The organism is Corynebacterium sp. CNCTC7651 (genome assembly GCF_021496665.1).
Classification (GTDB): domain Bacteria; phylum Actinomycetota; class Actinomycetes; order Mycobacteriales; family Mycobacteriaceae; genus Corynebacterium.
Genome location: NZ_CP071246.1, coordinates 1,999,509 through 2,230,194, shown reverse-complemented (window position 1 = coordinate 2,230,194; position 230,686 = coordinate 1,999,509). Strand labels below are relative to the sequence as shown.

Here is a 230,686-nt window from a genome sequence, read left to right as displayed (position 1 = left end):
CCGCGGTGCTGCTCAACGCGCTGAAGGCGCTGGCCGGCATTAAGGATGAGGTGCACCTGCTCTCGCCTGCCTCGATCGAGCCGATCCAGTCTTTGAAGACGCGCCACTTGGGCTCCGTGAACCCCCGCCTGCACACCGATGAGGTGCTGATTGCCCTGTCTGTCTCCGCGTCCGTGAACCCGCAGGCCCAGGTGGCCCTGGACCACTTGAAGTACCTCCGCGGCTGCGACGCGCATGTGACCACCATCCTCGGCTCTGTTGACGAGGGCATCTTCCGCTCCCTCGGCGTCCTGGTTACCTCAGAGCCGGAGTACTGGAAGAAGGGGCTGTACCACAAGCGGTAGGTGAAAAAGGGGGCGTCGTCAAGCAAAAAGCCCCACGACCAGCGCGCTGGATGCCAGCATGACCGGCGGGATCATGTGCGCGACGGCTGCACCGACCATAGCGAGTTCAACCGCAACCAAGCCGGGGCCGGTGACGGTGATGTTCAGGCCGGATGCGCCGATGAGTTTGGCGGCGCCAAGTGCCACGGCTGCCGTCAACAGCGCGGGTAGCAGGGCCGCCACTACGTCCATGAGCTCGACGCGCCGGGCGTTCCACGCGTGTTCCGCGGTGTCCAATGTGACCTCTTTCCAAGTGTTCGTTTAATGCACCTGTTGCGCTCGGTTCGGTTGGCCTCTAGGGTGGGCGACATGGACAACAAATCAGCGCTCTCGCCGGTTGAGCAAGCTCTCGCCGAACTGAATGGCAACCTGGCCAACGCCCGCGCCGAATCGCGCGCAGACGTGACCGTGCCCAAAGATACGGCCATCTGGATCCGCAATATTCTCGAAGACATTGCGGAAGGCCGCCTCGTGCGCTCCCCGGAGCCGGAGGATGAGATGACAACCCAGCAGGTAGCGAAGTTCCTGGGTGTCTCGCGCCCGTTTGTGGTGAAGCTTATTGACGACGGCCGCCTGACCGGCCACAAAGTGGGCACCCACCGCCGCGTGTACACGCGCGACGCGATTGAGTACAAGCAGCGCATGGAACAGAAGCGCTAATGGCGGTGGAGCGGTTGGAGCTCGAAGCGGGCGATAGCGTCCTCGCGGTGGTCGCCCACCCGGACGACATGGAGTACGGCGCGTCCGCCGCGGTGGCCAAGTGGACCGAGGCCGGCATCCCCGTGGATTACCTGCTGATCACGCGCGGAGAGCACGGCATTGCCGGCATGGATCCGGGGGAGACGGCCCGCATCCGCACGGCGGAGCAGCGCCACGCCTGCGACATCGTCGACGCCCGCGACCTGGAGTTTCTGGACCTGCCAGGCCAGGCAGACGGCACGTTGACGTCTTCGCTGGAGCTGCGCGAGGCGATTGCTACCGTCATCCGCTCCCGCCGCCCGAGTGTGATTGTGACCCAGTCCTGGGACATCGTCGCGCCGTGGGGCCTGAACCAGGCGGACCACCGGGTGGCAGGCCTCGCCGCGTTGGATGCCGCGCGCGACGCGGGCAACGAGTTCGTCTTCCCCGAGGCCGGCGAGCGCCACCAGGCTCGATTGCTGCTGGTCAGCGGCCACGCCGAGCCGGACGTTGCGGTGGCGCTGGAGCCGCACCACGTGGAGAAGGGCGCGGCTTCCCTCGACGCGCACGAGGCCTACTTCTCCGCCCTCCCGGACCACCCCGCCGGCAGCGAGCTGGTGGGAGGCATGGCGGAGCAGGGGGCTTCCCTGCTTGACGACGGCACAGGGCACGCGATTTTGTTCAAGGCATACCCGCTTTAAACTTCCTGGTATGACCGGAAAAATCCTGCTCTACTACAAATTCCAGCCCATCGCGGACCCTGAGGCCGTGCGGCTGTGGCAGCGCGACCTCTGCGAGGGGCTGGGGCTGACGGGCAGGATCCTCATCTCCGAGCATGGCATCAACGGCACCGTGGGCGGGGACATGCAGGCGTGCAAGACCTACGTGAAGAAGACCAAGGAGTACTTCCGCGGCATCGAGTTCAAGTGGTCCGACGGCAGTGCCGCGGACTTTCCCAAGCTCAGCGTCAAGGTGCGCGAGGAGATCGTAGCGTTCGGCGCGCCGGGCGAGCTGAAGGTTGATCAAGATGGCGTGATCGGCGGCGGCACCCACCTCACACCGGAGCAGGTCAACGAACTGGTGGCGCAGAACCCGGACGTGGTGTTTTTCGATGGCCGCAACGCCCGCGAGGCGGAGATTGGCAAGTTCAAGAACGCGGTAGTCCCAGATGTGGAGACGACGCACGACTTCATCCGCGAGCTGGAAAGCGGCAAGTATGACTGGATGAAGGACAAGCCCGTCATCGCCTACTGCACCGGCGGCATCCGCTGCGAAGTGCTCACACCGTTGATGAAGAACCGCGGGTTCGAAGAGGTATACCAAATCGACGGCGGCATTGTCCGCTACGGCGAGAAGTACGGAAACTCCGGGCTGTGGGAAGGTTCCCTCTACGTCTTCGACGACCGCATGCACACCGAGTTCGGCGCGCCCGACGACCCGAACTATGTGCAGCTGGGCCACTGCGTCCACTGCGGCGCGGCCACCAACCAGTTCTACAACTGCGCAAACGAGCCGGAGTGCCGCCACCAGTACTTGAGCTGCCCGGACTGCCGGGAAAAGAACCCGTATTGCGGGGAGTGCGTGGCGGCCGGGAGGGCCCCGCTACCCGGTGGCGTCGAGGGCTAGGATTCCCACCGTAATGATCAGCCAAACCATCGTGAACGGCACGATGGGCAGCCAAAACACGCCCATCCAGGGCATCCAGCGTTCGTAGCGGTTGAGTTTGCGAACCATAATCACCGCGCAACCGATCAGCATCGCCACCGGTGGGATGGATGTAAGGATTGCCCACCATGTGCGCCAGGTGGGGGTGCAGAGCCAGGTTGCTTGTCCGGCGTCGCAAAGCGGGCCGCCCTGGACGCGGGAGATGAGTGCCAGCACGAGCCCGAACGCGAGCGTGATGCCCACGGTCGCGGCGGCGTAGAGCAGCGCGTTGCGGGTGGAGGCGCGGTTGCGCTCGGCGGTAATGAGGGGATCCGGCTGGTCGGCGAGGTCGTCGAATGATTGCGGCTCCGGCGGCACGCGGCTGAACCTGTCCTGGCCGGAGTGGAGATCATTTTCCGGGTGTTCGCGCATCTGGGCCATGGCACCCAACTGTAGCCCTCTGCGGAGGTGGGGTTGCGAGCTGCCGGTCTCGGGGTCCGGGTCCTGGGCCTGGGGGCCTGGGCGCCTGGGCTGCCGGTGACCCGTACCTGAGAAGAGCATAAGTTTGCCGACTCGCGCGCGAACCGGTCTATCAGCCCAGGTGAGTGCAGAACTTGAGGAACTTTGGCTCCAGGAGGGGTGCCGGGCGACTCCGGGAGGGGTGCCGGGCGACTCAGGGAGGGGTGCCGGGTGGCTCCGGCCCGGCACGCCCGGGGCCCGGGGCCTAGCCCAGCAGACCCCGGCAATCCCAGACCCGGCCCAGCCCAGACCCAACCCGCCTAGCTCGTGCCCCGCGGGTAGATGATCACGGGCACGGGGGCGAAGCGGATGAACTCGCCCTCACGGGAGCCGACGAACACGCGTTTGAGCTGGTCGGACGGCTGGGAGCCGATGCACATCAGGTCCCCCTTTTTCCACTTCACCGAGTCGATGGAGCGTTTCCAGCCCTTGCCGGAGGCGACGAAGCTGTGGACGTCGAAGGTGTCGGCGGCGTCCTGGTTGATTGCGGCGGCGACGCCGTAGGCCTGGTCGCGGGCGCGGTCCAGAAGGCCGAGGGTGGTTTCGTTCCACTCGGCGGCCTCGTCGGTAAAGTCGGCGGACTGCTCGACGGGGGAGAAGGCAATGATGCGCAGCGGCACGCCGAGCACGCAGGCCAGCGTGGCAGCATAGGGGAGTCCGGAGAAGCGGCCCTCACCCTTCGGCGTGGCGGACTTGGACGATTCCACCAGCGCGTACGTCACACGCGTGATGCCTTTGCGGGACAGGTGCACGCCCTTCGGCGCCAGGCCGAGCGGCACAGGGGAGGAGTGCATCAGCGCATCCGCAATGGAGGACGGCCGGAACCGGCTCTTCGCCGTCTTCGCCTTCGAGCCCAGCACAATCATGTCCGCGGACAGTTCCTCGGCGGAGGTGTACAGGGAATTCACCACGTCGGTGCGTTCGGTCAGGTGGCAGGCCTCCTTCGCCCACTGCTGCCGCGGCACGTACGCCTTGAGCACCTTCTTCGCCTGGGCCTCAAATTCGGAGCTGCGTTCCTTGAACCACTTGCGGTACTTCTTCTCGCTGATGGGCTTGGGCCAAGAGCTCTCGACGGCGGAAACTACCTGAACCTTCACCGGCAGGGAACGGCCAAGCCAAGCGGCGAATTCCACGGCCTCGGTGCTCATCGCGTCCCAACCAACGACAATGCGCAGTGCCTGGCCGTTATCCGGCAGCTCTGCAAGATCCGTGGTAAAGGAGCGGTTTCCCATCGCGCGTCAGTTTACGCGGATGTAACCTTGGAAACCCAATTTTCGCAATTCCTGCCGAGACTACTTGGCGGCCTCGCCACCAGCCCCGTCTTCCGGTGCCGCGCCACCAGCCCCGTCTTCCGGTGCCGCGGCCCCGGCCTCAACCTCCCCGGCCTCGGCATCCCCGGCCTCAACCTCCCCGGCCTCAACCTCCCCAGCCTCAACCTCCAGAGCATTGATGGCGTCGGCGGCTTGGGCGACTTGGTGCAAGTATTCGTCGTCAAGCGTGGCAAGCATCTCTGCAACGTAGCGGTTGCGCTCGCCGCCCACGCGCTGGAGCTCTTCCCGCCCCAGGTCAGTCAGCTCCACCAGTACGCCGCGGCGGTCCTGCTCGGCGCGGACGCGGTAGACCAGCCCTCGCTCCTCCAGCTGGTTAATGGTGTTGGAGGCGGTGGGCATGCGCACGCCCTCGGCATCGGCGAGCTGGCGCACGCGCATCGGCCCGTGGTCCGCAATACGGTGCATGATGGACAGTTGCGGCCCGGTGAGGCTGGAGTGATCCGCGGTGCGGAAGTAGCTGACGTACAGGCGGGTAATCGCGGGCCGGATCTGCTCCGCAATCACCAGCGGATCCGGGCGAGTCTCACCGGTGGGTGCCATCGGCCTACCTCCTGTATTACTGTGGCGGGCCGCGAACACCGCACCGCTCTCAAGCGCATAAGCTTAGCAACACCAATTGTTTCCCCTCCTAAACATGATCAAATTCACCCACGAGATCTCCCACGAACTGCAGCGCCGCGACACCTTGCGCCAGCTGCGTCAGGGGCACTTGCTTATCGACGATTACTGTGACGCCGACTTCCTTCTCAGAGCTGCGGCGGAGTACCACGGGCAGCCGTCGTCACGCGTGTGCCCCATTTGCGAGCGCGAGATGCGGGACGTGAAGTGGGTGTACGGCGAGCGCCTGGGCCGCCGCAGCGGCACCGCGCGTGACGACGGTGAAATTGCCCGCCTTGTCGCCGAAGTTGGACCCATAACTGTGCACGTAGTAGAGGTGTGCGGGCACTGCAAGTGGAATTATCTGCTCAAGGAAGTCACAGCAACGCCAGTAGTGTGAAGCCCATTGGGGCAGGTAGGGTATCGGGGAGTAATTGTGGGCTCTTCGCCTGCCATGCCCGGGCCCGGGTGCGCGCAGGTGGCTAACAGGTGCAGGACAAGCGTGTGACAGAGAAAACATCATCCACCAAGGCGGCTTCTGGGGGCGGCAGCACTGTCGTGAAAAAGAAGAAGCGGTCCCGCGCGTGGCAGTGGGTGCTTGCCGCGCTGCTGTTCCTGCTGATGCTTGCCGCGATTCCCCTGACCTGGTTCGGCTACGCGTACTCCCAGGCTGTCGTGCCGCAGCCAAATGAGATTGAGACGGCGCAGATCTCCAGCATCTACTTCAACGATGGTGAAGAGGAGCTGGCCCGCATCGTCCCGCCGGAGGGCAACCGCGAACAAGTCACCCTGGATGCCATTCCGGAAGAGGTGCAGAACGCGGTGCTGGCCGCGGAAGACCGTGACTTCTGGGAAAACTCCGGCTTCTCCTTCACCGGCTTCGCACGTGCGGCTCTGGGGCAGCTGACCGGCAACGCCTCCGCCGGCGGCGGCTCCACCATCACGCAGCAGTACGTGAAGAACGCCATTGTGGGCAACGAGCACTCTTACGAGCGCAAGGCGCGCGAGCTGGTCTACTCGGTGAAAATGACCAATGAGTGGAGCAAGGAAGACATCCTCACCGCCTACCTGAACACGGTGTACTTCGGCCGCAACGCGTACGGCGTGGAGGCCGCGGCGCACGCATTCTTTGGCAAGCCGGTGAGCGAGCTGAACTTGGAGGAAGCTGGTGTGCTCGCCGCCTCCATCCAGCTGCCCAGCCAGCTCGATCCGTGGACCAACCCGGAAGGCGCCCAGGCGCGCTGGGGGTACGTGATGGACGGCCTGGTGGACATGGGTGTGCTGAACCAGGAGGAGCGTGCGACGCTGACCTACCCGGAGACGCGGGACCCGGCCTCCTACTCCGCCTACACCGAGGCGACCGGCCCGAACGGCCTGATCAAGAACCAGGTGATCGCGGAGCTGCAGGCGCTGGGCATCACCGAAGATGACCTGACCAAGCGCGGCCTGCAGATCACCACCACCATCGATGCGGACATGCAGGCGAACGTGGAGCGCATCTCCGCGGACCACCTTGCCAAGCTGCAGGACGACGCCCGCACCGGCGTGGTTGCCATCGATCCGGCGACGGGTGCAGTGCGCGCCTACTACGGCGGCGATGACCCGAGTGGTTGGGATTACGCCAACGCCGGCCTGCAGACCGGCTCGACCTTCAAGATCTTCGCGCTGGCCGCCGCGCTGCAGCAGGGTATCCCGCTGGATGCGCAGTTTGATTCTTCCCCGGTGACTCTGCCGGGCGACATCGAGGTGACCAACTGGGACGGCGGTGGCGGCGGCATGCTCACCGTTGCAGATGCCGTGCGCACTTCCTCCAACACCGCGTTCATGCGCATCCAGGATGACCTGGATGACAAGACGATGGACACGGCGGATATGGCGCACGCGCTGGGTGTCGCGCGCTCCATCCCGGGTGTCCCCGTCACGCTGCGCGAGAATGGTGGGGAGCCCTACGAGGGCATCGTGCTGGGCCAGTACCAGTCCCGCGTGCTGGACATGGCGACGGCCATGGCCACGTTGGCCGACCGTGGCGTGTACCACCCCACCCACTTTGTGGAGAGCGTGACCGACGCGATGGGCGAGGTGCTCTACCAGGCGGATGAGGCTTATTCGGAGCGCCGCGTGGCGGAGCAGGTGGCGGACAACGTCATTCAGGCCATGCAGGCCGTGGTGGGGTACTCCAACGCCACGCTGGAAGGCGGCCGCCCGTCCGCCGCCAAGACCGGTACCGCCCAGTTGGGCGACACGGGCATGAACAAGGATGCCTGGATGGTGGGTGCCACCCCGCAGCTTGCCGTGGCCGTGTGGGTGGGCACCGCGGACAACACCTCCCCGATCTTCAACGAGTGGGGCGGCAACATGTTCGGCTCCTCCACGCCGGCCCGCATTTGGAAGGATGTCCTGGACACCACGCTGGAGGGCCAGGAGGCGCTTGAATTCCCCACCGCCTCCCCGGTGTACTGGGGCGTGGAGCCGTACTCCGGCGGCACCAACCTCGGCGGCCTGGAGTACACCACGTACGTGCCGGTGCCTAGCCAGGTCCCGGCCGCCCAGCCGTCCTCCGCGGAGCCGGCACCGGAGCCGGAGCACCAGCCGGCCCCGGCCCCTGCACCTGCGCCCGCTCCGGCACCGGCCCCGGCTCCGGCACCTCCGCCGCTGCCCGCACCTGCGCCCGCGCCGGGTCCGATTTCGGACGCAATCGGCGGCGTGCTTGAGGGCCTGAACCAAGTGTTGCAGCAGTAGCTGGGAGAGGAACGTCGTGGGTCAGCATCGCAGTACCAACCGCAGCACCGTGCCCTGGCCGGACCCGGCCAACCGCGTCCAGCCGGGTTTGACCGAGCCGCTCGCTCGAGGCTGGGTGAACTTCCTCGGCGGGCCAATGGGACGCTTTGCCCAGATCGGCCGCGCCCGGTTCTGGACGCCGCTGCGCGCCATCCTCGCGGTGGCCTACACCTTCCTCGCCCTCGGCGGGCTATCCAAGGCCAACTGCTCCCTTGGCCGCCCGGACGATAACGGCGTGCTGCAGCTGAACTGGGACGGCAACCGCCAGTACACCTCGTTCTGCTACAACGACATCGTCCCGCTTTACGGCGCCCGCGGCCTGGACCAGCCGGGGTTTGTGTACGACTACTCCTGGGTGGAGGACGGCCTGACCCGCTACATGGAGTACCCGGTGCTCGCCGGGCTGTTCCAGCAGTTCACCTCATTCATCTCCCGCAACACCTACTTCTTGGCGGACCGCCTGCTGCCGGAGGTGGGCTGGTACTTCTGGATTACAGTGCTGGTGCTTTCCATCATCTGGGTGTGCACCGCCCGCATGGTGGCTGAGTTGGCCGGCAACCGCATCTGGGACACGCTGCTTGTGGTGGGCTCGCCACTGTTGATCATGCACGCGTTCACTAACTGGGACATCCCCTCCATCTTCTTCCTTGTCGCTGCGCTGTTGGCCGCGCGGAACAAGAAGTTCTGGCTGGCGGGTTTCCTCATCGGCGCTGGCACCGCGTTCAAGCTGTGGCCGCTGTTCGTGCTGGGCGCATACCTCACGCTGGCGATTCGCAAGCGCACCTTCGCGCCGTTCATCAAGATGACCGTTGCCGCCGCAGTCACTTGGGTGGCCGTGAACCTGCCGGTGTACCTGCGCAACCCGGACGCGTGGAGCGAGTTCAACCGCCTGAACACGGAGCGCGGCTGGGAGTGGACCACCATCTACGCCGTCATCTCCCGCGCGTTCGGCTGGACCGGCTTTGACACCGGCGGCGGCACTCCGGTGATCCTGAACGCCGTCACGTTCGTCCTCTTCGCGCTAGGCTGCCTCGCGGTGCTGATCCTGGGCCTCAAGGCCCCGAAGGAGCCCCGCGTGGCGGAGCTGCTCACCCTCATCGTGGGCTTCTTCCTGCTGTTCAACAAGGTGTGGAGCCCCCAGTACTCCATCTGGCTCATCGTCCCGGCTGTGCTCGCCGCGCCGTACTGGCGCCTGTTGCTCACGTGGATGACGGTGGACATGATGGTCTGGCCCATCCTCATGTGGCACATGATGGGCACGGATAACCTGGGCCTGCCGGGCGAGGTGCTCAACATCGTCATCATCGCCCGCGACCTGCTCATCATCGCGATCATGGTCATGGTGGTCCGCCAAATGTTCGGCCTCACGCGCGACCCGGTTGCGGACGCACACAACGGGCACGACCCCCTGCTCACCCTCCCGAAGGACTGGGCCACGCGTGCCGACGGCTGGTTAAGCCCAACCGAAACGCCCGCGGAGGGTGAAACGGCGGTGGAAACGAACGTCGATAAGCACAAAGCCCCTGTTGAGGAGCGATGGGAACGACCACCATCCTGGGCATCGCCTCCATCTTCATCGGGTTCGCGCTGTTCGCGGCGTGTTTCATGGCCACGCTGAAGGGACGTAAGCAGCTGGCGATTGGGCTCGGGGTGGCGGCGTTTGTGTTCATGACCTTCGTCCCAGTGGGGCTGGCGTTGTTCGGGGCTGTCCCCAACCCGACCTAAAACGGATTTCTCCCTGGCTATGGGGTTGCGCTACGCTGGCAGGGTTGCTTGACGTAAGCGACCCTCCTGCCATTGCGGCAAGCGCGATGGCCGAAAACCAATACAAAGACCATAGGAGGTGATGAGGTCCGTGCGTCACTACGAAGTAATGATCATCCTCGATCCGCAGCAGGATGAGCGCACCGTTGCCCCGTCCCTGGATAAGTTCCTGGAGACCGTCCGCAAGGACAACGGCAAGGTGGAGAAGGTTGATGTGTGGGGCAAGCAGCGCCTTGCGTACCCGATCAACAAGAAGGAAGAGGGCATCTACGCCGTCATCAACCTCGAGTGCGGTGCAGACACCGTGGCCGAGCTTGACCGTCTTCTGAACCTGAGCGAGACCGTGCTCCGTACGAAGGTACTGCGTACCGACAAGTAAGAGCACTAGGCTCAACCACAGGATCCACGTCACCCCGTAGGTAAAGGAACGATCATGGCTCAAGGCGATACTCCCATCACCGTGGTTGGCAACCTGGTTGCTGATCCGGAACTTCGGTTCATCCCGAGCGGTGCCGCTGTTGCGAACTTCCGCATCGCGTCCACCCCGCGGTCCTTCAACCGTGAGACGAACCAGTGGGAAGACGGCGAAGCCCTGTTCCTCACCTGCAACTGCTGGCGCCAGATGGCCGAGAACGTCGCGGAGACCCTGACCAAGGGCATGCGCGTGATTGTGAACGGCCGCCTGAAGCAGCGCTCCTACCAGACCCGTGAGGGCGAGAGCCGCACGGTGTTTGAGATTGAGGTCGAAGAAGTCGGCCCGTCCCTGAAGTACGCGACCGCAACCGTGAACCGCACCCCGCGTGAGGGCGGGGGGAACTACGGCGGCGGTGGCCAGCGCAACCAGGGCGGCCAGGGCGGCTTTAACCAGCAGGGTGGCCAGGGCGGCCAGAGCGGCCAGGGTGGTTTCAACCAGAGCCAGAACCAGCCGCAGGGCAACCAGGGCGGGTTTAACTCCCAGCCCCAGCAGTCCCAGGGCGGGTTTGGCGGCCAGGGCCAGAACCAGCAGCCTGACAATGATCCGTGGAATTCCGCACCTCCCGCCGGTGGTTTCGGCGGGATGGACGATGAGCCTCCGTTCTAAAGCAGACAAAAACCCACACAGAAATTTTCACAACTGAAGGAAGGTTAGGACGCTATGAAGCTGATCCTCACCGCTGCCGTTGAGAACCTTGGAGAGCCCGGCGACATCGTCGAGGTCAAGGACGGCTACGGACGCAACCTTCTCCTCCCGCGCGGTCTTGCCATCCCGGCCACCCGCGGTGCAGAGAAGCAGATCGAAGACATCAAGCGCGCACAGGCAGACCGTCAGGTCCGCGACCTGGAGCACGCAAAGGAGCTGCGCGACCAGCTCGACCAGCTCACCGGCGTGAAGGTGCCCGTGCGCACCGCTGGCAACGGCAAGCTGTTCGGCTCCGTGAAGCCGGCTGACATTGCAGACGCCGTGAAGGCTGCAGGCGGCCCGTCCCTGGACAAGCGCCGCATCAACGTGCCGAAGGGCCTTGTTACCAAGACCGGTGGCTACCAGGTCAAGGTCACTCTCCACGACGACGTGGAGGGCAAGGTGAACTTCGAGGTCGTAAGCGCTTAAACGCTTATCGACGATCGCTTGGGAAAAACCACGCGATCCAACGACAACAGCGCGAAAACGGCGCGGGCCAGAGTCGGAGCTTGTGAGGAGCTCTGACTGGGCGGAGCTTGTGAGGAGCTCCGCGGCCCGCGCCGTTTTCTTGTGCCCTGGGTGGGCCCCCGGCGTTGCCGCGGCTGCGTTGGGTGGGTGCCCGGCGCTACCGCGGCTGCCCTGGGTGGGTGCGTGGCGTTGCCGCGGCTGCCGCCGGGGGTTTGCCCGTACGATGGGGCGACGTGAACACCAACACCACCGCTAAGCAGGACATCATCCTCGGTATTGTCATCTTTCTCCTCGGTTTTGTGGCCGTGGCCTTTGCCTGGGGGTCGATCTCATACCTGACCGCGGCCGTGAGCTGGATCGCCGGCGTCTTTATGGTGGGCCGCGGCATTGTGAAGTCCCGGAAGTAGGCGCCTAGCACCCTTGCCGGGCCAGGGCCGCCTTGGCCTGGGCCGGCGCAGCGGCCAGCCGCCGGTCCACCCCTAGCGGGACACCGTGCCACCTAGCCCCTACGCGCGCGTAAGTTTCTCTATTTGCGCACCCACCTGGGCAGATGCACCCGCCCGCGCACTAGTCGGCAAACTTATGCGCTTCTCAGGAAGTTGCCGGGGCCGGTCCGGACGGATCCTATCCCCGCGGCCGTTGCACAGACCTGCCCCGCCGGTCGCCGCCCGGGGGCTCGCCGGCCACCCTGTCCAGCCGGCCACCCGCCCGGCCACCCGCGCCCCCTGCCCAGCGGCCACCCGCCGGGCCCTTTCCCACACACCCACCTGGCCTGTGGATAAGTAGAGAATAAGAAGCCCAGCTCAGGGTACGTGGCACCCGCAAGATCGCCCCAAACCCCGTTTGTCAAGCGCCCAGGTCAGCGAGATTCCCCACTCTTTCCACCGTGAAACTAACCGCGAATACAACAGCGCTGACCAGCGCAAATGTCTCATTCCCCAGGGTTCGAAAACGTCGTTCTCCACAAGTTGTCCACAGGGTATTGGGGGTGGGTGTGAAGAAGTCGTCGTAAAGCATGAGCTCTATCCACACCCCCTGTGGATAACTCAGGACGACAGGCGCTCCACCTCGCCCAACCGGGGTATGGTTAGGCGCGAACGTGGAAGGGGAGCCCATGCCTGCGAACGACAGTTTTGACGATTACGTCCTGCCGCCGGAGCCAACCGACAGCTTCGACGACGGCCCAAGCGGCCCAAGCGGCCCAAGCGGCCCAAGCGGCCCAGCCCAAACCCACCGCGGCGGCAGCACGCGGCGCGGGCAGTCGAGTTTCCACCGCGACCGGAATGATCTGGATGAGTACCGCAAGCCGCCGCACGATGAGCGCGCGGAACGCTCCGTGCTCGGCGCCATGATGCTGAACCAGGACGTGGTGACGGAGGTGGTGGACCGCCTGAAGGAGGAGGATTTCTACTTCCCGTCGCACCAGATGATCTTCCGCGCGATCGTGGACCTGTACTCGGACGCGAGCGAGATCGACGTGCTGATCCTGGCCGGCCGCCTGGACCGCCGGAACCAGCTGGATCGCGTCGGCGGTGCAGTGTACCTGCACACCCTGATCTCCGAGGTGCCTACGGCCGCGAACGCGCTGTACTACGCGGACATCGTGGCGGAGAAGTCCATCCTGCGCCAGCTGGTCAACGCCGGCACGCATGTGGTCCAGCTGGGCTATGAGGGCGAGGACGGGATGGAGGTCGAGGCGCTGGTGGACCTTGCCCAGCAAGAAGTCTTCAAGATTGCCAAGAATGACCGCAGCCAGGACTTCCAGTCCCTGTCCCAGCTGCTGAAGCCGACGATCGATGAGCTCACGCAGATCGCAGCCGGCGGCGCGCTCGAGCGGGGCGTGCCCACCGGCTTCATCGACCTGGATAATCTCACCAACGGCCTGCACCCGGGTCAGATGGTGATCATTGCGGCGCGACCCGGCGTGGGTAAGTCCACGCTCGCGCTGGACTTCATGCGCTCGTGTTCGATCCACAACGGCAAGACGTCGGTGATTTTCTCCCTGGAGATGAGCGCCTCCGAGATCATCATGCGCCTGCTTTCGGCGGAGACGGAGATCAAGCTGTCGTCGATGCGCTCGGGCCAGATGGAGGAGCGGGACTGGGAGAAGCTGACCAGGCGCCTCACGGAGATCCAGGACGCGCCGCTGTTTATCGACGATTCCCCGAACCTCACCATGATGGAGATCCGCACCAAGGCCCGCAACATCAAGCGCATGCACGGCCTTGACCTCATCGTGCTGGATTACCTGCAGCTGATGAGCTCCGGCAAGAAGGTCGAGTCCCGCCAGCAGGAGGTCTCGGAGTTCTCCCGCCACCTGAAGCTCTTGGCCAAGGAGCTGGAGGTCCAGGAGGTCTCGGAGTTCTCCCGCCACCTGAAGCTCTTGGCCAAGGAGCTGGAGGTCCCCGTGATCGCGATTTCCCAGCTCAACCGTGGCCCCGAGGCTCGTACAGACAAGAAGCCGCAGCTCGCCGACCTCCGCGAATCAGGCTCCCTCGAGCAGGACGCGGACATGGTGTTCCTGCTCTACCGCCCGGACTCCCAGGACCGCGACGACGAGCGCGCCGGAGAGGCCGACATCATCGTGGCCAAGCACCGCGGCGGACCCATCGACACCATCCCGGTCGCGCACCAGCTGCACTACTCCCGCTTCGTGAACATGGCGCGCGGTTAGGGGGCTATTGCTTTACGACGTTCGGTTCAAGCCCCTCATCTTGACGCGACCCGTCGACCGCCTTTCGTGAGAGCGGGCCGGCAGCAAGCGCCCACACGACGACGGCGGTGAGTGCCGTCAGCGCGATGTACAGCGCGAGGTAGCTGACCGGGGCGAGGGTGACAGCTATGGTGTTGAACGCGATGTGGGCGAGCACCGCCACTAGCCACAGCTGCCACTTCTGCTCGCGCACGGCGCGCAGGATGAGTACGGACATGGCGACGTGGAAGATGATGGCTAAGATGCGCTCGTACCAGCTCATGGCCACCAGGTTGAGACCGATGTTGTTCAGCATCTCGGTCTGGGCATCGAAAGCCGTGAGGGCATCAGGGTTGTCGGCTCGTGCCACCTGGTCGCGGATCACGTCGCCGAACTGCAGCATCGCGATGTTGCTCACCATCGCGTTGCCTAGGAGCAGCATGGCTTCGATGCCGCCGTGGCCAAGACCGAAGCCCACGCCCTCGCGCCATGAGCGCACCCCCTTCGCCCAGTAGCGCATGACTATCCAGCGGGTGCTTTCCTCGAACAGACCGGAGGAAATCACCATCACGGCGGTGATTGCGGTAATCGCGATGGCCGGGTCCAAGATCCGCTCAAGGCCCACATTGAGTGGTGAGATTACTGCCACACGGGCCAACTGGGAGAGAGGGAACGCCAGCGCGCCCCACCCCAGAGCGGCCCAGCGGAAGCCGAGTTTGCGCTGCGCAACGAACCAGAGCACGAGGACGCCGATGATTGCGACGATTCCTTGCAGCAGCACGTAACCAAGTGGGCCCATGATCGAAGTCGCCAGCCCCTACGCCAGCGCCACGCCTTTCTGCTCGGGGAGGGTGAATGCGGCCACGCAGGCCAACGAACGCTACCGCAAAGACGCTGAACACGGCGATGTTGCCGCCGAACGCCAGCACCGGCGGGACGATCAGCGGCGCGAGGATGGAGCCGATGCGGCCGAAGGATGCGCCTGCGCCCGTGCCGGTGGCGCGGATGGCGGTGGGGTAGAGCTCCGGGCCAATCGCGTAGAGCGCGCCCCATGCGCCGAGGTTGAAGAAGGAGAGGAGGCATCCGGCTGCGATGATCTGCCATTCGGCCGTTGCCAAGCCGTAGAGCAGAGCGGACACCGCGGAGCCGCCGAGGAAGACGGAGAGCGTGGTGCGGCGGCCCCAGACCTCGATGAGCCAGGCGGCGGCTGCGTAGCCCGGCAGTTGGGCGAGGGTGATGATCAGGGTGAAGCTGAAAGAGCGCACCAGCGTGAATCCCTGGCTCACGAGCAGCGAGGGGATCCAGATGAATGCGCCGTAGTACGCGAGCGACACGCAGAACCAGACGATCCAGAACGCGGCAGTGCGGGCGCGCAGATCCGGGCCCCAGATGCCGCCGCGGATCTCCTTATCCTTGGGTGGGACGGAAGTGTCGTAGTCTGCGGGATCGGCCTCTGCCTCGAAGGAACGGACGATCTGCTCCGCCTCCTCGTGGCGGCCCTTGGATTCCAAGAAGCGGACCGACTCCGGCAGGCCCATGCGCACGTAGAGCGCGTATAGCGCCGGCACCGCGCCGAGGGCGAGGCCCCAGCGCCAGCCGGTTTCACTCTGGGCGACGATGAAGGTTCCGATGATTGCGGCCAAAATCCAGCCGACGGCCCAGAATGCCTCCAGGATGACCACCATCCGCCCGCGCACCTTGCGGGGTGAGAACTCGCTGACCAGCGTGGACGCGACCGGCAGCTCGCCGCCTAGGCCAAGGCCGACGATGAAGCGGAACACCATGAGCATGCCCACGGAGGTGGCCAAGGCGGAGGCGCCGGTGGCAAGGCCATAGATCAGCAGCGTCACGGCGAAGACTTGGCGGCGCCCGATCTTGTCTGCCAGCAGGCCAGCAAGCGAGGCACCGATGGCCATGCCGATGAAGCCAACGGATGCGATCCAGGACGTGGTGGATTTATCCAGGTCCCAGTGGACCGCAAGCGCGGCGATAATGAAGGACACCAGGCCGATGTCCATCGCGTCAAGGGCCCAGCCGATGCCGGAACCGACCAGAAGGCGCTTGTGTTTCGGGGTGACCGGCAGGCGGTCAAGGCGCTCAGTGCGTGTGAGCTGCTGTGATGCTTGGGGTGCTTCCATGCACGGGAAGCGTACCCGCTTAGGGCGAACTCGAGGCGCGTTAAATTTGCGCTCCGGGCCTCAATCAACCCCCAGGCTTAGGCCTCGCTGGCCTTAAACCCCCGGAGGCGCAGCGAGTTCGTGACCACGAACACGCTGGAGAACGCCATGGCGATCCCGGCCAGCATGGGGTTCAGCCAGCCCAGCGCCGCGACCGGGATCAAGATCACGTTGTACGCGAAGGCCCAGAACAGGTTGCCCTTGATGGTCTTCAGCGTCTTCCGGGATAGGCGGATCGCATCGACGGCGGAGCCGAGCGAGTCCCGCATCAGGGTGATGTCGGAGGCCTCGATGGCAACGTCGGAGCCTGCACCCATCGCCATGCCCAGGTCTGCAGTGGCAAGCGCCGCGGCGTCGTTCACGCCGTCGCCCACCATGGCCACGTTGCGTCCGCTGTCCTTCAGCGCCTGCACCACGTTCACCTTGTCTTCCGGCAGCACGCCGGCGGTGACATCAGCCGGGTCGATGCCCACCTCGCGGGCGGTGGCTAGGGCAGCACCTTCGTTATCGCCGGTAAGCAGGTGCGGGCGTAGACCCAGCTCTTTCAGTTGGGCAATGGCCCGCGCAGAATCTTCCTTCACGGTGTCGCGCACCGCGATAACGCCCACGATCTCCCCGTCCACCTCAACGGCGACGGCAGTGCCACCGGCGGCTTCCGCATCGCTAAAAGCAGAGCGCAGAGCACCAAGGTCGTGCTGGGGGCGGCCGACGCGCACCAAGTGACCGTCGACAAGCGCTTTAGCCCCAACCCCCGGCTCGTTGACAAAGTCGGTGGCCTCAGGGGCATCCACCCCGGCGGCGATGGCCTGGGCAATCGGGTGCTCGGACTGCGCCTCCACGCTGGCAGCGACGGTGCGAACGCCGTCCTCGGTCCAGCCGTCGGCGGCGGCGACGAACACCACGCGCATCTCGCCGCTGGTGACGGTGCCGGTCTTGTCCAGCACAATCGTGTCCACCTGGCGGGTGGATTCCAGCACCTCGGGGCCCTTGATCAGCAGGCCCATCTGGGCGCCGCGGCCGGTGCCCACCAAGATCGCGGTCGGGGTAGCCAGGCCGAGCGCGCATGGGCAGGCGATGATGAGCACCGCCACCGCGGCGGTGAACGCGTGCGCCGTGCCGTGGCCCAACGCCAGGTGCGCCACCAGCGTGACCAGCGAGATGCCGATCACCACCGGCACAAACACCTGCGCAATCTTGTCCACCAGGCGCTGCACCGGCGCTTGGCCGGACTGCGCGTCCTTGACCAGCTTGCCCATCTGGGCGAGCGTGGTGTCAGACCCCACGCGAGTCGCCTCAACAACAATGCGGCCGGAGGTGTTCAGCGTCGCGCCGGTAACCAGGTCGCCCTCCGCCACCTCGACGGGAACGGATTCGCCCGTGAGCATGGATGCGTCAATGGCGGAGTGGCCTGAGACCACGCGCCCGTCCGTCGCCACCTTCTCGCCCGGGCGCACCACGATACGGTCGCCCACCGCGACCTGCGAAATGGGGACGCGGACCTCCTTGCCGTCGCGCAGCACCGCCGCGTCCTTCGCGCCCATATCCAGCAGTTCGCGCAGCGCCTCGGAGCTCTGCCCCTTCGCCTTGGTTTCAAACCACCTGCCCAGCAGCAGGAACGTGATCACCACACACACGGACTCGAGATAAATCTCATCCATACTGGCGTGCGCCGGGTTCAGGCTCATCTCCATGGTCATGCCGGTCTCGCCCGCGCTGCCGAAGAACAGCGCGTAGATAGACCAGGCATACGCCGCCGTCGTGCCCAGCGAAATCAGCGTGTCCATGGTGAAGCTGCCGTGACGCAGGTTGGTCAGCGCAGCCTTGTGAAACACGGAGCCGGCAGAGAAATACACCAGGGTTGTCGCCGCGAACGCCGCCCACTGCCAGTACGTGAACTGCCACGCCGGGATCATGGACACCAGCATCACCGGCAGGGAGATCAGCGCCGCCCAAATCGTCGTCCGCTTCAGGCGCTCGGCTTCCGCTTCGCGGGCATTGCTTATCGACGCCTGCTCGGACCCATCCGATCCACCCCCATCTGCAGCCGGGCCAGCGGAATCGCCGGAGAGCTGAAATGCGTCGTAGCCCGCACCGCGCACAATGTCGATGAGCTCCTCCGCCGTCGCCTTCTCGGGGTCAAAGTCCACCGTGGCGGTTTCCGTGGAGAAGTTCACCGTGGCCTCCACGCCGTCCTTCTTGTTCAACTTGCGCTGCACGCGGGACGAGCAGGACGTACACGTCATGCCGGTCACGCCAAGTTCAATGTGTTGGAGGGCCGTGGGGGTCTCTGGCGCAGTCATGCGGGCTATCAACTCTTTTCTTTTCTGCCCGGGGCACGCGTCCCGGGCGCATTGTGGGGCCTAGACCAGCGTGTAGCCGGCCTCCGCAACGGCGTTGGCAACGTCTTCCTGGGTGAAGCCTTCACCGGTGACGGTGACCTTGCCCGTTGCGTGGTCTGCGGTAACAGCAGTGACGCCGGAGATCTCGCCGATCTCTTCCTTCACGCTCATCTCGCAGTGGCCGCAGGTCATTCCACTTACTGTGAACTCTTGGGTAGCCATTGGTATTCCTCCATTCGTCGAAAAGCGGGGCCCTGAATGCGCCCGCCTTGGTGTGCCCCACCCTAGACCCCCAGCCCGATTCAGCGCTACCACGTGCGGATTTGAGGGCGGAGGGAATCACCGCGGCGCTGGTACGGTTGAAAGCACTGCCTGACAAACGCGAATTAAGGAGTTAGAGATGAGCACGATTGACGTCACTGAAGACACTTTTGAGCAGACGGTTACGCAGGACGGCATTGTTTTCGTCGACGCCTGGGCATCCTGGTGCGGCCCGTGCCGCCAGTTCGCCCCGACGTATGAGGCTGCGTCCGAGAAGCACACGGACGTGACCTTTGCCAAGCTGGACACCGAGGCGAACCAGCAGCTTGCCGCTGCGCTGGAAATCCAGGCGATTGACGTCACTGAAGACACTTTTGAGCAGACGGTTACGCAGGACGGCATTGTTTTCGTCGACGCCTGGGCATCCTGGTGCGGCCCGTGCCGCCAGTTCGCCCCGACGTATGAGGCTGCGTCCGAGAAGCACACGGACGTGACCTTTGCCAAGCTGGACACCGAGGCGAACCAGCAGCTTGCCGCTGCGCTGGAAATCCAGGCGATTCCGACGCTGATGGCGTTCCGTGACGGCATCTTGGTCTTCCGCAACGCGGGCGCACTTCCCCCGGCCGCGTTCGACGACCTGATTGGCCAGGTCAAGGACTTGGACATGGAAGAGGTCCACCGCCAGCTGGCTGAGCAGCAGGCGCAGATGGCGGACGCTGAGGACACTTTCGCGGACGATTCCTTCGACGATGAGAACCCGTTCGGCGAGGGTGAGCAGCGCTAAAGCGTCTGCGTTTTTGGTGATAGGTGCTGGGTCGCGCGACCCGGTGCCTTTTTTCTTTGCCCAGCTCGCGCCCTGCGATCCTGCGTACACTTGGGCAGTACCGCAATAAACATGGGTGCGCGGGGTATGTTCCGCGCCCGCAACGGAAAGGTGACGATTATGGCGAACCCGTTCTCCAAGGGCTGGAACTACCTCATGCAGTCTTTCGATTCCAAGATTGACCAGAACGCGGATCCGCGGGTGCAGATCCAGCAGGCTGTCGCGCAGGCGAAGAAGAACCACCAGGAGATTTCCCAGCACGCAGCCCAGATCATTGGCAACCGCAACCAGCTGGAAATGAAGCTGGAGCGCCTGATTAAGTCCCAGGCGGACCTGCAGGCGAAGACCCGCACCGCCCTCCAGGCGGCGGACAAGGCTACCGCCGCGGGCGATGCGGAGAAGGCGCAGCAGTACAACGCCACCGCTGAGGTGCTGGCTTCCCAGCTGGTGTCCGTGGAGAACGAACTGGCTCAGACCAAGGAAGCCCACGCAGCTGCCGACCACGCCGCGCGCGAAGCTCAGGCTCAGCAGCAGCAGTCCGAGGCCCGTCTGCAGGAGCAGCTGCAGCAGGTTTCCCAGCTGGAGTCCCAGCTCAACCAGGCCAAGATGCAGGAGCAGACCACCCGCACGATGGACACCATCAACCAGTTCGGCGGGAACGACAATGTGCCGACGCTGGATAGTGTCCGCGACAAGATCGAGCGCCGCTACGCAGATGCCCTGGGTGCGCAGGAGCTTGCGAAGAACTCCATGACGGACCGCATGGCTGAGATCGAGGCCGCAGGCACCGACGTTGCAGCTTCTTCCCGTCTCGACGAGATCCGTGCCTCCATGGCTGGCGAGCTGGAGGCCGGCTCCGGTGCTGGCGCGCAGAATGCCGAGGCGATCGAGGCTCCGGCCGGTGAGCAGCAGGGTCAGGGTGCTGGTGCTGCGGCAGCTGGTGCTGGTGCTGCGGGTGGCGCGGGTGCCTCCAACGCCGGCGCGAGCAACGACGACATTCTCGCTGACGCAGAGGCGTACCTGGCCGAGGATGCCGAGATCGTTGAGGACGCGGATGCTGAGGAGGCCGGCCAACGCTAGTTTCTAGCGCGATGTGCTGCTGCGGGGTCGGTTGTGGACTGGGGTGGTCCACGCCGGCCCCGTTTTTTAGTGCACTGCTTGCTGAGGCCTACAGGGCTGTAGGCCTCAAGGCAGGCGAGTCACACTAGTCACACGTGACCAGGGCTTTTCCGGTAGGCCCCAAGGCGAAAAAATGCTGAGGCCTACACCCCTGTAGGCCTCAGCGCTCCAACCCCCGCCAGCCGCACTACCTACCCGCGGTGGATGTTGATCAACACGCCGCGGATGCCGGAGTGAAACCCGTCGCGCAGGTTCACGCGCTGCGCCTCCGACAGCGTGTACTCGTGCAGCGTCTCGCACGCGAATTGCAGCAGCGGGCGGTCAATCTCTGGCGGCAAGCCACCGCCGGAGAGCATGTGGGCCTTGTCGCGCTGCTCGGAGGTTGCCGCGTTTTCGTACCACCAGGTGGCGTATTGCTGTCCAACGTCGTAGGGCGTTTGGAATCCGGCGGAGGACCACACCTCCTCCGGCAGCGGCACGTAGCGGGAGCGAAGCTTGCGGCGCGGCGCCATCATCGACGGCTTCGGCGCTGGCTTCGGACCCGGCTTGGGCACATCCGCCTTATCGGGGTTGGTCAGGGTCTGGTTGCCGGGCTGGTTGGCCTCATTGTTTGCCTCAACCTGGGCCTCGGACGGTTCATCAGTCTCCGGCTCGGCCGGCGGATGCGTGCGCTGAGAGGAACGCAGCGTGCCCGTCACCGGAGCCTCGCCGCTGTCTTCTTTCTCCTCGGCAGCCTGGGCCTCGCTTTGGCGCCGCGCCGCCTCCGCCACGATCGCCGGGGATGGCCGGGCCGGTGTGGGGCTTTCTTCGCTTGCCGACGCCCCCTTGCCAGCCGCCCCCTTGGCAGCCTCCTCCTTCTGGGCCTCCGCCTCCTCCTTCTGAACCTGGGCCTCCGTATCTTCCTTCTGAGCCTCAGCTTCAGCACCGCGCTGTTGCGATCGCGCTCCGAACACCTTCAGGTGCTCCAGCCCGTCGAGCTGCTGGAATCCGGTGCCGCCGTCGTCTTCGCCGGCATCGTGCGCGTCCGAGCCTGCGGGTTCGTCCTCGCCGTCGTCGTGAGGCGCGCGCAGCGGCTCCGGCCCGAAGCCGGGTACGGAGGTAGGGCCTTGGTCCTGGTCCACTGGCTCGGCATCCGAAAGCGGGCGCTCCCGGATCGTCGGCGGGAGCGGACCTTCCAGGACCTGCAGCTGCATGGCTTCAGCGAAGTCCTCACGGGGGTCAATGATCGTCGTCGTATCGCAGGCGTGGCGCAGGGCGGAGGACATGGAGTCCCAGCCGAAGCCGTAGAGGTGGACGCGCACGCCCATGTCTGCCGCCTCTTGCACGCCGGGGATCATGTCCGCGTCACCGGAGACGAGGACGAAGTCGCTGAACTGGCCGCGGGTGGCATTGAGCACCAGGTCCGCGACCAGTCGGGTGTCCACGCCCTTTTGCGTGCGGCGCTCGCCCCACTCAATCAGCTGGCCGGTGCGCAGCTGCACACCGGCGCATGCGCGGAGCGCGCGCTGGAAGCGGTGGGGGCCGGAGTCGGGGATGCCGTCATACCAAAACTGGCGGTGGACTGGTTGGTTGAGTTGCTGGGTAATCATGTTCCCCAGGGTGGCTACCACCTCGGGGAGGTCAATTTCTAACTGTGCGCGGGCGCCGATTTCCCACGAGTTGTAAAAGCTCGCGAGGAGGTACGACGTGTCCACGTACACCACTGTGCGTTCAAGCATGGCTCCTAAATTCCGATTCTTTTCGTTGCTAAATTTCGTTTCTTCGCCCCCGAGAGGGTCTAGATGGCACCAGTGTACGGAATTTCCCCCTTGCGCCGACACCCCAAATCTTGTTAGATAGTTAGTTACTGCAGTAACTAACCAATGGACTAACCGGGAGGAGGGAGCCGTGAATCCGGAGGCAGAGCCGCTCTTTGTCCAGATCGCAAGGTTGATAGAAGACCTGATTGTGGACGGCGCGCTGGAACCCGGCCAACAGGCCCCATCAACCAACCAACTCGCGGAGTTCCACGAGATCAACCCGGCTACCGCGCGAAAAGGCTTGAGCCTTCTGGTGGAGGCCGGGGTGCTGGAAAAGCGTCGCGGCCTGGGGATGTTTGTCACGGAGGGGGCGAGGGCGCGGATTCTTGGCAACCGTCGAGAAGCATTTGCCGGCACCTACATCGCCCCGCTCATCGACGAAGCGCTTCACCTGGGCTACACCCGCGAAGATTTGCACACCCTCATCGACCGCGTCGGAGAAAGCAGAGGCATGTACCAATGAACCAGATCATTTCCACCGGCGGCCTGCAGCGCAGCTTTGGCAAGAAGGCGGTGCTCGCGGGCGTTGACCTGGACCTCGCGCCGGGTGGCATCCACGGTTTGCTGGGGCGCAACGGCGTGGGTAAATCCACCCTGCTCAACATCCTCGCCGGCCAGCTCAAGCCCTCGGCCGGAGAGGTGCGCGTGTTCGGTGAGGCCCCGTTCGATAACGCCGCGACCATGGACCGCACCGCGCTGACCGGCGTGGATACCGCCTACCCCGGAAGCTGGACGTTGAGGAACATCCTCGCCGCCGCGGCGATGCGTTACCCGCGCTGGGACCAAGCTTTCGCGGACCAGCTGGCAGCGGATTTCACGTTGGACGGCGCGATGGGCACGAGGTATGGCTCGCTGTCGCGCGGCCAGCGCGCAATGGCGGCGATCATTATCGGCCTAGCGTCGGGCGCGGAGCTCACGCTGCTCGACGAGCCCTATGTTGGCCTGGACACCCACAACACCCAGGTGTTCTACCGCCACCTGCTGGGCTTAAACGATTCCGGCCGCACCGTGATCATGGCCACGCACCACATCGAGGACGCGGCGAAGATCCTGGACACCGCGCTCATCCTGGGGCGCGACGGCCGCATCGCCCGCCATATCGCAGCCGAGGATGCGGACAACTTCGCGGTCGCTTCCGGCTCCTTCCCGGAGTTCGAGGGGGCTCTTGCTTATCGACGTTCCCCTGCCGGCGCCCACGCCCTCATCCCCGCCGCTTTGGCAGAGGGGCCCAGCTCCACCCGCGACAACGCGCTTGGCGGCGCGGCACGTGTGCGCCCGGCCGGGCTCGACGATCTCATCGAGGCATACCTGGAGGTGTCCTAACATGACCCACCTCGAAGGCAACTTCTTCTGGCACCAATTCAAGGCCGGCCCGGCGTGGCGCTGGGCGCCGCTGATCATCTTCGGTGTCCTCTTCATGCTCGCTGGCCCAATGCTCAGCCCGTGGATATCCGCGGCATCGACGCTGGTTACGGTGCCCGTGATCTTTATGGCGCTGTTTCCGGAACCGGGGATCCTCCAGGCACTCGGCTTCAACAGGGCGCGTGCCTCGCGGGTGATCGCCTCCGCGGCAGTCCCGGCGGCCCTCATCCCCGCGGCGACGTGCCTTGCGTTCAACCCGAACTGGATCGGGCTAGTCGGCGCATTGATCGCCGCAGCGGTGGGCACAATCTGCTTCTTCGTCGCCATGCCCAACGACACGCCAGCCGAGGTGCAGACAGACGAAGGTAAGGGGCGCGCACGGCAATGGGATTCCACGTTCGCCCTGTTCTGGCGTCGCAACCTTGTATTGGCTGCGGTAGTGGGCCTGCTCACCGGCGCACTCTTGCCGCTGTCCAGCTTCATTAGCATCGGCTACCTCCGCGCGATGCTTGTCACCTTGCCCACCCTTGTCTTATGGGTTCGTGTTGCTAGTGGTGAAGAGCTGCGTGCCGGCACGTGGCAGAGCCTCGGCCTGACCCGGAAGCAGTGGCTGGCAACGGCAACGGGCAACGTTCTAGCCGTGAGCGCAATCTACGCCGTGACCGGGATCGCTGCCGCTGCGCTGGTCGGTCTCGCGGTGCCCACCAACGGTGACCCGATCGCCGCGATCCTCTTTGCCGCACTCATGGGCATCGCAGCGTGCATGCTTGCGATAGCGGGTTCCGCAAGCTGGGACGGCCTCATGTTTGTGGGACCCCTCGCATTCTGGATCCCGCTCCGCTACCCCATGGACATGCATGACCCGATGGCAGCCAGCGAGCTTGCCGTCATCGGCGGCATCCAGGGCGGTCTGGCGTTGCTCATCGCCGCAGTGCTGTTGTGGCGCTACGTCAGCGGCCGCGGCAACATCTCCCACAAGGACACCGCGCCCGGGCTTAGTTAGCTTTACGACGCTTCCTAAAACCGTCCATATGCTGGGGGTTTGTGTTGTTGTGGTGGGGTGTGTAACTTAGTTCGAGTCAGCGCGACCGACAACGCCCCGCCGAGACGACATGGTGATCATGGTCTGGTGTGTGAGCGGTTAGGAAAACTACCGCTGACGGAAATACGAAAGCTACTTACAGCGCTCTGATTTGGTTCGGATGTGTTGGGGTGTGCGTGTGTTGTTTGAGAACTCGATAGTGTGCCAATGCATTTTTGTTTGTGGGTTGGTTGTGTGCCTGTGACACATGTTGGCTGCATGGTTCCGTGTTTTGCGGGGTGTGTGGTTGGTGTGTGCTGGTGGCTGCGTTCTGAATCCTTTGATGGGGGCGTGGTTGATCGGTTGGGCCATGATTGGTTCACTGACGTTTTTTGCAAAGTTTTTGGTTGGCCCCAAGTTTTTCCTCGTCGGATGTGGGGCCAGCCGTGTTTGCAGTAATTTTAGGAAAACATTTTTTGTAAGCCAGTTCTGCACCGGTTGGTGTGGGGTGGTTTGTTTTGGTTGGGTATTGGGCTTTTCACGGCCTGTTTCTTGACGAAACTTGACACTCTATTTCGGAGTGTTTTTTGTGGAGAGTTTGATCCTGGCTCAGGATGAACGCTGGCGGCGTGCTTAACACATGCAAGTCGAACGGAAAGGCCCTTTCGGGGGTACTCGAGTGGCGAACGGGTGAGTAACACGTGGGTGATCTGCCCTGCACTTTGGGATAAGCCTGGGAAACTGGGTCTAATACCGGATAGGACCATCGTTTAGTGTCGGTGGTGGAAAGATTTTTTGGTGTGGGATGAGCTCGCGGCCTATCAGCTTGTTGGTGGGGTAATGGCCTACCAAGGCGTCGACGGGTAGCCGGCCTGAGAGGGTGTACGGCCACATTGGGACTGAGATACGGCCCAGACTCCTACGGGAGGCAGCAGTGGGGAATATTGCACAATGGGCGCAAGCCTGATGCAGCGACGCCGCGTGGGGGATGACGGCCTTCGGGTTGTAAACTCCTTTCGCCAAGGACGAATTTTGGACGGTACTTGGAGAAGAAGCACCGGCTAACTACGTGCCAGCAGCCGCGGTAATACGTAGGGTGCGAGCGTTGTCCGGAATTACTGGGCGTAAAGAGCTCGTAGGTGGTTTGTCGCGTCGTTTGTGGAATACCGCAGCTTAACTGTGGGGTTGCAGGCGATACGGGCATAACTTGAGTGCTGTAGGGGAGACTGGAATTCCTGGTGTAGCGGTGAAATGCGCAGATATCAGGAGGAACACCGATGGCGAAGGCAGGTCTCTGGGCAGTAACTGACGCTGAGGAGCGAAAGCATGGGGAGCGAACAGGATTAGATACCCTGGTAGTCCATGCCGTAAACGGTGGGCGCTAGGTGTGAGTCCCTTCCACGGGGTTCGTGCCGTAGCTAACGCATTAAGCGCCCCGCCTGGGGAGTACGGCCGCAAGGCTAAAACTCAAAGGAATTGACGGGGGCCCGCACAAGCGGCGGAGCATGTGGATTAATTCGATGCAACGCGAAGAACCTTACCTGGGCTTGACATACACCAGATCGGGCTAGAGATAGTCTTTCCCTTGTGGTTGGTGTACAGGTGGTGCATGGTTGTCGTCAGCTCGTGTCGTGAGATGTTGGGTTAAGTCCCGCAACGAGCGCAACCCTTGTCTTATGTTGCCAGCGGTTTGGTCGGGGACTCATGAGAGACTGCCGGGGTTAACTCGGAGGAAGGTGGGGATGACGTCAAATCATCATGCCCCTTATGTCCAGGGCTTCACACATGCTACAATGGTCGGTACAACGCGCAGCTTCCCTGTGAGGGGGTGCGAATCGCTGAAAGCCGGTCGTAGTTCGGATTGGGGTCTGCAACTCGACCCCATGAAGTCGGAGTCGCTAGTAATCGCAGATCAGCAACGCTGCGGTGAATACGTTCCCGGGCCTTGTACACACCGCCCGTCACGTCATGAAAGTTGGTAACACCCGAAGCCAGTGGCCCAAACGTTTGTGGGGAGCTGTCGAAGGTGGGATCGGCGATTGGGACGAAGTCGTAACAAGGTAGCCGTACCGGAAGGTGCGGCTGGATCACCTCCTTTCTAAGGAGCTTTATGTTTTTGTACCCGCAGTTGCGGGTGCCGCACAGTGTGTCGAACAGTGTTTGTTGAGCAGTGTTTGATGCCTGTGTGGTTGGTGGTTGAGTCGCCGTGTGTGCGGCTGCCGCCGTGTTTGTTTGAAAATTTCCAGGTGGACATGCACCGGCTGGGTTAGATGCCCGGCTCATGGGTGTGGTGCTGGGTGTGCAACCTTTTCCCCGCCGTTTGGTGGGGGTCCGCGAACAAAGTGTTGTGTGTGTTGGCATGCTGTTGGGTGTCTGGGGCAGCACAGTGTTGTGTTGTTTCTGTGGCCTGCATGGTTCGCGCTGCTTACGTTTGGTGGGTGGTGTGGTGTGTGGGTGTGGTGTGTGAGAACTGGAGAGTGGACGCGAGCATCTGACAACACTTTTTGGGTGTTGTTGTTTTTTCTGTTTTTTTTGTGTGTTTGTTCTTAGTGTGTTGTTTTTATGTAAGGGCGTACGGTGGATGCCTTGGCATGCTGAGCCGATGAAGGACGTGTGAGGCTGCGTTATGCCTCGGGGAGTTGCCAACTAAGCGTTGATCCGAGGATGTCCGAATGGGGAAACCCAGCACCAGTTGTGTGGTGTTACCTGCAGGTGAATGCATAGCCTGTGTGGGGGTTGACGCGGGGAAGTGAAACATCTCAGTACCCGTAGGAGAAGAAAACAATTTGTGATTCCGTGTGTAGTGGCGAGCGATAGCGGATGAGGCTAAACCATGTGCGTGTGATACCTGGCAGGGGTTGCGTGTGTGGGGTTGTGGGGTGCGGCTGTGTGCAGTCTGCCAACTGTGCCGACTTGTGTGCGTGTGTGAGCGGAAGTGCCTGGGATGGTGCACCGGAGTGGGTGATGAGTCCCGTACGCGTATATGCATGTGCTGGTTGTGTCGTATTTCCCCGAGTAGCAGCGGGCTCGTGGAATCTGCTGTGAATCTGCCGGGACCACCCGGTAAGCCTAAATACTCAGTGTGACCGATAGTGGATTAAGTACCGTGAGGGAATGGTGAAAAGTACCCCGGGAGGGGAGTGAAAGAGTTCCTGAAACCGTGCGCTTACAATCCGTCAGAGCACCTCAGTGTGTGATGGCGTGCCTTTTGAAGAATGAGCCTGCGAGTCAGCGGCATGTCGCGAGGTTAACCCGTGTGTGGGGTAGTCGTAGCGAAAGCGAATCCGAAATGGGTGTTTTTAGTGGCATGTCCTGGACCCGAAGCGGGGTGATCTACCCATGGCCAGTGTGAAGCAGCTGTAAGAGGTTGTGGAGGCGCGAACCCACTTAGGTTGAAAACTGAGGGGATGAGTTGTGGGTAGGGGTGAAAGGCCAATCAAACTCCGTGATAGCTGGTTCTCCCCGAAATGCATTTAGGTGCAGCGTTATGTGAGCTTGCCGGAGGTAGAGCTACTGGTTGGTTGAGCGGGACTATCATCTTAGCAATGTCAGCCAAACTCCGAATGCCGGTGTAAGTGGTGCATAGCAGTGAGACTGTGGGGGATAAGCTTCATAGTCGAGAGGGAAACAGCCCAGATCGCCGGTTAAGGCCCCTAAGGGTGTACTAAGTGGAAAAGGATGTGGGATCGCGAAGACAGCCAGGAGGTTGGCTTAGAAGCAGCCATCCTTGAAAGAGTGCGTAATAGCTCACTGGTCGAGTGGTTTTGCGCCGACAATGTAGTGGGGCTCAAGTACACCGCCGAAACCGCGGCAAGACATTGTCTTGGGTAGGGGAGCGTCGTGTGTGTGGGGTGAAGCCGTATCGTAAGGGGCGGTGGACTGCATGCGAGTGAGAATGCAGGCATGAGTAACGAGAGATACGTGAGAATCGTATCCGCCGAATGACTAAGGGTTCCTGGGTCAAGTTCGTCTTCCCAGGGTGAGTCGGGTCCTAAGGCGAGGCCGACAGGCGTAGTCGATGGTCAACGGGTTGATATTCCCGTACCCGTGTATGCGCGCCAAATGCTGAAGCGGTGATACTAACCACCCTGAACCACACGGCAAGACGTCTTTGACTTCTACTGTGTGGTGATGCGTGGGGCCTGATCTGTGGTAGGTAAGTGATGGGGTGACGCAGAGTGGTAGCCGCGCCAGTTATTGGATTCTGGTGCAAGCGTGTAGCACGACGCCTTGTTAAATGCGGGCGTCACTAGGTGTGAGGCGTGATGCGTAGCCCAATTGGGTGATGGTGGTGATCCTGTGCTGTCGAGAAAAGCCTCTAGCGATGTGCATGTACGGCCCGTACCCGAAACCGACACAGGTAGTCAGGTAGAGCATACTAAGGCGGTCGGGTGAACTGTGGTTAAGGAACTCGGCAAAATGCCCCCGTAACTTCGGGAGAAGGGGGACCACACCCGGTGATGCCATCTTGCGTGGTTGAGCTGGTGGTGGTCGCAGAGAAGAGAGGGGAGCGACTGTTTATCAAAAACACAGGTCCGTGCGAAGACGATTAAGTTGATGTATACGGACTGACGCCTGCCCGGTGCTGGAAGGTTAAGAGGACCTGTTAGGTAGTGATACCGAAGCGGAGAATTTAAGCCCCAGTAAACGGCGGTGGTAACTATAACCATCCTAAGGTAGCGAAATTCCTTGTCGGGTAAGTTCCGACCTGCACGAATGGCGTAACGACTCCCCTGCTGTCTCAACCACAGGCCCGGTGAAATTGCAGTACGAGTAAAGATGCTCGTTTCGCGCGGCAGGACGAAAAGACCCCGGGACCTTCACTATAGCTTGGTATTGGTGTTCGGTGCGGTTTGTGTAGGATAGGTGGGAGACGTTGATGCATCAACGCCAGTTGGTGTGGAGTCGTTGTTGAAATACCACTCTGACCGTAGTGGATACCTTAACCTTGGCCCATGATCTGGGTTGGGGACAGTGCCTGGTGGGTAGTTTAACTGGGGCGGTTGCCTCCCAAAATGTAACGGAGGCGCCCAAAGGTTCCCTCAGCCTGGTTGGCAATCAGGTGTTTAGAGTGTAAGTGCACAAGGGAGCTTGACTGCGAGACTTACAAGTCGAGCAGGGACGAAAGTCGGGACTAGTGATCCGGCACCTACTTGTGGATGTGGTGTCGCTCAACGGATAAAAGGTACCCCGGGGATAACAGGCTGATCTTCCCCAAGAGTCCATATCGACGGGATGGTTTGGCACCTCGATGTCGGCTCGTCGCATCCTGGGGCTGGAGTAGGTCCCAAGGGTTGGGCTGTTCGCCCATTAAAGCGGCACGCGAGCTGGGTTCAGAACGTCGTGAGACAGTTCGGTCTCTATCCGCCGCGCGCGTTGAAACTTGCAGAAGGCTGTCCCTAGTACGAGAGGACCGGGACGGACGTACCTCTGGTGTGCCAGTTGTTCCGCCAGGAGCATCGCTGGTTAGCTACGTACGGGAGGGATAACCGCTGAAAGCATCTAAGCGGGAAGCCTGTTTTAAGATGAGGTTTCTTTTGAGGTTCCCAGCAGACTACTGGGTTGATAGGCCGGAACTGGACACACAGCAATGTGCGGAGGCGACCGGTACTAATACACCAACAACAAACAACCACCACCAACCAACACCCACGGGTCACGGTTTGGTGTCCTGCAAACACACACCAACACAGGTGTGCACGCGTCCACTCACCAGTATCTGACACACCACACACCACCCGAGTGTGCGGGGCCAGACAACTCCACATCAACCAATGTTGCTAACCCCGAAATGAATGTGTCGGTGGTGATAGCGGCGGGGAAACGCCCGGACCCATTCCGAACCCGGAAGCTAAGCCCGCCCGCGCCGATGGTACTGCACCCGGGAGGGTGTGGGAGAGTAGGTTACCGCCGACCCAACAACTCAAAAACAAGAGCCCGGCTCTGAGCGAGAAACAACGCTCGGAGCCGGGCTTTAGTGTCTGCGGCACCCGATGCACATCGCGACACGTGAAGGTGCACTCTAGTACCGCGTTGCCGAACGAAACTTACGCTCAGCTCCGCTCAGTGGATCAATGAACGCAAGTTCGACAGACTTCAACCGCATAGGTACGGAGAAATCCTCGTCGCCGAACCCCCGCACGACGGGGTACACCGGATCACCCAAGATTGGGAAGCCCGCGTCGCACATATGCACACGCAGCTGATGCGTGCGGCCGGTCACTGGCTCAAGCAGATACGCGCCCAGCGGTACACCGACGCCATGCACCCGCTGGAACTCGGTTTCCCGCTCGGGTGCCAGGCGCTCCACTGAGCGCACAATCGTTTCCGCATTCGGCTCGGCGTTCTCGATCACCGTAGAGGCAATTTCGCCGTGCTGCTTGTCAATGTGGCTGCGCCATGTCGTCGGCACGCAGAGCTGCGCCCACTCAGCTACGGCGACGTACCGCTTATGCACTTCACGCGCGGCGAAGAGCTCCTGGTAAGCGCCGCGGATTTCCCGCCGCTTGGTCAGGAGCAGGAGCCCGGATGTCATCCGGTCCAGCCGGTGCGCCGGCGTGAGTTCCTCATTGCCGGTGGCTCGTCGAAGACGAACCGTCGCCGTCTCGGTGATATGCGCCGCCCGCGGCATTGTAGCCAGGAACGGGGGCTTGTCCACGACCATGATGTCCGCGTCCTCGTACACCACGTCGATTTCGTACGGCACCGGTGTTTCGGGCGCCGGCCTGCGGTAAAAGAAGACATCGGTACCGGGCTGGATGATGGAGGAGGGGGCGAGCGGAGTGCCGTCGATAAGCACAACTTGCCCCTGGGCAAACCGTTCCAGTACCGCCTGGGCGTTGTCCGGGGTGGCGGTGGCGCTGCTCCGCGATCACCCGCGCGATGAAGTCGAATGCGGTGCTCGGCTCCTCCCCGGGGAGGCGAACACGCGATGCCCCGAGGCCACCGCGGGGCGGCAGCGGGGTGCGAGGGTGCTTGGTACGGGCCATTGGTGTAGTAGATTATCCGCCATGGATCTTGGAGCTCTACTTGAGCCGGTTCTTGCGTTCTTCCGCGAGGGCATTGGCAAGACGTTCTTGGACGCACTGACCTTCATCTACAAGCTGCTGTACCCGGCGAACGCCGAGGCTGCGCACCCCATCGAAATTCCGAAGTAGCGCCCCGCGCTGGCGGCTCATCCCGGGGTAAACTGCAGGGTATAACCAGTTCTCTACCCTGAAGGGGCCAGACATGACTCGGGATTTTGACGTTGTAGTTGCCGTGGACGGCAGCCCTGCCTCCGACAATGCTGTGCGTTGGGCGGCCAACACCGCGATGAAGCGGGATGTGCCGCTGCGCCTTGCGTCCAGCTACACCATGCCGCAGTTCCTGTACGCGGAGGGCATGGTGCCCCCGCAGGAGCTTTTCGACGATTTGCAGCGCGAGACCATGCGCAAGATCGATGATGCCCGCGAGATTGCCCTGCAGGTCGCGCCCGACCTGCGGATTGGCCATGCCGTTGCGGAAGGCTCGCCGATTGACATGCTGCTGGAGATGTCGCGTGACGCGGGAATGATCGTCATGGGCTCGCGCGGTTTGGGCGGGCTGTCCGGCATGGTGCTCGGCTCTGTTTCCGGCGCGGTGGTCTCCCACGCAAACTGCCCGGTTGTGGTGGTGCGCGAGGACAACGCCGTCACCGAAGAGAACAAGTACGGCCCGGTTGTGGTTGGTATTGACGGTTCTGAGGTTTCCCGCCGCGCCGCTGAGGTGGCGTTTGAGGAGGCCCAGGCCCGCGGTGCAGAGCTTGTCGCCGTCCACACCTGGATCGACGCACAGCTGCAGGCCCCGGGTGCTGGCTACAGCGTCAGCGAGGACCGCTGGGCACAGGCGCAGGAGGAGAAGGGCCAGCTTCTCGACGATTACTTGGCCAACCTCGGCTCCTCCTACCCCGGCGTGGAGATCCGCAAGATCATCACCCGCGACCGGCCGGTGCGTGCGCTGACTGAGGCAGCTCAGGGTGCGCAGCTCTTGGTCACCGGGTCCCACGGTCGCGGCGGCTTCAAGGGCATGCTGCTCGGTTCTACCTCCCGCGCGCTGCTGCAGTCCGCGCCGTGCCCGATGATGGTGGTCCGCCCAGAATCTTAAAACGTTGGACAATCGTAATGATCGGGGTCACAAAAGTTCGGCATAATGGGCTGCGAATGAGCGGACTATTCCGTCAGACCATTATTTTGAAGGGACTTTCACAATGACTCCTACTCTTGGCTTCCTCGGCTGGATTGTTATCGGCGGCCTTGCTGGCTGGGTTGGCTCCATGATCCAGAACCGCGATGCGCAGATGGGCATCGGCCTGAACATTGTTGTCGGTATCATCGGCGGCCTGATCGGCGGCTGGGTGCTCTCCCTGTTCGGCGTAGATGTCGCCGGCGGCAACTGGATCTTTAGCTTCTTCACCTGCCTGCTGGGCGCGGTGATCCTGCTCTGGATCGTGAACATGCTCACCTCCCGCAGGCGCTAACCTGCCCCGCACGCGTCAACCCCAGTCCACACGGGCTGGGGTTTTCTCGTGCCATGGCGGTGCGTATCAACCCGGCCTGGGGGCGGATGCCGCCAGCGCCTGGCCAGCATCGCAGGAATAGAACTCCCGGTTAAAACGTGAGCCCCAAGACAGCGATGGGTATTATGAACGTACCGGTTTGTCTATCTAGGAGGGGTGTGTGACCACTTCGGATTCCAACAAGAAGAAGGCCAGCTCGCGCCGCCGCAATCGGCCGAACCCGCGGCAGCGCCTCCTTGATGCTGCGACCAAGCTTTTTAACGAAGAGGGCATCCGCGTCATCGGCATCGACCGGATCCTCCGCGAGGCAGACGTGGCCAAGGCCTCCCTGTATTCGCTGTTGGGTTCCAAAGACAACCTGGTAGTTGCCTACCTGGAGCGGATGGATGAGGAGTACCGCGAGCGCTGGACCGAGCGGGCAAACGCGGTGCACGACGTGGATAGCAAGATCCTCGCCTTCTTCGACATGGCTATTGAGGAGGAACCGGCGAAGAACTTCCGTGGCTCGCCGTTCTTCAACGCGGCGACCGAGTACCCGCGCCCCGAAACGGATTCGGAGCGGCGCATCGTGGAAACCAGCTTGAACCACCGCCGGTGGATGCACCGCACCATGACGGAGCTGCTGAGTGAGAAGAATGGCTACGATTCCGCGGATCAGGCCGATGAGATGCTGATCTTCTTGGACGGCGGCCTCGCCGGCGCGCGTTTCACCCAGACCGTCGAGCCGCTGGAAACCGCGCGCCAGTTGGCTAAGAGCACGCTCGGCGCCCCGCCGGCCGATTACTCCATCTAACTCCTCGATCGAGCTCCCCGAACTAGCTCGAAGCCGGCGGCTTCCACAACGTACTGCCGCCCGCGGACGCAGCTCCGGTTGCGGTGGCTGACGTCTTCCCCGCCCTCTCCGCAGGCTCTCCCTTCGCCTCCGCATCCTTCGCGGCTTTCTTGGCCTTGCGCTCGGCCGCCAGTTCCTCCGCCCGCTCCTTGTTCATCACCTTGCGGGCAGCGTTGCGCTCTTTATCCAGCGCCTTCTTCTCGGCTTTCTCCGCCGCACGCGCCGCCCGCCGCTCTTTGCGTTCCTCCTGCAGCTCGCGGCGCACACTGCTTAGCGACGACGGATTGGCCAGCGCGCTCATCCGCTTCCGTCGAGTAGCACGGGCAAGCTCCCGCTTCTCCCGCTTCTGCCGGTCAACCTCCCCCTTTGCCTCGCGCTGTGCTGTGCGGTGGAGATCGGTGGCGGGCAGTTTGCGCACGATCGTTGCCCAGAACGCCGCGTTCTGGGTGGTGGTGAAGAGGTTGTTGAACACCCAGTACATCAGCAGGGCGATGGGCACGCGGCCGGTGAGTCCAGCCAGCAGCAAACTGCCGGCGACGATCGGGATCACCCAGTACATGCCGTAGTAGATGCGACGTGCCAGCGGGCTGCCCCACTCCAACCAGGAACGGCTGCGCAGCTGGGCAATCAGCATGTTCATGGAGGTGAAGACGATCGCGATGATGATCAGCCGGATGGCAAGGTAGCCAACCTCGTCGAAGTTCGTGCCCAGGAATTCGAACTGCTCCTCCGTCATGGAGAGGTACGCGGGCAGCGGCACGCCCAAGAATGTGGTGCTGCGGAAGGATTCGATCTCCGCGTCCGTGAGCACGCCGATGCGGCGACCCTCTGCCGCATCTGGCACCGCCATCCACAGCAGCACACGGTAGAGGCCCAGGAACGTCGGGATCTGGATCATCGCCGGCACGCAGCTGGCCAGCGGGTTGTAGCCGTGGTCCTTTTGAATCTGCTTGCGCGCGTCCTCTTCAGCGCGCAGGTCCGCCGGGTCGGTGGAGGTGCCGTACTGCTTGGTCACCTCGTCCAAGTGCGGGCGCATGAGGAAGTTCAAGCGGGTGACCTTGAACGTCTGCCACGCGAAGGGGAGGATGATACCGCGCACGGTGAACACGAACAAGATGATGGAGGTCACCCAAGCGTGCTCTGCCGGCACAGAGAGCACGTCCGCGAGAATCCAGTGCCAGAACTTCATCACGGCTGACACCGGGTATACGAGCATCTCCAGCATGTGGGTTAATGTTAGGCCATGACTCCGGCACGCACGGCCCCGCTTGGCACTCCGCCGCAGGGGCCACAGGCCACACCGGCGGCAGCTGCGGCCGCACCCGGGCCGCGCCGGATTACCGTTGCCCAAGTAGTCGGTGAGGTGCTGCTGACCATCGGCGCGCTGCTGCTCCTTTTCGCGTTCTATGAATCCTTCTGGACCAACATCGCGTCGGGCAAGATGCAGGAAGAAGCGCAGCAGAAGCTTGAGGTGCAGTGGGATAACCAGTGGGTGAACCCGCGCGAGCAGCCGGCGCCGGCATTGGGTGACGCGTTTGCGAAAATGTACATCCCCACCTTTGGCTCGGACTACCAGTTCGCCATCATCGAGGGTGTGGATGAGCAGGATCTGCTTGCGGGCCCGGGCCGCTACCCGGATACCCAGATGCCGGGTGAGGCGGGCAACTTCGCTGTGGCCGGCCACCGCGTGGGCAAGGGCGCGCCGTTCAATGATTTAGGCGCGCTGAACACGTGCGACGCAATTGTGGTAGAAACGCGTTCCAGCTGGGTCACGTACCGCGTGCTGCCGATGTCGCTGGACCCGCAGGAACGTCTGAACTCCGTGGGTCCGTGCTTGCCGGAACGCATGCGCCAGGCCATTGTGCTGGGGGATTACGCCGGCATTGTGGGCAGGCACATCACCACCCCGAGCGACATCAATGTGGTCAACCCCATCCCCGGGCAACCCTCGATGGAGAGGTTGCGGAGGGCATGGAGCGGCTGATCACGCTCACCACCTGCCACCCGCAGTTCTCCAACGCGGAGCGCATGATCATCCACGCGGTGGCCACGGAAGTGCTGCCGAAGAGCCCGGGCGGCGGCGAAATGCCGAAAGCGATGACGGAGGTCAACTGAGATGTATGCGTATCTCTGGCGCAAGCTCCCCGGCCCACCGGCAGTGAAGTGGCTGCTCACCCTCATCATTTTGGTGGCGCTGTTCTTCCTGCTCATGGAGGTAGTGTTTCCCTGGATTTCCGCCATGATGCCGTACAACGACGTCGCGGTGTAGCGGAACCCCTGTAACGACGTCCCCGTGCAGCAGCGCCAGCTACGCCGCTACACCCAACGCGGAACCGGCGGCACCCAGGCGCACAGCTGATCCAGCAGCTCGTCCGGATCATCAGCAACCACCAAGTGGTCCCGGTCCGTGGCGCGGATGAAACCGTGCCCCACCATATGGTCCACCATCTGGACAAACGGGGCCCAAAACTCCGCACCCAGCAGCCCGATCGGTTTGGTGTGGATGCCTAGTTGCTGGCTCGTCCATTCGTCGAAAAGCTCGTCCAGCGTGCCGGTACCGCCGGGGACGGCGATGAATGCGTCGCACAGCTCACTCATCATCGCTTTGCGCTCCGCCATGGTGCCCACGAGCTCAAGCCTGTCCAGCTCGTCATATTTCAGCTCGTAGTTGGCCAAGTGCGTGGTTAGGACGCCGATGGTCGGGCCGCCGCCCTCGTGCGCGCCCCGCGCAACCTGGCCCATCAGCCCCAGCTTGGACCCGCCGTACACCAAGGTGATGCCCCGCCGCGCCAGCGCCGTGCCGAGGGCGTGGGCGAGCGCGCTCGTCGCCGGGTCGGTCCCCTCGCGCGCACCCGCGAAGACAGTCACGGCGTTCAGCTCGCGCGGGGCAAGGGCCGGGAAAATGCGGGTGGCCAAAAGCGGCGCGAGCTCGCGCCCTGCGGGATCGGTGGGATCGATCCAGGCCAGCTCCGCGATCTCCGCAGCTGGCGCGGGCGCGTCCGGCACCTCGGGGGACACGAACACTGCGGATGTGACCGTGTGACCCGGCTCATTCGACGCCTCCGCGCTGAAGCGGCCGAGGAAGCTCAACCGGTCACGGTCAAGCTCCACACCAACTTCCTCCCGCGTCTCCCGGATCGCGGTATCCACCATGGATTCGCCCGCCTCCGGCTTGCCGCCCGGCAGCTGGAAGCGCGGGCTCGATGCCTTGCGCACGCACAGCACCTCCCCGCGGGCGTTGCGCATGACGACGGCGGCGACAGCGATCTCTGGAATGGAAGTCACAGCCCCAGCGTAGCGATAACCTGCTCCGCGATGAGCTGCGCTTTCACGGACTCCTCCTGGTTGGTGAACACCGTCACCGCAGTTTTGCCCTTGGCCACGGAGTACGCGGCACCGATACGGCCGGGCACCGCACCGCCGCCGTGACGCCCGCCGTTCCAACCCTCCGGCTCATCCGCCGGGGCGGTGTGCGCGATCGGGGTGGCCCAGTCCACCACCGCCATCGCCTCGTTCGGCGTGGCCATCCGGCGCACGACCACCGTCACCTGCGGCTCATCCGTATAGGACCAGAACTGGCAGGCAGGCGGGTCGAATCGCCCGTCCACCCCCACGCCAGTCACGCGCTGCCCGTTGGTTTGCGCCACCCACTCGGTATCAAGGTAGGGGCACGTGTCCTGTGCGTTCCTATCCGTCGCGGGCAGCGCCTCTACGGGGAGGCCATCGCCGGGTGGGGGCGGTGCCAGGGAGCTGGTGGTTTGCCCCGCGTCGCGGTCAAGCACGGGCTCCGAACACCCCACCAACCCCGCGGTGAGCAGCACCGCGCACACAGCAGCGGCGGACCGTGCGGGGAGGGTGGGTAGTGTCAGACGCATGAGCTCCAGACTAGTGATGTTGGAGCGGGACCCCGCCGACATCCCCGACAACAAAGCGCTGGACACCGGCGTGACGGTGCTTGCCGTCTGCCTGGTGGTGGTCTCCCTCGGTGCGCTTGCCCGCATGCCGCTCAACGCCGCGCTGCTGCACATCGTGCTGGTCACGGCGTTTTCGTTCCTGCTGTTCTACGGCATGGTGGAAATGCCGCGCTGGGGTGCGTGGGGCCGCGGCATCTGGCTTTTCGCCATTTCCGCGGTCTGGGTGGCGGACATGGCCATCTCCCCGGTGGCCGTGTACTGGGTTTTTGTCCTCTTCTTTGTCTACCTGCGCGCGTTCAATGACTGGCGCGGGTTGCTGGCGGTCGCCGCAGGCCTGGCCACAGCAATCGCCATTCAAATCCCCGTCGGCCTCACGCTCGGCGGCGTGATGGGCCCCACGCTCTCCGCAGTTGTGGTGGTGGCCATCAATTACGCATTCACCACCATCGGCAGGGTGAGCAAGGAGCGGGAGGCGCTTATCGACGAACTCTTGGCAACCCGTGAGCAACTCGCCGAATCCGAACGCGAAGCCGGTGTGGCGCAGGAACGCGAGCGCCTGGCGCACGAGATCCACGACACGGTGGCGCAGAACCTCTCCTCCATCCAGATGCTGCTGCACGCCGCAGAGCGGGATCTGCAAGCCACGGGTCTCTCGGATGGGGAGATGGAGGCCCCGATGAAGCGCATGGAGGCGGCGCGCCGGGCGGCGTCCAATAACCTTGCGGAGACGAGGGCGATGATCGCGGCGTTGACACCGGCGGGTTTACGGGAAGCGTCGTTAAGCGAGGCCCTGGGCCGCATCGCGCAAGATTTCGCGGCGGCGGGGGACATGGCAATTGAGGTGGAGACGCACGGGGAGGTGGAGACGCTGCCCATGCGGACCGAAGCCGGGCTGCTGCGGATTGCGCAGGGCGCGGTGAGCAATGCCGTGCAGCACTCCGGTGCTTCTCGGGTGCGCGTCACCCTGAATTATGAGCCGGACAGTGTGCGGCTGGACGTGGTGGATAACGGCATCGGGTTCGACGTCGCCGCGCAGGAGGGCAAACCCAGCGGGCTGGGGCACCTGGGGTTGGACGCGATGCGCTCCCGCGCGGCGGAACTGGGCGGAGAGCTGACCATCGAGTCTGCGCCGGGCGGCCCGACCGCACTGAGCGTGGCGGTGCCACGGGAAGCAGCAGGGTAGCGGGCTACAGTGGGAAGCATGATTCGCGTGCTGTTGGCAGATGACCATGAGATTGTCCGGCTGGGCTTGCGCGCCGTGTTGGAACAGGCGGAGGACATCTTGGTGGTGGGGGAAGTAGCCACCGCCGAAGGCGCGATCGCCACAGCCCAGGCCGGCGGCATCGATGTGGTGCTGATGGATCTGCGTTTCGGCCCTGGCGTGGAGGGCACGCGGGTGATGACGGGCGCGCAGGCCACCGCGGAGATCAACGCCACAATGGAGAACCCGCCGAAGGTGCTGGTGGTGACGAATTACGACACGGACGCGGACATCTTGGGCGCTATCGAAGCCGGTGCGGTGGGTTACCTGCTCAAGGACGCGCCGCCGGAGGAGCTGGTTGCTGCTGTGCGTTCCACCGCGCGCGGGGATCAATCCATGTCCCCGATGGTGCGCGACCGGCTGGCCACGCGTGAGGCCACGCCGCGCTCTTCACTGACCCCGCGCGAGCTGGAGGTGCTGCAGCTTGTCGCGGCGGGCTCCTCGAATAGAGAGATTGGTCAGGAGCTCATGCTTTCGGAGGCTACGGTGAAAAGCCACCTCGTGCACATCTACGACAAGCTGGGTGTGCGTTCCCGCACTTCCGCCGTGGCGTCGGCGCGCGAGCTGGGGGTGTTGTAGCGCGGGCGCAGCGCAGGCTGCCCCCGCGGGGAGGCGACGCCGCGGCGGGGCCAGATGGGCGCTGCCACGGCCGCCCGGCCGCTTAGTGGTGCGGGTGCTGCTTCTCGTTGACCTCTGCCGCGAGGTCCGTCAGGTCCTGCTCAATGGAGTTGTGGGCCAGACGCTGCTGCTCCGGGCTGGCGTGCTCCGCGTTGCGCACGGCCTGGTCCAGGTTGTCCAGGCGCACTCGCGCATCGTTGCCAAAGCCGGTGGGCAGGGACTGATCATTCTCCACGTTGGTGCGCAGCGCCTCGATGCGAGCTTTCAGCTCTGCGCCGCGGCCGGAGTGGCGTGCCAGGTCCTGGGAAGTCAGGCCCATGGAGGCGGCACGGTTATCAATGCGGGACTGGCTGTAGGAAGTCCAGGCCTTGTACGCCAGCGGCAGCAGCACCGGAACCAGCACGCGCGCGCCGCCCACAAAGTTCTTGGCCTTCTTCTTGGTCAGGCCGGATTCCTCGATGCGCTTGAGGTGCGCCTTCGCCAGATCCTTCTCGTGCTTGCGCTTGCGCTTCAGCGCCTTCTGCTCTTCCTTGATCAGGCGCTTTTCTGCCTTGTCCAGCAGCTGGGCAGTGCGGAGGTCCACCTTCGCCTCCTCCTTGGCCAGCTTGCGGGCGCGGGCCTCAGCGGCCTTAATCTCTGCCTTGGTCTTCGCGCGGGCCTTGCGGATGGACTCGAAAATTCCCATGGGGTGTGCTCCCTACCGGTTCATGCTGCGTACGTTTAAGCTTGCCCACCAACTCTACCTGCGGTGCTTACTCTTTAGCACCGGTACCATCGCAGGCATTGTGACAAGCAACAGTCTTCCCATCGCGGTGCGCGCCTCAGATCTGGTCGGCTGCCGGTACAAGCTGCGCCAGCGCGCCGTGCACCCTGAGGTGCCGCCGCTGCCGGAGGCGCTGGCACGCCAGCCGCAGGTGGATGCTGCGCGCCAAATCGTCTTTACGCAGCTGCCGGTGAAGCGGGCGGTCGGGGATGGGCGCCGCAAAGCCTTCGTGCGCATGGACCTGGATCCTGCTGCGGCGACGGTGGAGGACACGCGCGCGGCCATACGGCGCGGGGCCCACCTGATCACCAACGCCCCGCTGGTGGGCGACGTCGCCGGCGTCGCCGCAGAGGTGCGGGTGGATGTGCTTGTGCGCGCCAGTGACGGGTACGTCCCGGTGATGATTTCCAACCACCGCGTAGCCCGCCCGGACCCGGACGCGGAGCTGGAGATGGTGGCCACAAACCGGATCGGGCTGTCCACACCGCTCACGGTGCGGGCGAAGGCGCGGCACCACACGGAGGACGGGTACCGGCTGGCGCTCGCGGAGTTGCTGCTTCGCCAAATTGACGCGGCCACGGGGCGCGGCGGCTTGATCGGCCAAGACCGCACGCGCGCCTACTTGGGCGATGTGACGCGCTACATCCAGCCCTTGTTGGACGCGCTCGCGCTGCCGGTGCCAGCGGAGCCGAAGCGGCTGAAGAAATGCGCCACCTGCAGGTTCTGGGAACTGTGCCGGCCGCGGTTGGAGCAGATGGACGATATTTCGCTGGTGTTCCCCGGCGGCACCGGCGATGCGTGGCGCGAGCGCGGCTACCCCACGGTGCAGTCTCTCATAGACGCGGATTTGGGCGAGCCGTCCGCGCTCGCACGCGCGTGGCGCGAGGGTGTCCCGGTGCTGCGGCGGCCGGGCGCTGCGGCGCTGGCAAGCGCGGTGCCGCGGGCGGACGTGGAGATAGACGTGGATATGGAGGCCTACCTGGATCAGGGCGCGTACCTGTGGGGTGCGTACGACGGGGAGCGCTACCAGGCGTTTGTGACCTGGGCCGAGGTTGGTGGCGCGGCCGAGGAGGCGAACTTCACCGCGTTTTGGACCTGGCTCATGGAAACCCGCGCCCAGGCGCACACGGAGGGCAAGACTTTCCGCGCCTACTGCTTCGCCGCCGGCGGAGAGAACTATTGGCTGAAGACCTCGGCGAAGCGTTTCGGCACCGTGCCGGTGGCGGAGGTGCAGGCGTTCATTGCTTCGGACGAATGGGTGGACGTATTTGCCCTGGCCAAGCGCCAGCTTGTGGGCACCGACGGACTCGGGCTCAAGGTGCTCGGCCCGGCCGTGGGTTTTACCTGGCGCGACGAGGAGATTGACGGCGACGGCTCTATTGCCCTGCGTCGCCTCGCCCGCGAAGGCGACCGCACTGCCCGCGCCGCGCTCCTGCGCTACAACGAGGATGACTGCCGCGCCACCCGCGCCGTGCGCGACTTCCTCGCCGCGGGCTCCCCGGGCATCCCGGAGCTTGATGCTTAACGACGGCCGATTTACCGGCGCTTCTCTGCCAGCGCCAACGCTGCCGCAATCACGCTGAGCAACGCCAGCAAGCCGGCCAGCACGCCGACAAAGCCACCCCAGGACAGCGCCTCGAACGCCCGGCCGGTCGCAGCGCCGAGGATGGAAGATCCCATGTAGTAGGAGAACACGTAGAGGCTGGATGCCTCCGCGCGGTCACGCTCAGCGATCTGGCCCACCCACCCGGACGCGGTGGAGTGCATGGCGAAGAAGCTGGCAGTGAAGATCAACAGGCCAGCAAGGGTAAGCCACAGGTTGGCGCTGGCGCCGATGAGCGCGCCCACCAGCATGAGCACAGCGCCGGCGAGCACCACGCGGCCCCGGCCGAAGCGGCGGACAAACGTGCCCGCCCGCGCGCTCGACCACGTGCCGGACAGGTACATCACAAATGCCAGGCCAGCCAGCGACGGCGGGAGCCCGAAGTCATTCACCGCCCGGAAGCCGAAGAAGTTGTACATGGACACGAACACGCCCATGCCCAAGAACGCGGTCAGCGCAAGCCCTACCAGCCGCGGGTTCTTCAGGTGCCCCACCACGGCGCGGAACTCCGCAGCCGGGCGGATCGATGCCTTCGGGTGGAAATTGCGCTGCTCCGGCAGCAGCAGCATCGTGGCCACGGCAAGCGCGAAGCTGACTATCGTGCCCGCGGCGAGCGCCCACCGCCACGTGGAAATCTCCAGCATGAACGCCGGAATGAGGCGGCCCATCAGCCCGCCGATTGTGTTGCCCGCGATGTAGAGGCCCATCGCGCCGGGCAGGTCCCTGTCGTCCAGCTCCTCACTCAACCACGTCATGGCCACGGCGGGGGTGCCTGCAATCAACGCGCCTTGGAGCGTGCGCAGCGCCGTCATCTGCTCGATGGTTTGGGTGAGCGGGAGCAACAAGCCCACCGCAGTTGCGGCGACCGCGGAGACTTTGAGCACCGGGCCGCGTCCGTACTTCTCCGACAGGATCGATGCCGGCACCACGCAAAACGCCAAGGCACCCGTAGCCGCGGAGACAGTGAACGCGGCCTGCGACGGCGTAATCCCCATCTCCACCGTGAGCACGGGCAGCAGCGCTTGGGTGGCGTAGAGGGAAGAGAAGATGGCAAGACCAGCGAAAAGCATGCCGATTGTCGCTCTGCGATACTCCGGCGTGCCCTTCCTCATGCGTCCTATGGTGGCCCGCGGGCTCCGCAGGCGCAAGGAGTTCGGGTGGGGAGGGGGCCAAGCCCTCGGCGCGACCCGAAACGACCAAAAACGTAGTCTCCGGCAGAGCCCTGCCCGAAACTACGTTTTTGGGGTGCGCCTAAACGCGCAGGCTTATGCGGAAGCCTTGGAGAAGCGCTCGTTCACATCGTCCCAGTTCACAACATTCCACCAAGCGTCAACGTAGTCAGCCTTGACGTTCTTGTACTGGAGGTAGAAGGCGTGCTCCCACATGTCCAGCATGAGGACCGGGGTGAAGTCCACGGAGATGTTGCCCTGCTGGTCAGTCATCTGCTGGATGATCAGGCGGCCAGCAATGTGGTCGTAGCCAGCAACAGCCCAGCCGGAGCCCTGCAGGCCGTTAGCAACAGCGGAGAACTGCTTCTTGAAGCCCTCGAAAGAACCGAAGTCGCGGTCAATAGCCTCGGCGATTGCGCCGGTCGGTGCGCCGCCAGCGTTCGGTGCCATGTTCTTCCAGAAGATGGAGTGGTTGGTGTGGCCACCCAGGTTGAACGCCAGGTTCTTGGACAGTGCGCGGATCTTGTCTGCGTCTGCCTCGCCGTTGCGCTCAGCCTCCAGCGCCTCAAGGGCAGCGTTTGCGCCCTTCACGTAGTTGGCGTGGTGCTTGGTGTGGTGCAGCTCCATAATCTCGGCGGAGATGTGCGGCTCAAGTGCGTCGTTTGCGTAGGGGAGTTCGGGAAGCTCGTAAACAGCCATGGTTAAATCCTTTCGTCGAAAAGCGGTCGAGCCCCATGGTAGACAAATTTGGAACACGGGGGCTTGGAGGACCGTTAAAGGATGTATGGGATTCCTCTTTGCACCTGCACCGAAACTGGTTCCGGCCGAGGCTGCGCTGCCCGGCCGCGAGACGCCGATCCTGCCCAACCCGCGCCCGCACGCCGTGCTGGGCACACCGATCACCGGCCCGTGGCTGCCGGAGCAGCGCCGCGTGCTGGTTGGCATCGGTTGCTTCTGGGGCGCGGAGAAAATGTACTGGGAGATGGATGGGGTGGAATCCACCTCCGTGGGCTACGGCGGCGGCGTAACCCCCAACCCCACGTACCGCGAGGTGTGCAGCGGGCAAACCAACCACGTGGAGCTGGTGGAAGTGGTGTACAACCCCGAGAAGCTGGAGCTGAAGGAAATCGTGCGCGCCGCGCTGGAGGCGCACGACCCCACGCAGGGCTACCGCCAGGGCAACGACGTGGGCACCCAGTACCGCTCCGCCTTCTACACGGACACCGAGGAAGAGGCTGCGCAGATCCGCGGGTGGATCGAGGAGTATGGCCGCTCGCTTGCCGACGCCGGGTTTGGCGCCATCACGACCGAAGTCGCCGCCGGAGCGGACTACTACCTGGCTGAGGATGAGCACCAGCAGTATTTGCACAAGGTGCCGAACGGGTACTGCCCGCACCACTCCACGGGCGTGGCCTGCGGGATTTAGCGGCCCCGCTACTCCAGCAGCCCGGTGGTGATCATGGCGACCACGATCGCGATCACCAGCGTGTTGAACACAAACGCCACCACCGCGTTGGAGCGAACCATGTTCCAGCCCTTTCGGGTGGTCGGTTCCGCGGGGCTCATCGAGCCCATGATGGAGGTGAATGCGGCGAGGCTGAGATAGTCGTTGAACGCCACGTCATCGGTGTATTGGAAGCGGAAATGGCGCACGCCCTCCTCCGCCAGGTCCAACTCCATGTAGTCGCTGGCGTACATCATCACCATGTATTCCCAGGACACGGCCGCAGTCCACACGCCTAGGAGCAGCCACAGCGGGCTTTCCCGGGTGAGGTCGAAGCGGGTGAGCATGATGGCCAAGATCATGGACACGCCTCCCGCGGTGACGGACAGGCCAGCCGCGCCCTTGAAGCCGCTCCAGCGCACCCAGCGCTTCTTGGAATCCTTGACTTCGGCCTTGGCGTGCTCCCGCAATTCTGCCAGGCTGCGGCCGCGCATCACGCGCGCTGTCCAGGCGGTGAAGATGGTGACAAATGCGGACCAGAAGACCAGGTAAAAGACGGTAAGGAAGGGCAGCAGAGAGTCCGCATTGAAGAACGGGATCAGGTCCCGCCGCACCGCGATAACGGTGAACGCAATCGTGACAGCCCACGCCCCGAAGAGGGACAGGTTGTAGCGGGTGATTTGGCTGGGGATCTTCTTCGCTGCCACGCATGCGCCCCTAGTACCCGTACTTGGACGGGAAGCCGCCCGGGGGTTTGCGCAGCTTCACCGCGTCGTTGTGGATCCACTCGGAGGCACGCTGCAGCTGCGCCTCCGTCAGTGCACCGTCGCCCTCGCCGTGGATGACGGCGTTCCAATACGCCACCGTCTCATCGTGGTAGTTGTGGCCGTGCGGGCTGGGCACCTCCTGGGAAGCGAGCTGGTCCACGCCCACCTGCCAGAACGTCACCAACGGCATCCACCGTAGGGTCTGCAGCACGTCCAGCTTCTGCGCCTCGGGCGCGAGCTGGCCGCGCGAGCCCGGCTCTTTCAACCAGTCCGGCGCCTTCCAAATCAGGCTGGGCTCCCACCACACCACCGGGTCCGAGGCGTGCTGGGCGAACAGGTAGCGCGGCTCCTTCCACTCGTTGGCGTACGCGTCGCCCTTGTAATCGTGCTTCAAGTGGTCCGGGTGGGCAGCAAAGCGCGCGTGCCGGCCGCCGTCCACCAGCGGCAGGCGCTGGGGGCTTCCTGCTTCTCGACGTTTGGTTAACTCCCTGTGGTTCTTCGCAAACCCGGGTACACCGGTGAACACGCCGCCGGAGGCGCCCTGCATGAACTCCTCGACGGATTGGAAAATGTCGGACACGCCGTAGGCTCCGAGCGATTCGCCGCCGACGTAGAGTTTTGGCCTCTGGGATTCGTCGATACGCGCGAGCTCCCGCCGGATCGCCTGGGCCAGCACGCGGGAGGAGCGCACCGGGGATTCGTGGTCCGCGACGTAAGAGAACGCGGACGGGAGGAACGAGTACTGCATGGAGACGATCGCGCAATCGCCGCGGGTGACAAACTCCAGGCCGGAGGTGTGGAAATCGTTCACCCAGCCGGTGCCGGCGCCGGACATGATGGCGATGTGGGAGCGCTCGAACGCGCCGGTGCGGCGCATCTCCGCGATGGCTTCCTCCGCCATCGCCTCATAATTCGGCGACTCGTTCTGCTCAAGGCCGTGCAGCCCAACGAAGATGCGGATGGGGTTCTTCGCCTCGGTGCCCTCGCCCAGCACGCGCTCGATGTGTTCCTTGCGCGGGCCACCAGCCACGGTGGCGCGACCCTGGCGGCCCATGTCGCTCCACTCCACGTGGGATTCGGGCGAGCCGGAACGCTCAGGTTCCGTCGGCTGGTCCGCCCCGCGCATGAACGCGCGATCCAGCTCCGCAGCCTGGCGCGACGCCATGGAAAGCACCTGGCGGATCACCAGCCGGTCTGTGAACACGAGCAAAAAGCCGCCGCCCACCGCAATCGCCAGCGGCCAGGAGGTCACCGGCGGCAGCTTCTTGCCAAACAGGCTGTTGATGGCGTCTACGAAGGATTGCACAACCTCGCCGAGTGCCAGCACCGCGCCGTAGCCCACGGTGCCCAGTGCGAGGCCGATTACGGTGTCCCAGACGGAGTACTCGCCCTCTACCTCCACCAGCTCCTCCTGGTCACTGCGGCGGCAGATGGCCAAGCCGTAGAAGCCCAGCGTCACACCCGTCATGGCTAGGCGCGCCGGGCGGGGCAGCGGACCTGCTTTGCGCTGTGCACCCGGCCGGATCACCTGCGCCGCCGCGGTGGCCACACCGTGGCCGATGCCCTGGAGCACGGCCGTGTTCGCCGCGGTGGTGGTCCACTTATGCGGCAGCAGCGACGGGGAGACGGCGCCCCAGGTGGCAATCTCTGCGCCAATGGCGCCGGCACGGAAACTCTGCGGCAGGCGCTGCAGGCCGCGCAGGCGCAGCGCCGGGGTCAGGTCCGCGAACACCTGCAGCGCCGCAACTGGCGCGGCCAGCAAGCCGTCGCGGCTGATGGAGGTAGCTGCGCCGGGAGTTGCGTACTGCGTTCACCGCCTCCGGCACCTTTGCATCCAAGGAGCCGGGAAGGAAACGGAGCAGGGTGCGGGGGTTGACGGAGCCGAGGTCGAGCATGGTGCTCATTGTCCCAAAAATCGCGAACTCACGCGGGCGGGGAGCGCGGGCCGGGAGTACGTTGGCTGGCGTGACTGAGATTGTGGCGCACCGCGGATTTTCCGGCCTGTTCCCCGAGCTCACGCAGCGGGCGTTCGTAGAGGCACTGAAGCTGCCCATTCACGGCATTGAGTGCGACGTGCGCCTAACCCGGGACGGCAAATTGGTGGTGTTCCATGACGCCACGGTGAACCGCACCACCAACGGCACCGGCACGGTGGCCCGCATGGATTACGCGGAGCTGGCCAAGCTGAACAACGGCACAGAGGAAGATCCGCAACACATCTTGCTCCTGGAGGAGCTGCTGGAGCTCATGCAGGACTTCCCGGACAAGCACATCTATATAGAGACCAAGCACCCGACCCGCTTCGGCCCAGAGGTGGATGAGCAGACGCTGCGCGTGCTGCGCTACAACCATTTGAGCGATTCGGAGCGCGTGCACGTCATTTCGTTCTCCCACAGTGCGGTGCGGTACTTCACCGAGCATGCGCCGGAGCTGGAGACCTACTACCTGTTCCGCCTCCGCGAGCGGCAGTGGAACCCCACAAACCAGATGTTCTCGCGCCCCTTCGGCGTCGGCCCTGGTTTGAGCCACTTGCAGGCCAAACCGGAGCTCCTGGGGTTCCGCGGGCTGAAAACGTACACGTGGACCGTGAACACTCCGCGCGAGATGCTGTGGTGCGCGGACAACGGGGTGGACGTGCTGGCTACGGATCTGCCCAACCTGGCGGTGGATACGTTCAATCGGGCCACCGGTACGATCTGAGGGCATGGCTCCTAGGAAACCGAAGAAGCAAAAGGCCAAGGACGTTCTGCCCGAGGGCATGACCCGCCGCGAGGCCAAGCTGGCCGCCCGCGCCGCTGAGCGCGAGGCGTACGCGAAGGACCCGCGCCCGTTCGCAGGGTTGGCAATGGAGGCGGACCTCATCGCGCTGCAGGAATTCGTCCCCTCCGCAGTCGCGCAGGTTGAGGTGCAGGGCACCCCGGTCAACCTGGTCACCGTCCTGCCGGGCGCCGGCGCGGCAATGGTGCGCGCGAAGAACGAGGGCGGGGAGCGCTTCGTGGCCCTCCAGGTCGGCTCCCACTCCCAGAACCCGGGCCGCGACCTCGCGTACGCCCTCAACTGGGTGCTTTCCGCTGAGCCGGGTTCCAGCCTCGGCTCCACCGTCGCGGATGGCTCGCAGCCGGAGCTTTCCACGCTTATCGACGGTGACTCGAACCTCACCATCTCCGAGCACAACGACTTCGCTTGGTGGTTCCCGGAGGGTGCGCAGATCCCTGCGGAGGTCCGTCAGGCACTTGCCCGCGCGAACGATGCCGTGATGCCGTCCACCCAGGTCAAGGCCGATGTGCCGGGCTCTGTCTGGTGGGTCAACCCGGGCGGCGGCAAGGCCCACATCCGCTGGGTGCGCCCGGAGGAGAATGAGAACCAGATGCTCTCGGCCCTGGCCCGCATTGCCGCACGCGGCGAGCTGAACTTGGGCGAGGGCACCAAGTTCGCCGGCGCGTTCCGCACCCACGGTGTGGTTGTGCCCGTGTGGGACCTGGACCCGGAGATGCCGGCCGAGTCCTTCGCAGAAGCGCTGGTGACCTTGAACAAGGCGATCGAAGAGGAGTATGCCTCCGACGCGCAGCTCAACGCGGACGAGCGCAAGCAGCTTGGACAACATCAAGTCCCGCCAGGTGACTATTTAGGCCTGCTCCAGTGCTCTGCAAGGAGCTTCTGAGCCTTCTCCTGGGTTAATCCTGCTATTTGGGCGGCAGAGAGCTGCAGCTGTTCCTTCAGGGCTTGTTTGAGCCATTCCGGTAACTGGGGTGGGGGCTCGGCGTGGCTCCTCATGTCGAGGTACAGCTGCCCCATTTCCTCGATTACCTCGACGAGTGGCCGGGTTTCAGGGGCGCCGTTCAGTTTTACCGCCTCAACCCGTTTCTGCATCTCTTGGTAGATCTCGCCGTCCGACCGAGCGCCAGCAGCCCACACTTCCGCTATCTCGATGATCGCATCATGTTGCTCGCTGCGAGCAATCCGCCAAATGATCCGGTAATGGCGGTTGCCTGCCACGAGCTTCCGGAAGCCCACCCGTGCCCCCAATAGAGGTTCGCCTGCATGAGGGGATTTCTCCAGAAAAAGAATCCGTCGGAAAATGAGCCGCGAGATACTCGGATCTCGCTTTTGCAGGTGCCGAATATCCGCAACTGCATCCGCAGTTAGACGGACAGTCGCTCTTGGCGGCAACTCACTCATAACCTGCCGGTAGCTATCTCTTCGGCGAGTTCCGCCTCAAGCTCGGTACGGCTAAAACCGAACATCTCAAGCGCATCGTCAAGGTCGGTTCGTTCCCCGCTGTCGGTAACAAAGCGTGCCATCACAAGCGCAGCATCAAGCAGAGACTCCTGGGCTTGCCGGAGAGTGGCCATCTGGTCCGCAGATACAACCTCAGCAACGACACGTCCGTGGCGCGCCAGCGCGATAGGTTCACCCGATTCGGCAGCCGCAACCAAGCCCGAAATGCCGGAACGAGATGCCTCGGTGATAGAAAGCGTCTTCATGCCGAAAAATCTACCCAGAAATCTAGGTAGATTCAACGGGGTGACGCTGCCGCTACCCGTACACCTTCTCGCCGGCCACCCAGGTCTGCCACGTAATCGGCATGCCGGGGCGGTAGGCGAGGTTGATGGCGTTTTCCGCATCCAAGATGTGCAGGTCCGCTGCTGCGCCGGGCACCAGCGTGCCCTTCGCCGGGCGCCCCTGAGCATCTTTGCCGTCGCCCACGTTGTGGCGGCGCAGTGCCTTCGCACCGCCGGTGGTCGCGGCCTCGATCGCCTCATCCAGCGTCAGGCGCTGCTGCAGCACCGCGGTGGTGACGCAGAAGTTCATGCTGCTGGTGAAGCTGGTGCCCGGGTTCAGGTTGGAAGCGATCGCCACGGTCGCGCCCGCATCGATCAGCTTGCGGCCGGGAGCCAGCTCCTCGCGGGTGGACAGGTCGCACGCGGGCAGAAGCGTGGCGACAGTATCCGAGCCCGCCAGAAGCCGGAAATCCTCCTCGGACAGGTAGTTCACGTGGTCCACGCTGGCGGCACCCATCTCTACGGCAAGGGCGACGCCCGGGCCCTCGCCCAACTGGTTGCCGTGCACGCGCACGCCGAGGCCGGCAGCCTTGCCGGCCTCGAGGACACGGCGTGACTGCTCCTCGTTGAACGCGCCGCGCTCACAGAACACGTCGATCCACTGCACGTGGTCCTTCACCGCGTCCAGCATCGGGCCGATGACCAGCTCCACGTACTCCTCCGCGTCCGCGCCCGGCGGGACCAGGTGGGCGCCGAGGAAGGTCACCTCGTCCACGTGGCGTGCGGCCACGCGGGCGGCTTCCGCCTCGGACTCGACGTTGAGGCCGTAGCCCGTCTTCGTCTCAAAGCAGGTGGTGCCTCCGGCGTGGCCGGCGGCGATCCGCTCGCGGACCAGCTGGTCCAGGCGTTCCTCACCGGCGGAGCGGGTGGCCTCCATGGTCACCGCGATGCCGCCGGCGGCGTAGGACTCGCCCGCCATGCGCGCCTCAAACTCCTCGGCGCGGTTGCCGTCGAACACCATGTGCGTGTGGCTGTCCACCCAGCCGGGCAGCACTGCGCGCCCGCCCAGATCAATCACCTCATCCACCTCCGCGTCGGAGGGCCGTTCGCTGGCGGGGCCGAGGGATTGGATCAAGGGACCGTCGATAAGCAAGAAAGCGTCCTTGATGGTGCCCTGCTCGGAAACGGTGCGGAGTTCGCTGATGCCGGTGAAAAGGGTGCGCATGGTGTCCTTTCCAGCGTGGATGGGGTTAGTCGCGTGCGTTGAACGGCATCGGGATGCGCACGCCGCGCTCCTCCGCCACCTCGTGTGCGCGGGTGTAGCCGGAGTCCACGTGGCGGATCACGCCCATGCCCGGATCGTTGGTCAGCACCGCGCGCAGCTTCGCCTCCGCGATCTCGGTGCCGTCCGCGACGGTGACCTGGCCGGTGTGGATGGAGCGGCCCATGCCCAGGCCGCCGCCGTGGTGAATGGACACCCAGGTTGCGCCGCCGGCAACTGCGGTCATGGCGTTGAGCAGCGGCCAGTCCGCCACCGCGTCCGTGCCGTCCAGCATGGACTCCGTCTCGCGGTACGGGGAGGCGACAGAACCGGAGTCGAGGTGGTCGCGGCCGATCACGATCGGGGCCTTCACCTTGCCCTCGCGGACAAGGTTGTTGAAGATCACGCCGGCCTTGTCGCGCTCGCCGTAGCCCAGCCAGCAGATGCGGGCGGGCAGGCCCTCGAACTCCACGTACTCCTCCGCGGCGTCCAGCCAGCGGTGCAGGTGCTCGTTGTCCGGGAACGCTTCCTTGATGGCCTGGTCGGTGACCTTGATGTCCTCCGGGTCGCCGGACAGCGCCACCCAGCGGAAGGGGCCGAGGCCCTCGCAGAACAGCGGGCGGATGTAGGCGGGCACGAAGCCCGGGAACTCGAACGCGCGGCCGTAACCGGCCTTGCGGGCCTCATCGCGGATGGAGTTGCCGTAGTCGAACACCTCCGCGCCCTCGTCCTGGAACTCCACCATCGCCTGCACCTGGGCGGCCATGGACTCGCGGGCCTTCTTGGTGAAGGTGACCGGGTCCGCGGCCGCCTCGGTGTGCCACTCCTCCACGGTGTGCTCGGTGGGCAGGTAAGACAGCGGGTCATGCGCCGAGGTCTGGTCGGTGACAATGTCCACGGTCAGCTCACCCGCGCGGTGGCGGCGCAGCATCTCCGGGAAGACCTCGGCGGCGTTGCCCACGAGGCCGACGGAGAGCGGGCGCTTCTCCTCCTTCGCGGCGGTGACCAGCTTGATGGCCTCCTCGAGGTCCGTGGTCACCTCGTCCAGGTAGCGCTTTGCCTGGCGGCGCTTGAGGCGGGACTCATCCACATCCACGATCAGGCAGGCGCCGCCGTTCAAGGTGACGGACAGCGGCTGTGCGCCGCCCATACCGCCGCAGCCGCCGGTCAGCGTCAGGGTGCCGGCTAGGGTGCCGTCGAAACGCTTGCGGGCCACGGCCGCGAAGGTCTCGAAGGTGCCCTGCAGGATGCCCTGGGTGGCAATGTAGATCCAGGAGCCGGCGGTCATCTGGCCGTACATCATCAGGCCCTCATCCTCCAGCTCGCGGAAGTGCTCCCAGTTCGCCCAGTCGCCCACCAGGTTGGAGTTGGCGATGAGCACGCGCGGTGCCCACTCGTTGGTCTTCCACACACCCACCGGCTTGCCGGACTGCACCAGGAGCGTCTCGTCGGACTCGAGGTCCTTCAGGGTCTCCACGATTGCGTCGAACGCTTCCCAGCTGCGGGCGGCACGGCCGGTGCCGCCGTAGACCACCAGATCGTCCGGGCGCTCCGCCACCTCGGGGTCCAGGTTGTTCTGCAGCATGCGCAGCGGCGCCTCAGTCTGCCAGGACTTCGCGGTGAGCTCAGTGCCGCGGGGTGCGCGGACCTCGCGTGCGCCTTCGGACCAGTTCTTTGCCATGAGGGTGTCCTTTCATGTTGCCTAATCGTGCTACCGGTTTGAGAGTAACGCCGGTCACAACGTCGAGAAAGTGTGTTTTGTCGTCGTCTGTCTCGCATCCGAGACCGACGGGTGGGGGGGTGAAAACCCGAGCGCTGCGCGCGGGTGCACGGGTGTTCACTCGGGTTGGGATTTAGAAAATCAAGTGCGCGATCGGCACGGTGAGGAGGATGGAGAGCACCACGCGCTGGAACCAGATGATCACCATGTGCCTGATTTTCAGCGGGATATCCGTTGCCAGCACGGCCGGGATCATGGACGAGAAGAAGAACACCTGGCTAATGGAAACCACACCGACGGTGAAGCGCAGGATGTCGGACTCGTTGCCCGCCACCAGTGTCGCGGGGAGGAAAAGCTCGGACAGTCCGATGGCGAACGCCTCCGAGGCCAGCCACGGATCCGGCATCTGCAACACCCACGCCAGCGGGTAGAACAGCACGCCGAGCACCTTGAATACCGGTGTGTAGAAAGCCAGCGCCAAACCGATAATGCCCACTGCCATGATCCCCGGGATGACCTGGATGGTCATCAGGATGCCGTCCTTGAAGTTGCGCCAGATGGTCTTGGGAAGCGAATCCGCCTGTGCCAGGAAGGTCATCGCTTCCTTCCACGCGGCGGCGACGACGTTGCCCTCGACGCGCTCCTCCGGCTGCGGCGTTGCGCCGGGGTAGTACTCGTCCGGAATGGTGCTCAAGGGGGGGATGCGGACGATGACGACGGTGACAAGGAAGCACACAATGAGCGTGACCGCGAAGTACACGCCCCAGATGTGCATGAGGTCGAGCGTGCGGGCCACCACAACCATGAACGTCGCCGATGCGGTGGAGAAGCCCGCCGCGATGATCGACGCCTCGCGGGCGCTGTACCCGCCGGTGCGGTAAACGCGGTTGGTGATCAGCAGGCCCAGCGAGTAGGAGCCGAGGAAGGATGCCACTGCGTCGACTGCCGATTTGCCGGGGGTGCGGTAGACGGGGCGCATGAAGCGCTGCACCATCACGCCGATGAACTCCATCAGTCCGAAACCCACGAGGAGGCCGAGGAAGACGGCACCCACCGGGATGAGGAGACCGACCGGGATCACCAGCTTGTTCAGAATGAACGGTCCGAGGCGATCTTCGAAGAGGAATGCGGGCCCGAAGCCGAACACCAGCATGGCGCACAGCACTACTGCCAGCGCAGACAGGAACGCGAAGATGGCTCGTGCAATATCTTCGCGCCATTTGCCGGAAACAAACTGGTAGAGTGCCCCAGCCGTGATCATGACCAGGGTGATGTACGGAAGGGCCCCGCTGAACGTGGACTGCAGCCAGCCCACGATGTGGTCGAGCAAGATCGTGTTCTTCTCCCCGACAGTGAACGGAACGAAGAACGCGAACGAGCCGATGGCGCTGTAGAGGAAGAACCTCCATTTATTCGAGGGATTGGGGTTGTCTACCTCGTGGGGTTCCGGGAGTGATGGAACGGGTGCGATGCCTTCGCCCCGGATCCAACGGGTGCTACCGCCGCGGCGGGTGTTGATGGTGTCCTCCATGGTGACGCTCCTTGTGCGGAAATCAGGTGGTGCGCGGGTCTTCGCCCAGCCAGGACTGAATGCTGTCGTTGTGCTGTCCCAGCTCCGGGGCGGGCCTCGGGGCATCCATGCCGTCCAGCTTGAGCGGGGACGCGAGGGTGCGGAACCCATCCGATTCTTCGACTACCACGCCGCGCTCCTGCGCGAACGGGCTGCGCAACGCCTCATCGAGGTCATACACGCGGGCGGTGGGCACGCCGTGCTCCCCGAACAGTGCGATGGTCTCCGAGAGTGTCTTGGTGCTCAGTGCCTCCTCAATCAGCTCGCGCAACGCAACCCGGTTCTCGGAGCGGGCGACTGGCTCCGCAAAGCGGTGGTCGGTCGCCAACTCCGGGATCCCCAGCGCGTTGGCCAACCGCTCGAACAACCGGTTCGTGGTGATGGCGATGACCACGTCGCCGTCTTTCGTCGCGTATGTGGAAAACGGGGCGGAGAGGCCGTGATCGTTGCCGATACGGGTGGGCGGAACGTCGTCGTAAAGCGCGCGCATGCCCACGGACTCCATGACAGAGACGAGCGAGTCGTACATGGCGAGGTCGATGTGCTGGCCCTTGCCGGTGGTTTCGCGCTGGTAGAGAGCGGAGACGGTGCCGAGCGCGGCATAGAGGCCCGGAACCAGGTCACCGAGCGAGATGCCCACTCGGGTGGGTTTGCTGGTGGGCCAGCCAGTGACGGACATCAGCCCGCTCATCGCCTGCGCGACCAGGTCGTATGCCGGCTCCTTGGCAAGCGAGCTGGTTTGGCCGAAGCCGGAGATGCTGGTGACGACGAGGCGGGGGTTGATCTCCAACAGTTCCTCCGGTGCCAGGCCCAGCTTCTTCAGCACGCCCGGGCGGAAGTTTTCGACGACGACATCGGAGCGGCGGACCAGATCGCGCAGCACCTCCTTGTCGTCCTCCTGCTTGAAGTCGAGCGTGATGCCCATCTTCGAGCGGTTGAACAAGCGGTAGTACGCGGAGGTGCCGTCGACGAAGGGTCCGAACTGGCGCGAATCGTCGCCCCAGGGAGACTCGACCTTGATGACTTCGGCGCCGAGATCCGCCAAAATCATGGAGCAGAAGGGGCCGGCGAGCACGCGGGAGAGGTCGAGGACGCGGATGCCGTGAAGCGGTGCATTCATGGTGTTGCGCCTCCTACACGAACGCGGATTCGCCGGTGATGGCGCGGCCGACAATGAGCTGGTTGATGTCGTAGGTGCCCTCGTAGGAGTAGATCGCCTCCGCATCGTTGAAGATCTTGGCCATGCGGTAATCCGAGATCAGGCCGTTGCCGCCCATGATCTCGCGGCCGAGCGCCACGGATTCACGCATGAGCTTGGAGGTGAACGCCTTGGCCAGTGCGGACTGCTCGTTGTTGGCGGAGCCGCGGTCCTCCATGCGCGCAAGCTGCGCCATCATGGACTCGCTGGCGACCAGGTTGCCCTGCATGGTAGCGAGCTTGTTCTGGTTGAGCTGGAACGAGGAGATCTTCTTGCCGAACTGGATGCGCTCGTCCGCGTAACCCAGCGCCACGTCGAGCGCGCCCATCTGGGTGCCCACTGCTTGCCAGCCCACCGTGGAACGCGCGCTCTTGAACACCTTGTTGATGTCCTTAAAGGAGTTCGCGCCCTCCAGCTTGTCGCTGTCCGGCACGAAAACGTTGTCGAGCGTGATATCGGCGTTCTGCACCGCGCGAATGGCAATGCGGTTTTCCATCAGGGTGGCGGTGTAGCCCTCCGCGGTGGTGTCCACGATAAAGCCCTTGACCTGCTCATCCTCCGGGTCGCGCGCGTAGACGGCGACGTAGTCCGAGAAGGTGGCGTTTCCGATCCAGCGTTTGGCGCCGTTGAGGACCCACCCGCCGTCCACCTTGGTGGCGGTGGTGCGCATGCCCTGGGCGACGTCGGAGCCAGCCTCCGGTTCGGTGATGGCGAGCACGCCGGTCTTGCGTACGGCGTAGAGGTCGTCGAGCCAACGCTCCTTCTGCTCCTCCGAGCCGAGCAGCTCGATGCTGCCCGTGAACAGGCCGTCCTGGCCCGAGAGGAAGGTGCCGACGGAGCCGTCCGCGCGGTGGATCTCCGCGGTAACCAGGCCAGCCAGCAGGCGGGAACGCCCCTGGCCGCGCACGAGGCTGATGATGTTCAGCTCGCTGATGGACGGCAGCAGCTCATGCGGAAACTCGGAGCGGTTCCAGTGGTCCACCGCGATGGGGAGAACCTTCTCCTGCGCCCACTCGCGCACCCGGTAGAGGATCTCTTTTTCCTCTGCGGGCAGCTCGCTTTCAAAGTCGTAGAAATCGCCATTCGGGTACCGGCCAGCCATTATGAGACTCCAATCACACTCGATGCAGAACTATGGTGTGGGCGACAGTCTATGGAGAATCCCGCTGGTCACAATGGGCTAATCGCAGGAGTTGTCTGGGATGCGAGACAGGGCAGTGCCCGGGTTACCGCAGGGCGCCGACCGCGGCCTCCACTGCCGCTACGAAGTCCCCGCCCTTGACCAGCTTCACGGATTGCTCGATTTCGTGGGAGAGGAAACGGTCGGGGCCAGGGCCGGCTACATGCTGGCGCAGTACGGCAACAGCGGCACCAGTGCCGGTTGCCGGCTCACCCGCGCGCATGTCGAGCGCGCGAGCGGCGGTGAGGATCTCCACCGCCAGCACGCGCTGCAACCCGTCGATGCTTCGGCGCAGTTTGCGCCCTGCGGACCAGCCCATGGAAACGTGGTCTTCTTGCATGGCCGAGGACGGGATGGAATCTGCGGATGCGGGCACCGCGTTGCGCTTCAGCTCCCCGACGATGCCGGCCTGGGTGTACTGGGCAATCATGTGGCCGGAGTCCACGCCTGGATCCTCTGCCAGGAACGCGTTCAGCCCGCGGTTGCGCGCCGGGTCCAGGAAGCGGTCGGTCCGCCTTTCGCTTATCGACGCCAAATCCGCGACCACAATGGCCAGAAAGTCGAGCGCGTATGCAACCGGCGCGCCGTGGAAGTTGCCGTTCGATGACACCCGCCCGTCCAACGCCACCACGGGGTTGTCCACCGCAGAGGCGAGCTCCCGGTTTGCCACCAGTTCCGCGTGTGCGATGGTGTCGCGGAAACCGCCGGCGACTTGGGGTGCGCAGCGCACCGAGTAGGCGTCTTGCACCTGCTTCTCCTTGAATTCTTCGGCGGCGGCCTCGAGAATTGGGGACCCGGCAGCAACGGTGCGGATGTTCGCCGCGGCATCGGCCTGTCCGGGGTGGGGGCGCAGCTGCTGCAGGTCGTCTGCGAACACGGTCAGCGTGCCTGTGAGCCCCTCCACCGTCATGGCGGCGGCAATGTCTGCCACCTTGGCGGCTTCTTTCAAATCCGTGATGGCCAGGCAAAGCATGCCCAGCATGCCGTCCGTGCCGTTGATCAGCGCCAACCCCTCCTTTTCCTTCAAGACGAGGGGTGCAATGCCTGCGTCGGCAAGCGCCTGCCCTGAGGGCACGATCTCCCCGCCGCGGACGCGGCACTCGCCTTCGCCGAGGAGCGCGAGCGCGCAGTGCGCGAGAGGTGCGAGATCGCCGGAGCAACCCAGAGAGCCGTGCTCGTAGACCACCGGGGTGATGCCGGCGTTCAGGACGGCTGCGTAGGTCTCGGCCACGACGGGGCGCACGCCCGTGCGGCCGGTGCAGAGGGTGGATAGGCGAAGCAACATGAGGGCGCGGATAACTTCCTCTTCCACCTCGGCGCCGGAACCGGCGGCGTGGGAGCGCACCAGGGAGCGCTGAAGCTGTGCGCGCAGATCCTCCGGGATATGGCGGCGGGCAAGGGCGCCGAAGCCGGTGGAGACGCCGTAGACGGGAGTTGGATCCGCCGCCAGCTCCTCGATGCGGGTGCGCGTGGCGGCGATCTCTTCCAATGCCTCCGGGTCGAGCGCGACCTTGGCGCCGTGGCGTGCAACGGCCACAACGTCCTCGATTGACATAGCCCCGATTCCGACAGAAACAGTACGTGTCATGGGCGCGATACTAGATCATCCAAGTGGCGGCAATCACACGGTGCCGAAGAATTGGGTGCGCAGGTGCGCGGCAGCGGCAGAAAGCGCTGCTACCAGCTGTTCTCGGTTCGCGCTCCCCACGGCGAATGTTACGGCCAACGCCGCTGCCGGGCGCGACAAGTGGTCGAGCACAGCTACGGCGAGAGATTCCTGGCCGGGAGAGATTTCTTCGTGCTCGTCGGCAAACCCCTGGCGTCGATACGCGGCCAGCTGTTCCTTTACTTCGCTGTAGCGGCGGCGCTCGCCCGAGGCGTTGAACACGGCGCGCAGCTCCGTCTCGGGCAGCTGCGCCAGCATGATGCGGCCCGACGCGGTGGCCAGCGACGGCAAACGAACGCCCACCTCCGTGATCAGCGATACCGCGCCAGGCGCACGCACCTCGTGCAGGTAGACGATCTCGGACCCAGCCAGGCGCGACAAGTGCGACGAGCCCCCGGCAAGCTCCGCGATCCGCGCAAGCGGCTTGGTGGCCAGGCGCACCAGCGGCTGCTGCGTGGTGTACGCCTGCGCCATGCGGTACGACGCAAGCCCCAGACCGTATGTGCTGGACGAGCTCAGGTGGACCACGAAGCCGGAATCCTCCAGCTCCCGCAGCAGGTGGTAGGTGGTGGAGCGGGGCAACCCCAGTTCGCGCTGGATGCGGGTGGCGGAAATCGGCGCGTCCGTGGTGGATAGCAGGGCCAAAATGCGCAAGACGTTATGCGCAGCGGGGACCTGGGGCTTGTTCATCGCCATCAGTATGCCCACGGGGCTAGGCTCGGGACGCATGAATACCGTATCTGCACCGCTTTTCACCCCCGCCTCCCCGTGGTCCGGCCGCGATGACGGTCCCGGCCCCGAGCACGCCCGCTGGCATAGCGTGGTGGACACCGCCTCCGAGCCGACCGAGGGGGCAGTGCACCTGCTCGGCTTCGCCTCCGATGAGGGCGTGGAGCGCAACGGCGGCCGCCAGGGTGCCGCGGACGGCCCCGAGGCGTTGCGCGCCGCACTCGGCTCCCTCGCCGTCCACGAGCGCAGGCTGCTTATCGACGCCGGTACGGTGACCACCCAGGAAGACAACCTCGAGAGCGCCCAGCGCGAATTGTCCGACCGGGTGCGCGACCTCGTCGCTGCGCAAGGGACAGAGGGAATCACGGTCGTGCTCGGCGGCGGTCACGAAACCTCTTTCGCCACCCACCGCGGCGCTTACGAGGCGCTCGGCTCGATGCAGATAATCAACTTCGACGCGCACTTCGACTTGCGCTCCGCCTCCCGTCCCACCTCCGGCACCCCGTTCAGGCAAATCGCGGAGCTAGTGGGGCGCGAGGCGTTCGACTACTCCGTGTTCGGCATCTCCCGCCCCAACAACACGAAGGTGCTCTTCGACACCGCCGCAGAGCTTGGCGTGACCACGGTCGAGGACACCGACCTTGCCACCATGACCCTCGCCGAGGCTGCCACCCGCGCAGTGGAGGCGGTGGCAGGTGACCTACCGATTCACCTCAGCATCGACTTGGACGTGCTGCCAGCCTCGGTGGCGCCGGGGGTGTCCGCCCCGGCTGGATTCGGGGTTGAGTTTGCCCTGGTACGCGCCATGGTGGAGGCCGTTGCCGCGACCGGGCGCGTGGCGTTGGTCGATGTGGTGGAGCTCAACCCCGAGTATGACGTGGATGCGCGCACGGCGAAGGCCGCCGCGCGGCTGATCGATGACATCGTCAGCGCCCACGCGGCGGCCGTAGGGGAGTAGCGGCTGGGCGGCCTGTGCTGCCTTGCGGGGCAGCGGCGGCCTAGAACACCAAGTGCGCCACCGGCACAGTGATTAGCACGGTGAGCACCACGCGGATGAACCAGATCAGCACCATCTGGCCGATGTTCAGCGGGATGTCCGTGGCCAGCACCGCTGGCACCATTGCGGAGAAGAAGAAGATCTGGCTCACGCACACCACCGCGACGGTGAATTTCAGCACCATGCTGTCCGATCCCGCGACCAGAGTGGCCGGCAGGAACATCTCCGCCAGGCCGGTGGCCAGCGCGCCGGAGGTCGCCCACGGATCCGGCAGGCGAAGCGCCCACACCAGCGGGTAGAACACCACGCCGAGCGCCTTGAACACCGGGGTGTAGGTGGCAAGAGCGAGGCCGATCACACCGACGGACATGATGCCCGGAATCACCTGTACGGCCATGGTGAGGCCGTCGCGGAAGTTCACCCACAGCACCTTGCCCAGGCTGTCTGCCTTGGCCAGCTCACGCTTCGCCTCGTTCCACGCCGCAGCGAAACGGTTACCGGTGATCTGGGCCTCCGGGTGCGGCTGCGCGCCCGGGTAGTAATCCTCAGAGATGCGGGAAATCGGTGGGATCCGCACGGTGATCGCGGTGACGATGTAGGTGATGACGAAGGTGGCCCAGAAGTACGTGGTCCAGTGCCCCATCATGTCCAGCGTTTTGGCAACGATGACCATGAAGGTTGCGGAGACCGTCGAAAAGCCGGAAGCAATGATTGCAGCCTCGCGCCCGTTGTAGTGGCCCGACTTGTACATGCGGTCCGTGATCAGCAGGCCCAGCGAGTAGGAGCCGAGGAAGGATGCCACCGCATCCACCGCGGACTTGCCCGGGGTGTGGAAGACCGGGCGCATGATCGGCTGCACCATCACGCCGATGAACTCCATCAAGCCAAAGCCCACCAGTAGACCCAGGAAGATCGCGCCGACCGGGATGAGCAAGCCCACCGAGATAACCAGCTTGTTCAGGATGAACGGGCCGATGTCCGGGTTGTGCAGGAAGGCCGGGCCGAAGCCAAAGACGAGCATGGCGCAGAACACCACTGCCAGCACCGACAGACCGGCGAAAATCATGCGCGCGAAATCCGCCTTCCAGCGGCCGGAGACGAACTGGTACACCGTGCCAGCGATGATGGCGACCAGTGCCAAGTACTGCGTGCCGGTGCCCAGCGTCTTGGTGATGAAGGTGACAATGTGGTCCAGCAGGATCGTGTTCTTCTCATTCCACGTGAACGGGACGAAGAACGCGAAGATGCCGATGCCGGAATACAGGAAGAAGCGCCACACGTTCGGTGCATGAACTGGGGCTTGCGGGTCCGTCTCCGCTTCATTCAGGGTGCCGTCGTACGCCTCGTGGGGTGCCGGGATGTTCTTGACGTCGTACGCAGGGGGGTACGACTGGGGCCACTTGCGGCTGACACCCGGAGTTGTTTGGTCCATGCTCGCTCCTTTCGGAATGGAAGTTTGCACTAGTTGTACGTGACACAAGTCACCGTGGGTAGCCAATGTGAGCGCCACCAATCTGGGATCCCAGACAAAGTAATTTGTGTGAAAGTGACGCGCAGCACAGTTTTATCGCCTAAATTCACATGCAACTTGGCGGTTTCTCTCTGTTAACCCAAAGGAGCGCGTTGTGGAAGCGATAATTAGTACTCTCGACGGGATCATCTGGTCCCCGGCACTGGTGTTCCTGTGCCTCGGTGCGGGTGTGTATTTCACCGCTGTCACCATGTTCGTTCAGGTCCGCGGTCTGCCGGACATGATCAAGCAGCTCAGCCGGGGCGAGAAGTCCGAGGCGGGCATCTCCTCCTTCCAGTCCCTCATGATCTCCCTGGCCAACCGTGTCGGCGTGGGCAACATCGCCGGCGTGGCCACCGCGATCGCGTTCGGCGGCCCGGGCGCGGTGTTCTGGATGTGGATCGTGGCGTTCCTCGGCGCCGCCACCTCCTTCATCGAGTGCACCCTGGCACAGATCTACAAGGAGAAGGACCGCGATACCGGCGAGTACCGCGGCGGCCCCGCCTACTTCATCGAGAAGGCGTACGCGCACACCGGTGCCCGCGGTTTCGCGCTGGCCTACGCCGTCTTCTTCGCCATCTGCATGATCCTGGCCACCTCCTACTTCCTCCCGGGCATCCAGGCCAACGGTGTGGCTGCAGCCGTGGAGAATGCGTGGGGCGTCAACGTGTGGATCTCCGCCGCCATCATGGCAGTGCTGCTCGGCCTGATCATCATCGGCGGCATCAAGCGCATCGCCAACTTCGCTTCCCTGGTCGTGCCGTTCATGGCCGTGGCCTACATCGTGATTGCGATCATCGTCCTAATTGTCAACGCCTCTGAGATCCCGCATGTTTTCGGCCTCATCTTCTCCTCCGCGTTCGGCCGCGACGAGATGTTCGGCGGCATGATTGGCGCCGCCATCATGTGGGGTGTCAAGCGCGGCATCTACTCCAACGAGGCCGGCCAAGGCACTGGCCCGCAGCACGCCGCAGCCGCCGAGGTTTCCCACCCAGCCAAGCAGGGCCTCGTCCAGGCGTTCGCCGTGTACATTGACACCCTGTTCGTCTGCTCCGCTACTGCGTTCATCATCATCTCCACCGACATGTACCGCGTCCACGAGGGCCAGTCCACCGACGGTGCCCTCATCTACAACGGGTCCGTCGGCGAGGCCATCCCGGTCGGCCCCGGCTTTGTCCAGGAGGGCCTGAACACCCTGGCCGGCGGCCTCGGCCCGAGCTTCGTCGCGCTGGCGATCATGTTCTTCGCCTTCACCACCGTGCTGGCGTACTACTACCTGGCCGAGGTGAACTTCACCTACCTCAACCGCTGGGTGAAGAACGAGGGTACCCGCCGCGCCATCATCTGGATCCTCCGCGTGCTCATCGTTATCTCCGTCTTCATCGGCGCTACCACCACCCCGGGCACCGCCTGGGCTCTCGGCGACATCGGCGTGGGCGCCACCGCGTGGCTCAATATTGTGGCCATCCTGTTCCTCCAGGTCCCCGCGCTCAAGGCGATGCGCGACTACAGCCGCCAGAAGAAGGCCGGTTTGGACCCGCAGTTCGACCCTGAGGCCCTGGGCATCAAGAACGCCGACTTCTGGGTGGAGCGCAAGCGCGAGATGATCGAGGCTGGCACTTGGCCGGGTGTCGAGGGCTCCGTGGTCACGACCACAACCACCCAGACCACTCGCACGACCGAGACGCACCGCCAGGACCCGGGCGCTGGCCCGGCCGGCACCATCGGCGGCAGCACCGCAGTGCCGTAGGCCGGACGGCGCCACCGGCTGTCTGACTGGGTCTGACTAGGTAAAACAAAAGAGGTCCACCTCCGGGTAGGCCTCTTTTACTGATGTCTTGGCCCTGCAGCGGGGCGCTGACAGCTGCACCCTGCAGCTCTCAACGGGCACCAGCCTTTGAGGCCTACAGCCCTGTAGGCCTCAGCGTGAACCGGCCCTGAGGCCTACCGGAAAAGCCCAGGTCGGGTGTAACTGGTGTGACTCGAAATTCTTGAGGCCTACAGCGCTGTAGGCCTCAGTGGAATCTGGCGCTGCGACCCCCAAGAAACCCAGCGCAGAGGTCTGTCCGCCGGCACGGGAGCCCCAGCCCCGAACCCCAACCCCCAACTACCTCAGCGAGCTGAACAGCTCCTCGGCCGCGTACTCGTCCCAGATCACCACGTTGCCCACCTCGGTGTCCATGAAGTCGCCGATGGGGATGGTCACGGTCTCAAGCCCGCCGCGCATGGCCAGCGGAATCCGCGCCAGGTTCCACACATGGTCGCCCTGGCCCACCACAAACAACGTCGGCACTGTCCACGCCAGCGGAATCAGTCGGAAGGGATTCAGTAGCACGGCCGGCGACAGCGTCCTAGCCACCAGCGCGCCCAAAAACTCTCGCTGCCGTGCCACGCGGTCCAGGTCGCCTTGCGCTGTCGCGCGGGTGCGCACGTACCCAAGCCCGGTCGCGCCGTCCATCTTCTGGCAGCCTGGTTGGACGTTGAGGTTGGCTAAGGGATCGTCGATAGGCTCGGCAACGCAAATCTCCACGCCGCCCACCGCGTCGGTTACGCGCGCGAGCCCGCCCATGCCGATCTCCGCGTAACGGTCCACGCGCAGGCCCGTCGCCTGCTCCACCGTCGCGGCGAGAAGCTGCGGCCCGCCGTACGCGTATGCAGCGTTGACCTTGTCGTACCCATAGCCCGGCACCGCCACGTAGGAGTCGCGTGGGATCGATATCAGCGTCGCTTTCCCGGTCAGCGGCAGGTGCAGAAGCATGATGGTGTCCGTACGCGTAGACCCAATATCGCCGCCCGTGCCCAGCCGCTCAATCTCCTCCTCGCTTAAGCCCACGCGCGAGTCCGACCCCACGAGCAGCCAGTTCGTCCCCGCCGTATTGGCAATACGCTCTTCGGGGAGGGCTTGGACGCGGTCCATGCGGGCATCGGCAAGCAGGGTGCCCGCGATCGCCAGCACTAGGAGGATGGCAAGAATCGTGCTGCATCCAGGGGCTTTTGCTTTACGACGCCTCCTTTCAACCCTCGGCTCCGACCCCGCCCGTGTTTGCCGGCTGATCACCGGTTGTTCGGGCTGCTGCACCTGCCGGCGCGCGCGGCGTGGCTGCTGCGGGACCTGCTGTGGCGGGCGCTGCTGAGTTCGCTGTGGAGGGACCTGCTGTGGCGGGCGCTGCTGCGGGCGTTCCTGGCGCGTGTACTCCGGCACACGGCGCGGCTCGTACTGCTGGCGCGGGCGCTCTTGCCGCGGGCGCTCCGGGTAGTCCGCACGCTCTACCCGCGTGTACTCGGGTGCGCGGCGCGGTTGGTACTCCTGGCGCGGCCGCTCGACCCGCTCCGGCCGCTCGACCCGCCGGGTCGCATCACCGGCGGGCCCTCCAGAGGCCGGCCGGCGGCGCACCGGGCGGCCGTAGCGGTCAACGATGGGCTTGCCATCTTTGCCCAGCACGTAATCGCCCAGGTTGTCGCGGGGATCGTTGGAGTGCGGCGTGGTTGGCATGGGGATAGTGTAAATCCCCGCGCTAGATCCCCAGGAAAGATAGGTCGAGCAACGGGTAGGCGATGTAAGCCACCGCGTCGATGAGGAAGTGGGCCAGCACCAGCGGCCAGACGCGGCCGGTGCGGTGGAAGTACCAGGCAAACACCACGCCCATCACGATGTTGCCGAACCCGGCCGAGACCCCCTGGTACAGGTGGTAGGACCCGCGCAGCGCCGAAGACGCCGCGATCGCTTGCCACGGTTTCCACCCCAGCTGGCCTAACCTTGTGACCAAGTACATCACCACCACAACCTCTTCACCGAAGCCGTTGGCAAACGCCCACAAGAGCGAGGTCGGAATCTGCACAGCCTCCGTCGCCGGCACCACCACCTTGGACAAACCCAGGTGCACACCCGCCACATACAGCGCCAGCCCCGGCAAGCCGATCATCGCGGCGAATCCGGCCCCGTGAGCGAGGTCGCGCCACCTGGGCCATTGCCACCGCCACCCAAGCAGGTACCACGCCAGCCCGCCCCACCCGATTAACGTGAGCGCCGAGGTGGCTTGGAGGGCGAGGTCGAGCCAGTGGATGTTCGAGGAAGCGTCGATAAGCGTGGTGCTCTGCTGGTTGAGTGGGGCCTTGAGCAGGGAGTCCACCAAGCGCAGCGCGGCGCGCAGCCCGGAGGTGCCGAAGGTGATGATGAGGACAAGCCACACTTCCGTGACCAGCCGAGAGCGTTCGCGCATGCGGTAACTTTAGCGCCGTGACAGGCACCGCAATCTCCGACGCGACGGCCCGGGACTGGGCGCGCACCATCTGCGCCGTCGTCGGCCGCGAATACCCCGCAGCCATGCACCACGTCAGCGCCGGCCCCGCCGACACCGACTGCACCCCGCGCGCACTCCACCCCGCGTTCTGGGGCAGCTTCGACTGGCACTCTAGCGTGCACATGCTGGCCAGCGGCGTGAAGCTGCTCGCATGGGAATTGGGGGAAATGCGCGAGGAGCTTCTTGTGCTTATCGACGCCCGCTTAACCCCAACCAACATCTTCACCGAAGCCGCCTACCTGCGCGACCACCCGCTCTATGAACGGCCTTACGGCTGGGCCTGGGCGCTGCACCTGGGCAAGGCGTGCCGGGACATGGCGAAAGTAGAGCCGCGCGCTGCCGCGTGGGCGGAGGCGCTCGTGCCCTTGGAGGCGCAGATTGTGGCGAATGCGGCAGCGTGGCTTCGCGCCCAGCCGATGCCCGTGCGCCACGGCGTGCACGACAATTCCGCGCTGGCGCTGTTCCTGATGCACGACGCGCTGCCAGCCGGTACGGGCTCGCTGGCCGGTACGGGCTCGCCCGGAGCCCAGCTGCGCGCCCAGATTGAGGCGACCGCGCGCGAGTGGTTCGGCGCGGACCGCGCCTACCCGTTTGCGTGGGAGCTCAGCGCGCACGACTTCGTGTCCAACGGCCTCGGGGAGGCCGTGCTCATGCAGCGGGTGCTCGAACCTGGCGACTTCGCCGCATGGGAGGAGGCGTTTTGGGGGGAGCGTCGTGAAGCAGAAGCTTTCTACACCCAGGCCCCGCACGTGCCGGACGCACGCGACGGCAAGCTCGCACACCTGCACGGGCTGGCGCTCACGCGCGCCTGGATGCTGCGGCTGTTGGGCACGCCGGAGGGGACGGACGCGCTGGTGGCGTCCGCGCGCGGGCAACTGGGCGGCGACAACTTCATGGCTACGCACTGGTTGATTACCTACGCCCTGCTGGCCGAAACTGCGATAGGTTGATGCAGGTGACCCGCATTGCCTACCTTGGCCCAGCCGGCACCTTCACGGAGGAAGCCGCGCGCCGCTTCGACCTGCCCGAGCCGGAGTACGTGCCGGCAGATTCGCCTGCTGCTGCGCTCGCCGCTGTGCGCGCGGGTGAGGCGGACTACGCGGTGGTGGCCATCGAGAATTCTGTGGACGGCGCCGTGACCTCCACCTCGGACGCGTTGGTGGAGCCGGGCGTGCAGATTGCGGGCGAGACTGAGCTGGAGATCGCGTTTGCCATCATGACGCGCCCGGGCACTTCGCTTGCCGACGTTCACACGCTAGCCACCCACCCCGTGGCATACCAGCAGGTCAAAGGCTGGGTGGCAGAACACATGCCGGGCGTGGAGTTCGTCTCCGCGTCCTCGAACGCTGCTGCCGCGCGCATGGTGGCGGAGGGCCAGGCTGACGTGGCCGCCGCGCCCGAGCGGGCGGCGGACTTGTTCGGCCTGGAGGTGCACGCCCACGGCGTGGCGGACATGGATACGGCGCGCACGCGGTTTGTGCTGGCCGGGCCGGAGGCGCAGCCGCCCGCGCGCACGGGGCGCGACCGGACGGCGCTGGTGTTCCAGACACCCAACGAGCCGGGCACGCTGGTGGCCATCCTGCAGGAATTTGCCTATCGGGGTGTAGATCTCTCCCGTATTGAGTCCCGCCCCACGCGCCAAGAGCCGAACACGTACAACTTCTTTGTGGAGCTTGTTGGACATGTGGATGACGCCCCCGTGGCCGAGGCGCTGCGCGGTGTCTACCTGCGGGCGAGCTGGGTGCGCTTCCTCGGGTCCTGGCCGCGGTGGACTGGTGCCGCGGGCTCCGGGTTAGGCACGGATGACGCGGGCGCGGGGTTGGCCCACGAACGCATCGCGGCCGCCGACGCCTGGGTGCGCCGCGCACGGGAAGGGAAGTAGGTAGGAAGACCATGCTGATTTTGCTGCGACACGGCCAGACCACCTCCAACGTGGATCGCCTCTTGGACACCCAGCTGCCGGGCGCCGCGCTGACGGAATTGGGGCAGGAGCAAGCCCGCGCTGCCGGCGACGAGATCCGTTCGCGCTACGCCGTTGACCGAGTCATTTCCTCCGAAGCGCTGCGCGCCCGCGAGACCGCCGCCTTGGCGTTCGGGCCGGACACGCCGAGCGACTTCGCGGACATCCCTGCGGTGCCTGGCCTGCACGAGGTCAATGCCGGCCGCTGGGAAATGCAGAATTCCCGCGAGGCGCACGAAGGCTACTTCTCCTCGTTCCGCGGGTTCTACCGCCGCGACCTAGCTGCGGCGATTGAGGAGGGCGAGTCCTTGGAACTCTTCCTCGCCCGCTACCGCGGGGCGATCGCGCCCTTCGCGCAGGAAGAGGGCAACACCGTGGTGGTGTCCCACGGCGGGGCGATCCGCGCGTTCGCCGCTAACGCCACAACGGTCACGCCGGAGTACGCGGAACAGTCCCACCTGGCCAACTGCACGTACCTGGTCATCGACCCGGTTGGCGAGTTCGGCGACTGGCGCGTGGTCCAGTGGGCCGATTACCCGCTGCCGGAGGGCTAGCCGCTCCGCGCCAGACCCGTCGGCCGCGCCGGCTGCGCCAGACCCGTGGGCCGCGCTAGCCCCAGCCGAGCTCGTGAAGTTCGTGCTCCTCAAGGCCAAAGTAGTGCCCCACCTCATGCAGCACGGTCACTTTGACCTCGTGGCGTAACTCCTCCTCGTCGGCGCAGATCGCTTCCAGCGCGTTTTTGTAAATGAACACAGCATCGGGGAGGAACCCGCTGTGGTTGGAGTACTGCTCCGTCAGCGGCACACCCTCGAACAAGCCCAGCAGTTCCGGGTTGTCTGCGTTGAAATCCCGCGCCAGCACCACCATGTTGGTCATATGGTGGGCAAATTCGTCGGGGATGGTGTCCAGGGCGTCGTTGATCATGGCCTCGAACTCGGCGTGGGTGACGGGTGTCATCACTGCGCCACCGCGTCACCAGCACCCGCATCTGCGCCGGTCGCCTCGCCCGGCGCCCCGGCACCGGCATCGGAGCGAAGCGGCCGGCGGTCGGGCTTTTCGGCTGGGGGTGCGCCGTCGATAAGCAAGTGCTCCCTGCCCTCGCGTGCGCTGCCGGTGAGCTCCGCGAACTGCCCCTCAGGGCGCGAGAACACCAGCGCGCAGTTGACGGAACGGGAGCCGCCGTCCCACGCCTCGGGTTTTTGCGTCGTCCAGAAAGGTTGCAGGGTGATGCGGTAGAGGTTCTCCTCGCCGCCGAGGTAGTCCTGCGCGGCCGCGGTGCAGACGTTGCCCAGGTGGCCGTCCTGCTCCTCAACCGCCGGGGTGTGGTCCGGGAACACGTCCCCCATGGCCACTTTGGCGGTGATCTCCAACTGGTGCGGGTCCGCGCAATCCACCACGGTCAGTGAGTTCGTCTGATCCACCGCCACGCACTGGCCCGGCTCGAACACGCGGGCCTGGTCTTGGTCGGCGACGCGCCCGGTGGTCAGGATCGGCTCGCCGCTGCGGTCTGTCTCCTGCAGGCCGCAGAGCATGGTGCGGTCGCCCTTCTCCCACGCGGCAGCAGGCGGCAGGATCGGCGCGATGGAGTAGCGCCCCGTCGGGTCGTACACCCCGTCCAGGTAGCGCAGCGTCGCGGCGCCGCACAGCTCCTCGCGCAGCTGCGCCTGGCGCGTCTGGCTGGGCATGGGCGCAGTGGGGCCGAACTCGCTGGTGGGGTAGGTGCCCAGGTCCTCGCGCAGCGACACCTCAAAACGGTGCGGGCCCGCGCAATCCGCCTGCTCAAAACCGGAGATCGAACCGTCCGGCCCCACCTCCCACGTCAGGCAGGAGCCCTGGTCCGCGCTTGTGAAGGTCACGGGGGCCATGCTTTCCGACGTCTCCGTTTCACCCGTTTCCCCCGCAGCCGTCGTGGTGGCCTGCGCCTGCGTTTCCACTCCGCCCGCGTCCCCGGTGCGCTCCGCAACGAAACCGTAGGATCCGATGCCAACGGCGCCCGCCAGCGCGGAGACCAAGAAGGCGCGCGTGGCGGTGGTGCGGCTACGTCCGGGAGAAACCATGACGGCTAGCCTAACCCATCACCCTGTGGGCCCCGGTTGCTCCAGTTCACGCACCACGCGGGTGCGCAGCGTGTACCGGTCCGTGCGGTAGACGGAAGAGCAGTACTCCAGGTGCAAGGCGCCGCTGCGGCCGTGGCGCACGACGTGGAGCAGGGGGGTAGCGGGCGCGACCTCCAGCAGCTGGGCATTCTGCGCGCCGGCGGTGACGGCGGAGACGGTCTGGTCCGCCTCCGTGATACCGAACCCGTACTCGCGCTCCAGAAGGGTGTAGATGGATTGCTCCACGTCGTGGTCCAGGAGCGTAGGGACCAGTGTGGCGTTGTACCAGGCATCATCCACCGCGTAGGGCTCGCCGTCGCCCAAGCGTAGGCGGCGGAGGTGGATGTGCTGCGTGTCCGGCGCTGTGCCGAAGAACTCCGTGGCCTCCGGCGGGGCGTGATCAATGCCGGCAAGCAGTACGCGGGAGGATGCTTCCACCCGCTGGTGGCGCATTTCCTCCGAAAAGCTGGCCAAGTGCAGGCGGCTGACCACCGGCGACGGGGCGACAAAGGTGCCTTTTCCGCGCACGCGGCGCAGTTTGCCGGCGTTGACCAAGTCGCCGATCGCGCGGCGCACCGTGATGCGGGAGACCCCGTACTCCTCCTCCAAGGCGCGCTCGCCCGGGAGCGGGTCGCCGGGCGAGAGTTCCTCGGCGATTGTCCGCTCCAAGATCTCGCGCAGCTGCGCGTGCTTGGGAACGGGGCCGTCGGTGATCATGCACTCCAGCTTACGCCGGTGGTTATGACCAGTCCACAGCTCCTGACCGGGTGGGTGCGACCCTGTAGAGTTTGTAGGCGTGATCGATCTTAAGAGTGTGCGCGAAAACCCCGATGCCGTCCGCGAGTCCCAGGTGGCCCGCGGCGAGGATCCGCAGCTGGTGGACCAGCTGCTCGCCGCCGATGAGGCGCGGCGCGCAGCCATCCAGGTGGCGGATGAGCTGCGCGGCGAGCAGAAGGCCTTTGGCAAGAAGATCGGCCAGGCCTCCCCGGAGGAGCGCCCCGCGCTGCTCGAGGGATCGAACGAGCTGAAGGCCCGCGTCAAGGCAGCGGACACGCAGAAGCAGGCGGAGGCGGAGGTTGCGCGCCTCCAGGTCGCCATCCCGAACCCGATCGTCGGCGCTCCCGCGGGCGGCGAGGAAGACTTCGTGGTGCTGGAGCACGTGGGCGAGGTCCCGGAGTTCGATTTCGAGGTCAAGGACCACCTTGACCTGGGCGAGGGCCTGGGCATCATCGACATGGCCCGCGGCGCTAAGGTGGGCGGCGCGCGCTTCTACTACCTGGTGGGCGACGGCGCCTGGATGCAGCTGGGCATGCTCATGCTCGCCGCGCAAAAGGCGCGCGAGGCCGGTTTCAAGGTCATGGTCCCGCCGGTGCTGGTGCGCCCGGACGTGATGGCCGGCACCGGCTTCCTGGATGAGCACGACGAGGAGATTTACTACCTCGAGCGCGACGAGATGTACCTGGTAGGCACCTCCGAGGTGGCGCTTGCTGGCTACCACCGCGACGAGATTATTGACCTCTCCGACGGGCCGCTGCTGTATGCGGGGTGGTCGAGCTGCTTCCGTCGTGAAGCGGGCTCCTACGGCAAGGACACGAAGGGCATCCTGCGTGTCCACCAGTTCGACAAACTGGAAATGTTTGTCTACTGCAAGCCGGAGGAAGCAGAGGAGATGCACCAGCGCCTGCTCTCGCTGGAGCGCGAGATGCTGGCCTTGGTGGAGGTGCCGTACCGCATCATCGACGTCGCCGCAGGTGACCTCGGCTCTTCCGCCGCCCGCAAGTTTGACACGGAGGCGTGGGTGCCGTCGCAGAATACCTACCGCGAGCTCACCTCCACCTCCAACTGCACCACGTTCCAGGCCCGCCGACTGAACACCCGCTACCGCGACGCGGACGGCAAGACCCAGACCGCCGCCACCCTGAACGGCACCCTGGCCACCACCCGCTGGCTGGTCGCGATCCTGGAGAACCACCAGCAGGCAGACGGCTCCGTCGTCGTGCCTGAGGCGCTGCGCCCCTGGGTGGGCAAGGACGTGCTGGTGCCGTGAGTGAACGCGCCGGGCTAGGGCGGCGGCGCGGGCTGCAGCTCCCCGCCTCCTACACCTCGCCGGCTGATCACCCGGTGGAATCCAAGGAGCGCTTCTACCAGGGCGCCGTGGGCGTTGCGCGGCGTCTGCTGGGCTTCACGCGTATCGACGTCACTTTGCACGGCCTCGAGCACATCCCCCAACGCGGCGGTGCATTGCTGGCTGGCAACCACACCGGGTACTACGACTTTGTCCTGATGGGCGCCGGGCCGCACATTCACGGCAACCGGCTGGTGCGTTTCATGGCGAAGCAAAGCGTCTTCGGCATCCCGGTGCTGGGCGGCATCATGCAGAAGATGGGGCACGTGCCGGTGGACCGCGCCCGCGGTGCCGGCGCCATCGACGCAGCTGTGGCTGAGCTGCGGCGCGGCAGGCTGGTGGGCATTTTCCCCGAGGCAACCATCTCGCGCTCCTTTGAGCTGGCGAAGTTCAAGACCGGTGCCGCGCGCATCGCGCACGCGGCCGGCGTGCCGCTGATCCCGTGCGTGATGATCTGGGGATCCCAGCGCATCTGGACCAAGGACCTGCCCAAACAGCTCCGGGGCGTGCCGGTGATTGTGCGCTACGGCGAGCCGGTCGCGCTCACCGGGGATGCGGAAGCGGACACCGAACGCTTGAAGGCTGCGATGCAACTGCTTCTCGACGAATCCCGGAACCTCGTCGGCATCGAAGGCGGGGAGGCGTGGATGCCGGCCTCCCTCGGCGGCACGGCTCCTTCCATCGAGGAAGCTGAAGAGATCTACGCGCGGGAGCGCGAGGCGCGGGCTGCGAAGAAGGCGGCCAAGGCGGAGAAGCGGGCTGGAAATAAACGTCGAAAATCAAAGGGAGGCTCCTGATGGGCGCTCCCAAGCTGATCATCAGCGACATTGACGGCACGTTCCTGAATTCGCAGGGGCGTGTGAGCCCGCGCCTGCGTGACGTGGTGGCGCGTGCGGTGCGTCGCGGCGTGCACTTTGGGCTGGCCACCGGTCGCCCGCACCGCTGGCTGATGCCGGTGCTGGATCAGCTGCCGTTCGCGCCGGTGTGCGTGTGCGCGAACGGGGCGGTGGTGTATGACCCGGCGTCCGACACCGTGCTTCGAGCTTTTGAACTGTCGACGGAAGCGATGCGCGGTGTGGTCGATGCCGTCGAGGAGGCGTTTGCCGGGATTCCGCACGGTTACGGTGTGGAGCGTGTGGGTTCCAGCGCGCTTGACCCGGAGGAGGAGTGCTTCCTGATCACCCGCGAATACAACCCGGACGCGTGGGACGCTCGTTTCGGTGTGGTGAGCGTGGAGGAGCTGATCGCCGTGCCGGCCGCGAAACTGCTGGTGCGGTGCATGGAGATGACGTCCGCGGAGATGTTTGAGCTGGTCGCGCCGGTGATTAACCCTGACGATGCCCACGTGACCTACTCCATGGATGAGGGCCTGCTTGAGTTTTCCTGCCCGGGTGTGAACAAGGCGACCGGCGTGTCCGTGCTGGCAGCGCAGTACGGCGTGGACCCTTCCGACGTGGTGGCGTTCGGCGACATGCCCAACGACCTTGAGATGCTCGCCTGGTCTGGCATGGGCGTGGCCATGGCGAACGCCGCGCCGTTAGTGCAGGATGCGGCCGATTACGTCACGGTGACCAACGACGAAGACGGCGTCGCCGCAGTGCTCGAGCACTGGTTTTAGGTAGCTGGGGCGGGGTTTCTTGCTGGCGCAGGCTGGGTGAACGTCGTCAAGCAAAGTGCCCCTAGGCGGCGGAAGGCTCAGCACGGACGGGGAGCACCGCCGGTGCGGGATTGTTGGCGAGGGTGGTGCGGATGAGATTGAGCAACGCCTCACCTCTGCCGTTTGTCCACCCCGCCCGCCTGACCAGGAGCCCCTGATTCTGCAACTCCATCTCGCGATGGCGTTCTTCGCGGGTGATAGTGTCCGGGTCTCCGAACGTGCCGTCAGATTTGATCAAGCCATCCAACTCCAACACGAGATAGCCGTTGATCAATACGTCCACCCGTGCGATCTGCATGGTGCCGTCCCGGGTTTTGATCCAAAAAGGGATCTGGAACTCAACCGTGTGAACCTCAGGGAGCTCTCCCTTCTCGATTGCAGTGAGGATAGTCTCGCGTGCCAAGGTTTCCAGCGGGCTTTGACTGGTAGCGCCTGAGAACTCGATAAGGCTTCGAAATTCGCGCAGGCCTTTCGCTCGAGGGAGGACATCGGTGTGCTTCAGCAACTCGTCGACGGTCAGGTTCGACCATTTCCAGCGTGCAGATTCAATCTGTACGAGCGCTTCGAGACGGCCGTGGTACCTAAAACTGTCGAAAAGACATCGAAGTAGACAGGTATGGGAAATGCCAGCGGTGGACGATATTTGATACGCATCGATAGACGCGCCGTGATACCTGCGATCCGTGTATGTCCGCTTCTTGCCCCAAGTGTGGCCCCGATTGTTCAAGATAAGGTCTACCTGCGTAACCCATGAATAGGTGCTCAAAGTTAATAACCTCGCGGCTGCTGGGCCGGTGACTATGGACTTCTTGGCTTCTCCAGCTACCCGCTTGATCAATTCGATCTCCTGGGTACGTTTTGCTTCTCGCGTCGATTGATTGTTCATAGCGGATATAGTGCAGAGGATTCGTCGCGTGCGCAAGGGTGGGATGTCTGGTCTGTGGATAAGTGTGCTCGGTGGATTCCGGGGTGTGGATAACTTCCGGGCGCGCTAGTGGGTTGCCCACTTTCGTTGAGGCCTATAGGGGTGTAGGCCTCAGCGAATTTCCTCTTGGCGGCCTACCCCAAAACCGCAGGTCGCGTGTGACTGGTGTGACTCACTTTGCTTGAGGCCTACAGCCCTGTAGGCCTCAGCGAATCTCATGCCCAAGTTGATGCCCAAGTTGCTGCGCATTGTCTCGCCAACTGCCTCGCCGCGCACCACCCCCAGCCCACAGGTGAACCCCAGTCATTCCCAAGCTGGACAAACCCACCCCGTACACTGCCCCGTATGCCGAACAGCGCCACGTACATCGCCGCGATTGACCAGGGCACGACATCTACCAGGGTGATCATTGCTGACACTCGGGGCCAGGTGGTGTCGCAGGCGCAGTACGAGCACGCCCAGATCATGCCGCGCGAGGGTTGGGTGGAACACGACGCAATGGAGATCTGGCGCAACACGCGCCGCGCGATCGTGGAGGCACTGGCAAAACAGGACATCGCGGACGAGGACATCAGTGCGCTGGGCATCACTAACCAGCGCGAAACCGCGGTGATCTGGGAGCGGGCGACCGGCCGGCCAATCTACAACGCAATCGTGTGGCAGGACACGCGCACCAACCCGAGCGCGGCGGCTGACGGCGCGGCCGACCAGGCCAACCCGGCGCCCCACGCCGACCACCCAGCCGACCACCCAGCCGACCAGGCAAAATACCTTCGCCAAACCGGGTTGCTGCACAACTCTTACCCGTCGGGGCCGAAGTGGGCTTGGATCCTGGACAACGTGGAAGGGGCCCGCGAGCGCGCGGAGCGCGGCGAACTGCTCGCCGGCACGATGGACACGTGGTTGATGTGGAACCTCACGGGCGGCGCACGCGACACCGAAAACGCGCTGCACCTCACCGACGTGACTAACGCCAGTCGCACGCTCCTCATGGACCTCACCACGCTGGAGTGGAGCGACGAGCTCTGCGAGGCGATCAGGGTGCCAAGGCAAATGTTGCCGGAAATTAAACCGTCGATAGGCACTTTTGCCCAGGTGCGCAGCCGCGGCCCGCTGGGAGGGGTGCCCATCACGGGCGTGCTCGGGGATCAGCAGGCGGCGCTGTTCGGGCAGCACGGGCTAAATGAGCACGACGCGAAGATGACGTACGGCACCGGCCTGTTCATGCTGCTGAACACGGGCACACAACCGCGGTTCAGCGAGGACGGCATGCTCACCACCGTCGCGTACCAGATCGAGGGGCAGCCGCCGGTGTACGCGCTGGAGGGTTCGGTGGCGGTCGGCGGTTCGTTGATCCAGTGGCTGCGGGATCAGCTTGGCATGCTCAACTCCGCGGAAGAGACGGAGGAGCTGGCCGCGCAGGTGCCGGATTCCGGCGGCGTAACAATCGTGCCGGCGTTCTCGGGGCTCTTCGCGCCGCGGTGGCGGCCGGATGCGCGGGGGATTATTTGTGGGCTGACTAGGTTCGTGGATAAGCGGCACATTGCCCGCGCGGCGCTGGAGGCGACGTGCCTGCAAACGTATGAGGTGGTTGCGGCGATGGGTGGCGCGCCCGCGACGCTGAAGGTGGACGGCGGGATGACCGCGAACTCCCTGCTTATGCAGATGCAGGCGGACATCCTCGGCCTGGATGTCGTGCGCCCGGACAATGTGGAGACGACGGTGATGGGCGCGGCTTCGGCGGCGGGCATTGGGGCTTTGCTTATCGACGCTCCCTTAAGCCTCGGCCCCACAACCACCTTCACCGCAACGATGGGTGCGCCGGAACGCGAGAAGCTCCTCGCGCGGTGGGAAGATGCCGTCGCGAGGAGCTACAACCAGGTGTAATAACCAGGTGTAATAACCAGGTGTGATTAGCGGGTGATGATGTTGATCGTCTTGGTGGATGGGGTGAAGACGATCGCGCCGCCCTCGAAGTCCATGCGGATCTGATCCGCGTTCACGCTGGTCTGCGCGGAGATCGGCAGGCCCAGCGGGCCGGCGTCCAGACCCTGCTGCAGCCAGGCGTTCGCAATCTCGCCGACGAGGGCGAAAATCTGCCCCTTGGTATCGCGCACGCCGATGCCGTTGGCATAGAACGCCATCTGGGTGCCGCCCGGGCCGGTCATTGCGCCGGCGATCTTGCCCAGGATGGGCTCCAGCTGCATCCAGACATCCGAGTCAGAGCTGGAATCCACAACCTTGAGCACTGGAGAGATGTACGGGGTGAGGTCCTTCACCGTCACGCCGGCGAGGAGCTCGGTGCCGCCGACGTTCTTGATCGCGTCGTCGAACATGCCCTGCTGGAAGGCGTAGACCAGCGCAACACCGGCGACGGTGCCCACTACGGTGGCGATAGCCAGGCTGTCGCCGCTGGAGAGCTCGGAGAACAGCTGGGTGTTCACCGTCGCTGCCTGGCCCTCTGTTGCCGGGCTGGTCTGCGTGGTCTCCTTGGTCACCGTTGTGGTGGTGCCGTCCGGGGTGGTGATGGAGTTGGTCACCGTGCGTTCCGTGCGCACCGGCTGCTGCGTCTGCGCCTGCCCGGCCGGCTGCTGCTGCCCAGGCTGCGTGGCCGGGGTCTGCTGGTTCCGATCCGCCCGGTTCGGGTTCAGCAGCTGGTCCAGCCAGCCCTGGGTGCCAAACGCGCGGTCCGCGCGCAAGGCGTTGTACTTCACTGCTGCTTTACGACGAATGTCCGGCATCCGCGCGTAGAGCACATCACCCGGGCAGTCGTTGTAGTGGAAGTCCCGGTGCGCGTTGATGTTGGGGAACAGCTTGCCCTGGCCGGCGCTGAAACGGGAGCCGCGGAAGTTGCCTTCTGCGACGTGGTAGCTGTAGCCGAGCGGGTCGAAGCCGGCGACGGCGGCCTTCCAACCGATGATCTCGCCGAGTGCGTCGATGGCCTGTTCTGACGGTGCCTGGTTCATGTAGTTGCCCAGGACGGAGACGCCCCAGGTGTTGGAGTTGAACGCGCCGACGTGGGCGCCCTGTACCGCGCGGTCCAGGCCGCCGGCGCGGCCTTCGTAGATGTTGCCGTATTTGTCCACCAGCGCGTTGTAGCCCATGTCGCCCCAGTTGTTGGTGATGGCGTGGTAGTGCCAAATGCCTCGCACGATGCCCGGGGCCTGCGCCTCGGTGTAGTTGTTGGAGCCCGCGGTGTGGTGGACGGTCGCTGCCGTCACCGGCTCGGTGTACGTCGGGTTGCGCGATGCACCCGCGCCCCACTGCGCGCGGGTGATCACCTTGGGCATGCCGCGGGTGTAGGAGTCTGCGACCGGGTTGATGTCGCCCGTGACCATGCCGGTGCCGCCGTCCAGGAATACAGCGTTGAGGTCCAGGGCGGTGTTGGGTGCGTCGGAGATCGCGCGGCCGCCTTCAAGCATGTCCACGTTGCCGGTGGAAACCTGCACGCGGCGGGTCGGCTCGACGTAGATCGGCTCGGTGCCGAAAGTGTCGGAGCCGGCCGGCGGGTCCACCGGATCCATCGCGTACCACTCGGACCAGGAGCCGTCCGGGCGCTCGGCGCGCACGTACGCGGCGATGTCGCGGTCGCCCTTCCAGGTCAGGCCGACGATGGAGAACTCGCGGTCCCGCGTGAATTCCTTCACCACGCGGCGGACATGCTCTTCGCCGCCGCCCTGGGTGCGAATGGCTGCGTCATCGACGGTGATGTCCGCGCCGGCTGCGAAGGAGTCGGTGTCGCTGTAGACCTCGATGTTCACCTCGATGTTCGCGGGGCCGACGTTCTGCACCTGCAGAATCCGGCCGTTGGTCACCATCGCGGCTGCCACCACGGCCACGGTCAATATTGCGGCCACAACGGCGGCCAGCAGCGGGTGCTTGGCGGCCGGTGCCGCTGGGTTGAGGCGTCGTCGTTGTTGCACGGTTCATCTCCTGGGGCACATGTGACAACAGTGAATTGAAACGCAGCTTACCGCAACCTCAAGTTTCAAGTAAGAGTTGAAACTTCGGCGTGTCGCGCGAACGATCGTCGAAAAGCAACTATGCGAAAATAGGCCGCATGGAATACGACCTCATCGTTGTTGGATCCGGGTTCTTCGGTCTCACTGTGGCCGAACAGGCCGCGAGCGAGCTGGGCAAGCGTGTGCTGGTGGTGGAGAAGCGCAGCCACATCGGCGGCAACGCATACAGCGAAAAGGAGCCGGAAACCGGCATTGAGGTGCATAAATACGGAGCGCACCTGTTCCACACGTCCAACGACCGCGTGTGGGAGTACGTGAACCGGTTCACCGACTTCACGGATTACCAGCACCGCGTGTTCGCGATGCATGACGGCACCGCCTACCAGTTCCCGATGGGCCTCGGCCTGATCAACCAGTTCTTCGGCCGCTACTACTCGCCGGAGGAGGCGAAGGCGCTCATCGAGGAGCAGCGCGAGGGCCTCGACCCGGCCGCCGCCACCAACTTGGAGGAGCGCGGCATCGCGCTGATTGGCAAGCCGCTGTACGACGCCTTTGTGAAGCACTACACCGCAAAACAGTGGCAGACTGACCCGACCGACCTGCCGCCGGAGATTATCTCCCGCCTGCCGGTGCGCTACACCTTCAACAACCGCTACTTCAACGACAAGTACGAGGGACTCCCCGTAGACGGCTACGCTGCTTGGCTGGAGCGTATGGCAGAGCACGAGCTTATCGACGTTCGCTTGGACACCGACTGGTTCGATATCCGCGACGACGTCCGCAACGAGAGCCCAGAGGCGCCGGTGGTGTACACCGGCCCGGTGGACCGCTACTTCGATTACGCGGAGGGTCGCCTTGGCTGGCGCACCCTGGACTTCGAGCAGGAAGTGCTTGAGGTGGGGGACTTCCAGGGCACCCCCGTGATGAACTACAACGACGCGGACGTGCCGTACACCCGCATCCACGAGTTCCGCCACTTCCACCCGGAACGCGCCGACGTATACCCGGATGACAAGACCGTGATTGTGAAGGAGTACTCCCGCTTCGCAGAGGACGAGGATGAGGTGTATTACCCGATCAACACCCCGGAGGACCGCGAGAAGCTGCTGAAGTACCGCGAGCTGGCGGCGGAGGAGTCGCGGGAGAACCGCGTGCTCTTCGGCGGCCGCCTGGGCACGTACCAGTACCTGGACATGCACATGGCCATCGGCGCTGCGTTGAGCCTCTTTGACAACCACCTGCGCCCGTTCTTCGAGAACGGCGAGGCCATCAACCAGACTCGCGGGCACTAGTGGCGATGGGTAACGCGGCGGAGACAGCGCGCGTGGAAATCTTCGTGCACCACCAGTGCCCCGACTGCGCGGGCGTGATTGCGCAATACGCTGCGGACCCGGAGCAGTTCGGCGGGGCTGAGATGCTGGATGTCACGGACATCCGGAACCTGAAGCGCTTCCTTGCCTACCGCGACGCGCTCGACGGATACGCGGAGATCAAGGCAGCGGGCAAGATCGGCGTGCCGTCCAAGGTCATCGGCGGCCAGCACGTGGAGTTCTTCGACCAGGTGTAGTTGGGGCGCGCGACGTACACTGCCCTGCGTGACAGTTTTCCTTGCCATCATCGGCTTATTGCTCGCCACCGTCCTCGTCGCCGCAATCGGTGAACGCACGGGCCTGCCGTGGCCGGCGCTTTTGACCATCGCAGTGGCCCCCGTGCTGTTCATCCCCGGGATTCAGACGGTGAGCCTGGATACGCACCTGATCCTGCCGATCTTCCTGCCGCCGCTGCTGTGGTCGCTGGCAAGGAGAACGTCGTGGGGCATGATCCGCTCCCAGCTCAACGTGGTGCTGTCCATGTCCGTGGTGCTGGTGTTTCTCACCATCGCAGCGCTGACGGGCACCGCCATGTGGCTGATGCCGGGCATTGGTCTTGCAGGTGCGATGGTGCTTGCGTCGGCAATCGCCCCGCCCGACCCGGTAGCGGTGGACGCGGTGGCGGGCCCGGCCGGCATCCCGCGGCGCATCACCGGCACGCTGCAGACGGAGGGCTTGTTTAACGACGCCGCCTCCATCGTCGCTTTCAATGTCGCCCTCGCCGCCCTGCTCGCGGGGGATGAGATCGATTTCGGCGCCGGTCTGCTGAAGTTTGTGTACGCCGCGGTAGTCGCGGTGGTGATCGGTTTAGTCGTCGGCAGGCTTGCGGCGTGGTTCATGGACCACGTGCCGGATAGCGTGATCCGCACCGCGTTCACCTGGGTGCTGCCGTTCGCCATTTACGCGGCGGCGGAGGAGATTCATGCGTCCGGCGTGATCGCGATTGTGATCGCGGCGGTGGAGATGAGCTCCCGCGCCTCGCTGACTGCGGAGGACCGCCTGAGCGGCCACTCCTTCTGGGAGACGGTGGAGCTGCTCTTCACCGGCCTCGCTTTCGGCCTGATCGGCATGAGCGTGCGCGACGCTATCGACGATGCCGGCACCAACTTCTGGGAAGCCGTCTGGATAGGCTTCGTGCTTTCCCTGGTGGCCTTCGCGGTGCGTTTCGCCTGGATGTGGGTGATGTGCCGCGTGCACCAGAAGCAGGGCAAGACCAACGTCGCCCCGCTGCGCCTCCAGGAGGTGCTGCTCATGGCGTGGGCCGGCATGCGCGGCCTGGTCACGCTCGCGCTGGTGCTCTCCATCCCGGCCGGCACCATGGCCTACCACCATGAGCTCAGCGTGATCGCACTGTCCGTGCTTACCTTCACCATGGTGATTCCCGGCCTGCTTCTGCCGTGGCTTGTCCGCCAGCTTGACCTGGAGAATGGCCCCGATGCCCGCGGCGACCGCGTTAACGCCGAGCTGAACGACCGCGCCTACGCCGCCGCCCGCAAGGCCGTCCAGGAGCGCGGGCCGGAGCTCGCCCCCGAGTCCTACGACATGGTGCAGGAATGGCTGGAGGCACTTGCTAATCGACGACAGGTTGACCCCGAGGGCGCCCGCGAACGCCGCGAGGCGTTCGAGCGCGCCCGGGCTGCCGCCAGCGAGATGCAGCACATTGCGCTGCAGGCCGCGACCAACGAGTTGCAGCGCGCCCGACGCGAGCGCCGCTACAACCCCGCCGATGTTGACGCTGTGCTTGCGGACCTAGACCGCCTCATGATCGCGCGCGAACGAGACGCGCTGGCGTCGCCGCGCACCTTGAGCGATCCGCACCCCGACGCTTAGCTGCGGGGTTGCCCCGGCTGGCCGTAGTCCCCCTGCTCACCTGGCCGCCCGGGCTCGCCGAAGCCAGCCTGATCACCGGGCTGCCCGGGCTCGCCGAAGCCAGCCTGCTCACCGGGCTGCCCGAAATCCCGCTTGTAGTGCGCATCCCAGTCAAACCCCTCGGCGCCAAGGTCGCCGGTGACTGCCTCGTTTTCCAGCTGCAGCGGATCCGGCCCCGGCTCGGCTGGATTCTGGATTCCGCGGATGATCGCAACCGCACCTGCGATTGCGCCCGCAATACCAATGAACACCGCCGTGGCCCCCTCAAGGAACACAAACGATGCCACCGCGATGATGATGAAGAGCGCACCAAGCGCGAAGTCGCGCCCCGGGTTCCCGCCGGTGTTTCCAGTGTTGTTGGGGATGCCGAATTGATCCATGCCCGCCAGTGTAGGTGTGCGGTTGCCGCCCGGCCCAGCCTTGACAGCTGCACCCGGCTGCTCTCAACCGGGTGCAGAATACTGAGGCCTACAGCGCTGTAGGCCTCAACGAACATTCGCGCTGAGGCCTACCGCAAAACTCCAGGTTATGTGTGACTGGTGTGACTCAAAAATCTTGAGGCCTACACCCCTGTAGGCCTCAGCAAGATTGAGGGCAGGTAAACAGCCTAGGTGCGGGTGCAACAGTCAGCGCCTGCCCCCCAGCCCCCAACCAGCCTGCCTGCCCCCAACCAGCCAGCCCCCTACGGCTTCTCGATAACAGCAGCCATGCCCTGGCCGCCGCCGATGCACATGGTCACCAGGGCACGCTTCGCGTCAGTGCGGGCCAGCTGGTGGGAGGCGGTGACCAGCATGCGGGCACCGGTTGCACCAACGGGGTGGCCAAGCGAGATACCGGAGCCGACGGGGTTGACGCGCGGGTCGTCCTCATACCCCACGCATCCAGCACGGCCAGGGCCTGGGCGGCGAAAGCCTCGTTGAGCTCGATCAAGTCGATGTCGTCGAACGTCAGGCCGAGGCGCTTGAACACCTTCTCGGTCGCGGCCACCGGGCCGATGCCCATGGTCTCCGGCGCGACGCCGGCCACGGCCCAGCCGCGGAGCACGGCCATCGGGGTCAGACCGAGCTCTTCGGCCTTCTCGCGGGTGGTCACGATCATGGCTGCGGCACCGTCGTTCTGGCCGGACGCGTTGCCGGCGGTCACGCTCGCGCCCTTGATCTTCATCACCGGACGCAGCTTCGCCAGCTGCTCCTCGGTAGTGCCGGGGCGGATGTGCTCGTCCTTGTCCACGATCACCGGGTCGCCTTTGCGCTGCGGCACGCTGACCGGCACGATTTCGTCGGCGAAATCGCCCTTCTCAGTTGCGGCGGCAGCCCGCGCGTGGGATTCCGCGGCCAGCTTGTCTTGGCGCTCGCGAGCAATGGAGTACTCCTCGCGCAGGTTCTCGGCGGTCTCGATCATGCCGCCCGGGATCGGGTGGTGCTTGCCGCCGGCCTTCTCGCGGCCCTCCTGCAGGCGGTCCACAACCTTGCCGTCCACGCTGTACTCGGTGTTGGACATGGACTCCGCACCACCCGCGATGATCACGTCGGCGGCACCTGCAGCAATGTGCGCCGCGGCAGTCGCCACAGCCTGCAGGCCGGAGCCGCAGCGGCGATCCAGCTGCATGCCCGGCACGGACACGCCGCCCTCACCAAGCTCCGCATCCAGTGACACGATGCGGCCCAGCGCCGGTGCCGCGCCGTTGGGGCCCGCCTGGCCGAAAATTACGTCGTCGATAAGCGCGGTATCAATGCCGGACTCCTCGATCACGGCGTTGACCACGGTCGCGGCCAGGTCCTGCACCGGCACGCCCACGAAGGCGCCGCCGTAGCGGCCAACCGGGGTGCGCTTGGGGTTGCAAATCACAATGTCAGTCATGGGGTTTCTCCTTCTAATTCAGGGCTGCTGTACGTACGTCGCGGGAAATCGCGCGCGCCGTGGCTTGCAGGGAGGGCAATAGCTTTTCGACGATTTCCTCATACGTGTACGCCGCCACCTGCGTGGACACGTTCACCGCGGCCACTACCTCGCCGCGCTCATCCAGCACGGGGCAGGCCACGGATCGCAGGCCGGCCTCAAGCTCCTGGTCCACGATGCACCAGCCTTGCTCCGCCACCTCCGCCAAAACCTCGCGCAGTTTGGCCGGGTCGGTGATGGTTTTTGGGGTGAGGGGCGTGAAATGTGTCGTCGATAAGCTGTGCTCTAGCTCCTCCGGGGGAAGCCCGGCGAGCAGGACCCGGCCGAGTGCGGCGGCGTAGGCAGGGAAGCGGGTGCCGATGGTGATGTTTTCGCGCATGATGCGGTTCGCGGCGGAGCGGGCGACGTAGACCACGTCCTCGCCGTCGAGCACCGCCGCGGAGCAGGACTCGCCCAACAGGTGGGAGGCGGATTCCAGGTGCGGCTGCGCGATCGCGGGAAGCCCGAGGCTGGAGAGGTAGGAGTAGCCCAGCGTGAGCACATGGGGGGTGAGCCAGAACTCGGAGCCGTCGGTTGCGGCGTAGCCCTCCGCGACCAGCGTGTGTAGGAAACGGCGGGTGGTCGCGCGGGCTAGGCCGGTGACCTCCGCCACCTGGGCCAGGGTTTGCCGCGGGTGGTCCTGGTCGAAGGCGCGGATGACGGCCAATCCGCGGCTCAGGCTCTGCACGAGCTGCACGTTTGACTCTGGCTGCTTGGGTGTCACGGGGCCTCCTTTCCGCGTCTGCGTAAGTGTGAGTGTAATCATAACTGCATCAAGTTCGTTATGTGAACCCTTGTGCAGAATACGAACAACTGTTAGGGTGGTCACATGATTAATAAGGTGGTTTCTTCGGCTGAGGAGGCGGTGGCCGATATCCAGGACGGCGCCTCCATCGCCGTCGGCGGATTCGGGCTGGTGGGCATCCCGGCCAAGCTCATTGAGGCGCTGCGCGCGCAGGGTGCGGGCGACCTGACGATCATTTCCAACAACCTGGGCACGGACGGCTTCGGCCTCGGCCTGTTGCTGGCGGATAAGCGCATTTCGCGCTCCATCGGTTCCTACCTGGGCACCAACAAGGAGTACGCGCGCCAGTACCTGGAGGGTGAGCTGACGGTGGAGTTCACGCCGCAGGGCACCCTGGCCGAGCGCATGCGTGCAGGCGGCGCCGGCATCCCGGCGTTCTACACCAAGGCCGGCGTGGGTACCCCGCTGGCCACCGGCGAGATCCCCACCCGCTACAACCCGGACGGCACCATCGCGGAGTACTCCAAGCCGAAGGAGCTGCGCGAGTTCAACGGCGAGCAGTACGTGATGGAGGAGGCGCTGACGCCGGACTACGCGTTCGTGCACGCGGCGAAGGCGGACCGCTTTGGCAACCTGGTCTTTTCCAAGACGGCGCAGAACTTCAACCCGGACGCCGCGGTGTGCGGGAAGATCACCATCGTCCAGGCGGAGGAAGTTGTGGACGAAATCCCGGCGGCGGAGGTCAACCTGCCGGGCATCTACGTGGACAGGGTCGTTGAGGTCGGCCCGCAGGAAACCGGTATCGAGTTCAGGACGGTGAGCGAGTAATGGCGTGGTCACGGCAGGAAATGGCGGCGCGTGCCGCGCAGGAGCTGGAGAACGGGCAGTACGTGAACCTGGGCATCGGCATGCCCACGCTCATCCCGGGCTACCTCCCGGAAGGCCTGGAGGTTGTGCTGCACTCTGAGAACGGCATCCTGGGCGTTGGCCCGTACCCGAAGGACGATGCGGTTGATCCGGAGCTGATCAACGCCGGCAAGGAGACCATCACGGTCGCACCGGGCGGCTCGTTCTTCTCCTCGTCTACCAGCTTCGGCATGATCCGCTCCCGCGCGATCGACGTCGCCGTCCTGGGCGCCATGGAAGTTTCCCAGTTCGGCGACCTGGCCAACTGGATGATTCCGGGCAAGATGGTCAAGGGCATGGGCGGCGCGATGGACCTGGTTCACGGCGCGAAGAAGGTCATTCTGATGATGGAGCACACCACCAAGAAGGGCGATTCCAAGGTCCTCGCGGAGTGTCGCCTCCCGCTCACGGGCGCGAAGTGCGTGAACCTGATCATCACCAACCTCGCCGTGTTCGAGGTGGATGAAAAGAAAGGCCTCACCCTCATCGAGGTCGCGCCGGGCGAAACCGTCGAGTCCGTCCGCGAGGCCACCGAGGCGCCGTTCGAGGTCGCTGTCTAGGTCACTAGGATTCGTCCTCGGGCCACATCGAAAATTGCTCCATTGCGTCCGATGCGGGGTGGGAACGTAAGTACTCGCGCATGTAGGGAAGCTCGAAGTCGATGAACCCGTAGCCTGCCGGTTGGATCATTTCCGCGTCGATGAGGCGGCGCCGGTACTTACCGGCGTACTGGGCGTCCACACCGAGGCGCTCAGCCACATCCCCGATGCGCGATGGCCCATCATCGTGGGACATTGCGACGAGAAAAGTCCGATCGACCTGGGAGAGATCAGCGAGTGACGGTTCGTGGACAAGTTCGCCGAGGCGACGGCGGGCATCTCCCACGCCTTTTTCGACGGCGTCGATGGCGATCTCATCGCCATCCGAGTTCCTGAACGAGTATTGCCCGACAAGCTGGATCATAAACGGGTATCCGCCGGTTGCTTCGCATGCAGCGCTGAGCGCGTCTTCTGTCCACGACCACCCAGCAGCCTCAACTGGCTCTCGCAAGGCGCGGGCAACCTCATTCTCTGAGATAAGGCCAATTTCTATGCGGTTCGCGCGGCGCAAAAACGTAACTGGGTTCTTCCCCTCGTTAGCCGCAAGTAACGGTTTCACCGCGCTCGGGATGCCAGCCATAGCTACAGCGATTTCGCGCCCATCGCGAACCATGTGCTGGATGGTTGTTCCGAACTCCACGATGTCCTGCATATGCGCATAATGCAGTTCATCAAGCGTGATAAGCAGGCCAGTGGGATCTTGCCGACGTTCGCGGTCGCGCGTCTCTTGAAGCTCGAAAAAATCCTCCAGTACAGAGCGAAGAGTCGGAGCGGGTTGGTGCGTTGCCGTGTGTTCCCACGTTGCTCCCGTGTTGAAGGGGAGAGTGAAACCGATGAGTCTGCGGCTTGGTACGTCAAAGTTGCGGACAATGAGGCGCAAGATTGCATCTCGGATTCGAGCGGTGAACCCCTGCGTCGTCGTTTCCGAGACAACGTGCCACGATTGGGATCTGGCAGAGTCTTCCAACTCGTTGAGTAACACGGTCTTGCCGATGCCGCGTGGTCCGGTCACAATTGAGATGCGTTCGTGCGCTCCGGGGCCGTCATACAACGCGTTGGAAAATTCCTGAACATATCGCTCGCGCCCGACTACTACCGGTGGAGTTCGTCCAAGCGTCGAGGTAAAGGGATTCCTTGGTCGTCGGCCGATAGCTGTCACAATTTCCGTTCCTTCCCGCATCTTTACTATCTCTTACAATCTTTACTATTTTTACAATCTTGCGGTCCGCAACTGGCCCGCTTTCTCTGCCGAAGTAGTCCGACGACATTTTCCTCACTCTCCGCCCTAAGCTGATTTCCCAAACGCCAAACAACTCGTTTTTAAAACGCCAAGCAAACCGTTTTCAAAACGCCAAGCAGATGGCTTTCAAAACGCCAACCCAGACCCACTAGCTGCTACGATGAGGACCCATGGCTGACGGGTATTTACCGCGTCTCGCGGATGGCGAATTGGAAAGGGCGCTCCGTCGTCAGGGCGGGGTACTGATTCAGGGGCCGAAAGGCTGCGGGAAGACAGAAACGGCGAAGCGGCAAGCTGCGAGTTTCCTCAACGTGGAGACGGATCCCGGTGTCGTACTTGCCATGGACACGGACCCGCGGCTGTTGTTGGAGGGCGCGACGCCGCGCCTGATCGATGAATGGCAGCTGCAACCGCGTCTCTGGGATTTCGCGCGGCACTCGATTGATGAGCGCCGGGCGAAAGGGCAGTTCATTTTCACCGGTTCCACGGCACCCGGGGCGGACGTGACGAGCCACTCGGGCGCTGGCCGGTTCGCCCGCATGACGATGTCGACGATGACCTTGTTTGAGACAGGGGAATCCGACGGGTCGGTTTCTCTTGCCGCGGTGGTCGCTGGTGACCCGTTGCCGTTCTCTGCGCCCGCACTGACACTGCCGGAACTCGCTGAAAGGGTGTGCCGGGGCGGATTGCCGTACAACGTTGGGCTTCCGCTTGGCAACGCCCTGGACAACGTCCGGGATTACATCCAAACCGTCGCCGACGTGGACATCCACACTGTCGGAGGGGTGAAGCGTGACTCGGAGCGCGTAAGGCGGATGATCCGTTCGCTTGCTCGCGGCATTGGCACAGAGCTAGAGCTGCAAACCATCGCCACAGATTCCGATACCTCACGGGAAACAACACGGGACTATCTTGGCGCACTGGCGAGCATTTTTGTCTCCGTAGATCAGCCTGCTTGGTTCACGCACCTGCGCTCGAAGGCGACGCTGCGGAAAGCACCAAAGCGCCATCTCGCTGACCCCTCCTTCGCCATGGCTGCACTCGACCGCGGTCCGGAGCACCTGCTGCGCGATCCCGCCTATTTCGGCCAACTCTTTGAGTCCCTCGTGGTGCACGAACTGCGGGCTCTTACGGGCAGAACGGTCTACCACGCCCGTCTAAACACGAAATTAGAGGTAGACGCGGTCGCGAACGTCGGCGGTCGGGACGTGCTCGTCGAGGTGAAGCTCGGGTACAGTCCCGAGGTAATCGATCACGCCGCCGACACTCTGAAACGGTTCGCTGGCCAGCTAGAGGACGATCCGGCGTTGGTGGTAATCACCTCTGGTGGCCCTGCCATTCGACGAAACGATGGTGTAGCCGTCATCCCGATTGGGGCGCTTGGGCCGTAGCTAAATGCTCGTTTCCGAGGAGTGCACCGTCAATTTCTTCAGCGTCGCCCACATCACTAAACAGGTAGAAGTTTGGAGGATCCGACCAAAATTGGCCACATAAAAGGTGGGATGAGCCGTGTAGGTGGAGAATATGCTCATTCAGAGTTCGGATTAGCCGGCTTGTTACTTCACGCAGATAAGCGATAGTGGCAGGCCGGTTGATGGCTTCGTCGTATGGGTTGGTTGCGTGAAGTAGAGAAATCAACCTTCCCCAAATCTCTGCTACTTCCTCCTCTTCGATCCGCCCATCTGTATCTTTCCGCTCGATCCGGCCGTCGGGATGGCGAACCTGCGTTACGCCTCGGGGCCAATACCGAGTGTTCAATCGTCACAGCGAAGTACTGGTGTGGTTTAGCCACACGCATACGCAGCTCCCCGTCCATTTCATCGAACGCGGTGAAATCCACGAAGATCTGGCCGAAACGCTCGACATTGAACAAGCCCCACATGAGCATGTCGAATTCGGTCATCTGCTCGCCGTCAACGACGACGAGGGGAGCCTGTTCAAATGGTTCTCCGTCATCGTCGACACGCCATGTGCTCATGTGCTCGCGCGGGGTGAACGACGTGCCGTAGATGGCATCGATGCCGTCGGAAGCGACCACAAAGTTGGCGAAGCGGAACGCCATCGGGAATTCTTCAACGTAGGTTCGGAGCTGGTTGAACGCATTCTCGACGGTGGCCGTGGAACCGGACTGTTTCAATTCGATGATCCCTAACGGCATCCCGTTGACATACAGCACAACGTCAAACCGCCGCTCCTTGTCCAGATTCCGGATGGTGATCTGGTTCGCCACGATGTAGTCGTTCTTGGACGCGTCGCCGGAGAAGAAGGTGATGGTCGGGTTCTGACGCTTCCCGTTGGGGTCGTAGGTGTGCGTAGCGTTTTCCGCTTCCGCTGCACGGCTACCGCATGGCCCTGAAATTGAAGAAGTGATCGGGGAAAACTCCCGTCGACGAAAGGTTGAATATTCCTGGGCAGACACTGCAAGTTACGTGTTTTAACTCACTAGCTGGGAGGCGGGGGAGGGCGGCGCTGGATGGGCGCGTGGGTTCTGCTGTTGCTGAACCTTGTGAGTTGGATGTTCTGGTGGTCTTCTGTGTGGGATCAGGGGTTATGAACTGCGGCCGGGGCACCTTTCGCCATTGCTAACGTTGAAAAGATCTGGGGGAGATGACACCTTCTAACGTATCGAACGTAGGTGAGCAAGGGAGCGAATCTGATAAGCGCTTTCACGGCTCGCCTGCTGAACCACCCTCAGTGCGGCTGCACTCGCGGCTGAAGTGCGTTGGACCGCCTCATTATCGCGCGCGACCGCAAGGCGCTGGCGGCTCCGAGCATGATGTGGCAGCAGTAAGAGCCTTTGCTGATCAACAAGCCCCACACTTGTGTTAGGGTAGGCAATCCTATATAGTTCGTGTAGTGAGCTTCCGGCCCTTCCTTGCAAAAGTCGTTCGCAGCGAGCGCATCGCACCGAGTTTTCAACGTGTGACGTTCACTGGTGTCGACGCAATGGGCCCCGCTGTGCCCATCATGGACCTGCGGATCAAACTCATCATCCCGTCGGAGGCAGGGCTTGTCGATTTGCCGGCCGAGGGGTGGTGGGACCTCTGGCGCGCGATGCCGGAACAAGCGCGCGGGCATCTCCGTACCTACTCCATTCGCGACCTCAGGCGCAACGACGGTAACCCGGACGAACTCGATGTGGATTTCGTGCTGCACAGCCACAACGCTGGGCCGGCCTCCGCGTGGGCGGAAAGCGCACTGCCCGGGCAGAAGCTGTGGATCATCGGGCCGACCCGCGATGACGCGTCCGGCGTCGGCATCGAATTCGCTCCTGGCACCGCCGCGGCCGCTCGACTGTACGGCGATGAAACCGCTCTTCCGGCGATCTCCCGAGTACTGGAGGACTGGCCCGAAGACCTCGCCGGTTCCGCCGACATTGAGGTGCCGGTGGGCAACGCACTCCAAATCGATGCGCCTGCCCACGTTGACGTCCGTTGGCACTTCCGCACCGAGCCCGAAGCCGGGCATGGGGACATGCTTTACACGCAGCTCAAACAGGACATTGAGCTGCTGCGAGCCCCAGTAGGTCCCACCGCCGATGAGCCTGATAACGACGAAGAGGATCAGCGAGACCGAGACAATGTCTGGGAAACCCCGACGTATTCAGGAAGCGGGGAGCCCATCAACGGTGGGGCGGGCGCGTCCGGCCACACCTACTACTGGATCGCCGGCAAGAACACTTCGGTGAAAGCAATGCGCCGCCTGTTGGTAAATGAGGCAGGGTTGCCGCGCCAACACGTCTCGTTCATGGGGTACTGGCGGTGACAGACCATGAGTGCGACTAAACACGCGGTATTCGTCGTTGTGCTCGGGATTTCGGCTGTCGCCGCAGCGTTGCTCTCGCTCGCCGTCGGCGCGCGGGAGATGAGCGTGGCAGAAAGCGTCAACGCTGTGCGTGACGGGCTTGCCCTCGCATTCCACACCAAATCTGAGCAGGTCAGCGAGGAGGCGCACGTGGTTGCCCATCTACGGGTTCCACGCACGCTGCTGGGCCTGCTCGCCGGCTCGGCGCTAGGCACAGCGGGAGCCCTGCTCCAGGGGCACACACGCAACCCGCTGGCGGACACAAACCTGTTGGGCATCGCCCCAGGGGCGGCGCTTGCAGTGGCTGCGGCAACTGCCGTGTTCGGCTCGCTACCGGTGCTGGTCGCGGTGGTGGTCGGTTTCCTCGGCGCGACATCGGCGGTAGCGCTCGTATTCGCACTGAGCGCGCGAAGCCGCGGCTCCACCCCGATCACGGTGGTGCTCGGCGGGTCCGCACTCGGTGCGGTATGTTCCGCGCTGACCAGCGGAATCGTGCTCACAAACACTCAAAGCCTCAATGACATGAGGTTTTGGACGGCGGGCTCCGTAGCGGGCCGGGACATGCACGTTGTCGCCACCGTCGCCCCGGTCATCCTGGTCGGCCTGGTCGCCGCGTTCGCCACGGCGAACCGGGTAAACATGGTGAACTTGGGCGATGACGTCGCGCACTCCCTCGGCGTCAACGTCGCAGCTGCACGCGCGGTGGGGATCCTGCTGGTCGCCCTGCTTGCCGGTGCAGCTGTGGCGGGGGCGGGCCCGATCGGGTTTGTCGGCTTGGTAGTGCCGCATATCGTTCGCTCCCTGACTGGGCCAGATTACCGGCTGGTGCTGCCGTGCTCCGCGCTTGCCGGTGCGACGCTGCTGCTCCTTGCGGATGTCGCCGGCCGAGTCATCGCCCGCCCTGGTGAGCTGCAAGTTGGCATCACCCTCGCCTTCGTCGGCGCCCCGTTCGCCTTGTACCTGCTGCGGAAAGGGGCGAAGCTGTGACCCGCACGTTTGTAGTCAATGTCGTGCTCGCGGCGTGCGGGCTCGCCGTTGCGCTCGGGGGCATCATGGTGGGGGAATTCGGGCTTGGGCCTCATGACGTCCTCGCCGCCCTTACCGGACAGTCCACCGGCATGGCCCGCACGGTGGTCGTCGAGTGGCGCTTGCCGCGTGTTGCCACGGCGCTGGCGGTGGGGGCCGCGCTCGGATTCGCGGGCGCGATCTTTCAGACGATCACTGGTAACCCGCTGGCCAGCCCAGACATCCTGGGCGTTGTTTCAGGTGCGTCGGCGTTCGCACTCACGGCACTGCTCGCGGGTGGCGGCACCGGGGTGCTGCTCAGCGCGCTCGGGGTGCCGCTGAGTGCGTTTGTCGGCGGGATCGCGGTCTCCGTGGCGATGTGGTGGCTCAGCCGCGGGGGCGGTCTGGGATCGTTCCAGCTCATCTTCGCTGGCATCATCCTCAATGCCCTGGCGGTGGCGTACAACTCGTTCCTCCTCGTCCGCGCCGACTACCGCGATGTGGGCAAAGCTCAGGCGTGGGTGACCGGCTCGGTCGGATCCTCGGGATGGGGTGACGCCGCTGCTGTGCTGGTGGCGGTTGCGTTGGTTGTGCCGCTGCTGCGCTGGGCGGCGTTCCAGCTCGAAGCCCTATCTCTCGGCGCCGACATGGCCGCGGGACTGGGTGTTGATCCGCGGCGCACCCAGCTTGTGCTCATGGTGCTTGCCGTGGCGTTGACATCGACGGCGGTGGCGGCTTCAGGTCCGATTGCTTTTGTGGCGTTTGTGGCGCCGCACGTGGGCCGTCGACTAGCGCATACCCCCACGCCCCCACTCGGCACCGCGATGGTTGCCGGCGCGCTAATCGTCGCTGGTGCGGACCTCGCGGTGCGCACCGTTGTGCCGGGTGACTTGCCGGTAGGCGTGGCCACGTCGGCGTTCGGTGGGGCGGCTCTGCTCTATGCGCTGATGCGCGCGTCCAGAAAGGTGACCTTGTAATGCTTCACGTGCGTGATCTCACTGTCAGCTACGGTGCGGCAACGATCATCGACGGGCTCGCCCTTGACGTCCCGCGCGGCGGCGTCACCACCATCGTCGGACCGAACGGCTGCGGCAAATCAACGTTGTTGCGTGCGGTCGCTGGCCTGATCCCGCGCGAGCATGGCGAGGTTGTCTTGGACGGCCGAAACACTGCGGAGATGAAACGCCGCGAGATCGCCCGCACGCTCGCGGTGCTGCCACAAACCCCCGTAGCGCCGGACGGGCTGACGGTGCGGGACCTGGTCGGGCGCGGGCGCCACCCGCACCAGACGTGGCTGCGCCAGAGCTCGGAGAAAGACCGCGCGACGGTGGACGAAGTGATGGAGCTGACCCAGGTGGCCGAGTTTGCGGAGCGCCCGCTCGAGCGGCTCTCCGGCGGGCAGCGGCAGCGCGCGTGGATCGCGATGGTTCTCGCCCAAGACACCCCGCTCGTGCTTTTGGACGAGCCGACCACGTATCTGGACCTTTCCCACTCCGTCGAGCTGCTTGCACTCATTCGCCGTCTCGCCGATGACATGGGGCGCACCGTGGTCATGGTACTGCACGATTTGAACCTCGCGGCGCGTTTTTCCGACCAGTTAGTCGTGATGAAAGGCGGCGAGGTGCAAGCGGCGGGTACACCCGCCGAGGTTGTGTCGGAGCAGTTGCTTGCCGACGTATTCTCTCTGCCTGCCGTGGTCGCCGAAGACCCGGTGGCAGGAGGGCCGCTGATCGTGCCCCGCTAGCGCGCTCTAGAGCTCCTGGTCAATCTGTGTGATCGCGTACGGGATGGTCAGCGGGTTGGGCATACTCATCGCGTTTGCGGTGTCGGTGTCGAGCCAGTGCACGCCGCCGCGCGTGTTTACGTCGAGGTTCGCAAACGAGGCATCTTTTTTCAGCGCGTCGATCGCGCCGTAATAATCCAGGATGAACACGTAGTCCACATCGTTGAAGTCGGAGTAGTTTTCCGGGGACCAATCGATGAAGAAGCTGGATCCGTCACCGTTGAACTTGTCCGGGATGGTAAACCCGAGCTTCTCAATGAAGGAGCCGCGGCCGTCGCCCGCTGTGTACACGCCGAGCTTGCCGTCGTAGGGCATTCCGATGACCGCGGTCTTGCCCTGCAGCTCCGGATGCGCCCGCCGGAAGTCCGCGAAAGCCTGCTCGGATTCTGCGATGAGCTTGTCGCCCTCCGCTTCCTTGCCTAACGCCGCCGCGATCTCCTTGATCTGCTCGTCCCACGGCACCTGCCAGTCTTCGTGTTGGTCGGAATGGAAGGTCGCCGGCGCAATCTGCTGCAACAGGGCCTGCTTGTCGCTGTCGAAACCGCTGTTGACCGCGATGATCTTGGTCGGATCGAGCGCTGCGACCTGCTCAGCGGTATCAGTGCTGAACTCGGTGGTGGTGTTGCGGATCGGGTTCGGCTCGACGGTGAGCTTGTCTTTGGCCCACGGTCCGAGGCCGGACGGATCGCCCGAGCCCTCTGCCTCCCAGGTGGCGTAGCCGACTGGTTGCTCCCCCAGCGCGAGGACGGTGTCCACGTCGCCAAGCCCCAGCGTGACAATACGGTCGTTCGACCCCGCCGCGTCGGTGTGTTGGCTGAAGTCTGCGGACTCGTTGGAGCAGCCGGTGAGAAGCAGCGCAGCCGCAGCGAGGGTAGCTGTCAGCCGCCGGAGCGGCAGTGGGGAAGTGCGTTTCAAGGTTCGCCCTTTCGGTCTGGAACGAAAGCACCCTGAGTTAGGTGTGCCTAAGCTAACGGAACTAGCATACGACACGGCGCTGCTGTCGGGCAAGCAACCCCCGTCGGGGCGAGCGGTTCGCGAGTGGTCTCGGTGTGAGGGGTAGCCATATGTATACGGTTTTCAATGCGTTAGAGGATTTCCCCTCGAGCAGGTGAGGGGTAGCTACCGTAACGGCCCCGGGGGGGCGAGCGCACTGCAGCCGCCGCGCGAAAACAGTCCTCACTACGAGGCGGGGAGGTCGCCGCGGATCGTCGCCACGCTGTTTGCCACCATGTAGATGCCGACGATGGCGGCGATCCAGAGAAGCGTCACTTTCGCCTCGTACTCGAGGCGGGGGATGATGCGCTCGAGCTTCGGGAAGAACCGCTGCCCGAAGACGAGTGCCAGGGTGGCCAGAATGATCGTGGGTGCGATCATGATGAGGCAGTACATGCCAACAGCTCCCACCTTCGCCGCGGTCGGGATGTCCCAACTGCCGATGATGCCCATTGCGGCGAGGTAGGGGAGCATGGTCGCCGCCTCAGTGAGGGAGGCTCCGAGGCCGATGGCCACCATGCTCGGCACGCTGTTTGTCGCTCCAGCTGCCCGTTTCGGCAGCTGCCCGGGTTCGGGCTTTTTGGGGTTAGGGCTGAAGATGCCGAAGATGGCGAGGGCCGCGCCCAATATCAACGTGATCCACGGGAAGACATCAGTCTTCGTGAGCCGGTCTAGCGCAGTGCCCAGGCCCGCAAAACCGAGGAGTAGTCCAAGCCCAAGAACGAAGTACACCCCGGCAACCGTGACCAGGTACGCGGTCAGCGCCGGTACGCGGACGCTGCGCCAATGGACGATGAGTGCAAGGGGAATGACAAGGGTGCCCAGGCTCAGGCTGTCGAGCAGCGCTAAGCCGATAACGGGGATGACCGAACCTATAGGTCGCTCCGATTCTCTCGTACGAACGTATTACGCCTTACGAACGTACGAGAAACTAGACTGGTGTGCAACCATGAACGACTATTCTCTTGACCACCAGTTCTCGGAATCTGCCGCGACCATCGCCGATGCGACCATCCGCATCATTGCGTCGCGCGGCCTCGACGCCGTGAGCGTGCGGGAGGTAGCGAAAGAATCCGGGTTCGCCGCCGGCTCGGTGCAGTACCACGCCCCGAACAAAGACACCCTGCTTGCGCACGCATTCATACGCTCCATCCAGCGGCAAGAGAGGCGTGTCGAAGCTGTCCCCGAAAAGGACAGCGTGCTCGAGACCTGGGTGGCCAGGCTCGCAGAGCTCCTCCCCATCGGCGGCGTGCGGTCCGAAGACGCCGCGATCTGGGTAACGTACGGCTCAGCTTCGGCCACCCGAGAATGGATCACGAAGCTTTACACCGAGGTCCTCGAGGATTTTCAGAACAGTGTGGTCGCGGCGCTTGGCAATGACGAGCAGTTGAGGTGGCGCGACTCGTTACGGCGTTGATCAACGGTTTGACGCTGGACAACCTGCGTGTCCCAGAATCCGAGGCCGAGCGCATTCTGGCCGATCTCCGCGAGGGCCTGCGCCTCCTCTTCTCCAGTTAGACAGTACGAACCGCGACCCCATCCCGACCCGCCCCGCCCGCGAGCCGGAACAGGAATCCATAACGCAGCAGTTACCCTAAAGAGCTGTGGATACACCTATCGCAGTCGACGTTCTCGCGCGTGTGCTCATGCCGAAGAAGGGCGAGCCGCACGATGTGCGCATGCTCTACCTCATCGAGCCCGAGTTCAATAAGCAGCGCCTGACCTGGGCGGACCGCACCAGCTTCACGGTGCCCGCGGGAAACGAGGTCAGCTTCGAGACGTACTTCAACGCCTTCCCCGCCAGCTACTGGCGCCGATGGTCCCAGCTGGACCGCGTGATCTTGGCGATGGATGTGGAGGGCACCGCCACTATCTCGGTCTACCGCTCGAAGCACGACGGCACCCGCATCGCCGTGGGCAACTTCGAGGCGCGCGACCAGCACATCGAGATCCCGCTGGAGCTGCGCAATTTCGAGGACGGCGGCTGGCTCTGGTTCGACATCACCGCGGAGACGGACGCCCGCATCTCCCGCGCCGCGTGGTGCTCCCCGCAGGAGCCGAAGGAGCAGGTGCTTGACGACGGAACAGTTGTACCGCCCCAGCCCAAGCAGGTGGCCGTTGGCATTCCCACCTTCAACCGTCCGCGCGACGCCGTCAACGCGTTGCATGCGTTGGCTGAAGATGGGGAAGTGCTGTCGTCGATAAGCAATGTCCTCATGCCGGACCAGGGAAACCAGCACCCGGCGGACGAGCCTGATTTTGCGGAAGCGGAGGCCGCGCTGGGCGGCAAGCTGCGGATCTTCCCGCAGGGCAACCTCGGCGGCTCCGGCGGTTACAGCCGCATTATGTATGAGGCACTGAATAACACGGACGCCCCGTTCATCCTGTACATGGACGACGACATTGCGATTGAGCCGGACTCCATCGTCCGTGCGGTGCAGGCGGCGCGCTACGCCAAGCAGCCGATCCTGGTGGGCGGGCAGATGCTCAACCTGCAGGATCGCTCCCAGCTGCGCACCACCGGCGAGGCCGTGGACAAGGACATCTTCATGTTCCGCGCGGCGGAACACGCGGTGTACGACCATGACTTTGCCAAATACCCGCTGGGCTACGTGGGCACCAAGGAAGAGCAGATGGACCCGCGCAAGACCACGTCGCGTGCCCTGCACCGCCGCATCGACGTGGACTACAACGGCTGGTGGATGAACCTCTTCCCGCGCGTTGTTGCGGAGCGCATGGGCCTGCCGCTGCCGCTATTTATTAAGTGGGACGACAACGAGTACGCGCTGCGCTCCAAGGCTGCCGGTTTCCCCACCGTCACCTGGCCGGGTGTTGCCATTTGGCACATGGCCTGGGCGGACAAGGACGACGCGATTGACTGGCAGGCGTACTTCCACATGCGCAACCGCCTCATCGTCGCCTCGCTGTACGGCCCGGAGAACCCGGAGGCCATGCTGCGCAACATGATGAAGTCCACCCACAAGCACATCATGTGCATGGAGTACTCCACTATGGCCATCCAAGTGGAGGCGATGCAGGACTTCCTGAAGGGGCCGGACCAGCTCTTCGACATCCTGGAATCCGCGCTTCCGAAGGTGCAGGCAATCCGCAAGGACTACACGGACGCGCAGGTGGTGGATTCCGCAGCGGACCTGCCGGCGCCCACCGGCGCGCCGGGCGTGCCCACCCGCAACATCGGCGGCCGCCTGGCCAAGATCAAGAAGCTGCCGTGGGCGGCGAAGGCGCTGTTGCACCAGCGCAAGGCGGAGGACCGCGCGCACTGGGACGCGCCGCAGCTCAACCTCACGGCGGATGAGGCCCGCTGGTTCACCCTTGCGCGCGTGGATTCCGCGACGGTCTCCACCGCGGGCGGCACCGGCGTTGCCTTCCGCAAGCGGGACAAGGCGCTTGCGGACGATCTCTTGGAGCAAACCAAGAAGCTCCACGCCGAGATCAAGGAGCACTGGCCGCAGTTGCGCGAGACCTACCGCGCTGCGATGCCGGAGCTGACCAGCCACGAGAACTGGGGGAAGATCTTCGATGAGCAGTAAAGAAGCAGACCTCCTGGTTGAGTTGCAGGAGGTGGCGTATTCGCCCGCCGTGGCCAAGGTTGCCCGGGGTTTGAGCCACTTCGGCGAGCACGACTTGGGCTGGATGGCCGTGGCTGCGGCTGGTGCCGCGGTGGATGAAAAGCGTCGCCGGAAGTGGATTGCGCTTGGCGTGGGCACGTTCACGGCCCACGCGGTGAGCGTGGTGCTGAAGCGCATTGTGCGCCGCCCCCGCCCGCACGATGCGCGCATCACCATTGGCGTGAAAACGCCCTCCAAGCTGTCTTTCCCGTCCTCGCACGCCACCAACACCGGTGCCGCCGCGGTGCACTTGGCGGACATCACAGGCTCCAAGTGGCCGTTTGCTCTCGTGCCGGTGATGATGCTTTCGCGTAACGTGCTCGGCGTGCATTACCCCACTGACACCCTGGCCGGTGCCGCGCTCGGCGCAGCCGTGGCACAAGGTGTCATCAAGGCGGAAAGGCGGATCTAGGTGAGCGAGCCAGTACACGCAGGACACGCAGCCGGCGCTGGACAAATCGGAGACGCGGCGCGAAACCATGACCGGCACCCGGAGCATGAGCCGTTTCTGAAGCCGGAGCCGCACACTGAAGGCGTGGACTACCAGCGGAAGAAGAACCCGCCGAAGAACCTGCCGGACGCGATGATCAAGGGCCTGCGCCCGAAGCAGTGGGTGAAGAACGTCCTGGTTTTGGCCGCCCCGCTCGCGGCCGGCTTGGACGCGTTCACCGGCCGCACGCTGGTGGACATCGCAATCGCGTTCATTGTGTTCTGCTTCGGCGCCTCCTCGATCTATCTGATCAATGATGCGCGCGATGTGGAGTCGGACCGCCAGCACCCCACCAAGCGTTACCGCCCGATCGCCTCTGGCATGCTGCCGATCAACCTGGCCTACGCCATGGCCGCGATCCTGATCGCGCTGGCCATTGGGTTGTCGTTCCTTGCGACGGATGGCTCCGCACTGGCAATGGTCATTGGCATCTATATCTTGCTGCAGCTGGGCTACTGCTTCGGTTGGAAGCACATCCCCGTGATCGATATCGCGCTGGTGTCCTCCGGCTTCATGCTGCGCACCATGGCCGGCGGTGTGGCAGCCGGCATCGTCCTGTCCCAGTGGTTCCTGCTGGTCGCCGCGTTCGGTTCCCTCTTCATGGCCTCCGGCAAGCGCTACGCGGAACTCATTCTGGCGCAGGAAACCGGAGCCAAGATCCGCAAGGCGCTGGAAGGTTACACTCCCACGTACCTGCGTTTTGTGTGGACGCTGTCCGCCACCGCCGTGGTGCTCTGCTACGCACTGTGGGGCTTCGAACTCTCCGCGGAGGTCACGGGTGCCGCCGCCATCTGGTACCAGATCTCCATGGTGCCGTTTGTCATCGCCATCCTGCGCTACGCGGCTGAGGTGGACGGCGGCCGCGGCGGCGCTCCGGACGAGATCGCGCTGGAGGACCGCGTCCTGCAGCTGCTCGCCCTCGCCTGGATCTTCTGCATCGTCATGGCGGTCTACGTCGCCCCGGCGATGGGCTGGTAGTTCCTCGCAGCCGTCAACAAAGTAAACTCCCCACAATGCAACGCCACGCCCGCGCCTCACTCGCCGTAGCCACGGTGATCGCGGGCGTTTTCGCATTCTGGGGTGGTTGGACGCGCCGCTGGATGTCGGATGACGGCCTGATTGTCCTGCGCACCGTGCGCAACCTCTTGGCCGGCAACGGCCCGGTGTTCAACATCGGCGAGCGCGTGGAGGCGAACACCTCCACGCTGTGGCAGTACCTGATCACCGCCGTTGCTTGGATTACGGACGGTCGGCTGGAGGACATTGCAACAGCCCTCGCCCTCACCTTCACTGTGCTCGGCGCGGCGCTAGCCACGTACTCTGCCGGCGTGTTCTGGCAGCACGCCCTGCGGCGCGCGTGCCCCGTCATCCCGTTCGGCATCATCATCTACTTCGCACTCCCGCCGGCGCGGGATTTTGCCACGTCCGGCCTGGAGTGGGGGCTCGCCCTGTTTTGGCTGGCGGCGTGGTGGGCGCTGCTGACGGAATGGGCTACGCCAGCGCGCCGCGCCGTGCCCTCCGCGGGGTATCTGCTGGCGTTCTGGTGCGGCTTGTCCTGGCTGGTGCGCCCGGAGTTCGCGCTCTACGGCGGCGTGACCGGCATCATGCTCATCGCGTATTCGCCTCGTAAGACGCCGGGCATCCTCGCCGCCGCGCTTCCCGTGCCGGCCGCGTACCAAATCTTCCGCATGGGCTACTACGGCCTACTCACCCCGCACACCGCTGTGGCCAAATCCGCCGCAGATTCCCAGTGGGCGCAGGGCTGGGAATACATGGTGGATTTCGCCGGCTACTACGCGCTGTGGCTGCCGGTGGTTATCGCCGTCGCGGTTGGGGTGTGGCTGGCGCGCGGGATTAGGGGACGTCGTATAGCAATCGTGCTCTTGGTCGCGGCCTGCGCCATCGCGCACATCCTGTACGTGCTGCGCGTGGGCGGGGACTTCATGCACGGCCGCATGCTGCTGCTGCCGCTATTCGCGCTGCTGCTGCCGGTGATGGCGGTGCCGTACAGCCGCGCGTTGGCCGCGCTGGCCACGGTGGTTGTGGTGTGGGCGACGGTGATCGTGGTGCGTTCCAACCCGGTGGACGCGCAGGATTACAAGTACGAAAGCGGCGACCTGGGCATTGTGGACGAGCGCGATTTTTGGACGGTTGCGCTGGGCCGCGAGCGCGGCAACCCGCCGCAGTACGCGGAGGATTTCCGGGCGATGCCGATGATGCGCCACTTTGCGGAGACCTTGGAGGACGCGCAGGAGGAAAACGCCGCCCAGATTGCCATCGGGCTGGACATGGAGGATGAGGAGCTGTTCGACTGGTACGTCCGCCCGCGCCTCACTGATACTTCCCGGCCCAACACCGCAGGTGAGACTGATATCCCGCTCACCGCGTACTGGATCAACCTGGGCATGACCAGCATGAACGCGCCGCTGGACGTGCGCGTGCTGGATACCGTTGGCCTGGCCACCCCGCTGGCTGCACGTATGCCGCGCGACCCGGACGGGCGCGTGGGCCACGACAAGCAGCTGCCGGAGGAATGGCAAGTGGCGGACACGTCCGTGGACCTGGACTCGCTGCCGGACTGGTTCGATGTGCGCGCGACCAGGCAGGCGCGCAAGGCCCTGCACTCCGGGGAGATCGCAGAGCTGCTTGCAACCTCGCGTGAGCCGATGAGCCGGGAGCGCTTCTTCGCCAACATCCGCTACGCTCTCGGCCCGGGGCGCACACTCCAGCTTGACGACGATCCGTCGTCCTACCGCGACACTTCCCGCGCTACCCGATGATTCTCAACGCGACTGGCCCGACACTCCCGCTGTTGCTAACGTTGCGATAACATTCGTGTTTTCTTAGAGCGCCTAGGGGTTTTCATGTCTGCAGTGTCCAAGCGTCGTAGCCTGATGGCCCTTATCGTCGCCTTCTTCACCCTGCTCGGCGGCATGGTCGCCGCCCCTCAGGCCCAGGCGGCGAACCGCGACTGGCTGCGCCCGGACGCGACCGGGTTGTGCGAGTGGGACCCGGTGGGCTGGTGGGTCCAGCGCTGCGATGTCTGGTCCCCGGCCATGAACCGCAACATCCCGGTGCAGATTCAGCCCGCGCAGCGCGGCGGCAATGCCGGCCTGTACATGCTGGACGGCCTGCGCGCGCTGAACACCACCAACGCCTGGCTGAGCGACGTCAACGCGGCCGCCACGTTTGTGGACCACAACATCACCCTAGTGATGCCGGTGGGCGGAGAGTCCTCCTTCTACACCGACTGGAACGCGCCGGCGACGTATGACTTCCACAACCCCGTCACCTACAAGTGGGACACCTTCCTAACCAAGGAGCTGCCGGTCTACTTGGAGCAGCACTTCGGCGTGGCGCGCTGGAACAACTCCATCCTCGGTCTGTCCATGGGCGGCACCGCCGCGATCAACCTCGCCGCGCTGCACCCGGACCAGTTCCGCCAGGTCCTGTCCTACTCCGGCTACCTCACCACCACCATCCCGGGTGCGCAGACGGGCTTGCGCGTCGCGCTTCTCGACGGCGGCTTGTACAACCTCAACGCCATGTGGGGCTCCGTGCTCAACCCGCGCCGCTATGAGAATGACCCGTTCCTGAACATGGGCAACCTCCGCGGCCGTGATGTGTACGTCTCCGCTGGCAGCGGCATCCCGGGCCCGGCGGATGAGAAGTACTTGCCGGAGCACCGCGCTGCCGGCATTGCGCTGGAGCGGGTGGCAAACTTCACCACCAAACTCTGGGCAACCAAGGCCACGGTGACGGGTGTGCAGCACACTGCGGTATTCACCCCGACTGGCCTGCACAACTGGGATCAGTTCGGCTCCCAGCTCGAGGCGACCAAGCCTCGCATTCTAGATGTCATGAACGCCTGGTAACCCCAGTTCGCGTGTGACTGGTGTGACTGTTTGTGTCTCACCGGCGTGTCGCCATGTAAAGTCTCAAGTGAAACTTAACCTTTTGGGTACTCCCGCCCCCAAAAGTTTCCCGACCGAGAGTGATGAGGCTGACTTCCATGCGCGCACCACGATTCTCCAAGCAGGCCACCCGTGCCCTCGCCCTCCCCGCAGCAGCGGCGATGGCGCTGTCGCTGCTCCCGGCCGTTACCACCACGGCTCACGCCCAGGACCTGTCGTCCCAGCTGTCCTCCAACAGCTCCAACCGGGGCATCTCTGATGGCATCCGCCCGTCGGACCCGCCGGTGCGCACCCCGATCGACGTGGAGCGCAACCCGGAGATCCCGAACCTGCCGGAAGGCGTGTCGGTGGACCGCATTGAGTGGCTGGGCAACCGTCGTGTAGCAGTGTTCATCAAGTCCGTGGCAATGCCGGAGCAGCTAATGCAGGTGCAGATCCTCTTGGCGCGCGACTGGCACTCCAACAAGGCAGCTAAGTTCCCGGAGGTCTGGGCGCTGGACGGCCTGCGCGCGCGTGACGACGAAAACGGCTGGACCATCGAGACCAACATCGAGCAGTTCTACGCGGACAAGAACGTCAACGTGATCCTGCCGGTCGGCGGCGAGTCCTCCTTCTACGCGGACTGGCAGCGCCCGAACAACGGCAAGAACTACAAGTGGGAGACGTTCCTGACCAAGGAACTCGTGCCCATCCTGAACAATGAGTTCCGTTCCAACGGCCGCCGCGCCGTGGTGGGCATTTCCATGGGCGGCACCGCCGCGGTCAACCTGGCGGAGCGCAACCCACACCTGTTCGACTTCGTCGGCTCCTTCTCCGGCTACCTGGACACCACCACCACCGGCATGCCGGCCGCCATCAAGGCCGCGCAGCTGGATGCGGGAGGTTTTGACACGGACGCGATGTGGGGCCCTCCGGGCTCCCAGGACTGGATTGACCACGACCCGAAGACGGGCATTGAGAACCTTGCCGGCAAGACGGTGTACGTCTCCGCAGGTTCCGGCCGCGATGATTTCGGCACCGCGGACTCCACTGCCAAGGGCGCGGCGAACCCGGCCGGCAAGGGCCTCGAGGTCATTTCCCGCCTGTCCACCCAGACGTTTGTGGATTACGCCAGCCGCACCTCGGTGAAGCCGATCGTGCGCTTCCGCCCGTCCGGCGTGCACTCCTGGGAGTACTGGCAGTTCGAGATGGCGCAGGCGTGGCCATACATCGCCAACGCCCTCAGCGTGCCGGAAGGGGATCGCGGCGCCGCCTGCACCGCCATCGGCGCGATCGCGGAGACCACGCAGTCCGGCATCATCGGCACCTGCGTGAACGATGAGTACCCGGTGGGCAACAACGGCGTCGGCCGCGCCCAGGACTTCCGCGGCGGCACCGCCTTCTGGTCCCCGGAGACTGGCGCGCACGCGCTGTTCGGCGCGATCCTGGCCAAGTACTCCGCGCTCAACGGCGCGCAGGGCTGGCTGGGCTTCCCGCTCACGGGTGAGACGAAGACCCCGGACGGCAAGGGCCGCTTCGTGCACTTCCAGAACGGCTCCATTTACTGGACCCCGGAGACTGGCGCGTACGCCATCCCGGGCGACATGGTGAAGGAGTGGGGCCAGCACGGGTATGAGACCGGCAAGCTGGGCTACCCGGTTGCAGAGGCCACCAAGGTTGGCGAGGGCTTTGTCCAGCGCTTCCAGGGCGGCTACCTCACCCGCAACCCGGATGATTCCCACTACGTGGTCATCGGCGCGATCGGGGAGAAGTACGGCAAGCTCGGCGCGGCAACGTCCCAGCTCGGTTACCCGAAGAGCAACGAGATCGCGGTCCGCGGCGGCTTCTTCCAGAAGTTTGAGAAGGGCAACATCTACTGGTCCCCGGCAACTGGTGCGCAGGCAATTCAGTACGGCGCGATCTTCGATGAGTGGGGCAAGCACGGCTGGGAGCAGGGCAAGCTTGGCTGGCCGGTCACGGACCTGGAGCCGATCCCGGCTGGCGGCCTGACCATTGACTTCCAGAACGGCCGCCTGAAGCAGGTCAACGGCGTCGTGGTGGAGGAGAAGCGCTAATGCGCCGCGTTCTTGGGGCGCTGTGCGTATCGACGTTCGCTTTTCTCGGCCTCACCGCCTGCGGGGGTTCCGCGACTGTGGACGGCGATGGCGCAACGGTGACTCCGACGACCACCACGGCAACCTCGAGCACGGCCACCGCCACCACGACGGAAACGGCGACGTCGAGCAGCCCCCGCGCCTCCGGTGGTGCGGCCCTGCCGCCTGCGGACGGCGACCGTCCGGCCCGCGAGGTGGAAACGATCCCTAACCAGGCCACAGCGTTTACTCCGGCGGAGGAGGCTTTCCTGGAGGACCTCAGGGAACACGGTCTGAACGTGGAGGGTGTTGAGGACCAACTCACAGCGACGGGCTTTAGCGTGTGCTCGAACGATGTGATCACCCGCGACGCGGTGGCGGGTCAGCTGGTGGAGCAGCGTCGGACCGACATGGATCCGGCCGCGCTCGCTGAGCTGCTGACGGACACCGCGCGCGCCAACCTCTGCTAGGAGGCGTTGCCTCATGCGCACTGAGCGCACCCCACGTTCATCCCGCGCGTCTCGCTCCGGCACCCGCAACGTCTTTGTTGTCGCGGCGGTGCTGATTGTCCTGGCGCTGATCGGCCTGGGCATCTATCAGTGGCGCTCCGGCCCGGGCCCGGATCCCGGTCCAGGACCCCTGAATACGGAGACGCAGACCCAGGCGCAGCCGGAACCGACCACGCCGACCGAGCCGGAATGGTGTCCGGCGGTGGAGTTTGTCTCGGTGCCGGGCACGTGGGAATCCTCGCCGGAAGATGACCCGTTCAATCCGCAGGCCAACTCGGCAAGCTTCATGCTGTCCATCACGCGCCCGATCGAGGAGATGTACGGCATCGACCACGTGCGCGTGTTCACCGTCCCGTATACCGCACAGTTCCGCAACATCCAGACGGAGCGCGGGCGTGCGGAGATGACGTACGACGATTCGCGTGCGGAAGGCACGGCAAAACTGAAGGGTGAGCTGGGGTTCGTGGCCAACCTGTGCCCGCGAACCAAGTTCATCATCGCCGGGTTCTCCCAGGGCGCGGTGATTGTGGGGGATGTGGCAAACCAGATTGGTACCCGCCAGGGCCCGATTGATCCGGAGCGCCTGTTGGGTGCGGTGATGATTGCGGACGGGCGCCGCGAGAACGGCGTGGGTGTGAACCCGGGCGTGGAGCTGACCGGCCAAGGCGCGGAGATCACCATGCTGCCGCTGCAGCGGGTGGTGGATCTGGCCACGCCGGGTGCGACCATGACGGGGCCGCGCCCCGGCGGGTTCGGCGAGGTGGCGGACCGTGCCTTTGAAATCTGCGCGCCGAATGACACGGTGTGCGACGCGCCGCTGGCGGTGGGCAACGCGATCGACCGCGCCGCAGACCTTTTGCTGGCCAACGGCAACCATGCGCTCTACGCCACGAACCCGGACGTCATCCCGGGAACCACAGCGTCGCAATGGACTGTGGACTGGGCACGCTCTACAATCGATGCTTTGTAGAACAAAACTATCTCTCGAAGGAGACCCATGGATCTTGAAGTGATCATCCAAAAATTCCTGGATGAGCAGGGCAATGTTGTGCTGCCGCCGAACTTCACCATCCCCGCCCTGTCGGAGATGCTCTACGGTGCCGCCGTGCAGGCGGGCCAGGCCGACAACGTGAACATCCGGTTCTGGGACTACTCCACGGATGTGGACGGGGAGACGGTTGAATGCAGCCGTCGAGAAGCAAATACCCGCTTCAAGGCGATCGCCGCCCGCCTCGCGCAGGTGGGCAACCCGGGGGATCGCGTGGCCATCCTGGCCGGCAACTCGCCGGAGTACATCTTCGGCTTCATGGGTGCGCTCTACGCGGGCCAGGTGCCCATCCCGCTCTATGACCCGAACGAGCCGGGGCACGAGCACCACCTGCGCGCAGTGCTTGGTGATTCCGGCGCGAAGACGGTGCTGACCAACAAGCAGGGCGCCCCCGCCGTGCGCAACTACTTCGCCGAGGTGCCGGCCGCGGAACGCCCGCGCATCCTGGCGGTGGACTCCCTGCCGGATTCGCTGGCGGATTCTTGGCAACCGATCGAGGTTGCGCCGGGCACCGACACGTCCCAGAACACATCGTTCCTGCAGTACACCTCCGGCTCCACCCGCAACCCGGCGGGCGTGGTACTGACTAATGAGTCCATTGTGACCAACGTGCTGCAGATCTACACCGGCATTGGCGTGAAGCAGCCGATGCGCATCCCGTCCTGGCTGCCGCTGCACCACGACATGGGCATCATCCTGGCAACGCTGCTGATGATCCTGGGCAACGAGTTCGAAATCTTCTCTCCGCGCGACTTCATCCAGCAGCCGAAGCGCTGGCTGGACCGCCTGAACCGCCGCGAGGACGACCCGGAGGACATGCACATCTACACCGCGGTGCCGAACTTCGCGCTGGAACTGGCGGCGCGCTACGGCACGCCGGAGGACCCGAGCGAATATGACTTCTCCCGCGTCGAAGCCATCCTTTGCGGCTCCGAGCCGGTGACGGAGTCCTCTGTGGAGACCTTTCTCGATGCCTTTGCGCCGTCCGGCCTGACCCGCGACGTGCTGCGGCCCTCCTACGGCCTGGCGGAGGCGACCTTGATCGTGGCCACGCCGCAGACGGAGGACCGCCCCAAGTTCGCGTACTTCGACCGCGAGCAGCTTGCCGAAGGCAAGGCCGTGGAGGTGGCCAAGGAGGACGGCGTGGCGTTCGCCTCCAACGGCCAGCCGGTCAAGTGGATGCACTTCGCCATCGTGGACCCAGAGACGAAGGACGAGCTGCCGGAGGGCAGCATCGGCGAGATGTGGATCCACGGCAAGAACAAGGCCGGCGGCTACCTGGACCGCGAAGAGGAGACGCAGGAGACCTTCCACAACACCATCGGCGAGACCATCCAGGAGAACCTGCCGCAGGACGGCTGGATGGCAACCGGAGACCTGGGCACGATTCTGGGCGGTCACCTCTACATCACCGGCCGTCTGAAGGACCTGGTGGTTATCGCCGGGCGCAACCATTACCCGCAGGACATCGAGGCCACGGTCATGGAGTCCTCCGACCACGTCCGCGCGGATTCCGTGGCGGCGTTCTCCGTGCCGGGCGATGAGGTGGAGCGCTTGATCCTGCTGGTGGAGCGTGCGGACGACGCTTCCGAGGACGGCGACAAGGCCGCCGAGGACACCATCCGTGCCGCCGTGACCACCAAGCACGGCATCAGCCCGGACGTGATCGAGTTTTACCCGCCGAACGGCATCACCCGCTCCTCCGCCGGCAAGATCGCCCGCCGCGTCAACGCGAAGCGGTACATCGAAGAGCACGCCTAGGCTTGGTAACAAATTGGACACGGGAGCGCGATAAGCTTCCCACTATGACTGAGAATGATCTGATCGCATGGCTCACGCGGTGGGTGGCCGCAACAACCGGCCAGGAGGTCGTGGACAGCGCCACGCCGCTTGAGTCCTACGGTCTGTCTTCTCGGGACGCGGTGGTGCTCTCCGGCGAGTTGGAGACGTTGCTGAACCGCAAGGTGGATCCCACCATCGCGTACCAATACCCGACGATCGAGGCACTTGCCAAGGCGTTGACGGCCAGCGCGGGGGCTGTGGGGCGCACCTATGAGCGTCGTGAAGCAGGAAGCTCCCCCGGGCAGCGCGATATTGCCGTGGTGGGTGCCGCGGGGCGCTTCCCGGGTGCGGCCTCGGTGGGCGAGTATTGGCAGGTGCTTATCGACGGCCGGGTGACCACCGGCCCGCTTCCAGCCGGGCGCTGGAGCGAGTACACAGGCGATCCGTACCTGCGCACCAAGATGGCGGAGGAAGCCACCGACGGCGGCTACCTGGAAGATATTGCCAGCTTTGACAACGAGTTTTTCGGCCTGAGCCCGCTCGAGGCGCAGAACATGGACCCGCAGCAGCGCATCATGCTGGAGGTTGCGTGGGAGGCGTTGGAGGACGCGCACATCCCGGCCGACCGCCTCCGGGGTGAGGCTGTGGGCGTGTTCGTGGGCTCCTCCTCGAACGATTACGGCATGCTCATGGGTGCGGACCCGGCGAACGCGCACCCCTACGCACTGACCGGCGCGGCGAGCTCCATCATCCCGAACCGCATTTCTTACGCCTTTGATTTCCGCGGGCCGTCCATGAACGTGGACACCGCGTGCTCTTCCTCCCTGGTCAGCGTGCACCATGCGGTGCGGGCGCTGCGCGACGGGGAGTGCGACGTGGCGCTGGCCGGCGGCGTGAACATCCTGGCCAACCCGTTCGCGTCCCTGATGTTCTCTGAGCTGGGCGTGATCTCCCCGTCCGGCGCCATCCGCGCGTTTTCCGATGACGCGGACGGCATCGTGCGCTCCGAAGCCGCCGGCATGGTGGTGCTCAAGCGCGTGGCGGATGCGGTGGCGGACGGCGACGAGATTGTGGCTGTAATCAAGGGCTCCGCCACGAACTCGGACGGCCACTCCAACGGCCTGACTGCCCCGAACCCGGACGCGCAGATTGACGTGTTGCGGCGCGCCTACGCGGACGCCGGCATCGACCCAGCCGAGGTTGACGTGGTGGAGGCCCACGGCACCGGCACCATTCTGGGCGACCCGATTGAGGCCACCGCGCTCGGCGCCGTGCTGGGGCGCAACCGCGGCGCGGCGAACCCGCTGCTGCTGGGCTCTGCCAAATCCTCTATCGGCCACTCCGAATCCGCCGCCGGCGTGGCCGCCCTGATCAAGGTGCTCGAGGCGCTGAAGCACGACACCATCCCCGCCTCCGCCAACTTCACCGCACCCAACCACTTCGTGGACTTTGACGCGGAGCACATCGAGGTAGTGCAGGACCCGCGCGAATGGCCGCGCTACTCCGGCCGCCGCGTCGCCGGCATCTCCGGCTTTGGCTTCGGCGGCACAAACGCGCACGTGGTGGTCACGGACTTTGAGCCGGGAGACTACGCCGGGGCCGTGGCGGCGGATGCAACCGCCGCCACGAGCAAAGCGGAAACCACCCGGCTGGCCGGGCTCGATGTGGCGGCGCTGCCGGTGTCTGGGCTGCTGCCGTCCCGTCGTAAAGCAGCTGCCGCGGAACTCGCGGACTTCCTGGAGGGCCGCCCGGACGCGGACCTGGTCCCGGTGGCCCGTTCCCTGGCCAAGCGCAACCACGGCCGCTCCGCCGCCGTCGTGCAGGCCAGCACTGTCGAGGACGCGGTGGCGCGGTTGCGCCTGGTTGCAGAAGGCAAGATCGGCACCGGCATCGCGGTGGCGGATGCGCCGAACACCATGGGCCCCGTGTTCGTGTACTCGGGCTTTGGCTCGCAGCACCGCAAGATGGCCACGCGACTTATGGAGACCTCCGATGTCTTCGCCGCGCGCATGCGGGAACTGGATGAGCTGGTCCGCTTCGAGGCGGGCTGGTCCATGCTGGAGATCATCGAGGATGACGCGCTGACGTATGACACCCAGACCGGCCAGGTCACCATCACCGCGATCCAGATCGCGCAGACGGACCTGCTGGCCACGTTCGGCATCACCCCGGCCGCCACCATGGGCATGTCCATGGGCGAAATCGCGGCGGCCTACGCCGCCGGCGGCATCACGGACCGCGATGCGATGCTGATCGCCTGCCAGCGCGCTCGCCTGATGGGCGAGGGCGAGGCCATGATCGCCGGAACGCCGCAGGAAGGCGCGATGGCCGTCGTGGAGCTGGGCACCGACGACCTCGCGGCGTTCATCGAGGAGCACCCGGAAGCCCAGGGTGTGGAGCCGGCCGTGTACGCCGGCCCGGGCATGACCACCATCGGTGGGCCGATTGCGGCGGTTGATGCTGTCGTCGAGAAGCTTGAAGCCCAGGAAAAGTTCGCCCGCAAACTGAACGTGCGTGGCGCGGGGCACACCTCCGCCCTGGACCCGATCATGGGCGACCTGGCCGCCGAGATCGCCGGCATTACCGCCCGCCCGCTGACGGTGCCGCTGTTCAGCTCCGTGGACCGCGGCGAGGTGTATCCCGCCGGCTCCGTCGTGCACACGGATGAGTACTTCCTGCGCATGACGCGCCAGCCGGTGTATTTCCAGGACGCCACCCAGGCCGCGTTCAACGCCGGCCACAGCACGTTGGTGGAGGTCACGCCGAACCCGGTCGCGCTGATGGGCATGATGAACACCGCGTTCGCCGCAGGCAAGCCGGACGCGCAGCTGCTGTTCACCACCAAGCGCAAGCTGGATGAGGCGGAAACCCTGCTGGATCTCGCTGCCAAGCTGTACGTCCAGGGCATGCCGGTGGACTTCACCGGTTTCTACGGCACGGGGCCGCGCATCAACGCGCCTGGCGTAACGTTCCAGCGCAACCACCTGTGGACGCCTGCGCGCCCGTCCTCCAACGGCGGCACGTTGCTGGGCGCGAAGGTTGAGCTGCCGGACGGCCAGGTCGCGTTTGCCACGCCGGCAGACGCGGTCTTCAGCCCGTACCAGCTCATCGAGGCAGCGGCCGCGGAAGTTGTCCCGGGCGCAACCGTGGTGGCCACGGAGGAGCACGGCTACCTACCCGCCGATGGTGAGGTGACCACTATTGTCGCCCGCTCCCTCGGCGGCGCGAGCATCACCGTCTACAACGGCGCCGAGCGCATCGCCGAGGGCTTCGCGTCCTCCCTGGGCGAAACCGCGCGCACCCAGGTTGCGGGAGTTGCGGAGGTCACGGCTTCGGAGCCTTCGCTTATCGACGATGACTTTGCATCAATGCGCTGGGACCCAACCTCCGGCGAATCCGTGCCCGAGCGCCTGCGGGCCATTGTGTCCGAGTCCATGGGCTTTGAGGCGGAGGACCTGCCGGATGAGCTGCCGCTGATTGATCTTGGCCTGGATTCCCTCATGGGCATGCGCATTAAGAACCGCATCGAGCACGATTTCCAGATCCCGCAGCTGCAGGTGCAGACGCTGCGCGACGCATCGGTGGCTGATGTGATCCGCCTGGTGGAGGAGTCCGTTGCCGGCCACGCAGATGCCGTGCAGCCCATGGCAATGAACTCGGAGACGCGTGACGTGGCGTCCGAGGTGGCCAAGGCCCAGGAGGCCGGTGCGGACTCCGGCGCCGGCGTTGTTCCGGGCCCGGCTGGCGGCGCCCAGGGCGTGGGTGTTGCGCCGCGCGATGCGTCGGAACGCATGGTCTTCGGGGCGTGGGCGAAGTTTACGGGTGCGGCTGCGGCTGGTGTGACCAGCGAGCTTGCGTCGATTAGCGAAGGCCAAGCTCAGGAGCTCGCGGAGCACCTCACGCAGCGCAGCGGGATCGAGATCACCGCGGAGCAGGTGCGTGAGCCGCGGACGCTGGAGCCGCTGGCGAACCTGGTGCGCGAGGGGCTGGAGACCGAGGTTGAGGGCAATATCCGCGTGTTCCGCGACGGCGATGCCGGCCGCACCCCGGTGTTCGCCTTCCACCCGGCCGGCGGTTCGAGCGCAGTGTACGCGCCGCTAGCCCGGCGCTTGGACGATGCAGTGCCGGTGTACGGCGTGGAGCGCCTCGAGGGCTCGCTGGAGGAGCGCGCGGCGGCGTACGTGAAGGACATCGAAGAGCTGGCGGCGGGGCGCAAGGTTGTGCTGGCCGGCTGGTCCTTCGGCGGCGCCCTAGCGTACGAGGTTGCGCACCAGCTGGGCAACGACAAGGTGGCGTTCATCGCGCTGCTGGATACAACGCAGCCGTCCGTGCCCATCCCGCGCACGATGGAGGAGACCAAGGCGCGCTGGGGCCGCTACGCAACGTTTGCCAAGGAAACGTACGGCCTGGACTTCGAGGTGCCCTACGAGCTGCTGGAAACCGCGGGCGAAGAGGCGCTGCTGGAGATGCTGCAGGAATTCCTGGCTACCACGGACGCTTCCGCGCACGGGCTGGCGGCCGGCGTCCTGGAGCACCAGCGCGCCAGCTTCGTGGACAACCAGATCCTGAACCACCTGGACTTCTCCCGCTGGGCGGAGGTGGATGTGCCGGTGCTGCTGTTCCGCGCTGAGCGGATGCATGACGGCGCGATTACGCTCGAGCCGAACTACGCCCACATTGACGAGGATGGGGGCTGGGGCGCTATCGTCGAGGACTTGACCATTGTGCACCTGCCCGGCGACCACCTCGCAGTGGTGGATGAGCCGGCGGTGGGGATCGTGGGCAAGCACATGAATGAGTGGCTGGCGGCGCTGCCGGAACGCGGTGCCGGGAAGGACGACGTGTAACCGATGACGACCGCCGAGAAGCTCGCCGACCTCCGCGCGCGGCTGGAGAAAGCCCAGGACCCGGGTTCGGAGCGCTCCCGCAAGCGCCGCGACGACGCCGGTCTGACCACCCCGCGCCAGCGCATTGCCGCGCTTATCGACGAAGGCACCTTCGTGGAAATCGGCGCCCTGGCGCGTACTCCGGGCGATGAGAACGCGGTGTATTCCGACGGCGTTGTTACGGGTTACGGGCGCATCGACGGTCGCCCGGTAGCCATCTACGCCCACGACAAAACCGTGTACGGCGGTTCGGTGGGCGTGACTTTCGGCCGCAAGGTGGTCGAGGTGATGGAGTTTGCCATCAAGATCGGCTGCCCCGTGATCGGCATCCAGGATTCCGGCGGCGCCCGCATCCAGGACGCGGTGACGTCCCTGGCCATGTACTCCGAGATTGCGCGCCGGCAGCTGCCGCTGTCGGGCCGCTCCCCGCAGATCTCCATCATGCTGGGCAAGTCCGCCGGCGGCGCGGTATATGCGCCCGTGACCACGGACTTTGTCATCGCGGTGGACGGGCAGTCCGAGATGTACGTCACCGGCCCGGACGTGATCCGCGAGGTGACGGGCGAGGACATCACCTCCGCCGAGCTTGGCGGCGCACGCATCCAGGAGCAGTCCGGCAACATCTCCGCGGTGGTGAACAGTGAGGAGGAGGCCTTCGACTTCGTCCGCGACCTGCTGGACCACCTGCCCACCTCCACCTTCGACCCGCTGCCCGAGGTCTGGGCGCCGGCGGACGAGGACTTGGATGATGCTGAGCTGGACACGTTCCTGCCGGACGACACCAACGCGGGCTACGACATGATGGAGCTTCTGGTCCAGCTTGGCGACGATGAGGAGCTGGTGGAAATCCAAGCCAACTACGCGGAGAACCTGATCTGCGCGTTCGGGCGCATTGACGGCCGCCCCGTCGGCTTCGTCGCCAACAACCCGATGTACCTCGCAGGCTGCATCGATGCCGACGCCGCCGATAAGGGCGCGCGCTTCATCCGCACCTGCGACGCGTACAACATCCCCATCGTTTACGTAGTGGATACACCCGGCTACATGCCCGGCGTGGAGCAGGAGCGCCAGGGCCTGATTCACCGCGGCGCGAAGTTCGCGTTCGCGGGTGTGGAGGCCACCGTGCCCAAGGTGACCCTGATCGTGCGCAAGGCGTACGGCGGCGCATACGCGGTGATGGGCTCGAAGAACCTGAACGGCGACCTGAACTTTGCGTGGCCCACCGCGCAGATTGCCGTGATGGGCGCGGCCGCCGCCGCGATCACGCTGCAGGGCAAGCAGCTTGCCGCGGTGGAGGACCCCGTCCAGCGCGAGGCCATGAAGAAGATATTCATGGACTTTTATGACGAGAACATGACATCCCCGTACGTCGCCGCGGAGCGCGGGTACATCGATTCGATGATCCAGCCCTCCGAGACTAGGCTGGCGCTGCGCCGCGCCCTGCGGCAGCTGCGCACCAAGCAGGCGTTTGACCTGCCCAAGAAGCACACCATCGCACCGCTCTAAGCGGGCAGGTTGACGAAAGGCACCCCATGCTCTCCAGCACGCTCGACATCCTCGGCGACATCATCTCGAACACCATCTGGTTCTTCAACGGGCTGAGCTCCGGCAACCCGCTCTTCGCCTGGGGTTCCAGCTTCTAGCTTTCGCGCCTGCCGGCGTTCTTGCCGGCGAATCCCGCAATGGCGCGCCAGCCCAGCATCAGCAGCGCGGACATCACCGTAGCAACGATGACGAAGGACCAGTGCGGCACCGCCTGATTGCGCAGGCCCCAGATCACCAGGCCGGTGATCACGGTGACCGCCCAAATGATGCCGCCCTTGTTCTGGCGCACGATCAGCCACCCCAGCGTCACGCCGAGGGCGAACGGCCACAGGGTGGATAGCCACCCCGTGAAGGTGAACGGCATGTCGTCGCTTCGGTGCGCCGCTCGCGCCAGCAGCGCGAAGACGGCAATGGCTACGTAGTCCGCGGCGATTGCCGACGGCTTCGAAATCGTTCGCTTCATGCCCACCACTCTAGGCTCGGCAAACGGTCATGACCAGATGGTCACCTGCAGAGTGTTGCTAGCAAAGTGTTGCTTGCAGATGGTCATTAACCGAGTAACCGTCACCGTTTCAATTCGGGCGACGGCGGTTAATGACCTTCTGGTAGTTACCATGTGGCGCCGAGCCACCCAAGGAGCCGGCGGCATGTTACGGATGGGACCGGTGTGGCAAAATTCTGCCGCGCATAATTCTGCGGCGCAGAATCCACAGCCAGCGCACGGCCCTTTAAAATACCGAGTCGTTCCACCACCGGCGCTCGGGCGTTCCAGCGCGTGAGCCGTTGCTATCTAGTTTGATGCCCAGCACCTGGTGCAGTTCCACCACGTCGTGTTCGAAGCCCCACTGCGACCCAGCCATGTACATCCCCCACAGCTTGGCGGTGTTTTCGCCGGCGAGCGCGACTGCTTCGTCCCAGTTGTCTTTGAGGTTGAGGCACCAGTCGCGGAGCGTGCGCGCGTAATCGAGACGGATGTTCTCTTCGTGGAACACCTCGAACCCGTTGTCCTGCATCATCTTGATAATCGTGCCGGAACCGGTCAGTTCCCCATCGGGGAAGATGTAGCGGTTCATAAACGCGCCTTTGTCCGTCTTGTGGTTGTCCGGGTACGTGATGCAGTGGTTCACCATGACACCGCCCGGGCGCAGCTTGTCCGAAAGGAACTGGAAATAGCTGGCGTAGTTGCCCACACCGATGTGCTCGAGCAGGCCGATGGACGAGATGGCGTCGAAGTCGGTTTCTGAAACGTCGCGGTAATCCAGAAAGCGCACCTCCGCGAGGTCTTCGAGACCCTCCTCCTTGATCTTCGACTGCGCCCACTCGGCCTGCTCTTTGGACAGGGTGACGCCGAGCGAATGGACACCCTGGCGCGCAGCGTAGCGCACCATGGATCCCCAGCCACAGCCCACGTCGAGGTGCCTGTCGCCAGGCTTCAGGCGCAGCTTTTCAAACACGAGCCGGAACTTGTTCTCCTGCGCCTCGTCCAGGCTCGCGTCCGGGGTGGGGTAGTAAGCACAGGTGTACGCCATTGAATCGCCGAGGAACAGCTCGTAAAAGTCGTTGCCCACGTCGTAGTGCGAGGAAATCACCTCAGCGTCGCGCTGCTTGGAATGCACGGCCAGGCCTTGGCGCACGCGCCTCTCCAGCCAGCTCGCCTGCTCCGCTTCGGGGATTGGCTGGATCTGGATCGCACCCATAGATCGCAGGGAGCGCATGATGCGTACCAATGCGCCCGCGTCCGGCTTCTGAAACGAGTCGTACAGTGTTCGCAGATTATCGAAAACGCCGTAGGGGTACGCCAAGTGCTCGCCCTCGACTACAAGGCCCCCGGTCACCCACGCACGCGCAAGCCCCACGTCGCCGGGCGCGGTCACAATATAAGACAACCCCTCCGGGCTGGTCACGCGGACCGTGTGCTCGGCGTCCTCGGGGCCGGTTGCCGTGCCGTCGAAGGCGACCCACCGGAACGGATTGTTGGAGGGAAACAGCGTGTCGACGATGTCGGCCACCGTCATTGGTTCAAAATTAAGCATTCTCCACCGCCTTTTCGTAGAGGCCCGGGAATCTGCCGTCCGGGTCGTAGGTGCGTTTCATCTGCTGGGGAAGTTCGCCGCCGTATAACGCTGCGAACTGCTCGCGAGAGTAGAACGCCTCCGAGTACAGCGACTTATGCCCGCCAAGATCGGAGACTTTCGCCTCAATGACTTTGTTGAAGGCACCGGGTTCCTGCGCGGGCGAGACGTGGTCAGCGGGCACGCCGGACCAGAACCCGACGTTGACCCACGTCGTGCCCGGCTTCAAGGGGTAGAGAGGCCACGGCTCGGCCGCGTCGATACCCGCTCCGGCCAGCTCCTCAACGCCGCTGCGCAGCCGGATGGGGCACAGCCACACCGGCTGAATCGAGCTCGCGTCAAAGAACCAGTCTAGGAACTCGGCGAGCCGGCCGTCGGTGACCTCGATGTCTTGCACCACGCGCTCGGTGCGGGCAAGCCCCTTTGGCTTCTTCAAGAAGCGGTACTCCAAGTCGTACTTTTTATCCAAGCCGACCAATTTCCAGTAGAAGGAGCTGCGGCGCAGCTCGCGTGGCCACAGTTTGCGCGCGGTGGGGTGCTGTGCTCCGAGTGCGCGCGAGCACCAGAACCAATCGGTGTCCCAGCGCCAGATGTAATCGCGGATGGTCAGGTAGTCGTGCTTCGTCCCGTGTGGGTGCTGGATCGAGCGGTAGTAAATCTGCTGCCGCGTGTAATCAGACACCCCAGGCGCCGACTCGGCGCGAAACGCGAGCACGAGGTACTGCTCGTCCTTGCTAAACGCCACGCCGTCGAGGCCGTAGATCGCCCGGCCGTCCCACTCGCCGCTTTCGGCAGCGCGGGCCAACGCGGCTTCGTAGTCGCGCAGGTCCGAAAACCGCACGTGGTTAAGTTCGATGAACTCGGGCACGGCTTCCAGCTCGATGGTCAGACGCACGGCGTAGCCGAGCGATCCGTACGAGTTCGGGAACGCACGGAATAACTCCACATTCTCGGTGCGCGAACAGGTGACGATTTCGCCGGTACCGATCAGCACATCCATCTCGATGACGGATTCGTGCGGTAGCCCGTTGCGAAACGATGTCGATTCGACCCCCATGCCGCTCACGGCACCGCCCAGGGTAATCGTTTTCAACTGCGGCACCACCAGTGGCGCGAGCCCGAAGGGCAACGTTGCGTCGACAAGATCCTCGTAGGTGCACATGCCCTGCACATCAGCGGTTTTCGCCACCGGGTCAACCGCAATCACCCCGCCGAGCCCGCTGACGTCAAGCCCCGCGCCGCCGCTTTTCCGTTTGCGAAACAGGTTGGAGGTCTTCTTCTTCAGCCGCACTCTGCCTGTTTCAGGAAAAGAAGCTTGTAGCTTGTCGACGCCCCGCTGATGCCCCTCCCAGCCCACACACGCAATCGGCTCCCAGTCAACGCTACGTTCAGTTATCGGTGGCACCTTCATGCCCCGCAGGATAGTTCCGTCTCTCAGCATCCGCTAGGCGAATTCCTACCAAGTACCCGCGGCCTGCGTACACCGCCGCGTAGATTACCCAGCCGACCAAGGTGATGAAGGCGAAGGAGATTGTGCGGTAGATGACGGTTGCTGCGGTGGCGTCGACAAGCGTCATGCCCCCGGCTACCAGCATGCCTGCGGCCACGGGCTCCACGGTGCCCAGGCCTCCCGGGGTGAACTGGGCGGCGCCGGCGAGTTTGGTCATGATGTAGGCCAGCGCAACACCCATGATGGTGATCTCATTCAGCCCGGCTGTAAGCCCCGGGGGTGTGCCCAGGACGGCCCAGACCGCGAAGAACATGGTGCAGAGGTCCATCAGCCGGTTCAGCAGGGACAGCGCCGCGGCTGCCGCGAATTGCCCGCCGGTCATGCGAATGGCGGCGACTTGGTCGATCACCTGCTCCACGCGCACGCGCACCTTGTCCGGCACAAACCCCACCCAGCGCTTCAGCACCGCCGGGTGGCGGGTGGCCCAGAACAGCCCGCCGATGGCACCGACGGCCAGCACAAACGCGCCGCCGAGGGAGAGCAGGGACAGCTCCGCGCCCAACAGCACAACTGCGGCGACGCCGATTACCCCCATCCACACCGTGGACAGCGCGCCGGAGATGACGAAGAACCAGCCGCACAGCCCCACCGACGCGCCCCAGGAACGGTGCACGCGAAACGTCAGCCACGCGGAAATCGCCGGCCCGCCCGGCACAGTGGTGGACCACGCGTTGGATGCCAGCGTGATCGCGTTCGTGCGCGCGGGACCCGTGATGCGCCCCTCCACGTTCAGCAGGATCTGCATCACGCCGGCCATCGCCGCCAAAGACAGTGATGCCGTCACCACCGCCGCCAGCACCGGGCCGAGTGTGGCCCTCTGCAGCACGCCCCAGGCCTCGCCCAAAAACGGCAGCTTATCGCGGAATACAATGAGCAGCAGCACTAGCAGCGCCACCGGCGCGAGCCAGCGCAGCCACTGCCGCCACCCGCTAACGTTCAAGCTCCGGCTTCTTCAACTGCTCAAGCGCCTCCCGGGTCCGGCGCTGCTCCAACTCCCGCATGAGCTGGCTAAACGGCACCAAGGACGCATCCTCCTCCACACTCACGCCGGAGCGGTAGGGCTGCGTGTCCACAACCATCTCCCCGATCGGCTGCTCCCCGGGCACATGCTTATCGACGTTCACTTCGCCAACCCCCGCGCCCCCAGCGGCACCAACGGCCGCCGCCTGGTTCTCGCCCAGCGCGTTCGCCGCGCGCTTAACCCAGGCCGGTGCCCACCAGTTGTCCTCGCGCAGCAGGTGCATGACGGCGGGGACCAGGAGGAGGCGGATGATTGTGGCGTCCAGGGCCAGCGAGAAGATCATGCCGAAGGCGATGTACTTCATCATCACGATGTCGCTCATGGCGAAGGCGGCGGCGACCACGATCATGATCAGCGCCGCGGCGGTGATGATGCCGCCGGTGTGCGCGGTGCCGTCTTTGATCGCGCGGTCCGTGTCCGCGCTCTGGTTGCGGGCTTCCACCATGCGCGAGACCAGGAAGACTTCGTAGTCGGTGGAGAGGCCGTACAGAATCGCGATGATCAGCACCAGCACCGGACTCATCAGCGGGCCCGGGGTGAAGTTGAGCAGGCCGGAGCCCACGCCGTCCACAAACACCATGGTGAGGAAGCCGAGCGTGGCGCCAATGCCCAGGATGTTCATGATCACGGCCTTGGCCGGCAGGATCAGGGAGCCGAACACCAGCGCCATCAGCAGGAACGTGGCCAGGACCATGTACAGCGCCATCCACGGCAGCCGCTCCAGCAGGGCTTCGATGGACTCGACTTCCATTGCGGGCGTGCCTGCAACGTACGTCGACACGCCCTCCGGCACCGAGATGGCGCGGAGCTGGTCCACAACCTCCTTGCCTCCCGTGCGGTCCGCCAGCGGCGCGGAGAGTACCGTGGTGCCGTCCTCGGTCGGGTGTACTGGTGCGAGCGGTGCCGCCAAGCCGGTGACCTGGCGGGTCTGCATCACCACGTCCACCAGCTGCTGACTGTCCGCGCCGGTGACCACGAACTTGATCGGGTCGGTGCGGAAGGCGGGGAACTCCTCGTTGAACGCGTCCTGCGCCTGGCGGGTCTCCTGGCTCGGCGGCAGGTACGTCTCGTTGATGCCGCCGAAGGTGATGCCCACCATCGGCACCGTGATCAACAGCAACAGCGCGCTCACGCCCACCGCAACGCTCTTGGCGTGCCGCATCGCCCAGGCCGGGATGCGGTACCACACGGTGTCCTCGAGGCGCCTGCCGCTTCGCGACGTCCGCCGCACCGACCACTTGTCAATGTTTGTGCCCAGCATGCCGAAGAGCGCCGGCAGCATGGTCACGGAAATGATGGCGGCCAGCACCACGGCGCTGATCGCGCCGTAGGCCACGGACTTCAAGAACGCCTGCGGGAACATCAAAAGGCCGGAGAGCGCCACGCCCACCATCAGGGCAGAGAAGAACACCGTTTTGCCCGCCGTGGTGGTGGTCACGGCCACGGCTTCGCGGGTGTCCAGCCCGCGGTCCAGCTCCTCGCGGAAGCGCGACACCATGAACAAGCCGTAATCGATGGCCAGGCCCAGGCCGAGCAGGGTGATGATGGACTGGGAGAAGATGTTCACCTGCTGGTACTGCGCCAGGATGGCCAAGAGCGACAGGGATCCGACGATGGAGAGGATGCCCACAATCAGCGGCATCGCCGCCGCCACCACGCCGCCGAAGACGAAGAGCAAGATGATGGCCACGAAGACTAAGCCGATGCGCTCCGCACGGGCGATGTCGTCCGCCATGCCCTTATCCAGCGCGTCTGCCACCGCGGTCGCGCCGGCAATCTGCACCTCTGCGCCGTTTGGCAGCTCGATCGCGTCCAGCGCCGGCTTGATGGCGCGGAAATCCTTCAGCGTCTGCTCTCCGTCGCCTGCCAGGCCGATTGCCGCGAACGCCGCGGTGCCGTCCGCGTTCATCTGCTGAGAATTGGGGTTGGCGAAGTAGCTGCGGATGGAGGCCACTTCCTCCGGGAACTGCTCGCGCAGCCCGCTGATCTGTGCATTCGCCGCGTGGAACACCTCCGGGTCATTCACACCACCCGGCGCGGTGACGTACACAATCACGTCGCCCGAGTTGTCGCGCCCGAACTGCTCCTGCTCGATCACGGCCGCGGTGGTGGAGTCCGCGCGCGGGTCCTCCCACCCTTCCTGCGACAGGCGTTCACCCAGCTTGGAGCCGAAGAACACTTGCATGAGGATAATCAGGAGCACCACCACCACGGGGATGATCTTGCGGTGGCGGTAGGCAAAGTGGCCCCACTTGTAGAACACTTGGGCAGCCTCCTAGTGCTCGCGGTGCTCGCGCGTGTTGGACAGCAGCGACACCAGCGGCCTGAACGGCTGCAGCCACGCACCGCCCTCGGGCAGGGCATCCAGGTTCACGCGCGGCAGCGGATCGCGGAACACCCCTGGGATGTCCTCCAGGTCCACAAAACGCACGTCCTTAGAGTTCACGGCCCACGCAGCGTGCTCGTGGAACCCCAGCACCGTCACCGGGATGCCCACCTCGGTCAGCTCGGCGATGGGCTCGATGAAGTTCTGGCCGTCCGCGGAAGCGATGACCACTCCCCGGAGCACGCCCTCTGCGTGACGACGCTCAATGTGCGCCACCATGTCCACATCAACGTCAGAATCTTCGTCGCTCTTCGGCTTGGCAAACACGGCGAAGCCCATGTTGCGCAGCGCCTCAACCCAGGGGCGCACCGCTTCCGCGCCTTGCTGCGACACATTCGTGAACACGGTTGCCTCTGGCTCGATGCGCTCCGATGTTTCGTCGGCAAGCAACTGCGCCTGCGTGATCAACCAGCGGCCGATCGCGTCGAAGCGGGGGCGGTGGGAGGCGGCGGGGCGCCCGCCCAGGATGGCGCCGAGGCCCATGTCAATGTTCGGTGCGTCCCACACCAGGAGGTAGCTGGCCGGGCCGGCCTGCGCGCCGGGCGTGTACGGGTGCGTCATGTCGTTGAGGTCCATCTCTAGCCCTTCTTCCGCCACAGGTACTCGCGGATCACGTGGTCCTTGTCCAGGCCCTTGCCTTCGAATTTAGTGATCACCTGGCGGTCCGTGAGCAGCGGCGCGTCCTCCCACGGCCAGCCCATGTATTCCAGCTGCGGCTCCACGTCCACCAGCTCATCAATCCACTCGGCGTAATCCGCGTGGTCAGTAGCCACGTGCAGCACGCCGCCGGGTTTTAGGCGGGTGGCAATAAGGTTCAGCGTGCCGGACTGGATGATGCGGCGCTTGTGGTGGCGCGCTTTCGGCCACGGGTCCGGAAAGAAGATGCGCACGCCGTCCAGCGACTCCTCGCCGAACATACGGGCCAGCACCTCCACGCCGTCGCCGCGGATCATGCGCACGTTGTCGATGTCGCCCCGCACCACGGAGCCGAGCAACTTGGCCAGGCCCGGCTTGTACAGTTCCACGGCCACGATGTTGGTGTCCGCCTCAAGCGGAGCCATCGCCGCGGTGGACGTTCCGGTGCCGGAACCAATCTCCACGATGGTGGGGTGCCCGTCGCGGCCGAACCAGGCGGGGATGTCCAAAGTTTCGTCGGCAAGCACCCGCCCCAGCTTCGGCCAGTACTCCTCGAAGAGGGCCTCCTGGTTGTCCGTGAGGGTGCCGCGGCGGAACGTCACGGAGCCGAGGCGCGGGTAATCAAGCCCGGTATCAAACTGGGTTTGCAGCGGCCGGCCCTGCGGCAGCTCACCGGTTCCTGTGCGTTCGCTGGAAGTATCGGGAGTATTCATCGCCTTAATTGTCCACATGACATGCGGGAAAACAAGTTTCGCGGGGCTGATGGTTTGTCAAGTTGGCCACGGGTCGGCGGGTGTTTCGTTAGGCTTGGGAGTTAAGTGAAGGTGTTTTAGAAGGAGAGACCATGACCACAGCAGTCAAGCGCCTCGAAGGCCAGCAACCCACGGACAATGAGGCCCTTATCGCCTGGATCAACGAGGCAGTCGACCTTTTCAACCCGGACCGGGTGGTGTTCGCGGACGGCTCGGATGAGGAGTGGGACCGCCTCGCGGCCGAACTGGTGGAGAAGGGCACCCTGATCAAGCTCAACGAGGAGAAGCGCCCGAACTCCTACCTCGCCCGCTCCAACCCGTCCGACGTTGCTCGCGTGGAGTCCCGCACCTTTATCTCCACCGAGAAGCAGGTTGGCGCGGGCCCGACCAACAACTGGATGAAGCCGGAAGCGCTGAAGCAGGAGATGCGCGAGCACTTCGACGGCTCCATGAAGGGCCGCACCATGTACGTCGTGCCGTTCTGCATGGGCCCGATCTCTGACCCGGACCCGAAGCTGGGCGTGCAGCTGACGGACTCTGAGTACGTGGTCATGTCCATGCGCATCATGACCCGGATGGGCACCCAGGCGCTGGAGAAGATCCAAGGCGACAACTTCGTGCCGTGCCTCCACTCCGTGGGCCACCCGCTGGAGGAGGGCGAGGAGGATGTCGCTTGGCCGTGCAACGACACCAAGTACATCTCCCACTTCCCGGAGACCAAGGAGATCTGGTCCTACGGCTCCGGCTACGGCGGCAACGCCATCCTGGCGAAGAAGTGCTACGCCCTGCGTATCGCATCCGTGATGGCGAAGGAAGAGGGCTGGATGGCTGAGCACATGCTCATCCTCAAGCTCACCAACCCAGAGGGCAAGGTCTACCACATGGCCGCCGCCTTCCCGTCCGCCTGCGGCAAGACCAACCTGGCAATGCTCACCCCGACCCTGGAGGGCTGGAGCGCAGAGGTGGTCGGCGACGATATTGCTTGGCTCAAGCTTCGCGACGACGGTTTGTACGCCGTCAACCCGGAGAACGGCTTCTTCGGTGTTGCACCGGGCACGAACTACGAGTCCAACCCGATCGCCATGCGCACCATGGAGCCGGGCAACACCCTGTTCACCAACGTCGCGTTGACCGACGACGGCGATGTTTGGTGGGAGGGCATGGACGGCCCGAAGCCGGAGCACCTGATCGACTGGCGCGGCAAGGACTGGACCCCGGAGGATGACCGCAAGGCGGCACACCCGAACTCCCGTTACTGCGTCTCCATCGCCCAGTGCCCGACTGCTGCGCCGGAGTACGACGATTACCGTGGCGTGAAGATTGACGCCATCCTCTTCGGCGGCCGCCGCCAGGACACCGTGCCGCTGGTCACCGAGGCGTACGACTGGGAGCACGGCACCATGATCGGTGCGACGCTCTCCTCCGGTCAGACCGCCGCGTCCGCCGAGGCCAAGGTGGGCACCCTGCGCCACGACCCGATGGCGATGCTGCCGTTCATCGGCTACAACGTGGGCGACTACTTCCAGCACTGGATTGACATGGGTGAGGCCGGCGGCGACCGCATGCCGAAGGTCTACCTGGTCAACTGGTTCCGCCGCGGCGACGACGGCCGCTTCCTCTGGCCGGGCTTCGGCGACAACTCCCGCGTGCTGAAGTGGATCACCGAGCGTATCGACGGCAACGTGGGCGCCATCGAGACCGTTGTGGGCCACACCGCTCGCGCCGAGGACCTGGACCTGACCGGCCTGAACATCCCGATCGAGGATGTGCAGGAGGCGCTCTACCCGGATCCGGAGGGCTGGAAGTCCGACCTCACCGAATCCCGCGAGTACCTCGAGGAGCTCGGCGCACGCGTGCCGCACGAGATCTTCGACGAGCTGGACCTCCTCGCCGAGCGCATCAAGGTGGCCAACCGCGCCACCAAGCGCATGACCGAGGTCATCGCCGAGGCCGTGTCCAAGGCCATCTCCGAGGCCAACGCCGCTGGCGAGGCCAAGGTGGCCATGGCGAAGGCAGAGCGCGAGGCCGAGGCAGCCGCCGCCAAGGGCGACTAGGTCTTCGGCCGCGGCGCTGACGCGGTCCAGCCCGCGGAACGAGTTTGTCATCTCGGATGGCGACCTGGGGATATGTGAAGCGCTCGGAACGAGTTTGTCATCTCGTTCCGGAGCGCCCTGCCAGAGGTTACATTCCGCCAGCTAGCTCAGAGGCATATTTGCGGAGGTCGCTAAAAACCGCCGCGCAAACCTCAAGGCTCACTCCTTGAGAAGCACCAACACCAGGTTGGACACCAGAAACTCCCGCACAACGGGGATGTGAACCAACCACCACGCCCACCAGGGGTGATAGCGCGGGAACGCGGCGGCGAGGCGGGCGCCCGGGCGCGCTGAGCCCGCCCGGCCACCATCAACCGCCCGGCCGTCGCCAACCACCCGGGCACTCCCAACCTCCCGGCCCCATCGCAGCCCCTCAGCTGCAGAAACAGCGAACAGGGAGTCGCCCCACACATTTTTCGGGGCGTGGCCGTGGATGCGCTCGTAGCGGCGGCGCGCAAACTCGCCGCCCACGTAGTGCTGCCACAACCCGGTCTCGTGGCCGCCGAAGGGACCCAACCACACGGTGTAGCTCAGCACCACCAACCCGCCTGGCTTCACCACCCGCAGCATCTCTTCGCCCATCGCCTGCCAATCAGGAATGTGCTCGGCCACGTTGGAGGAAAACACCAGGTCAAAAAAATTATCGGCAAACGGCAGCGCCACGGCATCGCCACGAACCGCGCCGTAGCCCGAAATACCAGCCGCGGACATCTCGGACACGCTCGGCTCCATGCCCACGTACCAGCCGCCGGGAAACATCCGCGCGAACTCCTCGGCGAAGTAGCCCGGTCCGCCGCCCACGTCCAGCACGGCAGCGGTGTTCAAGGTGGTGGCTGTGAGGTCGTTCAAGGAAGCGTCGAGAAGCAAAAAAGTGTCCCGCGCCAGACCGGAATAGAAAATGCGGGGGCGGAACTGTTCGTACCGGAATGAGCGCAGGAGGCGCAGCGAGCGCGCGAGTGTGGCCAGGCGGCGGGTACGGTACATGGCAATGAAGATACTGCTGTTGTGCTGGCGCGATTCGACTCACCCGCAGGGTGGGGGCTCCGAACGCTACCTGGAGCGCGTGGGGGAGTACCTCGCGGCGCGCGGGCATGAGGTGGTGTACCGCACGGCGAAGCACACGGACGCGCCGCGGCGCTCCCGTCGCGCCGGCATCAGCTACGAGCGCGCCGGAGGCAAGTACGGCGTGTACATCCTCGCGCCGCTGGCGATCTGGCGGCACCGCCCGGACGTAATCGTGGATACGCAAAACGGCATCCCGTTCTTCGCGCGCCTGTTCACGCGCCGCCCGGTCGTGCTGCTCACGCACCACTGCCACCGCGAACAGTGGCCGGTGGCGGGCCCGTTGATCGGGCGGCTGGGCTGGCTGCTGGAATCGCGTCTCGCCCCGCGCGTGTACCGCGGCGCGCCGTACGTCACGGTCTCGGAAGCGTCGCGGCGCGACCTCGTGCGCCTCGGGGTGCGCGAGCACGACATCAGCATCGTGCCTAACGGCGCCGATCCCGTGCCCGAGGGCACTTTGCTTATCGACGACACCCTCACCCACCTCATCACCCTCTCCCGCCTCGTGCCCCACAAGCGCCTCGAGCTGGCGATCGATGCCGTCGCGGAGCTCGACGGCGTGGTGCTAGACGTAGTCGGCTCCGGCTGGTGGGAGGACAAGCTGCGCGAGCATGTGGTGCGGCGCGGCGTGGAGGATCGGGTGGTGTTCCACGGCCACGTCTCTGAGAGCTACAAACACGCGTTGCTGGAGCGCGCCGCCGTGCATCTCATGCCCTCCCAGAAGGAGGGCTGGGGCATCGCGGTGATCGAGGCCGCGCAACACGGCGTGCCGACGGTCGCCTTTGCCAACGCCGGCGGCGTCACCGAATCCATCCGCGATGGGGTGACCGGGCGGTTGGTGCAACCCGGCGAGCGCTTCGCCGGCGTGGTTGCCCGCGTGGTGCAAGAGGTTGGTGGGGCGGGTGGCGCTTCGCACATGTCCGACGCCGCGCGCGAGTGGGCCGCCCGGTTCTCCTGGGAGGAAACGGGTCGCCTGTTCGCTGAGGTGCTCGATCGCGCGGCGCGTAGCACCCAGCGCGGTTTCGCGTGCGATTAGCCGCCAGCGCGGCTAGATCAGCTGGGTCGACCAGTTGATTTGCTGAATCTTCGTGTCCAGCTGGCGGTACTCGCGTGAGGCGGTATCTGCCATGTCCCGCAGCTGCGCCACGTCCACGGTGGGCACGAAGCGTACCTCGGAGCGGGAGTAGCGGTCGTGCCTCACGGCCGCGGATTGCGCCACGTCCGTGTACAACCGACGGGCTTGGAGGAGGGCATCGCGCCTGGCGATAGCGTCGGTAAGCGTGGCCCCCTCAAACGGGGTCTGCGCGTTGGTGTGGTTGATGCGGCGCACCAGCGTCTCAATCTCCTGCAGCAGCTCGGCAGCCTCGGCGAGGAGCGCAGCCGGGTCCTCTGCAGGAGCGTCACCCTCCTGGACCAGCGCGCTTTCCGCCAGGCGCTGCTTGAGCGCGTTCAGCCGGTCCTGCGCCTCAGCGCGGCGCGCCAGTGCCTCTGCGAGCAGCATGTTGCCTCCTAAAAGTCTGTCCCCGTTCCCAACCCTCGCCCGCATGCGCGTGCCGACGCCTCCCCCCAACGCCACGGTAGTAATCAATGCGAAATGCGGACCCCATGGGGAGGGTCAATGCCCATGTGCAACGTGCAGGCCGCGCGAATCTGTGCGGTGAGCGGAGTCGAACCACTCGGCCCTTGAGTAAGCGGCCACAGGGCGCCTGAGAGCTGCCATAGCCCGGGCAGAAACGGGGTTCTTGGCGTTCGCTGAGGTGACGACGGCCCGCTTCCGCGAGCTACCGACAAATGAAGTTATGTGAGGCCCGATCGTAGCGCATTGCCCTCCCAACTGGCTATACAGATCTTGGAGGTTAGGCGGCAACCGGGAAAAGGTCGCCAGCGTAGAGACGGTTCTTCATCTCGGCCTCGACAAGCACCGGCACGAAGTCCTCGATCTTTGCCGTCGCGCGGTGGTGGCGCAGGACGGCATCGAAAGCGTCGTTGATCTCGAGGACGTCGAAGCGGTCGGACCACTCGTTGATCAAATCCTGGCGGATGTTGCGCAGTGCGCGCTCGCGGATGATGGAGAAGTCGATGTTGTTGATATCGGTGAAGTTGCGCATTGTTGTGCGTCCTTTCAATGAGAGTTGTTGTGTTTTGCGTATTTCAAGGTGTTAGAGGCTCGGCGCAAGTTCGCCGGCCGTGAAAGTGAAGGCCTGCCAGCGCTGAGTCTGTGTCCCGCGCTGCGTGGCGATCACTGCCGCTAGTGGGTCTGTCATCGGATGGCCTCCTTTCTCTCTTTGCGGTTCCGCTTGATTGCGTAACCTTTTGTTCATCTGGCGTTCACTTTAGGCATGTGGCGTTAATCATGCAAGAGGCGCCACTATTGGCGTGCGCCATTGGTGGGTTAAAGCCAACTAATATTGGCGAATGTGCAGTTCAGGGGCGTTTAGAACGAGGAAATTTACTGAATGTGATCTACAACACATACGGATTCATGGCCTAGTTCAGACCTAGTTCAAGGACATCCGGCGTGGTCGTCGGGAAGGGCGGGGAGCGCCCGGTAGCAGCGCCAGCAGCGGCACGGCGCACCAAAGCGCAAACAGAGCCACGCCTACTGGTGGCCAGCCGCGCGCAGGCGCGCCGGTCTCCGCCACCTGCCCGTCTGGGAACACCACCAGGCCGATGCCTAAGTCCCGCAGCTCGGCGGCGGTTTCTTCCGGCATGTGGGAACCGGCCGCCGCGCCACCCGCCTTCTGCAGCGCCGCGTGGGCGTGCGACCAGCGTTGGGAGGGAGGGTCGGTCAAGTGAGCGTCGACACGCAAAGCCCCGGACTCCACCACGTTCATTGCCTTCGGTGCGGGGTCGACGGCGACGGCCCCGGTGCCGAGGGTGACCAGCGTGGGGCGGTCGACGAAGAGGACATCGCGGCCCGCGTGCGCCACGGTGGGGACCTCGATGCGTGTTGGCGCGAGCTGCGCGATCGCCAGCGGCGCGTCCGGGACCTGCAGTAACGCGAGGGCGAGGGCCACGGGGGCGAGGCGCGGTCGGAGCGCACCCGCCGCGGCGACGAATGCGGGGATGGCGAGGATGAGCCACTTTTGGGCGTCGCGAAGCAGGCCGCCGCCGGGCACATTGACGACGATCACTTCAAGCCACCCAGCCCACGACGCGAGCGCGACCCCGTATCCCAGCGCGGCGAGGGCCAGCCAGCGCCGGGTTACCTCGCGCCACGCGAGTGCCAGGACCAGGAAGAGCGCGATGCCGAACACGGCGAAGCCGGCAGCGCGGGACGGCGGGACTGCGTGGGAGTTCCAGATGCCACCCAGGCCCATCAGCGCGCCGAGGGTGCCCACGCCGGTCTCCGCGCGCGGGGCGAACGCGGCGGCACCGGCTGCCGTGGAGGTTCCGGAGGCGCCGGTCGCGGCGCTGGTGGCGGCGCTGGTGCCGCTGGCCGCGAGCACGCCCGCCACGACCCATGGCGCGCATGTGAGTGCGCTGGTCAGCAGGCCAAGTCGCCCGCGGGAGAACAGCGCCGCCGCGATTGCGCCGGTGGGGGTGAGGGAGGCCAGCCACTGCGCCACGATGCCGCCCGGCCGGGCGGTGTTGGCGGGCCGGACTGGGTTGCCCGGCCGCGCGGTGTTGCCCGGCCGCGCGGTGTTGCCCGGCCGCGCGGTGTTGATTGCCGCGCCGCCGCCACCCGACCAGCACAATGCCACAGCAGGCAACAACCATGCCGCCGCGGCCAGGGACCATTGGCCCTGCAGCAGCCGCTCCACCACGAAGGGGTTCCACACCGCCACGGTCATCGCAGCGGCACGGCCGAACGTGGAACGCCCCAGCCACCACCCGGCCCAAGCGGCAGCCGCCGCGGACACCACCATGATCACGCGCACGGCCAGCATCGGCCAGGGCAGAATGCCCAGCAGCGAGTCCTGCGGCACGTTGCGCGCGGGGAGGTCGCCGAACCCCAGCGATGCCCGCGTGAGGGTCATCTGGTCGAACACCATCATGTCCCGCAGCGCGAACGCCGGCACGCTAGCGCCAGCGCCGCCATCACCGTAATCCCCAGGGCCGCCAGCACCCACAACCCCCACCGGCATCAAGAACGGCCAGGTCACCGCGACAACGAGCATGGCGGCGTACGCGCGCAGCCACCACGCGGCCCGCCCGTGATCACGCATGCGCGTTCCCTACAATGGCCACATCGGAAACCATAACGTACTGCCTGAGCTGGAGGGTCTGCGCGCGGTCGCGGCCCTCGGCATCCTGACCACGCACGTTGCGTTCCAAACCGGTACGAAGTCGCCGCTGCTGGAGCGGTTCGACTACTTCGTCGCCGTCTTCTTCGCGCTCTCGGCGTTCCTCCTCGCGCGGGGTGGGCTGCGGGAGGGGTACTACGAGCGTCGATTAGCAAGGCTCGCCCCGGCGTACCTAGTGTGCGTGGCCACGGTGCTTGCGGTGCTGCCGCCGCTGACCACGGTGACGCGCGGGCAGGCGCTGGCGAACCTGCTGCTGGTACAGATTTACGTGCCGGACGCGCTCATCGACGGCCTCACCCAACTCTGGTCACTCTGCGTCGAAGTCGCGTTTTACCTGGTCCTGCCCCTGTATCTGCGGCTCGGTGCGCGCGGCCGCTGGCTTACGTTGCTCCTCGCGGTTCCGCTCGGCCTGCTCTGGCCGTGGCTCATCGACCCCATCACCACCCCCAACCTCCAAATTTGGCCCCCGTCCTACGCGCCGTGGTTCGCGGTCGGTCTGGTGCTCGCGGAGCTTGAGCGTTACGACGTTCACTTTTCCCCACCCCGCTGGCCCTTTCCCCTGCTCGGGTTGGGGGTGGCTTGGTTCGCCGGCGTGATTGGCCCGCCGGGGCTGACGCATCCGACCCCCGCCGAATTCAACGCCCGCGTGATTTTGGGGACGGTGTTCGCGGCTTGTTTCGTGGCGCCGTACGCGCTAGCGCCGCGGTTTGGGGGTGGTGAGCTTGGGGGTATGGCTGCCCCGCAAAGCACTCTGGCCCCGCTGATCTCACCGCGAACCCCTGTCTTGCAAGCCCCACTGGCTTCAGCGCCAATGCGGGCGCTGGGCCGCTGGTCCTACTCCATCTTCTTGTGGCACGTGGCGGTGCTGTACTTCGCGTTCCCGGTGCTGGGGGTGCCGTTGTTTAGCGGGCACTTCGTGCCGGTGTGGCTGTTTACCGTGGTGGTGAGCGTGGCGGTGGCGTATGTGTCCTATGAATTGGTGGAGTTGCCCGGCGCCCGCTTCTTGCGGCGGTTGCAGCGCGGCCGCCACGGTCGCCACGGTCGCCACGCCAGGTAGCTCACCCGACGGCGGGATTGCGGGGTGGCGCGGTGGCGGGGTGGGGTGGCGCAGTGGCGGGGTGGTCGCCATTTGGCGGGTCTCGGGGCGAACCTCCCGTAATAGCGCACAACGCCTGGCCACCCCGCCGGAACGAGTTTGTCATCTCGTTTTGCGACCTGGGGTTTTGCGGTGCCCCCGGAACGAGTTCGTCATATCGTTCCGGGGTGATGGGTTTATCAGGGCCGGGCGGGGCGGTCGGGCTCGTGGGGCTGGCTTCCACCCAGGCGGGGCGGTCGGGCTCTTGGGGCTGGCTTCCCCGGGCAGGGCGGTCGGGTTGGGCGGGGCGGCCGGGTTGGTCAGGGCCGGGCGGGTATGGCCAAGCGAGGGCCGCCACCGCGAGGCAGCCGGCGAAGGCGAGCAACCAGGTGTCGCCGGCGTAGTTCGTGGCGGGCCAGGGCGCGCGGGCCAGCCACAACCCCGCAGCCGCCATCGCGCCGCCGGCCAGCCAAGATGCCCTGATCAGGGTGAACCGCTGGATTGCCCAAGCGACCACAACAGCGGCGGCGCCGACAAGCGGAGCTGCGGCAAAGGCGGCCAGCACTGGCGGGGCGGCCAGCACCGGCGGGGCGGCCAGCACCGGCGGGGCGGCAGCCAATGGCCAGGGCCCCGATTCGTCGCCAAACGGCTCGAAGCGGCGCCACGGCACCCAGAGACACCCGGCCAGCACCACCAGCGAAAACGCACCGCCGAAGAATAGCGAGGCGCGATACGCCGTGTCGCCGGCGTTCCACATCGCAAACGAGCCGGTCGCGCCGGGGGGAATGATGAAGGCTTGGGAGGAGGCGTCGATACGCAATGGCTCCAGCGGAGTGCCGCCGATGCTGGCGCGGAGACCGTCGTTGAACGCGCGTGTGGTGAGCACGAGGCGCGCGCGGTCGGACGCCACGACCTCCCCAGAAAACGGCTCCCAGCTGGGCAGATCCAGCGCCTGCGTCAGCAGGATCGTCTCGGCGTCGGTAACCAGCTCGTGGGTGCCGGCGGGGAGGTGGACAATGCCGTGGACTTCCGTGCCGTTGATGCGCGCGGGCGCGGAGAGCTGCCACTTGGCGTCGACAGCGGTGGTGAAACGGCGTTGCAGCACGTCGGTTGCGGGGAAGCGGCGCTGGAAGAAGTACGCGTCGCCGGTGCCTGGAACTTCGACGATGCGGGAAGTGCCGGCGTCGATCTCCGCGAGGCCCACGGGCTCCGTCAGCCGGATCCACGGCGCGGCGGGCACGGTGCGCGGCTCGCCGCCGACGAGGGTGACGGTGCGGCTCACGGAGCCGTCCGAAAGCTCGACCCGCGTGGTGTCCGTCGCGGTGATGGTCATGCGCTCGGCCTGCGTATCGACGAACACCCACGCCGCCCGATCCCCCGGAGCCGGCCACCACGCTGTGTCCTCCAAGCCGTCGAACGCGCTGGTCAGCGACTTGGCTGGCTCCGGTAGCACGCGCCTCACCATCCATGGCTACAAAGGAGCGCGTGCCTATCGACGGATAATCTTTCAACCTATTCGCCACCGTTGCGTCCTCATCGAAGCTGGTCAGGTGGGCGGATTGGCCACCCAGCGTGCCGTAGTTGCGGGCGGCGAGCGCGGGCGTGTCGGTGATAAGTGAAGCGGCTTCGCCGGGGCTGATGCCTGCGGCGGCGCCGTCGCCGCCACCGTCGCCCACGAGCTGCGCGGGGAAATAGCCCAGCTCGCGCCACAGCAGCGGGAGGACCTCGCCGCCGCCGTCGACGGAAAGTGGAGTGTCTGCCGTGACCATCATCCCGCGGTCCGGCTCCAACAAGTAGATGGAGAGGTCGCCGAACTCCGCTGCGGGTTCGCCCAGCGAGTCCGCGGTGTCGTTGGAGCCGTCGGTGCCGGCGAGGGGCTCTATCACGCGGCCCACGCCGGCCTCGTCGAGATCGCGACGCACGACCACCGCGCCCACGCCGATGGACCGCAGCGCCTCTGCATCCAGGGCGGCCACTCGGCCACTTGCCCGTCCAACCCGCGGATAGCTTCCGGGTCCACTAGGGGGATGGCGTCGCGGACGGCGAAGGGGACATCGGCAAGCGCTTGGATGGGTTCGTCCCGCGTCCAACCCCACTCCTGGCGGGCGAACGACGCCGCTGGGGCGACCAGTGTGCGAGTACCCGCTGCGTGCTCGTTCAGCCACTCGCCGGCGGCGACCCAATCGGGCGAGACCTCCTCCCACGTGCCTTCCGGGAGGAGGCGCAGCGACCACGCAGGCGCGATCGCGATCGTCGCCACCAGCACAGCGCCGACCACCTGCGGCGAGGGCCGGAAGTCTACGCGGTGCCGGGTGGCCCACGCCGCCACCAACCACCCGGCCCCCAGGCACAGCGGAAGGTGCACCAGCGGATCGAATTTGTGGAGGTTGCGGAAGGGGGCGAGGGGGCCATCGTAAAGCGAGGGCACCAGCGCCGCGCTGGCCATCAGCGCGAAGCCGGCGCAGAGCATGAGCACGAACGCGCGGCGCTGCGGCATGTCCCCGCGCGCAAGTCCTGCGAGGCCCAGCGCGGCGACGGCGCAGGTGGCCAGCACAAACGTCGGCTCCGCGACCAGCAGGAACCCCGCGACGCGCTCCGCGTCCACGAACGGGGACCAGCTGGTAGTGCCGCGGAGGATTTCAACGGGGTTGAGCCAGGCGGTGGTCACGCCGGCGGATTCGATGAACTCGGTGAACGGAGGCGAGTAGCGTCCCAGCACCAACAGCGGCCCGATCCACCACGCCGACACGGCCGCCGCCCCAGCAGTGAATACAGCCGCACGGCGAACCTCCCTGCGCCACAGGAGGTACAGCCCCGCCGGCACGCACGCCGCGATAGTGGCGGCGGCGTTCACGCCGCCCATCAGCGCCACGGGCACGATCGCCGCCGCGACGTTGGGGCGTTTACCCACAAGCGGAACAAGCGTCCACGGCACCAGCGCAACTGGCCACGCTTCGGAGGAAATGGCCGTGAGTGTGGTTAACACTCGCGGCGAGAACGCGTACAACCCCGCAGCCAGCACCGGGCCAACCACCCCCGGCACGCCAATGCGCCGGGCCAGCGCCAGCGTCCCCGAGTACGCCAGCCCCGCCAGCAGCGTCCACCAGAGCCGCTGCGCCACCCAATCCGGTACACCCAGCACATCCAGCAGCGCGAACCACGCGCCCTGCGGAAAGAAGTAGCCGTAGGCCTGGTTCTGCATCTGGCCCAGCGGGAACTCATCCGTCCAGGCATGCAGCGCGCGGCGAAGGAACCCAACCGGATCGGCCGTCAGGTCAAACTTGGTGTCGGCCGCCACGCGCCCCGGCGGCTGCAGAAACATGAGCAGCGCAATACACAGCCAGCCCACCACGTGCGACAAACCCGCCGCGCCGCCAGCCCGAAACCGGCCTTGCACCCGGCTGTGCAACCGCCGCGCCCCCACGGCCTCGCCTACTGCCGCGAGCCGTACTCCGGCCCGCCAAGCACGGCCTGATCCGCCGGCACCGCGCCGCCGGTGGGCACGGTGGTCTGCCCTGAAAACGCCGCGATTCCCAGCACACCCACAATGCCCAGCACAACGCCCATGACCACGCTGGCCAGCACAGAGCTCAGCGCGCGCCCGCCCGCAGCCGGCGCCGCGACGGGGACCTCAACGCGGTGTGACATGGCAAGAACCCTACCAGCGCGCCGCAGAATCCCATGCGTACAGTGGATGGCGTTTCGCCCCAAAACTCAAAGGAGGCAGGAGGCTCGGTGGCACGTTTCGCGCGCGGTTTGCTCGCTGGGGCTTTGTGCTTGGCGACGTTAACTTCGTGCGTCGCAAAGCAGGAAGCCCCTGTGCCCACGCCGGAACCTGTGGTGGAACAAGCCTCGTCTCCGCCGCCGGCTCCCGTGGACCCCGCGGTAGCGCGCGTGCCGCAGGACCTGCGTGCGAAGGTGGCCAGCCTGATGGTTGTCGGGGTGAGTAACTATGACCAGGCGCGGGCGGCGCTGGATCAGGGCGCGGGTGGGCTGATTGTGCCCAGCTGGGCGGATCCGGCGCTGCTGCATGAGCCGGGGCGGGATCTCAACGCGCTGCGGGCGGAGTACGGCGGTTACGGCCACCCGTTTACCGTGGCCATTGATTTTGAGGGCGGGCGCGTGCAGCGCCACACGCACGTGCTGGGGGAGTTCATGCCGCCGCGCGTGCTTGCCGGCACGCCGGACGAGGTGATTCAGGGCACGGGGTACGACATCGGGGTTTCGCTGCGTGCGCACGGCATGAACGTGGATTATGCGCCGCTGCTGGATCTGGACCTGGTTGGGTTGGAGATTGTGGGGGACCGGGCGCTGGGGTCGGACCCGCACGAAGTCGCGCGGGTGGCGGGGCTGTTCTCGCAGGGCCTGGTGGATGCGGGTGTGACGCCCACGTTCAAGCATTTCCCCGGCCACGGGCGTGCGTCGGGCGACACGCACCACACGTTGGCGGTGACGCCGCCGATTGAGGAGCTGCGAGCGGTGGACATGCTGCCCTACGGCCCGCTGTTGTCCCGCTTCCCGCAGGCCAGCGTGATGATGGGCCATATGATCGTCCCCGGCCTCGTGCCCGCGGGGTGGAACCCGGCGGACTTCGGCGTAGGTATCCCGAGCTCGCTGAACCCGGAGGCGTACCGCATCCTGCGCGAGGGCGACTACCCGGGCGGCGTGCCGTACGACGGCCCCGTGGTTACCGATGACCTCTCCGGCATGCGAGGCATTCTGGATTACGCGCCGACACCGGAGGCGGTGAAGCGGGCGATCGGCGCAGGGGCGGACCAGGCGCTGTGGTCCTCCGGCGCGGACCTGCCGCACATCATTGACGTGGTGGTGGCGGCGGTGGAGGCTGGCGAGATCCCAATGGAGCGGATCGACGAGGCCGCGGTGCGCGTGCAGCGCCAGCTCATCAGCGTCGGGCTGTAGCCATCGGGCTGTGGAATCCGCGTTGATGGATGCGCTAGCGTAGAGCGGGTGAGTACGGTAAAGGCGAGTTCCCAACGCTCCAGCAACGGCCGCGGCGGCAGGATCGCGCTCGGCGTGGTGCTGGGGCTGTTTGCGGTGCTTATCGCCCTGTACGTGGCTGACGTGGCAATGAACCGCGGCACCGTGCCCCGCGGCACCACTGTCGGCGGCGTGGCCATCGGCGGCATGGCGCCGGACGAGGCGCGCGAGACCCTCCAGCGCGAGCTGGGTGGGGTGGAGGACAAGCCCGTCGAGGTGAAGGCCGGCGGCAAGCGCGCGAAGATCGTGCCCGCCAAGGCAGGTCTTGGCATCGATTGGCAGGCCACCGTGGACGCGGCGGGGGAGGAGTCCCTGAACCCCTTCACCCGCATCGCCGGCTTCTTCCGCACCCACGAGGTGGATGCGGTCCCCGCTATCGACGACGCACGGTTGGACCCCGCGCTGGACCGCGTCCGCCGCAACCTCGCCCAGGAGCCCAAGGACGGGGCCATTACTATCGACGGCGGCAAGGCCACCATCAAAGCTCCCGAGCCCGGCCAGGAAGTGGACCAAGCGCTGCTGCGAGACCGCGTCACCCACGGCTGGCTGAACCCCAATGGGGTGACGGTGGAGCCGACGGTGCTGGACCCGGCTATTGACGACGCCGCTCTTAAAGTCGCCCAGGAAGGCCCCGTGCGTGCGGCGCTGAATGGGCCGTTGATTCTGCGCGGCAGCTACCACCGCACCGAGGGTGCCGAAGGTGCTGAGGGCGCTGCCGGTGAGGGCGCTGCCGGTGCCGAGGGCGCCGAGCCGGCTGGCGCCGTCGCCGCCTCCGTGCCGCAGGAACGTCTTGGTGAGGTGATTCAGTTCCCCGTCCGGGACGGCAAGCTCACCCCGGAAATCAACCGCGAGGCCGCCCAGGCAATTCTGGGGGAGCAGCTTGCGGATACGGAAACGGAGCGTCGTAACGCGCGCGTGCTCAGCGGCGGCGGGGTGCAGCCCTCCGTGGACGGGTACGAGATCAACTGGGATGCCACCTTCGAGGGCTTCGACGACCGCGTGCTAGGCACCGCCCCGCGCGAGTGGGACGCGGTGTATGAGGAGGTGCCGGCGGACTTCACCACCGAGGAAGCCCAGAACGCCACCTTCGACCAGGTTGTCGGCTCCTTCACCACCGGCGGCTACTCCGCAGCCTCCGGCGAGAACATTGCGGTTGTGGCCCGCACCGTCAACGGCGCGGTGGTGAACCCGGGCGAGACGTTCTCTCTCAACGGCTACACTGGCCCGCGCGGCACCGCGCAGGGGTACGTGGAATCCGGCATCATCCTCAACGGCCGCGCGGACAAGGCCGTGGGCGGCGGCATCTCCCAGTTCGCCACCACCTTGTACAACGCGGCGTACTTCGCGGGCATGACGGATGTTGCCCACACCCCGCACTCCTACTACATCTCCCGCTACCCGGCCGGCCGCGAGGCCACCGTGTTCGAGGGCGCGATTGACCTGCAGTTCCGCAACGATTCCGCCTACCCGGTGAAAATCACCACCTCAGTCGGCGGCGGGCAGGTCACCGTGAGCCTGATGGGTGTGAAGACCGTCAGCGTGGAATCCGTCAACGGCGGCCGCTGGTCCCCGACCGAGCCGAAGGAACAGACGGTGACGGATGATTCCTGCATCCCGTCCTCCGGCACGCCGGGATTTACTACCTCGGACACCCGGATTATCTACGACCTTGCCGGCAACGAACTCTCCCGCGAGACCCAGACCACGGTGTACAACCCGCAGCCGATTGTGAAGTGCGGCTAGGGGCGGGGCCGGCTACGCGGCCGTTCGCGCAGCGCTAGATTCCGCGCACCGGCGGCGGGGTGTGGTCGCCCGGTTCGCGTGACAAGCCCCACTCAGTCAGCCGGGTGAACAGCGGGTCGCGCGGCATCAGCTCGTGTCGCGGCGCGTAACCGCCGTACCACTCGCCAACATCGATGTTGGCCACGTCCGCGCCCTCCTGCCGCAGCTCAGACGCGGAATTCGGTGTCACCACAGTGTCCGCCGGCGAGTACAGGGAGGTGTACACCACCCGCGGATCCGTATCCGGGACACCAGCGCGCTCCGCGGACCACGCGGATCCGGCCAACTGCTGCGACGCGCCGCGTGTGGCAAACAGGCGACCCAGCCACGGGTACTGCTCTAGCAGCGGATTCATCCACTTCACACGCCCGTGGAAATCCGTGCCGTGGAAGTTCGCGCCCATCGCCACTACGCGCCGCACCTTCTCTGCGCCACCGGCGGCAATGTAGAGCTTGGTCATCAACCCGCCTTGGCTGTGGGCGACAATATCCACCTGCGTAGCGCCCGTGCGGTCCAGCACGCGTTCCACGTTCTCCGCAACGTCCGCCACAATCGCGTCCAGGTCCCCAATCCCGCGCACGCCCGGCGCCAGCTGGTCCCCGTAGTCGTACCCCCACACCCAATAGCCGCGGTCGCGCAGGTACTCGGCGTTCTGCCGGAACGCCCTGGTGCGCGAGTTGATGCCGTGCAGGTACAGCACGGGCGTTGGAAAGCGTGGCGCAAAGGAAGGGTCGTTGAAGGGCAGCGCCGGCCGCCCCTCGAGCCCAAGCGCCGCGCCCGCCGCCCACATCGCCGCCACTGCAATCCGCATGGGTGCATTATGCTTGCCGACGCTTGCGCTAGACCAAGCGGTCTAGTATTCTGGCGCTCACGATCACGAAGTCCGACGAAGGTCTCCCGGCCCGTCGGCTGGCAACCGCGCACATCGCGCACGGTGCCCCCGGGAGAAGATCGGCCGGCTGCGAAAACGCCGCCGGAAGTGCGATTAACCAAGGAGTGTTTTGGGGTGTCCCGGATCTAAGCCCGCTTTTCAGTGCTTCCCGTAGTGGTGAGATTGCTGCCCGCCCGCCGGTGAATAAAAGCGGTGAAACCGTTGAGGCAGACAAAGCGGTCTAATAATCTGGGGTCACTCCGCAAACCTCCAAGGAAAGAAAGGATAGGAATATGTGGGCGCCTGCAACGCTGGACAACCTGACCGGCCAGACCCTGACGTTCCTGGTAGATAGCACTCCCGTAGTGCGAACCTTCCCCTCCTCCGAGGCGGTTGTGGAGTTCATGTGCACCGCCGGGACACAGTTTGAGTTCAACGCAGCAGACAACTCGGTACGGTCCGTGGCCGGGGTTGTAATTAACTTGCCAGAGCTCGCCGCACCGCAGCATTTTGTCCCGCACACGAAGTGCCGCTTGGTTACCGGCGGCCACAACGTGCACCACCTTCCGGTGCTGCGGGCGGTGAATGACCGCGCAACGCTGTGGCTGCCCGTGGACATTCTTGAGGTGGACGGCCAAAAGGTTGTCTTCGGTACACCCGAGGGCGTGACCACCGGGTACTCCCACGACCCGGAGCGTTTTGCCAGGATGCGGGAATACTCGCCGAAGTGGCGCGTCCTGCGCGGCGCGGCCAGCGACCATGAGCTCGGCGGCACCACCCGCGAGTTCTGCAACTTCGCCGCTCAGCCCATCGGGCCCTGCGTGGGGTAGTTACCTGCTGCTGCGATAGCGGGCGAAACCGACTGACCGTCGAAAAGCAAAAAGCCCTGCGGATGCAATAACCGCAGGGCAAACGAAATTTTGAGCCGGCGACGGGAATCGAACCCGCACTCTCAGCTTGGGAAGCTGATGTTCTACCACTAAACTACGCCGGCGCTGCCAGGCTGAATGCCCAGCGCAGCTCACTTTAGCACCGGCTGTCCGCGCCCCAAAAATGCCCTAGAACCGGCCCCACTAGACTCGGGTGCGTGCTGCTCTCCGATCATGACATTCGCGCCGCCATCGATTCCGGCCAGCTGGGGATCGACCCGTTCGACCCCACTCTGATCCAGCCGAGTTCCATCGACGTGCGCATGGATAACCTCTTCCGCGTTTTCAACAACTCGAAGTACACGCACATCGACCCGAAGCTGGAGATGCCGGACCTGACCACGCTCGTGGAGGTCCCGGAGGAAGAGCCGTTTGTGCTCCACCCGGGTGAGTTTGTCCTCGCGTCAACGTTGGAGAAGTTCACGCTGCCCGCGGACCTCGCCGGCCGCCTCGAGGGCAAGTCCAGTCTGGGTCGTCTCGGCTTGCTCACGCACTCCACCGCTGGATTCATTGACCCGGGCTTCTCGGGGCACATCACGCTGGAGCTATCGAACGTCGCAAATCTGCCCATCACTCTGTGGCCGGGGATGAAGGTGGGGCAGCTCGCGCTGTTCCGCATGACATCGCCTGCCCAGACGCCGTACGGTTCCTCTGCGCTCGGCTCGAAGTACCAGGGCCAGCGCGGCCCCACGCCCTCGAAGGCGTACCTCAATTTTCGGTAATTCCTGCAGAACGTAAACTACAAGTCCTGCAAAACGTAAAGTGCAATTCCTGCAAAACATAAAATAGGCGGGGGTTGAGGGGGACTGAAGCTTTCCTGTGAACCGTCGGCCATCGGTGAGGAGTTCCAGATGAGTTATCCGTTGGCGGTTCGTGAGCGTGCCGTCGAGCTTTACGGCAAGGGTCTAGAGCCGCAGCAGGTACGCGCCCGTTTGCGTGAGGAAGGTGTCGATCCTGTTCCCTCGGCGGCGTCGATTTGGCGGTGGGCAGTTGATGCTGAGCACGGTGTTGAGGTGGATCATCGCCGGCGCAGCCCGAGTGAGATCGCCGCAGCGGTGCGGGCGGCATTGACCTCACCGGGGTCGCTGCGGGAGATGAGCCGGCAAGTTGGTGTGTCGCCGGCTACGTTGTCGATTTGGGTCCGCAGTTTCGCTCCTGAAGAAGAGACGCGGCGTGGGATGAGCCCTGAGCAGCTAGAGCAGGCGACACTGTGGCGTGTGGAACAACATAAACGCCGCCCGCGCAAAAGCGCATCGCCGCAAGCTTCCAAGCCGTCTAGCGCTAAGGCTGCCAAGATTGCCAGTGAGCAGCACGTGACGCAGCTCGATGATGCTGCGTTGCCGGATGATCCCGAAGAGCTTAAAGCGATGTTGCGCCACGAGCGGTTTTTACGGCTTGCGGATAGGGCCTTGTTCGAGGCTGCGATGGAGTCGGAGGGAAAAGCCCCAGCCCGGAGACGTTCGACAGCGTGGTCGTCGCTCAAGCTGTTCAGCGACTCCGGGCGCACGGATATCAAGTGAAAGCCAGCTGCGAGCACTTCGGGTTGAACCCGAGCACCTACAAGCATGCGTGCCGGCGGTTAAAGTACCCGACGTCGAAGCGCAAAGCTGCCGCAGCGGCGGTCATCGCGGTGTCGAAAGCGAGCAACGGCATCTACGGCTACCGCAGGATCTTGGCGCTGTGCAGGCAAAACGGGTGGACGATAGGTGAGAAAACAGTACGCGCCATCATGTACGAAGAAAACCTCACCCCGAAGTCCAAGCGCGCCATGAGGTACCGCTCCTACAAAGGAGAAAACGCCCACCGGCCGGCGAATAAGCTGCTCATCGGGGACCTGGATGAAGCAGCGGCCGCAGATGTCGTTGTCTCGCAGGGCTACTCGCGCGAAGCACGCAGGCGTCGCGCTGCCCTTGAGCCCGACTTGGTTCACGACTTCTACGCCGATAAACCGAACGAGAAGTTCGGCACCGACGTCACTGAGTTCGCCTGCCGAGACGGCAAGGTCTTCTTCAGCCCCCTGATCGACTTCCATGACAATCTGCCCGTCGTCTATACCATGAGCACCAGCCCGAACGCCGCGCTGACGAACACCATGCTGGAGGCTGCGTTGGCAACCTTCCAGCCCGGAACCAAGCCGGTCATCCACTCCGACCGCGGGTGGGCCTACCGCCACCCGGAATGGGTCGGCATGCTCACCGACCCCACCCACGACCAGGCAGCATGCGACACCTGCGACCCGGGCAAACCCTGCGACAACGCCTGGGTTGCAATCCCATCGTTGTCGCGAGTCGGCAAAAGCGGCGATAACGCCAGGGTGGAAGGATTCTTCGGCCTGCTCAAAAGGGAGCTCTACGCCGCCGGAATTAACTCCGAAAAGATGGGCACCGAGGACTTCATGGACTATCTTGAAACCCACCTGGACTGGTTCGTCTACGAAAGGCTCACCACACACCCAGGTAAGGGCTACACAACCCTGGCAGAGCGACGCGCTCTAGCCACAGCTACCTAACAAACACGACTAGATGGCCACAGAGGTTCACAGGAAAGCCGCAGTCCCAGGCATGGATACGCCTCAGATCGCAGGCAAGGAATACAAGCCGCGAGTAGTGGACCAGCGGATGGAGTTTCTGCTGGAAGCAGGCGGGGCCGTGATCGTTGAAGGTCCGCGTGGATGCGGTAAAACGATGACTGGCCTGCACCACAGTGCGTCGTTTGCTCTCATTGATGATCCGGCGACCAACCAAGTGGCAACCCTCGCCACCAGAAGCGTGTTAGCTGGTCCGCGGCCGCGGTTGTTGGACGAATGGCAGACGGCGCCAGACCTCTTCAACCTTGTCCGGCGAGAGGTAGATGCCACGGATGCGCCAGGGCAGTTCATCCTTGCGGGTTCCGCTGTTCCCCCAGACAGCTTGACCCGCCACACCGGTGCTGGTCGGTTCCTGCGCATGCGGCAGCGCACTCTCACGCTGTATGAAAAGGCTGGTTACGCTCCCGAAGTGTCCCTTGCTGCCCTTTTCGACGGGGAAGCGCTCGAGCCAAATGCGAACCAAATTAGCTACGAGGAGGTCATCCAGAACTTCCTCATCCCGGGCTTCCCCGGGTACCGCCCTGGCAACGAGCAGGTCGTGCTCACTCAGCTGCGGGCGTATCTTTCGGAGACTGCACGCTCAGACATGCAGCGTGTCGCGGACCTACGCATTACCCCGCTTGCAACCGAACGGTTGATCACCGCCATTGCGCGTTCTACGGCAGCGGGGGTCTCTGTCGCGACACTTCGGAAAGACCTGGATGCTGTGAGTCCCGGCATTTCCCTGCCTACGGTGAAGAAGCTCCTGGATAGCTTGCAGCGGATTTTCGTGGTGGAGGCCGTGCCGGCGTGGGCCCCCCGCCTGAGGTCGAAGGCGCGCCTCCGGGTAGCGCCCAAGCACCACCTGGCGGACGTGGGTCTGGCCATTGCTGCACTCGGGGCGACGAGCAATTCTCTCAGCAAGGACCCGGAGACAACAGGACTGCTTTTTGAATCGGCGGTGGTGCATGACTTGGCGGTCATGGTTGAGGCGATGGGCGGCTCGATCCACCACTACCGGGACTCGAACGGCAACGAGATTGATGCGGTGCTCACGCTGCCAGACGGGCGGTGGGCAGCAGTGGAGGTGAAGCTGGGATTCAATGGCGTTGAGCACGGAATTGCGTCGCTACGCAAGGCCACCGCGTCGATCGATCACGAATTTGGGCCGCCGGCATTCAAAGCAATCATTACCGGCACCGGAGTTACTGCCACGCTTGCGGACGGGTTCTGCACCTTCCCGCTCCACCAGCTCAAGCCAAATTAGGCCCCAGCCCTGCGCGGCACTTTCGGTAACCTTGAGTTGAAGCATCAAGCTTTACGACGAAAGGAACTCCCCATGACCAACCCCAACACCCCGAACAATTCCGAGGGCCTGTACACCGACGCAGCTGGCCTGAACGCCACCGATTCCGCTAACACGGCCAACACCGAGGCGAAGGCTTCTTCCTGCGGTTGCGGCCACCACAAGCCGGTTGAGACCACGCAGGTCCGCGAGGAGATCAAGATTGTTCCGGCGGACCACGCCACCAACACCGGTGCTTCCTGCGGCTGCGAGCCGGGCCACTGCCGGTGCGGCCACCACCAGACTTGCGATTGCGCTCCGGGCGAGTGCAAGTGCGGCCACAACCACGGCCTGCAGGACAACGCGGACGCCGCGGCTGCGCACGCTGAGGCTTCCTCCTGCGGCTGCGGCCACCACCACGAGGCCCCGACCGCTGTTCCTGCGGAGGAGACCCCGGCCAGCACCAACAACACCACCGCCGAGACCGCGCCGGCCGGCTGCTGCGGCGGCCACGGCCACCACGGCATGACCGAGGAGGAGTACCTCGACCCGGACAAGACCGATGCGAACAACATCGACCCGGCTGTGAAGACCGTTGAACCGGCTGCGGGCCACAACGAGGGCACCGAGTGGAACGACGGCATCCTCCCGACCGAGACCGGTGAGGCGACCGAGTCCGGTGCCGGCCAGTCCGAGGACGGCCAGATCAACTAGCCACACTCCCGCATAGCGCCGCGCATGTTCGCGGCGCTTTTTGCTTTCCGACGAAAGCCCCCACCCGCAACGCCCTGCAACCAGTCGGCTTGTGTGCATAATCGACTGCATGCGTATGACGGTGATTGGTACGGGCTACTTGGGGGCTACCCACGCGGCCTGCATGGCGGAGCTGGGCCACGAAGTTCTTGGTGTGGATGTGGACCAGGCAAAGATCGACTCCCTGCAAAACGGTGAGGTGCCGTTCTACGAGCCGGGCCTGCCCGAGGTGCTGGAGCGCAACCTCGAGGCCGGCCGCCTGGCGTTTACCACCGATTACGACAGGGCCGCTGAGTTCGCCAACGTCCACTTCATCGGCGTGGGCACCCCGCAGCAGCGCGGCTCCTATGCGGCGGACACCCGCTACGTGGAGGCGGTCATCGAGGATTTGGTGCCCAAGCTTGAAGGCGAGCACATCATCTTCGGCAAGTCCACCGTGCCGGTCGGCACCGCAGCAGCGTTGCAGGCTCGCGCGGACGAGCTCGCACCTGAAGGCACCACCGTGGAGATCGCCTGGAACCCGGAGTTCTTGCGCGAAGGCTACGCGGTGCAAGACACCATCACCCCGGACCGCATCGTGCTCGGTGTGCGCGGCGCCAACACCGGTGAAACCACCCGGGCGGAGGAGGTTGCCCGCGAGGTGTACGCCACCCCGCTTGCGAACAACACCCCGTTTATCGTCACCGACCTGCAGACCGCGGAGTTGGTGAAGGTGTCCGCGAACGCGTGTTGGTGAAGGTGTCCGCGAACGCGTTTTTGGCTACCAAGATCTCGTTCATCAACGCCGTTTCCGAGGTGTGCGAGATCGTGGGTGCGGATGTGACCCAGCTTGCGGATGCGATCGGTCACGACGACCGTATGGAAGTTCCTTGGTGCGGGTCTTGGTTTCGGCGGCGGGTGCTTGCCGAAGGACATCCGCGCGTTCATGGCCCGCGCCGGTGAGGTGGGTGCGGATCAGGCGTTGACGTTCCTTCGTGAGGTGGATGCGATCAACATGCGCCGCCGCCAGCGCGTGGTGGACCTCTCGCGCGAAGTACTCGGCAGCTTGATCGGCAAACGCATCACCGTGCTGGGTGCGGCGTTCAAGCCGAACTCGGACGATGTGCGCGATTCGCCGGCCCTGGCTGTTGCCGGTCAGCTGTCTTTGGCGGGTGCGAGTGTGCGTGTGTATGACCCGCAGGGCATGGACAACGCGCGCCGCGTGTTCCCCACCCTGGACTACGCGACATCGCTGGAGGACGCGCTGCGTGGTGCCGAGCTGGTGATTCTTGCCACTGAGTGGGATGAGTTCAAGCAGATGGACCCCACCTGGGCCGCAGGCCTCGTCGAAAAGCAACTGCTTATCGACGGTCGGAACGTCCTGCCCGTCACCCAATGGCAACACGCCGGCTGGGAAATCCACGCCCTCGGCCGCAGCCTGTAGCTACTACCTTGTCCAGACGCAAACCCCGGCTAACCCCGGGGTAGGCAAATGGCGTGGTGACAATCCGCCTGAGGGGAATCCAGGTGGCCCGAAAACACAATTTCGAGCTTCCCGCTCTCATGCTGGCACGGGCCGGTGGACCAACCTGGCGAAACGCATAGGGTAGCAACTAACTGACCCCGGGGAGCGGGTGTGCTCTGCTCGCCGGGGTCTGATGCTGTGTGGGCTAGTTGCCTGCGCGCACCAGGGCGTTGTTCAGCGCCGTGTCAAGGCCCAATGCCTTGGCAGCGATGATTAGTGCGACCGGGACGACCACCAGCGGGATCAGGATCGCGGCAGCTAACTGACCCGGGGTGAGCGTGGCAAGCGAGGACCAGGACCCGCCCTGGGAGAACTGTGCGGGGACAAGCGTGTCGACGCCGCCGATCACCCACGTGCCGTTGGCGCTCAGCACAGGCGTCTGGCCAGTCGCCGGGATGCCGGTGTTGCGGTTGCCGATCCACCAAGTTCCGTTGTTACCCACGTACGGCTGGTTGTATACGAGCTGGGTAGCAGAGTCACCCTTCGGACCGGCCGGGCCCTGGGGGCCCTGAACACCTGCTGGACCCTGCTGCCCTGGCGCGCCGTTTGCGCCAGGCTCACCCTTCGGGCCCTGCGGACCCGGCTTACCCTGCGTGTTGACGCCGGTATCAATGTTTCCTACCCACCAGTTGCCGTTCGGGCCAATATGCGGGATCACGGGTTGACCGTCTTCGCCCTTCGCACCCGCAGGACCCTGGGGACCCTGTGCGCCTGCAGGACCCTGGCGACCTTGCGGCCCAGCGGGGCCTGCAGGACCTTGCTGTCCGGCGGGGCCTTGCGCCCCGGGGAGGCCCTGCTCACCTTGCGACCCAGCGGGGCCCTGAGGACCGGTTGGGCCGGCAGGACCTTGCGGACCCTGTGCGCCTGCAGGACCAGCCGGACCAGTCGGACCCATCTTGCCCTGAGGGTCGATTCCGGTGTCCCAATCGCCAACCCACCAGTTGCCATTGGAGCCGATGTGGGGGACGACGAGTCCGCCGTCTTTGCCATCGGTACCGTTTCGGCCGTCCTTACCGTCTTTTCCATCCTTGCCGTCCTTGCCCGGCTCCCCCTTCAGAGAGTCAAGGAACTGCTGGACAGACTTTCCGGCGTTACCGGGCTGTTCAAGCCACAGGTCGTAAGCAGATTTTCCTGGTACGCCCTGGCCAGCGGGGCCGGTGGCGCCAGGCTTACCCGCGGGGCCCTGTTCGCCTTGAGGGCCGCGCTCACCTTGCGGGCCCTGTTCGCCTTGGGGGCCGCGCTCACCTTGCGGGCCCTGCTCGCCCTGCGGGCCACGCTCACCCTGCGGGCCGGGCTCGCCCTGAGGACCTGCTGGGCCTACCGGGCCGGGCTCGCCCTGCGGGCCACGCTCACCCTGCGGGCCGGGCTCGCCCTGAGGACCTGCTGGGCCTACCGGGCCGGGCTCGCCCTGCGGGCCACGCACACCCTGCGCCTTCACACCGAGGTCTTGGTCACCGACCCACCAGTTACCGTTCTCACCGATGCGGGGCGTAGTTTCAATTTTGCCCGGCGCGCCCTGCGGACCGGCGGGGCCTTGGGGTCCCTGTGCACCGGTGGAAGGCTTCCCGGTATCCACCCCGTTGATCCACCAGTTACCGTTCTCACCAATTACCGGAAGGTCGTCGAACGGTTTGTGGCTAGACTGCACCGGAACGTTGAACTCGGTGCCCACGTTCTGGTTCTCGCCGTAACGGGCAACAGTCGAGCCATCGGACTTGTAGCGCGGTTTGCCCTGCACCTGCACACGCACAATGTTCTGCGCATTGGAGTATCCCTGCGGGAGGAGGAGGCTCACAGCTCCGTTGTTGTCGACGCTTACCTTCGCGCCCTCGACCGCCCGACCGCGGTGGTCCGTGACAACGCCGGTAAGGCGGCCAAGATCCCCGGTGGAGAGGTTGTTCACTGTTGCGCCGGTCGGCTGTGCAATACCGTTCGGGGCTACCTCATTTGTTGATCCTAGGAGCACGTTCAGGGGCTGGCAGTTATCGTTCTCGCTCGGCCACGGCTTAACCTTGCCCTCCGCCTCGATCGATACCTGGACGAAACGGCCTTCCTCGTTCAAGGTGTTCTGGCGAACTTGATTGCCCCCGACTGACCATGCGTACAAGCCGGATGGGGATGGTGAAGCCGTGAAAGAATCCTTCCCGCCGAAAACGGTGCTTGTGCCGCCGTTCGCTTTGGACGGCGGAGTGGTTTGGTTAACTGTGCCTGCAGATACCGGGGTGCCCAGAGAAGCTGCACCGTACGCGAGTTTCAAGCCGGTACCTCCGCCAGTACCGGAACTAATCTCAGCGGTAACCTTCGCGGACAAGGGACCGTCGTAGATTCGCTCTTGGCTACCGTCTGTCTTCAACCACGGAGTAGCGGTAAACGGGGCACCGCTTCCTAGCGTATAAGCCGTGTCAACGCCCACGGTGAGACCGCTCGCGCTAACAGCTTCTGCATTACCGTTGCCAATAGCCTGCGTTGCGGCCACTTTGACGGCACACGTACCGCGGGCCGCCCCAGCCGGTGGGCTCTGCGGGGCGGCGGTAGCGTGCGGTGCGACGAGCGCGCTCGCACCAAGCGCCAGCGTGACAGCGCCGGCAACCAGGGATTTCTTCATGGGGGAAGCTCCGATCATGGGAGGGAAACAACTACCTCCCAACGTATCGGCAGCTACGCTCTCCGCCTCACACATTCATGTGGTGTCGCAAAACTAATCGATCAAAAGCGCGTGTCCGACGCATTGCTGCGAAGTGTCGGCTGACCGTCAACTGACGATCGCAGCATCAACGCGATTTCATCCAAAGACGGGTGGGTGGAGGCAATATCGCAAACGATATTGAACCAAGATTCATCGCTGATCAAATTGTCATCGATGCCTTGCGATGAAAGCATCAGCGACGCTAGCAACACCCCGGCGCGCTTATTCCCGTCGTAGAGAGGATGGCTGGACTCGATGCTGTCTAGCAACGCTGCAGTCTTGAGCCATATATCTGGATAGAGTTCCACCCCCTCAAACTGCTGCCATGGCCGTTCGAGCGTGGCCTCCAGCAGCCCCCAATCTCGGATGTGAAAACCTTGGTCTTCTAACCACTGGCCAACGATCTGGCTCCGCAGGACCGCTCTTGGGTCCCTTATGCGTCTTTGAGACGCTCCATAAGTTCAGCTCGTGTGGCAAAGATGCGGTCCAACTCGCGGTGAGCAAATCTACGGGCTTCGGATCGCTCCCATTCCTCTCGGATGAGCCGGTCAACAACCTGCTCCTTGGAAGCACCGCAGCTCGCAGCGATGCCCGTGAGCATCTTGTCCTGTGTAGCGTTAAGCCGCAGCGTCGTGGTCATGGACCTGACACTACAGCGACTTGTCCGTTCGCGTTAGTGCTGGTGGTAATCCGCCAGGAAGTTCCCCAAGCGCTCGATGGCGTTTTCCAGCTGGGATGCCCACGGCAAGAACACCACGCGGAAGTGGTCCGGCTTGGGGTAGTTGAAGCCGGTGCCCTGCACCATGAGAATCTTCTCGGCCTTGAGCAGGTCGAGCATGAAGCGCTCATCGTCGTGGATGTTGTACATCTCCGTATCCACCTTGGGGAAGCAGTACATTGCGCCCTTCGGCGCAACCACGCTCACACCCGGGATTTCGCGGAGTTTCTGCACGGCGACGTCGCGCTGCTTGCGCAGGCGGCCGCCTTGGCCGGTGAGCTCGTAGATGGACTGGCGGCCGCCAAGCGCCACCTGAATGGCGTGCTGGCCGGGCACATTCGCGCACAGGCGGGTGCCGGAGAGCAGGTCCAAACCCTCGATGAAGCCGGTGGCGCGGCGACGCGGGCCGGTGATAATCATCCAGCCTGCGCGGTAGCCGCACACTCGGTACGCCTTGGACAGTCCGTTGAACGTTACGCACAGCAGGTCGGGAGCTACCTCGGCCATGGAAATGTGCTTGGCGTCTTCGTAGAGGACGCGGTCATAGATTTCGTCGGCAAGCAAGAGCAGCTCGTGCTCGCGCGCAATGTCCGCGATGCCCTCCAGCACCTCACGGGAGTACACGGCGCCGGTGGGGTTGTTCGGGTTGATGATCACGATCGCCTTGGTGCGGTCGGTGATCTTGGAGCGGATGTCCTCCAGGGACGGGTTCCACTCGTCCTCTTCATCGCACAAATAGTGCACCACCTTGCCGCCGGCGAGGGTGGAGGCCGCGGTCCACAGCGGGTAGTCGGGGGCGGGGATGAGGATCTCGTCGCCGTCGTTAAGCAGAGCCTGCGTGACCATAGTGATCAGCTCGCTCACGCCGTTGCCCAGGTACACGTCGTCGATGTCGAACTCGGGGAAGTCCGGGATCTCCTGGTAGCGGGTCACCACCGCGCGCCGGGCAGGGATAATGCCTTTCGACGTCGTGTATCCCTGAGACGTTGGAAGGTTCGCGATCATGTCGCGCATGATCACGTCCGGTGCCTCGAAGCCGAAGATGGCCGGGTTGCCGGTGTTGAGCTTGAGAATCGTGTGACCGTCTCGCTCCATCTGCTCCGCGGTGGCGCTCACCGGGCCGCGGATGTCGTAGAACACGTCCTTGAGCTTCTCCGCCTGGTCGAAGTGGCGGTGCTTTTTCAGCGGCTTCGTCCCGGCTGGCGTGCTCTCGCGCTCAGCGGCTTCTTGCGCCTCATGCGTCTCTCGTGCCGGTGGTTCAGCGATGAGTTCGGCCCCTGCGGTGACCCCGGTCTCTGCGTTGCTGCTCATGTGGCTCATTCTATGCGTCACTTCAGTCACAGGAGTCGCGCGGGGCAAAGCGTGGCGAGAAGAAATGCGCCACATTGTGGATTCGGCGGATGTATGTGTGGTTCCCACATCTATCTGCGCCAAATCCAATATGTGCGCATCCCAGAAAAAGCTATGTGTGCCCGCGTGCCCGAGCTAATTCCCCTTGGGCTTGAACCGGTCAAGGGTGTCCTGGGCCATGCCCAACGCATCGTTTGTCAGGCGGTCAATCTGCGCCTTCCGCTCGAGCTTGCGCTGCGCCTGCTCGTAGGCGTGCGACGCCTCAAGCTCCAGCGCCTTCGCTTTTGCTACTTCACGACGGTTGCGTTCCAACTGGTTCAGAGTGGGCATGTACCAGTCGTCCGGGCCGATCTTCATAATGTAGAGCAGCACGAACAGCGTCGGAATCAGCAGCATAGCCAGACCGGAAAGCACCGGCGCGTTGATCCCGGCGCCAATGCCCATCGCCCCGATCGCCCCAATGGTGCCCAGCCAGAATGCGCCCGCGCGTTTGCGCTGGCCCGCGCGGCGGGCCGCCATGATCTCCGGGGCGGTGTAGACCTGCAACTCGTTGCCGGCAGCGCCGGTGGTTGCCTGGGACCAGATGGTGGAGCCGGTGCCCGTAGCGGCGCTCGGGCTGAAGTTCGGCCGTTGCGGAATGTCCTGGAACAGCGGGGTCAGATCCGCGTGGTAATTGGCGGCGGCGACGGCCTTGCAGCGCGTGTCGTACTCGTCGAGGCTGAGGCGGCCCTCGCCGAACGCCTTGCCCAAGGCGCTCATCGCTTCGGTGCGCTCGGCGTCGGAGAGACGGAGATTATGCGGGTGGGTCACGCAGAACATCTTAGCGGGTCAGTGGGAGGCGACCGGATCGCGTTTGTGAGTGGGCGCAGATGTCTTGTGGGAGGGTGCTGGTACGTATACGATTCGTACACAGGCAATCGGGGGGATTGAAAGTGTTTTTCGAACTTAAATGGACGGATTCAAGTGAGGCACATATCGCTCGTCACAATGTTCTTCCGGAGGAGGTGGCTGAACTGCTGTCGGGGGAACCTCTGACAATAAGGAAGGGTAGAGAACAGACGATTATCGCCCAAGGAACAACATTTTCGGGCCGCTATCTCTTGGCGGTGTTGGCGGAGGCGGAGGATGGCAGGTACTTCGTTGTCACAGCTCGAGACATGACAATCGGGGAAACCCGGGTGTACCGGAGGAAGAAATGAACCAACAATCTATTGACGAATTACGTAACTACTACGACAACAGCGATATTTCTGAGGCATTGGAGGACGCGGAGCCCACGGCTTTCGGCGACCAAGCTGGACCGGATGCAATGTCTGCATTCACGGTCAGGCTACCTACCCACGTCCTCAACGCCGTGCGTGAGATTGCACGACGCGAGGGCCGTACGACCGGCGCGGTGCTGCGTTCCATGGTCGAATTGGGGGTTGCAGAAACCGCCAGCGATGACGCAGTTGTCCCGGTGAGTGAACTGCGAAAGCTCATCTCCTCGGCCAAGGGTGCATAGTCCGAACCCATCACTCCTCCTCGGCGAACTGGGTCTGTTGCAATTCCCAGTACGCGCCGCGGGCGGCCATGAGGTCTTGGTGGGAGCCCTGCTCCACAATGGTGCCGTCGCGCATGACGATGATCAGGTCGGCATCCCGGATCGTCGACAAGCGGTGCGCGATGACAAAGGAGGTGCGGTCCGCGCGCAGTGCCTTCATCGCCTCCTGCACCAGGACCTCGGTGCGGGTGTCCACGCTGGAGGTGGCCTCGTCCAGGATCAGCAGCGCCGGCTGCGCCAAGAACGCGCGGGCGATGGTGATCAGCTGGCGCTCGCCGGCGGAAATGCTGCCGCCGTCCTGGTCCACCTCGGTCTGGTACCCGTCCGGCAGCGCGCGCACGAAGCGGTCCACGTAGGTGGCGCGGGCGGCCTCCAGCACCTCTTCATCGGTGGCATCCAGGCGGCCGTAGCGGATGTTGTCCATGATCGTGCCCTTGAACAGCACCGCGTCTTGCAGCACCATGCCGATCTGGCCGCGCAGTTCAGCGCGGGAGAGCTCGCGGATGTCCACGCCGTCCAGCAGGATCGCCCCGCCGTCCACCTCGTAGAAACGCATGATCAGGTTCACCAGCGTGGTCTTGCCGGCGCCCGTCGGGCCGACAATCGCCGCGGTCTGGCCGGGATCCACGCGCAGGTTCAGGCCGTGGATCAGCGGCTCGGTGTCGGCCTTCGTCTCGGCACCGTTTTCGGCGGTGCTGTAGCTGAACTCCACGTCATTGAACTCCACCAGCCCGCGAGCGCGGCCGCCGAGGGACGCGTCGGAGGAATCGGCTGTCTCCTCGGTGGCGTCGAGAAGCTCGAAAATGCGCTCGGCGCTGGCCACGCCGGACTGCAGCATCTGCATCATGCCGGCGATCTCGCCCAGCGGCTGGTTGAACTGGCGGGAGTACTGGATGAACGCGGTGGCGTCGCCGAGCGTGAGGCGCCCGTTTGCTACCTTCACGCCGCCGAGGAGGACCGCGATGGCCACGTAGCTCAGGTAGGAGATGAACTGCATGATCGGGTGCATCGAGTTGGACAGGAACTGCGCCTTCTGCGCCGCGCCCGCCAGCTCCTCGTTGCGGCGGCCGAACTCTTCGCGCATCTGCTCGGTGCGGCCGAAGATGAGGGCAACGTCGTGGCCCGAAAGGCTCTCCTCCACGTGCCCGTTCACGTCGCCGGTGGCCTTCCACTGGGTGCGGAACTGCCGCTGAGATCGAGTGCCAATCAGCCCCATCACCAGGCCGGTCAGCGGGATGGCCAGCAGGGCAACCAGTGCGAGCTGCGGGGAGATCGTGAACATCATGACGATGATGCCCACCAAGGTCAGCACCGCGTTGAACAACGACGCCAGGGATTGCTGCAGCGCGCGTTCCACGTTGTCCACGTCGTTGGTGGTGCGGCTCATCATGTCGCCGCGCTGGCGGGTGTCAAAGTAGCTCAGCGGCAGACGGTGCAGCTTCGCCTCAATATCCTGGCGCAAGCTGTACATCGCGCGCATGGTCAGCCGGTTCAGCAACGCGCCCTGCGCCCACATCAGCACACCGGACACTACGTACAGCGCCAGCACCGCGGTAATCAGCGTGCCCAGGCGCGAGAAATCAATCCCGTGGCCGGGGTTCAGGTCCATCGCGCTGGCCATATCCGCGAACCGTTCCTGGCCCGCCGCGCGCATTGCCTCGACGGCTTGCTCCTTGGTCACGCCCGGGGGCATTTGCTTACTGACGACGCCCGAAAAAATCACGTCCATCGCCCGACCCATCACCCTCGGCGCATACACGCCAAGGAGGACGGAGGCGGCGTTCATGACGAACACGGCCGTAATCGCCAGCTTGTACGGCGCGAGCAGCCCCATCAGCCGTTTCGCGGACGGCCAGAAGTGCTTCGCCTTGCGGGGTGCCTTGCTGGAGTAATCGTCCCCCGCCATCTTCTCTTCGTACTCGGCGAGCTGCTCATCGCTCAGCTGCCCGTCGCTCATCTGCTCAGTGGTGTTGTTGCTCATGCGTCCACCGCCTCCTGGCTGCGAGCGATCTCGCGGTAGGTCTCACTCGATTGCATCAGCTCCGCGTGGGTGCCGCGATCCACAATCTCGCCGGCCTCCATCACCAGAATCTGGTCAGCGTCGGTGATACTGGCCACCCGCTGCGCGACCACGATCTGCGTCATGGTCCCCGTGGTGCCAGCGAGGGCACCACGGAGATTCGACTCGGTGAGGGCGTCGAGGGCGGAAAAGGAGTCGTCGAAAAGCATGATGCTCGGGCGCGCAACCAAGGCGCGCGCAATGCACAGCCGCTGCCGCTGACCGCCGGAGACATTGGTGCCGCCCTGGGAAATGGGCATGTCAAGCGTATCGACGAACGTTGCCTGCGCCGTGCCCAACGCCGCCCACAGCTCCTCATCCGTCGCGTCCGGGTTCGCGGTGCGCAAATTACTTGCGACGGTCCCCGAAAACAGCCACGGCTTCTGCGGAACCATGGCCACGCTGCCGCCCACGCCCACGGTGCCGGAGGTGGGGCCGTAAAGGCCGGGGATGAGGCCCAGCAGCGTGGACTTGCCGCTGCCCGTCGCGCCGATGATGGCCGTGGTGGTGCCGGGTTTGGCCTCGAAGCTGATGCTCTTTCAGCACGGGCGCTTCGGCTCCGGGGTATTGGTAGGACACGTCGTCGAAAAGCACAGTGCCCTCGGGGGCCGGTGCGATGGGTGCGGTCTCGCGCGGCGCGTGGGCAAGGACTTCCCCCACGCGGCGGGCGCAGACGATGGCGCGCGGGAGCATCATGAGCATGAACACGCCCATCATCACGGCCATCAGGATCTGCATCAGATACTGCATGAGTGCGGTCAGCGCGCCGACATCGATCAGGCCCTCATCCACGCGGTGGCCGCCGAACCAGAGGACGGCCGCGGTGGCGAGGTTGAGGATCAGCATGACCACGGGGAACATCAGCACGTACGCGCGTCCGATGTTCAAGCCCAGGCGCGTGAGGTTGGCGTTCGCCTCGGTGAAGCGCCCGGTCTCGTGCTCCTCGCGGCCGAACGCGCGGATGACGCGGATGCCCGCAATCTGCTCGCGCACGACGCCGTTCATGGTGTCCAGGCTGGTCTGCCACTGCCGGAAGATCGGCATGAGGACGACCGCGAAGATGGTCACCGCCACGCCCAAGACCAGCACGGCGGTAATGACCAGCCAGCTCATGCCCGCGTCCTGGCGCACCGCCATAATGACGCCACCGATAGCCATGATCGGTGCTGTGACCATGAAGTTCAACGCCAGCAGCAGCGTCATCTGGATCTGCTGCACGTCGTTGGTGCCGCGGGTGATCAAGGTGGCGGTGCCGAAGTGGTCCATGTCCTCCTTGTTGAAGGCGGTCACGTGGTCGAACACCGCCGCGCGGATATCGCGCCCGGTGCCCATCGCGGCCTTGGAGGCGAACCATACGGCGCCTATCGCGGCGGCAACCTGGACGAACGCGACCACAAGCATGATGCGGCCGGTCGCCCAAATGTAATCGACGTCGCCCTGGGCTACGCCGTTATCGATGATCGCGGCGTTGAGGTCCGGCAGGTACAGCGTCGCCAGAGCGGTGATCAGCTGCAACACCACCACCGCCGCGATCTGCGGGCTGTACCGCCGGGCGTAGCGCCCGATGATGTTGATGAGGTCCACAACCCGCAGATGCTACCCGCGCGATGTCGATCAAATCGACATGTTCACGCGACATGTCGATTTTGGGCGCGGAAATCGACACGTCGTGACGACGTGTTTATGCTTTCGACATGTCGCCCTTCGATCCAGATCGGCCCTTCAACGATCTCCCGCCCCTCCCGCCAGCGGAAACGCTTGAAACCGCGCGGGTGCTTAAAGCTGTGATTGAGGCGCGGTCAGAGCTTGCGGCGTTGAACACCGCGTGCAGGCTTATTCCAAACCCGGACATTATTACCTCCACAATCCCGCTCCGCGAGGCGCAGGCCTCCACCGAGATCGAAAACATAGTCACCACGAATGATGAACTGTTTCGTGCAGAATGGAACGTTGACCCCGCACCGAATCCCGCGACTAAGGAAGCGTTGCGGTACAGAGATGCACTGCGCCACGGCGTTGACCTGCTGGATTCACGGCCGGTGTCGGAGAAGTTGGCGGTAGAGGTATGCTCCACGCTCCAAGGCCAACCCGCAATGCTGCGTTCGACACCGGGAACCTACATCGGGGATCCGTCGAAAAACCTGCGACTCTACACACCCCCTGAGGGTACCGAGGTAATCCAGCAACACCTCGCCGCATGGGAGCGCTATCTCTATTCGAATCACGGGCTCGACCCGATCGTGCTCATGGCGGCTGCGCATTATCAGTTCGAAGCAATCCACCCGTTCTATGACGGTAACGGCCGCACCGGCCGCATCCTCAACATCCTGCTGCTACTGCAGGAAGGCGTGCTTGACCTTCCGGTGCTGTACCTCTCGGGCCATATTGTGGACAACAAGAGCGAGTACTACCGCTTCCTCCGTGCCGTCACCGCAGAAGGCGCGTGGGAGGAATGGATTTTGTTCATGACCGAGGCGGTTACCACCTCTGCCCAGAGCACGTTCCTGCTTATCGACGCCATTTCTAATCTGCAATCCCGCACCACCGAGCAGGTTCGTTCCCTCGGGATCGCTCCCGCCGCAGAACTTACCGAACTGCTTTTTGTACAGCCGTACGTCCGCATCAACGACGTGGTGGGTGCCGGTCTTGCCCAGCGCCAAACAGCATCCGCGTGGCTATCCCAGCTCGCGGCGGCCGGCGTGGTGGAAGAACATCGAGCCGGCCGCTCTAAGGTCTTCCTCAACACCGCCGCGCTGGAAGTCTTGACCTCGCGCTAGCCCTTGGTGTGGGTGGTGTGGGCGAGCATGTCCTCCCACTCCACGAACTTCTTGCGCTCGCGCGGGTTGGTGGCGCACTCCGCGCCGGCGGCGCGCTCCGCCTCATCCAGGCGGTACCAGCCGTCCCAGGTGGCGTAGTTCACGCCGCGGGACTTCAGCAGTTCGAGTACGGCGTCCGGGTCGTCCGTGGTCGGGGCGGCCAGGCGGCCGGCCAGTGCGTCGGCGACCAGCATGTCCGTGGTCTCCTTCGCGTCGGACTTGGTGTTGCCGATCAGGCCGACCGGGCCGCGCTTGACCCAGCCGGTGACGTACAGCTTGTCCACCGGCTGCGGCTCGCCCGCGGCCTCGCCAGCACCGGCGCCGGTGAGTTCGGCGTCGGCGCCGGTGACGGTGCCGTCGGAAAGCACGTGCCCTCCGTCGTTGGGGATCACGTGGCGCTCGAAGTCGAAGGGCACGCCCTCGACCGGCTCGGAGCGGTAGCCCACGGCGTGGTAGACCTGCTGGACCGGCCAGTCGGTGAACTGGCCGGTGGCGCGGATGCCGCCCTCGCCGTCGAGCTCTTGGCGCTCGGTGCGGATGCCCACAATGCGGGTGTTTTCGCCCTCGCCCTCGGTGAGCACCTCAACCGGGTTCTCGAAGAAGTGGATGTAGATCTTGTGCGGAGCATCATCCGGCTCGCGCATGGCGTAGGACTCCAGCACGTTGCACACCAGGTCCACGGACTTGTCGGCGCGGCGGACTTCCTCGCTCAACGCGTCATAATCAATGTCCTCCGGATCCACCAGCACCTGGATGGTGGGGGACTCATCCAGCTCGCGCAGCTCCTTCGGGGTGAACTTCGCCTGGGCGGGGCCGCGGCGGCCGAACATGTGCACAACCTCGGCCTTGTTATCGCGCAGGGTCTCGTACACGTTGTCCGGGATCTCGGTGACTAGGAGCTCTTCGCCCGTCTTGGCCAGCACGCGGGAGATGTCCAGCGCAACGTTGCCCACGCCAACCACGGCGACTTCCTTGGCGCTCAAGTCCCAGGAGCGCTCGAAGCGCGGGTTGCCGTCGTAGAAACCGACGAACTCGCCGGCGCCGATGGAGCGCTCGCCGCCCGGGATCAGCAGCTCGCGGTCGCGGACGGCGCCGGTGCTGAACACCACTGCGTCATACAGCTCGGTGAGCTCCTGAACCGTGATGTCGCGGCCGACGGTGACGTTGCCGATCAGGCGCAGGCCTTCCTTATCCATCACCTGGTGGAGGGACTTCACAATGCCCTTAATACGCGGGTGGTCCGGCGCAACGCCGTAACGGATCAAGCCAAACGGCGCCGGCATCTGCTCGAACAGGTCCACCGTGATGTCCACGTCCGTGTTCTTCAGCAGCAGGTCAGAAGCGTAAATTCCGGCAGGGCCGGCACCGACAACGGCAACGCGCAGGCTCATAGATCTCGTGTCCTTTCGCAGGGTTTCATTCACTATCCCTGCCAATATAGCCGATAGACAATGCTGTCTGTAAAACCCGGCAATTTTCATGCGCGCGCCGCGGCGGCCGGCGCAAACCCGCCAAGCGGCCGCGAAAAAAGTTTAGATTCACCCGTGTTACGCCAGCTCTAGGCGGTTTCGGCCCGACACTCATTGCGGTAGACAGCACGGTTCGGCATGCTTTCGTTCAATCGTCGATAAGCGACGGAAGCAAGACAGGTCGGTCTAGATCAAAGGGAGTGTCCGTGAGCGCACCAACGGTGAAGCGACCCCGCGCAGCCAAGCCAGAGGGGCAGTGGCTGGTGGACGGCCCCGCGCCCCTGAACAGGGACGAGGAGATCAAGCAGGAATCCGAAATCTGGGCCGTGAAGCAGCGCGTGATAGACACGTATTCCAAGCTCGGCTTCGACGCCATCGACCGCGAGGACCTGTACCCGCGCTTCAAGTGGCTCGGCCTGTACACGCAGCGCAAGCAGAACCTGGGCGGCGAGCACACGGGCGAGGACAACAGCGTGCTGGAGGACAAGTTCTTCATGATGCGCGTGCGTTTCGACGGCGGCCGCTGCACCACTGCCCAAGCCCGCGCCGTCGGCGAGATCTCGCGCGACTACGCGCGCTCCACCGTGGACCTGACGGACCGCCAGAACATCCAGCTCCACTGGGTGCAGGTGGAGGACGTGCCCGCGATCTGGGAGAAGCTTGAGGCGCACGGCCTGAGCACGTGGGACGCGTGCGGCGACGTGCCGCGCGTGGTGCTGGGCAGCCCCGTCGCGGGCATTGCCAAAGACGAGATCATCGACGCCACCCCGGCCATCGAGCGCATCCAGGAGATCTTCCTGGACGACGAATTCCAGAACCTCCCCCGCAAGTTCAAGTCCGCCATCTCCGGCAACTCGCGCCAGGACGTGATGCACGAGATCAATGACCTGGCGTTCATCGGCGTCGAGCACCCCGAGCTCGGCCCCGGCTTCGAGTGCTACGTCGGCGGCGGGCTGTCCACCAACCCGATGCTCGCGCAGTCCCTCGGCGCGTTTATCACCCTCGAGCAGGTGCCGGAAGTGTGGGCGAACGTGGTGCGCATCTTCCGCGACTACGGCTACCGCCGCCTGCGCAACCGCGCCCGCCTGAAGTTCCTGGTGGCGCAGTGGGGCGTGGAGAAATTCCGCCAGGTGCTGGAGGAGGAGTACCTGGGTTACGCGCTCCCGGACGGCCCGCGCGCGCCGTGCAACCTCGGCGGCCGCGACCACATCGGCGTGCACGAGCAGGTCAACGGCAACGTCTACATCGGGGTCAAGCCCACGCTCGGCCACATGTCCGGCGAGCAGCTCATCGCCGTCGCGGACCTTGCGGAGCGCTACGGCGTCACCCAGCTACGCTTCACCACGTTCAAGGAGCTTTTGCTTATCGACGTCTCCCCAGCCGACGTCGATAAGCTCAAAAGCGAGCTGGAGGAGCTGGGCTTAAGCAGCGAGCCGAGCGAGTTCCGCCGCGGCCTGATCTCCTGCACCGGCCTGGAGTTCTGCAAGCTGGCGCACGTGACCACCAAGTCCCGCGCGATCGAGCTGGCGGATGAGCTGGAGGAGCGTTTTGGTGACCTGGATTCGCCGATCACCATTTCGCTCAACGGCTGCCCGAATGCGTGCGCGCGCCACCACGTTTCCGACATCGGGTTCAAGGGTCAGATGGTGGCCGGCCCAGACGGGGAGAAGGTGGAGGGTTTCCAGGTGCACCTGGGCGGCACGATCGGCGAGGGCGCGAATTTCGGCCGCAAGCTGCGCGGCCACAAGGTGCTGTCGACTGAGCTGACCGACTACGTCACCCGCGTGGTGCAGCACTACGTGGACCAGCGCGAGGGCGGCGAGACGTTCCGCCAGTGGGTCCAGCGCGCAGAGGAGGATGACCTGCGATGAGCCTGCGCCGCGCACCGAACCCCAACCGGAACCACCCCACGTTCTGCCCGTACTGCGGCGGGGAAGAACTGTGGCCGGCGGAAGAGACGGACTTTTCCTGGACGTGCGGGGAGTGCCTGCGTCTTTTCGAGGTGAAGTTCTACGGGCAGGACGATCCTGCCACCGCGCCGGCGGCCGCCCGTTCCACCCCCGACGCGCTGCAGGAATCCCTCCGTCGCCGCGGACACACTGCGGTCCTGATCGGAACCGGAGATACTGGCAAGAATGAGTAAGAACATGATCAACCTCCTGCACACCCAAGGCGGTGGCAGCGGGTTCCGCGATCCGGAGGTCAGCCCCGAGGGGCCGACAACCACCGCGCCGCTGGACCCCGAGACCGCCCAGCGCAACGCCCAACTGGTGGAGGAGTACGCCGCCGAGCTGTACAACGCCCCCGCGGAGGAGATCCTCGCCTGGGCCCACGAGCACGCGCCGGGCCCGCTGGTGGTGACGCTGTCCATGGAGAACACCGTGCTGGCGGAGCTGGCCGAGCGCCACCTACCCGGCGCGGATTTCCTCTTCCTGGACACGGAATACCACTTCCCGGAGACGCTCGCCGTGGCGGACGACGTGGAGGCGCGCTACCCGCAGCACCGCCTGGTGCGGGCAACGGCGCAGCTTTCCCGCGCTGAGCAGGACGAGGTGTACGGCCCGAACCTGTACCTGCGCGAGCCCTCCGCCTGCTGCCGCATGCGCAAGGTGGAGCCGCTGGCGGTCACCATGAGCCCGTACGTCGGCTGGGTGACTGGCCTGCGCCGCGCGGACGGCCCCACCCGCGCCGAGGCCCCGGCACTGTCGCTGGACGGCACCGGGCGGCTGAAGATTTCCCCGCTGGTCACGTGGAGCCTCGAGGACACGGAGGCGTACGAGCGGGACAATAACCTGATCATCCACCCGCTGACGCGCCAGGGTTACCCCTCCATCGGCTGCGCCACCTGCACCATGCCGGTGGCGGAAGGGGAGGACCCGCGCGCCGGGCGCTGGGCATTTGCAAACAAGACGGAGTGTGGTCTGCATGAATAACCAACTTTCGCCGCACCTGAAGGATTTGGAGAACGAGTCGATCCACATCCTCCGGGAGGTCGCCGGCCAGTTCGACAAGATCGGGCTGCTGTTCTCCGGCGGCAAGGATTCCTGCGTCGTGTTCGAGTTGGCCCGCCGCGCGTTCCAGCCAGCCGCGATGCCCATTGAGCTGCTGCACGTGGATACCGGCCACAACTTCCCGGAAGTTATTGAGTTCCGGGATGCGCTCGTCGCAAAGCATGGTGCCCGCCTGCGTGTGGCGCACGTGCAGGACTGGATCGACCGCGGTGACCTGGTAGAACGCCCGGATGGCACGCGCAACCCGCTGCAGACGGTGCCCCTGGTGGAGACCATCGCGGAGGTGGGGTACGACGCCGTGCTCGGCGGCGCCCGCCGCGACGAGGAGCGTGCCCGCGCGAAGGAGCGTGTCTTCTCCGTGCGCGATTCCTTCGGCGGCTGGGACCCGCGCCGCCAGCGCCCCGAGCTGTGGGACCTGTACAACGGCGGCAAGCTGCCGGGCGAGAACATCCGCGTGTTCCCCATCTCCAACTGGACCGAGTCGGACGTGTGGGAGTACATCGGCGCGCGCGGCATCGAGCTACCCAGCATCTACTTCGCGCACGAGCGCGAGGTGTTCAACCGCGGCGGCATGTGGCTCACCGCGGGCGAGTGGGGCGGCCCGCGCGAGGGCGAGGAGATTCAGACCCGCCGCGTGCGCTACCGCACCGTGGGCGACATGAGCTGCACCGGCGCCGTGGACTCGGATGCTGAAACCATCGATGAGGTGCTCGCCGAAATCGCCACCTCCACCCTGACGGAGCGCGGGGCCACGCGTGCCGACGATCGCTTGAGCGAGTCCGCAATGGAGGACCGCAAGAAGGAGGGCTACTTCTGATGACCACTACTGACGCCACGGCCTCCCAAACTCTGGCGCACCGGGAAACCCTGCGCCTGTGCACCGCCGGCAGTGTGGACGACGGCAAGTCCACCTTCGTCGGCCGCCTGCTGCACGACACCAAATCTGTGCTGGCCGACCAGCTCGCCTCCGTCGAGCGCACGTCCGCGGACCGCGGCTTCGAGGGCCTGGACCTGTCGCTTCTGGTGGACGGCCTGCGCGCGGAGCGCGAGCAGGGCATCACCATCGACGTGGCCTACCGCTACTTCGCCACCGACAAGCGCACCTTCATCCTCGCCGACACACCCGGCCACGTGCAGTACACCCGCAACACGGTCACCGGCATGTCCACCTCCCAGGTGGTGGTGCTCTTGGTGGACGCCCGCAACGGCGTCGTGGAGCAGACCGTGCGCCACCTCACCGTCGCGCACCTGCTGGGCGTGAAGACGGTCATCCTCGGCGTGAACAAGATCGACTTGGTGGACTACTCCCAGGAGGTCTTCGAGGAGATCCGCGCCGCGTTCGAGGCGAAGGCGCAGGAGCTGGGCATCGCAGAGCCGATCGCCATCCCGATCTCCGCGCTCAAGGGCGACAACGTTGTGGAGCGCTCCACCAACACCGGGTGGTACACCGGCCCCACCGTGCTGGAGGTGCTGGAGACCATCCCGGTCAACTCTGGCCGCGCCCTCGACCTGCCGTTCCGCTTCCCCATCCAGTACGTCCTGCGCGAACACGCCTCCGATTACCGCGCCTACGCGGGCAAGGTCACCGCTGGGAGCATTTCGCTTAACGACGCAATCACAGCACCCGGCGGCCGAGAGACCACCGTGGTTGGCATCGACACCGCCGACGGCGAGGCCGAGACCGCCCAGGCCGGTGATTCCGTGGCGCTGCGCCTGGCCCACGACATCGACCTGACCCGCGGCGACCTGCTTGCGGCAGCGCCCCGCCCGGAGGACGTGCGCGAGTTCGCCGCCACCGTGGTGGGCTTGACGGAGAAGGACATCACCGCGGGCAAGGCCGTGAAGCTGCGCTACGGCACGTCCCTGGTGCGTGCGCGCGTGGCCAGCGTGGACCGCGTGCTGGACATCGACTCCGCCGCTGGCGACAAGGTCGCCGCTGGCGATGGCACCGCCAGCGAGAGAATTGACGACGGGTTCGGCGGCGACGGGTTCGGCGGCGAGCCGCTCGGCGTCGGCCTCAACGACATCGCCCACGTGACCATCCAGACCGCGGAGGACCTGCCGGTGGAGGAGTACGCCGCCCGCGGCGCCGTCGGCAGCTTCCTGCTCATCGACCAGGCCAGCGGCAACACGCTCGCCGCCGGCTTCGTGGGGACGCGCCTGCGTTAAGCGCGCAAGAGGAAAACGACCATGACCGCGCTGATCACGCTCTCACACGGGTCCCGCCATCCGGCGGCCCGCGCCGGCATTCAGGCGCTGACCCGGGCCGCAGCTCAAACGCTGCAGGTCGAGGGCGTGGACGCGCATCTGGAGTTCATCGCCCCAACCCTCGAGGAAGCCGCTCGCGACCTCGGCCAGCCCGCCGTCGTCGTTCCACTGCTGTTCACCGAGGCGTTCCACGCCACCCACGACGTCCCCGCGCACCTCGCGGCCGCCTCCGCGCACGCCCCGCTCACGCTCGCACGCGGGCTGGGCATGGGCGAAGACATCGCGGCGGTGCTCACGAGCCGCCTGCTTGCCGACGCCCCCTTAGGCGCCCTCATCGTCCTCTACCCAGTGGGTACGTCGGATGAGGCGCAGGCGGAAGGGTATGAGGTGCTTGCTTCGAACGTCGTCAAGCAAAGTGCCCGGGAAGTGCGGGTAGCTGCCGCGACGCGCGGTGGCGAGGAAGCCCTGACCGAGCTGGCGCGGAAGCACGGCGACCTGCATGTTTTGCCCCTCTTTGTTGCGGAGGGGCTGCTGCTGGACAAGGCGCGGGAGGCGATTCCGCGCATCGAGGCGGCGACCGGGGCGCGCGTGACGTGTTCTGAGCCGTTGACAACTGACCTGGCCGCGATTGTGGCCGAACGCTATCTGGAGGTGCGTCATGCGTAATCTGACCGCGCTGCTGCTGATTTCCATCGCGGGCTTCGCCGCGCAACTTGTGGACGGCGGGCTGGGCATGGGTTTCGGCGTCACCTCTACCACGATTCTGATCATGCTGGCGGGGCTGACACCTGCGGCGGCGTCCGCGGTCGTGCACACCGCGGAGCTGGGGACGACGCTGGTGTCCGGCGTGGCGCACTGGCGCTTCGGCAACGTGGACTGGCGCACGGCGTTCGCGGTGGGTATTCCGGGCGCGATCGGCGCGTTCACCGGTGCCGTGGTGCTGACGCAGCTGCCGATGGAGCACGCGCGGCCGATCATGTCCGCCATCCTTGCGGCAATTGGCGTGAACCTGATGCTGCGTTTCGCGCGCGGGTTGACCAGGCGCAAGCTGTCGCCGCAGCCGCACTCCAAGAGGTTCCTGGGCGGACTTGGGCTGTTCGGCGGCTTTGTGGATGCCACCGGCGGCGGTGGTTGGGGCCCTGTGACCACCTCCGCGCTGCTGTCCGCGGGACGCAGCGAGCCGCGCCGCATTGTGGGCACGGTGAACACCGCGGAGTTCCTGGTCACCGCGGCTGCAACTGCCGGCTTTGTGGTGGGCATGTGGAACGACCTGCTGGCCAACCTCGCGGCCGTGGTGGCGCTGCTGGTTGGCGGCGTGATCGCCGCGCCGATTGCCGCCTGGCTGGTGACGCGCCTCAACCCGATCCTGCTCGGCGGGTTTGTAGGCACCCTGATCACCATGCTCAACGTGCCCGTGGTGCTGGCCGCGCTGGGGCTGGACCATTACCTGTGGATCCCGCGCGTACTCATCTTCGGCATCGGCGCCGTCTTGTCTTGGCGCGGCGTGATGAAGGCGCGCGCCAACTCCAAGGCCGCCTCCGAGAAAGAGGGCGCGACGGCCGAAGACACGACGATGATCGTTTCCGCCACGAGCTAGCCTGCCCAGTTTTATGCTGAACGCATGCTGATCTCGGAGCAAGTTTTCCTGTTGCTCACCACCGACAAGGGTGGGGCGGAACCGTGGGTGTCCAGCTACCGTCGTTTCGCGCTCGGCGCGGCGGCGTTGGCGGATCTGGCCTTGCTCGGGGCGATTGAGATCAGCCCGGACCGCCGCGGGAAGGTCACGCCGCTGCCGTTGGTGCAGCCGCTGCCCACGCCTCTGCTGCGACACGCGCACGAGTTGATTCAGCGCAAGCCCGGCCGCCGCGCCTACCACTGGATTACGGATACCCGCTTTGGCCGCATCGACTACGCCGCGGCATCCCTGGTGCAGCAGGGGATCCTGGAGGAACGCTCCCGGGGGTTCCTGTTCGTCCAGTGGCCGCACTACCCGGTGCGGGACGGGTCCGTCGAGCAGCGTCTGCGCGGGCGCATCCACCAGATCTACCGGGGGCAGGCTCACGAAACGGTCAACGAGGGCGTTGCGCTCCAGCTTATCGACGCAATCACAGCCACCCCCAACGTACTCAAAAACGAAACGCGCGACCTGGCCCGGAAGGACAGGAAGCGCGTGCTCGATGAGATCTACTACTCGCTGACGTCGCCCGAACTCAACCGCACGCCGCCCGAGGTCGCGGCGGCCATCCGCGGCGTCAACGACGCGCTTGTCGCCGTCGTCCGGGCGGCCAAGCATGCCGCGCGATCCTAGCTAGAACGTGAACGTCCAGAACTCGGTGCCCTGGCGCTGCATGGTCCGGCTCGGTGCGGCGCTCGAGCTCGGCGCGGCGCTCGCCCCGGCCGGGGCGTCGGCTCGGGAGCGTCATCAAGCGAGGGCCCCGGCGAGCAGGCGGAGGAGGCGCGGCGTTTCATAACGCCAGATTACCGCGCGAAAACCGCCCCGAGGCTGCGGAAGCCTCCGGGCGGTGAGTAGCAGCGGGCGGGGCGCTTTACTTGGCGAACTCCTCCACCAGCGCCTTGTTGAAGGCCGGCAGGTCGTCCGGGGTGCGGGAGGAGATGAAGCCGGAGTCGACCACAACTTCCTCGTCCACCCAGTTCGCGCCAGCGTTGACCAGGTCGGTCTTCACGTTCTCCACGGAGGTGAGCTTGACGTCCTTGAGCACGTCCGCCTCCGCGAGGATCCAGCCGCCGTGGCAGATCACGCCGATCGGCTTGTCCGCAGCCTTGAACGCCTGCACCAGGGCGACGGCATCCTTGTCAATGCGGATGGTGTCCGAGTTTACGGTGCCGCCGGGGAGAATAAGTGCGTCGTAGTTAGCCACGTCCGCCTCAGCGGTGGTGACGTCCACAGTCACCTTGGCGCCCTTCTTGCCCTCGATCTCGCCGGTCTCGGTGGAAATAACGTGGGTGGTTGCACCCGCGGCCTCAACGGCCTCCTTCGGGGAAGTCAGCTCGGAGTCCTCGAAGCCGTCGGTTGCCACAATTGCGATTGTCTTGTTGTTCAAATCAGCCATGCGCACCACCGTACGCGAATTCGGTTCCCTCCGTTTTCACATCTTGGTGTGCACGGGCGGGGTTCCGGTCGGGCCCGTGCACCGCTACCGTCGGGGGCATGAATCTCATGTCGTTCCTCGAGGCCATGGCCAGCAGCCCGCTGGACCTGTTGGCCGGGTTCGACGTTGACCAGGCCGTCGCGCTTGGCATCGAGCCGACGAAGGCTCGCACTTGGGCCGAGCTTTACGACGTTTACTTGGGCACCACCCACGCCCACAAACAGCAGAAGAAAGCTGTGGCGCTAGTGGCGGAAGCCGGCGTGTCGCTCGATGAGCTGGTGTTTTTGGAGCGGCACCTGAAGAAGGTCGCGCCCCAGGAGCGCGGCCGAAAGCGGCTGGACGTGCTGAGCGCGGTGGCAAGCGCGCGGCCGAAGACCTTCAACGCGTTCACCCGCGCTGTGAAGGCGGCGGCACCGATCGAGCCGAAGCCGCCGAAGAAGGGCGCGTTCTTCACCAGGTCCCGGCACAAGATGCGCGGGGTAACAATGTGGATGGATGAGCACCGCGCCGCCGAGTGGGAGCACTTCGCGCGCGAGGGCATCGACGAGACGCAGTCCGCCGCACCGCAAATGCTGGCCAAGCTGGACGCGCTGTTCTCCGCCAACGCGAGCGGAGAGGGAGGCCAGGTCATCCCGGCCGCCGTGCCGCGCCCGATCGTCAGCGTTCCGCTGCCGGACTGGGTTGACATCCTCGAGGGCCGCGGCGAGGAGGTGGTGCTGGGACTTACCGACGGCACCACCATCACTGGCGCCGAGTTCATCGAACGCTTTGTCGCGGCCGCGGAGAACCACCTCGAGTTGGCGTTGGTGAAGCCGGGCTACGGCGCGGTGAACCTGTACGACACCAGCCGCTTCGCCAACGAGAAGCAGCGGACGCTTGCAAGCTTGGTCAACCCGGTGTGCCCGTGGCCGGGGTGCAAGAGCCCGGCGGTGCACAACCAAGCCCACCACGTCACTCCGTGGAAACAGGGCGGGCACACCAACCTGAACAACCTGGTGATGGTGTGCAGATACCACAACCACGTCAACGACGACGACGTGGGACGACATAAACGCGGCCGAGTGGAGATGCGCGGCGGCGAAGGCATCTGGATCTCGCCACGCGGTGTGCCGGTGCGCAACGATTACCACCCCTACGGCGTCCTGCGCGGGGGCTAAACCCTGCGCAGGGGGAATATTGCGTGCGCGGAAAAAACGCGCCCACGGGAAGGTTCGTGGGCGCGGTTCAAGGGAGCGTCGTAAAGCAAAAAGCCCCTAGGCGTCGTCCTTGTCCAGCTCGCGCTGGCGTTCCTTGTCGGAGGACTGCTTCTCGTCCGGATCCATGGCGCGGGACCGGCCGGGGACCTCGTGGTCGTAGGTCTTCTTCGGAGCTTCCTTGCCCGTGGGCACGCGGGTAGAACCGAGCGAATCCTTCACGGGTGCGTGGATCTCCGGCTTCTCGCGCTTGGCCATGCGCACCATCTGGCGGCGGATGGCGGAGAACGCCTCCTTGGAATCGAGCGCCTGAGACTGCTGGGTTGCCATCTGGATATCGTCGGCAGTAATTTGCCCCGCTCGCAGCGACACCATCTCAGCCCAGTAGCGGAACCACACGGCGGCGACGGCGGCGACAGGCACGGCCAGGAACGCGCCGATGATGCCGAACATGGTGCCGCCGAGCGCCACGGCCAGCAGCACAATCGCCGCGTGCAGGCCCATGGCGCGGGACTGCAGGATCGGCTGGAGCACGTTGCCCTCGATCTGCTGGACGGCGATGATGAGGATCAGCACGAAAATCGCGTTCCAGAAGCCGTTGGACACCAGCGCGATGATCACGGCGAGGGCGCCGGCGGTGAACGCACCGACGATCGGGATGAAGCCGGCGAAGAACGTGATCACGGCCAGCACCGGCCACAGCGGCACGCCCAGCAGCAGAAGGCCGACACCGATGAACACGGCGTCCACCATGGACACGATGGCCTGGGTGCGGATGAAGCCGGCCAAGGTGTTCCAGGAGCGCATGAGCACTTCGGTGAGGTGCCAGCCGGCGCGCGCACCGGTGTACTTGCGCAGCCACGGCAGGAAGCGGTCGCCGTCCTTGAGGAAGAAGAAGGACAGAATCAGGGTGAGCACCAGCGTGGTGCCCACAGACGCGATGGTGCCGATGCCGCTGAACACGCCGGACGCGATGTTGGATGCCTGCCCGCGCACGAAGTTGGTGAGCTGGTTCAGGCCTTCTTGGATCTGGTCCGGGTCGATGATTTGCGGGTCAAGCCGCTCGTCGATGAAGTCTAGGATCTGGCGGATGCCCTGCTGCGCTTGCTCGTAGAGCTGGACGCCCTGGGTGCGCACGGTCGGCGCCATCGCGGAGAAGATGCCGATGATCGCGCCGAAGAACGCCACCAGCACAAGAATCACGGCCAGCGCGGACGGCACCTTGTGGTTGCGTAGCCAGCGCACCGGCGGCCACAGCACGGTGCAGAAAATTAGCGCGAGCAGGATCGGCAGAATGCCCATCCACACCTTGCCGATCATCCAGAACAGCAGCGCCGTCGCGGCGACCACGATGATGAACCGCAGCGCCCATGCGGCGGCGGTGCGGCCATCGGCGGCGATGACGTCGCCGCGGTCAATCGGCTCGTCCGACAGCTCTTGGGCTGCGTCGGCCGGTGTGGGCATCATCTGAATATCGTCGACAGTTGTGTCGAGCGCGCCCACGTAATCCCTGTTTTTCTCAGTCACCCGGCTTATCTTGCCACAGATCGCACTTTTCGCTTATCGACGATCACCCGAACAACCTGCACCGATACCCCCAACGAAAAAAGTTGAGCGAACCGGGAACAACTTTCGCGGTGGTTCGTTATAGAGATTGAGCGTGCTCGGCTCAAGGCTGTAAGGCTTTGAGGGCGACCACTGGTACAGTGGCGGTCGCGAGGTTGAGCCGCAGCGCTTCAACTTTACAAACGAACCACACTTTCCACAGGAGGAAAAGAACATATGTCTCGTGCAGTAGGTATTGACCTTGGCACCACCAACTCCGTCGTCTCCGTCCTCGAGGGCGGCGAGCCGGTAGTTATCGCCAACGCGGAGGGCTCCCGCACCACCCCGTCCGTCGTCGCGTTTGCGAAGAACGGCGAGGTGCTTGTCGGCCAGTCCGCGAAGAACCAGGCCGTGACCAACGTTGACCGCACCATCCGCTCCGTCAAGCGCCACATGGGCGATGACTGGACCGTGGACATCGACGGCAAGAAGTACACCCCGCAGGAGATTTCCGCCCGCACCCTGATGAAGCTGAAGCGCGACGCTGAGGCGTACCTGGGCGAGGAGGTCACCGATGCCGTGATCACCGTTCCGGCGTACTTCGAGGACGCACAGCGCCAGGCCACCAAGGAGGCCGGCCAGATCGCGGGCCTGAACGTGCTGCGTATTGTGAACGAGCCGACCGCGGCTGCTCTCGCATACGGCCTGGAGAAGGCTGACAGCGAGCAGACCATTTTGGTGTTCGACCTCGGCGGCGGCACCTTCGACGTTTCCCTGCTGGAGATCGGCGACGGTGTTGTAGAGGTGCTGGCAACCGCCGGCGACAACGAGCTGGGCGGCGACGACTGGGACAACCGCGTCGTTGAGTGGCTGGTGGACAAGTTCAAGGCCCAGAACGGCGTTGACCTGTCCAAGGACAAGATGGCTATGCAGCGTCTGCGTGAGGCCGCGGAGAAGGCAAAGATTGAGCTGTCCTCCCAGCAGCAGGCTTCCATCAACCTGCCGTACATCACGGTGGATGCGGACAAGAACCCGCTCTTCCTGGATGAGACCCTGTCCCGCACCGAGTTCCAGAAGATCACTTCCGACCTGCTGGACCGCACCAAGGCACCGTTCCACCAGGTGATCAAGGACGCCGGCCTCTCCGTCTCCGACATCGACCACGTTGTCATGGTTGGCGGCTCCACCCGTATGCCGGCCGTGACCGACCTGGTCAAGGAGCTCACCGGCAAGGAGCCGAACAAGTCCGTGAACCCGGATGAGGTTGTGGCACTGGGTGCTGCACTGCAGGCGGGCGTGCTGCGCGGCGACGTGAAGGACGTGCTGCTGCTCGACGTCACCCCGCTGTCCCTCGGTATTGAGACCAAGGGCGGTGTGATGACCAAGCTGATTGAGCGCAACACCACCATCCCGACCAAGCGTTCTGAGACCTTCACCACCGCAGAGGACAACCAGCCGTCCGTGCAGATCCAGGTCTTCCAGGGCGAGCGCGAGATGGCCGCCGCCAACAAGCTGCTCGGCTCCTTCGAGCTGGCCGGCATCGCCCCGGCACCGCGCGGCGTCCCGCAGATCGAGGTCACCTTCGACATCGACGCGAACGGCATCGTGAGCGTGTCCGCGAAGGACAAGGCCACCGGCAAGGAGAACACGATCAAGATCCAGGACGGCTCCGGCCTGTCCCAGGAGGAGATCGACCGCATGATCAAGGATGCGGAGACCCACGCCGATGAGGACCGTAAGCGCCGCGAGGAGCAGGAGACCCGCAACGGTGCAGAGACCGCTGCGTACCAGATCCGCAAGTTCATGGATGAGAACTCCGACAAGCTGCCGGAGGACCTGAAGACCCGCGTCACGGAGTCTGCGGACGCTGTGGACGAGGCGCTGAAGGGCGATGACTTGGACGCGATTAAGGCAGCCGTCGAAAAGCTGAACTCCGAGTCCCAGGAGCTGGGCAAGGTGCTGTACGAGGCCGAGGCGAACGCCGGCGCGACCCAGGCCGAGGCCGGCGAGCCGGTTGACGACAATGTGGTGGACGCAGAGGTCGTCGAGGACGACGCTGCTGAGAACGAGACCGACGCCGACAACAAGTAGCCGGCACCGAGTGCCAGGAAGGAGTTCGCGATGACGAACCCCAACGTGAACCCGCCGATGCCGGACAACCCGGGCGCGCCGGAGAACACCGACGAGCAGTACGTGTCCCCGGACGCCGCCGAGGCGCTTGCCGACGAAGCTGCGGAGGCCCACGCCTTCGAGGCTGCGGCTGACCCGGAGTCCGGCGCTGACGCGGAAGACCCGCTCACTGGGCTCTCGGACGCGGAAATCGCCGACGCGCTCGAGGCAGAGATCGACTCCATCGGCGAGGGTGTTGTCGCCGACGCTGACGGCGACGGCACGGTGAGCGACATCGAGCTCCAGCTCGCGGAGCGTACCGAAGATCTGCAGCGCGTGAGCGCGGAGTACGCCAACTACCGGCGCCGCACTGAGCGCGAGCGTGCGCTGATCGCCGACCAGACGAAGGCCAAGTTCGCTGAGAAGCTTCTCCCGCTTCTCGACGATTTAGATCTCGCCGAGCAGCACGGAGACTTGGCCGAAGGTCCGCTGAAGTCCTTCGGGGACAAGCTGCGCTCCACGCTGGAGGGCCAGAAGTTGGCTGCCTTCGGCGCTGAGGGCGAGGCCTTTGACCCGGAGATCCACGAGGCGGTCCAGGACCTGTCCTCCGGCGACGACAAGGTCATCGGCACCGTGCTGCGCAAGGGCTACCGCCTTGGTGACCGCCTGGTGCGCAACGCGATGGTAATCATTGCGGACCCGGCCGGCGAGCAGCCAGCTGCGGAGCACCCGGCTGAGTAACACCCACGCCGCGGGCGAGCGGCACACCTTAATAAACATGTAAGCGAAAGGAGGATGCGCGATGGCAATGCAACAAGAGTGGGCCAACAAGGATTACTACGGCGACCTCGGGGTATCCTCGAGCGCCTCTGCCGCCGACATTAAGAAGGCGTACCGCAAGCTCGCGCGCGAGAACCACCCCGACTCCAACCCCGGCAACAAGGCCGCGGAGGAGAAGTTCAAGCGCGTCGCTGAGGCGTACGACGTTGTCGGCGACGAGGAAAAGCGCAAGGAATACGACCAGTTCAAGTCCATGATCGGCTCGGGCGGCTTCGGAGGGTTCTCCGGCCGGTTCGGGGGACAAGGAGGTGCCGGGTTCCCGGGCGGGTTTCGTACGACAGCGCCGCAGGGCGACTTCGACATCGGAGACCTCAACGACATCTTCGGAACAGGGGCTGGCGGACAAGCTGGAGACGGCGGCCTTGGTGATTTCCTCGGTGGCTTCTTTAACCGCGGCGGCGGTGCTGGCAGGAACGCTCGGCCGTCGCGGGGGGCGGACGTCGAAACCGAAATAACCATCGACTTCCGCGAGGCCGCCAAGGGCACCACCTTCCCGGTGGAGCTTACCGGCGACGCCCCGTGCACCACCTGCCACGGCTCCGGCTCCAAGTCCGGCAAGACCCACACCTGTGCGGAGTGCTCTGGCACCGGCTACATCCGGGAGAATTCCGGCGCGTTCGGCATGGCTCGGCCGTGCACGAACTGCGACGGCACCGGCGAAGTGATCGAGGATCCGTGCCCTACCTGCTCCGGCACCGGCACCGTCCGGCGCACGCGCTCTATCACGGTGCGTATCCCCGCCGGTGTGGTGGACGGGCAGAAGGTGCGGTTGGCCGGCCAGGGTGAGGCCGGGCCGAACGGCACGCCTTCTGGCGACCTCTTTGTCACGGTGCGCGTGCGCCCGGACGCTGTGTTCACCCGCAGCGGCGACGACCTCGAGATCACCGTGCCCGTCTCCTTCGGCGAGCTGGCCCTCGGCGGCACCGTCACGGTGCCCACGCTGGACAAGCCGGTGAAGGTGAAGGTCCCGGCCGGTACGCCCAACGGGCGCACCTTGCGCGTGAAGGGCCGCGGCATCCAGCGCAAGTCCGGCACTGCCGGCGACCTGCTAGTGACCGTCGAGGTCCGCGTGCCCAAGGACCTCGATGCCGGCGCGATGAGCGCGCTGCGCACCTACGCCCAGGCGGAGAAGGACTCCGGCTTTGACCCGCGCGCCGGGTGGGCCGGAGCCCAGTAAAGGGGGTGCGTGGATATGGCTGAAGAGAAGTACTACGTCATTTCCGCCGCCGCCGAACTGACCGGCATGCACGCGCAAACCCTGCGCACGTACGACCGGCTCGGTTTGGTCACCCCCATGCGCACCAGCGGCGGCGGTCGCCGGTACTCCACCCGCGACATCACGATGCTGCGCCGCATCCAGCACCTCTCCCAAGAGGAGGGTGTGAACCTGGCCGGCATTAAGACCATCATCGAGCTCACCGAGCGCATCGAAACCCTCGAGGGACAGCTGGACACCCAGCGCAGCGAAGTGGAGGAGCTGCAGCGACAGCTGCTTGCCCGCCGCTCCGGCGGCGAGCTGGTGCACGTCCCGCAGTCCACGCAGGTGGTGCTGTGGGACCCGAGCGCCCGGCGCCGCCAGCGCACCTAGCCACGTACCGCCAGCACACGAGAGAAAACAACGAAGACCCGGGCGGAAACCGTGAAGGTTTCCCGCTCGGGTCTTTCGTGTGTATGGGATCGTCGTAAAGCGAACTAGCGCTTGCGCACGACCTGCTGGTGATCGTCGCGGTTGAGTACGGAGCGAGCACCCGCGGCACCGGCGAGGGAAGCGATGACGGCGCCGATGATCAGGCCTGCGAAGGTCCACCAGGTGCCCACTGCGGCCTGGTCGGAGATCTCGTCGGCCTTCTGGGCTGCGTCGTTAGCCATCTCGTTGGCCTGCTGCTTGGCGTTCTCGATGTCCTGGTCGGTGACGTTAACGTTCTCCTTCACCTGGTCAGCGACCTCGTTCGCGCGGTTCTCCAGCTCCTCGCGGGAAACGTTCTGGGAAGCGTACTCGCCGGCAGTGCCGACGGCGGTACCAGTCGCGGCGCCGAGGGCGGACCCGGCGGAACCCAGCAAGGAGCCGACGCCACCGATCACGGAAGCGCCGAGCCAGCCAGCGAGGATCAGAGCAGCGATGAGGGAGGTCGCCCAAGTAGCGAAGCCGTGGAAGAGGCCAGCGCGCACGCCGAGCGCACCCGCGACGTAGCCGGCGGCCGCGAACGCGACAGCCAGGGAGATCAGGGCGAAGATGCCGGTTGCGAGGCCGGTGGAGCCCTGCAGGCCCATCGCTGCGGCGCCGACGCCGAGGAGGATCATGATGCCGAGGAACGTCACCACGCCGGCAAAGATTGCGCCCCAAGAGACGTTGCCGTTGGAGACGTTGTCGGAGCCGGTGCCGATCCAGGCTTCCTGGCCCACGTGGTCGGTGGTCTCGTACGCCGTGGACGCGGACGTTGCCGGGGTCGCGGCGCGCTGAGCCGGAGCGGCCTTGCGAGTGGTGGTGGTGCGCTCGACGCGCTGGACCTTTTCTCCCTGCGCGTGGGCGCGCTGGCCGGGGTTCTGGGGGTTCGTCATAGGAATCCTTCTGTTAGGTGCGCCAGCTCCGGGCGGAGCTGAATCGCGGTTGATGATGTTTTCACCCATAAAGAACGGTACGTATGTTGACGACCATCAATAATTACAGGTTGATAACAGTAACCCCGGTCGTGGTGGGATGGAGCGTCGTTACGCAAGGCCCTGGTGCCCCGCTTGGGGCCGCGGTGATGTGTGTGGTGCCCACCGAATCCCGCGTTACCGCTGGTGGGAGCTTGTATTGGGCGAAGTGGGGGTGGTTTGGCGGGTTGCTGGGGACCGCACACGCCCGTAAGGAGTGTTGGTGTGCTCACATTTTTAGCCCTGGTTGTGGTGCGCGCAACACAAAACGCCGCCCTCCCAGAGCGTGAGGCACTCGGGAGGGCGGCGTTGCGGGCGCACCAGACAGCGGGCGCTGCGGCGCGCGCGGATTCGTTCTACTTGAACTCGATGGCCGCGGCGCCGCCGATGTGACGCATGTTGGACTTGGCCAGGTCGAAGAGCCTGCCCACGCCACCCTCAAGGAAGGCGGTGCGGGCGCCGGACTTGGCAAAGCCCTTCATCATGTCCCAGGTGATGTCCGGCGGCAGGGACAGCGCGTTCGGGTCGGTGACAATGTCCACTAGCACCGGACCGTCGTGGGCGAGGGCCTCCTTGAGCACGGGCTCCAGGTCGTCCGGATCCTCGATGCGGTAGGACTGGATGCCCACGCCCTTGGCAATCTCGGCGTAGTTGGCTTCCTCGTGGTCGGTGCCGAAGTACGGCATGCCGGCCACCATCATCTCCAGCTTCACCATGCCCAGGGAGGAGTTGTTGAAGCAGATCACCTTCACCGGCAGCTGGTGCAGCTTGATGGTCAAAAGCTCGCCCATCAGCATGCCCAAGCCGCCGTCGCCGGACCAGGAGATCACCTGGCGGTCCGGGAACGCGGCCTGCACGCCAATCGCCATCGGCAGCGCGTTGGCCATGGTGCCGTGGAGGAAGGACGCGGCCTCGTCGCGCTTGCCGTTCGGGGTGAGGTAGCGGGAGGACCACACGTTGCACATGCCGGTGTCCACGGTGAAGTACGCGTCCTCGTCCGCAAGCTTGTCCAGCACGGAGGCGGCCAGCTCCGGGTGGATCGGCTTCTTCGATTCGAAGGCCTTGTTGGTGTAGTGGTTGACCACATCCTCAAGCAGCTCGTAGTGGCGCTTGAGCATCTTGTCCAGGAACTTGCGGCTCTTCTTCTCCTCCACGTGCGGGAGGATGTTCTCGATCGTGCTCTTCACGTCGCCCACCACCGGGTACTCCACGGTGGTGCGGCGACCGATGTGGGTGCCGTCGATGTCAATCTGCGCCACGTTCTCATCCGGGAGCCAGTCGGTGTACGGGAAGTCGGTGCCGACCATGATGAACAGGTCGCACTCTTCCATCGCCTCCACACAGGAGCCGTAGCCCAGCAGGCCGGACATGCCGACGTCGTACGGGTTGTCGTACTCGAAGTACATCTTGCCGCGGAAGGTGTGGCCAATCGGCGCTTTGATCTTCTCCGCCAGGGCGAAGACCTCGTCGCGGGCGTCACGCGCGCCGTAGCCGGCGAAGATGGTGACCTTGTCAGCCTTGTTAATCGCCTCAACCAGACGGGCAGCCTCGTGCGGGTCCGGGAAGACGCGCTTGCCGGCACCGGTGGCGTAGACGCCGTCCGCGGTGTGCGGGCCGTCCGCTACGTCAGCGGCGAACACGTCGCCCGGCACCACCATCACGGAGACACCGTTACCGGCCAAGGTGTTCTGCAGTGCGTTGTGCAGCACGCGCATGCCCTGGTCCGCGTTGTGCGCAACCTCGCAGTAGGAGGAGCACTCCTGGAACAGCAGCTCCGGGTGGGTCTCTTGGAAGAAAGAAGAGCCGATCTCGATCGTCGGAATGTGGGACGCGATCGCGAGCACCTTCGCGCCGTTGCGGTGGGACTCAAACAGGCCCTGCACGAAGTGGGTGTTGCCCGGACCGCAGGACGCGCCGCACACGGCCAGCTCGTCGGCGGCAAGGGAATCGGCGCCGGCTGCGAACGCGGCCGCCTCCTCGTTGCGGACGTGGATCCATTCGATCTGCTCGCTCTGGCGCACAGCGTCCGAAAGCGGGTTCAGCGAATCACCCACAAGACCGTAAATGCGCTTCACGCCCTCTTTCTCAAGGCGATGCACCAGCTGGGTGGCAAAGTTCGACATCATGCTCCTTTAAAAGTTCATCCAATTTCCATTCGCCGATGGTAATGATTTCTCGCGTTCGGGGTGGCTGGCCTGTGACAGAGCAGTCAGGAAGGCCTCGTCTGTGAAGTACGCGCCGTGGTCCCCGCGCACGCCGGGCACGACCTCCGCGCCGTACGCCTCATGGCTCGGCGACGCCCCCAGCACCCCCTGCGGCCCGGAGCGCAGCGCAAGGATCGGATCGCGGTCCGCATCCACCACCATCACCCTCGCGTCCGGGCCGGCCAGCGTCAGGTCCGCGACGGACCTACCGGCGACTCCGGGGCTGCCGAGGAGCCAGAGATCGTCGGCAAGCAAACCGTGCTCCGACGCAGCTTGCGTGGCCACGCGCGTGCCGTAGGAGTGCGCGACCACCGTCTTCTGCGCGCGGGGGAAGCGCTCCTCCAGCGCCGCTTGGAACAGCGCAAGGTTCCCGGAGCCTTCGCTTGCCGACGCCGGCGAGAGCGCACGCCCCAGCTCCTTCGGCGGCTGATAGCCCTGCCACACCACCACGGTCGCGCCGGTGCGTTGGGCGATGAGCTGTGCTTTCTCCAGCTCGTGGGCGAGTTGGTCCGGGTGGCCAGTCGTGGCACCGGCGACCATGGTGATGATGCGCGCCGGGTCCACCGCGTCGCCAACCATCACCGTGGTGGAGGCGGGCCCAGCCTCAAGCACCAAGCCGCCGACGGCCTCTACGTGTCCGCGGGTCGCGGCGGGCAGCGTGGCCATGTGGCGGGCGGAGAGGGCGTGCAGATCCTCGCCCGGGGAGTTTGCAAGCGGTTGGAACCCGGCGCCGCGGGCACGGTTGAGCTCGCGCGCGAGCTCCGTATCCAACTGCAGCGACAACTGGTTCAGCCACAGCACCGTCCGGTAGTGGCCGTAGCGCAGCGCCGTCGCCGCCGCCAGATCCAGCATCTGCTGCGCGGCGGCCGCCGCTTCCAACACCATCCGCATCCGCGCCATCGATGCCGCGCGGGCATCCAGCGCCCCGGCCAGCTCGGTGGTCCGGGACAGGGCGTTTGCCGCCGCGGGCCCGGCGAACCCGGTCCCCGCGAGGTCGCGGGCGGCACGCCTCGCCGCGGCGGCGCGCGCTTCCACGTCGCGCTGGGCGATGTCGAGTGCCGCGGCCGCCTCGCGCAGCTCCGCGGGGTTGAGATGCGGCGTGTACGCCACGGCACCTGCCGCGCCCGCGGCGCCCACGGCACCTGCCGCGCCCGCCTTGCCAACCGCGCTACGCACGGCGCCCCCCTTCGGCGCTCAGCCCCGTATCCAGGGCGTTGGAAAGGAACGAATCGGCGCGTTCCACAGCGCGCGCGAAATCGGCGATTGCGGTGAGGTGGGAGGTGAGGGCGGATAAGGAAGCGTCGATAAGCACATGCTCCCTGCTCTGCGCGGTGGCGAGCGCGGCGGCGGCCTGGGAGGAAGATAGCCTGGCCACGGGCAACGGCGACGTGTCCGGAAGGCTGGCCAGGGCGGTGGGTGCGGTGCGGTGCGAAAGTTCAATGAAAGTCATGCCGCGAGTGTGGCAACGCGAAATGAACGAATCAAGGGCGCAGCGCCAAACTGTGGATAACCCGCCCGGAAATCAAACTAAAGTTATCCACATGAAACTCGCCTTATTGCAAACGGTCACCGGCGCGGACAAGCGCGACAACATCGCGCTGCTGGAGCCGCTGATCCGCGACGCGGCCGCCGCCGGCGCCACCCTGATCGTGCTCCCGGAAGCCGCGAGCCAGGCCTTTGACCAGGGCAGATTGGACACCCAGGCAGAGGAGCTGGACGGGCCGTTCGCCACCGCAATGCGCGAGCTTGCGCGCGAGCTGGGCGTGACCGTTGTGGCGGGCATGTTCCGGCCGGGAGATGTCAATAAGGTGGACGGCAAGGAGCTCAACCGGGTGCGCAACACCGCGCTGATCACCGGCGGCGACGTGCACAAGGGCTACGACAAAATCCACGCGTACGACGCGTTCAACTACCGCGAGTCCGACACCGTCCTCACCGGCGACGAGCTTGTCACCTTCACCCACGAAGGCACCGTGGTCGGCGTGGCCATCTGCTTCGACATCCGCTTCCCGGAGCAGTTCAAGGAGCTCGCGCAGCGCGGCGCGGAGGTGATCGTCGTGCCCACGAGCTGGGCCGACGGCCCGGGCAAGCTGGAGCAGTGGCGGGCGCTCACCGCAGGCCGCGCGCTGGACGCGGGCGTGTTCATCGCGGCGGCCGGCCAGGCGCGTCCGGGTTGGGCGGAGAAGGCGGGGCAGGATTCCGGGCCGACGGGCATCGGCCACTCCGCCGTGGTCAACCCGCAGGGCGTGCGCATCGCGGAGGCCGGGTACGCGCCGGAGACGTTGATCGTGGACATTGACATCGCCGAGGTCGCGCGGGCCCGCGAGGCCCTCCCCGTCCTCACCATCACCGCGAACACGCAGATGCGCTAATCCGCGGGCGTGCTCCAGTCCGGCTCCGCGTCGTGCGCAATCACGCTCGCCCGCGGCACGCTTGCACGCAGCTCCCGCACGCGCGCTTCCGGCCCGCATAGCACAACTTCGGGCGCGGTCAGCAGCGTCTCCACCGCGGCCACTTTTCGCTCAATGCTTGACGACGCCCTCTTGCCCCGCCCCAAGCCCCCAACCCGCGGCCACGTTCCATCGTGTGTGGTGGCACACGTGACGCGAAGCCACGGTTGAGTGGCGGCGAGGGCCGCGAACGGGGCGATCTCGTAGAGCTCTTCGGGTCTGTCCGCTGCGAGGATGCATTCCACGTCTGGGCGGATTTCCTGCTCGAGCAGGGAAAAGACAATCGCCTTCGCCGCCGCGGTGCCGGTGCCCAGCGCCACGATCTGCACCGCGCCCGCGCCGGCGGTGTTCGCGCCCACGCCCGCGCCGGTTGCGAACTCGGGCGACTCCCCCCGCGGCGCGCCGAGCGTGAGGTAATCGCCCACCTGCAGATCGAAGCCGCCGTTCGCCGCGGGCGGGACGTGGAACTCCAGCTGGCCGTACGGGTTTGCGGGCAGCGCCGGCGCCAGACCCCGCCACACGCCTTGGCGGCCGACCTGCATCGCGGGCAGGACTTGGCCGGGGGCGTAGTGGATGGGCATGCCGGCCTCGCAACGCACGATCTGGACCCCGCTGCCACCCGCGCCACCCGTGCCACCGCCGGCGCCGCCACCCGCGCCACCCGAGCCAGCGCCGGCGCTGCCACCCGCGCCACCCGTGCCACCGCCGGCGTGTACCACCTCGGTGACCTGCGCCGCCGCGGCCGGCGGGATGCCCGCCAAATCAGCGGCCTCGGCGGCCTGGCGCATCGCCTCCGCGCCAGCCACCAACACCGCGCGCCCCGGCTCGTCGCCCGGGTCCGCGACATCGGCCACCAAGCCCGCCACCGCCGGATACTCGCTGGCGGGGAAGCCAATCCGGCGCAGGTCCAGCGCCCACGCCCGGATCCGCTCCGTCACGCCAGCGGGCAGCTCGGAGGTGGGGGAGTTGGTGAGGAGCCATGAGCAAACGTCGATAAGCAAAGGCGAAACCTGGCTCGCGCCGGCGGGGAAGATGCCTACGGCGGCCGGCCCGTACTCGCGGACCAGGCGCTCAAAGAGCTCGGTGCGGATGCGGGCGGGGTCTACGCGCAGGGCCGTGGCGATGCTCATGCGCCCAAGCGTACCCACCGGGTGCGGGCAAGTTGGGCCCTCGCGCACCCCTTTTAGTTAATGGGCGAGACAGGAAACTCGCAGTACGACTGCAGGAAAGAAAGGTGGTCCCGGTGGAATTTACGCCGTACACGATGCTCACCGACATCGGCTGGATTTCGCTGCTGCTGGTCATCGGCAACGTGCTGCGCAACCGCCCTGCTCTTCCTCCTGGGCACGGTCTTCTGCGTGGTGTGGATGCTGTGGGCCGCGCCGCTCTTCTTCGGCCGCAACTGGCTGGAGCGCGGCCTGTTCGGCTGGGGTTGGGCCACCGCCGCCGTGGCTACCGGCATCGCGCTGCTGAAGATGGTTGCCCCGAAGCTAAAATCCGGCACGCTCAACGAGTACGGCGTGTGTTACGTCGGCTTCGCGCCCTTCGAAATCGGCATGACCATCCTCGCGCCCATCGCCGTTATCGTCGGCTTCACCACGGGCTTCGGCTGGGTGGTTACCGCGATCGCGCTCGGGGTGCTGGTCATCGCGTTCGCGCTGCGCTGGGTGCCCGCTGCGAAGTACGGCAGTCCGGGGCACGATGCTTCACGACGTTTGATTTCCTAAGCCCACAACCGATCCAAGGTGTTGCCGTGCTTAGCGCGGAACACCGCTTCCATCATGGTCAGTTTCCGCTCCATTTTTTCGCTGGCGCCTGAGGTCGCCTCAGCGATGTCGGCCGGAACGACGTCGCTGATCCTGGTGAAAAGATCGGTGGCCATGTGAGATCGCGGGTCTGTTGATCCGTTGGCCGCCGAGTAGATCGAGAGGCTGAGCAGGACAGTCTCCATCTCGTCTGATGTGAGTTGGAGCGGGTAGGTTCGCTCGCCTCGCGCGATCCAGTACATCGCCCCAAAACCAGGGCCGCTCTTTATGGTGTAGTTCGCGCTCCGGAGCTGCGCGATGTATTTGCGGATTGAGCTTTGGCTGACGCCGAGCTCCGCTGCCAGTTCCGCCGTCGTGAAGCTTTTGCCCCACTGCATGAGTTCCAGCAGGCGCAGGCCGCGGAGTGCGGTGGGGACGCGCGCTGCAGGGGCGGTCTCGACGCTTCCCAGGGTGGTGGGGTTCGAATTTTTACTCATGGCCCTGACTTCAGCACACTGAGCACTGGCGGGGCAGGGCCGCAGTGTTCACTTCAGTGGACATCCGGAGGGGGTGCTGCCCGCGCGCCCGGAGTACGCGGTCCCGCCGGGTGTGCGGGGTGTGCGGGGTGTGTGATGCCTTTTTGTGATGCGGCAAATACTGGATTCGGCGGATCTATGTGTGGAGTTCACACATACTGGCGCGGAAACAACTATGTGCCGCAACGCAAAAACGCCTTGTCCCTACCCGGGCACCGCGTTTACAACCCTGAGTGGAACAGACTCAACTCCACGCGCGTTGTGCCCAGTGAGCAACAAAACAACAAACTCACTTAAAGGAGAACGCGTCCATGGGAAGCTTTAACCCCACAACGAAAACGCAGGAGGCTCTCCAGCAGGCGCTGCAGAAGGCGTCGGCTGCGGGCAACCCTGATATTCGCCCCGCCCACCTGCTTGAGGCAGTGCTGACGCAGGAGGGGGGCATTGCCGCGCCGGTGCTGAAGGCTACGGGCGTGGATCCGGAGACCGTGGCCAAGGAAGCGGCGGCGATTACCGCTGGCTACCCCAAGGCGGAGGGCCAGAACATGGCCAACCCGAACTTCAACCGCGACGCGCTGAACGCGATTAACGCGGCACAGGAGCTTGCGGGCGAGCTCGGCGACGAATACGTGTCCACCGAGGTGCTGCTCGCCGGTATTGCCAAGGGCACTGACGAAGCCGCGGAGCTTCTGAAGAAGCGCGGCGCGACGTATGACGTGCTCAAGGGTGCGTTTCCGTCGGTACGCGGCGCCAAGAAGGTGACCTCGCAGGACCCGGAGGACCAGTTCCAGGCGCTGGAGAAGTACTCCACGGACCTCACGGCGCGTGCGCGTGAGGGCAAGATCGACCCGGTGATCGGCCGCGACGCGGAGATCCGCCGCGTGGTCCAGGTGCTCAGCCGCCGCACCAAGAACAACCCGGTGCTGATCGGTGAGCCCGGCGTGGGTAAGACGGCCGTCGTCGAGGGCCTGGCCCGGCGCATCGTGGCCGGTGACGTGCCGGAGTCCCTGAAGGGCAAGACGCTGATCAGCCTTGACCTGGGATCCATGGTCGCCGGCGCGAAGTTCCGCGGCGAGTTCGAGGAGCGCCTGAAGGCGGTGCTGGACGAGATTAAGAGCTCGGACGGCGAGATCATCACGTTTATCGATGAGCTGCACACCATCGTCGGCGCCGGCGCGACCGGTGAAGGCGCGATGGACGCAGGCAACATGATCAAGCCGATGCTGGCGCGCGGCGAGCTGCGCCTGGTCGGCGCGACCACGTTGGATGAGTACCGCAAGTACATCGAGAAGGACGCCGCGCTGGAGCGCCGTTTCCAGCAGGTGTACGTGGGTGAGCCCACGGTGGAGGACACCATCGGCATCCTCCGCGGCCTGAAGGAGCGCTACGAGGTGCACCACGGTGTGCGCATCCAGGATTCCGCGCTGGTGGCGGCTGCAGAGCTGTCCAACCGCTACATCACCAACCGCTTCCTACCGGACAAGGCGATCGACCTGGTGGATGAGGCCGGTTCGCGCCTGCGCATGCAGATCGATTCCTCGCCGCAGGAGATCGATGAGCTGGAGCGCGTGGTGCGCCGCCTGGAGATCGAGGAGATCGCGCTGGCGAAGGAGTCGGACGCGGCGTCCCAGGAGCGTCTCAACGCACTGCGCCAGGAGCTGGCGGACCAGCGCGAGAAGCTGGGCGAGATGAAGGCGCGCTGGGAGAACGAGAAGGGCGAGGTCAACCGCGTCCAGGCCGCGAAGGAGGAACTAGAGCGGCTGCGCAACGAGTCCGAGATCGCGGAGCGCGAGGGCGATTATGCCAAGGTCTCCGAGCTGCGCTACGGCCGCATCCCGGAGCTGGAGGCGCAGGTCGCGGAAATTGAGGCGCAGGCCAGCACGAAGACGATGCTGGAGGAGGAGGTCACGCCGGACACGATCGCGGACGTGGTTTCGTCCTGGACGGGCATCCCCGCCGGCAAGATGATGCAGGGTGAGACCGAGAAGCTGCTGAACATGGAAAGCGTGCTGGGTGAGCGTGTCGTCGGCCAGCGTGAGGCTGTGGTCGCGGTGTCTGACGCCGTGCGCCGCTCGCGCGCCGGCGTCGCGGACCCGAACCGCCCGATCGGCTCCTTCCTCTTCCTCGGCCCCACGGGCGTGGGCAAGACGGAGCTTGCGAAGTCCCTGGCGGAGTTCCTGTTCGACGATGAGTCCGCGATGGTCCGCATCGACATGAGCGAATACGGGGAGAAGCACTCCGTCGCCCGCCTGGTCGGTGCCCCTCCGGGATACGTCGGCTACGACGCCGGTGGCCAGCTCACCGAGGCTGTCCGCCGCCGCCCGTACTCGCTCGTGCTTTTCGACGAAGTGGAGAAAGCCCACCCCGATGTCTTCGACGTGCTCCTGCAGGTGCTGGACGAAGGTCGCCTGACGGACGGCCAGGGCCGCACCGTGGACTTCCGCAACACGGTCATCATCCTGACGTCCAACCTGGGCGCCGGCGGCAACCGCGAGCAGATCATGGACGCGGTGAAGCACCACTTCAAGCCGGAGTTCATCAACCGTCTGGACGACGTGGTGGTGTTCGAGCCGCTGACCCAGGACCAGCTGGTGGGCATCGTGGAGATTCAGCTCCAGGGCCTTGCGGAGCGCCTCGCCGCCCGCCGCCTCACGCTGGATGTGTCCGACTCTGCCAAGCACTGGCTGGCGGACCGCGGATACGACCCGGCCTACGGCGCCCGCCCCCTGCGCCGCCTGATCCAGCAGGCCATCGGCGATAACCTGGCCAAGAAACTCCTGGCCGGCGATGTCCGTGACGGTGACACGGTGCACGTGGACGTCGCGGAAGGTGGCGAGGTGTTGGAGGTTTCGGGGCGGTAAAAGGGACCGTCGATAAGCAAGGTGCCCTAGACTGCACTCCATGCAGCCGACCACCACGATTACCACCCGAGTTGCTGTCCCCGGTGTGGAGGATGAGCAGCTCGCGGCGCACCAGCTGAGCGGGAGCCATTTTGTGGTGGCCAGCGTGCCGTTTGTGGATACGTCGCTGGCGCTCGGCGACATTGTGGAATGCGTGCGCGTGGGCGGGCAGTACCACGTGGATCGCGTGGTGGTGCGCGGCGGATCGTCCACGGTGCGAATTCTCCCCGAGACGGAGGCGCCGCACCAGATCGCGGAGACGCTGCTGGCGTTCGGGTGCCGCGTGGAGCTGGGCCCGGGCGGCATGCTGGCGGCCAGCATCGGGGCGGATTGCCCGCGGGACGGCATCATGGAGTGGCTGGACGGCCTGGAGTCTGAGGGCGTGATCCACCAGGCACCCGGATTCATGGCGTAGCCTGGGGCGACTTCTCGCGCTGTGACCGGCGCGCGAGCTGGCTAGACTGGCGCGCATGAGCGTCTTTGTCTCCGCCGAAACCCTGCACGAGCGCATCCAAAAAGGTAAGAAGCACACCATCCTCGCCGCCCTCTGGGAGTTCCAGGAGGGCAAAGCGTGGTCCAAGTTCCAGTCCGAGCACATCCCGACTGCCCTGTTTTGTGAGCCTGCCTCGCAGCTCGCCGGCATGCCCGGCCGTGTTGACGGCCGCAACCCCATGCCGCACATCGACGTCATCGATCAGGCCGTGGAGCAGTGGGGCATCGAGCCGGGCCGCCCGACCTTTGTGTATGACACCGGTAACGGCCTCTTCGCCGCCCGCGCCTGGTTCGTGCTGCGCTGGGCGGGCATCGAGGACGTGCACATTGTGGACGGCGGCTTCTCCGCCTGGGACGAGCTCGGCCTGCCCACCGTCGCCGGCCCCGGCAACGTGGTGGTCCCGCGCGAGGTTGCAACGTCCCCGGACAACCTGCCGCTTGCCGGCATTGAACAGGTGCGGGACTTCCAGGGCACGCTTATCGACGCTCGCTCGAAGCGCCGCTTCGACGGCCGCCGCGAAATCCTCGACCTGCGCGCCGGCCACATCCCGGGCGCGATCAACCTTCCGGTCTCCGACCTGTTCGAGCCGATCGGTGACCAGGGCGAAGTGAAGGTGAAGAGCGAGGAGGAGATCCGCGCGCGCTTCGCCGAGGTCGGCCTGACCCAGGACTCGCGGCCGGAGGACTTCATCGTCTACTCCGGCTCCGGCAACCACTCCGCCCTGCTTCTTGCGGCGATGGCGCACGCCGGCCTGCCGGTGATCACCCACTACGTGGGCGGTTGGTCCCAGTGGGCGGCGGACAACTCGAACCCGATCGAGGCCAACGTTTAACCCCGGCGGCCGGCCGGCGGCCGCGTGACCTGATGGCCGCGTAGCTCGCGACCCCGCGCCGTCACCGCCGATGAGCCGCTTGCGCAGTAACATCTGTGCCCGATGGCATACCTACTTATTCTCCTCGCGATACTTGCGTTCGCAGCCGGCATCTGGCTTTGGGTTACGGACGCACGCGAGCGACGCGCACCCGCACCCGAGGCGCACGGATTGACCGAGGCAACCCCGCAGCCGACCGAGCCGACCGAGCCGACCGCTTGGGTGGAAGCCCCTGAGCACGCTGAAGCGGCGGAGCAGACCGAATCCGTTTCCGTTGCCCAGGTGCGCGAACCGGTGCGTCCCTCCGAAGACGCGACCACGCCGGGCATTGAGCCAGTGCGTGTCGACGAAACTCCCCAGCCCACCGAACCCGCCGACGCATTTGAACCGGAGCAGCCAGAAGATGCGGCACCGGAGGACCTCGCACCGGGTAGCGCGTCGCCGGAGGCCGTAGCGCCTGAGGCCGCCGAGCTGGGCGTCGATGTGCAGGGCGGCGAAGCCGTCGAACCCGCCGAGGCGACTGGGTCGTCGGTGTGGAGCGCTCCGGAAGCCGCGGAACGTGCTGGGGAGGAGGGCGCATTCGAGCTCGATACGCCGCAAGCTGCGGAGTTTGCGACGAAGCAAGCGGAGGCAGCGCCGGCAGCGGCTGAAGCGGCGGAGGAACCAGCGGCTGAGCCGGCTACACCTGCGGAGGCTGCGACGGCGCAGGAAGAACCCGCGCCAGAACCGGAGGCTGCGGCGGCAGCAGCGACTGCGGCGGCGGGGGATCCGGAACCAGAACCTGCCGCCGCGCCCAGGCCCGCCAAGCAGCCGTGGCAGCACCGCCGATCCGGTCTGCAGCTGCCGGGGGCGAACCGTCGTGAGCGTCGGGCATGGGCGGAGGCGAAGGGCTTCAGCTTTGCCAAGAGCGACGACTTCTTGACCGGCGAGTGGCAGCGCGGCGCCGCATCCACGGGTGCAGCTGCCCGCGACATCGCGAGCGGCCAGATCTACGGGCATGACACGCACGTGATGGACCTGGGCAGCGCGACGGTGATCGCGATGGCGACGGGCGAGGTCACGGACATCGTGGTGGATATGCGCCGCGACACACACGCGGAACACCTCGCGGCTGCGTCCTCGGAGGACCTCATCGAGGTTGCCGCGGAGGAAGGCTTCACCATTTACGGCACAGAGCCGGGCCCGGTGCAGCGCTTTATCGACGTTCGCGTGCGCACCGCTCTGACAGAAATGCCGCCAGCGGTCGCTGCGGTGTGGTTCGAGGGCGAGTGGGTGCTGGCGCAGCTCGGCGGCAACGGCGTTTCTAGCCCGGCGGACTGGGATGCCGCGCTCGCCCCGTTGGCCCTGCTCGCGGATGCAGCTCGCACACTGCCGCCACGTGATCCCAGGCCGCTGGACCTCGGTGCTATTCAGCCGTCGGAAGTAATGTCGGCGGTGGATGACGGGGTGGTTGAAGGGAGCGTCGATAAGCAACAAGCCCCGAAAGTGCAGCGCCCGGAGGAGCCGCTGGAGCTGCCGACCCGGACCACGGGTGCGGTGCGCGGGCCGGTGGAGCTGCGCGCGGTGGGCGGTGACGAGGTCGAAGCGATTGCGGACGGCCCCGCGCGCGAGGTGCCGCGGGACCTGACCAGGGCGCGCCGGGCGCAAACGCCGCCGTCGATTTTCCAAGACGCACAGGACACAACAACGAAGGAGCACGCAGATGAGTGAGAAGAAGGCCCGCCTGGCTGAGCTGGTGAAGGAGCTGGCGGTGGTGCACGGGAAGGTGACGCTGTCGTCCGGCCGCGAGGCGGATTACTACGTTGACCTGCGTCGCGCGACGCTGCACCACGAGGCGTCCCGGCTGATCGGCGAGCTGCTGCGCGAGCTGACCGCGGACCTGGATTACGTGGCCGTGGGCGGCCTGACCCTGGGCGCGGACCCGGTGGCCACCGCGGTGATGCACGCGGACGGGCGCGACATTGACGCGTTTGTGGTGCGCAAGGAAGCGAAGAAGCACGGGATGCAGAGGCGGATTGAGGGGCCGTCGATCGTCGGCAAGCGTGTGCTTGTGGTGGAGGATACGACGACCACGGGCAACTCCCCGCTGACCGCGGTCGAGGCCTGCCGCGCGGAGGGCGCTGAGGTGGTTGCGGTGGCGACGGTGGTGGACCGCGCGACCGGCGCCGGCGAGGTCATCGCCGAGGCCGGCCTGGAGTACCGCTACCTGCTCGGCCTTAAGGACCTGGGGCTTGACGCATAGCAAAGGCCCCACCGAGTGGCAGGAAGGGCGCCACGGCGTCGGCCCCTGGGAGGGCACATGGCCGAGCGACGCGCGTTACGACGCACAATTCCTAGCCAACGGCGACACCCGCAACGTGGTGGACGCATACCGCTACTGGTCCCTGGACGCGATCGTGGCGGACTTGGACCAGCGGCGGCACGACTTCCACGTGGCGATTGAGAACTTCGAGAATGACATGAACATCGGCACCGTGGTGCGCACCGCCAACGCGTTCCTGGCACGGGAGGTGCACATTGTGGGCCGGAAGCGCTGGAACCGGCGCGGCGCGATGGTGACGGACCGCTACCAGCACATCCGCCACCACGAGACGGTGGAGGACCTGGTTGCGTGGGCGGCAGGCGAGGACCTGACCATTGTGGCGATTGACAACACGCCCGGATCCGTGCCGCTGGAGACCGCGCAGCTGCCGCGCCGCTGCGTGCTGCTCTTCGGCCAGGAGGGCCCCGGGGTGACGGCGGCGGCGCAGGACGCGGCGGTGATGACCTGCTCGATCGCCCAGTTCGGGTCCACCCGCAGCATCAACGCGGGTGTAGCAGCGGGTATTGCCATGCACGCATGGGTGCGCCAGCACGCCGATCTGACCAAGGCGTGGTAAACCGTAGGGCATGCCCGAAACCTGGTCGCACCGCGCCGACCTTGCCGCCTCCGCGATCGAGGAACGCCACGCATCGCGCCTCTGGGGGCTTCCCAAAACCAACCTGGCCACGCCGACGTGGCCGCCCGGGTACAAGGACAAGCTGTTCCTGCACTGGCGCTACTGGTGGCAAACGCAGTACCTGGACTGCCTGACGGATGCCGCGCTGCGCCGGCCCACCAAGACGCGGCGGCGGCGCGTGAACGAAACGATCCGCGGCATCCAGCGCCGCCACCGCACAAAGCTGACCAGCAACCAGCACATCGACGATAAGGCCTGGATGGCCCTGGCGTGGAACCGGGCGGTGGGTCTCGGCGGCATCAAGCGCACGCGGGCGCTGGGGGACTTGGAATTTGACGTCCTCGCAGGCATCGACCCGGTCACCGGCGTGCTGCCGTGGAAGGCGGGGGAGACGTACTACAACATCCCCTCCAACGGCCCGGCCGCGATCCTGTTCGCCCGCACGGGGCGGCTGGACAAGGCCCGCCAGATTGTGGATTGGATGTTCGACAACCTGGTCTCCGAATCGGGCTTGCTTTACGACGGTATCCGCATGCGCATGCACGGACCCGAAGTGGTGGAAAAGATTTACACCTCCAACCAAGGCACCGTGCTGGGCGCGAGCCTGGAAATCGCGCTGGCGCTGCGCGAGGACGTGGGTCTGGCCAGCGATGAGGCGATCGACTCTTTCGAGTACTCCGAGCGCGCGGACGCGTCCGTGTACTACATCACCCACATCCGCGCGATTGTGCAGGCAGTGGCACTCCACATGGCCAGCCCGCAGGGCGTGATCTTAAGCCCGGAGCACGAGACGGGCGAGGGCGACGGCGGCCTGTTCAAGGGCATCCTGGCCCGCTACCTGGCGGACGTCGCGGTGCGCCTGCCGGAGGACAGCCGCGAGAACATGGCCACGAAGAAGGTCGCCGCGCGCCTGGTGCTCGCCTCCGCGCAGTCGCTGTGGTCCCACCGCCTCGAGGTGGACGGGCTGCCGATCTTCCCGGCGGAGTGGGACGAGGATGCCCGCTTGCCGCACAACTACGGGCTGGGTCCGACGTCGATAAGCGAAGCAGTGGGCCTGGTGCGCATCGACGAGCGCGACCTGTCGGTGCAGCTTTCCGGGTGGATGCTGCTGGAGGCGGCGGCCGCGGTGGCCGCTGCGGGCCTGGCCTAAAACGGGCATACTGGGAGGCGGAAAAACCGCACGCAACAAGGAGGATATCCCTTATGCCAATTGCAACTCCTGAGGTTTACAACCAGATGCTGGATGCCGCGAAGCAGGGCGGCTACGCATTCCCGGCCATCAACTGCACGTCTTCCGAGACGATTAACGCGGCCATCAAGGGCTTCGCGGAGGCTGAGTCGGACGGCATCATCCAGTTCTCCACCGGCGGTGCGGAGTTCGGTTCCGGCCTGGCTGTGAAGAACAAGGTCGCCGGCGCCCGCGCCCTCGCCGCGTTTGCGCACGAGGTTGCCCAGCACTACGACGTGAACATTGCGCTGCACACCGACCACTGCCAGCTGGAGGTGCTGGACGAGTACGTGCGTCCGCTTATCGCCATCTCCCAGGAGCGCGTGGACCGCGGCGAGCTGCCGCTGTTCCAGTCCCACATGTGGGACGGCTCCGCTATCCCGATCGACCAGAACCTCGAGGTCGCGCAGGAGCTGCTGGAGAAGGCGCACAACGCCAACATCATCCTTGAGGTGGAGATTGGTGTCGTCGGCGGCGAGGAGGACGGCGTTGAGGCGAAGGCCGGCGCGAACCTCTACACCTCTGAGGAGGACTTCGAGAAGACCATCAACGCCCTGGGCACCGGCGAGAAGGGCCGCTACCTGCTGGCCGCTACCTTCGGCAACGTGCACGGCGTGTACAAGCCGGGCAACGTGAAGCTGCGCCCTGAGGTGCTGGACATGGGCCAGAAGGTTGCGGAGCGCAAGCTGGGCCTCGAGGCCGGCGCGAACCCGTTCGACTTCGTCTTCCACGGTGGCTCCGGCTCCGAGAAGGAGAAGATCGAGGAGGCGCTGCGTTACGGCGTGGTGAAGATGAACGTGGACACGGACACCCAGTACGCGTTCACCCGCCCGGTGGTTTCCCACATGTTTGAGAACTACAACGGCGTTCTCAAGATCGACGGCGAGGTGGGCAACAAGAAGGTGTACGACCCGCGTTCTTACATGAAGAAGGCAGAGCAGGGCATGTCCGAGCGCGTCATCGAGGCGTGCCAGGACCTGCACTCCGTGGGCAAGAGCGTGTCCAAGTAAGCGCTAAGCTCTGAAGGCACCGGGTTCCGCCCGGTGCTTTTTTGCTTTTCGACGACACTTTGCACATGCCTCAACAGAGAATGAACACCCGCGACCGCCTCCGCGCGGTCGACAAATCCCTGAACACGCGGCTCAAACGCGTGCGCAGCCGCCTGCTGCCCATTTTCCAAACCTCCATCGCCGCGGGGTTGGCGTACTTCGTATCCAAGGACGTGATCGGGCACGAACGCCCGTTCTTCGCGCCCATTGCGGTGCTGTTGATCATTGGCATCAGCAGCGGTGAGCGGATCTCGAAGGCCCTGGATATCGCCCTTGGCTGCGTGCTGGGCGTGCTGGTGGGTGATCTGTTGTTCTACAGGCTGGGCGACGGCGGCTGGCAGATCGCCGTGATTGTCGCCGGCTCGCTCTTGATCGCCTCGTTCTTCTCAAAGTCCCAGTTGTTGGTGAATCAGGTGGCGATCGGCTCGGTACTGATCGCCACCATCATGCCGCCGGGTGCCGAGGTGACCGGCATCGACCGCACCGTGGATGCGTTCGTCGGGTGCTCAATCGCCCTGGCCACGCTGGCGCTCATCCCGCAGGCCCCGATGGCCAGCGCTCGCGCCGAGATCTCCCAGATCATGAGTTTGATGAGCTCCGTGCTCGACGACGTCGCCGACGGCCTCCGAACCGGCAACCCCGACTGCATCCGCGAAGCCCTCGACCTTATCCGCGGCAGCCAATCCCGCATCGACTCCATGGCTGCCGCAATCCAATCCGGCGAGGAGACGACCAGGCTCTCCCCGTTCCTCTGGGGCACGCGCCGCTACGTGAACTCTCTCGCGCTTGTCATCCCGCCCGTGGACAACGCTGTGCGCACTACCCGCGTGCTTGCCCGCCGCGCACTCGTGCTTTGCGAGGACGACGACAGGGTCTCCACGGAGCAGATCATGCTTATCGACGAACTCTCCGAAGTCTGCCTCGAAATCTCCGAGATCTACGACGCCGACTCAAAGCGCAGCAGCCAACAAGCCGCCGCCATTCCCGTCCTTGTGAACCAGCTGCGCGGCATCGCCCAGCGCTCCGGCATGGACGTGCTTGAGTTGGAGGCTCCGCAGACCCCAGCCCCGCCGACCTCGCAGACCCCGGCCAGCGAAAACGCCGGCGCCGGCAGCGACGCGACCCCGGCGGCCTCGACCCCGGTGCTTTCCGCCTACGCCATCCTCGCGCAGACACGTTCGCTGGTTGTGGATCTACTGCAGGTGTGCGGCATGTCCCGCGAATCCGCCCTTGCCGCCCTCGCGCCAACCTCCACGACACCGAGATACCAGCCCGAGCAATTCGATCTGTAAATCTTCGGGCCTGCGGATATGCCCAAGCCCTATAACCCACACCCACGCCCCGCGCTCAAGCCCCACACCCAAGCCCCACACCCAAGCCCCTAGCCCGGAACGAGTTTGTCATCTCCCTTGCTGTCAGGCTGGTTGTGAACGAGAGACCTGAGGAGGTTTGTTCATGGCCACGTTTGATGTTCCTCGCTTGGTGCCGCAGCCGGTGTCGTTTGGTGCCTGCTCGGATTCGCAGGAGGTAGCGGTGCCGTCTAATGGTGACAGTTCACCGCGCCGGCGTCGGGTGGCGGTGCGGGCTGGGGATGTGCTCGGTATTCCGGTGACGTATTTGGATCCGGGTGAGCTACTCGATGATGCGGTGGTGGTGACACTTGCCGCAGGCTCGTTCGTGTTTGCTCCGTGTGTGAAAAAGGGGTGGGGCCTTGATTTCACCCCAGCCCAGAAGGCGCAGATGGTCGCGATCTACCGCAACTTGCCCTATGGGGCGAAAGGGAAATGGATAGCCCGCCACGGGCTCAGTAACGCCACGATGTTCAAGTGGGGGCAGCGTCTCGGGTTACCGTCTGCGGCTGAGGCCAAACTCGACGCGCTGACAGAAGACATCTCTAGCCGCCTCTCCCCGCGTGCGATGACGTACCTCGTGCGCAGTTATGCGGCACTTCCTGCCGGGGAGAAGGGTGCGTTTTTGGTGGCGCTGGGGCTGACGCATATGGAAATGTCGAAATGGATCGCCAAGGTGGCGGACGGATCAATCGAGCAATACGCGCTGAAACGGAAGGCAGATATTGTGGGCTCTGGTACGCATGACGACCCAACGCGCAGTCGTAAGCAGGTTGAGCGGATGCTCGCCGAAAACGACCGGCTGAAGCGGGAGTTGGCGAAGGCCAACCAGAAGCTTCAGCGCCAAGACGCGGAGTTGGATAAGTGGAGGCAGACCAGTGATGCGCTGGGAAAAGCTTTAGCGTCCATGCCCGATCTTCCTGGCGTGGACTACGACGCGGAGGAAAATCCTTATCCGAAGACGAAACACGCCGCTATGAAACTGGTCTCAAGGAAGAACAACGCCTCATCGACGCCCTCGTCTCCTACGGACACTCCCTAACCAAAGCCCAGCAACTGCTTCGCGTCAGCCGCAGCCGGGTGTTCTACGCCCGTAAACCCCGCCCGACGAAGCCCAATCCCACCCCGCACACCGCCCGCAACATCCCCCGTCTGAGCGAGCAGCAAGTCGACGACATTCTGGCGCTGCTCGACGCCAACCCGTATTCAAGCGTCGACGACGTGTACTACAACGCCTACAACCACGGGTTATACATCGCCAGCTTGAGCAGCTTCTACCGCACCGCCCGCCAACACCAGCGCCTGCTTAAACAGCGCTCCCACACCCGCAGACGCAACAACACCAAACGCGGACGCACAACACCCCCACACGTCATCGCCACGGCCCCGGGACAAGTGCTGTGCTGGGACATCACCTTCCTACCTGGACCATGCATCAGTCAGAACTACGCCTGCCTAACCGTGATCGACCTGTACTCGCGAGCCGTAGTAGGCACCAGCATCACCCCGCGCGAACAAACCCGCGCCGCAACCGAGCTGTTCACTCGCATCCTCAGCCAATACCCCGACGTGCACACCGTGCACTCCGACAACGGCCCCTCGATGACCAGCACCACCATCGCCGAGCTGTTTCACTCCCGCGGCATCACCCAATCCTTCAGCCGCCCCCACACCAGCAACGACAACCCCCACATGGAGTCTTTGTTTCACACCATGAAAGGAAGTCCCTACTACCCGCCAGTGTTCGCGTCCATCGACCACGCCACCAATTGGGTCAGCACCTTCACCACCAACTACAACAGCCGGCCAAACAGCGCGATCAACTACTACACCCCACAAAGCGTCCTCGACGGCACCTGGCGCACACTGCAAACCAGCCGCCACCACGCCATCCAGGATGCCCTAGAAGAAGGACGCATCCACACACCACCCAAAACCCCAACCGGACTGCCCAGAGAAGTCACCATCATCCGCACAACCACCACCACACACCCCAGCCCCCAACCACTAACCACCAACCCATAACAAAAACGGTTCACAACCACTTGACACAAAGCGACTTAGTTGACGACCTGGGGTTTTGCAGCGCCTCCGGAACGAGTTTGTCATTTCGTTCCGGGGCGACAGGGCTCGAGGCGCAGTAGCTGCGGTGACTTTGGGCAGAGGTATGCGAGTGGGTGATTCGGCGGGGCTGAGGCGGCGACGAGGCAACCGCGGGACGCGAGTCGCAGAAGCTCGCCGGCACTTCCTAGCACCCCAAACGCAGGGAAACCCAGAGGGAACCAACCCCACCCCCCAAACACAGAGAAACCCTGGTGGGAACAATTCCCAACCAGGGTTTCCGGAAGTTAACTAACGCGGTAACCCGCGTAGCCGGCGGAGGGCTACTCCGCGGAGGTACTAGCGGACGTCAGCGTCGCCCTCTGCACCCGGGACGCGGCCCTCAGCGTCGAATGCGCGGTCAGCGTCGACGTCTGCAACGGTGCGGTCAGCCTCGACAACGCCGTCGGTCTCGAAGCGCTCCTTGCGGACCTCCTCGGAGACGCGCTCGGTGTCGCGGACGGTCTCCTTCTCCAGGGAAACCTTCTCAACCGGCACGGACTCCTTGGACACGGAGACGCGGTCCTCGTGCAGGGTGACGGAAGCCTCAGCCTCGCCGATCTGGCCGTCGTAGTTAGCGCGGTCAGCGTCGGTGATCGGCTCGCGGACAACGCGAACCTCCTCGCGCTCAACCGGAACCTCAACGGTCTCGGTCTCGGAGACAACGTACTTGCGCAGGCGAACCTGGCCGGACTCAACGCGGTCCTTGGACACGTTGAGCTGCTCCTCGGAGCGAACGATGGTGTCGTTGTCAACGTTGTCGCGACGCTCGGTCTCGACGAACTCGCGGCGGTCAGCGTCAACGTCGGTGTCAACAACCTGGCGGTCAGCGTCGGTGTACTCACCAGCAGCGTAGCCAGCGCCAGCAGCTGCGCCTGCAGCAGCCGGTGCGCCGTACTCAGCGCCGGTCTGGTAGGTGGTGACGTCCTGGGTCTCGGTCAGGCCGTAGTGGCGGTAGAACGCCTCCTGGTCCTCGGTGGTGAGGTGGCCGTTCTCGTCCAGATCCGGAGCGTCCTCGATGCGCTCCTTCGGGAATGCGAGGTGCAGCTCGCCGTCACGCAGGGTGTGGCCGCGCAGCGGAACGATGGAGTCGCCGCCACCGAAGAGGCCGTGGTTCACGGAAACGAAGTCCGGCTGGCCGGTGGTGTCGTTGACGTAGACGTCCTTGACAGCACCAACCTTGTCGCCATCAACGTCGAAAGCGGTAGCGTTTGCCAGGTCCTCAATGCGGTTGTAGTCAGCCATGATTTCTCCTAAGTAGATCTTGTATGGAATGTTCCGCCCCAGCCTCTCGCCGGTGTGAACCGAGGAGCCACTGTCGGGGCGGACCCCGTTTGGGAACAAGCCCCAACGTAGCCACGTTTTGAAAAGTGCCGCCGGGACCGCGCCACCACGGCCGCTATCAACTGAAAGTTTTACCGACAACGCACCAAACTTTAGGTATATGCGCGGCAAACACGGCGTGAGCTGGGGCTTTGCACTTGCTTGACGACGCTCCTTTGAAACCGCCCGGCCCAAAGCAGTCTCTTTTTGGTTACAAATCACCAACAAAGCGCCACAAAAATCACACTGTGATCTTAATCACATGGACCGAAATCAGGCGTTTCGGACGCTCTGAATGTCGCGCAAATGGCGGTAAAAGGTTGCTCGGGTAACGGGGCGGGGCTTCAAGGAATCGTCGATAAGCAACGCAATGCTCTCCCCGCCGGTTTGCACGGCGCGCCCGGTGAGCACTCGGGAACCGTCGGTCTGAGCTGGGGAAACGCCTCTGCCTCGCGCGAGCCACCGCAAACCCGGGGTGGAAGCGAGCCACTCCAGTTGCTGTGGCGAGCGCCGGGAAAGCGAACCAGAGGTTTCAAGTGGAGTGGTTAGCGGCGCGCACGCAATTCCTGGGGCGTCCATGGTGGGTACAAGACGCGCGCCGAACTGGCCAAAGAAGCGTGCGGAGGGGGTTCGGCCGTCGCGGAACACCAGTGTCTCGGAATCCACCACAATCTCGCCGACAAACTCCTCGGTGCCGCCCGCGCGGAAGATGGAGGCGGAGCCGGCGACCACGTCTCCGGTGTCGGTGCGGATGCAGGCGGCTGGCTGGACGGGGGCTTCGAGGGCGAACGAGTGAACGTCGTCAAGCAAGGAAAGCCCCCAGCAGACGGCGGCGGGGGAGGAGGGGTCGGTGGGGATGTAGCCCACCTCGGCCCAGAGGTAGTCGGCGCGCATCATGCGGGTGAGTACGGCGGCAAGCGCGGCGTCGGTCGCGAATTGCGGCGTGCCCAGGTGCTCGTCCGGCCGCTGCGGCGCGAATTGCGGCGTGCCCAGGTGCGCGACGTCGGGCGCAGCCTGAATTTCAGCGAGCGAGGGGGTGGGATCCACCGGCAGCACCTCGCGCGCGATCTCATCCAGGAAGCGTAAATCCTTGCGCCCGGGGATGGCGGGGAGTGCATAATGCTCGGCTCCGGGGAGGGTTACGTCGCTGGCGCACGCGCAATGGATGAGACGCATGCACGTCACGCTACAATATGCACGGTTACAGGCCCTATATAAGGAGTGGAACATGTCCGCCATCGTCATCGTGGGTGCCCAGTGGGGCGACGAGGGAAAAGGTAAGGCCACCGACATCCTCGGCGGGAAGGTCGATTATGTGGTCAAGCCGAACGGCGGCAGCAACGCGGGCCACACCGTGGTGGTGGGCGGCGAGAAGTATGAGCTGAAGCTCCTGCCCGCGGGCGTCCTTTCCGAGAACGCGACCCCGATCCTGGGCAACGGCGTTGTGGTGAACCTGCAGGCGCTGTTCGAGGAGATTGACGGCCTGGAGGCCCGCGGCGCCAACGCGTCGCGCCTGCGCATCAGCTCCAACGCGCATATGGTCGCGCCGTACCACCAGACGCTGGACCGCGTGCAGGAGCGCTTCCTGGGCAAACGCGCCATTGGCACCACCGGCCGCGGCATCGGCCCGACGTACGCCGACAAGGTTGCGCGCGTGGGGCTTCGGGTGCAGGACATTTTCGACGAAAGTATCTTGCGCCAAAAGATCGAATCCGCGTTGGACGTGAAGAACCAGATGCTGGTGAAAATGTACAACCGCCGCGCCATCAGCGTGGAGGAGACCATGGATTACTTCATGGGCTACGCGGACCGCCTGAAGCCGATGGTGATTGATGCGGAGTACACGCTGAACAAGGCGCTCGACGAGGGCAAGCACGTGCTGATGGAGGGCGGCCAGGCCACCATGCTGGACGTGGACCACGGCACCTACCCGTTCGTGACCTCCTCCAACCCCACCGCCGGCGGCGCCTGCGTGGGTTCCGGCATTGGCCCCACCAAGATCACGGGCGTGCTGGGCATTGTGAAGGCGTACACCACCCGCGTGGGCGCCGGCCCGTTCCCCACGGAGCTCTTTGACAAGTGGGGCGACTACCTGCAGGAAGTTGGCGGCGAGGTGGGCGTGAACACCGGCCGCAAGCGCCGCTGCGGGTGGTACGACTCTGTAATTGCCCGCTACGCCTCCCGCGTCAACGGCTTCACCGACCTGTTCCTGACCAAGCTGGACGTATTGACCGGCATCGGCGAGATCCCGATCTGCGTGGCCTACGACGTGGACGGCCAGCGTTTCGACGAAATGCCCCTGACCCAATCCCAGTTCCACCACGCCGAGCCGATCTTTGAAACCATGCCGGCCTGGGACGAGGACATCACCGGCTGCACCACCTTCGACGAGCTGCCGAAGAAGGCGCAGGACTACGTGCTGCGACTGGAGGAGCTCTCCGGCGCGCCCATCAGCTACATCGGCGTGGGCCCGGGCCGCGACCAGACCATCGTGCGCCACGACATCTTGGAGAGGTAGGGGCGCGAGCTTTACGACGGGCCGAAGCCTGCATCCGATCTGTGGGTGCAGGCAGTTTTTTTGCTTTTCGACGAATTTATTTATCTAGCCAAAAGTAACGCCGCGCACATTCTCGTACGATTCAGCTAGTAAGTCATTGCGGGGCTGTCTCCTGGTTTCTCCCAGGGTTCAGGTGCTCGATGGCGAACGGTACATCAACGTCGAAAGGACAACTATGTTCAAGAACACCGCTACCCGTCGCGGCACCGCTATCGCGGCAGCTGCACTCTCCCTCGCTATGGTGGCTCCGTCCATCGCTCCGATGGCTTCTGCTGCTGACGCCCCGGCTGCTACGGCCGAGGATCAGAAGACTCCGGTCCTCGAGTACGCGAAGGATGTGGAGGTTACGCTCGGCGATTCCGTGGAACTCAAGCCGACCAAGTCTGAAAACCTTAAGAAGGCTGATTCCAACACGCTGGTTTACTCCATCGTCGACGACAACGGCGTAGCTGGCACTAAGACCGAGGTGTCGGTGAAGGACGGTGTGGTCACTGTCAAGCCCAAGGAGACTGCCAAGGCTGGCGAGGTTATCGAGTTCGTTGTCAAGGTTGAGGCCAAGGACGGCAACAATGTAGTGACCACCGCGACGACCGAGAAGGTAGCTGTCAAGGTTGTAGCTGCCAAGCCGGTTGTTGGCACTCTGACGTACGACACCGAGTCGAAGATTGTTGACGGCAAGATTGTCATCGAGCCGACGGCTACCAACCTCCAGCAGAACGCCGATGACAAGGTTTCTTACTCTATCGTCGCAGCTGAAGAGGGGGCAGACGCTCCCGAGGGTGTCGCTGTGGATGACAAGGGCGTAATCACCGTTACTCCGAAGAAGCCGGGTGCACTGAAGTTCAAGGTCAAGGCAGAGGCCAAGAATGCAGCTGGCGAAGTAACCCGCACTACCACCTCCACTGTTGTGACTGTCCAGATTGCTGATTCGGCGGCAAACGTCAAGGGCTCCTTGACGTACAAGGATGCTGCTAACGCAACGGTTGCGCAGAAGGGCAAGCTCGTCCTTGCAGTTGAGGCAAAGAACCTCAAGGTAAAGGAGACCGACACGGTCACCTTCACCGTCGATGGCCCGGCCTCTGTGTCCACCGACAAGGATGGCAACGTCACTGTGACCCCGGCTGAGACGGCAAAGGTCGGCGACACGATCGAGTTCAAGGTGAAGGCCGAGGCGAAGGACGCTGCAGGTGTTGTCACCAAGACCACCGAGTCCGGCAAGGTCACCGTCAAGGTGGTCGAGGCACCGAAGGTTGACCCGGCTCCGACCACCCCGAACACCGGCCTGTCCGAGAAGTGCAAGACCACCCTGCTCGGCGCTGGCATCCCGCTGCTGGCTCTGATCCCGCTCGGCCTGCTGAGCCAGATTGCTATCGGCAGCTCCGCAAACGTGACCAACGTTCTGGACCAGCAGATCCGCAACATCAACGCTGAGATCCAGCGCCAGGCTGGCATCCTCAACCCGGAGCTGGCAAAGCAGGTTGAGGCTCTGGACAAGTACCTGACCGCTTTCGGCTACAGCGTTGCATCCGCCGCTATCGGTCTGGCAGCTCTCGCTGGCGGTCTGACTGCTTCCTCCTTCATCATTCGTGACTGCCTGGTGAACCAGGGTGGCACCAAAGTCACCGTGAAGGGTGAGATCCAGAAGTAAGACTGCCTAGGGCTTGGCTACTTGCCTCCTAAGTCTGTAGCGGAAACCCCCGAGCGCTGAGACTAATGTCCCGGCTTCGGGGGTTTTATGCTTCAAGACCGGCGGATTCCCCCGGAGCGTTGCGGCCCAGCAAATATTTGAAAACGGGAGTACCATGAAACCTGAACCTCGGTGCCAGGTTTCCCCTAGACTTGGGCCGTCACCTCACAATTGCCTCTGAAAGGACTTCCGTTGAAGAAGATCACCCGTGCCGCAGTCGCTTCCGCAATGGCTGTCACCCTCGTCGTTCCGTCCGTCGCCCCGGCTTCCGCTGAAACCACCAAGGTCAACGCCACCGTTGACGCTGCTGGCAACGCCAAGGTAGACGTCAACGCAACCGAGACCGCAGCTCTGCCGGAGAACTGCAAGAACGCCCTCCTCGGCTTCGGTATCCCGCTGCTGTCCCTGATCCCGCTGGGCCTGCTCGCTCAGGTTGCTCTCGGCGGCGCTTCCAACGTCACCAACGTGATCGACCAGCAGATTCGTGACTTCAACACCGAGATCCAGCGCCAGGCTGGCATCCTGAACCCGGAGCTCGCAGTTCAGGTTGAGGCAATTGACAAGTACCTGTCCGCTTTCGGCTACTCCGTCGGCTCCGTCATCGTCGGCCTCACCGCGATGACCGGCGGCATCGCAGCTTCCGCAGTGATTCTGAACTCCTGCCTGGCCGATGAGGGCGGCGCCCTGGTTGCTACCGTCACCGGCCACGAGAGCCCGCTGGCTGGCCAGACCTCCTCCATCGGCGGCTACACCATCTCCGTGAATTAAGCGGTTCCAGGAACTCACAGTTTCCTCCTTTCCACCCTGTCTTGCGCCCTCGATGCGGCGGGGTGGTTTTGCATATCCCCACGCAATCCCCAGCCACTTCTTAAGAAACGTGCACGGCTATGCGATAATCGGCACTCATGAGTGAGCACCAGGCGCAGCCCGGCCACCAGCCAACGTCCGAGTCCAAGCACACCCTTCACCCTCACCAGCGGGTTTTTGTGGTGGGGAAGGGGCCGGATTGCACCATCGCAACAGAGCTTGCGGCGGCGTATGCGCATTTTGGTTGTCAGGTGAGCGTCGGCACGCTGGGGGAGCTCGAAGCTGCGAACCCGGACCTGATTGCGGTGGCGGACCCGCGGATTGACATGCGCCAGCTCGCGAAGATGGTGCAGCGGACGGGCGCGCACGTGGCGCCGTCCGTCCAGGCGTGCGAGGTAGCGTTTGACCGGCAGTCCCTGCGTAGCACCGCGGCGGATGAGCTCGGTCTGCCCACGCTGACCTCCGCACCCGCGCACAGCGCTGAGGAGCTTGCCCGGGCTGCGGATGAGATCGGGTTTCCGCTGGTGGTCAAGCAGCGCCGGGGGAGCACGAAGGCGGTGTTCACCAACGCGGAAGAGATGCTGAGCAACCCGATCGCGGCGTCGTTCCCGGAGGATGGGCTGGTTGTGGAGCGCTACATTGACTTCGATTACGAGGTCACCATCCTCACCGCCCGCTCCGTAGACCCCGCGACGGGGCAGCTGGCCACGTGGTTCTGCGAGCCCATTGGCACGCGCCACGAAGACGGGGAACTGGTGGAATGCTGGCAGCCGGCACCGATTTCGGAGGCGGCGATGGGCAACGCCCGCTCCATCGCCGCCCGCGTGACGGGCGCGCTGCAATGCTGCGGTCTCTACGCCATCGAACTGTTCGTGGATGGGGAAGAGGTGTACTTCTCCCAGGCGTCGCCGTTGACGGGGCTGGACGGCATGCTCACACGCGCCACGCAGCGGCTGGACCAGTTTGAGCTCCAGGCCCGGGCATCGTTGCACTTGCCTATCGACGTCACGTTGGTCTCGCCGGGCGCGGCACGGATTGTGCGGGGTGGTGCGGACAAGCTTTCGTCGGCAAGCATGGCCCGCGCAATGGCGGTGGAGGAGACGGGAGTGCAGGTTATGGGGGCAGATGTCCTCGTGCGTGCGACGGGCGAGAGTGCGGAGGAGGCGCGGTCGAGGGCAGCTCAGGCGGCTGCGGTATTCGACTAATTTGCCCCTGAAAACTACGGCTTGGTCGGTAGACTTATCTGCGTATGCGCTTTAATCCGCAACCGTAGAAAGGCGAACCCATGGCTGAAACTCAGTCCCTGCTGATCACCCCCGTCAACCGCTCTCTTGACGGTATTGATGTCAACTCCGTTGCTTCCCAGCTTGGCCTTGAGGTTGCCAAGGTGGAGGGCTCTGACCTGCACGAGGTGTACGCTGCGGGCCTGAACGATGGTGCCGCGAAGCTGATCGTTGGCACCGGCGACTACAACTTTGACGCTGACGTTGCCGCAGCTCTTGGCGTGCCGGTGCTGCTGGTGGCCGGCAACGCCGACCTTGGTGCGTTGGCGCAGCGCCGCGTTGAGGAGCTCCGCGGTTCCGTCGCGGCTGTGGTGAGCGCTGAGCAGCTTGCCGACGTTTCCACGGTCACCCTCAACCGTGACGCAGACCAGGTGATGTCCCCGGTGGTGTTCGAGTCTTGGCTGCTGAACATGGCGAAGGAGAACCGCAAGCACATCGTTCTGCCGGAGGGCGAGGATGACCGTATTCTCCAGGCGGCGCACCAGCTGCTGGCCAAGGACATTGTGGACCTGACCATCCTGGGTGAGGAAGAGGACATCAACCGTCGTGCGGCGGACCTTGGCCTGGACCTGTCCAAGGCCAAGATCATCAACCACCTCGAATCCGAGCTGCTGGAGGAGTTCGCGGCGGACTTCGCGGAGCTGCGCAAGAAGAAGGGCGTGTCCATCGATGAGGCGCGCGAGACGCTGAAGGACATCTCCTACTTCGCCACCATGATGGTGCACAAGGGTCTGGCAGACGGCATGGTGTCCGGCGCTGCCCACACCACCGCGCACACGATTAAGCCGTCCTTCCAGATCATCAAGACCGCGCCGGGCGCATCCGTGGTGTCCTCCATCTTCCTGATGGTGCTGCGCGGCCGCCTCTGGGCATTCGGCGACTGCGCTGTGAACCCGAACCCGACCGCGGAGCAGCTCGGCGAGATCGCCGTCATGTCCGCACGCACCGCAGCACAGTTCGGCCTGGACCCGAAGGTTGCCGTCCTGTCCTACTCCACCGGCACCTCCGGTGCCGGCCCGGACGTGGACCGCGCTGTCGCCGCCGTCGAGGCAGCTCGTGCGCTGGATTCGGAGCTGGCCGTGGATGGCCCGCTGCAGTTCGACGCTGCGTGCGACCCGGGTGTGGCCAAGAAGAAGGCACCGGAGTCCCCGGTTGCCGGCCAGGCCAACGTGTTCATCTTCCCGGACCTGGAGGCTGGCAACGCCGGCTACAAGATTGCGCAGCGCACCGGCAACGCCCTTGCGGTCGGCCCGGTCCTGCAGGGCCTGAACAAGCCGGTCAACGACCTGTCCCGCGGCGCTACCGTTCCGGACATCGTGAACACCGTGGCCATCACCGCCATCCAGGCAGGTGCCAACTAAATGGCGTACGTCCTAGTTATTAACTCTGGTTCTTCCTCTGTGAAGTTCCAGATCGTTGACCCGAACGCCGCGGCGTCGGACGCACCGTTTGTCTCCGGCCTGGTTGAGCAGATCGGCGAGCCGCAGGGCCGCGTGACCGTGAAGCACGCGGACCAGAAGTGGGTTGTCCAACGCGAGATCCCGACACACACCGTGGGCCTGGAGGAGTCTTTCCGCCTGCTGGATTCCAAGGGCATCGGCCCGACGCAGCTGGACATCATCGCCGTTGGCCACCGCGTGGTGCACGGCGGCATGGTGTTCTCCGCGCCGGAGCTGATCTCGGATCCGGTGGTGGAGATGATCCGCTCCCTCATCCCGCTCGCCCCGCTGCACAACCCGGCGAACATCGACGGCATCGAGGTTGCTCGCGCACTGCTGCCGAACATCCCGCACGTCGCGGTGTTTGACACTGGCTTCTTCCGCGACCTGCCGCCGGCTGCCGCGCTGTACGCCATCAACGCCGAGGTGTCGGAGCGCAACCTGATCCGCCGCTACGGCTTCCACGGCACCAGCCACGAGTTCGTCTCCTCCCAGGTACCGGCCCTGATCGGCCGCGATCCGCTGCACACCCGCCAGATTGTGCTGCACCTGGGCAACGGTGCCTCCGCCTCCGCGGTGGAGAACGGGCACCCGATTGACACCTCGATGGGCCTGACCCCGCTCGCCGGCCTGGTGATGGGTACGCGTTCGGGCGACATTGACCCGGGCATCATCTTCCACCTCTACCGCCAGGGCGGCATGAGCATCGACGAGATTGACAACCTGCTCAACCGCCAGTCCGGCGTGAAGGGCCTCGCCGGCGTCAACGACTTCCGCGAGCTGCGCACCATGATCAACGACGAAGATGAGAACGCCTGGCTGGCGTACAACGTGTACATCAACCAGCTGCGCCGCTATATCGGCTCCTACATGATCGCGCTCGGCCGTGTAGACGCCATCACCTTCACCGCGGGTGTCGGCGAAAACGACAAACACGTGCGCATGGACGCGCTGGACAACATGCACATGTACGGCATCGAGATCGACCCGGAGAAGAACGCCCTGCCGAACGACGGCCCGCGCATCATCTCCACGGACGATTCGAAGGTCAAGGTCCTGGTGGTACCCACCAATGAGGAGCTGGCAATCGCGCAAAAGTCCGCGCGCGTCGCAGCCTCGCTGGCGTAGCGCACGCCCCGTCACCTAGAACCAGGTGGCGGGGCGCACCTTATTAGCCATGTCCACCAGCGCGTAGCGGTGCCGCGCGTACGGCGCCACGCGCGCCTGCTCACGCAGCGTGATGGCAAGGCCGCGGCGCAGGCCGCGCACCGTGAAGTCATACTCAAACAGCGGTTTCGCAGACGCGGCGGCGCTGGCATCGTGCTCCCGCAGGTACGTCAGCGCGGCACGCAGCACGAAGATCTTGATCTGCAGGTACCGCGGCTCGGTGCTGGGAATCTTTTCCAGCCGCCGGGCTGCGCGCCGGATGCGCGTCTCGGTGAGGTCCTGCGCCACCAGGCACAGAATCGCGGTCAAAGAGGCCATGCGGCTGTGGCGGGAGGACGGCGGGACGCGGTCCAGCGCCGCGATCGCCAGCTCCACCTCGCCCTCATTCATCAACTGCCGGGCCAAACCAAACGCCGCGGAAACCGTGGTGGGGTTAGCCAGCCACACCAGCGAGTACAACCGCATGGCGTGGAAGCGGAGCATGGCGGGGTCGGAGGTGACCATGGACCAATCGTCGTCAAGCACTCCAGCCCCCAGCATCTCCTGGAAGACTTCGGAGGGGACCTCGGCCAGCGTGGTGCTCATGCCAGCGCACGCGGCGGCGATGGTGTCGGGGAGCAGCTCGCGCTCGCGAAGGCCCGCGCGCTGAAGCAGGAGTTCATCCACGGCGGCGATGGCGAGTTTGGGCGCGGCCTCGCCCGGCAGGATGTTCAGTACGGCGGAGAAGTCGCGCTGCGCGGCGTTGAAGTGGCCCAGCAGCAAGTTAACCACGCCGAAGTACCAGTGGAAACGCCAGTTGTCGCCGTACTTTTCGTCCAGGGAGCCGAGCCAGGTGCGGGCCTGCGACGTCAGGCCAAGATCCAGCATCGTGCGCACCACGGCAAAGGGGATCTCGCGGGACTCCCGGTACTGCGGGGTCTGCATCGCCTGGCGCAGCGTTTCCAGCGTTTCCAGCGGCTCGGCGTAGGAGGAGCCCTGGAGCATGGCGGCGCCGACATCGTGGCGGTCAATCAGCGGCGACGGCAGAGCGGCAACCACTTCTTGCGGGGTGATTTCCACGGTGCGGGTGATGCCGTCGATCAGCTGGTCGGTGCGGAAGACAAGGTGCTTGGTGCCAAACGTCGTACGCTGCGGCGAGAAGAAGGAATGCTGGGCGGGGTGCGTGATGCCGTCGCGCACCGCGATGACCTCGCGCAGCACACCGAGCAGCTGCGCTTCCAGCGACTTCACGGAGCTGTAGCGCTGCTTCGGATCCTCGTTGCAGCAGCGCGCGATCACGCGGTACAGCGAGATGTAGCGGCGGAACAGCGGCTCTTCCGACGGGGTGGGAATGCGCAGGTCGTACACCCCGTCCGTCTTCGGCAGGTCGATGATCAGCGCGGCTAGCGTGCGGCCCACGGTGTACACGTCCGACTCAATGGACGGGCCCTCCGTGGCCACCTCCGGCGCCTGGAACCCCTTCGTGCCGTAGATGAAGCCGTATGCGCCGATGCCGCTCACCGCGCCCAGGTCAATCAGCTTCACCTGGTCCTCGGTGACAATCACGTTGTCCGGCTTCAGGTCGTTGTACACCACGCCGCGCGAATGCAGGTACCCCAGCGCCGGCAGCACTTCCAGCATGTACGCGATGGCCACGTCCGGCTCCAGGCGGTGGCCGTCCTCCGCATTGCGGCGCTGCCGCAAACTCGGGCCGCCCACGTACTCCATCACGATGAAGCCGCCGGGCACGCGCGGGTCATCGATGAAGTTGAAAATCTTCACAATGCCCGGGTGCGTAATGTCCGCCAGGAACTCGCGCTCCGCCGCCGCGGCCGCCGCCTCATCCGCGTTGTCCGTGGAGTGCAAGCCCTTCAACACCACCACGCGCCCCGCCACGTAATGGTCCTGCGCCAGGTAGATCCAGCCCATGCCGCCGTGCGCGATCACGCCCATGATCTCGTACTGGCCGGCTACCACATCGCCCGGGTTCAGCGTCGGCGCCGGGATGCCCTTCTGCACCACCGCATTCGTGGGATCAACCAGCGCTTCCTTCGGCTCATCCGGGTCCACCCACGGCAGCTCCACCATGCCGTCCGCCACCACACGGCTGGCGCGCCGCGTTCCCCGCCGCTCCCGGAACGTATCCAGGGCTTGGAGCCGGGAGCGTTGCGACGTCTCCTCCCTCGCCCCTCCCTTTCGCAGCTTGTCCAAATCCTTGAGCAGGCCCGCCATTTCTCCGAGATCGGCGTAGGCGGCGTCGGATTCATCATCCTCGTCGTCGGCGAAAGGGTCGAAGGCGACGGCTTCGGTGCCGGGCGCGTCTTCGTCCGCGTCGTCTTCGTCGTCCGCGAAGGGGTCGTAGAGCACGGCCTCCGTGTGCTCGCCAGCCGCTTCGCTGCCACCGCCGGCGCGGGCACCCCCGCCGGTGCCGGTGTCGCCGGCTGCCCCAAGTTCTTCATCGTCCGCGGCCATTTACCCCTCCTCCTCCTTGCGGTACATGCGCCGCGGCAGCCAAGACTCGTTCACAGAGCCGCCGAGCCACTCCTTGAACATCCGGTTCCATGTGCCGTCGGTGCGAATGCGCTCGATGGTCAGGTTGATCTGCCGCACAACATCGTCGTGCCCCTTTGCCACACCCACGGCGTAGATCTGGTTTGCCAGCTTCTCCGGGAACACTTCCACCAGCGGGTCTTGGGCCATCATGCCCACCAGCACGGCATCGTCACCAACCACCGCGTCTGCCTGGAACTGCTGCGTAGCCATCAGGCAGTCGGACCACGTCCTGGTGCGCAGCACGGAAGAGTCCGGCATTTGGTTCCGGACTAGATTCACCAGATTGGTGCCGTCCACCACGCACACCGTTTTGCCCGCTAGGTCCCCGGGTCCGGCAATGCCGCGGTCCCGCGGCGCCAGGACGCGGACGTAGGACGTCAGGTACGGCGTGGAGAAGTCCACCACCTCGGCGCGGTCCGGGGTGATGGACATGGTGCGGATCACAATATCCACCTCACCCGCCTGCAACGTCTCCGCGCGGGCGGCGGAATCCACGAAGCGGAAATCCACCTTGTTCGGATCGCCGAAGATGTCCTGCGCAACCTCGCGTGCCAAGTCCACCTCGAAGCCTCGCAGGTCGCCGCGCGCCGGGTCGCGGTAGGACAGCAGGTATTGGGACTGGTCAACGCCCACGATGATGCGCCCGCGTGAAATGATGCGCTGCATGTGCGGCCCATCGCGGTCTTCCTCTGTACCCGGCGGGAGGGAACCGGGCCATTGCCAATCCCCGCCCTGCTCAAGCGCGCCGACGAACGGGCCGTCCGGCTCCACACCCGGCGGGTCCAATTTCGCGTTCGCCGGCATCGGCGCGCCCCGGAAGGTCAGGGGCGGCTCCGATTCCACGGGCGGCGGCGCGTCCGGCGCGCACCCGCCAAGCACCACGGCCAACGCGGCCAACGCGGCCGCACCGATTACCCGCAGTCGCTTCATCACATGTACTCCCCAAGCCTGCGGCGGATGCCAATCCAGATGCACAGCACAGCAAACGCCGTCAGCGCCGCAACCGCGCCGGAAACCAGCCGCGTCGCGTCCAGGGAGGCGTTGATGTACACGCGGGTGTTCTCGCGGGTCTGGTTGATCAGCTCCTGCAAATCGTCTTCCAATTGGGCGAACGCGGTCACGGAGCCAACCTGGCCACCCTCTCCATCCTGGGCGTTCAGGATGCCTATGGCGTCTTCAAAACGACCGTCGATAAGCGCGGAAACGAGCTCCTGGTGCGCGGCGGACCAGTCGTCCAACGCCTGGCGCGCGGAGGCGATGGTGGCATCCGAGGTAGCGCCGCCCAGCGCCTCCGCCGCGTCGAGGGCCTGGCTGACGTGCAGGTAGGTCAGGTCGAAGCTCTGGGAGGACTTGGTCACGGACTGGCGCGACAGCAGCGCCAGAGTCTCGTCCGTGCGGGACTCCTGCGCGTCAATCCGCGCGTCCGCCAACCGCTGCCACGGCTCCGCGGCGCGCTCGAAGCCGATCACGCCGTTTTGCCAGGACTGGTAGTTGGATACGCCCACCCAGCAGATGGCCACCAGGATCGCGGCGGTGGCGGCCAGGAAACCGCGGTTGAGGCGGCGGCGGAACACCCGCCACAGCCACCACTGGGCAACCAGCAGGAAAATCAGCGCCGCTACCAGGCCGGACAGCGGCACCCACTGCGGGGAGGAGAGGCGCTGCACCTCGGCGGCAACCTCGTTCTGCGTCAGCGTGGACAGGTCCTCCGCGCTGCGCAGCATCTGCTCGCGCATGACGGACGATGCCTCCGTCATGTACGCCACACCCACCGGGTTGCCCAGCCGCTGGTTCACCTTCGCGCGTTCCATGATCGCGGTGTACACCGGCAGGTCGCGCAGGATCCCGGTCACCAGGTCCGAGATCTGGCTGCGCACCTCATCCGCGCTCTGCCCGCCCACGCCGCCGGAGCCGAAGCTGGTGCCCACGCTGGCCACGGTGCTCGCCAGGATGTCCGCCGCAGTCACGGCCGCGCGGTCAATGGAGGCCAGGTACGTGCCCAGCTGGTCCTGCGTGAGCAGCCCCGGCTGCACGAAGCTGGTGGTGGAGATGGTGTCCGCCTGGGACAGGGAGGAATACAAAAGGTGCGCCGAATTCGCCATCGGCTCCGTGGACGTAATCAGCGTGTCCAGCGCCCGCTGGCGCGACGCCATGGATTGGCTCATGGAAAACCCCGCCGCCACCAGGGACAACGTGAGCACCAGCATCATCGCGATGATCTGCCCCGGCGTGGTGGCCGCGAAGAGGCGCATGCGCCTAAACCAGCGCGCCGGGCCGGTGAACGTGTCCTGCAGCACTTGCCACGGGCTGCGGTGCTGGGGGTTGGCTTCGAGGGTGTCCAGCCAGTCGTCGTCAAGCTCGGGTGTGTGCGCGCTCACCTGCTTGACCATTCCCCAACCATATCGCGTCCGGCCTACAGTTGGGGGCATGCTTGGCGACGGAAACGGATGGGTCCACGGCACTGGCGGCGCAAAGTATTGGGGTCTGCACGGCGCAGCCGGCTTATTCCTGCGCGCGGGGGATACCGTGCTGGTGCAGCACCGCGCGCTGTGGACCGCACAGGGCGGCACGTGGGGTATTCCCGGCGGCGCCCGCGATTCCCACGAAACGCCTGCGCAGGCCGCCATCCGCGAGACGGTGGAGGAGTGCGCCATCGACCCCGCCGCTGTGGTGGTGGAGCGCGAGCTGGTCACCATGGAGGTCCCCGGCTGGAGCTACACCACCGTCATCGCCCGCACCGCCGACGGCTCGCCCCTCACCGTCACGCCAAACGAGGAGAGCGCCGAGCTGCGCTGGGTGCTTTTCGACGATCTTTGGAACCTGCCCCTCCACCCCGGATTCGCCGCCTCGCTTGGGGCGGTGTTTGAGGCCGTGGGGCATACTGGCACGCATGATTGAAGTACAAGGCCTGACTAAGCGCTACGGCGCGGTCCAGGCTGTTGAGGACCTCACCTTCACCGTTCAACCCGGCATTGTCACCGGCTTCCTCGGGCCAAACGGTGCCGGCAAATCCACCACCATGCGCATGATCTTGGGCTTGGACAAGCCCACGTCGGGCACCTCGCTTATCGACGGCCGCCCCTACACCTCCTGGCCCAACCCCGCCCAAAAAGTCGGCGCGCTGCTGGATGCCAAGGGCGTGCACCCGAACCGCTCCGCCCGCGCGAGTTTGCTCTGGCAGGCGCAGGCGGCTGGGCTGCCCAGCGCGCGTGTGGACGAAGTGCTCTCGCTTGTGGGCCTCAACGACGTCGCCGGCAAGAAAGTCGGCGGGTTCTCCCTGGGTATGAACCAGCGCCTGGGCATCGCCGCTGCGCTTTTGGGCGATCCGGAGTACCTGATTCTGGATGAGCCGGTCAACGGCCTCGACCCCGAAGGCATCCGCTGGGTGCGCGGCCTGCTCCGCGCCCTCGCCGCGGAGGGCCGCACCGTGCTCATCTCCTCCCACATGCTGGCGGAGATGGCGCAGACCGCGGACCACCTGATCGTGATCGGGCGCGGCAAGCTGGTCGCCGACACTTCGGTGGCGGACTTCATCCGGGCGAACTCCTCGGTAAATACGTTGGTTCGAGCGAGCGTCGATACGCAAAAGCTCGAAGGGGCGCTGGCCGCTGCCTTCGGTGCGGACGCCGTGACCCGCACCGTGGATGCGGACGGGCGCGAGGCGCTGGCCGTGGCGGCGCGGACAAGCGATGAGGTCGGCGCCGTGGCGTACGCGTCCGGCGTGCAGCTGGCCGAGTTGGCGGAGCGCCACGCCTCGCTTGAGGAGGCCTACATCCAGTCAACCGAGGGCCACGCCCAGTACGTTTCGGGTGCCCCTGCTCGCCCGGCTTCTCCGGAGGTGCCGAATGCTTAACCAAATCCGTGCCGAATGGACCAAGCTGCGCTCCACCGCGTCGTTCTGGTGGACAAGCGGCGTGATGATTGCGCTGGGCGCGATGTACGGCGCGCTGTTCGCGTGGACCTCCCAGCTCGGCGGGATGCCGTACATCCCGCTTGCCGTGGTGGCTTCCGTGGCGCTGACCACGGCGATTGTGGTGGTGGTGCAGCAGTCGATGATCGTGACCACGGAGTACCGCTTTGGCATCCCCGCCACCAACTTCCGCCTGCGCCCGCAACGCTGGCAGGTGGCGGTGGCGAAGCTGCTGCTGGGTGCCGTGCTGGTAGCGCTGCTGACGGTGGTGACGCTGGTTGTGGCGTTCACCGTCGGCGACCTGACGGCCGCCGTCTCCGCCGACTGGACCTCCAACCCCGCCACCAAGCGCGCCCTGTGGGCGTTGCCGCTGGGTATGGCGCTGCTGACCATGTTTGTGCAGGGCGTTGGCTGGCTGGTGCGCAACACCGCCGGCTCCGTGGTGATTGGGTTGGCGATGATGCTGGTCATCGAGGCAATTGCCGGCCTTGTGCCCAAGATCGGCCAGGACCTGGTGAGCTACCTGCCGTTCAACAACCTGCTCGCCTTCATGACCAACCAGCCGACCGCGTACTGGGAACTCGGCACATCGCTCGGCATTTTCGCCGCGTGGGCGGTGGCGGCGTGGGTCGCCGGCGTGGTGGCGCTCCACCTGCGCGACGCGTAGCGGGTTGGTAGGGAAGGGCAGATGCCGAAGGGCAGGCACCGAAAATTGCTGCCGGAAAGCGAGGATTCGATATCTACCCTTCGGGTCCTGCGTCTCGGTATCTGGCTGCTTGGGGCTTTGGGGTGGGAAAGCGTTCGTCGAGAAGCAATGGCCCCTGGCTGCTAAGGTTCATCGCGTGCGCGGGGGCGCACAGCGAATTGGGGGGGATTGGAATGGACCGTGATGCACTCATCGCGCTCGTCGTCGGCCGTGAAGTAAATGAGCAGCAGGTTTGCCATCGATTGTCGTCGCGATATTTCGTGCCAATGGACCAGTGGACTGCTTTGAAAGCGCACGAGCAGTACTTCCTGCGGTGCTATGCAGCGTCGGCGATGACGTCGCGGGCTGTGCTGGTTGGCAGATCCGCGGCGGCGGTTTCAGGGATGTGGGTACTGCCCAGCGAGACGGAGGTTGTGGAGCTCGCGCTGCCGTCCGGGAAGCCGCCGGCAAAGAACCTGTGGCCGGCGGGGGTGGTGTACCGGAACATCAAGGTTCCCGACTGCGATATTGAATCCGCAGGTGAAAACGCTGAACTGCGTTACACAAACGGTCCGCGATCAGCGATTGACATCGCCCGCATCCACGGCCACAGGGACGGCGTGGTTGCCTTCGACAGCCTGCTTAGGCACGGGACGCTCAAGCAACGCAGGGAGAAGTGGAAAGAGATCAAGGCAGCGCTGGCCAGAATGGCCGGCAAAAAGTGGATCGAGCGTGCTCGCGATGCGTTTGCCGCGAGCACTCACCTGTCTGAGTCCCCGTTTGAATCCCTCATGCGCGTGATTCTGCTTGAGCACGGCATTGAGCCGGAGCTTCAGATGTGGATTGGCAAGTACCGTGTCGACCTCCTGTGGGGGAAGGTGATCATCGAGGTAGACGGGTACATGAAGTACGAGGACAAACCCCATGACCAGCTCATGGAGCAGATGAAGCGGGAAAACTGGCTCAAGGAGCAGTCCTACGAGGTGGTCCGCATCTACCCGTCTGACATTCTGCGGGACCCGGATGCCTGTATTGCCAGGATTCGCCAGGCCAAGGAGCTCGCAGACGAACGCGGGCCAGTGCTAGTGGAGGCGTCTACGGAGCGCGTCTACTAGGTGGCCGCTTGGGCCCCGCAGATGCCGAGACATAGGCACCGAAGGGTAGATACCGAAGTGTGCCCCTCTGACGGGCTTTTTCGGTATCTGCCCTTCGATATGTGCCCTTCGGTATCTGGCATTTGGTGGATGCTGCGTGCCGGGCTTAGGGGGTGGAGCTCTCGCCTCGGGGCTTCATGCTTGCCGACGATCGAACGACGCCACCCCGCCGCCTACTGCAGCGCGGAGGTCAGCTTCATCACGTTGTCCACGTAGCGGCGGTGCCAGGGCCGCTTCGCCCAAACCTCAAGCGTGAGCTCGCGCGAGACGGCCAGGTAGTTCTCAGCGAGGCGGTCAAGCGCGGGGAGCAGCGACCCCTCGGCGATGAACAGGGAGTTCTCGTAGTTCAGCGAGAAGGAGCGGATGTCCATGTTGCTCGAACCGATGACGCCGGCCGCACCATCGAGACCCGGGTCCGCCAGCACGAACTTGGTGTGCAGGACATACGGGGCGGGGAACTCGAAGATGTGGACGCCGGCCTCCAGAAGCTGCTGGTAATAGGAGGATTGCGCGTGCTGGACCATGAACTGATCCGCTTTCTCACCAACCAACAAGTCCACCCGCACGCCGCGGTAGCAGGCCGACGTAATTGCTTCCAGCAGGGAATCTTCCGGCACAAAGTACGGCGAGCAGAGGATGAGGTGGGACCTGGCTTGGTGAATCAGTGCGTTGAACATCCGCAGGTTCGGCTCGGTGAGATAGCCGGGGCCGGACGGGACGAGCTGGAGGATGTTCACGTCGTCGGCGCGCGCGCCATCCCCAACCTCCAGCTCGCCGGGGGTGCGCAGCTCCAGCACCTCGCCGGACTCGGTGAACCAATCGACGGCAAACATGGACTCCACAGAAGCAACGATCGGGCCTTCGAGCTCCACGAACGCGTCCACCCACTGCCGCCCGGCTTTGACGTGCCCGGGCATCAGGTAGGACCGGTCGATGAGGTTGAAGGACCCCATCATGGCCACGCGCCCGTCCACCACCACCAGTTTGCGGTGGTTGCGCAGGTCGGGGCGCCGCCACCTGCCGCTGAGCGGGTCGAGCGGCAGCATCATGTGCCAGTCAATGCCCACGTCGGTGAGCTGCCGCTTCAGCTTTCTGAAGCCGGGGTATTTCTGGGACCCGATGTGGTCGAACAGCAGCCGCACGTGCACGCCGCGTTCCACGGCCCGCGTCAGCGCCTCGAACACCGGCGCAGTCGTTTTGTCCCAGGCTACGGCGTAGATTTCGATGTGGATGTAGGTGGAACTTTCGTCGATAAGCGTGGCAAGGCGCTGCATGGTCATGTCGTAGTCGGTCCACAGCGCGGGCACCCGGCCGCGCAGTGCAGGGTAGCCGGTGAGGCGGCGGTTGAGGCGCACGATCGCTTCGATTTCCGGGGGCAGGGTGCTTGACGACGGCACGTCCCCAACCCCCGCGTGCACATTCTCCAGCGCGGCTTTCGCCTGGTGCTGGATGCGGTGGCGGCGGCGCGAGATGAGCGTGGAGCCCATGAGCAGGTACAGCGGCAAACCCACAATGGGCAGGAAGAGAATCAGCAACAGCCACGCATTCGCGCTGGACGGCTTGCGGTTGCCCGGCACAACGCCGATCATCACCACTTTGATGGCGAAGTCGATCGCAGCGGCCGCGGCCTGCCACCAGGAGAAATCAAGCGTCATCGCACTTGGTCGATGTCCACGTCGTGCGTGTCAAAGTCCGCGATCACCGGCGCGTGGTCGGATGCGCCCTTGCCCTGGCGCTCTTCCACGTCCACCCACGCGTCCCGCACACGGTTGTGCAGTGGCGGCGTGGCCAGCAAAAAGTCGATCAGCATGCCCTGGTTCTTCTGAAAGCGCATGGCTTTGTAGTCCCAGAAGGAATAGCGGTCCTCGTGCGTCACCTCGACCAGCCCGGCCTCCAGCAGCATCTGGTACGCGGCGCGCTCCGGCTCGGTGACGTGGGTTTTGCCCTCGAACCAGTTGATGTCCCACACGTCCTCATCCCGCGGCGCGATGTTGAAATCGCCGGCGAGCACCTGCAGCTCGGCAGGCCGCACCTCGTTGCACAGCGAGTACAGAAACTCCAGCTTGTAGTCGTAGTGCGGGTCCCCGATCTCGCGGCCGTTGGGCACGTACAGGCTCCACACCTCGACCCCGCCGCACACCGCGCCCACCGCGCGCGCCTCCTGCACCGCGTCGCCGCTCTTGCTAAACGACGGCTGCCTGAAAAACGCCTCCCGCACATCCTCAAGCCCCACCCGGGACGCAATGGCCACGCCGTTCCACTGGTTGTGCCCAACATGGGCGACCTCGTAGCCCGCGGCCTGGAAGACGGAGTAGGGGAAGGCCTTGTCCGCCGTCTTGGTCTCTTGCATGCATAGCACGTCCACGTCTGTGCGCTCGAGAAAGGCGGCCACGCGCTCGGCTCTCGTGCGCACCGAGTTGACGTTCCACGTGGCAATTCGCATGCAACACACCCTAACGTAAACGCGCGTAACGGTGCCGGTGGTGCTCCACAAACCCTAATTTGGTGTACAGCGCGATGCCGGCTTCGTTGGACGCGCGCACCTGCAGATACGCCGCCTGCGCACCGTGCTGCGCACCCCACGCCAGCACGCTCTGCCCCAGCCGGGTGCCGTAGCCTTGACGACGGCACTCCGGAGCCACCTCCACAGCCGAGTACCCCAGCCAGCGCCGCCCGTCATCGGATTCCGTGATGGTTGCGCGGGTGACGGCCACGGTCTCCCCGTCCACCACCAGGCGCGCGAAGCCGATGCGGCCGTCGATACGCTGCGCTAAGTCGCGCACCGCCGCCTCCGGCAGCGCCTGGCCGCGGTAGTGATACATGGCCAGCCACGTCTCATCCGGCAGGTCGTCCACCCGCGCGGCCGGATCCATCGCTGCGTCCGCGATCGGCGCGGACATCACCACAATCTCCTCGCCCAGCTCCCACGCGCCAGGGTTCGCCTCCACCAGCCGCTGCGCCGGCTTGCCAATGCGCTCCGGAATGCACAGCTGCACCGGCATGGAGCGCGCGCGGTAAAACGCCGTGATCTGCTCCAACGGCACCGCCGCGAAGCCAGCCGAGTGGCCGATCGGCGTGGCGCTGTTGGACCGTTCGGCGATTTCGGCGCCGGCGCGGGTCAGCCAGCCGTCGAAAAGCATCTGCTCCTGCCCCGGGAACGCGCGCGCGGTGGCGGTCTCGATCGCGCGGATGTCCGAGTTGCGGACGGTGCGCGGGCTGAGCTTTTTCACGATGTGCGGGTCCGTGATGGTCAGGGCTTTGCTTGTCGACGGCTCACCCCCCACCTTCTGCGGACGAACCACCAGCGGGTTTACGGCCACCACATGGCCGATGACGTCGCTGGCCAGCTCCCCGCGCACACGGCGGACAACGACGCGATCCCCGACGGCAACCTCGTCGGACCGGAAAATGCGGGACACTACTGGACGCCGCTACTGGTTGCTGCGGCGCACTAGTGCGGCACCGATGGCGACAAGGACCGCGCCGATGCCGATCAGCGCGAGCATCGGCGTGCCGGTCTCCGCGAGGTCCTCGTCCGCTTCGCGCGTGCGCGTGGTGGTGGGGGTGGAGGACTCGGTGGTGCTGGTAGTGCTGGTGGTGCTGGAGCTGGTGGTGCTGGAGCTTGTGGTGATCGAGCTGCTCGTGGTGCTGGAGCTTGTGGTGCTCGAGCTGCTCGTGGTGCTGGTAGCGGACGCCGCGTAGGTGGTGGTGGCGGTCACGGACGAGCTGGTTGCCGTCGAGGTGCTCGCGCCGGTGGTGGTGGAGCTCGTGCTGCCCGATGTCGTGGTACCCGACGTTGTGGTGGTCGCGGACGTGGTGCGGTTCTGCAGCATGTCCGACGTGGTTGTCGTGGTGGTGGTTTCCGCGAGGTGGCCGACCCGCAGCGACGCGCTCGAGGTGGCGCTCGGTGTGGCGGTCCGCGCCGCGGCGCCCGAAGTGGTCGGGGTGGCGGCCGGTGTGGTCGGCTCCGCAACCGGCAGCTCGGTGGTGGTCGCGTGGGCGTCGGTGTCCGCAAACACGTAAGCAATGCGCAGGTCGCCCTGCCCGGACCGCTCCGCGGCGTCGAGCGCGATCGCGCGGGTCACGCCTAGAGCGGCGATGGGTGCGGGGATGACTACGGCCTCATCATCAGCCAGGACATCGGCGCGCAGGGCGCGGATGAACTCGCGATCCGCCGCGATCAGGTCGCCGACCTGCTCGGCCAGGGCGACCTCGTTCGCCGCGACGCGCTTACCAGCCTCGCCCGCCTCGTCCGGTTGCAGTTCGGCCAACTCGTCGGCAGCGTCGATGAGGTGCTCACGCCACGCTTTCAGCAGCTCGCGGTACGCATCTTCCGCGGCGCGGGTGGCTGTCGGCGACGCGGCCTTATCCAGCCGGTCCTTGGCTGCAGCCAGGTCGTCGAGGGCTTGGGCGCGGGTCAGGGAGACGTCGGCAAGCAAGTGCTCAAGCGGGGTCTCAGCGGAAGCGAGCGGCACGGCGGTGAGTGCCACGGCGCTAACCGCCAGAGCTGCGGAAATGCGCATGGGGAATCCTTGGGCGGGAAGTGAGACAGATACACCCAAGCATAGCGGATGGCTAGTGCCCGAACGGGTCCTCATCCGTCCCCGGAAGCCAGGTGTTGCCGGCGTCCTTCCAGCCGTGATCTCGAATCGCGCGCTTAGCTTCCTTCTTCCAGCGGCCGGTGAGCACGTCCGTGTACACGAAGCCGTCGAGGTGCCCCGTCTCGTGCTGCAGGCAGCGGGCGAAGAAGCCTGTGCCCTCGATCTCGATCTCGTTGCCGTTCTCATCCAGGCCCGTCACCTTGGCCCAGTCCGCGCGGCCGGTGGGGAAGGACTCTCCGGGGACGGAGAGGCAGCCTTCGTCGTCCTCGCCGTCATCGCGAGGCATGGTCTTCGGGATCTCGCTGGTCTCCAGCACCGGGTTGATCACGGTGCCGCGGCGCATCACGTCCCCGTCCGGGCAGTGGTACACGAACAGACGCAGCGGCACGCCGATCTGATTCGCGGCCAGGCCAACACCGTTCGCCGCGTCCATGGTCTCGTGCATGTCCGCGATCAGCTCTGCCAGCTCCTCGACCGGCTGCGTGACCGGCTCGGTGGGGGTGTGCAGGACAGGGTCGCCGTAGATCACGATTGGTCGAATAGTCATGCGGTATATATTAGGCATGCTTTCCGACGCCGACCTCGCCGTCCTCGACTTCGAGGCCCGCGCCCCCCGCTCCCTCGGCGCCAAGGAAGAAGCCATCCAGCGCGAATTCGGCATCTCCGCCGTCCGCTACTACCAGCGCTTGAACGTGCTGCTCGACTCGCCCGATGCGCTCGAGGCCAGGCCCCAGCTGGTCCGGCGTTTGCAACGGCTTCGCGACGTTCGTTTGTAGGGCGTGGCCGGCCCGCGGCTGTGTGGCCTCCCGGAGGGCCGCCCGGCGGCTGCGTGGCCTCCCGGCGGGCCGCTCCGCCACGCCAGTCCCCGGGCCTGCGGCTGCCCTCCCGGCTCCCACTCCACCTGCCAGGGCACCCCACTGGCCACTTTGACCCCACCTGTCTCACGCGTGACCATCATTGTCGCTGAGGCCTACAACCCGTGCGCAAAAGTTTTCCCAGAACTGCTCTTGCAAATTTCTTATATGTCTCTGACCTGCCCATATAACGGAGAATGCATCCGAAAGAGAAGAAATCGTCGGATTCTTTCGCCGACGACGGCGGGCCTGGGCGGCAAGGTTGGTGGCCGGGTGGCCGCGAGGCGGTGGCCGGGCTGGCCGTAGGGCGGTTGACCAACGGGCCGCGGGGTAGGCGGCCGAACCGGCGGCGCGTCACTAACCCTCAACCTCTAGTTGAGACTATTGTGGCGCGTGTGACTAGCAAATACACCGGCAACCACGGCAACGGCGACAACCGCGATCCACGCGACTACTCCGCGGACGATTACGAGTACACCGAGGCGTACCCCGTCGACGAGTACCCGCAGGACGAGGGAGTCGAGTACGGCGACGACGGCTACGCGGACGACGGCTACGACGAAGCCGAATACGTCGAGTACGAAGTTGTCGACGAGGAGCCGGTGGAGGATTACCGCGGGGCACACCGTCGAGACGAGGAGGACTTCGACGATGCCTACCTCGCAGCACCGGCCGCTGGCACCGCAGCAACCGCCGGCGCCGGGTCTACGGCTGTCGTCGCAGGTGGTGTGCCTAAGCGTGGCCTGGCAATGATCCTGATTGCCGTCGCGGCGTTGCTTCTGCTCTGGGGCATCTACGCCATGACCCAGAACAAGAACCCGGACAACTCCGCGGCCCCTGCCGGCACCGCAACCACCACGGCGGCAGCGACCAACACCGTCACCGAAGACGCCAGCGCCTCGGCAAACCCGAACGACCCGAACGCACCGGCCAACTCGGCAGACCCCAACGCACCCGCGAACCCGGCTGACGCGAACAACCCAGCCGACCCGAACAACCCGAACGCCCCGGCCGATGCCAACAATGCAGACGCGAACGCCAACCCGGCTGCACCCGCAGTTCCCGCCGGCGCAGCGCTGACCGCGGCCAACGCCCAGGTCTTCGTGTACAACAACTCGGGTATCCCGAATGCGGCCGGTGACACCGCGAACCGCCTGGACAGCCAGTACACGATCGCGAACAACTCGAACAACCCGGGCGCGATGAACATGCCGGAGCAGCAGTACGGCATCTTCCCGCAGACGCTGGTGTTCTATAACCCGCAGACCCCGGGCGCGGAGCAGCTCGCGGCGGAGATCGCGCAGAAGGTCGGCGGCACCCCGCGCGCAACCAACGATCTCCCGCAGGGCGCGACGGCACTGCCGGAGCAGGTGGTGAAGAACCCGAACGCCATCGCGGTTGTCATCGCGGGCTAGCCGCGCAACCAACGCGCCCCCGCGCCCCGCAACCCACTCCCACCCCACCCACGCATAAAACCCCAACCCGCACCACCGCCCACCCACCTGCCAGGCATAGAATCCCCGGCATGGACCCGTACCGCGATTTCGCCCGCTCCCCCGAATCGACTCTCGGCGTGGAGTGGGAAATTTGCGTCATTGACCCGGAGACGCGCGACCTCGTGCCCCGCGCCGCGGATGTGATTGACGCTGTGCAGCAGCGTTACCCGGGCACGCACTTGGAGCGCGAGTTCCTGCAGAACACGATCGAGCTGGTCACGCCCGTGTGCAAGAACACCCGCGCGGCCATCGACGCGCTCCAGACAGACCTGGACAAGGTCCGGGAGATCGCTACGGAGCAGGGCCTCAAACTCTGGGCTGGCGGCGGCCACCCGTTCACGGATTTCCGCGAGCAGGCCCTCAGCCCCAAGATCACGTACGAAGAGATCATCAACCGCACCCAATACTGGGGCAAGCAGATGCTGCTCTGGGGCATCCATTGCCACATCGGCGTGAGCCATGAGGACAAGGTCTGGCCGATCATCAACGCGATCATGACCAAGTACCCGCACCTGCTCGCCATCTCAGCCTCCAGCCCGGGCTGGGAGGGTCTGGACACCGGCTACGCGTCCAACCGCACCATGCTTTACCAGCAGCTTCCCACCGCAGGCATGCCGTACCAGTTCCAAAATTGGGACGAGTGGGTGGGCTTCATGCGGGACCAGAAAACCTCCGGCGTGATCAGCCACACCGGCTCCATGCATTTCGACGTCCGCCCCGCCGCCAAGTGGGGCACCATCGAGGTCCGCATCTCGGACGCCACCTCCAACCTGCGCGAACTCGCCGCCATTGTCGCGCTCACGCACTGCCTTGTCGTCTACTACGACCGCCTCCTCGAGGCCGGCGAGCCATTGCCCACCCTCCAGCCGTGGCACGTCGCCGAAAACAAGTGGCGCGGCGCGCGTTACGGGCTCGAGGCCGTGGTCATTACCAGCCGCGAGACCGAAGAGAAGTGGGTCTCGGAGGAGCTTGTCACGCTTATCGACGTTCTCTTGCCCACCGCACAGGAACTGGGCTGCGTGGATGAGCTCATGCTCATCGAGGAAATCTTGGAGCGCGGCGCGGGCTACCAGCGCCAGCGCCGGATCTTCAACAAGACCGGCAACTGGGCTGACGTGGTGGACAACTCCTGCCAGGAAATGATCGATCTCACCTGGTAGGTGGGCAGTCGTGCTGCTAAGCAGCCGTCGTCAAGCTAGCGCGAGTCCTCCGCGGTGTGGGTCTTCTCAGTGGGGTTGACGCGGCGCGGGTGATAGCGGGCGGGGCGCTCGTTGACGGCCAAGAGGTCCTCGCTGCCGTAGAGCCCCTCGCGGCGCGCGACACGGCCGAGGCGCTGCGCGGTGACGGGGTTGGTCATCAGCGCGAAGATGACCAGGAGGATCATGATGCCGATGTCGCCCTTTTCGTGCGGGCCGAACTGCGGCGAGCCGGTGAGGCGGATGATGGTGCCGATGATCATCAAGAGCAACCCTGTGGTCTGCGGCTTCGTGATTGCGTGGATGCGCGCCAGGGTGGAGTGGAAGCGCACGGTGCCCACGGCGGCGGAGAACACCATGAACGCGCCGGGGATGATGAAGATCAGGGAGAGGATGTCCGCGATCAGCGGCCAGTTCCAGGATGCAAACATTTAGAGTGAACCATCCCTCTTGCGGAAGCGGGCGACGGACAGGGAGGCGATGAAGCCCAGCAACGCGATCACAATCATCGCGTTGACCACGGTGGTGTCCAGCGTCCAGCAGATGTACAGGGCAAGCGCGCATTGGAGTGAGGCGGTGATGGCGTCGTTGCCTAGGACGCGGTCCATGGAGTCCGGGCCGACGATCACGCGCCAGGCCAGCATGAAGAAGCCGAGTGCAAGCAGCACTCCGGCGACTGCAAGGAACGCGTTGTACAGGGTGGGATCCATGGGTCTTACCTCCTGCTTTCGAAAATCTCGATCATCTGGCGCTCCAGCTTGGCCACGTTGTCAATTTCGCGCTGCAGCACCTGCGGGGTGGATGCGTCGAGGACGTGGATGGTCCACTCGCGGTTAGCCACGTCAATATCCGTGACGGAGCCGCCCGGCTGCAGGTTGTACGCGCAGGTGGCCAGGTACAGCACCAGTTCGCTGGACACGCGCATGGGCACTTTCACGATGGCGTTCTTCGGCTGCGGCTGGGGGCGCAGCGCCAGCCAGGCCACGCGGGCAGAGGCTACCAACAGGTCCCAGGTCCACTCGAAGAGGAAGAGCACCAGCCGGAACCAGTTCACCTTCCGGTTGTGCACGGGCACTTCCGGCAGGGGCAGCGCAAGCACAACGGCAAAGCCCAGGCCCAAGCCTGCGAAGAGGTTGCCCCAGCTCAGCTCGCCCATGAGGAGGATCCACATGAAAGTCAGCCAGATGACAAAGCTCCAGCGGAAGCGGTTTTGAAAACCTGCCCACAGTCTGGCCATTACAGCTCACCTTCCTTCACCGGCACGGGCGCCTTTTCGGTGGATACGCCGGTGGACACGGGGGCCTGGTCCTCGCTGTTGGTTTTGCGGTTGTCCAGGGAGTCGTACCCGCCGCCGCCCTCGTGCGGCTTGCCAAATTCTTCCGGCCGGCGCGTCGGGTTCTCCGGGTCGCCGTTCAGCACGGCCTCGCGGTAAATCGCCTGGTCCTGGGCGGACTGGGCGGCGCGGTCCGTGATGTCGGAGATCGGGCCCGCGAGGAAGGTGATGGAGGTCGATGCGGCCACCAAAAGTGCCGTCGATAAGAGCATGCCTGCGGGGATGCGGCCGACGTCGTCGCGTTCGTCGATAGTCGTGGTTTCGTAGCGCTCCGCCAGGGTGGAGGGGCGCGCCATGGCCACGTCGCCCTCGGGGGCGTCTTTGCGGTCGCGCAGGAACGCCTTGGACCAGACCAGGATCATCGCGTAGAGCGTGAGCAGGGACGTGATCACGGCGCCGGCGATGAGGACCCAGGCCAGCCAGGAGCCGTCGTCGGCACCCGCCTGGATGAGCATGACCTTGCCCAGGAAGCCGGACAGCGGCGGGATGCCGCCCAGGTTGAGTGCCGGGATGAAGTAGAGGATGGCGATGAGCGGGGCGGCGTAGAGCCCCGAACCAAGGCGGCGCAGCTGCGCGGAACCGGCCTGGCGTTCGATCAGGCCCACCACCAGGAAGAGGGACGTCTGCACCAGAATGTGGTGTACTGCGTAGAAGATCGCGCCGGACAGGCCCATCTTGGAGCCCAGCGCAATGCCGAAGATCATGTAGCCGATGTGGCTGACCAGGGTGAAGGAGAGCAGGCGCTTGATGTCGTTCTGCGCCAAGGCGCCCATGATGCCCACGATCATGGTCATTAGCGCCACCCACATGCCCAGCGTGTCCAGGGACCCGTCCGTGAACACGGTGGTGCGCATGCGGATGATGGCGTACACGCCCACCTTGGTCAAAAGGCCCGCGAACACGGCGGTGACCAGCGAGGCGGCGGTGGGATAGGAGTCCGGCAGCCACGCGTCCAGCGGGAACACAGCGGCTTTGATGCCAAACGCGATCAGCAGCGTGGCAAAGATCGCGGCGCGGGTGCCGTCCGGGATCTCCTCCATGCGGATGCCCACCTGCGCCATGTTCACCGTGCCCACCGCGGCGTACACCATGGCCAGCGCGAAGAGGAAGACCATGGAAGACGCGATGGACACCATCACGTAGCCGATGCCGGCGCGCACACGTCCGGGTGAGGCGCCCAGCGTGAGCAGCACGTAGGAGGCAACCAGGAACACCTCGAAGCCCACGTACAGGTTGAACAGGTCGCCCGCCAGGAAGGACAGGTTCACGCCCATGGAGAGCAGCATGTACACCGGCAGGAACACGGCAACCGGGTCGTCCTCATCGCCGTCGCGCAAGCCCTGCGAGATGCCGTACCACATCACGGCAAAGAGGACGATCGAGGAGACGAACAACATAATCGTGGATAAGCGGTCGCTCACCAGCGTGATGCCTACCGGGGCGTCCCAGCCACCCATCTGGACTGTCTGGATGCCGTGGAGGTCCACGGTAATGATCATGGTGCCGGAGATCACCGACAGCGCCAGCAGCGTGGTCAGCGCAATAAAACGCTGCAGGTTGATGCTGCGGACAAACGTGATCAGTCCGGCCGCGGCCGCGGGCAGCAGCACCGGCATCACCGTCAGGTACGGCATCCAGGCCAGCGCGCTATCCGCAAATTGCACCAGGCTATCTTTCACCGTCGGCCTCCTTCACGGGTGTCTCGAAGGAACGCGGGCCGAACGCGTCGCCGGAGGAGCTCAGGCGGCCGGTCTCCGGGTTGGCGGAAAGATCGTGGTCCGGCGCGGCCGACGGCGTCGTGGGACGCGACGCAATCAGGCGATCCTCCTCGTCCCGCTCAATCACGTCGTCCGTGCGGTAGCGATACTGGCGGTACGCAAGCGAGAGCATGAACGCCGTCAACGCCATCGAAATCACAATCGCGGTGAGAATCATTGCCTGCGCCAGCGGGTCCGACGTCCCCTCCGCAGGCACGGAGTCACGCTCCAGAATCGGCGGCGAGCCGGCCTGCCCGCCCGCCTGCAGAATAAGCAGGTTCGCGCCGTTGCCAATCAGCAGCACGCCCATGATCATCCTGGTCAGCGCGCGGTCCAGCATCAGGTACACGCCGCACGCGATCAGCACACCGGAGCCGATCAGCAGAAACAGGTTCGCTTCCATCTCACTCGCTCCTTTCCGGGCTTTCGCTTATCGACGTTTCCTTGCCCCGCCCCACTACCGAAGAACCCGACGCGGACACCGCGAAGCGATCGGACTGGCGGGACAGGCGCGCCCGCGCCTGCTTGATGCGGCGCAGTGCGTTCTTCTCCTGCAGCTCCCGGGCGCGGTCGCGGGCGCGATCCTTGCGGGCCTCATCCTCGCGGTCCAGGTAAGCACCCATGGAGGGCAGTATGTGCATGATCAGGCCGACGACGATGATGTACACGCCCGCGTCAAACACCAGCGCGGACGGCACGTCGAACTCGCCGACCAGCGGCAGCTCCAGGGAAACGTAATCCGTCATCAGCGGCGGGTAGCCGAAGAACATGGGGAAAACGAAGGCCACGGTGGCAATAATCATGCCGGTGCCCAGGATCTTCGCCGGGTCGATCGGCAGCGCCTCCTCGATCTCGTGGCGGCCGCCAGCCAGGTAGCGCAGCGTGAACGCCAGTGCGGCGACAAGGCCGCCGGCGAAGCCGCCGCCCGGGGCGTTGTGGCCGGAGAAGAAGAAGTACATGGACAAAACGATCATGGACGGGAACAGGATGCGGGTGACCACGTCCACCATCAGGTTGCGGTTCTGCTCCGTCTCGCTGGGCACGCCGTGCGCCAGCCAGCGCGGGCGGGTGGTGGACAGCGTCGGGCGGCGCGAGGCGCGCCCGAACTCACCGGTGCCGAAGATCAGGCTGGCCACGCCGGTCGCTGCGATGACCAGCACCATGGTCTCGCCGAAGGTATCTGCGGCACGCAGGTCCACCAGCAGCACGTTCACCGTGTTGCGGCCGTGGCCGATCTCGTAGGCCAGCTCCGGCATGTATTTGGAGATCGGGTCCGTCACACGCGCGGACATCGCCGTCATGGCCACTACCGTCACGGACACGCCGGTGCCGATGGAGAGCCAGGCGCGCTTGCGGTTGTCCTCATTGCGCGGCTCCACTTCCGTGGGCATCTTGCGCAGCACCAGCATGAACACCACCATCACGATGGTTTCCACCAGCGCCTGCGTCAGCGCCAGGTCCGGCGCGCCGTGCAGGGCAAACAGCATGGCCATGCAGTAGCCGGTCACACCCACCATGACCACGCCGGAGAGGCGGTTGCGCTGCATAGTGGCAAAGACCGCCATGCCGGCCATGATGATCACCACTATGCCCTGCCACGCGTTGTCCCACAGGATCATGCGGATATTGCTGGTGTCGCCCAGGATCAGGTAGGCGATGGGCACCAGCATCAGGGTGGTGAAGATGACGGCCAGGTTGATGGTCAGGGAGCCGCGCTGCGTGGACGCAGTCAGCTTCAGCGAGAGGGTGCGCAGCGTGCTCAGGATGTTGTCCCAGATCACGTCCGCATCGCCCAGCGCCGGCTTCTCCATCTGCGCCCGCTTGACCAGGTCGCGCTGCCAGAACATCACGGAACCGGCCACGATGATCACCACCGTCAGCACCAGCGGCACCGTGATGCCGTGCCACAGCTCCAAGTCGTGGCGCTCCGCGCGAGGGAAACGCACATCAAGGTAGTCATTGAACGCGTCAGACAGCCACAGCGGGAACATGCCGAACATGATTGTGCAGGCGGTGAGCACGGCGGGGGAGAGCCACATCAGCGGGCCGATGTCGTGCATTTCCTGCACCGCCTCGGAGCGGCCGCGCTCATCCGTCTCCTGGTCGCGCTTGACAGCAAACGCGCCCCAGAGGAAGTACAGGGTGTACGCCATGGTGAGGATGGAGCCCACAACCAGCACCACCAGCGTGATCTTGCCCGGCATGCCGGTGAGCAGCTCCTCGTGCAGCACCGCGTCCAGCGCCGCTTCCTTGGCCACGAAGCCGAACAGCGGCGGGATGCCCGCCATCGAGGCCGCAGAAACAATTGCAAGCGTTGCGACGATCGGTTCTTTCCTGCCCAAGCCCGACAACTCGCGAATATCGCGGGTGCCCGTCGAGTGGTCAATCGCGCCGACCACCATGAACAGCGCCGCCTTGAACATGGAGTGGCCGAAGGTGATGGCCAGGCCCGCCATGGTGGCCTCACGCGAACCGATGCCAATCACCGCGGTGATGAAGCCGAGCTGGCTCACCGTGCCGTACGCCAGGATCAGCTTGAGGTCGCGCTGCTTCAGCGCCATCCAGCCGCCCAGCAGCATAGTGAAGCAGCCGGTGGTGATGACAACAAGGTGCCACGTGGTCACCGCCGCCATATCCGGCGCCAAGCGGGCGACGAGGTAGATGCCCGCCTTCACCATCGCCGCGGAGTGGAGATACGCGGAGACCGGCGTGGGCGCAGCCATCGCGCCGGGCAGCCAGAAGTGCCAGGGGGCTTGGGCGGACTTGGTCAGCGCGCCCAGCATGATCAGCACGATGGCAACGGAGATACCTGCGGTGCCCTCGATGTCCGCGAACTGGGAAACCTGGGAGAGCTTCCAGATTCCGGTCTGGGCGCCCAGCAGGTTGATGCCCACCAGCATGGCAAGGCCGCCGAACGTGGTGATCATCAACGCCTGGATTGCCGCGCGGCGGGAGCTGGCGCGCTCACCGTAGTAGCTGACCAAGAGGTAGGACAGCACCGAGGTCAGCTCCCAGAACACGTACATGAGCAGGAAGTTGTCCGAGATGACAAGCCCGTACATGACGGTGGCGAACATGGTCAGCTGGCTGGCGAAGGCCGCGAGGCGGATCGGGTTGGAGTCGAAGTAGCCCCAGCAGTAGAACAGCACCAGCGCGCCGACGCCCAGGATGATCAGGCTGAACAATCCGGCCAGCGCGTCCAGGCGGAACTCCAGGTTCAGGTATGTGGACGGCATCCATTGGAAAGACGCGAGAATCTCGCCGCCATCTCTAAACACCCCGCCGTTGAAAAGCGAGACCATCCAGATAAACCCGCCGAGCGGCACCAGCGCAAGGATGCCGAAGGCGGGTCTGCCGATGGTGCGCAGCAGCACCGGTGCGGCGATGGTGGCGGCAATCAGGGCAATAAGTAGCGTCAGCACGTTGCGGTGGCCCTCCTTGTCGCTTCAGTTGGTCAAAAAAGCCGGGCAACTGGAGAGACACCATATTTAACTTGAAAGGCCCCACTGCGCGGGCATTTCGCGGACGGCGCGTGGGCTACAAGATAAAAGGCGCGTCAGATGATGTGGCGCGGCCAACAGGGGACACTGTACACATTTCAACAGACCCCCGCCGGAGCTGGGGGTCTGTAAGGAAACGTCGATAAGCAGCAGTGCCTACATGTTGCCGTGGATGCGCTGCGCGCCCGCGGAGAGTGCCGCGGCGGCGGATGCCTCCGGGGTGTCGCCGAAGCCGATAACCCAGGCGGTGCGGAAGTGGCGCTCCGAGTGGCCGACCTTGATGTAGGTGGCGGTCTGGCCGAAGAGCTCAGTCTGGTGGAACTTGAGGATCTCGATGTAGCGGTTGTGCGTGTTCAGGACGCGGGTGATGGCGCGGACCGGGCCGTTTGCCTCGATGGTCTCCGCGGTGTGGGTGGCCGGGCGTGCCTTCGGCATGGCGTGGACATCGAAGCTGTACTCCGACATCATCCAATTCTTCTGCTGGGTGCCAAGGTGCGTGATCTTCAGCGTCGGCTCCGGCGCGTAGGTGGCCATGAACAGGCCCCAGTCCATGTCGCGGGCCTCCTCGCGCAGCTCGCGGGGGAGGGTGGCATCGATCTCGATGCGGGCGACAACCTCGTGCTCGGCCGGGGTGGCGGTCTCGATGGTCTCGATCGTCTCGTGGCCCTCGTGGCCCTCGTGGCCCTCGTGGCCAAAGTACGGGTGGGACGTTGGTGCCGCGTGCAGCTTCTGGTGCAGATCGGTGGTGTGCAGCTCGGAGGCCTGAGTGGTGGTGAACATGGAGTGGCTCCTTATGGATCGTTAGCTGTGGGCGTGGGTGAGACCCTGGTGCTGGGGTACTAACGACTACTTCCGCGCGCCGCGGGGTCTTACGCGGCGGGGTACGTAGCCCTGGGTACTCGGGCTACTCGGGCTACTCGGGCTACTCGGGCGAGGAGCAATGTGTTCTGCGTCACGATGCCTACCGTAATCCAGGTCACAGTAACGCGCAACATATTTCGTGTTCCAGGTCACAAATTGCTGGTTACGCGCAGGGAACGGATATGGAAACCCGGAATGGCCGCGGACCCATGGCCGGTTTGGGGTGTATTGGGTGTCCGCCGGCTTCGGGCGCTGGCGCCGCCTGCCGGCTTCGACGCTCGCTCAGGGGCATAACTGCAGGTCATGCTTAGGGGCATGTATTCCCGTCGATAATTGCAGGTCAAAATTTTATGCAGAAATACGTCTACATCTGTCAGAGAAGCGGCTGACCTCGGATTATCGACCTCAACCCATCGACTTAAACATATCGACCTGAAGACCTGCCCCTGAGCGTCCTGAGCGCTAGTGGGGTTCCGCCAACGAAGGGCATTAAAAAAGCCCCCGAAGGGGCTTCAATTGGCGCGGCGGCGCAGTTGC

The 230,686-nt window shown here is 65.1% G+C and carries 194 protein-coding genes, 1 tRNA gene, 3 rRNA genes, 10 pseudogenes and 1 riboswitch (1 of these 209 running past the window's edge); of the genes and pseudogenes, 117 read left to right on the top strand and 91 right to left on the bottom strand.

Annotation, left to right across the window (positions count from 1 at the left end; genetic code table 11):
• A protein-coding gene (locus tag JZY91_RS10660) for a DUF1846 domain-containing protein (RefSeq protein WP_234947834.1) crosses the window boundary here: on the top strand, positions 1-344 show its 3' end. Its footprint begins 1,150 nt before the window's first position; the window shows 344 of its 1,494 coding nt (coding positions 1,151-1,494); its start codon lies off the left edge, out of view; it ends in the stop codon at positions 342-344.
• An 18-nt stretch (positions 345-362) separates the two neighbouring features.
• Here the strand turns inward: JZY91_RS10660 and JZY91_RS10655 are convergent, their stop codons facing one another.
• Positions 363-620, bottom strand: coding sequence for a hypothetical protein (locus JZY91_RS10655; RefSeq protein ID WP_234947833.1), 258 nt, complete (start codon positions 618-620; stop codon positions 363-365).
• Between the two features lie 72 nt (positions 621-692).
• Here JZY91_RS10655 and JZY91_RS10650 point away from each other — a divergent pair, with 72 nt between their 5' ends.
• From JZY91_RS10650 to JZY91_RS10640, 3 genes are read left to right on the top strand one after another with little or no spacing between them, the layout of a single operon-like run.
• A complete protein-coding gene (locus tag JZY91_RS10650; RefSeq protein WP_234947832.1) occupies positions 693-1,043 on the top strand; it encodes an excisionase family DNA-binding protein in 351 nt (116 codons plus the stop codon).
• The gene (locus tag JZY91_RS10645) at positions 1,043-1,762 is read left to right on the top strand and encodes a PIG-L deacetylase family protein (protein WP_234947831.1); all 720 of its coding nucleotides are present in this window, start codon (positions 1,043-1,045) and stop codon (positions 1,760-1,762) included. The genes JZY91_RS10650 and JZY91_RS10645 overlap by 1 nt, the downstream gene beginning before the upstream one ends.
• A gap of 10 nt (positions 1,763-1,772) precedes the next feature.
• Positions 1,773-2,687: a rhodanese-related sulfurtransferase gene (locus tag JZY91_RS10640; RefSeq protein WP_234947830.1), complete on the top strand. Its 915-nt coding sequence runs from the start codon at positions 1,773-1,775 to the stop codon at positions 2,685-2,687.
• Here the strand turns inward: JZY91_RS10640 and JZY91_RS10635 are convergent.
• The 3 genes from JZY91_RS10635 to JZY91_RS10625 all read right to left on the bottom strand — a co-directional run bounded on the left by JZY91_RS10635 (position 2,664) and on the right by JZY91_RS10625 (position 5,095).
• On the bottom strand, positions 2,664-3,146 hold the full coding sequence (locus tag JZY91_RS10635; protein ID WP_234947829.1) for a hypothetical protein: 483 nt from the start codon (positions 3,144-3,146) through the stop codon (positions 2,664-2,666). The genes JZY91_RS10640 and JZY91_RS10635 overlap by 24 nt on opposite strands.
• A 338-nt stretch (positions 3,147-3,484) precedes the next feature.
• Complete coding sequence (locus JZY91_RS10630; RefSeq protein WP_234947828.1) at positions 3,485-4,456, bottom strand: universal stress protein; 972 nt, start codon at positions 4,454-4,456, stop codon at positions 3,485-3,487.
• A 60-nt stretch (positions 4,457-4,516) separates the two neighbouring features.
• Positions 4,517-5,095: a MarR family winged helix-turn-helix transcriptional regulator gene (locus JZY91_RS10625; RefSeq protein WP_370639223.1), complete on the bottom strand. Its 579-nt coding sequence runs from the start codon at positions 5,093-5,095 to the stop codon at positions 4,517-4,519.
• Positions 5,096-5,189: 94 nt separating this feature from the next.
• Here JZY91_RS10625 and JZY91_RS10620 point away from each other — a divergent pair, with 94 nt between their 5' ends.
• From JZY91_RS10620 to JZY91_RS10585, 8 genes are all read left to right on the top strand, one after another.
• The gene (locus tag JZY91_RS10620) at positions 5,190-5,552 is read left to right on the top strand and encodes a DUF5318 family protein (RefSeq protein ID WP_234947827.1); all 363 of its coding nucleotides are present in this window, start codon (positions 5,190-5,192) and stop codon (positions 5,550-5,552) included.
• Between the two features lie 221 nt (positions 5,553-5,773).
• A complete protein-coding gene (locus JZY91_RS10615) occupies positions 5,774-7,891 on the top strand; it encodes a transglycosylase domain-containing protein (RefSeq protein ID WP_234949131.1) in 2,118 nt (705 codons plus the stop codon).
• A 136-nt stretch (positions 7,892-8,027) separates the two neighbouring features.
• Positions 8,028-9,548, top strand: coding sequence for a glycosyltransferase family 87 protein (locus tag JZY91_RS10610; protein WP_370639294.1), 1,521 nt, complete (start codon positions 8,028-8,030; stop codon positions 9,546-9,548).
• A gap of 237 nt (positions 9,549-9,785) precedes the next feature.
• Positions 9,786-10,073, top strand: coding sequence for a 30S ribosomal protein S6 (rpsF, locus tag JZY91_RS10605; RefSeq protein ID WP_234947825.1), 288 nt, complete (start codon positions 9,786-9,788; stop codon positions 10,071-10,073).
• A gap of 54 nt (positions 10,074-10,127) precedes the next feature.
• Positions 10,128-10,775 (top strand): single-stranded DNA-binding protein, encoded by a 648-nt coding sequence (locus tag JZY91_RS10600; protein WP_234947824.1) that lies wholly within the window; start codon positions 10,128-10,130, stop codon positions 10,773-10,775.
• Between the two features lie 54 nt (positions 10,776-10,829).
• Positions 10,830-11,282, top strand: a complete 453-nt coding sequence (rplI, locus tag JZY91_RS10595) for a 50S ribosomal protein L9 (protein WP_234947823.1) — start codon at positions 10,830-10,832, stop codon at positions 11,280-11,282.
• A gap of 272 nt (positions 11,283-11,554) precedes the next feature.
• Positions 11,555-11,728: a hypothetical protein gene (locus JZY91_RS10590; protein ID WP_234947822.1), complete on the top strand. Its 174-nt coding sequence runs from the start codon at positions 11,555-11,557 to the stop codon at positions 11,726-11,728.
• A 707-nt stretch (positions 11,729-12,435) separates the two neighbouring features.
• Positions 12,436-13,995, top strand: coding sequence for a DnaB-like helicase C-terminal domain-containing protein (locus JZY91_RS10585; protein ID WP_234947821.1), 1,560 nt, complete (start codon positions 12,436-12,438; stop codon positions 13,993-13,995).
• 4 nt (positions 13,996-13,999) lie between these two features.
• On the opposite strand, the gene JZY91_RS10580 is transcribed toward JZY91_RS10585, so the two are convergent.
• The 4 genes and pseudogenes from JZY91_RS10580 to JZY91_RS10565 all read right to left on the bottom strand — a co-directional run bounded on the left by JZY91_RS10580 (position 14,000) and on the right by JZY91_RS10565 (position 18,751).
• Complete coding sequence (locus JZY91_RS10580; RefSeq protein ID WP_234947820.1) at positions 14,000-14,812, bottom strand: YhfC family glutamic-type intramembrane protease; 813 nt, start codon at positions 14,810-14,812, stop codon at positions 14,000-14,002.
• 18 nt (positions 14,813-14,830) lie between these two features.
• Positions 14,831-16,151 (bottom strand): annotated as a pseudogene (locus tag JZY91_RS10575) (MFS transporter).
• A gap of 77 nt (positions 16,152-16,228) precedes the next feature.
• A complete protein-coding gene (locus JZY91_RS10570) occupies positions 16,229-18,490 on the bottom strand; it encodes a cation-translocating P-type ATPase (protein WP_234947819.1) in 2,262 nt (753 codons plus the stop codon).
• 60 nt (positions 18,491-18,550) lie between these two features.
• A complete protein-coding gene (locus tag JZY91_RS10565; RefSeq protein WP_234947818.1) occupies positions 18,551-18,751 on the bottom strand; it encodes a heavy-metal-associated domain-containing protein in 201 nt (66 codons plus the stop codon).
• A 178-nt stretch (positions 18,752-18,929) separates the two neighbouring features.
• Between JZY91_RS10565 and JZY91_RS10560 the strand changes: the two genes are divergently transcribed.
• Together JZY91_RS10560 and JZY91_RS10555 are read left to right on the top strand one after the other, a co-directional pair.
• A complete protein-coding gene (locus tag JZY91_RS10560) occupies positions 18,930-19,574 on the top strand; it encodes a thioredoxin family protein (RefSeq protein WP_234947817.1) in 645 nt (214 codons plus the stop codon).
• Positions 19,575-19,733: 159 nt separating this feature from the next.
• Positions 19,734-20,693, top strand: coding sequence for a PspA/IM30 family protein (locus JZY91_RS10555; RefSeq protein ID WP_284698444.1), 960 nt, complete (start codon positions 19,734-19,736; stop codon positions 20,691-20,693).
• Between the two features lie 230 nt (positions 20,694-20,923).
• On the opposite strand, the pseudogene JZY91_RS11920 reads toward JZY91_RS10555, so the two are convergent.
• Together JZY91_RS11920 and JZY91_RS11915 are read right to left on the bottom strand one after the other, a co-directional pair.
• Positions 20,924-21,271 (bottom strand): annotated as a pseudogene (locus JZY91_RS11920) (NYN domain-containing protein); the annotation flags it as partial.
• Between the two features lie 608 nt (positions 21,272-21,879).
• Positions 21,880-22,450, bottom strand: a pseudogene (locus JZY91_RS11915) (NYN domain-containing protein); the annotation flags it as partial.
• 169 nt (positions 22,451-22,619) lie between these two features.
• On the opposite strand from JZY91_RS11915, the gene JZY91_RS10545 reads away from it, so the two are divergent.
• The 6 genes from JZY91_RS10545 (at position 22,620) to rrf (ending at position 30,830) form a co-directional block, all read left to right on the top strand.
• Positions 22,620-22,994 carry a GntR family transcriptional regulator gene (locus tag JZY91_RS10545; RefSeq protein WP_234947815.1) on the top strand — a complete coding sequence of 125 codons (375 nt, stop codon included), beginning with the start codon at positions 22,620-22,622 and terminating at the stop codon, positions 22,992-22,994.
• Positions 22,991-23,854: an ATP-binding cassette domain-containing protein gene (locus JZY91_RS10540; protein ID WP_234947814.1), complete on the top strand. Its 864-nt coding sequence runs from the start codon at positions 22,991-22,993 to the stop codon at positions 23,852-23,854. The genes JZY91_RS10545 and JZY91_RS10540 overlap by 4 nt, the downstream gene beginning before the upstream one ends.
• Before the next feature lies 1 nt (position 23,855).
• Entirely contained in the window at positions 23,856-24,896 is a 1,041-nt protein-coding gene (locus JZY91_RS10535; RefSeq protein WP_234947813.1) for a hypothetical protein, read from the top strand.
• A gap of 604 nt (positions 24,897-25,500) precedes the next feature.
• A 16S ribosomal RNA gene (locus JZY91_RS10530) occupies positions 25,501-27,012 on the top strand.
• Positions 27,013-27,467: 455 nt separating this feature from the next.
• Positions 27,468-30,549 (top strand): 23S ribosomal RNA (locus tag JZY91_RS10525).
• 164 nt (positions 30,550-30,713) lie between these two features.
• Positions 30,714-30,830 (top strand): 5S ribosomal RNA (gene rrf / locus JZY91_RS10520).
• Together the 16S, 23S and 5S rRNA genes form the textbook arrangement of a ribosomal RNA operon.
• Positions 30,831-30,936: 106 nt before the next feature.
• Here rrf and JZY91_RS10515 read toward each other — a convergent pair.
• Positions 30,937-31,713 (bottom strand): pseudouridine synthase, encoded by a 777-nt coding sequence (locus JZY91_RS10515; RefSeq protein ID WP_370639222.1) that lies wholly within the window; start codon positions 31,711-31,713, stop codon positions 30,937-30,939.
• 211 nt (positions 31,714-31,924) lie between these two features.
• Here JZY91_RS10515 and JZY91_RS10510 point away from each other — a divergent pair, with 211 nt between their 5' ends.
• The 4 genes from JZY91_RS10510 to JZY91_RS10495 all read left to right on the top strand — a co-directional run bounded on the left by JZY91_RS10510 (position 31,925) and on the right by JZY91_RS10495 (position 34,243).
• On the top strand, positions 31,925-32,071 hold the full coding sequence (locus JZY91_RS10510; protein WP_234947812.1) for a hypothetical protein: 147 nt from the start codon (positions 31,925-31,927) through the stop codon (positions 32,069-32,071).
• Between the two features lie 73 nt (positions 32,072-32,144).
• Positions 32,145-33,038, top strand: coding sequence for a universal stress protein (locus JZY91_RS10505; protein ID WP_234947811.1), 894 nt, complete (start codon positions 32,145-32,147; stop codon positions 33,036-33,038).
• Positions 33,039-33,141: 103 nt separating this feature from the next.
• Positions 33,142-33,411 (top strand): GlsB/YeaQ/YmgE family stress response membrane protein, encoded by a 270-nt coding sequence (locus JZY91_RS10500; RefSeq protein ID WP_234947810.1) that lies wholly within the window; start codon positions 33,142-33,144, stop codon positions 33,409-33,411.
• A gap of 199 nt (positions 33,412-33,610) precedes the next feature.
• On the top strand, positions 33,611-34,243 hold the full coding sequence (locus JZY91_RS10495; protein ID WP_234947809.1) for a TetR/AcrR family transcriptional regulator: 633 nt from the start codon (positions 33,611-33,613) through the stop codon (positions 34,241-34,243).
• A gap of 22 nt (positions 34,244-34,265) precedes the next feature.
• Here JZY91_RS10495 and yidC read toward each other — a convergent pair whose 3' ends face one another.
• Positions 34,266-35,507, bottom strand: coding sequence for a membrane protein insertase YidC (gene yidC / locus JZY91_RS10490; protein WP_234947808.1), 1,242 nt, complete (start codon positions 35,505-35,507; stop codon positions 34,266-34,268).
• A gap of 18 nt (positions 35,508-35,525) precedes the next feature.
• Here yidC and JZY91_RS10485 point away from each other — a divergent pair.
• Together JZY91_RS10485 and JZY91_RS10480 are read left to right on the top strand one after the other, a co-directional pair.
• Positions 35,526-36,397 (top strand): annotated as a pseudogene (locus tag JZY91_RS10485) (class E sortase).
• A 1-nt stretch (position 36,398) separates the two neighbouring features.
• Positions 36,399-36,551 (top strand): hypothetical protein, encoded by a 153-nt coding sequence (locus JZY91_RS10480; protein ID WP_234947807.1) that lies wholly within the window; start codon positions 36,399-36,401, stop codon positions 36,549-36,551.
• A 47-nt stretch (positions 36,552-36,598) separates the two neighbouring features.
• On the opposite strand, the gene JZY91_RS10475 is transcribed toward JZY91_RS10480, so the two are convergent.
• Together JZY91_RS10475 and JZY91_RS10470 are read right to left on the bottom strand one after the other, a co-directional pair.
• Positions 36,599-37,567: a TIGR00730 family Rossman fold protein gene (locus tag JZY91_RS10475; RefSeq protein ID WP_234947806.1), complete on the bottom strand. Its 969-nt coding sequence runs from the start codon at positions 37,565-37,567 to the stop codon at positions 36,599-36,601.
• Entirely contained in the window at positions 37,564-38,157 is a 594-nt protein-coding gene (locus tag JZY91_RS10470; RefSeq protein ID WP_234947805.1) for a DUF2020 domain-containing protein, read from the bottom strand. The genes JZY91_RS10475 and JZY91_RS10470 overlap by 4 nt, the downstream gene beginning before the upstream one ends.
• Between JZY91_RS10470 and JZY91_RS10465 the strand changes: the two genes are divergently transcribed.
• Both JZY91_RS10465 and JZY91_RS10460 read left to right on the top strand, forming a co-directional pair.
• Positions 38,156-39,379 carry a sensor histidine kinase gene (locus tag JZY91_RS10465; RefSeq protein WP_234947804.1) on the top strand — a complete coding sequence of 408 codons (1,224 nt, stop codon included), beginning with the start codon at positions 38,156-38,158 and terminating at the stop codon, positions 39,377-39,379. The two genes, JZY91_RS10470 and JZY91_RS10465, sit on opposite strands and share 2 nt — an antisense overlap.
• Positions 39,380-39,397: 18 nt before the next feature.
• Positions 39,398-40,036 carry a response regulator transcription factor gene (locus JZY91_RS10460; RefSeq protein ID WP_234947803.1) on the top strand — a complete coding sequence of 213 codons (639 nt, stop codon included), beginning with the start codon at positions 39,398-39,400 and terminating at the stop codon, positions 40,034-40,036.
• Positions 40,037-40,118: 82 nt separating this feature from the next.
• Here JZY91_RS10460 and JZY91_RS10455 read toward each other — a convergent pair whose 3' ends face one another.
• Entirely contained in the window at positions 40,119-40,760 is a 642-nt protein-coding gene (locus JZY91_RS10455) for a DUF6474 family protein (RefSeq protein WP_234947802.1), read from the bottom strand.
• 100 nt (positions 40,761-40,860) lie between these two features.
• Here JZY91_RS10455 and JZY91_RS10450 point away from each other — a divergent pair, with 100 nt between their 5' ends.
• The gene (locus tag JZY91_RS10450) at positions 40,861-42,363 is read left to right on the top strand and encodes a TM0106 family RecB-like putative nuclease (RefSeq protein ID WP_234947801.1); all 1,503 of its coding nucleotides are present in this window, start codon (positions 40,861-40,863) and stop codon (positions 42,361-42,363) included.
• 11 nt (positions 42,364-42,374) lie between these two features.
• On the opposite strand, the gene JZY91_RS10445 is transcribed toward JZY91_RS10450, so the two are convergent.
• Both JZY91_RS10445 and JZY91_RS10440 read right to left on the bottom strand, forming a co-directional pair.
• Positions 42,375-43,553: an MFS transporter gene (locus JZY91_RS10445; protein ID WP_234947800.1), complete on the bottom strand. Its 1,179-nt coding sequence runs from the start codon at positions 43,551-43,553 to the stop codon at positions 42,375-42,377.
• A gap of 153 nt (positions 43,554-43,706) precedes the next feature.
• Entirely contained in the window at positions 43,707-44,309 is a 603-nt protein-coding gene (locus JZY91_RS10440; RefSeq protein WP_234947799.1) for a superoxide dismutase, read from the bottom strand.
• A gap of 85 nt (positions 44,310-44,394) precedes the next feature.
• Between JZY91_RS10440 and msrA the strand changes: the two genes are divergently transcribed.
• On the top strand, positions 44,395-45,036 hold the full coding sequence (msrA, locus tag JZY91_RS10435; protein ID WP_234947798.1) for a peptide-methionine (S)-S-oxide reductase MsrA: 642 nt from the start codon (positions 44,395-44,397) through the stop codon (positions 45,034-45,036).
• Positions 45,037-45,044: 8 nt separating this feature from the next.
• On the opposite strand, the gene JZY91_RS10430 is transcribed toward msrA, so the two are convergent.
• Together JZY91_RS10430 and JZY91_RS10425 are read right to left on the bottom strand one after the other, a co-directional pair.
• On the bottom strand, positions 45,045-45,761 hold the full coding sequence (locus JZY91_RS10430; protein ID WP_234947797.1) for a DUF1345 domain-containing protein: 717 nt from the start codon (positions 45,759-45,761) through the stop codon (positions 45,045-45,047).
• A gap of 10 nt (positions 45,762-45,771) precedes the next feature.
• On the bottom strand, positions 45,772-47,583 hold the full coding sequence (locus JZY91_RS10425) for an alpha/beta-hydrolase family protein (RefSeq protein ID WP_234947796.1): 1,812 nt from the start codon (positions 47,581-47,583) through the stop codon (positions 45,772-45,774).
• A 203-nt stretch (positions 47,584-47,786) separates the two neighbouring features.
• Here JZY91_RS10425 and JZY91_RS10420 point away from each other — a divergent pair, with 203 nt between their 5' ends.
• Together JZY91_RS10420 and JZY91_RS10415 are read left to right on the top strand one after the other, a co-directional pair.
• Positions 47,787-48,521, top strand: a complete 735-nt coding sequence (locus tag JZY91_RS10420) for a glycerophosphodiester phosphodiesterase family protein (protein ID WP_234947795.1) — start codon at positions 47,787-47,789, stop codon at positions 48,519-48,521.
• Between the two features lie 4 nt (positions 48,522-48,525).
• Positions 48,526-49,450, top strand: a pseudogene (locus JZY91_RS10415) (DUF5926 family protein).
• Here JZY91_RS10415 and JZY91_RS10410 read toward each other — a convergent pair.
• The 9 genes from JZY91_RS10410 to JZY91_RS10370 form a co-directional block, all read right to left on the bottom strand.
• Positions 49,443-50,000, bottom strand: coding sequence for a type II toxin-antitoxin system RelE/ParE family toxin (locus JZY91_RS10410; protein WP_234947794.1), 558 nt, complete (start codon positions 49,998-50,000; stop codon positions 49,443-49,445). The pseudogene JZY91_RS10415 and the gene JZY91_RS10410 overlap by 8 nt on opposite strands.
• Positions 49,997-50,305 (bottom strand): type II toxin-antitoxin system Phd/YefM family antitoxin, encoded by a 309-nt coding sequence (locus tag JZY91_RS10405; protein ID WP_234947793.1) that lies wholly within the window; start codon positions 50,303-50,305, stop codon positions 49,997-49,999. The genes JZY91_RS10410 and JZY91_RS10405 overlap by 4 nt, the downstream gene beginning before the upstream one ends.
• Positions 50,306-50,357: 52 nt before the next feature.
• Positions 50,358-51,548 carry an imidazolonepropionase gene (gene hutI, locus JZY91_RS10400; protein ID WP_234947792.1) on the bottom strand — a complete coding sequence of 397 codons (1,191 nt, stop codon included), beginning with the start codon at positions 51,546-51,548 and terminating at the stop codon, positions 50,358-50,360.
• A 25-nt stretch (positions 51,549-51,573) separates the two neighbouring features.
• On the bottom strand, positions 51,574-53,265 hold the full coding sequence (gene hutU / locus JZY91_RS10395) for a urocanate hydratase (RefSeq protein WP_234947791.1): 1,692 nt from the start codon (positions 53,263-53,265) through the stop codon (positions 51,574-51,576).
• A gap of 172 nt (positions 53,266-53,437) precedes the next feature.
• Positions 53,438-54,835: a YjiH family protein gene (locus JZY91_RS10390; protein WP_234947790.1), complete on the bottom strand. Its 1,398-nt coding sequence runs from the start codon at positions 54,833-54,835 to the stop codon at positions 53,438-53,440.
• A 22-nt stretch (positions 54,836-54,857) separates the two neighbouring features.
• Complete coding sequence (locus JZY91_RS10385; RefSeq protein ID WP_234947789.1) at positions 54,858-55,994, bottom strand: CaiB/BaiF CoA-transferase family protein; 1,137 nt, start codon at positions 55,992-55,994, stop codon at positions 54,858-54,860.
• Between the two features lie 13 nt (positions 55,995-56,007).
• Positions 56,008-57,174, bottom strand: a complete 1,167-nt coding sequence (locus tag JZY91_RS10380; RefSeq protein ID WP_234947788.1) for an acyl-CoA dehydrogenase family protein — start codon at positions 57,172-57,174, stop codon at positions 56,008-56,010.
• Positions 57,175-57,298: 124 nt separating this feature from the next.
• Positions 57,299-58,840, bottom strand: coding sequence for a histidine ammonia-lyase (gene hutH / locus JZY91_RS10375; RefSeq protein ID WP_234947787.1), 1,542 nt, complete (start codon positions 58,838-58,840; stop codon positions 57,299-57,301).
• Positions 58,841-58,873: 33 nt separating this feature from the next.
• A complete protein-coding gene (locus JZY91_RS10370) occupies positions 58,874-59,608 on the bottom strand; it encodes an IclR family transcriptional regulator (RefSeq protein WP_234947786.1) in 735 nt (244 codons plus the stop codon).
• Between the two features lie 37 nt (positions 59,609-59,645).
• On the opposite strand from JZY91_RS10370, the gene hutG reads away from it, so the two are divergent.
• The gene (gene hutG, locus JZY91_RS10365; protein ID WP_234947785.1) at positions 59,646-60,605 is read left to right on the top strand and encodes a formimidoylglutamase; all 960 of its coding nucleotides are present in this window, start codon (positions 59,646-59,648) and stop codon (positions 60,603-60,605) included.
• A gap of 40 nt (positions 60,606-60,645) precedes the next feature.
• Here hutG and JZY91_RS10360 read toward each other — a convergent pair whose 3' ends face one another.
• On the bottom strand, positions 60,646-62,076 hold the full coding sequence (locus tag JZY91_RS10360; RefSeq protein WP_234947784.1) for a YjiH family protein: 1,431 nt from the start codon (positions 62,074-62,076) through the stop codon (positions 60,646-60,648).
• A 193-nt stretch (positions 62,077-62,269) separates the two neighbouring features.
• Between JZY91_RS10360 and JZY91_RS10355 the strand changes: the two genes are divergently transcribed.
• Positions 62,270-63,904 (top strand): sodium:alanine symporter family protein, encoded by a 1,635-nt coding sequence (locus JZY91_RS10355; protein WP_234947783.1) that lies wholly within the window; start codon positions 62,270-62,272, stop codon positions 63,902-63,904.
• A gap of 357 nt (positions 63,905-64,261) precedes the next feature.
• On the opposite strand, the gene JZY91_RS10350 is transcribed toward JZY91_RS10355, so the two are convergent.
• The gene (locus JZY91_RS10350) at positions 64,262-65,647 is read right to left on the bottom strand and encodes an LCP family protein (protein ID WP_234947782.1); all 1,386 of its coding nucleotides are present in this window, start codon (positions 65,645-65,647) and stop codon (positions 64,262-64,264) included.
• Between the two features lie 22 nt (positions 65,648-65,669).
• Positions 65,670-66,374: a CPBP family intramembrane glutamic endopeptidase gene (locus JZY91_RS10345; protein ID WP_234947781.1), complete on the bottom strand. Its 705-nt coding sequence runs from the start codon at positions 66,372-66,374 to the stop codon at positions 65,670-65,672.
• Positions 66,375-66,391: 17 nt separating this feature from the next.
• Here JZY91_RS10345 and JZY91_RS10340 point away from each other — a divergent pair, with 17 nt between their 5' ends.
• From JZY91_RS10340 to JZY91_RS10330, 3 genes are read left to right on the top strand one after another with little or no spacing between them, the layout of a single operon-like run.
• Entirely contained in the window at positions 66,392-67,405 is a 1,014-nt protein-coding gene (locus JZY91_RS10340; RefSeq protein WP_234947780.1) for a DUF2891 family protein, read from the top strand.
• A gap of 5 nt (positions 67,406-67,410) precedes the next feature.
• Positions 67,411-68,337 (top strand): prephenate dehydratase, encoded by a 927-nt coding sequence (gene pheA, locus JZY91_RS10335; RefSeq protein ID WP_234947779.1) that lies wholly within the window; start codon positions 67,411-67,413, stop codon positions 68,335-68,337.
• An 11-nt stretch (positions 68,338-68,348) separates the two neighbouring features.
• Entirely contained in the window at positions 68,349-68,969 is a 621-nt protein-coding gene (locus JZY91_RS10330; RefSeq protein WP_234947778.1) for a histidine phosphatase family protein, read from the top strand.
• A 55-nt stretch (positions 68,970-69,024) separates the two neighbouring features.
• Here the strand turns inward: JZY91_RS10330 and JZY91_RS10325 are convergent, their stop codons facing one another.
• The 3 genes from JZY91_RS10325 to JZY91_RS10315 are packed head-to-tail and all read right to left on the bottom strand — an operon-like array spanning position 69,025 to position 71,228.
• Entirely contained in the window at positions 69,025-69,372 is a 348-nt protein-coding gene (locus tag JZY91_RS10325; protein ID WP_234947777.1) for a metallopeptidase family protein, read from the bottom strand.
• Entirely contained in the window at positions 69,372-70,472 is a 1,101-nt protein-coding gene (locus JZY91_RS10320; RefSeq protein ID WP_234947776.1) for a septum formation family protein, read from the bottom strand. The genes JZY91_RS10325 and JZY91_RS10320 overlap by 1 nt, the downstream gene beginning before the upstream one ends.
• 18 nt (positions 70,473-70,490) lie before the next feature.
• Positions 70,491-71,228, bottom strand: coding sequence for a GntR family transcriptional regulator (locus JZY91_RS10315; RefSeq protein ID WP_234947775.1), 738 nt, complete (start codon positions 71,226-71,228; stop codon positions 70,491-70,493).
• Between the two features lie 79 nt (positions 71,229-71,307).
• Between JZY91_RS10315 and serS the strand changes: the two genes are divergently transcribed.
• Genes serS through JZY91_RS10300 form a run of 3 tightly spaced genes read left to right on the top strand, consistent with a single transcriptional unit; the run spans position 71,308 to position 74,254 of the window.
• Entirely contained in the window at positions 71,308-72,558 is a 1,251-nt protein-coding gene (serS, locus tag JZY91_RS10310; protein ID WP_234947774.1) for a serine--tRNA ligase, read from the top strand.
• Complete coding sequence (locus tag JZY91_RS10305) at positions 72,555-73,433, top strand: 1-acyl-sn-glycerol-3-phosphate acyltransferase (protein WP_234947773.1); 879 nt, start codon at positions 72,555-72,557, stop codon at positions 73,431-73,433. Before serS ends, JZY91_RS10305 begins: the two co-directional genes overlap by 4 nt.
• Positions 73,433-74,254, top strand: a complete 822-nt coding sequence (locus JZY91_RS10300; RefSeq protein ID WP_234947772.1) for a Cof-type HAD-IIB family hydrolase — start codon at positions 73,433-73,435, stop codon at positions 74,252-74,254. Before JZY91_RS10305 ends, JZY91_RS10300 begins: the two co-directional genes overlap by 1 nt.
• Positions 74,255-74,315: 61 nt before the next feature.
• Here the strand turns inward: JZY91_RS10300 and JZY91_RS10295 are convergent, their stop codons facing one another.
• A complete protein-coding gene (locus JZY91_RS10295; RefSeq protein WP_234947771.1) occupies positions 74,316-75,179 on the bottom strand; it encodes a hypothetical protein in 864 nt (287 codons plus the stop codon).
• Between the two features lie 384 nt (positions 75,180-75,563).
• Here JZY91_RS10295 and glpK point away from each other — a divergent pair, with 384 nt between their 5' ends.
• On the top strand, positions 75,564-77,105 hold the full coding sequence (gene glpK / locus JZY91_RS10290; protein WP_234947770.1) for a glycerol kinase GlpK: 1,542 nt from the start codon (positions 75,564-75,566) through the stop codon (positions 77,103-77,105).
• Positions 77,106-77,131: 26 nt separating this feature from the next.
• Here glpK and JZY91_RS10285 read toward each other — a convergent pair whose 3' ends face one another.
• The gene (locus JZY91_RS10285) at positions 77,132-79,141 is read right to left on the bottom strand and encodes an N-acetylmuramoyl-L-alanine amidase (RefSeq protein WP_234947769.1); all 2,010 of its coding nucleotides are present in this window, start codon (positions 79,139-79,141) and stop codon (positions 77,132-77,134) included.
• Positions 79,142-79,278: 137 nt separating this feature from the next.
• Here JZY91_RS10285 and glf point away from each other — a divergent pair, with 137 nt between their 5' ends.
• Genes glf through JZY91_RS10270 form a run of 3 tightly spaced genes read left to right on the top strand, consistent with a single transcriptional unit; the run spans position 79,279 to position 82,380 of the window.
• A complete protein-coding gene (gene glf, locus JZY91_RS10280) occupies positions 79,279-80,472 on the top strand; it encodes a UDP-galactopyranose mutase (RefSeq protein ID WP_234947768.1) in 1,194 nt (397 codons plus the stop codon).
• Positions 80,472-80,747: a hypothetical protein gene (locus JZY91_RS10275; protein WP_234947767.1), complete on the top strand. Its 276-nt coding sequence runs from the start codon at positions 80,472-80,474 to the stop codon at positions 80,745-80,747. Before glf ends, JZY91_RS10275 begins: the two co-directional genes overlap by 1 nt.
• Before the next feature lie 28 nt (positions 80,748-80,775).
• Positions 80,776-82,380 carry a sodium:proton antiporter gene (locus tag JZY91_RS10270; protein ID WP_234947766.1) on the top strand — a complete coding sequence of 535 codons (1,605 nt, stop codon included), beginning with the start codon at positions 80,776-80,778 and terminating at the stop codon, positions 82,378-82,380.
• On the opposite strand, the gene JZY91_RS10265 is transcribed toward JZY91_RS10270, so the two are convergent.
• The 3 genes and pseudogenes from JZY91_RS10265 to JZY91_RS10255 all read right to left on the bottom strand — a co-directional run bounded on the left by JZY91_RS10265 (position 82,377) and on the right by JZY91_RS10255 (position 85,081).
• Positions 82,377-82,799, bottom strand: coding sequence for a hypothetical protein (locus JZY91_RS10265; RefSeq protein ID WP_234947765.1), 423 nt, complete (start codon positions 82,797-82,799; stop codon positions 82,377-82,379). The two genes, JZY91_RS10270 and JZY91_RS10265, sit on opposite strands and share 4 nt — an antisense overlap.
• 302 nt (positions 82,800-83,101) lie before the next feature.
• Positions 83,102-84,279: pseudogene (locus JZY91_RS10260) on the bottom strand (acetyl-CoA C-acetyltransferase).
• A 13-nt stretch (positions 84,280-84,292) separates the two neighbouring features.
• Positions 84,293-85,081 (bottom strand): IclR family transcriptional regulator C-terminal domain-containing protein, encoded by a 789-nt coding sequence (locus JZY91_RS10255; RefSeq protein WP_234947764.1) that lies wholly within the window; start codon positions 85,079-85,081, stop codon positions 84,293-84,295.
• Positions 85,082-85,186: 105 nt separating this feature from the next.
• Here JZY91_RS10255 and JZY91_RS10250 point away from each other — a divergent pair, with 105 nt between their 5' ends.
• Positions 85,187-85,930: a CoA transferase subunit A gene (locus JZY91_RS10250; RefSeq protein WP_234947763.1), complete on the top strand. Its 744-nt coding sequence runs from the start codon at positions 85,187-85,189 to the stop codon at positions 85,928-85,930.
• Positions 85,930-86,568 (top strand): 3-oxoacid CoA-transferase subunit B, encoded by a 639-nt coding sequence (locus tag JZY91_RS10245; protein ID WP_234947762.1) that lies wholly within the window; start codon positions 85,930-85,932, stop codon positions 86,566-86,568. The genes JZY91_RS10250 and JZY91_RS10245 overlap by 1 nt, the downstream gene beginning before the upstream one ends.
• 4 nt (positions 86,569-86,572) lie before the next feature.
• Here the strand turns inward: JZY91_RS10245 and JZY91_RS10240 are convergent, their stop codons facing one another.
• Positions 86,573-87,757, bottom strand: a complete 1,185-nt coding sequence (locus JZY91_RS10240) for an ATP-binding protein (RefSeq protein ID WP_234949130.1) — start codon at positions 87,755-87,757, stop codon at positions 86,573-86,575.
• A gap of 260 nt (positions 87,758-88,017) precedes the next feature.
• Here JZY91_RS10240 and JZY91_RS10235 point away from each other — a divergent pair, with 260 nt between their 5' ends.
• Entirely contained in the window at positions 88,018-89,238 is a 1,221-nt protein-coding gene (locus tag JZY91_RS10235) for an ATP-binding protein (protein WP_234947761.1), read from the top strand.
• A 170-nt stretch (positions 89,239-89,408) separates the two neighbouring features.
• On the opposite strand, the gene JZY91_RS10230 is transcribed toward JZY91_RS10235, so the two are convergent.
• Positions 89,409-90,266 carry a type I restriction endonuclease gene (locus JZY91_RS10230; RefSeq protein WP_234947760.1) on the bottom strand — a complete coding sequence of 286 codons (858 nt, stop codon included), beginning with the start codon at positions 90,264-90,266 and terminating at the stop codon, positions 89,409-89,411.
• Positions 90,267-90,703: 437 nt separating this feature from the next.
• Here JZY91_RS10230 and JZY91_RS10225 point away from each other — a divergent pair, with 437 nt between their 5' ends.
• The 4 genes from JZY91_RS10225 to JZY91_RS10210 are packed head-to-tail and all read left to right on the top strand — an operon-like array spanning position 90,704 to position 94,400.
• Positions 90,704-91,612 (top strand): siderophore-interacting protein, encoded by a 909-nt coding sequence (locus JZY91_RS10225; RefSeq protein WP_234947759.1) that lies wholly within the window; start codon positions 90,704-90,706, stop codon positions 91,610-91,612.
• Positions 91,613-91,618: 6 nt separating this feature from the next.
• Entirely contained in the window at positions 91,619-92,638 is a 1,020-nt protein-coding gene (locus tag JZY91_RS10220) for an iron ABC transporter permease (RefSeq protein ID WP_234947758.1), read from the top strand.
• Positions 92,635-93,633: an iron chelate uptake ABC transporter family permease subunit gene (locus JZY91_RS10215; protein ID WP_234947757.1), complete on the top strand. Its 999-nt coding sequence runs from the start codon at positions 92,635-92,637 to the stop codon at positions 93,631-93,633. Before JZY91_RS10220 ends, JZY91_RS10215 begins: the two co-directional genes overlap by 4 nt.
• A complete protein-coding gene (locus tag JZY91_RS10210) occupies positions 93,633-94,400 on the top strand; it encodes an ABC transporter ATP-binding protein (RefSeq protein ID WP_234947756.1) in 768 nt (255 codons plus the stop codon). The genes JZY91_RS10215 and JZY91_RS10210 overlap by 1 nt, the downstream gene beginning before the upstream one ends.
• A 6-nt stretch (positions 94,401-94,406) precedes the next feature.
• Here JZY91_RS10210 and JZY91_RS10205 read toward each other — a convergent pair whose 3' ends face one another.
• Both JZY91_RS10205 and JZY91_RS10200 read right to left on the bottom strand, forming a co-directional pair.
• Entirely contained in the window at positions 94,407-95,354 is a 948-nt protein-coding gene (locus tag JZY91_RS10205; protein WP_234947755.1) for an ABC transporter substrate-binding protein, read from the bottom strand.
• A 264-nt stretch (positions 95,355-95,618) separates the two neighbouring features.
• A complete protein-coding gene (locus JZY91_RS10200; RefSeq protein ID WP_370639293.1) occupies positions 95,619-96,287 on the bottom strand; it encodes a GAP family protein in 669 nt (222 codons plus the stop codon).
• A 94-nt stretch (positions 96,288-96,381) separates the two neighbouring features.
• Between JZY91_RS10200 and JZY91_RS10195 the strand changes: the two genes are divergently transcribed.
• From JZY91_RS10195 to JZY91_RS10140, 13 genes are all read left to right on the top strand, one after another.
• Entirely contained in the window at positions 96,382-96,849 is a 468-nt protein-coding gene (locus tag JZY91_RS10195; protein ID WP_234947754.1) for a TetR/AcrR family transcriptional regulator, read from the top strand.
• On the top strand, positions 96,825-96,950 hold the full coding sequence (locus JZY91_RS11735) for a hypothetical protein (protein WP_255695744.1): 126 nt from the start codon (positions 96,825-96,827) through the stop codon (positions 96,948-96,950). The genes JZY91_RS10195 and JZY91_RS11735 overlap by 25 nt, the downstream gene beginning before the upstream one ends.
• Positions 96,951-97,036: 86 nt before the next feature.
• On the top strand, positions 97,037-98,983 hold the full coding sequence (locus JZY91_RS10190) for a glycosyltransferase (protein ID WP_370639221.1): 1,947 nt from the start codon (positions 97,037-97,039) through the stop codon (positions 98,981-98,983).
• Positions 98,973-99,473 carry a phosphatase PAP2 family protein gene (locus JZY91_RS10185; protein ID WP_234947753.1) on the top strand — a complete coding sequence of 167 codons (501 nt, stop codon included), beginning with the start codon at positions 98,973-98,975 and terminating at the stop codon, positions 99,471-99,473. Before JZY91_RS10190 ends, JZY91_RS10185 begins: the two co-directional genes overlap by 11 nt.
• A gap of 45 nt (positions 99,474-99,518) precedes the next feature.
• Positions 99,519-100,529 carry a decaprenyl-phosphate phosphoribosyltransferase gene (locus JZY91_RS10180; RefSeq protein ID WP_370639292.1) on the top strand — a complete coding sequence of 337 codons (1,011 nt, stop codon included), beginning with the start codon at positions 99,519-99,521 and terminating at the stop codon, positions 100,527-100,529.
• Positions 100,530-100,564: 35 nt separating this feature from the next.
• Positions 100,565-102,331, top strand: a complete 1,767-nt coding sequence (locus JZY91_RS10175; RefSeq protein WP_234947752.1) for a hypothetical protein — start codon at positions 100,565-100,567, stop codon at positions 102,329-102,331.
• A gap of 84 nt (positions 102,332-102,415) precedes the next feature.
• Positions 102,416-103,426 carry an alpha/beta hydrolase family protein gene (locus JZY91_RS10170; protein WP_234947751.1) on the top strand — a complete coding sequence of 337 codons (1,011 nt, stop codon included), beginning with the start codon at positions 102,416-102,418 and terminating at the stop codon, positions 103,424-103,426.
• Positions 103,427-103,563: 137 nt separating this feature from the next.
• The gene (locus JZY91_RS10165) at positions 103,564-105,519 is read left to right on the top strand and encodes an alpha/beta hydrolase-fold protein (protein ID WP_234947750.1); all 1,956 of its coding nucleotides are present in this window, start codon (positions 103,564-103,566) and stop codon (positions 105,517-105,519) included.
• Complete coding sequence (locus tag JZY91_RS10160) at positions 105,519-106,007, top strand: hypothetical protein (protein WP_234947749.1); 489 nt, start codon at positions 105,519-105,521, stop codon at positions 106,005-106,007. Before JZY91_RS10165 ends, JZY91_RS10160 begins: the two co-directional genes overlap by 1 nt.
• A 13-nt stretch (positions 106,008-106,020) precedes the next feature.
• Positions 106,021-107,016: a cutinase family protein gene (locus JZY91_RS10155; RefSeq protein WP_234947748.1), complete on the top strand. Its 996-nt coding sequence runs from the start codon at positions 106,021-106,023 to the stop codon at positions 107,014-107,016.
• 27 nt (positions 107,017-107,043) lie between these two features.
• A complete protein-coding gene (locus tag JZY91_RS10150; RefSeq protein WP_234947747.1) occupies positions 107,044-108,855 on the top strand; it encodes a FadD32-like long-chain-fatty-acid--AMP ligase in 1,812 nt (603 codons plus the stop codon).
• Positions 108,856-108,899: 44 nt separating this feature from the next.
• On the top strand, positions 108,900-113,723 hold the full coding sequence (gene pks13 / locus JZY91_RS10145) for a polyketide synthase Pks13 (protein WP_234947746.1): 4,824 nt from the start codon (positions 108,900-108,902) through the stop codon (positions 113,721-113,723).
• Positions 113,724-113,726: 3 nt separating this feature from the next.
• The gene (locus JZY91_RS10140) at positions 113,727-115,268 is read left to right on the top strand and encodes an acyl-CoA carboxylase subunit beta (RefSeq protein ID WP_234947745.1); all 1,542 of its coding nucleotides are present in this window, start codon (positions 113,727-113,729) and stop codon (positions 115,266-115,268) included.
• A gap of 133 nt (positions 115,269-115,401) precedes the next feature.
• On the opposite strand, the gene JZY91_RS10135 is transcribed toward JZY91_RS10140, so the two are convergent.
• From JZY91_RS10135 to trmB, 7 genes are all read right to left on the bottom strand, one after another.
• Positions 115,402-115,770 (bottom strand): DUF3054 domain-containing protein, encoded by a 369-nt coding sequence (locus JZY91_RS10135; protein ID WP_234947744.1) that lies wholly within the window; start codon positions 115,768-115,770, stop codon positions 115,402-115,404.
• A gap of 265 nt (positions 115,771-116,035) precedes the next feature.
• Positions 116,036-117,340 carry a cyclopropane-fatty-acyl-phospholipid synthase family protein gene (locus JZY91_RS10130; protein WP_234947743.1) on the bottom strand — a complete coding sequence of 435 codons (1,305 nt, stop codon included), beginning with the start codon at positions 117,338-117,340 and terminating at the stop codon, positions 116,036-116,038.
• On the bottom strand, positions 117,333-118,790 hold the full coding sequence (locus tag JZY91_RS10125; protein WP_234947742.1) for an FAD-binding oxidoreductase: 1,458 nt from the start codon (positions 118,788-118,790) through the stop codon (positions 117,333-117,335). Before JZY91_RS10125 ends, JZY91_RS10130 begins: the two co-directional genes overlap by 8 nt.
• Positions 118,768-119,829: a YbhN family protein gene (locus tag JZY91_RS10120; RefSeq protein WP_234947741.1), complete on the bottom strand. Its 1,062-nt coding sequence runs from the start codon at positions 119,827-119,829 to the stop codon at positions 118,768-118,770. The genes JZY91_RS10125 and JZY91_RS10120 overlap by 23 nt, the downstream gene beginning before the upstream one ends.
• Entirely contained in the window at positions 119,819-122,173 is a 2,355-nt protein-coding gene (locus tag JZY91_RS10115; protein WP_234947740.1) for an MMPL family transporter, read from the bottom strand. Before JZY91_RS10115 ends, JZY91_RS10120 begins: the two co-directional genes overlap by 11 nt.
• Before the next feature lie 12 nt (positions 122,174-122,185).
• On the bottom strand, positions 122,186-122,872 hold the full coding sequence (locus tag JZY91_RS10110) for an NYN domain-containing protein (RefSeq protein WP_234947739.1): 687 nt from the start codon (positions 122,870-122,872) through the stop codon (positions 122,186-122,188).
• Between the two features lie 2 nt (positions 122,873-122,874).
• The gene (trmB, locus tag JZY91_RS10105) at positions 122,875-123,645 is read right to left on the bottom strand and encodes a tRNA (guanosine(46)-N7)-methyltransferase TrmB (protein ID WP_234947738.1); all 771 of its coding nucleotides are present in this window, start codon (positions 123,643-123,645) and stop codon (positions 122,875-122,877) included.
• Between the two features lie 131 nt (positions 123,646-123,776).
• On the opposite strand from trmB, the gene JZY91_RS10100 reads away from it, so the two are divergent.
• Entirely contained in the window at positions 123,777-125,738 is a 1,962-nt protein-coding gene (locus JZY91_RS10100; protein WP_234947737.1) for a phosphoenolpyruvate carboxykinase (GTP), read from the top strand.
• A gap of 198 nt (positions 125,739-125,936) precedes the next feature.
• On the opposite strand, the gene JZY91_RS10095 is transcribed toward JZY91_RS10100, so the two are convergent.
• Positions 125,937-126,761 carry a class I SAM-dependent methyltransferase gene (locus JZY91_RS10095; RefSeq protein WP_234947736.1) on the bottom strand — a complete coding sequence of 275 codons (825 nt, stop codon included), beginning with the start codon at positions 126,759-126,761 and terminating at the stop codon, positions 125,937-125,939.
• Positions 126,762-126,765: 4 nt separating this feature from the next.
• Between JZY91_RS10095 and JZY91_RS10090 the strand changes: the two genes are divergently transcribed.
• On the top strand, positions 126,766-127,875 hold the full coding sequence (locus tag JZY91_RS10090) for a glycosyltransferase family 4 protein (RefSeq protein ID WP_234947735.1): 1,110 nt from the start codon (positions 126,766-126,768) through the stop codon (positions 127,873-127,875).
• Positions 127,876-127,887: 12 nt separating this feature from the next.
• On the opposite strand, the gene JZY91_RS10085 is transcribed toward JZY91_RS10090, so the two are convergent.
• From JZY91_RS10085 to JZY91_RS10075, 3 genes are all read right to left on the bottom strand, one after another.
• A complete protein-coding gene (locus tag JZY91_RS10085) occupies positions 127,888-128,340 on the bottom strand; it encodes a DIP1984 family protein (protein WP_234947734.1) in 453 nt (150 codons plus the stop codon).
• Between the two features lie 355 nt (positions 128,341-128,695).
• A complete protein-coding gene (locus JZY91_RS10080; RefSeq protein WP_234947733.1) occupies positions 128,696-128,947 on the bottom strand; it encodes a three-helix bundle dimerization domain-containing protein in 252 nt (83 codons plus the stop codon).
• Positions 128,948-129,337: 390 nt separating this feature from the next.
• Entirely contained in the window at positions 129,338-131,008 is a 1,671-nt protein-coding gene (locus tag JZY91_RS10075; RefSeq protein WP_234947732.1) for a hypothetical protein, read from the bottom strand.
• Here JZY91_RS10075 and JZY91_RS10070 point away from each other — a divergent pair.
• Positions 131,007-132,143: an acyltransferase gene (locus JZY91_RS10070; protein WP_234947731.1), complete on the top strand. Its 1,137-nt coding sequence runs from the start codon at positions 131,007-131,009 to the stop codon at positions 132,141-132,143. The two genes, JZY91_RS10075 and JZY91_RS10070, sit on opposite strands and share 2 nt — an antisense overlap.
• 364 nt (positions 132,144-132,507) lie before the next feature.
• Here JZY91_RS10070 and JZY91_RS11910 read toward each other — a convergent pair.
• Together JZY91_RS11910 and JZY91_RS10055 are read right to left on the bottom strand one after the other, a co-directional pair.
• A pseudogene (locus JZY91_RS11910) lies at positions 132,508-135,522 on the bottom strand (alpha-(1->3)-arabinofuranosyltransferase family protein); the annotation flags it as partial.
• A gap of 71 nt (positions 135,523-135,593) precedes the next feature.
• Positions 135,594-135,809, bottom strand: coding sequence for a DUF2613 domain-containing protein (locus tag JZY91_RS10055; protein WP_234947730.1), 216 nt, complete (start codon positions 135,807-135,809; stop codon positions 135,594-135,596).
• An 87-nt stretch (positions 135,810-135,896) separates the two neighbouring features.
• On the opposite strand from JZY91_RS10055, the gene JZY91_RS10050 reads away from it, so the two are divergent.
• Entirely contained in the window at positions 135,897-137,081 is a 1,185-nt protein-coding gene (locus tag JZY91_RS10050) for a glycoside hydrolase family 3 N-terminal domain-containing protein (RefSeq protein ID WP_234947729.1), read from the top strand.
• A 114-nt stretch (positions 137,082-137,195) separates the two neighbouring features.
• Entirely contained in the window at positions 137,196-138,902 is a 1,707-nt protein-coding gene (locus JZY91_RS10045; RefSeq protein WP_370639291.1) for a VanW family protein, read from the top strand.
• 34 nt (positions 138,903-138,936) lie between these two features.
• Here JZY91_RS10045 and JZY91_RS10040 read toward each other — a convergent pair whose 3' ends face one another.
• Entirely contained in the window at positions 138,937-139,752 is an 816-nt protein-coding gene (locus JZY91_RS10040; protein WP_234947728.1) for an alpha/beta fold hydrolase, read from the bottom strand.
• A 61-nt stretch (positions 139,753-139,813) separates the two neighbouring features.
• Positions 139,814-139,929: riboswitch (SAM riboswitch) on the top strand.
• A gap of 176 nt (positions 139,930-140,105) precedes the next feature.
• On the opposite strand from JZY91_RS10040, the gene JZY91_RS10035 reads away from it, so the two are divergent.
• A complete protein-coding gene (locus JZY91_RS10035; protein ID WP_234947727.1) occupies positions 140,106-140,642 on the top strand; it encodes a hypothetical protein in 537 nt (178 codons plus the stop codon).
• Between the two features lie 93 nt (positions 140,643-140,735).
• On the opposite strand, the gene JZY91_RS10030 is transcribed toward JZY91_RS10035, so the two are convergent.
• A tRNA-Gly gene (locus JZY91_RS10030) sits at positions 140,736-140,806 on the bottom strand.
• 93 nt (positions 140,807-140,899) lie between these two features.
• Between JZY91_RS10030 and dcd the strand changes: the two genes are divergently transcribed.
• The 6 genes and pseudogenes from dcd (at position 140,900) to JZY91_RS10000 (ending at position 146,768) form a co-directional block, all read left to right on the top strand.
• Positions 140,900-141,463, top strand: coding sequence for a dCTP deaminase (dcd, locus tag JZY91_RS10025; RefSeq protein ID WP_234947726.1), 564 nt, complete (start codon positions 140,900-140,902; stop codon positions 141,461-141,463).
• Between the two features lie 129 nt (positions 141,464-141,592).
• The gene (locus tag JZY91_RS10020; RefSeq protein WP_234947725.1) at positions 141,593-142,261 is read left to right on the top strand and encodes a transposase; all 669 of its coding nucleotides are present in this window, start codon (positions 141,593-141,595) and stop codon (positions 142,259-142,261) included.
• A complete protein-coding gene (locus tag JZY91_RS10015; RefSeq protein ID WP_234947611.1) occupies positions 142,258-143,250 on the top strand; it encodes a DDE-type integrase/transposase/recombinase in 993 nt (330 codons plus the stop codon). Before JZY91_RS10020 ends, JZY91_RS10015 begins: the two co-directional genes overlap by 4 nt.
• A 52-nt stretch (positions 143,251-143,302) precedes the next feature.
• A complete protein-coding gene (locus JZY91_RS10010) occupies positions 143,303-144,574 on the top strand; it encodes an ATP-binding protein (RefSeq protein WP_234947724.1) in 1,272 nt (423 codons plus the stop codon).
• Positions 144,575-144,646: 72 nt separating this feature from the next.
• Positions 144,647-145,306 (top strand): hypothetical protein, encoded by a 660-nt coding sequence (locus JZY91_RS10005; RefSeq protein WP_234947723.1) that lies wholly within the window; start codon positions 144,647-144,649, stop codon positions 145,304-145,306.
• A 109-nt stretch (positions 145,307-145,415) separates the two neighbouring features.
• Positions 145,416-146,768: pseudogene (locus JZY91_RS10000) on the top strand (UDP-glucose/GDP-mannose dehydrogenase family protein).
• A gap of 226 nt (positions 146,769-146,994) precedes the next feature.
• Here JZY91_RS10000 and JZY91_RS11765 read toward each other — a convergent pair.
• The 5 genes from JZY91_RS11765 to JZY91_RS09975 all read right to left on the bottom strand — a co-directional run bounded on the left by JZY91_RS11765 (position 146,995) and on the right by JZY91_RS09975 (position 152,413).
• Positions 146,995-148,911, bottom strand: a complete 1,917-nt coding sequence (locus JZY91_RS11765; protein ID WP_304504130.1) for a hypothetical protein — start codon at positions 148,909-148,911, stop codon at positions 146,995-146,997.
• 644 nt (positions 148,912-149,555) lie between these two features.
• On the bottom strand, positions 149,556-149,939 hold the full coding sequence (locus tag JZY91_RS09990) for a type II toxin-antitoxin system death-on-curing family toxin (RefSeq protein WP_370639290.1): 384 nt from the start codon (positions 149,937-149,939) through the stop codon (positions 149,556-149,558).
• A gap of 29 nt (positions 149,940-149,968) precedes the next feature.
• On the bottom strand, positions 149,969-150,175 hold the full coding sequence (locus JZY91_RS09985; protein ID WP_234947722.1) for a hypothetical protein: 207 nt from the start codon (positions 150,173-150,175) through the stop codon (positions 149,969-149,971).
• 33 nt (positions 150,176-150,208) lie between these two features.
• Positions 150,209-151,564 (bottom strand): pyridoxal phosphate-dependent aminotransferase, encoded by a 1,356-nt coding sequence (locus tag JZY91_RS09980; protein WP_234947721.1) that lies wholly within the window; start codon positions 151,562-151,564, stop codon positions 150,209-150,211.
• A gap of 174 nt (positions 151,565-151,738) precedes the next feature.
• A complete protein-coding gene (locus JZY91_RS09975) occupies positions 151,739-152,413 on the bottom strand; it encodes a DUF1707 domain-containing protein (RefSeq protein WP_234947720.1) in 675 nt (224 codons plus the stop codon).
• A gap of 385 nt (positions 152,414-152,798) precedes the next feature.
• On the opposite strand from JZY91_RS09975, the gene JZY91_RS09970 reads away from it, so the two are divergent.
• On the top strand, positions 152,799-153,107 hold the full coding sequence (locus JZY91_RS09970; RefSeq protein ID WP_234947719.1) for a hypothetical protein: 309 nt from the start codon (positions 152,799-152,801) through the stop codon (positions 153,105-153,107).
• Positions 153,108-153,117: 10 nt separating this feature from the next.
• On the opposite strand, the gene JZY91_RS09965 is transcribed toward JZY91_RS09970, so the two are convergent.
• Both JZY91_RS09965 and JZY91_RS09960 read right to left on the bottom strand, forming a co-directional pair.
• Positions 153,118-155,127 carry an ABC transporter ATP-binding protein gene (locus JZY91_RS09965; RefSeq protein WP_304504129.1) on the bottom strand — a complete coding sequence of 670 codons (2,010 nt, stop codon included), beginning with the start codon at positions 155,125-155,127 and terminating at the stop codon, positions 153,118-153,120.
• Positions 155,124-156,789 (bottom strand): annotated as a pseudogene (locus tag JZY91_RS09960) (ABC transporter ATP-binding protein). Before JZY91_RS09960 ends, JZY91_RS09965 begins: the two are co-directional and overlap by 4 nt.
• Positions 156,790-156,899: 110 nt before the next feature.
• Here JZY91_RS09960 and JZY91_RS09955 point away from each other — a divergent pair.
• Positions 156,900-157,982 carry a Fic family protein gene (locus tag JZY91_RS09955; protein ID WP_234947718.1) on the top strand — a complete coding sequence of 361 codons (1,083 nt, stop codon included), beginning with the start codon at positions 156,900-156,902 and terminating at the stop codon, positions 157,980-157,982.
• Here the strand turns inward: JZY91_RS09955 and JZY91_RS09950 are convergent.
• Positions 157,979-159,412, bottom strand: coding sequence for an FAD-dependent oxidoreductase (locus JZY91_RS09950; protein ID WP_234947717.1), 1,434 nt, complete (start codon positions 159,410-159,412; stop codon positions 157,979-157,981). The genes JZY91_RS09955 and JZY91_RS09950 overlap by 4 nt on opposite strands.
• A gap of 278 nt (positions 159,413-159,690) precedes the next feature.
• Between JZY91_RS09950 and JZY91_RS09945 the strand changes: the two genes are divergently transcribed.
• The 8 genes from JZY91_RS09945 to JZY91_RS09910 are packed head-to-tail and all read left to right on the top strand — an operon-like array spanning position 159,691 to position 167,017.
• Complete coding sequence (locus JZY91_RS09945; protein WP_234947716.1) at positions 159,691-161,361, top strand: nitrite/sulfite reductase; 1,671 nt, start codon at positions 159,691-159,693, stop codon at positions 161,359-161,361.
• Positions 161,358-161,633, top strand: coding sequence for a hypothetical protein (locus tag JZY91_RS09940; RefSeq protein ID WP_234947715.1), 276 nt, complete (start codon positions 161,358-161,360; stop codon positions 161,631-161,633). Before JZY91_RS09945 ends, JZY91_RS09940 begins: the two co-directional genes overlap by 4 nt.
• Before the next feature lie 4 nt (positions 161,634-161,637).
• Positions 161,638-162,423: a phosphoadenylyl-sulfate reductase gene (locus JZY91_RS09935; RefSeq protein WP_234949123.1), complete on the top strand. Its 786-nt coding sequence runs from the start codon at positions 161,638-161,640 to the stop codon at positions 162,421-162,423.
• A complete protein-coding gene (gene cysD / locus JZY91_RS09930) occupies positions 162,416-163,318 on the top strand; it encodes a sulfate adenylyltransferase subunit CysD (RefSeq protein WP_234947714.1) in 903 nt (300 codons plus the stop codon). The genes JZY91_RS09935 and cysD overlap by 8 nt, the downstream gene beginning before the upstream one ends.
• Entirely contained in the window at positions 163,318-164,670 is a 1,353-nt protein-coding gene (locus JZY91_RS09925; RefSeq protein ID WP_234947713.1) for a sulfate adenylyltransferase subunit 1, read from the top strand. The genes cysD and JZY91_RS09925 overlap by 1 nt, the downstream gene beginning before the upstream one ends.
• 21 nt (positions 164,671-164,691) lie before the next feature.
• Entirely contained in the window at positions 164,692-165,375 is a 684-nt protein-coding gene (locus JZY91_RS09920) for a sirohydrochlorin chelatase (protein ID WP_234947712.1), read from the top strand.
• A gap of 1 nt (position 165,376) precedes the next feature.
• Positions 165,377-166,306 carry a sulfite exporter TauE/SafE family protein gene (locus JZY91_RS09915; RefSeq protein WP_234949122.1) on the top strand — a complete coding sequence of 310 codons (930 nt, stop codon included), beginning with the start codon at positions 165,377-165,379 and terminating at the stop codon, positions 166,304-166,306.
• A 24-nt stretch (positions 166,307-166,330) separates the two neighbouring features.
• Complete coding sequence (locus JZY91_RS09910) at positions 166,331-167,017, top strand: GPP34 family phosphoprotein (RefSeq protein WP_234947711.1); 687 nt, start codon at positions 166,331-166,333, stop codon at positions 167,015-167,017.
• A 238-nt stretch (positions 167,018-167,255) separates the two neighbouring features.
• On the opposite strand, the gene JZY91_RS09905 is transcribed toward JZY91_RS09910, so the two are convergent.
• Complete coding sequence (locus JZY91_RS09905; RefSeq protein ID WP_234947710.1) at positions 167,256-167,780, bottom strand: type 1 glutamine amidotransferase domain-containing protein; 525 nt, start codon at positions 167,778-167,780, stop codon at positions 167,256-167,258.
• Positions 167,781-167,878: 98 nt separating this feature from the next.
• Here JZY91_RS09905 and JZY91_RS09900 point away from each other — a divergent pair, with 98 nt between their 5' ends.
• A complete protein-coding gene (locus JZY91_RS09900) occupies positions 167,879-168,976 on the top strand; it encodes an HNH endonuclease signature motif containing protein (RefSeq protein WP_234947709.1) in 1,098 nt (365 codons plus the stop codon).
• Between the two features lie 96 nt (positions 168,977-169,072).
• On the opposite strand, the gene JZY91_RS09895 is transcribed toward JZY91_RS09900, so the two are convergent.
• Positions 169,073-170,479 carry an AI-2E family transporter gene (locus JZY91_RS09895; RefSeq protein WP_234949121.1) on the bottom strand — a complete coding sequence of 469 codons (1,407 nt, stop codon included), beginning with the start codon at positions 170,477-170,479 and terminating at the stop codon, positions 169,073-169,075.
• A 315-nt stretch (positions 170,480-170,794) separates the two neighbouring features.
• On the opposite strand from JZY91_RS09895, the gene dnaK reads away from it, so the two are divergent.
• From dnaK to JZY91_RS09875, 4 genes are all read left to right on the top strand, one after another.
• A complete protein-coding gene (dnaK, locus tag JZY91_RS09890; RefSeq protein ID WP_234947708.1) occupies positions 170,795-172,648 on the top strand; it encodes a molecular chaperone DnaK in 1,854 nt (617 codons plus the stop codon).
• 30 nt (positions 172,649-172,678) lie between these two features.
• Complete coding sequence (gene grpE / locus JZY91_RS09885) at positions 172,679-173,407, top strand: nucleotide exchange factor GrpE (RefSeq protein ID WP_234947707.1); 729 nt, start codon at positions 172,679-172,681, stop codon at positions 173,405-173,407.
• 61 nt (positions 173,408-173,468) lie between these two features.
• Entirely contained in the window at positions 173,469-174,683 is a 1,215-nt protein-coding gene (gene dnaJ, locus JZY91_RS09880; RefSeq protein ID WP_234947706.1) for a molecular chaperone DnaJ, read from the top strand.
• 15 nt (positions 174,684-174,698) lie between these two features.
• Positions 174,699-175,094, top strand: coding sequence for a heat shock protein transcriptional repressor HspR (locus tag JZY91_RS09875; protein ID WP_234947705.1), 396 nt, complete (start codon positions 174,699-174,701; stop codon positions 175,092-175,094).
• 104 nt (positions 175,095-175,198) lie between these two features.
• On the opposite strand, the gene JZY91_RS09870 is transcribed toward JZY91_RS09875, so the two are convergent.
• From JZY91_RS09870 to JZY91_RS09855, 4 genes are all read right to left on the bottom strand, one after another.
• Complete coding sequence (locus JZY91_RS09870; protein ID WP_234947704.1) at positions 175,199-176,065, bottom strand: hypothetical protein; 867 nt, start codon at positions 176,063-176,065, stop codon at positions 175,199-175,201.
• 434 nt (positions 176,066-176,499) lie between these two features.
• A complete protein-coding gene (locus tag JZY91_RS09865) occupies positions 176,500-178,269 on the bottom strand; it encodes a pyruvate dehydrogenase (protein ID WP_234947703.1) in 1,770 nt (589 codons plus the stop codon).
• 6 nt (positions 178,270-178,275) lie between these two features.
• Positions 178,276-179,523: an alpha/beta hydrolase gene (locus JZY91_RS09860; RefSeq protein ID WP_234947702.1), complete on the bottom strand. Its 1,248-nt coding sequence runs from the start codon at positions 179,521-179,523 to the stop codon at positions 178,276-178,278.
• Entirely contained in the window at positions 179,516-179,797 is a 282-nt protein-coding gene (locus tag JZY91_RS09855) for a hypothetical protein (RefSeq protein WP_234947701.1), read from the bottom strand. The genes JZY91_RS09860 and JZY91_RS09855 overlap by 8 nt, the downstream gene beginning before the upstream one ends.
• A gap of 91 nt (positions 179,798-179,888) precedes the next feature.
• On the opposite strand from JZY91_RS09855, the gene JZY91_RS09850 reads away from it, so the two are divergent.
• A complete protein-coding gene (locus tag JZY91_RS09850) occupies positions 179,889-180,719 on the top strand; it encodes a carbon-nitrogen hydrolase family protein (protein ID WP_234947700.1) in 831 nt (276 codons plus the stop codon).
• Here JZY91_RS09850 and JZY91_RS09845 read toward each other — a convergent pair.
• Complete coding sequence (locus JZY91_RS09845) at positions 180,716-181,927, bottom strand: hypothetical protein (RefSeq protein ID WP_234947699.1); 1,212 nt, start codon at positions 181,925-181,927, stop codon at positions 180,716-180,718. The two genes, JZY91_RS09850 and JZY91_RS09845, sit on opposite strands and share 4 nt — an antisense overlap.
• Before the next feature lie 198 nt (positions 181,928-182,125).
• Between JZY91_RS09845 and JZY91_RS09840 the strand changes: the two are divergent.
• Positions 182,126-182,524: pseudogene (locus JZY91_RS09840) on the top strand (sodium:glutamate symporter); the annotation flags it as partial.
• Here the strand turns inward: JZY91_RS09840 and JZY91_RS09835 are convergent.
• Positions 182,521-183,039 (bottom strand): YafY family protein, encoded by a 519-nt coding sequence (locus tag JZY91_RS09835; protein ID WP_234947698.1) that lies wholly within the window; start codon positions 183,037-183,039, stop codon positions 182,521-182,523. The pseudogene JZY91_RS09840 and the gene JZY91_RS09835 sit on opposite strands and share 4 nt — an antisense overlap.
• 350 nt (positions 183,040-183,389) lie before the next feature.
• On the opposite strand from JZY91_RS09835, the gene clpB reads away from it, so the two are divergent.
• From clpB to JZY91_RS09780, 11 genes are all read left to right on the top strand, one after another.
• Positions 183,390-185,939 carry an ATP-dependent chaperone ClpB gene (gene clpB / locus JZY91_RS09830; RefSeq protein WP_234947697.1) on the top strand — a complete coding sequence of 850 codons (2,550 nt, stop codon included), beginning with the start codon at positions 183,390-183,392 and terminating at the stop codon, positions 185,937-185,939.
• 40 nt (positions 185,940-185,979) lie between these two features.
• Positions 185,980-186,393: a DUF4265 domain-containing protein gene (locus tag JZY91_RS09825; RefSeq protein WP_234947696.1), complete on the top strand. Its 414-nt coding sequence runs from the start codon at positions 185,980-185,982 to the stop codon at positions 186,391-186,393.
• A 55-nt stretch (positions 186,394-186,448) separates the two neighbouring features.
• Positions 186,449-187,303, top strand: coding sequence for a sulfurtransferase (locus JZY91_RS09820; protein ID WP_234947695.1), 855 nt, complete (start codon positions 186,449-186,451; stop codon positions 187,301-187,303).
• A 102-nt stretch (positions 187,304-187,405) separates the two neighbouring features.
• On the top strand, positions 187,406-189,052 hold the full coding sequence (locus JZY91_RS09815) for a hypothetical protein (protein WP_234947694.1): 1,647 nt from the start codon (positions 187,406-187,408) through the stop codon (positions 189,050-189,052).
• Positions 189,045-189,584 (top strand): orotate phosphoribosyltransferase, encoded by a 540-nt coding sequence (pyrE, locus tag JZY91_RS09810; protein ID WP_234947693.1) that lies wholly within the window; start codon positions 189,045-189,047, stop codon positions 189,582-189,584. The genes JZY91_RS09815 and pyrE overlap by 8 nt, the downstream gene beginning before the upstream one ends.
• Positions 189,574-190,221, top strand: a complete 648-nt coding sequence (locus JZY91_RS09805; RefSeq protein WP_234947692.1) for an RNA methyltransferase — start codon at positions 189,574-189,576, stop codon at positions 190,219-190,221. Before pyrE ends, JZY91_RS09805 begins: the two co-directional genes overlap by 11 nt.
• A gap of 10 nt (positions 190,222-190,231) precedes the next feature.
• A complete protein-coding gene (locus tag JZY91_RS09800; RefSeq protein WP_234947691.1) occupies positions 190,232-191,431 on the top strand; it encodes a glycoside hydrolase family 76 protein in 1,200 nt (399 codons plus the stop codon).
• A 53-nt stretch (positions 191,432-191,484) separates the two neighbouring features.
• Positions 191,485-192,519: a class II fructose-bisphosphate aldolase gene (gene fbaA, locus JZY91_RS09795; RefSeq protein WP_234947690.1), complete on the top strand. Its 1,035-nt coding sequence runs from the start codon at positions 191,485-191,487 to the stop codon at positions 192,517-192,519.
• Positions 192,520-192,584: 65 nt separating this feature from the next.
• The gene (locus JZY91_RS09790) at positions 192,585-193,850 is read left to right on the top strand and encodes an FUSC family protein (protein ID WP_234947689.1); all 1,266 of its coding nucleotides are present in this window, start codon (positions 192,585-192,587) and stop codon (positions 193,848-193,850) included.
• Positions 193,851-194,013: 163 nt separating this feature from the next.
• Entirely contained in the window at positions 194,014-194,949 is a 936-nt protein-coding gene (locus JZY91_RS09785; protein ID WP_234947688.1) for a guanine nucleotide-binding protein subunit gamma, read from the top strand.
• 38 nt (positions 194,950-194,987) lie between these two features.
• Complete coding sequence (locus JZY91_RS09780; RefSeq protein WP_234947687.1) at positions 194,988-195,932, top strand: DDE-type integrase/transposase/recombinase; 945 nt, start codon at positions 194,988-194,990, stop codon at positions 195,930-195,932.
• A 375-nt stretch (positions 195,933-196,307) separates the two neighbouring features.
• On the opposite strand, the gene JZY91_RS09775 is transcribed toward JZY91_RS09780, so the two are convergent.
• Both JZY91_RS09775 and JZY91_RS09770 read right to left on the bottom strand, forming a co-directional pair.
• A complete protein-coding gene (locus JZY91_RS09775) occupies positions 196,308-197,252 on the bottom strand; it encodes a DUF2382 domain-containing protein (RefSeq protein ID WP_234947686.1) in 945 nt (314 codons plus the stop codon).
• Positions 197,253-197,603: 351 nt separating this feature from the next.
• Positions 197,604-198,506 (bottom strand): hypothetical protein, encoded by a 903-nt coding sequence (locus JZY91_RS09770; protein ID WP_234947685.1) that lies wholly within the window; start codon positions 198,504-198,506, stop codon positions 197,604-197,606.
• A gap of 52 nt (positions 198,507-198,558) precedes the next feature.
• On the opposite strand from JZY91_RS09770, the gene JZY91_RS09765 reads away from it, so the two are divergent.
• From JZY91_RS09765 to JZY91_RS09740, 6 genes are all read left to right on the top strand, one after another.
• Positions 198,559-199,848, top strand: coding sequence for an adenylosuccinate synthase (locus tag JZY91_RS09765; RefSeq protein ID WP_234947684.1), 1,290 nt, complete (start codon positions 198,559-198,561; stop codon positions 199,846-199,848).
• A gap of 214 nt (positions 199,849-200,062) precedes the next feature.
• Positions 200,063-201,535: a hypothetical protein gene (locus JZY91_RS09760; RefSeq protein ID WP_234947683.1), complete on the top strand. Its 1,473-nt coding sequence runs from the start codon at positions 200,063-200,065 to the stop codon at positions 201,533-201,535.
• 231 nt (positions 201,536-201,766) lie between these two features.
• The gene (locus JZY91_RS09755; RefSeq protein WP_234947682.1) at positions 201,767-202,342 is read left to right on the top strand and encodes a hypothetical protein; all 576 of its coding nucleotides are present in this window, start codon (positions 201,767-201,769) and stop codon (positions 202,340-202,342) included.
• Between the two features lie 137 nt (positions 202,343-202,479).
• Positions 202,480-203,586, top strand: coding sequence for an ATP-grasp domain-containing protein (locus JZY91_RS09750; RefSeq protein WP_234947681.1), 1,107 nt, complete (start codon positions 202,480-202,482; stop codon positions 203,584-203,586).
• 80 nt (positions 203,587-203,666) lie between these two features.
• Complete coding sequence (gene pta / locus JZY91_RS09745; RefSeq protein ID WP_234947680.1) at positions 203,667-205,025, top strand: phosphate acetyltransferase; 1,359 nt, start codon at positions 203,667-203,669, stop codon at positions 205,023-205,025.
• Positions 205,026-206,231, top strand: a complete 1,206-nt coding sequence (locus JZY91_RS09740; protein ID WP_234947679.1) for an acetate kinase — start codon at positions 205,026-205,028, stop codon at positions 206,229-206,231. It abuts the gene before it with no gap.
• 15 nt (positions 206,232-206,246) lie between these two features.
• Here JZY91_RS09740 and JZY91_RS09735 read toward each other — a convergent pair whose 3' ends face one another.
• The 3 genes from JZY91_RS09735 to JZY91_RS09725 are packed head-to-tail and all read right to left on the bottom strand — an operon-like array spanning position 206,247 to position 211,180.
• On the bottom strand, positions 206,247-208,721 hold the full coding sequence (locus tag JZY91_RS09735; protein ID WP_234947678.1) for a serine/threonine protein kinase: 2,475 nt from the start codon (positions 208,719-208,721) through the stop codon (positions 206,247-206,249).
• Complete coding sequence (locus JZY91_RS09730) at positions 208,722-209,732, bottom strand: glutamate ABC transporter substrate-binding protein (protein WP_234947677.1); 1,011 nt, start codon at positions 209,730-209,732, stop codon at positions 208,722-208,724. It abuts the gene before it with no gap.
• On the bottom strand, positions 209,732-211,180 hold the full coding sequence (locus JZY91_RS09725) for a hypothetical protein (RefSeq protein WP_234947676.1): 1,449 nt from the start codon (positions 211,178-211,180) through the stop codon (positions 209,732-209,734). The genes JZY91_RS09730 and JZY91_RS09725 overlap by 1 nt, the downstream gene beginning before the upstream one ends.
• A 49-nt stretch (positions 211,181-211,229) precedes the next feature.
• Here JZY91_RS09725 and JZY91_RS09720 point away from each other — a divergent pair, with 49 nt between their 5' ends.
• From JZY91_RS09720 to JZY91_RS09705, 4 genes are all read left to right on the top strand, one after another.
• The gene (locus JZY91_RS09720; RefSeq protein ID WP_234947675.1) at positions 211,230-211,700 is read left to right on the top strand and encodes an NUDIX domain-containing protein; all 471 of its coding nucleotides are present in this window, start codon (positions 211,230-211,232) and stop codon (positions 211,698-211,700) included.
• Positions 211,693-212,655 (top strand): ABC transporter ATP-binding protein, encoded by a 963-nt coding sequence (locus JZY91_RS09715; protein WP_234947674.1) that lies wholly within the window; start codon positions 211,693-211,695, stop codon positions 212,653-212,655. The genes JZY91_RS09720 and JZY91_RS09715 overlap by 8 nt, the downstream gene beginning before the upstream one ends.
• Positions 212,648-213,379 carry an ABC transporter permease gene (locus JZY91_RS09710; protein ID WP_234947673.1) on the top strand — a complete coding sequence of 244 codons (732 nt, stop codon included), beginning with the start codon at positions 212,648-212,650 and terminating at the stop codon, positions 213,377-213,379. Before JZY91_RS09715 ends, JZY91_RS09710 begins: the two co-directional genes overlap by 8 nt.
• A 212-nt stretch (positions 213,380-213,591) precedes the next feature.
• Positions 213,592-214,512, top strand: coding sequence for an endonuclease domain-containing protein (locus JZY91_RS09705; protein ID WP_234947672.1), 921 nt, complete (start codon positions 213,592-213,594; stop codon positions 214,510-214,512).
• Between the two features lie 212 nt (positions 214,513-214,724).
• Here JZY91_RS09705 and cls read toward each other — a convergent pair whose 3' ends face one another.
• The 5 genes from cls to JZY91_RS09680 are packed head-to-tail and all read right to left on the bottom strand — an operon-like array spanning position 214,725 to position 219,699.
• Complete coding sequence (cls, locus tag JZY91_RS09700) at positions 214,725-216,206, bottom strand: cardiolipin synthase (protein ID WP_234947671.1); 1,482 nt, start codon at positions 216,204-216,206, stop codon at positions 214,725-214,727.
• Positions 216,203-216,994, bottom strand: a complete 792-nt coding sequence (locus tag JZY91_RS09695; RefSeq protein WP_234947670.1) for an exodeoxyribonuclease III — start codon at positions 216,992-216,994, stop codon at positions 216,203-216,205. The genes cls and JZY91_RS09695 overlap by 4 nt, the downstream gene beginning before the upstream one ends.
• 10 nt (positions 216,995-217,004) lie before the next feature.
• Positions 217,005-217,970 (bottom strand): GNAT family N-acetyltransferase, encoded by a 966-nt coding sequence (locus tag JZY91_RS09690; RefSeq protein WP_234947669.1) that lies wholly within the window; start codon positions 217,968-217,970, stop codon positions 217,005-217,007.
• Positions 217,971-217,982: 12 nt separating this feature from the next.
• Positions 217,983-219,074, bottom strand: coding sequence for a hypothetical protein (locus JZY91_RS09685; protein WP_234947668.1), 1,092 nt, complete (start codon positions 219,072-219,074; stop codon positions 217,983-217,985).
• A 52-nt stretch (positions 219,075-219,126) separates the two neighbouring features.
• Complete coding sequence (locus JZY91_RS09680) at positions 219,127-219,699, bottom strand: peptide deformylase (protein ID WP_234947667.1); 573 nt, start codon at positions 219,697-219,699, stop codon at positions 219,127-219,129.
• A gap of 16 nt (positions 219,700-219,715) precedes the next feature.
• Between JZY91_RS09680 and JZY91_RS09675 the strand changes: the two genes are divergently transcribed.
• The 3 genes from JZY91_RS09675 (at position 219,716) to JZY91_RS09665 (ending at position 222,662) form a co-directional block, all read left to right on the top strand.
• A complete protein-coding gene (locus JZY91_RS09675) occupies positions 219,716-219,928 on the top strand; it encodes a DUF3263 domain-containing protein (protein WP_370639220.1) in 213 nt (70 codons plus the stop codon).
• 473 nt (positions 219,929-220,401) lie between these two features.
• On the top strand, positions 220,402-221,421 hold the full coding sequence (locus JZY91_RS09670) for a LytR C-terminal domain-containing protein (protein ID WP_234947665.1): 1,020 nt from the start codon (positions 220,402-220,404) through the stop codon (positions 221,419-221,421).
• 110 nt (positions 221,422-221,531) lie between these two features.
• Entirely contained in the window at positions 221,532-222,662 is a 1,131-nt protein-coding gene (locus tag JZY91_RS09665; protein WP_234947664.1) for a glutamate--cysteine ligase, read from the top strand.
• A 35-nt stretch (positions 222,663-222,697) separates the two neighbouring features.
• Here the strand turns inward: JZY91_RS09665 and JZY91_RS09660 are convergent, their stop codons facing one another.
• From JZY91_RS09660 to JZY91_RS09630, 7 genes are all read right to left on the bottom strand, one after another.
• Complete coding sequence (locus JZY91_RS09660; RefSeq protein ID WP_234947663.1) at positions 222,698-223,129, bottom strand: monovalent cation/H(+) antiporter subunit G; 432 nt, start codon at positions 223,127-223,129, stop codon at positions 222,698-222,700.
• Positions 223,130-223,408, bottom strand: coding sequence for a monovalent cation/H+ antiporter complex subunit F (locus tag JZY91_RS09655; protein WP_234947662.1), 279 nt, complete (start codon positions 223,406-223,408; stop codon positions 223,130-223,132). It abuts the gene before it with no gap.
• A gap of 5 nt (positions 223,409-223,413) precedes the next feature.
• Positions 223,414-223,935 carry a Na+/H+ antiporter subunit E gene (locus JZY91_RS09650; protein ID WP_234947661.1) on the bottom strand — a complete coding sequence of 174 codons (522 nt, stop codon included), beginning with the start codon at positions 223,933-223,935 and terminating at the stop codon, positions 223,414-223,416.
• Positions 223,935-225,665 (bottom strand): Na+/H+ antiporter subunit D, encoded by a 1,731-nt coding sequence (locus JZY91_RS09645; protein WP_234949120.1) that lies wholly within the window; start codon positions 225,663-225,665, stop codon positions 223,935-223,937. Before JZY91_RS09645 ends, JZY91_RS09650 begins: the two co-directional genes overlap by 1 nt.
• A 34-nt stretch (positions 225,666-225,699) precedes the next feature.
• Complete coding sequence (locus JZY91_RS09640; protein ID WP_234947660.1) at positions 225,700-226,191, bottom strand: Na(+)/H(+) antiporter subunit C; 492 nt, start codon at positions 226,189-226,191, stop codon at positions 225,700-225,702.
• A gap of 1 nt (position 226,192) precedes the next feature.
• Positions 226,193-229,210, bottom strand: coding sequence for a Na+/H+ antiporter subunit A (locus tag JZY91_RS09635; RefSeq protein ID WP_234947659.1), 3,018 nt, complete (start codon positions 229,208-229,210; stop codon positions 226,193-226,195).
• Positions 229,211-229,444: 234 nt separating this feature from the next.
• On the bottom strand, positions 229,445-230,068 hold the full coding sequence (locus JZY91_RS09630) for an acetyl-CoA acetyltransferase (RefSeq protein ID WP_234947658.1): 624 nt from the start codon (positions 230,066-230,068) through the stop codon (positions 229,445-229,447).
• Positions 230,069-230,686: the final 618 nt, after the last annotated feature.

Coding starts and splice junctions, on each gene's coding strand:
- JZY91_RS10650 (WP_234947832.1), top strand. CDS start 693: ATGGACAACAAATCAGCGCTCTCGCCGGTTGAGCAAGCTCTCGCCGAA.
- JZY91_RS10645 (WP_234947831.1), top strand. CDS start 1,043: ATGGCGGTGGAGCGGTTGGAGCTCGAAGCGGGCGATAGCGTCCTCGCG.
- JZY91_RS10640 (WP_234947830.1), top strand. CDS start 1,773: ATGACCGGAAAAATCCTGCTCTACTACAAATTCCAGCCCATCGCGGAC.
- JZY91_RS10635 (WP_234947829.1), bottom strand. CDS start 3,146: ATGGCCCAGATGCGCGAACACCCGGAAAATGATCTCCACTCCGGCCAG.
- JZY91_RS10630 (WP_234947828.1), bottom strand. CDS start 4,456: ATGGGAAACCGCTCCTTTACCACGGATCTTGCAGAGCTGCCGGATAAC.
- JZY91_RS10625 (WP_370639223.1), bottom strand. CDS start 5,095: ATGGCACCCACCGGTGAGACTCGCCCGGATCCGCTGGTGATTGCGGAG.
- JZY91_RS10620 (WP_234947827.1), top strand. CDS start 5,190: ATGATCAAATTCACCCACGAGATCTCCCACGAACTGCAGCGCCGCGAC.
- JZY91_RS10615 (WP_234949131.1), top strand. CDS start 5,774: ATGCTTGCCGCGATTCCCCTGACCTGGTTCGGCTACGCGTACTCCCAG.
- JZY91_RS10610 (WP_370639294.1), top strand. CDS start 8,028: ATGGGACGCTTTGCCCAGATCGGCCGCGCCCGGTTCTGGACGCCGCTG.
- JZY91_RS10600 (WP_234947824.1), top strand. CDS start 10,128: ATGGCTCAAGGCGATACTCCCATCACCGTGGTTGGCAACCTGGTTGCT.
- rplI (WP_234947823.1), top strand. CDS start 10,830: ATGAAGCTGATCCTCACCGCTGCCGTTGAGAACCTTGGAGAGCCCGGC.
- JZY91_RS10585 (WP_234947821.1), top strand. CDS start 12,436: ATGCCTGCGAACGACAGTTTTGACGATTACGTCCTGCCGCCGGAGCCA.
- JZY91_RS10580 (WP_234947820.1), bottom strand. CDS start 14,812: ATGGGCCCACTTGGTTACGTGCTGCTGCAAGGAATCGTCGCAATCATC.
- JZY91_RS10570 (WP_234947819.1), bottom strand. CDS start 18,490: ATGACTGCGCCAGAGACCCCCACGGCCCTCCAACACATTGAACTTGGC.
- JZY91_RS10565 (WP_234947818.1), bottom strand. CDS start 18,751: ATGGCTACCCAAGAGTTCACAGTAAGTGGAATGACCTGCGGCCACTGC.
- JZY91_RS10560 (WP_234947817.1), top strand. CDS start 18,930: ATGAGCACGATTGACGTCACTGAAGACACTTTTGAGCAGACGGTTACG.
- JZY91_RS10555 (WP_284698444.1), top strand. CDS start 19,734: ATGGCGAACCCGTTCTCCAAGGGCTGGAACTACCTCATGCAGTCTTTC.
- JZY91_RS10540 (WP_234947814.1), top strand. CDS start 22,991: ATGAACCAGATCATTTCCACCGGCGGCCTGCAGCGCAGCTTTGGCAAG.
- JZY91_RS10535 (WP_234947813.1), top strand. CDS start 23,856: ATGACCCACCTCGAAGGCAACTTCTTCTGGCACCAATTCAAGGCCGGC.
- JZY91_RS10510 (WP_234947812.1), top strand. CDS start 31,925: ATGGATCTTGGAGCTCTACTTGAGCCGGTTCTTGCGTTCTTCCGCGAG.
- JZY91_RS10505 (WP_234947811.1), top strand. CDS start 32,145: ATGACTCGGGATTTTGACGTTGTAGTTGCCGTGGACGGCAGCCCTGCC.
- JZY91_RS10500 (WP_234947810.1), top strand. CDS start 33,142: ATGACTCCTACTCTTGGCTTCCTCGGCTGGATTGTTATCGGCGGCCTT.
- yidC (WP_234947808.1), bottom strand. CDS start 35,507: ATGCTGGAGATGCTCGTATACCCGGTGTCAGCCGTGATGAAGTTCTGG.
- JZY91_RS10480 (WP_234947807.1), top strand. CDS start 36,399: ATGTATGCGTATCTCTGGCGCAAGCTCCCCGGCCCACCGGCAGTGAAG.
- JZY91_RS10465 (WP_234947804.1), top strand. CDS start 38,156: ATGAGCTCCAGACTAGTGATGTTGGAGCGGGACCCCGCCGACATCCCC.
- JZY91_RS10470 (WP_234947805.1), bottom strand. CDS start 38,157: ATGCGTCTGACACTACCCACCCTCCCCGCACGGTCCGCCGCTGCTGTG.
- JZY91_RS10460 (WP_234947803.1), top strand. CDS start 39,398: ATGATTCGCGTGCTGTTGGCAGATGACCATGAGATTGTCCGGCTGGGC.
- JZY91_RS10455 (WP_234947802.1), bottom strand. CDS start 40,760: ATGGGAATTTTCGAGTCCATCCGCAAGGCCCGCGCGAAGACCAAGGCA.
- JZY91_RS10445 (WP_234947800.1), bottom strand. CDS start 43,553: ATGAGGAAGGGCACGCCGGAGTATCGCAGAGCGACAATCGGCATGCTT.
- JZY91_RS10440 (WP_234947799.1), bottom strand. CDS start 44,309: ATGGCTGTTTACGAGCTTCCCGAACTCCCCTACGCAAACGACGCACTT.
- msrA (WP_234947798.1), top strand. CDS start 44,395: ATGGGATTCCTCTTTGCACCTGCACCGAAACTGGTTCCGGCCGAGGCT.
- JZY91_RS10410 (WP_234947794.1), bottom strand. CDS start 50,000: ATGAGTGAGTTGCCGCCAAGAGCGACTGTCCGTCTAACTGCGGATGCA.
- JZY91_RS10405 (WP_234947793.1), bottom strand. CDS start 50,305: ATGAAGACGCTTTCTATCACCGAGGCATCTCGTTCCGGCATTTCGGGC.
- hutI (WP_234947792.1), bottom strand. CDS start 51,548: ATGCGCACCCTTTTCACCGGCATCAGCGAACTCCGCACCGTTTCCGAG.
- hutU (WP_234947791.1), bottom strand. CDS start 53,265: ATGGCAAAGAACTGGTCCGAAGGCGCACGCGAGGTCCGCGCACCCCGC.
- JZY91_RS10390 (WP_234947790.1), bottom strand. CDS start 54,835: ATGGAGGACACCATCAACACCCGCCGCGGCGGTAGCACCCGTTGGATC.
- JZY91_RS10385 (WP_234947789.1), bottom strand. CDS start 55,994: ATGAATGCACCGCTTCACGGCATCCGCGTCCTCGACCTCTCCCGCGTG.
- JZY91_RS10380 (WP_234947788.1), bottom strand. CDS start 57,174: ATGGCTGGCCGGTACCCGAATGGCGATTTCTACGACTTTGAAAGCGAG.
- hutH (WP_234947787.1), bottom strand. CDS start 58,840: ATGACACGTACTGTTTCTGTCGGAATCGGGGCTATGTCAATCGAGGAC.
- JZY91_RS10370 (WP_234947786.1), bottom strand. CDS start 59,608: ATGAACAAGCCCCAGGTCCCCGCTGCGCATAACGTCTTGCGCATTTTG.
- hutG (WP_234947785.1), top strand. CDS start 59,646: ATGAATACCGTATCTGCACCGCTTTTCACCCCCGCCTCCCCGTGGTCC.
- JZY91_RS10360 (WP_234947784.1), bottom strand. CDS start 62,076: ATGGACCAAACAACTCCGGGTGTCAGCCGCAAGTGGCCCCAGTCGTAC.
- JZY91_RS10350 (WP_234947782.1), bottom strand. CDS start 65,647: ATGCCAACCACGCCGCACTCCAACGATCCCCGCGACAACCTGGGCGAT.
- JZY91_RS10345 (WP_234947781.1), bottom strand. CDS start 66,374: ATGCGCGAACGCTCTCGGCTGGTCACGGAAGTGTGGCTTGTCCTCATC.
- JZY91_RS10330 (WP_234947778.1), top strand. CDS start 68,349: ATGCTGATTTTGCTGCGACACGGCCAGACCACCTCCAACGTGGATCGC.
- JZY91_RS10325 (WP_234947777.1), bottom strand. CDS start 69,372: ATGACACCCGTCACCCACGCCGAGTTCGAGGCCATGATCAACGACGCC.
- JZY91_RS10320 (WP_234947776.1), bottom strand. CDS start 70,472: ATGGTTTCTCCCGGACGTAGCCGCACCACCGCCACGCGCGCCTTCTTG.
- JZY91_RS10315 (WP_234947775.1), bottom strand. CDS start 71,228: ATGATCACCGACGGCCCCGTTCCCAAGCACGCGCAGCTGCGCGAGATC.
- JZY91_RS10300 (WP_234947772.1), top strand. CDS start 73,433: ATGGGCGCTCCCAAGCTGATCATCAGCGACATTGACGGCACGTTCCTG.
- JZY91_RS10295 (WP_234947771.1), bottom strand. CDS start 75,179: ATGAACAATCAATCGACGCGAGAAGCAAAACGTACCCAGGAGATCGAA.
- glpK (WP_234947770.1), top strand. CDS start 75,564: ATGCCGAACAGCGCCACGTACATCGCCGCGATTGACCAGGGCACGACA.
- glf (WP_234947768.1), top strand. CDS start 79,279: ATGGAATACGACCTCATCGTTGTTGGATCCGGGTTCTTCGGTCTCACT.
- JZY91_RS10265 (WP_234947765.1), bottom strand. CDS start 82,799: ATGGATCAATTCGGCATCCCCAACAACACTGGAAACACCGGCGGGAAC.
- JZY91_RS10250 (WP_234947763.1), top strand. CDS start 85,187: ATGATTAATAAGGTGGTTTCTTCGGCTGAGGAGGCGGTGGCCGATATC.
- JZY91_RS10245 (WP_234947762.1), top strand. CDS start 85,930: ATGGCGTGGTCACGGCAGGAAATGGCGGCGCGTGCCGCGCAGGAGCTG.
- JZY91_RS10235 (WP_234947761.1), top strand. CDS start 88,018: ATGGCTGACGGGTATTTACCGCGTCTCGCGGATGGCGAATTGGAAAGG.
- JZY91_RS10220 (WP_234947758.1), top strand. CDS start 91,619: ATGAGTGCGACTAAACACGCGGTATTCGTCGTTGTGCTCGGGATTTCG.
- JZY91_RS10210 (WP_234947756.1), top strand. CDS start 93,633: ATGCTTCACGTGCGTGATCTCACTGTCAGCTACGGTGCGGCAACGATC.
- JZY91_RS10195 (WP_234947754.1), top strand. CDS start 96,382: ATGAACGACTATTCTCTTGACCACCAGTTCTCGGAATCTGCCGCGACC.
- JZY91_RS10185 (WP_234947753.1), top strand. CDS start 98,973: ATGAGCAGTAAAGAAGCAGACCTCCTGGTTGAGTTGCAGGAGGTGGCG.
- JZY91_RS10175 (WP_234947752.1), top strand. CDS start 100,565: ATGCAACGCCACGCCCGCGCCTCACTCGCCGTAGCCACGGTGATCGCG.
- JZY91_RS10170 (WP_234947751.1), top strand. CDS start 102,416: ATGTCTGCAGTGTCCAAGCGTCGTAGCCTGATGGCCCTTATCGTCGCC.
- JZY91_RS10165 (WP_234947750.1), top strand. CDS start 103,564: ATGCGCGCACCACGATTCTCCAAGCAGGCCACCCGTGCCCTCGCCCTC.
- JZY91_RS10160 (WP_234947749.1), top strand. CDS start 105,519: ATGCGCCGCGTTCTTGGGGCGCTGTGCGTATCGACGTTCGCTTTTCTC.
- JZY91_RS10155 (WP_234947748.1), top strand. CDS start 106,021: ATGCGCACTGAGCGCACCCCACGTTCATCCCGCGCGTCTCGCTCCGGC.
- JZY91_RS10150 (WP_234947747.1), top strand. CDS start 107,044: ATGGATCTTGAAGTGATCATCCAAAAATTCCTGGATGAGCAGGGCAAT.
- pks13 (WP_234947746.1), top strand. CDS start 108,900: ATGACTGAGAATGATCTGATCGCATGGCTCACGCGGTGGGTGGCCGCA.
- JZY91_RS10140 (WP_234947745.1), top strand. CDS start 113,727: ATGACGACCGCCGAGAAGCTCGCCGACCTCCGCGCGCGGCTGGAGAAA.
- JZY91_RS10135 (WP_234947744.1), bottom strand. CDS start 115,770: ATGAAGCGAACGATTTCGAAGCCGTCGGCAATCGCCGCGGACTACGTA.
- JZY91_RS10130 (WP_234947743.1), bottom strand. CDS start 117,340: ATGCTTAATTTTGAACCAATGACGGTGGCCGACATCGTCGACACGCTG.
- JZY91_RS10125 (WP_234947742.1), bottom strand. CDS start 118,790: ATGAAGGTGCCACCGATAACTGAACGTAGCGTTGACTGGGAGCCGATT.
- JZY91_RS10110 (WP_234947739.1), bottom strand. CDS start 122,872: ATGGACCTCAACGACATGACGCACCCGTACACGCCCGGCGCGCAGGCC.
- trmB (WP_234947738.1), bottom strand. CDS start 123,645: ATGAATACTCCCGATACTTCCAGCGAACGCACAGGAACCGGTGAGCTG.
- JZY91_RS10100 (WP_234947737.1), top strand. CDS start 123,777: ATGACCACAGCAGTCAAGCGCCTCGAAGGCCAGCAACCCACGGACAAT.
- JZY91_RS10095 (WP_234947736.1), bottom strand. CDS start 126,761: ATGTACCGTACCCGCCGCCTGGCCACACTCGCGCGCTCGCTGCGCCTC.
- JZY91_RS10090 (WP_234947735.1), top strand. CDS start 126,766: ATGAAGATACTGCTGTTGTGCTGGCGCGATTCGACTCACCCGCAGGGT.
- JZY91_RS10085 (WP_234947734.1), bottom strand. CDS start 128,340: ATGCTGCTCGCAGAGGCACTGGCGCGCCGCGCTGAGGCGCAGGACCGG.
- JZY91_RS10080 (WP_234947733.1), bottom strand. CDS start 128,947: ATGCGCAACTTCACCGATATCAACAACATCGACTTCTCCATCATCCGC.
- JZY91_RS10070 (WP_234947731.1), top strand. CDS start 131,007: ATGCGCGTTCCCTACAATGGCCACATCGGAAACCATAACGTACTGCCT.
- JZY91_RS10075 (WP_234947732.1), bottom strand. CDS start 131,008: ATGCGTGATCACGGGCGGGCCGCGTGGTGGCTGCGCGCGTACGCCGCC.
- JZY91_RS10055 (WP_234947730.1), bottom strand. CDS start 135,809: ATGTCACACCGCGTTGAGGTCCCCGTCGCGGCGCCGGCTGCGGGCGGG.
- JZY91_RS10040 (WP_234947728.1), bottom strand. CDS start 139,752: ATGCGGATTGCAGTGGCGGCGATGTGGGCGGCGGGCGCGGCGCTTGGG.
- JZY91_RS10035 (WP_234947727.1), top strand. CDS start 140,106: ATGTGGGCGCCTGCAACGCTGGACAACCTGACCGGCCAGACCCTGACG.
- JZY91_RS10020 (WP_234947725.1), top strand. CDS start 141,593: ATGAGTTATCCGTTGGCGGTTCGTGAGCGTGCCGTCGAGCTTTACGGC.
- JZY91_RS10010 (WP_234947724.1), top strand. CDS start 143,303: ATGGATACGCCTCAGATCGCAGGCAAGGAATACAAGCCGCGAGTAGTG.
- JZY91_RS10005 (WP_234947723.1), top strand. CDS start 144,647: ATGACCAACCCCAACACCCCGAACAATTCCGAGGGCCTGTACACCGAC.
- JZY91_RS09985 (WP_234947722.1), bottom strand. CDS start 150,175: ATGACCACGACGCTGCGGCTTAACGCTACACAGGACAAGATGCTCACG.
- JZY91_RS09980 (WP_234947721.1), bottom strand. CDS start 151,564: ATGAGCAGCAACGCAGAGACCGGGGTCACCGCAGGGGCCGAACTCATC.
- JZY91_RS09970 (WP_234947719.1), top strand. CDS start 152,799: ATGAACCAACAATCTATTGACGAATTACGTAACTACTACGACAACAGC.
- JZY91_RS09965 (WP_304504129.1), bottom strand. CDS start 155,127: ATGAGCAACAACACCACTGAGCAGATGAGCGACGGGCAGCTGAGCGAT.
- JZY91_RS09955 (WP_234947718.1), top strand. CDS start 156,900: ATGTCGCCCTTCGATCCAGATCGGCCCTTCAACGATCTCCCGCCCCTC.
- JZY91_RS09950 (WP_234947717.1), bottom strand. CDS start 159,412: ATGAGCCTGCGCGTTGCCGTTGTCGGTGCCGGCCCTGCCGGAATTTAC.
- JZY91_RS09940 (WP_234947715.1), top strand. CDS start 161,358: ATGAGCCTGCGCCGCGCACCGAACCCCAACCGGAACCACCCCACGTTC.
- JZY91_RS09935 (WP_234949123.1), top strand. CDS start 161,638: ATGATCAACCTCCTGCACACCCAAGGCGGTGGCAGCGGGTTCCGCGAT.
- cysD (WP_234947714.1), top strand. CDS start 162,416: ATGAATAACCAACTTTCGCCGCACCTGAAGGATTTGGAGAACGAGTCG.
- JZY91_RS09925 (WP_234947713.1), top strand. CDS start 163,318: ATGACCACTACTGACGCCACGGCCTCCCAAACTCTGGCGCACCGGGAA.
- JZY91_RS09920 (WP_234947712.1), top strand. CDS start 164,692: ATGACCGCGCTGATCACGCTCTCACACGGGTCCCGCCATCCGGCGGCC.
- JZY91_RS09910 (WP_234947711.1), top strand. CDS start 166,331: ATGCTGATCTCGGAGCAAGTTTTCCTGTTGCTCACCACCGACAAGGGT.
- JZY91_RS09905 (WP_234947710.1), bottom strand. CDS start 167,780: ATGGCTGATTTGAACAACAAGACAATCGCAATTGTGGCAACCGACGGC.
- JZY91_RS09900 (WP_234947709.1), top strand. CDS start 167,879: ATGAATCTCATGTCGTTCCTCGAGGCCATGGCCAGCAGCCCGCTGGAC.
- JZY91_RS09895 (WP_234949121.1), bottom strand. CDS start 170,479: ATGATGCCCACACCGGCCGACGCAGCCCAAGAGCTGTCGGACGAGCCG.
- dnaK (WP_234947708.1), top strand. CDS start 170,795: ATGTCTCGTGCAGTAGGTATTGACCTTGGCACCACCAACTCCGTCGTC.
- grpE (WP_234947707.1), top strand. CDS start 172,679: ATGACGAACCCCAACGTGAACCCGCCGATGCCGGACAACCCGGGCGCG.
- dnaJ (WP_234947706.1), top strand. CDS start 173,469: ATGGCAATGCAACAAGAGTGGGCCAACAAGGATTACTACGGCGACCTC.
- JZY91_RS09875 (WP_234947705.1), top strand. CDS start 174,699: ATGGCTGAAGAGAAGTACTACGTCATTTCCGCCGCCGCCGAACTGACC.
- JZY91_RS09870 (WP_234947704.1), bottom strand. CDS start 176,065: ATGACGAACCCCCAGAACCCCGGCCAGCGCGCCCACGCGCAGGGAGAA.
- JZY91_RS09865 (WP_234947703.1), bottom strand. CDS start 178,269: ATGATGTCGAACTTTGCCACCCAGCTGGTGCATCGCCTTGAGAAAGAG.
- JZY91_RS09855 (WP_234947701.1), bottom strand. CDS start 179,797: ATGACTTTCATTGAACTTTCGCACCGCACCGCACCCACCGCCCTGGCC.
- JZY91_RS09850 (WP_234947700.1), top strand. CDS start 179,889: ATGAAACTCGCCTTATTGCAAACGGTCACCGGCGCGGACAAGCGCGAC.
- JZY91_RS09845 (WP_234947699.1), bottom strand. CDS start 181,927: ATGAGCATCGCCACGGCCCTGCGCGTAGACCCCGCCCGCATCCGCACC.
- JZY91_RS09835 (WP_234947698.1), bottom strand. CDS start 183,039: ATGAGTAAAAATTCGAACCCCACCACCCTGGGAAGCGTCGAGACCGCC.
- clpB (WP_234947697.1), top strand. CDS start 183,390: ATGGGAAGCTTTAACCCCACAACGAAAACGCAGGAGGCTCTCCAGCAG.
- JZY91_RS09825 (WP_234947696.1), top strand. CDS start 185,980: ATGCAGCCGACCACCACGATTACCACCCGAGTTGCTGTCCCCGGTGTG.
- JZY91_RS09820 (WP_234947695.1), top strand. CDS start 186,449: ATGAGCGTCTTTGTCTCCGCCGAAACCCTGCACGAGCGCATCCAAAAA.
- JZY91_RS09815 (WP_234947694.1), top strand. CDS start 187,406: ATGGCATACCTACTTATTCTCCTCGCGATACTTGCGTTCGCAGCCGGC.
- pyrE (WP_234947693.1), top strand. CDS start 189,045: ATGAGTGAGAAGAAGGCCCGCCTGGCTGAGCTGGTGAAGGAGCTGGCG.
- JZY91_RS09800 (WP_234947691.1), top strand. CDS start 190,232: ATGCCCGAAACCTGGTCGCACCGCGCCGACCTTGCCGCCTCCGCGATC.
- fbaA (WP_234947690.1), top strand. CDS start 191,485: ATGCCAATTGCAACTCCTGAGGTTTACAACCAGATGCTGGATGCCGCG.
- JZY91_RS09790 (WP_234947689.1), top strand. CDS start 192,585: ATGCCTCAACAGAGAATGAACACCCGCGACCGCCTCCGCGCGGTCGAC.
- JZY91_RS09785 (WP_234947688.1), top strand. CDS start 194,014: ATGGCCACGTTTGATGTTCCTCGCTTGGTGCCGCAGCCGGTGTCGTTT.
- JZY91_RS09775 (WP_234947686.1), bottom strand. CDS start 197,252: ATGGCTGACTACAACCGCATTGAGGACCTGGCAAACGCTACCGCTTTC.
- JZY91_RS09770 (WP_234947685.1), bottom strand. CDS start 198,506: ATGCGTCTCATCCATTGCGCGTGCGCCAGCGACGTAACCCTCCCCGGA.
- JZY91_RS09765 (WP_234947684.1), top strand. CDS start 198,559: ATGTCCGCCATCGTCATCGTGGGTGCCCAGTGGGGCGACGAGGGAAAA.
- JZY91_RS09760 (WP_234947683.1), top strand. CDS start 200,063: ATGTTCAAGAACACCGCTACCCGTCGCGGCACCGCTATCGCGGCAGCT.
- JZY91_RS09750 (WP_234947681.1), top strand. CDS start 202,480: ATGAGTGAGCACCAGGCGCAGCCCGGCCACCAGCCAACGTCCGAGTCC.
- pta (WP_234947680.1), top strand. CDS start 203,667: ATGGCTGAAACTCAGTCCCTGCTGATCACCCCCGTCAACCGCTCTCTT.
- JZY91_RS09740 (WP_234947679.1), top strand. CDS start 205,026: ATGGCGTACGTCCTAGTTATTAACTCTGGTTCTTCCTCTGTGAAGTTC.
- JZY91_RS09735 (WP_234947678.1), bottom strand. CDS start 208,721: ATGGCCGCGGACGATGAAGAACTTGGGGCAGCCGGCGACACCGGCACC.
- JZY91_RS09730 (WP_234947677.1), bottom strand. CDS start 209,732: ATGAAGCGACTGCGGGTAATCGGTGCGGCCGCGTTGGCCGCGTTGGCC.
- JZY91_RS09720 (WP_234947675.1), top strand. CDS start 211,230: ATGCTTGGCGACGGAAACGGATGGGTCCACGGCACTGGCGGCGCAAAG.
- JZY91_RS09715 (WP_234947674.1), top strand. CDS start 211,693: ATGATTGAAGTACAAGGCCTGACTAAGCGCTACGGCGCGGTCCAGGCT.
- JZY91_RS09710 (WP_234947673.1), top strand. CDS start 212,648: ATGCTTAACCAAATCCGTGCCGAATGGACCAAGCTGCGCTCCACCGCG.
- JZY91_RS09705 (WP_234947672.1), top strand. CDS start 213,592: ATGGACCGTGATGCACTCATCGCGCTCGTCGTCGGCCGTGAAGTAAAT.
- cls (WP_234947671.1), bottom strand. CDS start 216,206: ATGACGCTTGATTTCTCCTGGTGGCAGGCCGCGGCCGCTGCGATCGAC.
- JZY91_RS09695 (WP_234947670.1), bottom strand. CDS start 216,994: ATGCGAATTGCCACGTGGAACGTCAACTCGGTGCGCACGAGAGCCGAG.
- JZY91_RS09685 (WP_234947668.1), bottom strand. CDS start 219,074: ATGCGCATTTCCGCAGCTCTGGCGGTTAGCGCCGTGGCACTCACCGCC.
- JZY91_RS09680 (WP_234947667.1), bottom strand. CDS start 219,699: ATGACTATTCGACCAATCGTGATCTACGGCGACCCTGTCCTGCACACC.
- JZY91_RS09675 (WP_370639220.1), top strand. CDS start 219,716: ATGCTTTCCGACGCCGACCTCGCCGTCCTCGACTTCGAGGCCCGCGCC.
- JZY91_RS09665 (WP_234947664.1), top strand. CDS start 221,532: ATGGACCCGTACCGCGATTTCGCCCGCTCCCCCGAATCGACTCTCGGC.
- JZY91_RS09660 (WP_234947663.1), bottom strand. CDS start 223,129: ATGTTTGCATCCTGGAACTGGCCGCTGATCGCGGACATCCTCTCCCTG.
- JZY91_RS09655 (WP_234947662.1), bottom strand. CDS start 223,408: ATGGATCCCACCCTGTACAACGCGTTCCTTGCAGTCGCCGGAGTGCTG.
- JZY91_RS09650 (WP_234947661.1), bottom strand. CDS start 223,935: ATGGCCAGACTGTGGGCAGGTTTTCAAAACCGCTTCCGCTGGAGCTTT.
- JZY91_RS09645 (WP_234949120.1), bottom strand. CDS start 225,665: ATGCCGTACCTGACGGTGATGCCGGTGCTGCTGCCCGCGGCCGCGGCC.
- JZY91_RS09640 (WP_234947660.1), bottom strand. CDS start 226,191: ATGGAAGCGAACCTGTTTCTGCTGATCGGCTCCGGTGTGCTGATCGCG.
- JZY91_RS09630 (WP_234947658.1), bottom strand. CDS start 230,068: ATGTTCACCACCACTCAGGCCTCCGAGCTGCACACCACCGATCTGCAC.